We start from the raw sequence: 230,686 nt of genomic DNA, 5'->3' as shown, positions 1-230,686 counted from the left end.
CAAATTGATAGTACCAACTCGTACGCGTACTAATCGCAATGTGGGGAAACCAACAGCCGATGTCATTTTTCGTACTTGACGAAATTTTCCTTCTTGTAATGTGATAGAGATCCAACTGGTCGGCCCGTGTCTATCATCCCGTATTTTTTTTGGTCTTTCAGGGAATTTGGGAGTAGTTGCTAATTTAGAAGCTTTACAGGGGGTAGTGATGTATTTTTTTCCTTCAAAACCGATTTCCACTCCTTTTCTTAATAATTCAATTGCATCTATAGTGATGTCTCCATTTACCTGGGCATAGTATTCTTTTTCTACTTTACCACTGCAGATGTGGTTACTTGTTTTTCCATCTGTAGTGAGTAATAATAGTCCTTCGGATTTTTCATCTAATCGTCCAATAGCCATTATTCCTTCTGGAAAATCATATAACTCTCCTAATAGTTTTTTTGAATTTTGTTTTTGTCCGTTATTAATAAACTGGCTTAAATAGCCATAAGGTTTATAAATAGCGAAATGTTTATGATTTTGTTTATCGGTATTGTTTTCCATTCAAAAGTTATAGAGATTGCTGTTCTAGAGGTGAAAAAACGAGTTTTCGAATTTACGAATTTAGTTTTATCAAAGCCTAAATTTCATATAGAACCATGAATCAGGCAAATACTTTTCTGAAATTAAAAATGAAAACTTATCTTTGTAGAAATTTCAATACATTGATATTTATATATCAGGTGTATATGTTATTGCAACCACTGGGTAAATTATTCGGTAAATCAATCTTAGAAATTGCTATTTTCCAATCATTCGTTTAGTATTTCAATGACAACCTCCGTATTTTAGGTTAAAAAATAGGTTTAATAAAAAACAGTATAAAGAGCGAATGGCAAAATCACAACAGACTTTTAGTAAAATTGAAAAAGAGAAAAAGAAGTTAAAAAAGAGAGAAGAAAAGCAGAAAAAGAAAGAGGAGCGTAGAGCTAACTCTAACAAAGGTAATGGATTGGATAGCATGATTGCTTATGTTGATGAAAATGGATATATCACCGATACACCACCAGATCCAACCAAAAAGAAGAAAATCAAAGCAGAGAATATTGAAATCGGAGTTCCTAAAAGAGAAAAAGAAGAATTTGACCCGGTAAGAAAAGGGAAAGTTGCATTTTTTAATGATTCTAAGGGATATGGTTTTATTAATGACGAAGAAACTCAAGAGCGATATTTTGTGCATGTGAATGGATTGATGCAAGAGATAAAAGAAAATGATAAAGTATCTTTTGAGCTTGAGCGTGGTCAGAAAGGAATGAATGCGGTTAGAGTGAAAAAAATATAGTTACTATACTAATGTAATGATTTTTTATAATCATATATAAATAATTAAAAAGGTCTGCATGTATTGCAGACCTTTTTAATGTTAGATTATTTATTAGCCCAAACGATGCTAAAACTATTTAGTGTTGTTGGGATACCAGTCTAATTGAATTACTTCTATACCTGGGTTTTTTGACACTAGTTCTTTAAACTTTACAACATCACTTAATCCCTCGGTTCCTCGATAATGATATGGATATACTTGTTTAGGTTTAAATTCAAGCACAGCACTCGCAGCACTTTCTACTGTCATAGTATATGGTAGATTCATGCATACAAATGCCATATCTATGTATTGTAATGCTCTCATTTCAGGAATATCTTCTGTATCTCCCGAAAAATAGAGCCGTTTCTTTCCTAAAGTGATTATGTAGCCATTGCCTCTACCTTTATCATGAAATTTTAAAGCCTCTTCTCTTAGATTGTACATAGGGACAGCCTCAATAGATATGCCTTGCACCTCTTTTGTTTCTCCGTTATTAAGAATAATCAGGTGATCCGTATATTGTGCAGGAAGTTTTTCAGCTACTGCCTGGGGAGCAATAATTTCGGCGTTTGATAAATCCAGGCTATCCAAAGTTTCAATATCCATATGATCGCCATGTATATCTGTGATGAGAACCAGATCTGCAAGTTTCTTATCTTTAAAAGCTTTGGCTCCTCCTGCCGGATCTATATAAATAGTTTTCTTTTTCCATTCTAAAATAGTTGTAGCGTGGATTATTGGGTCGATAGTAATATCACTTATTGGTTTTTTTGGTATTTCTTGGGGAGCCTCGGTAATGGTTTCATTGCTTTCTTCGGTATCTTCATTTTTTTGCGATTTACAGTTCAAAAAAATAAGACATACCAAGGCAATGAATACGGGGGAAAGTTTCATATGATGATGATTTTTGTGTTTATTAGATCTAAAAGATAAGAATAATGGGCGAGATATGTGAAATAGGTAGTATTATGCTGAGTAGATAAAGTAATTGCTATAGGTTAGTTTTTGTGTAATGTATTGTGATAGAGTGTAAAGCAAAGCGGGGTGGGAGTATACTATTGATTACATGTTGGTAACTTCTCTTTTAGCTTTTTTTGTTTTTAGAGATTTTGGGTTAATTATCTATCCATAATTTAATCGCCATAGCAATAACCATAATGATCAAAAATACTTTAACCAAACCATCCCCTTTTTTAACAGACCATCTACTAGCAATCCATCCACCCGTAGCGTTTCCTATAGCAAGAACAAAACCATATAGGTAATCGATCTGATTATTATATGCAAAAATAGCTAATGCTCCAATGGTGTAAATAAAAACTACCAATACTTTGACAGCATTTGATGTAACAAGGTTTAGGTAATTTATAGAGGTTAATGCTAATAAGATAAATATCCCTACACCTGCCTGGATAAACCCACCGTAGACTCCAATAAAGAAAAAAGCGAGAATAGATATCCAAAGATGTTTACCATGTGTCCTTTCTATTACATTTTGAAGGTTTACTTTAGGTTTAAAAACCATAAAAAGGACTACGATAACCATTACAATTGCAAGGATTTTATTAAATGTATCCCCTTTGATGTCAATTGCAATCTGGGCCCCAATCAATGATCCAATAAGAGCAGATATTCCCAGGTAAATTCCAAAAGAACCTGGTTTGATTCCTTTACTCCTAAAACCAGCAATCGAAGAGATAGATTGAATGAAAACCCCAATACGATTTGTACCGTTAGCAACGGCAGGAGGGAGTCCCATAAAAATTAACATAGGTAAGGTAAGTAAAGAGCCGCCACCAGCAATAGTGTTAATTACTCCTGCTATAAACCCAATAATTGCTAAAATGAAAAGAAGTAATGTTTCGTTCATAGAGTTTTTTGAAAAATACTAAGAAAAAAGTAAACTATGTTGGCGTCAAAAATAGGAAAATCTCTATAATGAGTCAGACAAAAATTAATTATTTCTATTTAGACAGGATGAATTAAAATTTAAATAGATGAATTATAAATTCTTTTGGTATAACTTCTTAAACTGTTGTAGATTTACCTAATAAATCAAAAACCTTCAGTAACGTTAAAAAGTTATATAAAATAATTCCGTTTCTTCAGATTTTTAAGGATAAAAAGTATAATAGCTCTTTCTTTAAAGCAGATTGTATTGCAGGTATTACTGTAGGAGTTATCCTTATACCACAAGCGATTGCCTATGCATTGCTTATGGGAGTACCTCCGATTTATGGTTTATATGCATGCCTAATTCCTTTATTGCTTTATGCTTTTTTTGGAACATCCAGGCAGCTAAGTATAGGACCGGTAGCTGTTACTGCAATTTTAGTAATGAGTGGAGTAAGCCAACTTGCAGATCCGTTTACAGAGAAGTTTGTCGAATTGGTTTTGTTTACCGGTTTCTTGATTGGAGTACTACAGATTATTATGAGTGTGTTGCGTATGGGGTTTTTGGTAAATCTAATTTCCCAACCTGTAATTTCGGGGTTTATCTCTGCTGCTGCAATAATTATCATTATTTCTCAATTGGATCAAGGATTGGGAATTAGCATTCCAGATTTTAAATATACACATCAAACAATTTGGTACACTATTAGTCACTTTTCTGAAGTAAATTGGATTACACTGGGGATTTGTTTGTGCTCTATTGTGATTATTAATTTACTTAAAAAATGGAAACGATCATTTCCTGGTGCCCTTACAGTACTTGTAATTACAACTTTTGTAGCCTATATTTTTGACTTAAACGAAAAAGGGTTGGCGATTATTAAAGATGTACCTAGCGGACTTCCTTCTTTTAGTATTCCAAATATGGATTATGATACAATGGTTGCACTAATACCATCTGTATTGACTGTCACTTTTATTGGGTATGTTGGAAGTATTGGGATTGCTAAATCTATAGAAATGAAAAACAGGGATCACATTATACGCCCTAACCAGGAATTATTTGCTTTAGGAATAGCTAAAGTGATTGGTGCTTTTTTTCAGGCGGTACCTTCTTCTGGAAGTTATAGCAGAACAGCAATTAATGACGAGGCAGGAGGGAAGACTACTGTATCATCTATTATAGCTGCGCTAATGGTTATATTTTCTTTGTTGTTTCTCACGTCATTTTTTTATTATATCCCAAAAGCAACTCTTGCGGCAATTATATTAGTTTCTGTATTTGGATTGATTAATTTTAGTGAAGCAAAATATTTGTTTCGACTTAGAAGACGAGATTTTATTGTAATGATCATCACCTTTTTTGGAACATTGATTTTTGGAGTAGAAAACGGAATCTTTATCGGGGTGATATTGTCATTTGTTTTTCTACAGTATTACAGTGCTCGCCCTCATATTGCCGAATTAGTAAACATACCAGGTACCAAATATTACAGAAATATCAATAGATTTCCAGATGCAATACAATCAGATGCATATTTAATTATTAGGTTTGATAATCAATTATATTTTGGTAATTCAAGTTATTTTAAAGATGCTATTCTGGCCTATGTTTCTGATCGTAAACCATTACCAGAGTTTCTAATCCTTGATAATACAAATATGCATGATATAGATAGCACGGGCCTTCATGTGTTAGATGATATCCAGCAATACCTTGATGATATAGGAATTCAATTGTTAATGGTGGGTACGATAGGTCCAGTCCGAGATTTTCTAAAACGATCTGGTTTTACAGATAGATTAGGTGCAACCTATTATTATTTGACAATCTCTGATGCGGTAGATCATGCAGAAAACCAAGCTGCTGAACATAAAGAAATACACGAAGCAGCGGTACAGTTTAATAAGAAAAGAAAATCTTTTTTAGATTAATGCTGTTCTCTAATCCTCTTCGTATAAGTGCAATTTTAACCCCATACCATAGTTGGTGTTGTTGTTTTTGATCAAGTTATTGTTTTTGCTATATCCTCTGTCAAAACGTTGCCAGGTTCTATTTTTAAAAAATACTCTTCTGGTAAAAGTTTTGTAACTACTTATTTTGTCTGTAAACGGAAGTAAGGGTCTAAAAGTAGTAGACACTTTAACTATACCTTTTCGAGTTTCAATTTCACTGTACTTTTTTGTTTGCTGTAGTTTTCCATTCTTGTCTGTATAGCCTAATACTTGTATAGAGACAAAAACACCTTCTTTTGGGATAAAGACTTTATGTTCTGAAACGTTCAGTTCAAAATTAGATTTATCTTTATTAGTTACCTTAAATATAATATCCTCATACGATAGTCTTTTCCCTGGATATCCATTGTTATTGCTGTAAAACTGCATCTTGAACAAAGTAGAAAAAGATTGTTTTTTGTTAGAATTCCGATTTGAAGATTCAGTTTTAATAGGTAGGTATACTGAAGCAATTTTGGTAGACTTCTCAGAGCTTTTAGGAAAGAAAACTGCAATTTCAGACTCTACTGTAGGAAGCCAGCTTTTAAAATAATCATTATGTACTTCTGAAGCCAATTTCTTGGTTTTGTATTTTCTTTTCTTTTCTGCTGTAATATATACCTCTTTAAGTTCTGCAATATCCTGGACTAAAAGTATTTTTTTGGGTAAGGCAGCGGTAGAAAGCGCTAACTCTTTATATCCAATGGATGATACGTATAAAGAATCTATATCAGAATACCATTTTTTTGAGAATTGGAAATTTCCATCAGCATCAGCAAATGTACCACTTCCATTCCTAAAAGAAATTGTAGCATATGATATAGGTGTATTTTGTACAGAATCAAGTACAGTATAGGTCTGTGAATAGACAATTTGTGCTAAAAAAAGCAGTAGTAGGTGGGACAGCTTTTTCATTGGGTAATGGGGATTAGAAAAACTAAAGTAATGAAATATATTTATACTAGAACGATTATCGTGCCAAAGAGCTATAATTATAATTAAAATTATTTTCAATTATAATTATGTTTTATTATTAAATAATTAACAATCAATTATTTATGTTACTTATCTAAACAATTACTCCAACTACTTTGTTTAATCCGCATCTTTCAATAAAACCATTGGTAAATACGTTCATTGATTCAGAATCAAGTAAGTCGTTACGAGTATCAAGCCAATGTTGTACCGTGGCAGTACCATACATATTTTGAATACGCTGAAAATCGAGATTAAAATTTATTTTCCCCCAATGTAAGGTGTATGGAATATTGATGGCTTCTAATCGGTTCCATACTTTTTCATAGAATTTTCGGGTTATATCTGCATCTACACCATCTAATTCTAGTACACAGGTTTTGTCAAATTTTGTAAAGCCTAATAAAGCCTCGGTTCCTTTTACGTATCGCAATGATATTCCGCCAGGAAAAGGATCACCATCTTCAATAATCATCATAATTTCTTCGACTACTCGTACACTATCTTTAATATCTATTCCTAGAGCTGCACTGGCAACTTTACCTCTAAATTTGGTATTGCTAAATGTTTCTCCAATAGTTCCCTCCATAGGAGGAATTTCTTTGTAAGCCAGAGGGAATAGTATGTTGACTAATTTTGGGACTAATAAAATCGATAACCCTCCCAGACTATCCATAACTGTTTGTATTAGTCCCAGTAAATCATCACCATAGGTTAAGCCTTTGTCGTCAGGAGTCCTACGGGTATAGTTATCTCTGTATTTGCGTTTGTAGGAGACTTTTAGGAATACACCTTTATTGTTGTTGTCTGGCTCAAAATCATATGGATTTATAAGTATTTCAAAATGATACAATTCTCGATCAGGAGAATGTTGAGGAAAGGGGAGTATGGTGTTAATTGTTGAAAAATCTAATGTTTTCATGGTGCTTTTAAGATCACTATTGTAAGCGATTTTATCTATGCGATGTTCTTCGAGTAGAAATTTGGGCTCTGTTTCTATCATAATACCGTGTATGATTCCAAAACTTCCGAAGCTTACCAAGGCGGCATTAAACATAGTGTCATCTCTTATTAAATCTGCACCTAACCAATTAATAAATCGATCGGATACTATAGGGTTAGAGCTTCGTTCTAGCCATATGTGACGATCTCGACCAACGACTAGATGTATCCCGGTTACAAAATCCTGTATTGCTCCTACGTTAAAAGCAGCGCCGTGGGTGCCTGTGGATAGAGCGCCTGCTACTGTTTGGCCATTGCTAGCTCCCGAGGCTTTAATGGAGCGATTAGGTCGTTTTTCTTTTTCTAATTTTGAATTAAGTTGTAATATAGAAACTCCGCATTGTACAAAAAATAGATCTTCAGCTAATCCTCCTTTGTTTAAGTATTCGTTGCTTATGTTTGGTTTGCTAACCGAAAAACTAAGACGTAATGATTTAGTGTCTAGGATACCGCCTTCAGAAACAGCTACCTTAGAAAATGACCAGCCGCTTCCCATAGCGCGTAATCTAATGTTGTTATCAATTGCATGTCCTATTAGCCATTGTAGGTTTTTGGTAGTGGCTATGTATTTATCAGCTCCTTTACTCAACGAATCATCATTACGCACTTTGAAAGAGGCGTTTTGTGTTAGTTTTTGAGTAAAATTTTGATGCCTGTTTTCCCATTTCCTTATAGGTAATGTCTCGATGCCTTTTGGTAACGCCATGATTATACTTTTTTATATTTTATTACAAAATGTCTTTGTTTTTAGATAGCACTGCTGGCAGATCAATATCAAATCCGATATGGTTCCTGTGTTTATTGATATAAGCCAAACAGAAATGATGTATTTAATCTATAATTCATCAATTGGTGGATCTGGTGGAGCGCATTCCCATTCTATGGTTTGTGGTATAACAATGCCTAGTGTAATTGTAGATAGTAATATGTATCCAAGATTAGTGGTGTTAGTTGCCGAGCTTAAGTGCTTAGATTCGCACTTGGCATCGATATCTTTAGGAGAAACTAATCCCCAGGCGAAACTCCAGGTGGTTTTAGTGTTTTTAACCACAGAATCACTATCATGAATACTTACAACTCGTGTAGACATGCAGCTTGTGCAACAAAGAGTTATTGCTAGTACTGTGCTTATACTTTGTAATCGAATAGAATGTTTCATTGTCTTAGATTTTAAGACAATCAGACGATATGATAAGAGGGGATTATTAAGTAGGTTAAAAATAATAATATTCTAAATGATATAAAAGGGGGATTTACCTGTTTTTCATAATGATAAATATTAAAAATTCTATTTTAATGAATGATAATACTATCTGTAGTCAAAAACATTTATTTAAAGTATATTTTAATATACTTTATGGTTTTCTAGTTAATATTAAGTATATTATGATATACTTTACTATATTTGATACATTATTGTGCTAAGGAGTACAATATATTATACTTAATTTACGTTTTACATTTTTAATGTATATTATTATATACGTTAATTTAATTTATGTGTGATGAATATTAATAACCTTTCAGACGAACAAATACTGGCAGAACTTACTCAAAGAGTAAAACAACGACGCCTTAATCTTAATATTACTCAGGATGAACTTTCTAAAAGGGCAGGGGTACATGTGCAAACGATTAAGAATTTTGAATCCGGAAAGACAACTACTTTATTAACTTTTATCCAAATACTTCGGGCATTTGGAGATTTAAGCGCATTAAGCTCTTTATTTCCAGATCCGGGTATAAGTCCCATAGAACTATTAAAACTAAAAGGAAAAGAGCGTGAGCGTGCGTCACGTAGCTCTAAAAATCAAAATGAAGACCCATTATGGTAGATGTTATTAAAATTACCCTTTGGGGAGAAGAATTGGGAGCATTGAGTTGGGATAGCAAAAAAAACTTTGCTTCTTTTGAGTTTTTCTCTTCATTTCTAAATAAAAATCAGGATGTGTCACCGATACACATGCCGATACGGTCTTCTGCAAAAAAAATATATAGCTTTCCTAATCTAAACCAGGAAACCTACCGCGGATTACCAGGAATGTTGTCTGATGTATTGCCCGATGATTTCGGAAATCGCTTAATTGATCAATGGCTAGCTCTTAATGATATCCCAAAATCTAAATTTACCCCACTAGATCGCTTGTGTTATATTGGTACTCGTGGTATGGGAGCATTAGAGTTTCAACCTGCAAAACACATAGGACAAGCTCAAACTACTACCCTCGAAGTAGATAAACTGGCACAACTGGCAGAAAAAATACTTAATACACGAGAAAAACTAGAACTAAATCTTTCTGAAACAGAACACCTTAATGAATTGATTAAAGTAGGAACTTCGGCTGGAGGGCAACGGGCTAAAGCCATAATCGCTTACAATTCCACAACAAATGAGATCCGATCGGGGCAAGCCATAGCTCCTCACGGATTTGAACACTATATTTTTAAGTTTGATGGAGTAAATGATACTACTCTTGGAGACCCACAAGGGTATGGAAGGATCGAATATGCATATTATTTAATGGCATTGGATTGTGGTATTAATATGGAAAAATCTTTACTTTTTGAAGAGCATGATAGAGCTCACTTTATGACCAAACGCTTTGATCGTCATAGTAATAACGAAAAAATACATATGCAAACCTTGTGTTCGATAGCACATTTTGATTATAAATCTCCAGGTGCACACTCTTATGAAAATGCATTCGAAGTAATGAGACAATTACGATTACCACATAGTGATGCTATACAATTGTACAAAAGAATGGTGTTTAATGTCATTGCCCGTAACCAGGATGATCATACTAAGAATATTTCTTTTTTGATGGATAAACGTGGAGTTTGGAGACTTTCTCCTGCTTATGATGTGACTTATTCGTACAATCCAGAAGGGATCTGGACCAGCATGCATCAGATGTCAATCAATGGTAAACGGGATAATTTTACACTACAGGATTTGATTACTGTAGGAGAGAAGATTAGCTATAAAAATCATAAGGAGGCAATACAGCAAGTTGTTGATGTTGTTTCTAATTGGGGGCATTATGTTCAGAAAACAGGAATTCCAAAATTACAGGGTGATCGATTAGCAAAACCATTTAGGTTGCACCTTTGATTTTTTAATTAAATACATGAAAAAAGCTATATACTTTATGCTTCTTAGCGCTGTGTCTTTTACAGCAATGAACTTACTTGTTAAGTATTTAGCACACTTTGGAGGAGCACAGTTGGTATTTTTTAGAGCGTTTGGCTCGTTATTTTTTACAATGAGTTATTTGTTATGGCATGAGATTCCAATATTGGGTAACCAAAAAAGATTAATGATTTATCGAGGCCTTGCAGGAGTTACTTCGATGGGATTATTCTTTATGTCAGTTAATTATCTTCCTATTGGTTCTGCTGTATCCTTACGATACTTATCACCAATATTTGCTACCATTTTTGCTGTATTTTTTCTTAGAGAACAAGTAAAACCAATACAATGGTTGTTCTTTTTGATGGCTTTTAGTGGAGTTTTGATGATCAAAGGTTTTGATCCCAATGTAGATTCTTTTGGTTTACTGTTAGTGTTGGGCTCAGCAGTATTTAGCGGAGTGGTATATGTGCTTATCAATAAAATTGGTCATGGCGATCATCCCGTTGTGATCGTTAACTATTTCATGTGGATTTCTGTTACTGTAGGAGGTGTTCTTTCCATTTTCAATTGGACCACACCAATAGGAGTAGAGTGGCTACTATTGCTTAGTCTAGGGATTTTTGGGTATTTCGGACAGTTATTTATGACCAAAGCATTTCAATCTCAGGCAACGAATAAAGTGGTATCCTTAAAATACGTCGAAGTTATTTTTACGATGATTGCAGGGGTGTTTTGGTTTACCGATATATATCCAATCCTAAGTATTATAGGGACCTTATTAGTGATCATTGGATTAATCCTTAATATTTGGTACCGTAAACGTTAACCTGATTTATGTGTTAGGCTTAGTTATAAGGCTCGAAAGCCTCAAGACATAGTAGGTTTCTAATACATAAATCGGGTTAGTATTACGAGTACTTGAAAGACTTTAATTATGAAAAGTCTTCTCTAAGATAAAACATGAGTTTTCTCTTATCTGTAAAGCTTTTGATAGTAATAATATCACCTGTAATTTTATTATAAATTACTTCAACAAATAATAAATCTACATAATAAATAGAATAGTAAAAATCACGATTTTGGTCATTTATTGTAAAGAGGTGAATGCCTCGATCCCAGAGGTCTTTGTATTTAATATCTAATTGTCGAGCATTAAACTCTTGTTCAAGGGTAATTCTTTGCATAAGCTATTAATTTTAATATGAGGCATGATAAAACTACGGAAAAACCGTAACATATGCAAGTGAAAATTGTACAATATGTTGAAAAACAATAAAATGCATGTATAGGATGGCCCTTGCTTAAGCATATATTTGGTTATAGAACATTAGGGTTTTAAATAGCTTTATGGCCAATATTAACCATAAAACAATTATTATCTTTTTGCAAAAAGAATAGGTGTAAGTATTGCATATAGTATATACAAAAAAAAAACTTTATTTAACCCTGTTTTTGTCTTGTGTAAGAAAAATCTTTTATTGAAATACAATAAATCCTACATGAAAATGTGCTATTGCAGGTTTTTGTTTCTTTTAGCCCGAATTAACTAATAAAGAAGTCATTTTATAGAAAGCGGCCCCCTTTGGTTAACTACTCCAATAGAGGGCCTAAATTGAAACATAATTGGTATTTAACACAAACTCAACTTGTACTAATTATGAAGTTTCAACTTTACTTTTTACTAGTTCAAATATATCTTAGTTTTATAAAATCCATCATGTTTATTCATAAAAAAATTAACATTTAACCGATTAATAACAAAGTAATGTTAATTAATTGTTAACCAGTTGCTTGAATATACATGCATATGGGTGAATCTGTTTGATTATATTTGTTTTAGGAGTTCCTTTCTAGATTTGTTCTACCCTTTTTATGGGGTAGCCATAATAAAGAAAATAAAAAACGTCAAATAGATACAGATTGTGTTCTCAATTCAGAGAAAAACAAAGCTAATTATAGAGTGTTAATGCTCTTTTAAAATTCATTGATAGTAGGGAAGAGTCAGGTGCTAAATTTATGCTTTAAGAGTTTTTATCATTATATAAACAGGTTTATAGTTGTCTCTTGTTTCCTACGCTAATATTTAAAAATACTTTAGTGATACTTCTAGGGCTACAAAAAGTATGTTGAGTAAATCCCACTAACCGATCAATAATCCAGGATACCACTATAGATTTTGTCTTATAAAGCTTTTTCTTTAGCTCAGGATTTGGAAAAATAATCTTATTAAGATGTCTTATACTATTTCATATAAGAACTGGCATTAAATATTAGGGAGTCGTTGATTGATGTTTGACCTCTACATGATTTTTATTTGTTGTTAGTACGTTCGAAAATTAAAGAAGCGAAACACTGTACTCCATATTTTATCGTTTTTTCATCTACAGCAAAGTTTGGTGAATGTGGCATAGAACTTATACCTTCCTCAGTATTAGATCCTCCTAAAAAAAAGAATACTCCAGGTACTTTTTGCTGATAAAATATAAAATCTTCGCCAAAATAAGGAGCTTGTCCGTACAGTGGTTTAAACATTTCTTCATTGTAAAAATTACGAATAGTTTGTTCAGCAATGTTTGTGAGTTCAGGATCATTTATAGGAGTTGCATAAGCTCTTGAATATCCAATAGAAATAAAAGCATCTTTAAATTTAGAATTAAGGATTTGTTTTTTTATTTCAAGGGGTATACTATGAGTATTTTCAATATTAGTTTCAAAGAAACTAGCGCTAAAAAAAGTGGTGTCCTGATCTTTATAAAGTTTTGTTCCATCTAATAAAAAGTAGTCTTTATAAATTGTTTCCTTACTTGTGATCCCAATTTTAGGATCAGAAATATTATTTATGATATCCCAAGGTGAGCCTTTAAGGGGATTACGAGCATAACCTTTTAGAACAGTATTCATAAAATTTTCTAATTCATTGTCATTGACACTAGGTTTGAATTTTACCTTAAGGCTTCTTTGATAAGCAAATAATTCATTAGCCTTAAAATTGATCATTCCTGATGTTCCAGGACCAATATGTAGTCCATAAATTTCATCTGGTTTAATGATGTCAAAAAGCCCATCTTTAATCATGTCTTTTGCACCTGTAAAAGTCTCTTCAGATGGCTGAAAAATAAAATAAACGGTACCTTCTAGATCTTCTTTTTGTTGGGATAAAATAGTAGCTATTCCTAAACCAATGGTTGTATGAACATCATGACCACAGATATGTCTTATACCTTTATTTTTGGACTTAAAGGTAACTGGATCTGGATCATCTGTTTTAATAGCATCCATATCTGCTCTCCAAGCTATTTTTCGGCCTTTTTTACCGCCTTTTAGAATTCCTACAACTCCATGGCCACCAATATTAGTTTTTACTTCTAATCCTAAATCCTTTAAATAATCGGCAACGATTTTAGAAGTTCTTTTTTCTTGCTTAGATAGTTCAGGATTCATATGTAAATCGCGCCTAATTTTAACTAGGTTATCATAGATCTCATCGGTTTGTTTTACTATTTTTTGGTAGGTATTCGCGCTTTTATCTGATTGTGCACTAAGTATTCCAGTAGCTATTAAAAATACTATTGTTATAAGTTTTATCTTCATGATATAATTTTTTTTTGTTATTTATTATATCACAAATATTGTCTTATTCTGTTACCATAAATAGAGCTTTTTGTTGAAGTGTTATTTTTAATTGTTGAAATGTAATACGCTTATTATTTGTTCATCCATTCTTTAAAATCACTGGTCTTTTGCCTACTTACAATAAATTCTTGATCTCTTGGATTTAACATAGAAAGTTTAACTCGATGATTAAAATACGAATCTATTTTCTGAATTGAAATTTTGGAAATAATTTGACCACGGTTAATCCTATAAAATTGATTAGGGTCTAACGAGCTAAATAATTGATCGATAGTTTCATCAATAATGTAGCGTTTATTAATAGTCACTCCAAAAGTGATGCTTTCTTGAGAATACACATATATCAAATCAGAAGTTTTAATTTGTACAAATCCGCTTCCTTCTTTTACTAGTATACCTTCTCGTTGGTTGATTACTTGCATACTACTAAGAAGCTGTTTTAAAATATCAGGAGCAACAACAGAGGGTGTATTTGTTTTAAAAAACTTATTAAGTGCAGTATTTAGTTCATCCTGTTGGATTGGTTTGAGTAAGTAATCTATGCTATTTACTTTGAAAGCTTGAATAGCATATTGATCAAAAGCAGTTGTAAAAACAATAGGTGCTTCTACATTTACTTCCTGAAATATTTCAAAACTCAGACCATCCGCTAGTTGTATATCCATGAATACTAAGTCTGGAGTTGGATGTGTTTGAAACCATATAACAGCATCTTCAACTGTATCGATTACGTCTAATAATTGATATTCGAAACCACCAGTTTTGAGCACGTTTTGTAATTGATTGGCTGCACGCGATTCATCTTCAATAATCAGTACTTGCATAGTTTTTATTTTGATCTGTTATTTTTAATAAGGGAAGGGAAACGGTAAATTGATTTCCATCGTTTTTAATTTCAGGAGATTTGTTAGAAATCAAAGCATATCGCTTTTGTATATTCTTTAGCCCTACTTTTGTTGAAGGTATTTTAGTAGATTTTAATTCAATTTTATTCTGTACTATTAACTGATGATCTTTAGCTTCAACATGTATTACAAGAGGCTTTCTTTTCGAAATCACATTATGTTTTATTGCGTTTTCAAGTAAAAGTTGAAGACTCATAGGGGCAATCATAGCATCTAGTGCTGTTTTTGGAATATGCCAATTCAATTTCAGGTTATCTCCAAATCTTTCAGACTGAATATGAATATAGGCTTTAGCAAATCTTAATTCTTCTCTAAGCGAAGTTAGATTAACATTTCCAGACTGTAATATAAAACGATATACATCAGATAGTTTGTCAACAAATTCTTTTGCGTCCTCTTTAGAATTTTGATCAATAATGTCCCGCAATGTATTGAGGCTATTGAATAAAAAATGAGGTTGTGCCTGGTTTCTAAGTGCATCTAATTGTGTCTGTACAATCACTCGTTTTGCTTGTTCTTCTTCTTTAATTGATTTTTTTAATCTTATATAATAATAAACTGCTTCATATATTGCCATTGTCATAATAGTGATTAATATAATAGGTATAAGTATCTTTAATTGTGTGGTGTGACTGGAGTTCATACCAAATAAATTAAAGATCTTTGTTAGTAAAAACCCTCCAACGAAATCAACAAATAGTATAGTACTAATAATAGCTAGAAAAAATATTACGATGCGCTTTTTATCATCCTGAAAATCAGGATATTTTTTCCGTAAAAAAATCATAATTGATCTTATAATAAACCAATCAATAATTGTAAAAAATAGGGAGGCACTCCAATTAAGAGTTGCTATGCCAAAAGAGTGCCTTGCAAATGAATTATTAAAAAGGTAGTCCGTAATCAAACTCAGAATTAGAATACCTATGACAGTGAACCAAAAGTCATTAAAACCTAAATATTGTATACGTCTTTCTTTGTTAAATAGCATAGTAGTTTGATTATAGACTAATTAATGGCATACCTTGCTTAGCTTGATAGAAGGTGAATCCAATCCATGTGGCGTAAAGTAATCCAAAAATAGTTACCGAAATGACTTGATTTCTACTTGTGGCATTCCATTTATTAGATATCCATAGTGCGAATAACGGAATTATTTGTATGCTATGCAATCCAAAAAAATGAGCTACCCTTAAGTCACCACTTACACCAACATTATGAGACATTTCACTTATCATTTGACCACCAATCCAACTACCAAAAACTACGATTAACCAACCTAGAAGTATAGCCCATTGAATTGATTTAGACGTTTTTAATTTTAATCGGATAGTATCAAAGATAAATAACACCATAATTAAAACATTGATTACCGTTAGTATTCCCATTGCTGCAAAGAGTAATGCATCAAATTGAGACGATACATTATAGTGAGATTGCACTCCTCTAGATGCCTGATAAATAATGAGAAAAACTTCTATTAATAGTGTCCAGGTAACGATGTTATTGATACAATTTTTCTTTCTTTTTGAATACGGATATAAAGTCATAAGGTATCCTACTGTAAAGATATAAATGCCTACTGAGATTGAAAATTTTAAAGGTTTAATCCAAACATTCACTCCCATAAGTGTTCTTTCATCAATAAACCAACCAATCATACATCCAACAGCCAAAATTATATGGGTCATTACTACCCAATACAATATTGGACTTTCTTCTTTTACTGTGCTAAGTATTTTGCTTGAATATATCATGATTGTTTTTGTTTAAATGCTCTAATGATTATAAAAAGTAGAAATCCAATAGGTCCTAACATGAAAGTCGCAAAAAGACAAGGAGCCATTATTAATTGATGAATTTTTACTCCTTTATTTTGGTCTAGCATCCACATGCCTACCAGAAGATCAAAAGCTAGATAATGTACCCAGCCAGCCAGTACGGCATTTTCTTCTGTAAATAATGCCATAACCGAAGTAAGGCTTCCAAAATCTATTCCTCCACCTATTTGGATGGTTTTGAAAATATAGAAGACGTATATAAAAGACAGTAGTATCGGAACTACTTTGAAATCAATTAAGAACCGGGTAGCTTTCCAATTTGGAAAAAGAATCATAAGAATCCACATTGGCATAGCAATCATGCTTGATATAGAAAAAACTTCAGTGGGTGTCATAGTTATTTGTTTTAAAAAAGAATGGTTTAATGTATTTGATACTTCAAATATGTAGCTGTTAGAGAGAAGATGAAATGCCTTTAGGTTCAATCATCGCTAAATATCCTTGAATTGTCAAATTGGACAATTCAAGGATGCTTTGATTAGAATAACATAAGGCACGCTATATATAGGTCTAACTAAATAGTGAAAAGAAATACAATTAAAATTCAACAAAAGAAGAAAAGGAAATTTCTAAATAAATGGATTTTGGTTTACTAGTATCACTTAAAAATAAAGCCTTATAAAACGACCGTTTTATAAGAGTGGATAAATAAAAACGGTATAAAAACTAAAAAAAGCCCCACAGTGTTTTAAAACCTGTGGAGCCATGATAATAGTTTGATGATATGATTATAAATTAAGAATAATCAGTTTTTGTCATATCCTTGGTTATGTTCTACGACAAGGTTTTTCTGAAGAATTACTTTTCAATTTTATTAATTTCTATAATACGATGTGTACTACTGGTATCTCCATACGAATTTCCGTTGGTAGCAATAAAGACACGTCCCTGAGGAGAAACCGCAATATCTCTAAGGCGGCCAAATTTACCATTAAAGAACACTTCTTCATTGGTAATAGCAGTTCCATCACTATTTAAAGTAAGTGCAATTATTCTTTGGTCCTTTAAAACGGTCATCAATAATTTATTGGTCCATTCAGGAATTTTATCACTGGTATAGTATATCAGGTCAGAGGGAGCAATGGTGGGTGTCCATTCAAAAATAGATTCAATAACCTCTGTGCCTGCTGCAAAAGTCTGTTCGTTTGGAGTATCAATTTTACCTTTTACATTGGGCCAACCATAATTTTTGCCAGACTGTATGATATTTATTTCATCATCAGAACTTGGTCCGTGCTCAGAACTATATAGCTTGCCATTAGGGTGTAATACCAATCCTTGTGCATTTCTATGTCCCAAACTATACACATAACTCCCTGTAAAAGGATTATCAGAGGGAATAGTGCCATCTAGATTTAATCTTAAGGTTTTACCTCCCAAAGAATTCATGTCTTGAGAAAGGTTTGTGTTTCCTGCATCACCCGTAGTCATAATTAGGTGCATATCTGGAGTGATCAACAAACGAGAGCCATCGTGGTTAGAGTTGGCAGGGATTTGGTCTATAAGTGTGGTTTCATTAGTTAACGTATTATTGGCATATGTAAACCGAACCAATCGTTCCAGTAAACCACTTCCTCCATTATACGTGTATACAACGTATACATATGGATTTGTATCAAAATTTGGGTGAAGTACCATTCCTAATAACCCACTTTCACCTACTTGTGATACGTTAGGAATAGTAAATACCAGTTGTTGTTCTCCGCTGTCAGGATTTATCCTGCTAATTTTTCCGTTACGTTCGGTAACCCATAAGAAATTATCAGGACCCCAAATTAGCTCCCAGGGAACACTTAAGGTTTCTACTAATATTTTTGTTGCTTCTACAGGTTCACCTGTATCAGGATTTGTAGTATCGTCATCTCCTGAACAAAACCATAACAAAAATGAAATTAGTACAATACTTGCTAATTTTGATATTCGCTTCATAATATTTCTTTTTAAGTCAACAACTGAATCTTGTAAAAGATAATGATTGTCAATAATTTGTATGATAATTGATAGTTGTGATTTCACCTATCAATTATTCTATATATTCTTATGAGAAAACAACATATCCAACTTTATTCTCAAAAGCTAATTACTTTCTCTTAATTATACAACGGTTAACTTATACGATACCCTACTTTTTTTCTAGATTTTAATTCTTTTTTAAGAATTGTTTACATGCTGTTATGAAAAGTTTTAATACTTATCTGAAGTATTATTTTTTACTTAAGGCTAATTTGATTCCTAGTAAAATAAAGAGAACTCCTGTGGTTTTATCCATCCAAAACTTCACTTTACTGTTCCCTCTGATCTTGTTTGCCAGCTTGGCAGAAAAGAATGCCAATATCATACACCATATTGTGCCTGTAGTTACAAAAGTAAACCCAAGAATTAGAAAAGGAATGGCACTTTTTGCATACTCAGGATTAATAAATTGTGGTAAGAATGCCAGAAAAAAGAGAGCAACTTTTGGATTAAGTAGATTGGTTAAAACACCTGACATGTATACTTTTAAGTAGTTTTGTGTTGTATCTTTTCTCTTAATTACTTCAGCAATAGCTGTTGATTTTGCTAACAATGATTTAATTCCCAAATATAGAAGATAAGCAGCACCAGCATATTTAACGATACTAAATGCAGTAGCAGATTTTGCTAATAGAATAGATAACCCAAGTGCTGCAAAAAGACAATGTAAAAGAGCTCCCGAAGATATCCCCAGAGCAGAGATCACTCCAGATTTTTTTCCTTGTGAAATGCTACGCCCTAAAATATACATAGTATCTGCTCCAGGTGTGAGGTTAAGCAGTATTCCTGCTAAAATAAAGGTTCCAAAATTGAGAATGCCAAACATAGGATTGTATTAGATTTTGATTCAAAATTATACGAAAGAAAGGAGACTAAGAAAACAAATCATTGGCTTATCTTTGTTTTTTCTGGAGAATATATCTTAATTATAACTAAAAACCAATGATTATGGTGAAAGACGATTTAGACTGGAAGATTTTAGAATTATTACAAAAAAATGCACGCTTGCCATTTGCACATATTGGTAGAGTAGTGGGGCTTTCTCCATCTGCTGTGGCAGAGCGAGTACAACGTATGGAAGATACAGAAGTGATCACAGGATATACAATGCAGGTAAATCCTGCTAAACTGGGATGGTCTCTTTCTGCATTCATTATGATGAGTGTAAATAGAATCAATTTTCAGTCTTTTACCGATGCACTGGATGCAGATGCGTATCCTGAAATGGTGGAATGCACCAGAGTCACCGGAAAAGACTGTTTAATAATGAAGTTTCATGTAAAGGATAGTAAACATCTTGAAGAAGTTATCAATCGTTTAGCACAACATGGAGATCCAACAACATTATTGATTTTGAATGAGTTAATGAAAAATGGTACAATAGGAAGATGTACTCATTAGTTACTTCTGTTTCTTTCCTCATCATTTCCAAAACCTCTTTGTTTACTCTTTATTTTATTATTTCCAAATGTATAGGATAGTGATATTCTGGCAAATCGAGGGCTATAATTTTGAGCATATACCGATTCTATACCATTTACTACAGAGGCTAGCCTACTATAACTTGATGTATCTAATATGTCATTCACCAATACCGAAAGCTGTAGTTTATCTTTAAACATACTTTGTTTTACTCCTAGATTTAGGTTGTAGGTTTCACTAATATCAAACAAGTTAGCTTTATGTGGTGAATTATATAAAAAGTTAACTTGTAATTTGGTGTTTTTACCTAATGTAAACGTATTATTTGTAGAAAAATAAAGCTGAAATCCATCTTCGGCATTAGCGTTTATTTTATTATCAATCACAGTTTTGTATCCAAGAACATATACCTGGTTCTGGCTTTTCCACCAAGGGAGCGTATTAAAAGAGAATGTTTCACCAACTCCCCAATTATAACTTTTATAATAGTTTTCTCGTATCACAGCTTGTACCTCGGTTTCTTGATCTGCAGTGAAAATAGTACCAAAACCATCAGTGGTAACATTAAGGAAAGCATTGGTAGTTAGTGTATTATTGTAGGTGTGATTAAATTCGAAACTATCTGTAAATGAAGGTTGTAAAAATGGATTTCCTTCAGAGAAACTATTACTATTCACATAAATTCTGAATGGATTTAAATTTCTAAAACCTGGTCGGTTAATACGTCTTCCATAATTAAGAGAAAATACGTTATCATCATTTTTTTGATATGATATATAGGCTGTCGGAAAAAACTTTAAGTATTCGTTCGTATTGGTTTGGTTTAGGGTTTCTGAGAACCCTTCTGTAAGTGTGTTTTCTACTCGTAATCCGAGTTGAAATTCCCATTTTTCATTGATCTTTTTTGAAGCATTAACATATAATGCCTGAATATTTTCTGTGTATTCAAATTGATTGGAAGCTATAGGATCAAAAATAGGAGTACCCGTCTCTGTAGTGAAATTTTGTAAACCATTTATGGTTTTGATAAAACTAAGCTTACCACCATATGATAAATTAACAGATGGAAAAGGGTGTTCGACATCTATTTTTGCACTAAAATTATCGATACGTTGATCCGATAAGTTCATAGCTGCATAGTTGATCCCAACAAATTCACCGTTTGGTAAGAACGTATTCACTACATTGTCTTGTTTCAGGTTATTGTCATAATCAAAATAATCAATATCAAAAGAGATTTTTCTATCCAGAGTATCCAGTATAGTAATCATATGTAGGTTATACAGGTGGCTTTTTACCTTTCTGTCAAAAAAACCTGTATTATCTAATATAGAATCTAATTGATTGGATGCATTAAAAATTTGAGTAGTAGATTGTACGGCATTATCCGGAGTATTTTGATTCCCCAGGTATTGTGCTCCTATGATAATATTATCTGTAATGTCATAATCTACCGATAAACGTCCTGATATATTATCTTTATTTGCCTTGTTATCCATATCCAATATCCATGGGCCATTGGGATAAAACACATCTACTTCTTCTATTTCTCTATTATTTCCTTTAGTACCATTAGCACTTACAGAAAATCGTAATTTGTTTTTGTTATAAAAAAAGTTGTTACGTAAAGTAGTAAAATGGTATGTATTCTGATTGTGGGACAGGGTAGTGGTATTTTTCCAGGAATTGCGTGCTCCTTTTTTGTAAACAATATTAATAAGTCCACCATTTCCTGCAGCTTCATATTTAGCTGGTGGATTCGTAATAATCTCTATTTTCTTAATATCACTTGCTGCTATGGCATTTAAAAAGTCTATTAGTTCTTCTCCGGATAGCTGTAATAATCGTCCATCAACCATTACGCGTGATGCACCTCTACCAATCATACTCAAGGTATTATTCTGGATGGTGACCCCTGGAGCTATTTTAAGAGCATCTAATGCATCTCCGCCACTGGCAGCAATACTATTTTCTACGTTAAACACCAAACGATCTGGTTTACGTTCTATTACTTTTTTGGTTTTGGTAATCACAACTTCATCAAGGCTGGTAGTACTGCTTTCGAGAGTAATATTACCTAAATCTACAACGCTATCTAGTACGATATCTTTTTGCCATTCGGTATACCCCATAAAACGTATTGCCAGTGTATAAGTTCCTTCTTTTGCCATTAGGGTGAAGTTTCCGTTTTCGTCAGTAATTGCACCCGTGATTACTGTACCATCAGAACCGGGCGTTGATAAAATAACATTGGCAAAAGCTATGGTTTCTGTTTTACTAATAACTTTTCCTTTGATTTCTAGTTGAGAAAAGCATAAGAAAGGACATAAAAACAATAAAGAAATAAAAATAGATCGCATCACAATTTTATATTTAAGATTAATTATGAAGCAAATATCATTTTTGAATACAACCTATGCGACCGATTAAAATAATCGAACGCTTTTGATCACCAAAAATGAGTTCGACTTTTTACAAGCAAGCGTTCGACTTTTTGCAAAGCTCTGATTATGAGTTGTTTTTTCTGTATTGAGTAGGGGTGACGTTAGCGTATTTTTTAAAAGAAGTGTTGAAAGAAGATTTAGAGTTAAAACCAACTTCATACAAGATTTCGAGAACAGTTACCTGTTTTTTAGTAGGATCTTTTAAAATATCCATTGCATGTTGTATACGATATTCATTTACAAAATCAAAAAAGTGCTGATCCAGATGATGATTGATCAGAATCGATACTTCTCTAACGGGTAGTTGCAGATCATCTGCCAAATTCTGTATAGTGAGTGTAGGATTTAGATAAGGTTTTTGGTCGATCATATACGTTTTTAATTGTTGTATTTGATCCTGAATCACTTTATCGCCTGGGAGATTGATTACTGTTTCATTCTTTGTAATCATATTTTCTACCGGAAGTAATTTAGAATCAATTCCTCTAAAAAAACCTGGATTATACAATGCTTTTAAAATTAACCAGCATATAAAGCATAGAACCAGAAACACAACAATAATTCTGGCAATATTTACAGTTTGGAAATCATCATTATAAAACTTAAATATCGTTTTTGAAGTACTAACAACAAAGATGAAACTAGAAATAACGTTTAACTGAAACAACCATTTATGTTTTGCTGTGGTTGCATTAGAGTAGTTTTCCAGCATTATCTTCTTAGACTTTTTTAAGATGACAAAAATGGCAATGATATATGCTATAACCTGAATATGACCAATAATCATAGTGGAAATGGATTCTGGAGTTAGCAAATAATTATTCATAAAAGAAAGTTTGGCTTCTTGGCTTGCCAAATAAAATCTAGGTGTAAATATCAAAGTGCTTATTACAAATGGAAGTCCGTGTAACAGATGTTTTGGTTTCAGCTTAAAATCTATATAGATAACCGATAAGACAAAAAGATAAAGCACCGGACTTGAAAAAGATGGAAGATCCATACGTATCATTTCTAGCGTTAGAGGCATATCTATAAATCGATGGTAGAAAAAAGAACTGATATCGATGGCCACGAGGATAAGAAAAGCAGCAATAAGACGATTACTGGTTTTGTTTTTGGTTTTTACGGTTAATAAGAAGATGGCAAAAAGTGATGATATAAATACAATCATCAAGCTTATAATGCTAAGAATAGCGTAGTTATCCATTTAATAATTTAATACTTGTGTTTACCTTTGATGATATATAAGTTTTGAGAACCATACGGGATTCTCATAATTTCATCAAATATACTAACTATATTAAGATATCTCATGTAGCGCTCTATTAAGACTACGTAGCGTTATTCCTAAATAATCGGCTATATCTTGTTTAGAAAAAGCCATAGCTTCATCAGAAGAAAATTTCATTAATTTCTTAAGGTTATAGGCTATAGGATATGATTGTTGTTGGGATGCTCTAATCGCAGTATCTCGTACTTTATTGGCTAGTGCTTTTAATAACAATACATTAAGTTCTGGATGATTTTCCAGTAGCGTATAAAAATCTTTAACATCAACCTGGTATCCAGTAACCTCTGTTATCGTTTCTGCATTGCAAAAGCTAATAACATCATTAAAGATTTCTAATTCTCCGAGGATTTCACCAGTACTAAAAAACTCCTGGATAAAGTCTCGACCATTATCTTCATTTACATAACATTTTACCACACCACTTTTTATAATAAATATAGAGGGTACATATTTTCCTTGAATAATAATTTTTTCTTTTGAAATAAACTTCTTCTCTTTTACCATAGTACTTGCAGAAGATTCTGATAGTTGCGAAAAGAAATCTAATAATTCTTGATTGATCCTAATCATTTGAAAAATGCTTAAACAAACAGTCTTTTTTAGTTAAAAAATGATGCACGTGCAATATACTAAAGAAGTAGTATGATTATATAGATATTTTGATTCAATTATAGATTCTGGATCACGTCTGGAAAAGCAAGAAACCTCATTTCAAAAAGAGCATACCACTACCTCAATCTCCCTAAAGTTACATCACATTAGATCATACCTAAAAAGGGTAAATCACTGACTATTAATAGGTAAATCCCCCTTTTTTGAGAGACGAACCCATTGTATCTTGATAAAAATTTAGTTGTAATGACTCGTTTGGAGATAAAACTTATAACTGAAAAAGAAAGTAATATGCTCGAAAAGATATACATACAAATACCTGCATATCGCGATAAGGAACTGTCTAATACCGTTATTGACCTTAATAAAAAGGCAAAACATCCCGAAAGACTTAGAATCGTAATTGCATGGCAACACGGAAATAAAGAACAGCTTAAAAAAGAAATTTTTGACTATGGCAATGTCGAAATCCTCGATATTCACTATAAAGACAGTAAAGGTTGTAACTGGGCACGTAATTTACTTCAAAAACAATGGAAAAATGAAGCCTATACTTTGTATTTGGATTCTCATCATAGGTTTGTGAAAGACTGGGATCAGGAAACCATAAAAATGTTTAAAGTCTTAAAAGAAGAAGGTGTAAAAAAACCAATTATTACCGCATATCTCCCTTCTTATGATCCCGAAAATGAACCCGATGGTAGAATGAAATACCCCCTTAAAATCTATCCTTTAGAACGGGATAAAGGACTTCTTACTAAGTTAACAAGCTACCCTATTCCTCATTGGAAAAAAATTAAAAAACCACTTGTCGCACAATTTATCTCATTGCATTTTTTGTTTGCTGATGGTTTCTTTAATGAAGAAATTCATTTTGATCCAGAGATTTACTTTTTTGGAGATGAGGTTTTAACAAGCCTTAGAGCGTATACATATGGGTATGACTTGTTTCATCCTCATATTATCCTGGGGTGGCATTTATACGATAGAAAAACAAGAACGCCACATTGGGATGATCATACTTCATGGTATAAACAAGAAGAGATGTCTTATAATAAAATGAAAATAATCTATACAACGAACATGACTTCTAATGCTATACTTGGGTTGGATAGAAAAGTGATTGAATACGAAAAACATATCGACCTTAAGTTGTATGATAATGCCATAGAAAATGAAGCAATCAATAGCTGAAATATTAAAAAAAGATAAAATCGTGTGTGTTGATGGTTTTTTATCTACCTCGATGTGTACTACAATATTAGAAGAACTCGAATATTCTTTTTGGAAACGCAGTACAGTAATAGATCCAAGGATACATGAGAGTCATCTTAGCAATACCCGGGTTAGTAAAAGTGCAGATCAGGTGTTATTTACAGATACCCTTTTAGAGGTGGTAGAGAAAATAGAGAACGATATCAAATCATTATTTGAGGTGGACCTGAATAGATTAGAGCATTGGCAAGCGACAAAATATGCTAAACACGGTAAGTTTGATTATCATTATGATAGCGGAGCCTGGGGGGAACATTATGCAGGAGAACGAAAGAAAACCTATTTGTTATATCTCAATACACCTAAAAAAGGAGGCGCTACACATTTCAAAAATTTAGACATCAGAGTTAAACCAAAACAAGGAAGGTTATTGGTCTGGGATAATTTACTACCAGACGGAAATTGTAATTATGATATGTTGCATGCAGGACTACCAATTGTTAATGGTAAAAAAACAACATTGGTTACCTGGGAAAGACAAAAAGAAATACGACAGAAACTCTAAAATTGAAACGCATATGACAAAAAAAATCAAAAATTTAAAAGCCGAAAGTTCTAAAATACCTAAAGTATCAAAGTCTCATATAAGAGATAAGAACCTTGTTATTTCTGTAAAGAACCAAGAGAAAATTATAAAGGATGTTATAAAAAAGCATGGACCTATTATTGATCTTGAAAAAGACCCACAATTACTAATTGATATTCTGGTTAAATTTAAACCACAGTTTTATGGACCCGATGGAGGGTTACCACCGGGAGGAGTGCCTGATCCACCACCACCGCCAGGACCATCTTCATATAGAGGTATTGAGAATGTGCATCTTATGAAAGAAATTCTAAAACTGAATAAGAAAATGAGTAGTATAAAAAAACGACTCAAGTAAGCTTAAACCTGGATTGTGCAGTAGATTTTCTAATACATAATTCGGGTTTGCTATGTATTAACCTGAGTTCGAGTAATCTGAAATGCGTTAGTTTGAGTGAAATTCTGTTAAGAATTTTGTATCGAAAACAAGCATTTCAATGCTAAAAACCTATTCTCGATACAAATTTTACTCATTCTAATCGTAAAATTCACTCGAATTGACAGTTTTTATGCCCTTTAAATATTAATCAATTAGTATCGGACCGAGCTTTTCTAAACCTATATAACCATCAAAATAAGTAAACAAACTTCCAGAAAGGCTCTGTTTGATCAATTCATTTTAGAAAATGTATTATTCTAAAATATTCATTTAAGGGTAATACACTCTTTTTCTTTTGGTGTTATACTAAACCCTGTTATTCGATCTTTAATTCTTCAATAGCAGCTATGTGGTGATCATCGTGTTCTGCAACAAAAAGAAATAAATCCATGGTACGCATTGGTGTTTTTAACCTGGGATGCAATGCATGTTTGTAGATTTCCTTTTCGGTAAGTTTGTGGAGTTGGCTAACAGTTTCAGAACGAATATCTAAGAATTCATTGAGCAAATCATTACGATCTCTAAGATTATGTTGTGCAAAATCTGTTTTTTTATTTTGCAGATCGGCTGGTCTTAACTCCAATTTATTGGTTAAAATATCATTAAGCCTTCCTTGCCAGATGGGTTCTAAATCGATCAGGTGTCCAATATTTTCCTGGATAGACCATTTTCCGTTTTTCTTACTGGTTAGCTGTTCTTTTGTTAGGGAATCTATTGTATTCTTGATGACAGAGGGTGTTTCTTCCAGTCTTTTGAGTAGTAAAGGGAAGATGTTTTCTTCAAAAGAGAAGTCAAACTTTCGATCAAACCATTTTGCTCGTTTCATATATTTATTCTTTTTAATTTAGGCTTCAGATGTGATAATTATTTTTCCCAGAACCAGCCCTTCTCCAAAATACTGAAATGCTTCGATACCTTCAGACAATGGGTAACATTTATCAATAACGGGTACTACTTTTCCAGCATCACGTAGTGCCAGCATATGATTTATATCTTCTTTATTCTGTTTATGCATTAGCAATCCCATTTTCTTATCAGTGGTTTTTGAGATCAAGGGACCGCAAAAGAGAATTTGTAAAAGGCGACGCATAGAACCACCTGCCATAACATATGCTCCTTTAGGTTTTAATATACGTTTAAAATCAAAAACAGAGCGACGTCCTACAATATCAAAAATCAAGTCGTATTGCTGTTTGTTTTTGGTAACATCTTCTTGAGTATAGTCAATAACATAATCTGCACCGATTGATTTCATTAGGTCTAGTTTCCTTGCGCTGTCTACACCAGTTACTTCGGCACCCAATGATTTGGCGATTTGTATTGCAAATGTACCTGCACCACCACCAGCACCATTGATCAAAACTTTTTGTCCGGGTTTAATCTCTCCATTATAACGAAGTCCTTGTAGAGCGACAACACCTGCTTGTGGTATAGCCGAAGCTTCTTCAAATGTTATATCTTCAGGTTTGGGCAAGAGTAACTCCTGATCTACACATACATATTCTGCAAAACCTCCCCAATGCAAAAATATATCTCCGAATACTTCATCACCGGTCTCAAACTGGGCGACTTTATTTCCTACGGCAATAACCTGTCCGGCAATATCAGAACCAAGAATATGATATTTGGGTTTTATAAGGCCCCAGATACGAGCAAAGAAAGGTTTTCCTCTTAGGAGTTCCCAATCTGATGAGTTGATAGCAGTTGCATGAATTTTGACCAGTACCTCATTATCTTTGGGCGTAGGTATCAGAATATCTTTTAGGGTAAGCACATCAGACGAACCGTATTTGTGATACATCAAAGCTTTCATTTGAGTATCCTGTTCTATACTGTGCCCCATGTGTATTTATGATTGGTGTGTATGTATAGGACGATTACCTTGGGGTATTGTTACATCATTATTATGAACCTGATTTGGTTAATCATTGTTTTAGCATATTTCAAAGCTCTAGAAGTACATATGCAAGTTCTATGGGGCTATACATAGATGATAACCAGATACTAGTATTAAGGAAAATAAATAGGAGAGAGGTATTTATCAAAAATAAGAAAGCAGGATTGTATTTAATACAGTCCTGCTTTAAAAATAAAAACCAAGGATAGATTAATCACAAGTTGTGGTTACTTCTTTAACATTACTTTGTGTTTCTATAAGGTTGTCTAGTTTCATGGTTCCTCTTACGGTTATTTCAACAAAATCACTTCCTATTGTTGTAATTACTCCATCAAAATTGTTAAAACTGAATTGAGATACGATTTCATTTCCTGTTAACGTTTCGTTAGTTGAAGTATCTGTACCTCGAACACGATAGCGTTGTACAAAAGGTATAATTACATTTTTATAACTTTGATAAGCATCATATACAAGAACTCCTGTTTTTGGTAATACTTCTATGGTACGATTACTAAAAAAAGTTTGAGTTTTTGATACCGAATTTTCACCAAATCCAGTATTAGATGTTGTCATTCCTTTGGATACGCTATATCCTGTAGAGACCGTTGTGGTTACATCAACTCCAACTCCAAAGAATTTGGCAGAAGCAGATGCTTCTACAGAAGCAGATACTTCATATGTGCTTTCTGAGGAGAGTTCTATAGATTCTTCCCATCCTATTGTTGTGCTTGATTCTTCACTTATTTCTGCTCCGACTTCTTGTTCTAATGTTCCTTGACTACAGTTTACCAGAGTACTATTAAACCCAAAAGAGGTTTCTGCTGCGGGAAGAATGGGTTTCATAAATTCGGTTTTTCCAAAAGAATCAATTTTCCATTGTATGGTAGCTGGGACAATTCTTAGATTTGCAAGTTGGTAATATTGGTCTTCAGAACCTGTGCTCATGAAATGACCATCAATAGCATTAGCATTTTTTGATCTTAAAATATATCCATGTGTGTTGTTTTTTATGTAAACGCTACCATCATCATTCGTTTCTATAATAAATTCATGTTCTTCGGTAGCAAGATTTTGATTGGCTAACTCTTCGTATACAAAAGAAGAATAAATATTACCTTGTATTGTTCGCCAGTAATGATTTGACCCTACTGCACGAATATAGAATGTAGCTTCTTTTCCTGGTACAGGGAACAGATAATATTGTGCTTTTATTTTATTTGTTGCATTAAATGCATCTTTAATATACCTAGAATAAAAATCGCCACTAGAATTTTTTAAAATAGCAATACCAAGATTTGATAATTCTCCATCTACAACTACCTGAAAATGATAAGGTATTGCTGAATTAAATGATATGGGTTTCTTTTTTTCAGCCAATGTATTAACCGATATTTTTAGAGCGGTACCGTTTTTTTGAAAAGAGACTTTTGTGAAAGTTTCAATTTGTATTGTTTTTCCATCTTTATCTTTGATATCTATTGTAACAGAAACTCCTTCTTTAAGCTCATTAACTGCTGCATCTGATAAATCTTCAATCGGAAATGAGATACTTGCTACATTGGTAAATTCATTTAACACCAGACTCCTGGAATATTCTCCCTGAGTAGCATCAATTTTTACTTCCGCAGTAGCGGGCGAATATCCTTTTTTTGCCACATTACGAGCATCTATGATTATCCCAATATCTCCTTTATTTGCTTCGAGATCTTCTTTACTAATACCATCTCCTTCATTAATATCAGATATGGGTTGTTCTGACTCTGGTGTAGCAGGTTCATCATCTTTACTACAAGAAGTCAATGTTATGATACCTGATAAGAATATGTAAATGGCATATTTAAAATACTTGATTTTCATGATTTGTGTTTTGATTAGTATACTTGTTTTTGTTCTGGCTAAACTATAAAACAAAGCAACCCAATCCCGGAAATTGGGGTGGACAAAATCATGGACAATTTAAAAAACCTAGTAATAATAAGGTTTAAGAGAGGAGGTGTAGAACAATAAAACAGAGAGAAAGTAGTGCTATAAGCTTTCGATTACGGTATCGATATCGATGTTTTCTGTGTCGGATATCTTTTTCTTAAGACGATATTTTGTTTTGACTACGCTATCAGGATTGATTCCTAACATGCCGGCAATTTCTTTATTCGATAAATGAAGTTTTAGCAATGCAATCATACGAATCTCTGCATTGGTTAATTTAGGGTATTTAGATTTTAACGTATAAAAGAAATTTGGATGTACTTCTTCATATAGTTTTTTAAAACCTTCCCAATCTTCTTCTGTAAGTATAATAGATTTGGTTAGCTGTTGCAGGTTTTCTTCTTTTTGTGGTAGTGTATTTGTTGATTTTTCAATTTGTTGCTCAAAAGCTTCAATGAGTTTATTTTTTTCTCGTATTGAATTAGAGAAATTATTAAGCTGCTGTTTACTCAATTCTAATTGCTTTTGCGTAGAAAGCAATTTAACTCTAGCGGCATTTTGTTCCTGGTTGTGGAGATAAAATATTCCAAATAAGAATATAATTTTTTCAATGGCATTTCCGGTAATAGAATATGAAAATGTCTGTACCATTTCATCATTGTATTGGGTAATCCAGGTGATAGTTGCACCAATAACAATAAACAAGGTGCCGAGCAGAATAAAATATTTAAATTTCCCCGGGATTACCATAATAAGAAAGGTACTCACCAATAAAAACATAAGATTGGTGATATTTACTTTTGGTAATACGCTATAATATGTGGTCATATTGGTAAGAGAAAGATAAAATAGCAGTATTACGGCCAGTATAGCCAATACGATATAGCCTTTAAAGATTCCACTTACGATCTTATTATATTTTTCAATCTTTAAATAGTTATGTACAAATAGAAGATATAATGAAGCAGTGATAGGAAGAAATATACTATGTGAAATTGGCCAGGTAAATGATAGCAGGGTTGGGATTTGATAATACCCTGTAAAAAACAATACATGACTAATACTATAAAAAGCATAAAAGATATAGCTCTTTTTAAATGCAGTGACCATAAGGTAAAAATTGGCTAGCAACACCAGAAATAGTACTCCAACATAGATGCTACTACTCCATAAATCAAATAATGCTTTTTCTTTTACTACTGCACGATCACTTATGTATACAAAATCAAAGCTTTTAAAGGAAACATTGTATAAGGCTCCGGGCATTTTTATATAATACGTTCTATTGGTATTAGGGAGCAGGTAATCCAGAATTTTACCATCTGCATTTTCGCCACTATATAACTTATTATTAAAGTTATTAGGTAGCACGCCCTGGCGTTCTGTAAAAAAGCTGTTTCCTTTGTTTTTGGTGAAAAACTGTACATCCCAATCATTAGAAAAGATTACAAAATCTCTTCGTACATCCGAGGTGTTTTCTATTGTAAACTTTAGCCAGATGGTCGCATTACTATTATATGCAAAACCATTTTTTCTCGATGTAAAATGGTGTTGAAAGTTTTCTGCACTAATATGTTCAAAAGATAAGCTTGTTGTATCTTCAAAAACAAGAAGCACTGTGTCATCCAGGTATTCTTTTTCTAGTGCGTTATCAGTAAGCTCATATTTCTGAGCGTAGCCAGTAATTAGATGAGAAAAAAATAAAAAAAAGAATAAACCAACAGGTTTAGAAGTAGTTTTAAATATTTGTTTTGCAATCATTTAGTTTATAGTATACTGTTCGTATAATATATGGGGTAGTTAACTATATGCAGTAAACTGTAGCTAAACATACGAACATTACCCGAAAATGGGTATATGTTACGCTAAGTTTTTATAAATATTATGTTATTATTAAGAGATTTGAGTTTTCGAATATGTATCCAAAAAAAGGAATTACTCGGTATTACTTTGCTTTTTCTGCTCTATTTTTTCGATCATGTTTAGTGCATTCGTATTTTTCTCATTAAGGCTATACGATTTTTTGTAGTTCTCAATGGCCAGATCCAGATCTCCGATTTTCATACAGGCTTCAGCATAACTGTCATATACATTAGAGCTCTCTGGATAGAGTAGCACATTGACTTTAAATATATTTTGTGCTAACTTTAAGTTTTCGATACCCATAAAACGATATCCTAATCGATTTAGATTGTTTTCTGAAACTGCTGGATCATCTGCATTGGTTTTCATCACTTCCTGATACGTTTTCAGACCTTCTTCAAAATTACCTTCTTCAAGGAATTCAAAAGGAATTTTTTCGTCTTCTTTCATCAATACCAGAGTAGATTCAACTGTTTTTTTCATAGGATGTATAAGTAGCATATTTAATTGCCCACTCTCTGCATCGGTTGTAAACTGAACAGGTTGGTTTTTTTCTCTACTAATATACGTGCTATCAGATACCTTAAATAAAGCTACTGGTTCTGTGCCCAGGTCTTTTTTGAATAACTGATTATTAGTGTGGTATATTTCGATCAAATTATCGTTTTGCAGACGATATCGACCACTAATTTCTTTAAGTTGAGCAGCATTCATCTCCTTTTTCTCATACGTTGGTACAAAATCATCCCATGAATAGGAAAGTGCTACCGATCGAATCAATTCTGAAATAAAATCAGGATGATTAGAATTGGTTAATACAACCACTCCGTACCCTTTATCTTTATGCGCTATCATTTCACTTGAAAATCCTTCGTCCCAGCCTCCGTGGCCAAAGTAGATTTCGTCTTCCATTTTATTTATAAAGATGCCTAATCCACTAAAATCTTCTACAAACGGAGTTAGCATTTTGGTAGTCATATCCTGGGATAATGCAGCTTTACTTTCTCCTTTTAATGTCTGCTGTATATTAACCGCAAATTTACCCAGGTCCTCTGCGGTAGTCCATAGTCCTGCTGCGGCCATTTCTGGATAAGTATGTCGTTTCCCTTTGGTCATAGAACCATCTGGCAAATAACCGGTTGCTGCCATTTTAAATTGCTCACTTTGTAAGGGTTGATCATATGTACTATTACTCATTTGTAAAGGCTGCAATACCAACTCACTCATAAGTTGTGGAAATGGTTTTTGAGCTACATCGATCATCATTTGTTGCATCACTGTATATCCTCCTCCAGAGTATCGAAAACTCTTTTCCGGGATTTTATCTACAAAGATAGCTCCAGAGTTGGCAGGGGATTCACCGTTTAAAACTTGTACTAGTGTTGGTACAGGTAGATCAGGACTGTACCCTAAAAAGCCATGTACGGTTAGTCCTCCAGAATGATTAAGAAGATGCTTGAGCACAACTTTCTTTTCTTTAGTGAATTCACTGTCTGGTAATTTCCAAGATTGTAAATAGGTATTTACATCTTTATCGAGATCTATTTTACCCTGTTCTACAAGCGTTAATGCCCCGTATGCTGCTACAGGCTTACTAATAGAACCTGCCTGAAAAAGTGTTTGATTCGTGACAGGAGATTTAGTTTCCTTGTCTGTGATACCATAGCTTTTTATCCAATCGATCTTATAATCTTTAATAACTGCAATGCTTACTCCCGGAACACCGTAATGTTTCATGCGTTCTTCTATAGTCCATGTCGAATCTCCTTTAATATATACGGGATGACTAAGATTGGTTTCTACCAGCTTTATATGATCTGGTGCAACCACCACTTCTGGAGTAGTAGAGCAGGACATAAAAAAAGAAAGGACAGGGAAGAGGAATACGAATTTTTTCATGATGAATTTGATTGATGATTGTGTTTGATGTGCTTAAAGTTAGTAAATATAATAATGGATAGTGTTAGTCATCATTTTTTAGTTCAAAATTAATAAGAACAATAGGATCTTTGTCTTCTATTCCGCCTGCAGCGGCATAGGCTTTTCTTGCTGCAGTATTAGAATGTTCTGTTGCAAGCCAGGCTTCCTTACAATCTAATTGTTTTGCATAATCACATAAATACCTGGTAATTTTGCGTCCGATTCCTTTATTATGGTATTCATCCAGTACAGAGACTTCATCTATAAAGAATACAGGATCTTTATCGGGATGGACATAGTGAAATCCCGAGGCCATTGCGACAATTTGAGTACCATCATATCCTAATACCATGTGATGTCTGGGATCATTTATAAATTCTTTGGCCCGATTTGTTTTTATGGGGTGATCAAACAAGGTATCTCCTACCTGTTCCATAGCAGAGAGGTCTGCTTCGGTAGCTAGTTTTAGTGCTATATGTTCTAACATGATTGACAATATGTGTTTATACCAATGTACTCTTTTTTTGAGTACCGATACTTCTTTTTGTCTTGCAAATCAAAAACTTAACATTGCGGGTATCTCTAGTCATTCATTCTATAACAATTATAAACGTAGATAACAAAAACAAGTTCCCTCATCAAGAAGGGGAGTTCACTCATTTGTGATTTTATTAACATAGCCTATGTGATATTTTTAAGTATAACTTAAACCCGGATTATGAAGTAGAAAATCTATTACGGCTTGAAGCTACTTCAAAATATACCGTTGCACTACATTTTTCAGTTTAACCATAGCGATGCTATGCAAAAACTAAGAAAATTGTCATATTTTATGGTACTTTCAAGTCTCATAACGAAGTTCTACTGCATAATCCGGGTTAAAACAACTCACCATGAAAAATTCATCACACTACAGTACTACGATTCATCAATATTTTTTCTCAATACTATGCATGTATACGATATGAGTAAGTAACCATATCACCACAACATAGTTCAGCATAACAATCCCACAGTTACAGAAGGGGAAAGGATTGTTATTAGTAATAACACATAAAGAGAAATGTATATGGATTGCATGATCAAACATATCCAAATCATAGAACGAATGGATCAACTTATTCGTTTACAAGCTACCGGATCACCAGAAAAATTTGCACAGCGATTAGGGATTTCAAAAACCAAACTCTATAGAATGATTAATCTTATGAAACAATTAAGCGCTCCGATTGAGTATGGTACAACTATTCAAAGTTATGTATATACAGAAGCGGTTGGATTTACTTTTGGGTTTTATAGAAGCAGATGAAAAAGAGTATGTGTCAATATACGTGATGTTTTAGGATGAATTGAATACTAAAAAAATGTATTTTCGCCTTCTTTTAAAACAATTGATATTTGGCTACAACTTCTCAGAATATATTTTTAACGAAGAAAGAAAAACTTCGATGTATACAATGTGGTAAACGCATTCTTGTTGGGAAATCATTTGTAGCAGAAAGCGAAAAACACAAAGGAACCTGTTTTAGCTGTTCTCCGTTTGGTGGGTATGTATTGTTACCGCCAGGAGATGCTGCAATGACCCGTAGATCCAAGAAACATTCTACCTTGTGCGGAGTAGTATGGGCATGGAATCAACGCCGAAAGCGCTATGAGCGACAAGGGCAGTTGGTGGAAGAAACTGCTATAGAGAAAGCAAAAACAGAATGTGAGAAAGATCAAGGTATCCGTGCAGAAAAAAATAGAAAAGCAGCTATAGTACGAGAACAACAAGACAAAGAATATATTATTAATTTCGCCATCGCTATTAGAAGACGATACCCTAATTGTCCCGTAAAACGAGAGTTTGATATAGCAAAACACGCATGCGAGAAATATAGCGGTAGAGTAGGACGTACAGCAAATGCTAAGGAATTTGATGATAAAATGATTGATCTTGCAGTAGAAGCTCATATACGACATGCCGAAACTAATTATGACAATCAGTTTGGTAAAGGGAAACGTAAAAAAGAAATCCGAAAAGAAGTACGATCAGATATCAATCAGGTATTAAAACACTGGAAAAAGTAATGTTCAAAAAAGAGGCATGCTCATAGGATCAAATAAAAAAAAACAGACTTCACATAGAAGTCTGCTTCTTTACTATCAATACTGTGAATTCTCTATCTGTATACTGAGTAAGCTAACACACAAGAATTACTTTCTCTTTCATTGCATGTCCAAAATACGATGTTGGCACTAATAAAAGCAGCTCCGGCAGAACTGGTTAATTGATTTACGTGTGCCTGTAGATCATCTTGATAGTGATCTAAATTGATATCTCCATCACCGTCAACATAATAGATCATACTTTTGTAGTGTGTAGAAACAGCTCCTGTTGGTGGCCATACACGAGGGTACGTAGTACATTCTTTTACATAACGCTCGAACTCAGATGAAGCATCCTCACTACATCCTTCATCTCCGTGAAGTGTACAATTAGCCTTAGCTTGTACAGGAACAAGTTTACTTAATTCCTCTTCTGTAGCCTGGCGATGTTCTACAGTACCCACTAATTCCAAATATGGATTAGTCTTAACAATTTCTGGTTGTTCTGTATTCGTTTCACAAGAGGTAAATAATACTAGGAATACTAATAAACCTGATAAGAATTTTGAGTGTAATTTCATTTTATATTATTTAGCGGTTAATACTTTTACTAAATAACTAATTATCTGCCTGATAATATTCAGTTTATATTTTAAGAATATGTGAAGAAAGCAATTCATTTTACGGGGGAATTTCACCTATTCATAATGATGAATTAACAAGTAAATAACGTACTGTATTTTGAAGAAAATGTTTATACTACTGGCTATACATCATAATTTACTTGACACCTAGAGTTTATGCAAAGAGCGGCACAATCACCCTATTGTCGAAGCATATTAATTGCTGGATTATGGAATGAACTATTTTGAGACAGAACCTCGATAAGTTCTTTAAATTAAACACTCGATCATCTACGGTAGCACCATATAAAGTTATGTTTATACAGAAACGGTGGATTTAGATTTAGATTTTATATTAGAAGATACAAATGATTATAATGAGTATAAATAAGGAGTAAATATGCAAGTCGTTTTTTCAGATTGCAGATTAATTATTATATTATGGCTGTTGTATATTTAGGGAACACTATAAAAAGAATTACCTCGGGTATGTTATTTTAATAATTGGAAGGAATACGTACTTCGAAATGCTTAGCACAGCAAGGTTGTTGAGCCCTCTCTTAGCATAGAATGATAAGGATTTTATCAAAAAAAGTAGCTAAACACACAACTAGCACAACAACTTATATAATGTAACGTTTAAAGGGGCTTAAAATATATACAGATATTATGGGATATATAAAAGATTCTCCTTTCTACAAAGATGCAATACATGAATTTAATTACCCTAGTGGTAATTATTACCTGTTTGATACTTTTGTAGTTGCAGAGATTAATGAAGGAGTGTTATTTACCTGGGATGATCATGCCAAACCCATTACTGAAGAATTTGCCCATCTGTATGATAATAATGGTGAAGATATTGTATATATCTCAAACCGCGTGAACTTATATTCTGTAAAACCGAGTGATTGGGTTAAGTTTTTTAGAAACGGTTATAAACTAAGAGGATATGCCGTGGTAAGTTATACCTCCAGGGGGATTTTTAATTCTTTGATAGAAAAACTCTTTATGCGAAACAGTTTCCAGAGCTTTGATAATCTTGGAGATGCCATTACATGGGCAAAAGAACTAGTTCAAAAAATAGAAGTAGATTCTGAAAATGAGCAAAGCGTATAAGCATACTTTTTTCTTTTCTTATTGAGTATATAGTAATTGATAAATTAATTATTCTTTCTACTATAATACGTGCGAAAAATCCTATCCCAGATCACAGTATAAAACCCAAAATTGTATTTTGAATACTCATGATGATCTCTGTGAAAGATGTTATTACCAAATAGTAAGACCCGTTTATTCGAGGACGTATTTAGGTGTGATACTACTCCGATCACCCAATTAAAGAATAGAAAGAAAATAAAACTATAGAAATTAAGTGATAGTAAGAAAGGGAGTAGAGTTAGTATGCAACCAAAAAGAATCGCCTCCAGAGGATGCATCACATATAGGCTGATCTCGTTAAAACTATAATGCTCATGATGTTTTTCATGTGCTAGTGTAAATGGCCAAACGTAGTGAGAGGCATAATGAAATATATACATCACAAAATCAACAACAACAAAGAGTATTATAAAATCTCGTATAAGATTATCATTAGTAAAGATAATTTTGGAGTTGATAAAAAGTAGATATCCGGGAATTGCAACGAGTACATTGATTATCATAATTGTAATAGAAAGAGTAACATCTTTCTTTTCGATGGGTAACTTTTGATGTCGATAAAAAGAAGACCAAAGATAGCTAATCAGAATGGTACATAAGAACATAGCTATATTAGCCACAAGCAGTAGTCCCCAAAAATAGAAAGGGTTATGTAGTTTATAAAGATGATCCAATGTTTGCAATAGTATTGATTATAGCTGATGTACAAATCTAATGGATTTTTCTTTATTAATGTCCGGGCTTCGGCTTCGTGTTTCCTGAGCCCTTCGGCAAGCTCAGGACAGACCTGTCGAAGGGTTCAGCCCTCGATTTGAATGAAAGAATGACTTCTCCCTAACCCTGAGGCTCTCGAAGGGTGAGAGCTCAGCATAAACAAGGAGACAATTTTCTTGTCAAAAAATGACATGAATCATTATTTAGGAAGTTGGTGTATTGTATTTTTATCAAAAACCAGGAATATAAATAAAACAATATTGATTATGGAATTTATGGAAATCAAAGACAACCAGGGAACTATTCATTATATCAATCCTAGTCATATTTCGGCTATTTGCGAAACAGGAGATCAGTGCAAAATTAATTTGATGGGACAGGATTATATGATCACTCAGGATACCTTAAAAGAGGTCAAGCTTCATCTTACTTCTTTTAAGCATTAGTAAGCCAACCGAACCCTGAGCTGTCACACTGAGCCTGTCGAAGTGGGTCGAAGGGTGAGATACCTGAGTATAATCATAAACATATAAATCAGCCCGGTAAACATAAGGTTAAAAACTACGATATCAATTCCTTTTGTTGTTGTTGGTTGGAAAATCATAGTACTTGCCGTTAGAGACATATGCATAAGAATTATGATCCATAAACTTTGGGTGTGATCATATACCCAGACCATCAAAATTCTAAATGCAGGTAAATGCGTAACCAGCTTTATGATCAGTAAGATTATTAATGGAGCATCACCATCGGGATCTTTGTCCATAAAAAGAGGTAAATGCCATATTCCCCATATAACACCAACAATTAATCCTGTAGTGAGTATATTGAAACGCGCCCTCAATTTTGGTACAGCAAACCCTGTCCAACCGATCTCTTCAAAAAAACCGGCTACGATGCCGCCTAGAATTCCCCCAAGAATTAAAAAGAGAAGATCATCGGTAGAAAGAAGGATAGGAGAAAATTTAGAAGAAAAAACAGAGAGTATTAAATAGGTAAGTCCAAAAAGTAGAGGAGCAGAAAAAAGAGCTATCACATACCATCGAGTTTTCACTTTCCATTTACCCATTCGAGTTTTTAGTTGTTGAAAACTGTTTTTACCATCTTCAAAATAGTTAACTAACAAACCTGCTATAAAGGGTCCTGCACACATAGCCAAAAATAGTAATGGAATTTGACTATCCGGTACTTCTTTCTTTCCGGTAAATCCGTCAATACCCATAATAAAAATAAGACCTGTCCATGAAATCAAAAAAGTAAGTAGAAAGTATATAAATAAAAGGTGTTTTGTACGAATACCTGAGCTGTTTTTCATGCTATACAGTAGTTTTATGCTGAGTCTTTTAGATTACCCATTTATCGAAGTACTTATGTTACTAAAATAATGAATCTTTTATTATGATTTCAACTTTTAGTAGTGTATTTGTGTCATATAATTTTCTTAGGTTTGATTAATATTGTAAAGCTGTATTTAGGATGATTATGTTTATCACTATACTGGTCATAGCCTTTGATCTGTGTGTAGCGTATTAAATAATAAGAATATATAAAAGATGAGTTTAATAGGAACTGCTGTATACTCTAAAACCTCTTTTGGTATTGAAGCTATTTGGTGTCATACTAACGATGATGTGGTGACGTCTGGTACCGGTAAAGGAAATAAAAAGAAGGACTTCAATTCAACCAAACCGTTTGTAGGTGATTATGAGATCACTTATTTTGATAGTAAGGGACCATTGGGGATGTATCAACTAACGATACGGTACGATAAAAACTGCTATCACTTAAAATGGATAGAGAGTATGAAAGTGGTTTATTTTGGAGTAGGAGTAGAACTAGATAATAAATTACATTTTGGGTATCGTGATACATAACAGAAGAACCTTATACATCTAGAATATCACTTCGAACCCTGAGCTGTCACACTGAGCCCTTCGGTAAACTTAGGACAGACCGGTCGAAGTACAGGTGAACGATCAAAAAAGACCATTTGCTATAAAACCTATTTCTTGAACATACAATTCTTTAATCAAAAACATGGTAGATATGTAGATGGCCAGATCTAATAGAATATGCTATAAGAACAGTATGTTATTTTTGTATTTTTGAACCAGTTTATTTTTTGATAGATTGGTAATATAAATGATATATCTATACTATGAATAGTGATCGGTGTATTTTGCCTTGTTTCAATTTATATATTTGACACTACCTTCTATAAAACGAGTGATAGTGAAAAACCACCATATTAATCCCAAATAGGGTTTTATTTTTATGATATTGAACAATCCTTTTCCATTTAGTACTTCTTATAAAACTCATATTTTAATAGGAGCCATTTTAGGCACATTATTAGGATTTATTTTGATTGTTTTAGAACCTTTTAATATCAATAACTTTAATCATATTTATAAAGAAGTATTGTTTATGGGGTTTGGATTTATAAAATTCACCAACTATGTATTGGCACATTTTGTAGAAAATTATTTTTATAATAATAAGAACACCTGGACTTGGTGGAACGAAATTATTTTTCTTATACTATCTTCTGTATCCGCAGCTGTTTTTGGATATTTCTATTTAGATATTGTCTTTGAGAGACAACCATTATCTTTACTAAGGTTACTTCTTTTTTTTATCTACATCGTTTTACCCATTTTGCCCTTAATTATTTTTCCAAAATTAGTGTTACGCTATGTGTTTACTAAAAACTCAAGAGGAAATTCTCTTTCTCAAGAGATTGTTTCTAAAAACGAAAGAATGCCTTTAGAAAAAATAACATTACACGGTAATAATGCTAAAGACGAATTGACTATATATAGAAAGCAGCTATTATATGTAAAATCGATTGACAATTATGTAATGATTTTTTACAAGGATGAACAAATTAAAAGTGTAATGTTACGTAGTAAATTATCTGACATTGTAGTTCAAGCCCCTTTCCTAATTCAGGCGCATCGATCATATTTGGTTAATTCTGAATATTCTTTTAAAATAGTTGGAAATTCTCAGAAGGCTAGTCTTACTTCAAATGATTTTGAAGAAGTAATTCCAATAGCAAGATCCTATTATAAAACGATGAGGAGCCTATTCAATTAATCCCATTCTCCTATTCCATTCGTCCCTAAACTCTGCGATTAATAACTAAAATAGTCAATTAGTAACTTACTTTTTTTCCTCCAAAACATATCGCTTTAGTTTGTGTCATCAAAATATATAATGACATGAAAAAAATTATTAAAATAGCGAGTTGGACTTTACTAACAATAACAGTATTAGCTGTTGGTTTTGGGATTTATATGTATCAGACAGATGAATTGATTCGAGGAATGATTCATGAAGATGAATCAAAGTTATATTATTACCCTTCAAAAAAAATTGCTTCTTTAAAAGAGTTTAACTATTCTGAGTATGAATTAATTGTTGAAGATTCTGTAACGATCTATACTTATCATTTCAAACCTTCGACAGCACCTAAAGGGAATGTGTTTTATATTCATGGGGCTGGTGAAAATGCTACCATATGGTCTGGTTTAATCAAACCATTAGTAGATTATGGTTTTTCTGTTTATGCTGCTGATTGGAGAGGGTATGGTAAATCAAACGGAACACCAAATTACAAAGGTGTTTTAAAAGATACAGAAGCTGCATTTAAAGACTTTATTCATAAAACACAAAAAGATAGTTTAAAAACGATAGTCTATGGAATGTCTCTAGGAGGGCAATTGGCCATTAAAATCACAAAAGATAACCAGGATAAAGTGGATGCCTTGATTCTTGACGGAAGTTTTGAATCTGCTCAAAGAATAGCAATTGATTATGCTCCTTTTGAATTCATCAAAAATAAACATAGAAAACACCCTGAAAAATTTAATCAAGATTATGTAGGAGTACGCGATATAGTAGATATACGTCATATTCCAAAACTAATTATTCATAGTATTAATGATGAAGGTGTTCCTATAAGTCATGGAAAAAACCTATTTAAAAATGCAAAAGAACCTAAAACATTTTGGGAAACTAATACCCCACATATTATGACACTTAGAGATCATACTGAAGAAGCTATTGCACGAATTAATGTCTTGATACAATGATATAGTGTATTTGATTAATTTTATTTTATCACGGTAAACAGGGGAAGTAGTGGATGTAATAAGTGATATATTTGCAGTGAATACCAATGATATACCATACATTTTATGAAAAACATACTTACCTGTATCATACTACTCATCACTTTTTTTTCTAGTGCCCAGGAAATAAAGGTACTCACGCCAACACGTATAGAATTACTGGATCTAAACACCACAGATGAAAAGGAATTTAACAGAAACAAAAAAGCTTGCGAAGAGATTAGGGAACGAATGTCAAAAGGGCTTAAAAAAGAAGATCTTACCCAAGAGGAGAAAGCAGAATTAGATAAGATGGTAGATCCAACAATGATGAGTTATTGGGATATCGAAGGACAAGGATGTAGTTGGTATTGTGGTGGAGGATCATACAAAGAAACTGCATCATCACATCTGGCAGATCAGGGAAGCATAAATTATCGTGCAGAAAATGCAATGGATCTTAATTACAAAAACGTATGGGTAGAAGGAGTACCAGGATATGGAGTAGGAGAATATCTTGAATATAGTTTTTACCAGGGAAGGCCGCGTATAACAGAAATTATCGTTGTAAATGGACATGTGAAAAGTGAAACTGCCTGGCGAAACAATAGTAGGGTAAAAAAGCTTAAAATGTATATCAAGGGTAAGCCATATGCTATCCTAAATCTTACGGATCAGCGTGCTGCACAACATTTTAAAGTAGCTCCAATTGGCAAATTAGATAAGAACATAGACTATGTCACTTCAAAAAGTTTACCACCCTGGACCATGAAATTCGAGATTATGGAGGTATATCCGGGAGATAAATATGAGGATACTGTACTTTCTGAAATCTATTTTGATGGGATAGACGTACACTGTTTTGCTAAAGGGACGTTGATTACTATGGCAGATCACACCCAGAAACCTATAGAAGATGTAAGTGTAGGAGAACAGATACTTTCTTATCATCGAGCTACAGATAGTTATATTGCTGCAACCATTCAAGAACTGGCAAGCCCAATTCATGATACTCTGGTTACCATTTCATTATCCGATGGTTCTACGATTACCTGTACTCGGGATCATCCACTCTTATCTTTTTCTGGAGATTGGTTGTCCTATACTCCAGAGAAAACGCAGATAGCATATGAGTTTGATGATGTTAAACAACTTAAGATAGGGAGTGTATTACAAACTATTTCTGGTGCCGTGAACATTTTAAATATCAAAGAAATTAATACTACACAACAAACGTATACTATCGTAAAACTGGATAAAACCAATACTTTTATCGCTAATGGTATTTTGGTTGGTACCGAAGAGTTACGTATCCCAAGAACATGTGATAGACACAAAATAATAACAGAGTGAATTGACCTTATAACCTGAGTTCGATGTAAGAAAATCACGTCAATTCGAGTGATCTGATACTTCGACATAGCTCAGTATAGACTGGAAGATTGTATCGAGAATAGTGATTTTCTATCTAAAAAAGCTATTCTCGATACAGTTTTTCCCCATGTCACCTCGAGCGTAGTCGAGAGGTCATTCTGAAAAACCACTCGAATTGACGCTTTTTATAACATTTTAGTTTAGGTCGAACTCAGGTTATAATAGTATCCTGAAGCCCTCGTTTTTTAATCGTAGTTACTAGTTTTTAGATCTATTTATGGGAAGGGCATACCATTTTGCAATGGTATTTTGTGCCGGTTTATAACGTGGTGAAAAATCCAGGCTTGTAGATGCACTATTGATAGAGGTTCTGGTATTCCATTGCCAGATGTACATACCCGAAAACCATTCTTTATTCCATAATGACTCAAATAATGCCTGATACGCAAGTTGTTGGGTACGATCAGATTTTTTCTGATACAGGATACCAAAAAGAGATCGCCACTCCCAGGGTTGTATTGCAGCAGAAGCTTCACTTTTATAGCCCACCTCTGTAAATAGTATTGGCCTTTGGTGGGTTTGAGATAAGGTTTCTAATTTTGAAATATGAGTATCCCAGCCCTTTTTTAAGGTAACCAGATTCGGATTAGTTTTTTTGGTAAGCGGAAAATAAGCTTGTATACCGATATAATCTAATTCCTTCCAAAAATCGATATGTTCAAATTCTCCATCCCAATTAGCAGCATACGTAAGCTTACCATGATATATCGTCTTGATTTCCTGCACCAGAGCCTTCCATCGATCTGGCTGATGTTTTAGAGATGATCGTAGCTCTGTACCTATGCAGAATAACTCAACTCCTGTTTTTTGTGCCATATGGGCATAATGAATCATATTACTGCGGTAAGAATCAAACCATATATCCCAATCGGTGGCTGATGGTAAAGAAATATCAGAACGCCATCCTTCACCCATCCATAAATGTGGTTTTAGTTGTACATGAACTCCTTTTGCTTGTAATTGTACAATACTGTTGATAAAAACGGAATCTCTCCTGGACCATTGCCCAATAGCCTTTGGAGTATTCATTTTTATTGTATGTTGATCTTTCTGGTATAAAAAAGGAATAACAGCTACCCATTCTACATTGTTCTTTATCAGTGTAGCAATAGACTTTTTATTATGAGACCCCCAACCAAATACACTCATTCCACGATGTTTTCCATCTGTTTTATACAGATCATTTGTAGTATCGTTAGTGTTTTCTATAGAATAATCCCACTGATAGGAAAACTCTTCTGTACTGTTAGTGTAGATAATAGTTTTATAGATACCAAACAAGGTAAAAAAAGGAATGGCTACTCTAAATACAACTTGTTTCCCCATAATGATAAACCCCTTGCGACGGTATGTTCTTATAAAATATCGAATGAGTAAAAAGAGTGCATACAAAAAGGCAAATAGAACATGAACACCAGTTAAGAATGTAGTATTAGGAAGTACTTCTACTAAGCTTTCAACTGATTTTTTAAAACTAATATCTGCACGTAATGATAATGAAAGGAAAAATAATATGATCAATATCCAGGTACCCACATATATCTTAATAGCAGTAAAGAATTCCTTTTTCATTCCTAAATATATCTAAAAACTGATATCTATTAGAAGACTAATATTCAAAAACGTTACAACATGATCTATAACCGATCTAAGAAAACATGACATAGAAGAACCTAATATAATAATGAATACCAATAAATTATCGAATATGATTCGGGTTAATTAAGAAAACAACTCGTTTTTGTATAGTATTTAAAAGGAAGCTATACCTTTAAAAGATTGTTATAAATATAGTATTGTATCCACACTTTAAATCATCATATTATGGCAAACGAAATTAGAAAAGAATACACCAATGGAGAAATTACAGTGGTTTGGAAACCAGGAAAATGTATTCATGCAGGTAACTGTGTAAAAACTTTACCAGAGGTATACAAACCTAAAGAAAAACCATGGATCAGACCAGAAATGGCTACTTCTGAAGCTTTAAAGAATCAGATCGAAAAATGCCCTTCTGGAGCGTTGGCATTTTATGAAAATGCAAAGTAGTTTGACCTGGACTATGCAGGTATGCTCAACAAAAAAGCATCTTGTTACAGAACAAGATGCTTTTTTAGAATTAGGCTAATTCAAATATGAGTCCCTGCAACAGGACTTCTCTTTACTTTTCGTTTGATAAGGCTGACATCGGAATTCTATTTTTAAGACAAGCCCTATCGACTACTCTAAAATTAGTATAATAGTATTGTTTGTAAAAGAGTTTAATCCCTAATATACCTAGGTTAAATCCCCCCTTTTTTAAATGGAAATTTTACTGATGTATGATATCCTAATCTTATGTAAGGTATAAGTGAAGTTGATATCTTAATGTGAGTTCGACATAAGAAAACTTAAGTCAGTCAGAGTGATTTTCAGTAGAAAATTGTACTTCGACCAAGCTCAGCAGAGCTATCGAAGACAAGTAAATTTTCAAGCAAAAGCCTTGTCATTCTGAGCTTCGTCGAAGGGTCGATACAATTTTTCTCCGTTTCACTATGAAAAATCACTCAATTTGACGGCTTTTTTAAACTAAATCCTTAACATCGAATTCATGTTACCTCAAGGCTATATATAAGGGTAAGAAAGTAGTCTTGTGAAAAGATGTTAAGAACTTGTTTTTACTTTCTGAAAAAAATGTGATTTCTTTGCCACCGGGAAAAAAACAAACATTTGGAGCATCAGGAAAAGGAACACGTTAAGGTATTCACTCGTTATAACTTTTTTAATAAAACATATTGCGTATTCAGAGGAGCTTCGCTACGCGAAATCTCAAGAAGAAAACCAAATTATAGAAGTGAGTCGGGGAGTACCTATTATTATACAAAACATGGAGTGTATAGAATGTCTAACCATTGGGGTAGGGCTGCAAAGTGCCAGTGGAGACTAGTATCCGATTTTCCTCCAGAAATTGATGATCTGCGATTAGGGTTTGCAGATTGGGGGGATTTTAGAGAAAACCTGGATCCTGATGTAGATGCATACTATATTTCGGTAGACTTTGAAGAAAAAAAGGTGAGTTATATGCATAAGGATAACCCTAATTATGATCAGATTGCCGTATTACGCTCTGCAGATGCAACCAGAAAACTCATCAAACAAATTAAAAACCTCCTCGAAACCTACAAGTGGGCCAAATATTATGATTATGATGATCTGGATGAATTTCGTGAAGAAGTGATAACCAGGCTGATCAATAGCAATATAACTTTAAATGAATTAAGACGTGAGCTGGTGTAGTTTATAATTCTTATTATAGCAAACTACAGTTTTAAATATTTGCTATATATTTACTTTACCTGTTGTGCATTTTGATATTTTTGAATACCAAATTCGTCAATTCGAGTGCTTCGACCATAGGAAGAAGTGTATCGAGAATAGGATTTGAGGTCAAAAAAGCTATTCTCGATAGTCCTGCTGAGCTTGGTCGAAGTAGAATTTTTCTTTATGTCATCTCGAGCGCAGTCGAGAGGTCACTATGAAAAACCACTCGAATTGACGCTTTTTTATAGTATTGATTTTAAAATACACAACGGGTTTACTTTTTATACTTTCATGGATTTAGAACGTCAATTATTATTTCTTTTTAGTGCATTAGGCGCAGTAAATGGTTTTTTATTAAGCTTTTATTTCGCTTTTTTTTCTAGGAAAAAAAGATTATCTAATTATTTCCTGTCGGCACTTTTGTTTGTGTTAAGTGCACGAATACTAAAATCTGTTTTCTTTTATTTTAATCCAGAATTATCTGAAGTATTTATACAAATAGGACTTTCTGCTTGTGTTTTAATTGGCCCTTTTTTATACCTATATACCAAAAGTTTAATAGTAGAATCTAAACGTAATAGCTGGTGGTTATTTCATGTTATTCCAGTGTTGACTTTGGTCATTTTATTAAGTGTTATATATCCCTATTGGGAACATAAAAAATTATGGTCCAGAAACTTTGTCAAAATCATTTATTTGCAATGGCTTTTATATATCGTATTTACAGCGATTCAATTAAAGCCGGTTTTTAGTACATTGTTTTCCAAAGAACATAAAATAAAACAAATAGAAATTTGGGTTTTAAGTGTATTTGGTGGAGTATCCATTATCTGGATGGGTTATAATATTGGATCTTACACATCGTATATTGTAGGTGCACTTTCGTTTTCGTTTGTGTTTTTCCTTTTCATCTTATTTTGGGTATTGAAAAGAAATAAAACGTCTTTGTTTTTTGAAGAAACTATTAAATACGCTGATAAAAAGATTGATCTTGATGAAGCAAGTGAATTTCAAATCAAATTAGATGATATAATTAAAGAAAAGGAGCTATTTAAAAATCCAGATCTAAAACTTGCAGATGTTTCTAAACAACTACATGTTTTACCACACTATTTATCTCAATTTCTAAATGACAATCTAGGCAAAAGCTTCCCTTTATTTATTAATGAATATCGAATCCAAGAAGCTAAACAACTTTTGATTAATGAAGATAATTACACTACAGAAGCTGTTGGTTATGAGTGTGGATTTAATTCGAAATCAACATTTTACACTACCTTTAAAAAGATAGTGGGTAAAACTCCTGCAGCTTATAAAAAAGAAGTAGCATAACCCGTTGTGCATTTGATATTTTTTAATTCAAGATTCGTCAATTCGAGTGCTTCGACCAAGGGAAGAAGTGTATCGAGAATAGAATTTTGAATTAAAAAAGTTATTCTCGATACAATTTTTCTTCATTCTATTTCGAAAAACCACTCGAATTGACGCTTTTTTTATCCTATTAATTTCTAAATGCACAACGGGTTAGAATAGTTTTAATTTATAAATCAGTACTTCTAATTTATAATACATAAACCTATACAGGTAATGATTTTTCAAATTTGCTGAAAATTAATTCAGTATGAGAAATAGTATACTACCGTTTTTGATGATTTTTCTTTTTTTGGGGTGTTCGGCTTCTTCAAAAGATAAGATTTTGTTTGTTACCTCTAATCAACATACCTATGGAAACACAGATCTGAAAACTGCAAATCATTTTGCAGAAATCGTTTTGGCATACGATGTATTCATAAAATCGGGTTACCAGGTTGATTTTGTAAGTCCAGAAGGCGGCGAAATTCCGATAGGATATATAAATACCTCAGATCCTATTCAAAAAAAATATTTAGATGATTTGGATTTTATGAATTTATTTAAAAATACGTATTCTCCCGAAGCTATAGACGCAAAAAACTATAAAGCGGTTTATTACAGTGGTGGTGGAGCTGCCATGTTTGGAGTTCCTGAGAATAAGGCCATCCAGAGTATCTCAAGAAAAATTTATGAGAATACAGGAATTGTATCAGCCATTTGTCATGGTACAGCAGGAATTGTAAATTTAAAATTAACAAACGGAAAGTATTTATATGAAGAAAAAGAAGTAAATGGTTTTGCTGATGCTTTTGAAAATAAAAGTAAAGCCTATTATAAAACATTTCCATTTTCTATAGAGGAAACCATTACTAAAAATGGAGGAAATTTTACTTATTCTAAAAAAGGATGGGATAATCATTATATTGTAGATGGTAGATTAATTACCGGACAAGATCCTACAGCTTCAGTATCTGTTGCAGAACAAGTTGTAGCAATACTTCAGAAGACAAATAATAAATAAACTTAAAATAGAATAAACAGATGAGAACAACAATTTTTATCCTACTCGTATGCTTAAGTACCTCTACATTAACTTTTGCTCAGGAATCTGATAAAGCACTTGTAGAAAAAACCGTTACGTATTACCTGGATGGAGGTACAAACAATGATTTTGAAACCTTAAAAAAGGCATTTCATACCAATGCTACAATGAAATTTATTTCAAAAGGAGTTTACAAAGAGGTAAATGCTTTAGAGTTTTTTAAAAAAGTAATGAAACCCGGACCAAAACAAAATCGAAAAACAAACATTGCATCTATAGATGTAACAGGAAACGCAGCACAAGCAAGACTTGAAATAGAATATGAGACATTTACATTTATTGATTATATGAATTTGTTAAAAGTAGATGGAGAATGGAAAGTAGTCAGTAAGATATTCTATAGACAACAAAAAAAATAAAAAATGAAATCATTTTTATCAATTTTACTCCTGGTATTTATTTGTTATCAATCTTCAGGGCAAACCTATATCGGAGAAAAGACAGAGATTAAACAACTAATAGAAAACGGTAAAAATTTCTCTAAATATGTTAACACTTCAGATTATAAAATGATCGGCGAATCATATACTGAAGACGCTAAAATATTTCCTAATAATTTAAAAATTATTGAAGGAACAGAAGGTATACTTGGGTATTGGAGGCTTCCTGAGGGAATAAAGATCATTAATCATAGAATAGATCCAATAGAAATTAAAATCATTGGTAATGAGGCATATGATTATGGTACTTATCAAGGCACTACAAAAAAAGCTGATGGAGAAGAAATTACCTGGAAAGGTAAATATGTAATTGTCTGGAAAAAAGTAGGAGCTAACTGGAAAATATATTTAGATATATGGAACTCTATTAAATGACTTTAATGTTTTTGATAATGACAGTTTGTATTTAGTAAGGTTTTACGGTCAATTTGATATATAATTGAAAATTAATGAATTAATTTGTTGTTTATCAAATTATTGGTACCATCTTTGCAAAACAAATTATATAATAAATTTAATTACATTACAATGAATAAAGGAACAGTAAAATTCTTCAATGACGCTAAAGGTTTTGGATTTATCACAGAAGAAGGTGTTAACAAAGATCATTTTGTACACATTTCTGGATTAGTAGACGAAATCCGTGAAGGTGACGCAGTTGAATTTGATCTACAAGAAGGTAACAAAGGATTAAACGCGGTAAACGTAAAAGTTATCTAATACATATACTTTCAAGTTTAAAGAAAGCCCATCACTAATGATGGGTTTTTTTTATTATGTATATTCTATTGTTACTATGTAATAGTATCAACTATCAATGTATGTTCAAAATTTCTTCTGCCTTTGCCCAATCATTCTCTAAAATTGAATGTACTTGCTTTTGATCTGATCGAACGGTATAGTTACCAATAAATTGGGTGCCTAACAAATCAATATGGTATAGCGCTTTGAATCCGTTATCATAAATTACCGCAGGATAAACATCATGTTCTTTAAACAAAAAAGAAAAGGGACCAAAACGAACATGGGCATCTACAACTACTGCCTTACCATTAGGAGATAAATGGTAATCTTCTTTAGAGACAAAAAGGGTAAACCAACCTTTATGAATTCGGAAATCATTTTTGGCAACACCTGCTTTTCCTTCATTTGGTAATGGGGTAATAATTGATTTGATAGAAGCATTTCCAATTATTTTTTGAAATAGCCCCATCATAGTAAGTAACATTTTATTTTTAAAACTAATCGAAGCACCAAACATTTTAGACCAACTTTTTATTTTAAAATTAAAATCACCTGTCCATTCTCCTTTTGCTATTTGAAAATAATATACCTGGTTGGGCGCTTTCTTCAGGGCTTGTGGATTTAGTATGATATCTTGCCCTTGTTCCATTAGTTCGAGCAATTCATTTCCTGCATTTAAGGTATCAATAATCTGAGTGACATTTTTCACTTCTACCGAATTAATAATTTTCAAAACCGATGCTCCCATAAAACCAGGATCAATAATTTTCTCACTTAACTGAGCTATACCTGTATTTTTTTGTTCAATAATGATTTGTTGGTTGGGTAATGTAAGCGGTGCTAATTCGATAGCAAGTTTCCAGGCAAAGTCTCGGGCAACTTTCATGCTGAAATTGATAATTGCTTCTTCTTCTTTTTCTGCAATGTCTTCTAATAAGTATAATAATGGAGAAAGCTCACTTAGTTCACTCAGAACCGTTGGGATAATGGAGGCAAGAATATTATTTACTTTTTGAAAATCATCATGCAAATCATGAATAGCTACACCAGGAGAAGTTTCTGCAGCAGCAACGCCCAAATCAATGTTGATGTGTGGATTCATCCCTAATAACAAATGTTGAACAATAATTAGCTCATTGTTTGTTATCGCATTAAAAGCAACCGCCCACGCTTTGGGCATGGCAGGATCATTGTTTTGAAATTGTTCAACTACTTCGAAATAGCGTGCTGCAAAATGAATATCTAACTTTTCAAGTCGTTCATCATTATCAAAATAACCAGTACCTAATTTGCTTTTAATGGTTTGGGTTACTCGCAAATATAAACTAGCGAAATAACCAACACGACTGGAGTGTTCTTTAGACCATTGAAGAATAGATTCTAATTTTTCGATTACTTCATCGATAGAAGCTGGATTCATAATAACAGATTTAAGATAAAACTACTTGGTTCTACTCGTTTTGCATCTAATTATAATTTAGTTGCTTAAGATTATGATTGTCTCGTTAGCTCGTATTTAATTTACTAAAGTTAAAGATTTCATAATCAATTAAAAAGAGTTAAAACCCCCAATTTATAGCGGGTTTTCTACCTAAAATTGAAAAAAAAACAGAGCAACAATTGTCACCCTTCTCTATAAATAATTTATGTATTCTTCAATTTCAAGGAAGTAAATAACACAGAAAATTCATTTTAGCGAATATCAGTAACATCGTTATAATGATTATTTTTATGTAAAGAGCGAGTCTGTTTTTTAATTACCTTAGTATCATAAATTACCTATAAAATGGAATGTGCCACTATATATTATGATAAAAGACACTTTTTTCCAATGCATTTGCATCCGGATCGCTATACGTTTTCTTATATCATAAATGGAAGTGCAAATCTTATATGTAAAGATGCGATATTCACCTTAAAGGCGGGTGATTTGGTGATGATTCCTCCTTATGTAGCGCACCAGACATTAATAGAAAATTTTTTCCATTACAAAGTCATTAGGGTTCCGAAGTTATATTCTTTTAACAATGTTTCCAGCAATCGATTGGGGGTAACGATAATACAGAATTGTTATTCTTATAAAAATCATTTTAATAATTGGTTCGAATCGATTATGACTAATAATAAGAAGAACTTTGATACCAGGGATAATGAAGAAACTAAAGTCCCGGATATATTTAAACATTTTTTGATTAGTAATAGCTCTAATTCAACCAAGTCAAAAATTATTTTAAAAAAAGCACTGGTACATTTTGAAAATAATTATAGTCGATCAATACTTGTCGAAGAATTATTGGATTTAACCTGTTTAAGTGATAGCCATTTTCAACGGCTTTTTAAAACTAATATAGGAATTTCACCTATTCGATATTTACAAAATCTACGAATTGAAAAAGCCAAAGAATACATAAAAACCAAAGATAGTTTTACCGATATTGCTTATGATACTGGTTTTTTTGATCAAAGTCATTTTAATAAATACTTCAAAATGAATGTAGGGATGATTCCAAAAAAATATGCCGATCTGGTTAAAAATGATTGAATTTTACAATTTTAGGATTTAAGATTGATAGAACTTGCTATCTAAAGTACAACGTTATGCAAGATTTAAATGCTAAAGAAGTAGAAGAGGCTCAGGAAGCACTAATACGATACTGCGGTGAGTTTTCACCTTTTATTGTTGAAAAGGCTTTTGGAAGCTATATCTATACTAAAGATGGAGATGCAATTCTGGATTTTACCTCTGGTCAAATGTGTTCTGTATTTGGGCATAATCACCCAAAATTTGTTGAAATATTAGAAAAATCAGGAGATAAGGCAATTCATTTACTAAGTTCTATCTTATCTCCTCCGGTTATTAATCTTGCCAAAAAGTTAACAGGTAAATTGCCCAGTAGCCTATCCAAATGTATATTTCTGAATACTGGATCCGAGTCGAATGAAGTAGCTATACGAATGGCAAAATTAGCTACTGGTGGTTTTGAAATCATTGGATTTTCTGGCTCTTGGCATGGTATGACGGCGGGAGCGCAGTCATATACCTTTTCAAAAACAAGAAAAGGATATGGACCTGCTATGTCGGGTAGTTTGATGATACCGGCACCTTATGAGTATCGTTGCCCAATTGCGCATTGTAAAGGGACTTGTGATCATACTTGCTTAGAGGTAGGTATGAAAATGGCCGATCAGCAATCTGTTGGAGAATATGCAGCATTAATAGCCGAACCTTTATTGAGTGCTGCAGGTATGATCGAATTAAAACCCAGTTATGTTAAAAGGTTAAAAGAATTATGTGATGAACGTGGGCTACTGTTAATATTTGACGAAGCTCAGACAGCATTAGGACGCCTGGGGAAAACTTTTGCTTTCGAACAGTACGATGTTATTCCTGATTTCTTGACCTTATCAAAAACACTAGGAGGGGGGCTTCCATTGGCAGCAATGGTTACCACAGCAGAAATAGAAGAAGAATGCTATAAAAGAGGGTTTGTTTATGTGACCTCTCATGTGTCTGATCCTTTTTGTGCATCTTTTGGCTTAGCCGCTTTTGATATACTTGATGAACAAAAATTAGCCGAAAGTGCATTGGAAAAAGGAAAGTACTTAAAAGAGCAATTGCTACAACTACATGAGAAATATGAATGTATAGGAGATGTAAGAGGTAGTGGACTTTTATTAGGTGTTGAAATTGTAAAAGATCGGGAAACGAAGATACCAGACGATGATTTGGGTCAGAAAATATGTAGTAGATGCCTTGAGTTAGGCTTAAATATGAATATAGTTAGAATGAAAGGTTACGGAAGCGTTTTTAGAATTGCTCCACCATTAACCATAAGTATTGAAGAAATAGATTTAGGTATTGCGATTTTAGATGAAGCAATACAGGATTGTATTTAATAAAAAAGCTATTTATAGAATGTTGACTTAAAAACAAGTATTTTTACGCATTGTTAGCTATATAAATTCATCTTAAGTTTAAACACCATAATCGTCATTTTTTAATTCCCCACATCAACTTTATTGATAATAAATAGTTGATATAGATTTCTTATTAATGTATTTTTTTTATTAAAATTATACGATAAAATTCTGGAATTATGAGTGAAGACAATAGTAGTACCGAAAATACCTTTATTCCTTTTGAAAATATAGGCTTGTGTTTTAGTGGTGGAGGTTATCGAGCAACATTCTATTCTTTGGGGATAATCTCGTATTTAAATAAAGTCAAATATAAAGGAAAGCCTCTGTTAGAATATGTAGAAGCTCTTAGTTCTGTTAGTGGTGGGACCCTTTTGGCAGTAGCTTATGCCAAATCAGCACAAGATACGAAACACAGTTTCATAGAATTTTTTAAAGAATTTTACCAAGCCTTTGAACCCAAAAAGGATAAATTATTAGATACGGCAATTAAGAAACTGGAAGATGATACAGTCTGGAAAAACAATCCATACAAGACACGTTCCCTGATTAATGCATTTGCATTGACTTACGCAGAGATGGAAGTTTTTAAGGGAGATTTTTCTATGTTTGAGAACCCAGTATCAGAACATTTAAAACAAGTATGTTATAATGCTACAGATTTTTCATTTGGACTCACGTATAGATTTCAAAACACAGGAGTTTTTGGTAACTCACCACTTTCGAATTCATCTGTAGAAAAACTTAAATTTAAAGTGCAATTGGGAGATATTATTGCTTCATCTTCTTGCTTCCCTCTTGGGTTTGAGCCGTTACAATTTCCAGATGATTATTTCAAAGATCATAATTCTACAGATTACAAAGCATTGAAAAGTCTTGACAGATTTATTGATGGAGTAGGAATCATGGATGGTGGCATTGCAGATAATCAAGGTATTGCTAGTATGATTCGAATTAATGAGAGAATGAAAAATGGACTCAATCTTATCATTGTAAACGATGTTGGAAGTTTTAAGATGGTACCTTGGCATCAAGACAATAGTTTTGAGAAAAAAGGAGTTTCTATAAAACAATTTGTAGCGAAAGCCTTAGCATATTTCAGGATTAAACCATTGTATTGGATACTTCTTTTATTAGGGGTAATTATGGTAGTTTTAAATTCAATGAAAATTTTCAACAATTGTGATGATTGTGCCTGGCCTGCAATTTATATAATTGGCAGTATATTAATTGGTATTGGCTTAATTCTAACTATATTGGGTGGATTTGCCTCGGTTATCATGAATTTTTTTAAAAGTAAGATGGCATCTCTTTTTAAAAAAAATGTACCAGAACCACTTGTAGACGACATCCTGAGTTTTAAAAAATTAGATATTGGATTGGTACAACAGATGCTTACGAATCGATTAACATCTGCAGTAAAAATGATCAATGACGTCTTCCTAAAGCAAATGCGTAGACTTAATTATGATCTGTTTTATTCTAAATATTCACTTCAAAACAAACGCATAACTACTACAGTATATAAGCTAAATGGTCAAAAGACACCTTATTCTGGTGCTCAACCAAATTATAATAAGGATATTAAACCTGCGCCAAGCAAATTGTTAATGAGTGTTGGGTTAACTGCATCCGAAACACCAACAACATTATGGTGGGATAAGAAGGATATTGCCAAAAATAGAATGGATACACTAATCGTCTGCGGTCAATTTACACTTTGTTATGAGCTTATGGAGTATATCCTGGAGCTCAAAAAATCAGAAAGTGATTTAAAAATTGATTTTACCGAAATTGATTTGTTGTATAAAGAACTAAAAGACGATTGGAAAGCTTTCAATAAAAACCCATTTTTCGTCCTAGAAGAGTTAAAAAAATAAGTTTTCAGAATATTGATTAGAGGCTGTTCTTTAGCTTATTACAGGGATGGATTACCTTATTGAACGTATCAAATGAGTAAGAGGAAGTGTTATGCGTGAGAATGGTTTGTTTTGATTACGAATTATTTGAAAAACTAGACATATTATCTTTATAGCTATTCCCTATCGGAATCTCAATTTTATCAATTTCTACATCGTTTTTGGTGTAAGCAGTAATTTTTTCTTGATTTATAATATATGAACGATGAATACGAATAAATCGGGAATCAATACGTTTTTCGAAGTTAGAGATACTCTCTTTTATAATCAAGGTTTTATTTTCCAAATGAATTTTAATATAATCCTTTAAGCTTTCAATATATAAAACATCATCAAAAAGTACTTTTATTTGCTTTTTTGCTTTGTTTACAAAAACAAAATCTGTTTTCTTATGTGTAGTATTTTCTGGCGAGTCATATGATATAGACTTTTTTTCCTGTTCTAAGAACTTCTGAATAGCTAAGAAAAAACGTTCAAAAAATATGGGCTTCAATAAATAATCTACAGCATTTAATTCAAACCCGTCTACTGCATAATCACGATATGCAGTCGTAAAAATTACTTTAGGTTTATATACAAGGTTTTTAAAGAAATCAGTGCCTTTTAACACTGGCATTTCAATATCTAAGAAAAGTAAATCAATTTTTGTAGTACTTAATATCGAACTAGCTTCAATTGCACTAGAACAGGAAGCTATCAATTCAAAATCCGGAAGTTTATTTAAATACGTTTCAATTAATTCTCTGGCTAAAGGTTCATCATCTATAATTAAACATGTATAGCTCATATAATATCTAATTTAAGATTAGCAGAAAATGAATTTGATTTGTTTTCAATAATTAGATTATATGCCTTAGGATACAATAATTCGAGTTGTTTTTTTATGTTTTTAAGACCTATGGAGTCTTTATTCATAGCAGTATTAACACCTGTAGGTTTGCTGTTTTTAACATTAAAAACTAATTGTTCTCCCTTTTTAGAGATATTAATTTCAATGCTTGCCTGATTTATTTCTTCTTTAACGCCATGCTTAAATGCATTTTCGATAAACGTAAGCAATAATAAAGGAGCAATTTTTTCCTGACCCGTTACATTTTTACTAAAAGAGATTTTTACTCTATCGGCATAACGGATTTTTTCTAAGGATAAATAGTTCTCGATTAAATCAATTTCTTTATCTAATGAGACATAATTTTCATTGCAACGATATAAGATATAATCCAAAATATTAGATAGTTTTTGGATTACTTTGGTTGTATCATCAGACTTTTTTAAGGCTAATGCATGTAAATTATTTAATGTATTAAACAAAAAATGAGGATTTAATTGATTTTTTAAAGCAGCAAGTTCTGTTGTTTTTTTCTGTTCATTTAATTTTAATAAGCGTTGCTTTTCTGTATAAAGTTTTAATACCAGAATTAAGAATGTTGGATATAGTAAATACAATGATTTTGATATAAACTCACCTATGTTTGTGAATCTGCCCAATAGAGAAGTGTCAGTAAAACGTTTTATATAATTTACATAAGTCGCAGGAAAGGTAGGTTCAAAATAATGTATATATGTTAAGGTGCAAATAAGGTAAAAAGTAAGCAACGTTATTACGATCGATATCCAAAAAATCAAAACCTTACCCTTATTTAAAAGATGTAGAATTAAAAATTCTATAATCACATATGACATAGCAATTTGAAGTATGACCCTTATACTATAAGTGATTAGTAATTCTTCAGTTGTAGAATAATACCAACTAGAGGCAGAAGCGGAAAAGACAAAAATCAAAAGACCAAATATGAGATACTTGAATCTTGAAACCTCCAGAAAGCTTTGGATTTTTTGTAACATGCTGTTTTCTATTTCTATTCATTGTAAAGGTACAAATTTAAAGAACCCAAGTTTGCATAGGATACCAAACTACGGGTTTGTGATGTCGAAAGTCTATTTCCTGAAGACAAAATCATATATGGGCAGTAACCAAATCTATAACAACACTTACACCTCTTCTGTCTGTTTTTTTTTATACGAGTTTACTCTTCTTATAATTTGGCACTCAAACAATAATTTTTTTGAGAATGAACTTTATGAAAACAATCTTATCTATTCTTTTGGAGGATATTAAAAGAAAACATTTATTTATATACCTTTTCCTTGTTTCGATTGGTGTTTTTGGGCAATCGGGCACGGTTACAGGAGAAATATTAGACCAAAACACACAAGAACCTATACCTTATGTGAATGTAATTATAAAATCCGGAGAAAAGATAACAACCGGTGGGATTACAAATGATAAGGGAGTTTTTTTTGTAGATAAAATCCCTTTTGGAGATTATAATTTTGAAGTTCAGTTTATTGGATACAAAACAGTTACAAAAGGTATTGCTTTTACTCAATCAAAAAGCAAAATCAATCTAGGGACTATTTTGATTGAAGAAGAAGCTGTAGCTCTGGAAGGAGTCGAAATTACTACCGAACGCTCAACTATTGAACAAAAGATTGATAGAAAAGTAATCAATGTAGGGAAAGATTTAACTACTGCCGGTGCTTCGGCCAGTGATGTTATGAGTAATATTCCTTCGGTAAGTGTTAATCAGGATGGAGAAATATCGCTTCGCGGAAATGAAAATGTTCGTATCCTGGTAGATGGAAAACCAACCAATATTAGTGCTACCGATCTATTACAGCAAATACCATCTACATCAATTAAAACCATAGAATTGATTACCAATCCTTCATCAAAATACAATCCCGAAGGTATGAGTGGAATTATTAATATCATCTTAAAAAAGAGCACTCGTTTAGGTTTTAATGGATCAATAAGCTCTGGAGTAACTTTTGGAGAAAAAGCACGATTCAACAATTCATTAAGCCTAAATTATAGAACAGGAAAAACTAATTTTTACGGTAGTTATGGCAATCGTTTTGGTGAGCAAGTAACAGACGGTACGGTCACTAGAACTGTAGAGCAAACGAATCAATTAACCAAAAATTATAATGGCCGTACATCACATCTATTTAAAGTAGGTGTCGATTATTATATCAATGAGAGAAACACATTTTCTGTGTATACCAATCAAAATTTGTTTAATGCAGATATTGAAGGTAAAAAAACACTTACTTTTTTTAATGATACCCCTTCAAACTTTGCACAATTTGATGCTATAACAAGGGATAATATAAATTCTACTTATAATATTGATTTTCTACATTCATTTGTAAAAGATGGGCATACAATTGAACTCGAATTAGACTATAATACGCTAGAAAGTGATATTGCCAATGATTTTAAATTTACAGGAAATACACCTGTAAACAATTATGATGAAGTTGTAGATGATAAGCGAAAAAATACTACAATAAACCTGGATTATGTTAATCCATTAACCGATAAATCAACCTTAGAAATTGGAGTAGAAACACGTTTACGACGTACAGATAACTCGTATCAAACAAGTCGTATTGATTTTATGAATTCGAACTTTTCTTATGATAGAGATATCTATTCATTTTATACAACTTTTGGTCAGAATTTTAGTAAATGGCAATATAATATCGGAGTTCGATTAGAAGATTATAATGTAACTACTCAATTTAATGAAATAGGGGAGCCTCAGGACAATTTTGAAGACCATCTTTTTAATGTATTCCCTTCTGGATTTTTAAAATACACACCCGATGAAGAACAAAAAAACTCGTATCAATTAAGTTTTAGCAGGCGAATAGATAGACCTTCACTAAACCAGATTAACCCTATTCGACAGATTAGCACCCCTCAAATTGTTATTGTTGGTAATCCAAGCTTAACTCCACAGTTTACCAATTCTATTGAACTTAATTATAATAGAAAAATAAACAAAGGAAATATAACGTTTGGCGGTTTTTATAGAAGAATTGAGGACGAGATTAATAGAATAGGTTATTTTGATCAAAACAATCCAACACTATTAGTTCTTGATTACGATAATTTTGACAGTAATGACGCTTATGGAGTTGAATTGTCGACAAGTTACAAACCAACAAAATGGTGGAATTTTAATGCAAGCTTTGATGTATATTCTAGAACACAAAAAGGAATTATTGGTGGGGAAAATGTAAAGGTCAATAATACTTTATTAAATGCAAAGATTAATAATAGTTTTAAAGCTTCTAAAAACTTAACATTTCAGATTTTTACTTTTTATAGTGGCCCACAAAAAATATTACAATATGAATTAAAGGAAAATATTTTTGTAAATGCTGGTGCACGTTACAATTTTGCTAAAGGAAAAGGAACCTTTAGTGTTAATTTTAATGACATTTTTAGAACACAACGATTTGCTTTTGAAGCGTATAGAACTATAATTCAGGAAGGTGAATTTAAACGAGATAGTCAATCTGTTTATTTTGGACTTTCATACCGTTTTGGTGGAGGAAAAAACAAAAGACTAAAACGAAAAAATCGTGACAAAAACGAAAAAACCGATAAATTCTTATAAAAACTACAAGATTATGAAATTGAAAATACACATGGCATGTATAGCCTGCATACTAGTTAACATAACCCTTGCTCAAAATGGGAAGCTATCAAATAGTGATTCTGCAAAAGTTTTAATAGAAAAAATGGTTTCCAAAACAGGAAGTTATGAATTACTTAAAAAACTGAAAGACGTTGAGTTTACTTATGATTTTTATAATCCCGGGGCTAAAAAAAGCGATATTTCTATAGAGCGTTACATTTTTGATGGAGAAGTGTCGTGGGGACAATATAAGACACATAACGTATTTGTACTTCCTAAGAAGGAAGGAACGGTTACTCAATATTACGAAAGTACTGGTAATTCGTGGATAGCTATAGAAAATGCTAAGATGACAGATAAACGAGCATTGCTAAGTTCTAATTTTTTGCGTAAAGCGAACTATTATTGGTTTACCATGATGCCCAAGCTATTAGATGCAGGTATTATATATAAACAACTTCCGAATAGAACTTATAATAAGATTGATTATAACATAGTAAAAATTGGTTTTGAAAAAGGAGTCGGTGAAGTTCAGGATGATTTTATCCTATACATTAATCCAACTACTTTTCTTGTAGATAGGTTTTTGTTTACAGTTAAAGGAAGTGGATTGGGGATATCTCTAATGGAGATAGAGTATGAAACCGTTAATGGATATACTTTTATGGCAAAACGAAAAGTAATTCCAGCAGATTGGGGCGGTAATATTAAAGGTAAAGTACTCTACGAACAAACCACCACGAATGTCAAATTTAATAACGGATTTAAAAGGGAATTACTTGCAAAATAAAAATCTTATGTGGTAATGAGTGTAATTTGTATTACAGCAGTGTACCATATTAACTTTCAATATATGTTAATGAATTAGCCAATTCTACCAGTAAAGAGCCTATCACTTTTGTGATAGGCTCTTTAAATTGTGATATGTTGTCTCCCATATGATTTAGTATTTAATATCCAAAATGACATAGTTCATGCACTTATTAAAAGAATGTGTCGTAAATATCTATTAGAAAAGCAGAATTTTATTAGAAAACAGTACCAAACTCAAAATTTTGTAACTTTGTTATACATTATATGACAAGGGATATTATAGACATAAATGACTTTACAATTCTGGTTGAAGAAGCCAAAGTTAATGAACCAACAATAGATTCGTGCTTCTTTGATGAGCCAATAATTGGGGTTGCTTTTTATGGTTCTGGAGATGTTGATTTAAAGGTGAAATATGGTGAAAATCAAAAAGAGTTTAGCTATACAAAAGGATTGACACTTTCATTTTATGCAGACGAAAAGGTGGAATTTATACATTCTGTTTCTGCTACAAAACCCTTAGAATGTTTAGTAATAGCAACATCCCTTAAAACTATAAATAATCTACCAAATCAAGAAGGAGAACTATTTGGTGAAATTCTCGATCAGCTCGTTAACCCTTCAGATCATTATGTAGAAGGATCAAGTTTTATAATGACTCCAGAAATGCAATCTATAGTGGATTCTTTATTCAATATTCAATACGAAGGAAAAACAAAAATGATGTTTTTTCGTAGCCAAATAACAACATTACTTTCTCATTTTTTTGGCCAATTGGCGTCTTTGAAAAATGAAAATATAAAGACTCCCGAACGAGAAAAACTTAATCAAGCTAAGGAAATTTTACTACAAAATATAGATGATCCACCTTCACTTAATGAGATTTCTAAGCAAATTGGATTGAATACTTCTAAATTGAAAAAAGAATTTAAAGCATTTTTTGGTGTTCCAGTATTTAAATACCTTCAAAACGAGCGCCTTACTTTAGCGCACAAAATAATTAGAAATCAAGAAGCCACAGTACAAGAAGCAGCTTGGCATGTTGGCTATAATAGTCTAAGTTCTTTCTCAAATGCCTTCGAAAAAAAGTTTGGATATCGCCCAAGTCAGATTAAATAGCAACTTTTCGAACAAATTATTATCCTTTTAAAACAAATAGTATTTCCCGTTCTACGCCACCTTTGTCGTATCAAGTAAAAGGAAATAAGGATGGAATTATCATTAAAATCTGCAACTCTAATTTTAACCATTTTATTTACCGGAATGTCTGCCGGTCTTTGTTTTATATGGTCAAATACTATCGCTCCGGGAATAGGGAAACTCAACGATATTGGTTTTTTACAATCTTTTAAGGAAATGAATAGAACAATATTAAATCCTCTGTTTTTTGTAGTATTTTTTAGCCCTTTTTTATTAAACCTATTGAACTTGTATTTATTCAAAAATGTTTCAAATACGCTTACATGGTTGTTAATAATGGTCACAGTATGTTACTTTTTTGGAGTAGTATTTATTACCATTTTTGGTAATGTACCCTTAAATGAAATGTTAGACAAGACCGATTTAGCTTCTAGTAGTATAGAAGAATTAAAACACTTACGAGAAAAGTTTGAAGTAAAATGGAATCGTTTTCATTTAATAAGAACACTTGCGTCTATTATTTCATTTCTATTGTTGATTCTTAGCCTTATTCAATCATCTAAAAGTAATATCTAGAATATAAAAATATTGAGGTATGATCTAAAAATGATAATTAATAAATATAAATATGGAAAATAGAAATAACATTTTAGTCATCGGCGGAACTGGAAAAACGGGCCGCAAAGTAGCGCATAAATTAACCGAAACAGGGCATTACGTTAGAATCGGCTCACGAACAGGATCTCCTTCATTTGATTGGGGTAATTCTGAAACATGGTCAGAGTGTATGCAAGGAATGGATAAAGTATACATTACATTTCAACCAGACTTAGCGGTTCCAGGTGCATTAGAAGCTATTGAAGAACTAACAAAACAAGCGAAAAAATGTGGAGTTAAAAAATTGGTATTACTATCAGGAAAAGGAGAGAGAGAGGCCGAACTTTGCGAACAAGTAGTGATACACTCAGGATTAGATTATACTATCGTTAGAGCAACTTGGTTTAATCAAAATTTTAGTGAAAGTTTTTTCTTAGAGCCTATTCTTGATGGATTTGTTGCTTTACCACAAGCAGAAGCAAAAGTACCTTATGTTGATACAGACGATATTGCAGATGTGGCTGTTGCTGCGTTATTAAATGAAGAACATAATGGAGAAATTTATCAATTAACAGGACCAAGACAACTTACGTTTAAAGACGTAATCCAAGAGATTTCTGAAGTTACCGGAAGAAATATTTTATTTACACCAATTACTTTACCTAGTTATATTAAGATGCTGAAACAACAGGGAGTACCAGCTGATTTTATCTGGTTGGTGGAATATTTATTCTCTGAAGTTCTAGGAAGCCCTAATAATTCTGAAATCACAAATGATATTGAAAAAGTATTAAAAAGAAAACCGATTGATTTTTCAGAGTATATTTCTAATACAGCTAAGTCTGGAATTTGGCAAAAACACAAAGTTGAAACTAGAAAATAAATTAAATATGCTTTGGAATAACTTAAACTTTATCCCGAGTACTTCGGGAGCTTATCAAAAGGATAGAGAGCACCAGAATATTGATAAAATGATTCTTAAAGTTTAATTAATGTCATTGATTACCGTATTAGAAAACATTAAATTTAGAGTTGAATTCTATTTAAAAAATATTCTTAAAACCTAAAATTCTGAATTATGAAAAAAGCACTTTTAAATGTAACAGGATCTAAAGAGTTATCTAAAAATGAGCAAAAAAATATTGACGGAGGCGCAGGCCCAAGTCGTCCATGTGGCGGAGATGGCTCATTCATATATGTAGACGGTGTTAAGGTATGTTGTTATATACCTTGGAGTGGTCATTATATATGCTAACATTTCTTTAATTATGACATTAAAATTCTAATCGAATTTATTTTAGAATATTCAAAGAGATCATCTTTATAGATGGTCTCTTTTTTGTTTATCTGAATACTACCTAAGGTATTCAAAACATAATTTAGTCTGACAGAATTATCATTCCGACAGTTTTTGTGATGATTTTGGTAGTACTTCGTACTGTAATTCTAAAAATCATGTTATGTTTAAAAAATATCCAATTCTTAAATGGATTCTAATTGTCTTTAGCAGTATAATCGTCTTCCTTCTAGTTTTCGGTTGGTGGTTCATGAGTTTATTACCTATAGAAGAAATGGGTACTGATTTGTCTACTACACAAACATTTGATTTACCATATTTATCTGAAGACATCCAGCCTTTACGAGGAAAAATCTTGGCTATAGTGACAAGTACAGCTACTATGGGAAACACTGATAAAAGTACGGGTTATGAGTTAACTGAATTATCACGTGCTTATTACGTTTTTCAAGCTAATGGTTTTGAAGTTGATATTGCCAGTCCGTTGGGAGGAGAACCACCAGTTGTGATTGATGATGATGATATGGGAAAATATGATTTTGCATTTTTAAACGATAGCATTGCTCAACATAAAGTAAAACATACCATTCCGGTAAAAAGTATTAACCCAGATGTATATGAAGCTGTATTTTTTGCAGGAGGAAAAGGGGCAATGTTTGATTTTCCTAAAAATAAGGCTATTCAAAATATTGTACGTAATTTATATCAATCAAATAAGGTGGTTGGCGCAGTATGTCATGGGCCAGCGGCTTTAGTAAATGTAACTCTCGACACTGGCCGCCCGTTGCTAGAAAACAAAAAAGTGAGTAGTTTTACTAATAATGAGGAATTACTACTTATTCCAGATGCCGAAGAAATATTTCCTTTCCTTTTACAGGATAAACTAGTAGCTCAGGGTGCGCGTTTTAATGAGGGAGCCACGTATTTAGAGCATATTAGTTATGATAAAAACTTGGTAACAGGTCAAAACCCTTGGTCTACATGGATATTAGCAGAAACTATGATTTCGGCATTGGGATATACACCAAAGCATAGAGAAATAACAGCCGAAGAAAATGCGATGAAGGTCTTAATTGCATATGAAGAAGGAGGTACTCAGAAAGCCAAAGAATTAATTAAGCAAATATCGACTGTCGAAAATAAACCTCTGGCCAGGCAACTTATTGCTGTACATAGTGTCGTTGCAATCATGAAGGGTAGTATTGGACGGTTTTTTAATCTTATTAGTTTAACATCATATGCAAAAAGTCAATCTAAGAATATATAGAGGTTTACAGAGTGAGCAGTATTTATGTCATATTGAAAGTACAAACTTAATACTAGGTTTGTACTTTCTTTGAATTCTAAATATCCCTACATTTGGAAAAAATAATTCCATTGAGTTTTTTAGATATATTACTTGTAATTATTAGCAGTGCTGGGCTTTTGCATGGGGTATTATTTGCCTTCTATTTAAGTGTTTTCAAAAAGAAAAAAACATTAAGCAATCTTTTACTGGGGTTGATTCTTGTATGTATGGCATTTAGAATAGGTAAATCGATCATGTTAAATTTTGGTGATGGTCTGGAGCCTATATTTATTTTTGTTGGATTAGCATTTCTTTTACTAATTGGGCCACTTTTAAGGTGGTATGTTTTTGGGATGACACGCCCTAATTTCAAATTACCCAAATATTATCTTTTGGAATTCGTTCCATTTGCTTTGATTTTTATCTCCAGTCTTTTTGTGACTAAAGAATGGTACGAAAATAGCAAGCTGGTTATTATCGTTTTTTCGAGCGGTCTTATTTTTATATACCTACATTTTGCTTTTTATATCGCTTTGTCCTGGAGGCTTTTAAAACGAGCAAAGAAGGACTATCGACAAGAGCAACAAACAAAATCTCGTAGCGCAATATTAAATTGGTTACATCTCTTAATTATTGGTTTTGTGGTCATCTGGGGATCTTATGTTTTAAACATATTAGATGAAACAGTACCTTATGTTGTAGGTCCAATATTATATTCTGTAATTATCTATTTTTTAAGCTATAAAGCATTCCAACTTAAAGCTACAGATCTGGATGGCAATGTGTTTAAGACAACCAATAATAACCTTTTATTTGATGAGATTTCAAAATTGGTTATGGATACCAAATTGTATCTCGAACCAGATGTATCTCTTGCAAAACTGAGTATCATGATAGGAAAAACCACACAACTAACATCCTCGGTTATTAATCAATATGCCAAACGAAACTTCAACGATTTTATTAATTATTATCGAATTCAAGACGCTAAGAGAATGCTTTCAGATACAGAAAGTGATAAATATACCATTTCATCAATTGCATTTGATACAGGTTTTAGTAGTCTTTCTTCTTTTAATGGTGCATTTAAGAAATTTGAAGGTATAACACCATCAAAGTATAGAAAAGACCGAGTTTGATTTTTAAAATGGTAGTGTTAAAATAAGCAAACAAATAACCTCTGAAACCGAAGTCCAAAGGTTATCATAAATGATCATTTTTTAGTTGTTATGTATTAAAAACTATGACACTTTACAATTTTGATGATTGTATGGAATCAAATTTCGTTTTAGCAGCTTCATACGTTTTTTTTAGGCTTTCACTGTTTTTATGATGTTTTCCATAGGTATATGCCTTTTCGATAGACTTCATTGTTTTAGTATAAAGGCCATTTTTATAATATAACAAATGCTCGTATTCAGCAAAGTAAATATCATTTTTAGCGTTAGCTCCATAATTCTTTGCGAGCTCCAGATACTCCATTGCTTTTTCGTTCTCACCTTTCATCAGATACATTACAGACATAAATTCATATCCCTTAGGTAAATTAGGAATCAATTCTGTACTCTTTTTATAGCATTTTAAAGCTTTGTCATACTCATTATTATAGTAATATGCCATACCTAAAGACCAAATGGCTGCAGCGCTGTCTGGATACATATCCACTACTTTTTGAAAGTATTCTTGAGCTTTAGAATAGTCTTCCTTTACCAATAGATAATACTCTGCCTGCATAATATCTCGCTCTGATTTTAATGTTGTTGTTTTAGAAAGTTCAAATGCTTTAGTTACTTTTTCTTTATATTTTTCTGGATCATGTTCATAAAACCCTCCCATTAAGAAACCACTGGGATAATTGGGGTCTAATTTCATAATCTTTGCCGCTTTCTCTTCAAACTCTTCTTTATCTCCGTAAAAATAGAAGTTCTCCGACAAATCATTAAAAAGTTGATGTACTTCTGGTATTTTTGAATCTACTGCTAAGGTAAATCCATGCGTGTTTAAATTAGAAGGAGCGTACTTTTGAACAAATTCATTCTCAATTTCACGTTCTGTTTTCTGAGATTGGCACGAAGAAAGACTTAATACAATTAAAAGAATGCTTAGATGTTTAAACATATTCATATCTACATTTTTAAATTAATTTATGGTAAAATTATATTTGATATGAATACTATTCTTAAAAAGTAGATGATGTTAGATTAACCAATGATAAAAGCTACAAAAGTGTATAAGTATAGTTATATCTAAGTATGTGATAATGATGTAAAAACTTTGCTGGAATAACTAGATCCGATTGGGATTTCTATTTTACCTATTTCTATATCTTTTTGGGTATAGGCAGTGATTTTATTAATTGCAACAATATAAGAACGGTGAGTACGTAAAAATAGAGTTGAAGGAAGTTGAGTTTCTATTTTACCAATATTACTTTTAACTACTAATTTTTGATGGATAGTATGGATTTTTACATAGTCTTTCAAGCTTTCAATATATAAAACTTCATCAAAAATGATCTTAATGTGTTTTTTATTCACGTTTACATAGAAAAATGTATCATTTGGTTTCTGTTCTACTAAAGGTGAAAGAGTAGCTTGAATTCTCTCATAATAGCGATCAACAGCTTTTACAAACCTATCAAAAGATATAGGTTTTAATAAATAGTCTATAATATCCAAATCGTATCCATCTATTGCATATTCTCTGTACGCTGTAGTAATAATCACTTTTGGAGGATGTTGTAGTGTTTTAAGAAAATCCAAACCTTTTAAAACGGGCATTTCAATATCCAAAAACAATAAATCTATTTTCTCTTTTTTTATCACTTCAAAAGCTTCTACAGCACTATAGCAACTGGTTACAATTTCTAAATCATCAAGCATTTCTATATGATTTTTTAGTAAATCAATTGCTGGAGATTCATCATCAACGAGTAAACATCGTACCATATCAATTTGTTTTTAAAGTCAATTTTAAGTTAAAAAATGTATCAGATTCGTCAATCTCAAATTTATGTTTTTCAGGATAGATTAAATCTAATTGTCGTTGGATATTGGCAAGACCTATTCCTTTTTTATAGGTATCTGTTTCATTGCTGTATTCGGTTTCTGTTTTTGTATTCCAGACACTAAATTCTATATATCCGTAAAATTGCTCAAGGATAATTTTTATTTTGGGTTTTTTAATATTTCCTCTAACCCCATGTTTAAAAGCATTTTCAACAATAGACAATAGTAATAAAGGGGTTATTGACTGTTCATTTTTAAAATGGCTTTTTTCAAAAACAACATGTAACCGCTCTCCATACTTAATTTGTTCTAGTGCTACATAATTTTCTATAGTATGAATCTCTTCGCTTAAAGGAACTGACGTTTGCTGACTTCTATATAAAATATAATCTAATATCTCTGAAAGTTGTAATACCATATCTGGTGCTTTTGGAGATTTGGTAATCACATAAGAGTATAAATTATTTAGGGTATTGAATAAAAAGTGTGGATTTAATTGTGCTTTTAAGTATTTGAGTTCTGTAGCTATTTTTTCTTTTTCTAATTGATATACCTTTTCTTTTTCTAACTCTTGCTCTTTATTGGTTTTATAGAAATACATGATTAATGCAGGAAAATGAAAAGATAGCATATAAAAAGGAAAATCTTCTAAACTAATTAATGGGTAGGGACCATCTGCACAATATTGATCCAGATGATAATATCCCATAATACGAAATAGTAGAACTAATATGATAATCATAAAAATCATGGATAATCCAAAAACAACATATTTTTTATGTTTTAAATAGCTTGGTATTTGCCAATAATTAAAGGTATAGGCAGCTATCATTAACATTGGGAGTTTAAACAAAGTTGTTTCTATAGATTGTTCAAACAATTCTGGATTAATAGAAGAAAAAATGTAGAAAAGAAAAATTCCGACCCAAAATATAATATGACTAAGGATTCTTTTTTTGTTAAAACTCATAACTGGAAATATAACCAAATTATCATTTTCTTATTAAAAAAAGAGCTGTTTGATTGGTATTAGTATATAAAAGTAGAGTAACTGTAGATAAACTTGATTAGAAAAAGTTTATCTATAATTAATCAGACCAATATCAATAGTTAACTTTTTATAAATAGACAGAATCCTATAAAACGTCTATTAACTCGCCAAGTTTATCTATATCATTTTAAAACATAAATAGCTTTATTCACTTTTGTCGAATAGAAATTTAAAGTTAATGCTTTATAAGACAATTTAAAAAAATGAAAAAACGCAAAACACTTATTTTATTTTTTCTTTTAACCTTTATAATTGGTTATTCTCAAAACAAGACTGAAGAATTAACAACAAAAGAAATTAGAGAAACAATCCATGAAGTTGGAAAAGTAATAAAGGAAAAATACGTATTTCCCGAAATTGCCAATGCAATAGTAGAATTGATTAATAGTAATTTAAGAAATGGTCGTTATAGGAGTTTAAGTAATCCAAAAGAGCTAGCAAAAATTCTTACAAAAGATGTACAATCAATAAATCATGATAAACACTTAAGAGTTTTTTATAATCTTGAAAATCCAAGAGGACAGCAAACAGAAATGAGTGCTGAAGACCGTGAGAAGTTTCTTGAAAAAATGATGGAAATGGAGAAGAGAGATAACTTTACGTTTAAAGAAGTTAAAATCCTCGATGGAAATATCGGATATATAAATTTTAGAGGTTTTCGTAATCCAGAATATGCCAGTGAAACTGTAATTGCTACAATGAATTTTTTAAGTAATACAGATGCTATAATTTTTGATTTAAGAAATAATGGTGGAGGGTATCCGCAGATGGTTCAGTTGTTATCCAGCTATTTTTTTAAGGGTGACGCTATCCATTTAAATACGTTCTATAATAGAATAGACGAAACAAGTGAACAGTTTTGGACCTTACCATATGTTCCTGGAAAAAGATTACCAGATGTACAGTTATATATACTAACTGGTAGTAGTACATTTTCTGCAGCTGAAGAGTTTTCATATAACTTAAAACACTTAAAACGTGCTATGATCATTGGTGAAACTTCTGGTGGAGGAGCACACCCAGGTGAGTCGTTCCAGGTATCAAATAAATTCAAAGTTTGGACACCTACAGGGCGAGCAATTAACCCAATTACGAATTCAAATTGGGAAGGAGTAGGGGTTATTCCTCATATAAAAACTTCTGAAAAAGATGCCTTAATATCCGCTCGTTTAAAAGCTTTAGATTCATTAAAAAGCGTTAATACAGATGCTTTTAGAAATGATTTTTATGATTGGCATATGGGTACTTTAAAAGCAGTCCAAACTCCTGTAAATGTTCCTTTGTCCTCTTTAGAAAATTATGTAGGGACGTATGCAGAGCTAAGTATTAGTTTAGAAAACGGCGTGTTATATTACCAAAGTGATGCACCTGACTCAAAGGTTAAGTTAACCCCGATTGATAATTCAACCTTTCAATATGGCGAACTTACAGATGTGAGGATACTATTCTTAAGAACAAATGATCAGGTCGAAGCATTAATGACGAAGAATGTCTATGGTAGATCCGACACGTACACAAAAGATAAAAATTAAACATCTTATGGTAAGCAGCGTCTAAAGTTTTAAATATAGTAAATAACTTAAAAAGAAATAATCTAAAAAGGTTTCTGTTTTCAACTATACAAAGTCATTTTCTCTTTTTCCTGAAATAAGGTTTTGATACAATTTATAAGCACTATAAGCTTAAAAAATCTTCTTCGAAGCTTGAGATGAAATCATGAATATATTTTCTGTTTCTGTTTAATGTTTTAACAACTAGATAATGATTCCGCTTTAATCCATTTTTACTAATTCTCTTAAAAATAATATCATTTGATAATTTGAACGATTTTAACTGCCATTTTGGTGCACACATGATACCCATATTAGCTTCGATCATTGATAAGGTAATTTCGGTAAATGGAATGGCAGATATCTTCTTAGGATTGATTTTATTAGGTTTCAAAAAATGTTCATATACCGAGACACCTTCCAGAGGAAAGGAATTAATGATTAAATGAACATCAGAAAAATGACTCGCATCCAAATAGTCATAAGAGTTTAGAGGGTTTTCCTGGTGCATTACAGCAAAAATTTCATCGTCATATACTTTAATACTTGTCAATTCTTCAGAAGCTGGTTTTGTAGTCACAATAGCAATATCTATTTCATTAGACAGGACTTGTGATATCGTTTGATATGTTGCTCCTAAAGTTAAATCAATATTAATTTCTGGATATAGAATTCCCATTTTTTGAATAAACCCTGGAATCGCATGAAAAAAAGATTGACATTCTGCACTTAATTTAATAGACCCTCTCGAACCTTCTTTTATATGCTCTATATTACTAAAACTTTCATCTATAGAACTGAAGAGTTTATTTGCTAATTTATACAGCTCTGTACCTTCATCTGTTAGTTCCCACTTATTTCTACTTCTAAGAAATACTTTAAACCCTAAACGTTCTTCTAAATCTCTCAACTGGTGGCTTAATGCCGACTGAGTAAGAAACAAACGCTCTGAAGAATTAGCAAGATTGCCTTCTTCTGCAATTGTTTTTATAAGTCTAAAATATTTTAGTTCCATAATTCAAAGATACAATAGATTCACCATTGCTGTAGTTGAGAATTCTTCAACTATAACTATAAAATCATTCAATCAACTTTCTGGTATGACAGTACTTACTAAAATAATTTTGGCTCAAATAAATATAGAAACCATGCAGAAATTTATAATTGTATTTTCAATATTTTTTAGTATTCCTATTTAGATTATAACTAGCTATAAAAAAGTCGATTAAGAATTTAACCGACTTTTTTTGTACTATGATGAAAAGTATTAAATTTTATTATTTCAATTTCATACCAGAAAAAATTTCAGTTTCGTTTGGTAATTCAAGTTTGTCGCGTACCACTTGACCTGCCTGAAGGCCTGCAATGATAGCACCTTCATAATATCCTACATTAACACCAAAATTAATCCAATCTCCTGTGATAATAAGATTATCAAAACCAGACTCATTAGCTTTAAGGCGGTATTTGTTAGAGCCGGGTAAGGATAATGTGTATCTATCTGTTGGGTTTACATTAGCTCGAAAAAACTGAGTTTTTAGCCTACTATAGTCCGTATTGGCATTTTTCGAAAAATCATGGATTACACTAAACTTCATTCCTTCGGGGTATTCTAGTGTAGTAGCATTCGGGAAAAACCAACCCATCTTATCTCTTAACCATTGTTCTGAAACACGCATAATACGTTCCAATTGCTCGTGGGGATACTTATGATCAGAGAATGGAGGTATCACTTCTGGATCCAGAAATGATCCTGTATAGTATATTAATACCCCGGGTTCATCATCTTTCCAATCTTCATATGGCATTACCTGCGACATATCTATAAAAGAATATTGAGGATCTGCATAAGTCACCAAGTTAGGTAATGACCCTTCAGGAAACCCCCAATCAGGTAAATTCATACCTAACTCTTTTAACGTAGGCTTAATCCATAATTGCATAGACATGGTAGGGATACTTTTAACGTGATTGTACATATTCTGCCATGCCACATTATTATCAATGATTTCCTTGCAAATACCTTCGTTTCCACCTAAAACATCAATAGGTATGCCTAAAACTACATAATCAAAATCCTTATTCTTTTCTAAGGAAACCTGACCCACATTCTCCCAGCCACACCAGGATTCTTCAAGATCATAATGGCCTTCTTTAAGTGCTTTGGCTTGTTGGTCATCTATTTGATCATAAAGCGGTTCTCCTGGCCATACATCTAGATTTTTGAACTTATAAGTAGGGTTATAGGTACCATTTTTTAAGGTGACTTGTTGCGCCATAGATATTTTTTCTATTTCACCAGAACCAGAGTAATGTACCTGTTCAACTTTATGGAAAAACTTGAATTTTATACCTCTGTTTTTAAGGACCAAATAAATTGGAGTGATCATGGTATCTGCAGTTCCTGCTTTGAATTTCCATACGAAAGATCCTTTATAACCTGCAGAATTTGTTAGAAAATGAAGTCCAACTCCAGCTGCCAGACTACCTTGCTGATCAGACCCTGTGAGATTGTGAAACGTTCCTGTATAAAGAAATCTCACCATAGCAGAACTCAACAATCGTTCACTTGCTCCATGGTTTTTGAGCCATTGACGATAATCCAAGTCATTGATACGCTCGTAATCCAACTCATGAGTTTCTGGGTTATATACATCTTCAAATGTTCCCTTCATATTTACAAGTCCGAATTCTACAAATACGGCTAACCAATAGAAGTATTCGTTGTGATCGGCTATCGAATCAATGAGCTTAGTTACCCATTTAGAAAGTAAGTCGAGTAGCTCCTTGATCATAGAGTGATGCTCTTTTCGTTGCGTATCATTGTGATCCTCATTGGTCAGGTTCTCAACCAATTCTGCTACATAATTCAATAGCTTTTCACCCTCATGTTTAAAGAGTTTGCCCTTTACAAACGCTTCAAATTTAGACTTAAAACTAGCCCAAAGCGGATGATGCTCAGGTGTTTTGATTTCTTTAGCAGATTCAGAAGCCATATTTATTAGACTATCCTTGTTTGGATCTGTACCAAACAAAATTTCGGCAACTAGACCTATTGCTTTGTGAATAATGGCCGAAAAGGGTAGGGGTCCACCTTGACCAGGTATATACTCATTAGATGGAAAAATAATATTCTTTTTGATCCATTGATTTGTCTTAGGATCAAAATGGGTGAGTAATGTAGTATCTTCCCGATCAAAAGCTTCATCCCAGGATTTAAAAGGACTATTGGGCATTAGATTATGTTTTTCACATTCCTTATACGAATCTTGTATCAATCGGAATGCATTTTCATACCATCCCTGAGCAATATGAATACCATGCTCTTGAATCCTTTCGTTTGGGCCTCTACCAGTAGCAGTTTTGCCTCCTAGTCTCCAACCCATTTGATAAATGGTGATATCATAATGATCTTGCCAGTTTTCGTAAGAACTAAGCTCATAAGCAGCCGTGAGCGATGACATACCACTGCCTAGTATGGCAATTTTCTTTTTGTTTTGTGAGTTTTGCATTGATTATTAATTTTAAAGAGTATGAATTTTTTTAGTTGTTAATTTTGTATTGAAATGTGTCGAACTGATTTCACTCTGGCCAATCGGGTAGAGAGGTTTGTTATTTTTGATATACTTCAATACTATTGCAGAGTTGTTCCATTTGGCTGCTTCGGTATATAACTCATCTAAGTGTGGTAGGATGAAAAGCTTATCAAAAATGTCTTCAATCAATCCAGTTAGATTATGTGCACGATGAGTAACGTATTTAATATCTTTTTTTGATAATGGGTAATGACTTGGATAAAAGGCTTCGATATCTGTTAGTATAGAAACTGCATGCCCTCGTGGGTTACCAAATATTTTACCTAAAACCCCAAAGTTGACACCTTCAACCATTGATTGAGCATACAATACACGATAAAGCACAATATTGACAAAATATTGCTCGTAAATATTTTCTTTATATGCTAAAGAATCTGCGACTTGATAGCCTGATATAATGCTTGAATTATGAGCCCGATACCAAGTACATTCATTGGGTGTATTGATATAATCAAGCCAAAAAGTAACAGGAGCGGGTAGATCCGGAAATGTCTGCCCCGATTCATTAATTAATTGGGCCAGTGTCGCCAAATACAAAAAATGGCTGCTTACTGCTCTCCACCAAGGGCTACCAGGATGTTGTGCATTCATAGGATTGAGCGTTCCTCTTTTTATTTCCCAGTTAATAAATGCTAATTCAGAATTTCCCAGCCCTTCTTTTCCTTTAATGAAAGGTTCTCCGTATTTTTGATAGAATTCATAACGTAATTTATAGCGACCCTGTGGACTATCAGAGACACGAAGTATAATTCCTTCGGCTTTTTCCTTAAGTATTTCAAGTTTGTTCATATATTAGTAAAAAGGTTTATAAACTTACAAGTAAAATTGTTATATACAAGATATTTTTGGAAATTGAAGTAGTATAATTTATAAAATTTCCTTGTCGAGTAAAAAATGATTTCTCAAAACATTAAACATTAAGAATGACAACTTATTTCAAATATTATTTAAGCTTCTTATTGATTATATTTTTGTCTCCTCTTAGTGTATTTTGTCAAACTACTGTTCTTCTTCATGATTTAACAGAATTGCAGGATATTGGAAAGCAAACCCATTATCTTGAAGATGCTTCTCTAGGACTATCTATCGAAGAAATTAGGAATGATAGCTTTGAGACTAAATTTAAAAAGTATACTCAGGAAACCTTGAATTTTTCTAGTACTGCTTCTGCTTACTGGATAAAACTTAGAGTTACTAAGACTATACCGGATAATTTTTACCTTAATGTTGGTTCTGCTTATATTGATTCTATATCGCTCTATGAATTTGATGAGGAAAACAAACTAATTTCTACCAGGCATACAGGTGATGACTTGCCCTTTAATACCAGAGAAATTGAAGTGGGTAATTATCTGTTTGCTCTTGATTTTGATGTAAATAGTACACGAACTTTTTACCTTAGGGTAAAGAGTCACCAACCCTTGTTTTTTCCTCTTCGAGTTGGAACACTACCCAACTTTTTAGATTATGAGCATGATTTAGACTTTCTGCAGGGGATCTATTTTGGGTTTATGCTGTTGATCTTCCTGTACAACCTCTTTTTGTATTTTTCAACTAGAGAGAGAATATATCTCTACTACATTGCATATGTATTTAGTATTACCTGGTTTATGGCTTCAATATTCGGTTACTTCTTCGAATATTTTTGGCCTAATACTCCTTTCATTAATCAAGTTGTGGTCGTTAGTTCTGGATTAACGATGATTACTGCTACTTTATTTACCCAGAAATTTTTAAACACCAAAGAATCTAGTTCTATTATGCACAAGGGATCTATGGTCTTTCTTGTTATAGGTATTTTGGTATGTGCTCTTGTGTTGCTAGGTTTTAAAATTGAAGGCCTGAAATTAGCGCAAGGAGGATTGCTAATCATGGCATCATATTTTCTCCTCTTAGGTATTCGATTTAAGTTAAAAGGATATCGTCCTGCTAAATATTACTTATTAGCCTGGGGAGCCCTTATCATTGGTATTTGTTTTGCCATTCTCGAGTCTTTAAACCTGACTTTTGTGATGACGTACTTAAATGCGATGCAGATTGGCTCTGCTTTAGAAGTCTTACTGCTTTCATTTGCATTAGGTGATCGGATTAATATGTATAAAAAGCAAAAAGAGGATGCACAATTAGAAGCGCTATTAGCAGCCAAAGAAAATGAAAGGTTAATTCAAGAGCAAAATGTAATACTTGAAAAGAAGGTCAAGGAACGAACCGCAGAGGTCGCCATTCGAAATGAAGAACTAGTAAACCTTAACAAGGAAAAGGATATGCTGGTAAATGTAGTTGCTCACGACCTTAGAACCCCTTTGAGCCATATACGATTATTGATACAATTAATTGATGTCACCTCTTTACACTTGACCGATGATCAAAAATCGTATTTAACCGAAATAGACAACTCGGCAGATCGTCTTTCACAGATGATTGGTCGTATCTTAAACATACACGCTTTAGAGACAAATCGGGTCAAACTAAAGAATCAAATTATTGATTTGGTAGAATTGGTTAACTATGTGGTAAGGTGTTTTCATCTTACCGCCGAGGATAAAGAGATTGAAATGATCGCTACATCACAACCAGGGAGTCACTTTGTAGAAGTAGATAAAAATTATATGATCCAGGTATTAGAAAATTTGGTATCTAATGCCATTAAGTTTTCTGAACGAGGAAGTAAAGTGGCTTTACATGTAAAATCGTATGATGAAAGAACATATGTTGTGGTAGAAGATCAAGGGCCTGGTATTAGCGAAGAGGATCAAAAGAAGCTATTTGGTAGATTTCAGAGACTTAGTGCACAACCTACAGAAGGTGAGGCATCTATTGGGTTAGGATTATCCATCGTGAAAAAATATATCGAATCGATGGATGGCGAAATTCACTGTGAAAGCGAATTAGGTATCGGAACCAAATTTATTATCTCTTTTGAATCTAAAGATCACTTGGAAAAAGCTGAAAATTAATATTCTTTAAAAGTCTCCTAACGAAATCCAAGAATCACAAACTCCACTAATACAATAACAAACTCGTGAACTACATGCTTCTTTAAAAAGATAATGCAATACTTATTGCCTGAAACGACGTGTCTTCTAAGTTTGTCGATGGGATAGGATAGAAGTGGCAACGTGTATGGAATTTATTATGCTAGTAAAATGTACTTGTTTATATAAGATTGTCTAGATAACAAAATCAGTTCATCATAAATGCTATTAGTTTGTGATTATATCTAATATGAAACGAATAATGAAGTAAAAGAGATAAATCATGATAAATAAAACATCTCCACAAACCTATGCGAGAATATGTGGTATCTTATATTTAATAATTATCATCACAGGCATATTGGGACAAATCTTAGTCAGAGGTTCGTTGATCACAACTGGTGATGCTGCATCTACTGTTAACAATTTGGCGACATCTTCTTCTCTTTGGCGTGTAGGAATTGCTGGTGATCTTCTTATGCATGTTTTTGATATTCCAGTTATGCTTATTCTTTATGTATTACTAAAACCAGTAAATAAATACCTTGCTATATTGGGAGTTTTATTCAACATGATACAAACAGCGGTTTTGGTAGCAAATAAATCAATCCTTATTATACCACTAATTTTATTGGGAAATCCTGAATATGTTGAGGCTTTTGGAACTACCCAGTTTAATGCTATGATATATTTGCTTACAGAAATACATGATTATGGTTTTATATTAGGGCTTATATTCTTTGGTTTTGCATGCTTAATTTATGGCTATTTAATTTTCTGGTCAGGCTACTTGCCAAAAATACTTGGTATTATGTTGATTGTTGCTGGTCTCAGTTATTTAGCCAATAGTTTCACCCTTATACTAATCCCAAAATATTACGAAATAGTATTCCTTTTTTTAGTGCTTTGTCTAATCGCAGAGCTCTCACTTTCTTTGTGGTTGATATGTAAAGGGGTCAATATTTCGAAATGGAATGTAGTTAGTCTCTCAGACGAATGATAAAGAAATAAAGTACTAATGTGTCTACCTGTGCTAAACTTATTTCAGTATCATTTTGTTTTGTGTCATTTAACTTCCTAGCCGTATTTTTAGAAGAAAAAAAAGGTTAATGTCTGACATGAATATATCTAAACAAGTCAAGTTTCAAGTAAATATAAGTTTTTAAAACTACTCTTGGGTGTAGTGCTACAGTCGTTTATCGATGTTAGTTTTGTATGCAGTAAAACACTAAAAAATAAGATCTCATGGTGAAATTATTATGGACTCTAATTATATATATACTTTTTTGTTTATCAATCGCATTTGGATAAACTACAGTAGATAAATTCATAAAACAATTAAGTTTTCTAATAGAATTTTCGATCTACTCTTTTTTAAATATCGTTTATATTTTATTTAAATGTGTGGCGTTGCTCTTCTGTTGAAGATGCATTTAGTAGTTGGTTAAATATTCTTATGGTATTAAAATTTTGGGTAATTTCTTCGGATACAGCAATCCCAGAAACACCTGTTTCTAATATGTCTGCAACATCTTCTGTAGTTATACCACCAATACCAATAATTGGTGTTTTAGTTTTTAAGGCTTCCGTAATTGCAGTATAGCCATTTAAACCTAAGCTTAAATCGTCGTTAGTTGTTGTGCTTCTAAAATGCTCTAAACCAATGTAATCCACTTCTTTGCCAATTAATGTTTTGCAATCTTGCAAGGTATTTGCTGTTCCGCCAATAATTTGCCAAGTGTATAAATCCTTTCTTATAGTAGGATAGGAATCTATTTTTCCTAAATGCAGACCATCTGCTTTAACCTCTTTTGCTATTTTATAATGATCTTTAATAATTAATCTGGTTTGAAAATGAGATGTGATTTCTCTAGCTTCTTTGGCTAACTTTAAAAACTTTTTTTCTGAAACATTTTTTAAACATAATTGCACTAATTCTATACCAGATGTACACGCTTTTTGGATGTTTTCCAGATGCTCTTTTGAAGAGTTTCCCTGAGATATATAATGTAGTTTTGGTATAATCATATTAAGGCATAGGTTTAAGTAGTGACCGTTTTAGAGTGCTCCATAAAATAAGACTCAAAGCGTTTTAGTTTTGGATGCATTTTTTCTGAGTATATTACATACTGACATTTTTTAATACTTTGAGTAATCGACATTAGAGCCGTGTATGCAAAATTCTGGATTAAAAACTCGGCATCATCTATGCTAAATATTTTTAATTGAGAGGTACTTACTCCATTTAATAAAAACAACTTGTTCATTGACTTGGGCGTAGAAATAAGAATATCTATACCCATAAAAATTTCTGATTTTTGCACATCAACATGAAGCTGTTCGTAACCCACATAAACTCGTAAGGAGTTATGTTTAGTATAGGCCAAAAAAGCATCATATAATTCCAAGGCTCTTTCCTTATTTTCTACAAGAACAACAGCTCTTGGAGTGTTTCCAACTGCCTCACATTTCAATTTTTGTAAAGTAGTAAGTATAAGCGTCGTCGTTTTTCCGCTATCTTTTGATGCTGTGCAATAGACATTAGCACCACTTTTTATTACAGGAATGCTATTACTCTGAAAAGGAGTTGGTGTTACTATTTCTAGATACTCTAGCTTCTCTTGTATGTTGGAATGTAGTTTTTTAAAAGGCATAGGGATTAAAGAGATAACTGTTTGGGATAAAATTTTATAATAATTATGGCAAATATACTACCTAGAAACGAAATAAATGGACGTAATTACTATTTCTATTTTAGTGCTATATATGTTACTTTACTTTAGAAAAACAATAACTTGTTTATTGAAATTTCTTCTCTAATAGTTTTTTATCTAAAATTACTGAAATAATCTTAGTGCAAGACGACATGGTTGCTTAGTGTATAGAAAGGATAGGAGAGTAGTGTAATGTGTATGAAATTGAAACATATTTTTGTTGTTAAAATTATACAGTGTATATTTATGTCTCTAATTTAGACAATATGAAAGATAAGTGTGCAATAGGCTATGTATTTATGGCCTCAAGTTTAGATGGTTTTGTTGCGAGACAAGACAACTCATTAGACTGGTTAATGAAATATGGCATAGATGAAAATGATAACAGCTTTGAGAAGTTTACTAAAAATATGGATGTATTAGTAATGGGAAGTGGTACGTATAAAACTGTACTTGGTTTTGGCCAATGGCCATATAAGATGCCTGTATATGTTATGAGTAGAACATTAACCCAAGAAAATGTTCCTGAATCATTACAAGCTAGTGTAACAATTAACTCATTAGATCCAAAAAAACTTATGCAGTTTCTTTATGAGGAAGGTCTTAGAAAAGTATATGTAGATGGCGGTAAATTGGTACAATCATTTATTAGTAATGGATTAGTTAGCGAAATCACACTAACACAAATCCCAATTCTCATAGGAAAAGGAAAACGATTATTTGGCGAAATAGAAAGTGATATTGATTTAGAATTAATGAGTTGTAAACCAATGAAATTTGGATTTATACAAAATCATTACAAAGTATTAAATAACGTGAGTTAGATGTAAGACTTTAATTTATAAAAACCATCAAATTGAGACTGAATGGCTTAAATTTTGGTTACATCAAATTCAGGTTAAATAAATAGATATGGCAAATAAGGAATTAGGCAGACCTACAAACGATAAATTAATACTATCAAAAGGTGATATTCTAAAAGAAGCACTTAAGATTCTTGATAAACAAGGAGAAAGTGGACTGTCGTTTAGAAAATTGGCAAAAGCATTTGATGTTACTGCTATGGCTTTAAAGCATCACGTTGGCTCGCGTCAAGAGATAGTTAAAAGCCTTATTGAAATTGTTTATAAGGATGTGAATGATATTTCTAAAACTAACGACTATAAAGAAGCAATAAGAGAGTTATTAGGAAACTATTGTAATTGTGTATTTAAACATCCTAATGTCTCAAAATTATTGTTATCAGACCATTCATTAATTAATCAGGAATTAATTGACCTTACCAATTCTATTAGAAAATATGCTATTACATTAGTGAACGATGAAAATGAAGGTATTCTGTTTGCAGATGTGATTATAGATTATACTCATGGTTTTGCCTTGGCAGCAGCATCCCAAAATGAAAAAACGGATTTAGGAATACTAACCATAAATGACTTTTACAAAGGAATAGATTGGATCCTTGGAAGAATTTAATAAAAACACTATAATTTATCTAGCATGAAAAAACAAATACTATTTCTACTGCTTATAAATTCATTTTTAGGATTAAACGCCCAAAGCAATAATAATATGCTAATCAATCAAACATTTATTTCTATGATTGGATCTGTATGTGAAGAAACTCCTGATGATAACCCTTGTGCAGGTTTAGAGATTTTTTTAGTTCTTAATTTTAAAGAAGACAATGTTTCAATAATAGAAAAAGAAGTTTCTAGCTGTGGTATAGAAAACATAACTTCTATGTTAGATTATAAGTGGAAATTAATCCAAAATCATGAAATTAAAATAGATAATGATCCAAAGGAAATAGAATATGATTTTTTAAAAAACCTAGTAATTAAAGTAGAACAGGGAAAAGTTACTGGGTATATAAAAAGAGGAAATAAAATAACTGATAAAATTGAATTTAAGAAAATCAATATCAAATGAAAAAACATTGCTTAACAAGAATCCTGGTAAAAAAAGTCTTTCTTTTAGCAATAGTGAGCATGTGCAATATCTTAATAGGATCTGCTCAAAATAACAATGCTTTAAGAGTGAGTTTGAAATTATTACAAACTCCGCCAGAATTCCAATTTTCAATGGATAGCACTGGGTTTTCAAAACTTGCAAAACCACAATTCTATTCAGCGATCGCAGATACCGATGTAATTAATATTAATCCCAGGAATATACATTTTGTAGATTTTAATAATGATGGAAACAAAGACATTATTTATCAAGATACGCAGCATTATCTTGCAACAATCTTATTTGTAAATAAGGACAATGATTTTAAAGAAACATGGAGTGGCCCAGGAAAATTAGTGGAAGTTAAACAAGGAGAAGAAACTATTATTTATGTGCTAAAAAACGCTATAGGTTGTGATTACTCTTCACAATTAATTGAACTTATTGTTCATAACGATAACACCATTACTCAAAGCTCGATAACCTATCATTACAATACAACAATTAGGGACACGAATACGATACTAAAACAGAAAAAAATATCAGGAATATTAAGAACACAACCCATTTTAGATAATAAAGATAAAGTAGACTCATGTAGTGGAGATTTGATAAATGGCAATCAATTAAAAACGATAGAAAACAAAATAGTAACGATTATTAAAAAACAAAAAAACTGGTTATTAGTAATATATAAGGAGAAAGACAACAGTAGTATAGGTTGGATTAGAAATTAATTAAACTACATGGTAAGAATCCAAAAAAAATATTTCTCCAGGTAAGGGGGTTAACTATCAGTATGTCTGGTAATTATGCTACTAGGAGCTATTGGTAAATCTAAAAATTTTCTTTGGTTTTGTATGGTTCACGCAGCTATGGATATAACTCGGTTTTTAAACTAGAGATACAATTATAAGCTCTATAATAATTTGTTCATAGTTGCATAAGAAATAGCTTCATAAATATTAGCAACACCTAATTTTTCAAAAAGTTTTTTTCTATGAAATTTTACTGTGTCTGGAGAAATGTAAATTTTTTCTGAAATTTCATTTATAGCATAACCTCTAATAGAGTATTGTAGTATTTCTTTTTCTCTGGTAGAGAGTTCAATTTTTTTCAAAGTTTTCCAACAATCGGTCTCTAAATCATAAGTGATTTTTTTTGTACCGTCTTTTTTAGTAATGATAATGTTACCCGAATTTTGCTGTGTAGACAGCGATACAAAACAAATTGCTTTCCATATTTTGCCGCTTTCTGTTAAAAATAGAGGAGTTAATTTTTGGTTAATTAAAATGATTTTGCCTTCTTCATTTTTTAAATGAAAATCATACGATATACTATATTCTTTTCGCTCTTCAAGAGGTATTTTTTCATAAAAATCAAAACCAATAGTATTTATTTTTAACAGTAATTCCAAATCTTTCTCGGGTACATATTTAAAATAAAAATCATACCCCATTTCTTTAACTTCTATAGCAGAATTCCCACATAAAAATAACGGATTGTCTGATACGTATTCAAATCCTTTTGTCTCATAATCAATTACATATACGCTATTATGTGTAGTTCTTGTAAAAGCTTCTATGGCTTCGAGGTAATTTGCTGTTTGATTGATATCCTTATCTGTAAGATTTCCAACCGTATTTTTAAAAGAAAAAAAAGAATTAGTGTCAGCCATAAATATTTAAATAGATCCTACGACAAATATAAGTTTTTAAAAACTACTCTTGAGTGTAGCTATAAATTCCTAAATAAATACTAAGCAAATAGTACTTTTTTTGAAACTACTCTTGAGTGTAGCTTAAGAACATATAGATACACTTAGTTTTGGCAGTAGAAAACAAAATTAATAACAAGGAAAAATTGGTATCCTAACCCATTGTGTATTTAGGAAAATATTCTGAAAAAGCGTCAATTTCGAGTGTTTTGTTGTAATGACCTCTCGACTGTGCTCGAGATGATGTGAAGACAAAATGTATCAAGAGTAGCTTTTTTTAATCAACAATCCTATTCTGGATACACCATTCGTACCCCACACGGTACTCGAATTGACGGATTTTGATTAAAAAAATACCTAAATGCACAATAGGTTATCCTACTTCTTTTACATTCTAACTAAACAATAATCATGAAAAAAATACTTTTTATACTAAATGTATTACTGTTTCTTCAATTGTCAGCACAAGAAACTTTAAGTTCTGCTCAATGGCAGGAAGATCTTCGATTTTTGCAAAATACCATACATAAAGACTATTCGTTTCTTTTTGTAAAAACAACAAAAGAAGATTTTGATACCGAATTGGAAACATTATACAATGACATTCCTAATCTACAAGAACACGAAATTATTGTTGGGATTTCTCGACTCGTGTCTTTATTCAAATACGGGCATACCTATGTTAGTTTTCATCAAGAACCTTTTGAATTTTCACAATTTCCTTTCAATTTATATGAATTTAATGATGGAATTTATATTCAGGGAACGCACAAGAACTACCCAGAAGCAGTTGGAACAAAAGTCATAGCAATAGAAGGGAAGCCAATTTCAGAGGTTCTAAAAGCAATTGAACCGACAGTAGAAGTAGAGAATTCGCAATATTTCAAAGCCTACGGAATTAATAATATACGATATCCTGAAGTCTTACATGCCCAAAAACTAACAAAAACCCTTCAAAATAAGGTAGCACTTACGTTAGAAAAAAATGGAAAAGTATTTACACAATCCTTTACTGCTATGGGAAAAGGAGAAAGTGTGCCCACACACCGTGGCTATGTACATCAAAATGAAAATTGGTTAGATGCAAGAGATCAATCAACAACACCTTTATATTTACAACACCTAGATAAGGTTTACTTCTCAGAATACTTAGCCAAAGAAAAGGCGATGTATATTAGACATAGTAGAATTAGAGATGAAGCCGAAGAAAGTACCAAAGATTTTTATACCCGTGTTTTTGATGAAATAAAAACTAATGATACCGAGAAATTAATTATTGATTTGCGTCTAAATGGTGGTGGAAATAACTATTTAAATAAGGATGTTATAAAAGGTCTTATTAAAGCTGAAAAGATAAATAAAATAGGAAAGCTATATGTTATTATTGGAAAACGAACCTTTTCTGCTTGCCAAAACCTCGTTAATGAAATAGATAATTATACCAATGTCATTTTTGTGGGAGAACCTACAGCAGAAAATATCAATTTTTGGGGTGATAACCGCCCTGTAAAGTTACCTAACAGTACCATTGATATTTCTTTATCGTATTTATGGTGGCAAGATAAGCCAGCTTTAGAAAATGCAGATTGGATAGCCCCTAGTATTCCTGTTACCATGAGTTTTGATGAGTATGCTAACAATCAAGACCCTGTATTAGAAGCAGTATTAACTTTTAATGCACAGGATTTTAAACCTAAGCCAATGGATTATGTCATAAGTTTGTATTTATCTGGGCAAACACAAAAATTAGCTGAAGAACTTCCTAAAATGATCCAAGACCCACGTTATGCGTTTTGTGATTTTGAGAAAGAGCTAATCAAACTAGGAAACATTTTATTACAAAGTGGTCGAGTACCACAAATTCAGGCTTCCATTCAAGTATTTTCTATGGTTTTAGAGTTATTTCCAAATTCAGCAAACGCTTATAAATATCTAGGGGAATCGTATATTGCAACGGGAGAAACTCAAAATGCAAAAGAAGTACTCAAAAAGGCTATTTCTTTAGATACTGATGGAGAAATTGGCAAAGCTGCTAAAGAGATGCTTAACGAGATTGATTGATGATAAAACATTAAGAAAATCCCTAAATGTAACAAGTGTATAAAATATTATTTCTGTACACTTGTTATATTTTATATCTAAAAAAATTACAACGAACATTAATTTGATATAATATCTATCGATATAATACGCTGGCGTGCACTTATATCTGATATTATATCAAATATGAGGTATCCTGAGCTTGTTGCCGAAGGGATAGAAGAGTAGTAGAATGTGTATGGAAAGTGATTAGTTGTTATATAATTTATTAATATTACTTTTATAAGTAAGTCCAATGGGAACCGTATGATTATCTATTAAAATTTTATTTCTTTCTATAACCTTAATTTTATCTATAGCTATTATAAAAGATTTATGTACTCTTAAAAAGCCTTCATTTTCAAGAAATTTTTCATAATACGATATCTTTTCACGGCTAATAATCATTTCATTTTCTAGATGTAATTTTGTGTAATTACCATAGGCTTCTAAATACAAGATATTACCTGTATTAATATGATGTTGTTTTTTGTTGCCTTTCACAAAAAAATTAAACGATTCCATTTTTGAGGTGATGACGTTTTTTGATACCAAAGAAACTTCATTTTTAACTGCTTTATTAACTGCTTTCACCAAACGGTCAAAGCTAAAGGGTTTTAATAGATAATCGATTACGTTTAACTCAAAGCCTTCAATAGCAAACTCTTTATAGGCAGTAGTTATTATTACTTTGGGAGGATTGGTTAATGTTCTTAAAAAATCTAATCCTTTTAACCTTGGCATGTTTATATCTAAAAACATAAAATCAGCCGTGTTTTCGTTTAGAAACTCTATAGCTTCCATAGCACTATAGCAGCTTTTTACTAATTTTAGATGTGGAAGCATACTGCAATATTCTTCAATAACTTCATGAGCCAAAGGTTCATCATCAATTATAATAAAGGTATTCATATAGAGATTTTTAATTTAGTTTTAAAAACATTTCCTTGTTTTATAAACTCAAGTTTATGTGCTTTTGGATATAGTAAAGATAATCTACGTTTCAGGTTTGTTATTCCTATCCCTTTATGTTTTATCTCAATGTTTTCTTCAAAATTATTTTCAATTAAAAAATAGATAAAGTTATCATCATTCGTTAAGCTCATTTTGATATAAGCATTTTCCGAAACTACTTCAATTCCATGTTTAAAAGCATTTTCTAAAAGATTAATAAATAACAAAGGTGGTATCATTAAACTTTCATCTATTAAATGATTAAATTCTAGTGTTATGGGCTTTTTATAACGAATTTTATGCAATTCCATATAATTTTCTAAATACGCAATTTCGTCACTAATAGAAACCATGCTTTTTTCGCCTTCATAAATGGTATAGCGCATCATTTCAGATAATTTTAAAATTACTTCAGGCGCTTGTTTTGAATTTTTTAAAGTAAGGGCATATAGATTGTTTAAGGTATTAAAGAAGAAATGAGGATTTAATTGACTTCGTAAATGTAGTAACTCTGCTTGGGTTTGTTCGTTTTTTAATCGAATAGTACTATAAAGGTGGCTAATTAAAACTTCTATTAGAAAAACAAATAGAAAGATGAAGTAATAAGGGTCTAAAATTTCTCCAAAGGGCTGGTATTGATATAAAACAGAAACGATTAAAAAAACGGTAACTGCTATAAAAAACATACGAAAAAAAAATCGTGGTAATCCCCATTTTTTTATGATATAACTACCATTTCTATATCTAAAATCAAAATATACATGCACATATAGAAACATTAATGACTCTGCAAAAAAAAGCAAAAGTAGCATCCTTTTTGGGTATGATTCAGTACTACCAGAAATACAAACTACAGTTAAAAGTATAAGAACTATTGTCTTATTATATTTTAACCATGGATTTTTTTTTTGCAGAGCTTTCACCTTCAAAAATAATATGGTGAAACCAAAATAAATTGATGTTAGTAGCAATAGTCTTCCGGTATTCCCTAAATCGTTCATTATTGCTAATACGCCAAATACGATGCAAAAAAGTACGTAAATACTATACATATCATGTTCAAAAGTCTGCTTCATAAAGAACAATAATACTTAAATAATACTAAATGGAAATATAAAATGGCCAACATATAGTATTGAAGTATAAACAGCATAAAAAATGACATGAACTATAGCTTGAACTCATTCTTAATATATGTGATTTAAAAACTTAGACGTATGTCATATTATTTTTTGATAGCAAGTTCATTTATATAAGTTAGCTGAAAAATAGAAATAATATGATAGTATGCACAACAGAAAACATTCCTAATAAAGAGATTATAGAGGTTATAGGAATTGTTAAAGGAAGCTCCGTTAGAGCACGTAATTTAGGTAGAGATGCTGTCGCATTAATTAAAAATGTGGTTGGTGGTGAGATTGATGAATATACTAAACTATTAAATCAATCAAGAGAGCAAGCCATAGAACGATTAATTACCCAAGCTACTAATTTAAATGCTGATGCTGTGATTAATATTCGATTTTCTACAGCTATGGTTGTACAAGCTACATCGGAAATACTGGCTTATGGTACTGCTGTAAAATTCAAAAAACAAGAATAAATTATGGTTACAACAGCAAATGAACCAAATTCAAAAAACTATCTATTAGACTTGGTTATTTACATAGCAATTATGTTTTTAATTAGGGAAACATTTATTCCTAATACGCATTATCTTGTAACTGGTTTTTTATATTCTGGCACTACCTTAATAGTAGCAACTTGGTTAATGAAAAGAAGAGGTGTTACTTGGAAATCTATCGGATTACGAAGACCTAAAAACATTAAAAAAACGTTTTTAAGAGCAGGTGTAATTTTTATTACCATAATAGCCACATTACTCATTTTTAATCTTATTCAAGATTCTCTTTCGGTCGTTAAAGAGAGTAGTGAGGCAGCTAAAGGTACTCATACAGGACACTCATTGAGAAATGGAGATTATGGTTACTTTTTCTCTATCATCATTTTTGTATGGATACAATCTGCTTTAGAAGAGCTTTTAGAACGTGCTTTTTTAATTACTTGGATAGAAAAATTTTTGAGAAAAATACCGTTCAGAACAGCAATAGCAATTATTATACAAGCCTGCATTTGGGGATTTAGGCATTCATATGATATTTCTGAGCGTTCTATATCGGTTGCGCTAATCGGAATTATTATGGGCATTGCTTATGTGAAGCTCAATAGAAATTTATGGCCTGTCATAATAGCCCATTGCGCTATGAATACTATGTCTATGATATAAAAGACATGATTCCTGAGTTATCGCACTAAGCTTGTTTACACTGAGCCTATCGAAATGCTGAAGTACTGTCGAAGGGTGACAATTAACAGTCGAACACTATTAATTCTTAATTGACTTAATAATTTCTTTATAGGAGGCACCAATCGGGATTTCCATACCGCCAAGTAAAACAACATCTTTTGCAGTTAAGGAAGCAATTTTTCTGGTGTTAATAATATAGGAACGATGAACCCTCAAAAAATAAGAAGGTAGCTTTTGAACAAAAGAACTTATTTTATCTTTTGTAATTATGATGTCGTTTGCAATATGTATTCTCACATAGTCTTTAATGCTATCTATAAACAGAATGTCGTTAAACTCTATTCTAATCATCCTTTTATTTGAATTAACAAAGATGTGATCTAATGTCTTATCCACCTCTGATGATTCTTGGGAGGTGGATGGGGTTGTTGTATTCAATGCCTTGTATTTATTGATAGATTTATAAAATCGAATAAAAGATATTGGCTTTAATAAATAATCAATGATATCCAATTCATAACCTTCCAAAGCATATTCTCTGTAGGCTGTTGTTAATATAACTTTTGGTTGTATACTCGTATTTTTTATAAAGTCGATACCTGTAACCACAGGCATTTGGATATCTAAAAACAATAGATCAATGGTAGCATTTTGAAGAAAATGTCCAGCTGTTATAGGGTTATCAAATGTAGATACAAGTTCAAGGTCTGGTATTTCCATTATGTGTTTTTCAAGTACTCTAATGGCTAGCGGCTCATCATCTACGACCATACATTTTATTCCCATATTACTTTAAATTAATGTTTAATACTATCTGAAAATCATTGTCTGTTTTGGTGCTTTTCAGGTCATAGTTATTTTTATAGTTCAGTTCTAATTGTCTTTGTGCATTAGAAAATCCAATTCCAGAATGTGATTCATTTCTCGTATCGTCTTGTCTGTTTTGGGGTAGCGTATTAAAAACTGTAAAGCATAGTTGATCTTGGTTTGTGGTTAATTCAATTTGAATTAACGAGTCCTTGAGATTATTACTGGCACCGTGTTTAAAGGCGTTTTCGACAAATGATATCAGGATTAAGGGGGCTATCATTACGTCGGGAGAATGAAGATGGTATGTAAAGTTCAATGTTAACTTATTGCCATAACGTAGTGATTCCAAATCTATATAATCCTGTATAAAGGCAATTTCTTTTTTTAATGGAACTTCAGCATCTTTACACCGATAAAGCATATAATCTAGCATGTCTGATAGTTTTAAAACAACTTCAGGAGCTTTTTCAGATCGATCTAATGTTAATGAATACAAATTATTTAATGTATTGAACAAAAAATGCGGATTTGTTTGCGCTTTTAAAAATTTAAGTTCCGTGTTCGCTTTTTCTTTTTGTAAAACTTCCAGTTGATGACGTTCTTCAAAACGGTCCTTAACTACCTTAGTCATAAGCATTAAAAAAACAAATACATAGACAGATGGAAAATGAACAACTGCCAAGTGAAATGGATCTGATACTATCTCTATCAAGTTTTTTTCTACGTAGTATTTAGGAATAAAAAATTTAGTTAAGTACATACTTGAAAGCTTTGAAATAACTAAAAACACATATGCAGATATCAAAAAAGAGAATCCAAACTTGAGGTATTTCTTTTTAAATAAAAGTTTGGGTACCTGGTAGTAGACTAAAAAATAACTTGCTAATAATTGGGCAGGTAAAAAGCTTAAACTAGAGTTTACTGTCTTTTCGATGCTTCCATCATTTAATGCAGCCAATATGGGCAAGCTTATAAACAATAAAACCCAAAACATGAGGTGTGAAACAACTCTATTCTGAATGATCCAATCGATCAAGTTCTTTCTTTTGACCATAGCGTATAAATATATAAAATATGAACATAGTATTTCTTTTAAAAAGACGAATCTCAATAATCTATTGCCAAAATCACACTTTCTACAGAATTAAGAATAGTATCTGTTACTAATAGGTTTATGTCAGTTCGAAGATACCGTTCGTCTATTTTAGAATTTTTCATTTATCCTATTCGATACGTTTGTTTAATAGTATTACTCAAATATTATTAAAAAGTAAGAATATGAAGTATATAAAAACTATCTGCATCCTTTTACCTTTCCTTTCTTTTTTGGTTGGTTATAGTCAGAACAATAAAAAAACTGAATCCACATCCTATACAATTGCATATTCATCAAAAGAGTCGGGTGATGGTGAAATTTATCTGACTGATGAGAAAGGAAGGCTAAAACTTAAGATTACTGACCACCCCGGAAATGATGGGTATGCGGCTTGGTCTCCTGACGGAAAACGTATTGCCTGTTATGCATACCATGATGGAGGAAATACCTGGTCCATTCATACGATGAATATGGATGGAACCAACAGGAAACGATTAACACATGCAAAAAATAAATGGGATAGTGCACCAGCATGGTCTCCTGATGGAAAGAAAATTGCTTTTGCAAGAGGTTATGCAGATAAGGAAGAAGTTTGGCATTATGAAATTTGGATAATGAATTCAGATGGTAGCAGACAGACTCAAATCAAACCACTGAATGGTGGAGGACCAAGTTTTACACCAGATGGTAGGATTGTTTTTCATTCCGTCTTTCATTCCAATGGTGAAGAAATTTGCATAGCCAATATTGATGGCAGCAACATAACTAAGTTAACCAATAATGAAGCTAAAGAATTGCACCCTGAAGTTTCGCTTGATGGTAGGCAAATAGTTTTTATGTCTGATAGAGATGGAGATTTTGAAATTTATACAATGAATATAGACGGTTCTAATCAAAAGCGTTTGACCCATAATGATCTTGATGATTGGAATCCGTCATGGTCACCAGATGGTTCTCAAATACTTTATTCATCACAAGATCAGGAAAGGAAAGCTAATATTTATACAATGAATAAGGATGGTTCTTCAGTAGAAAAATTTATAAGAAATGCAAGTGGTCCGGCCTGGCTAAAAATAAGTAAATCAAAATAATTAAATGGAGTCAACTAATGTAAAACTCTAAATAGAAAAAATAAAATTTATGAGAAACATAACAAGATTATCGTGTTTAATTATACTTTTAATAACCAGTATTAGCTTTGCTCAACAAAGTGATATCCCCGCACCAGAGGCTACAGCCGTCGAAGCCAAGATTTCGTTCTGGGATTTACCATATCTTAAAGAAGCATTTATAGATACAACGCCGGCAGACAGAAAAGACGGTCTGGCAGTTGGCGAATTGGGCGTTAATGGAGGCAATAAAGACATGATTATCAAGCTGGCCGAGGAGATCGCCGATAGTATGCACGGTCTCTATGATAGCATGCTTATAACCCACAAGGGTAAGCTCTTGTTTGAATCTTACTACCGGCGCGGTCGCGTTAACCTGACCGGCGATCAAGCGTCAGCCGCTAAAGCCTACACCAGCTTGGCACTGGGTCGTGCTATCCAGTTGGGCTATCTATCTATGGCCGATCTGGATAAGCCCCTAGTTAGTTTTCTGAAAGACCTAGATCCAACAAAATTTGTTGAGGGCGCAGAAAAAATCACGCTCCATAAAGCATTGACCATGCGTGGGGGGCTTCGCATCAGTGAAGAACAGAGAAAAGAATTCGAGAAAAATCCAAACAAACTAAAAGGCCAAGGCCAAGTTCAGGACCTTCTTGAGCATAGCGCGCCTATTACCTTAGCGTCTCAGAATTATTCATATGGGAACTTCAACCCAACCTTGGTGATGCAAGTCATTGAGGCCGTCGTGCCTGGCACTGCACAGGATTTTATCAAAAATGAACTTCTCGACAAAATGGACATCACGAATTATGACTGGCAGACTGCCGTTAGCGGCCTTCCAGAAGCTGGTTGGCGTGTGAGCATGACATCACGAGATATGGTCAAGTGGGGAACTTTGTCCATCAATAAAGGCAAATGGAATGGTGAACAACTAATTTCAGCAAAATTTTTAGCTAAGGCCACCAGTAACATTATTAAACCTACTGAAGATTGGCAACCCGACAGCTATAATTATGGTTATTTTTTCTATCAAACAAATATAACAGTTGGTGATAAAAACTATGATGCCACTTTCGCTTGGGGTGGTGGCGGACAATATATTATCACCGTTGATGAACTTGACTTAGTTGTTGTGATTACTGGTCATGATAGGGAAGATACTATATTTACTCAGGTTTCAAAAATCATCCTACCTGCGTTTGTTAAAGATCAATCCTCAGTTTTAGAAAGCCCCTATCTAGGTCAAAAACCACCAGGCTTTATTCCTGAATTATTTGCTCCAGATATTATTAAAACAGAGTTTAGAGAAGGAGCTTATGCCTTTACTCCCAATTTAAAAGAATTCTATTTCCGCAGAAGGGGAGGGAAATATAAAAATAATACGTTGGTTGTCATTCAATACAAAAAAAATAGATGGATAGAGTCTGTTGTGGCACCTTCGGGGGTACCATCTATTTCTCCTGACGGTAAGATTATGCACTTGGGAAACAAATATAGGGAGCGAACCAACTCTGGCTGGTCAGAGGTAAAAAGTCTTGATACTCCTTTCAAAGAGATCCCTATCATGCTCCTTACCACTTCATCTAAAGGAACTTACTATTTTGATGAGGCAACTGAAACAGGTCCAATTCGTTATTCACGATTAATAAACGGCAAACGTGAAAAGCCAAGAACAATTAATATTGAGATGGGAAATTGGAACGCCCACCCCTTTATTGCTCCGGATGAATCGTATTTGATCTGGGATGATCAAAGAGAAGGCGGATATGGTGATAATGATTTGTACATTTCTTTTCGACAAAAAGATGGTTCATGGGGTACTGCCATAAACCTAGGAGATAAGATAAACTCAGAATTCGAAGATTCACTCGGGAGTATAACAGCAGATGGAAAATATTTCTTCTTTGTTAGATCTTTTGGTGGTGACAAAGCAGATATATTCTGGGTAGATGCTAAGATTATCGAGAATCTCAGACACAAATCATAATCCACACAATAAATTACCAAGAATAAAAAAGATTGAACAATGAAAAAGGTACATTTTATTTTGCTACTTATATTGGTACTAGTTTTTAATTCTTGCACTACTAAAAAACAGCACTCAACAGCTACTACTTTACCAATTATAGAAAGTCCCTATTTTGGACAAAAGCCACCAGGTTTAATTCCTGAACCTTTTGCTCCTGGTATGGTTACGACAGAGGAATGGCAATGGAGTGGTGCCTTCACACCCGACCTAAAAGAATTTTATTTCATCAGAGAAGTTGGAGAAACAGAGGAGGATAAAAAAATGAAATTTGTTGTTATTCAAAATAAGAATAATAAGTGGCAGGAGTCGGTTATATCACCTAGAGTGGGAGAACCCTTTATATCACCTGATGGTAAGACCATGCACTTGGGTACAAGATATAAAGAGCGTACGGAAACTGGCGATTGGTCAAAGATAAAAAGCCTTGATGTTCCATTTAAAGACTTCCCAATCATGCTCCTTACAGCTTCCGCTAAAGGAACCTATGTTTTTGATTCAATGGGAGAAGGTATTCTTCGTTATTCAAGATTAATTGATGGAGAACGTGAAGAACCTAAACAGTTTGGTAAGGAGATAAACACTGGAAGATCGAACGCCCACCCTTTCATTGCTCCCGATGAGTCCTATATTCTTTGGGATGGTAGAAGAGATAGCGGATATGGTAATGCTGATATCTATATCAGTTTTCAACAGCAAGATGGTTCATGGGGTGAGGCTATTAACTTGGGCGACAAGATAAACACAGAGTCTTCAGAAGCGGGTGCATTTGTGTCGCCAGACGGAAAATATCTTTTCTTCAATAGAAATGTAGGTAAAACAAAACCAACTGATAGATATGATGATGTAGATATATTCTGGGTAGATGCTAAGGTTATCAAGAATCTCAGACCCAAATCATAATCCACACAATAAATTACCAAGAATAAAAAAAGATTGAACAATGAAAAAGGTACATTTTATTTTGCTACTTATATTGGTACTGGTTTTTAATGCTTGCACTACTAAAAAACAGCAAGCAACAGCTACTACTTCATCATCTATAGAAAGTCTCTATCTTGGTCAAAAGCCACCAGGTTTAATTCCAGAACCTTTTGCTCCCGGTATGGTTACGACAGAGGGGTGGGAAGTGAGTGGTGTTTTCACTCCAGATATGAAGGAGTTCTATTTTATTAGGAATAATGAGGAAACCAAAAAACAAGAACTCGTTGTTTTTGAATATCAAAATAACAAATGGCAGGAATCTGTTGTATCGCCCAGAGTGGGAACTCCATTTATCTCACCCGATGGCAAGACCATGCATTTAGGAAGAAGATATAAGGAGCGTACTGAAGCTGGAGGCTGGTCAGAGTTAAAAAAACTTGACCCCTCTTTCGAGGAGATAGAGATCATGCGTCTTACAGCATCATTAAAAGGAACCTATGTTTTTGATGAGATAGGCATGCCAGACGGAGATGGCGTTATTCGGTATTCACGCTTAATAGACGGGAAACGTGAAGAACCTAGGTCTTTTGGTAAAGAGATTAACACAGGAAGAATGAATGCTCACCCTTTTATCGCACCAGATGAATCCTATTTGATATGGGATGGCAGAAGAGAGAGTGGATATGGTAATTCTGATATTTATATCAGTTTTCGGCAGCAAGATGGTTCATGGGGAGAGGCTATTAACATGGGAGACAAAGTAAATACCAAGGGGTGGGAAGCGGTTGCCTGCGTGACACCAGATGGTAAATACCTTTTCTTTAATAGGAATATGACCCCAGGCAATTACGACAATGTAGATATATTCTGGATAGATGCTCAGATTATTGAGGCGCTCAGACCTAAAAAATAACCTGAAAATACATTATTCTATCGCTATAATATTCTTTTTAAACAATACTGTAGAAACCAAAGTCATTCCCAAACCAATAGCTAATAGAATTCCCATTTTAGGAAGAATAGTTATGAAAGGTAATTGTCTCCAGAAAATATCAAAGAAACCTTCAATCCCCCAATAATTCACACTAATTACTGCAATGTTTTGCATAAATTCTGGCATCATGCTAATCGGAATCATACTTCCTCCAATTGCTGACATCAGAATGATAATAATGGTACTCATTCCTTGTAATTGTTGACGTGTTTTTACCGTAGATACTAAGAAAACTCCAAAACTAGAAACTGCAAACGAGATGCATAAAATTAATACTACTAATGAGATTGCATCCATAAAAATAGGTAACCCGAATGCCAACCAGGCAAAGACAAACATGGTAGTTAATTGTAAAATAGAAACTACCATGGCTGTTCCCATTTTTGCTAATAAAATGTCCAATGGTCTTACAGGGGCAATTAACAAACGTTTTAAAGTACCTGTGTCTTTTTCATCTAACAATCCGCCACCAATAGCAGCGATACTAAATAACAACATCATAATTGCTGTTCCTCCTACGGCTTGTACCAAACCAGGATGCGCTTTGGTAGAACTCTCTTTGATTAACGAAGTCGTTTTTAACTTTACATTGTTAATCACATCTACTTTTCCTAAATGATATTTAAACCCTTCTTTTAAAACTGTATGTACAATTCGCATCTGTAAATCTCTTGCCGCGTCGTATTTTAGTTCGATAGGCAAGTCTGTATCTGCTTTGACAGCATCCGAAAATCCTTTTTCAAAAATTAAAGCGGCTACATTTTTCCCTTTTCTAACAAGATCTAAGGCTTTCTCTTCTTCAGAAGCAATCAAACGAATAGTCGGCATGCCATTCAATTTTGTAATCAATTCTTGAGAAGCCATTGTAGCATCTTTATCCACTACCAAAACTCCTAAAGGTTTTGGAGCACTTTTCTTTTTTGCAACACCACCAAATGCAAATGCAAATAGTGTAATCATAATAATAGGCAATAGAAAGGTAATCAGGACTCCTTTTTTGTCTGAGAAATATAATCTTAGATCTTTTTTTAAAATAGTAATAAACATGATGGTTGATTTTGTAATTGGTGGATATGAAGGTGATTAATCTCTTAATTGTTTTCCTGTTAGGTTTAAAAAGATCGCTTCTAAGTTTACTTTATTCAGTTGTATGTCTTTGATACCTAATTGCAATTCATTACACGCTGTAATCACTTTAGAAAGTTCTTTCACCGTAATTTCTACCAACAACTTGTTTTTGTTTTGTGTCATTGAATAGGATAGTAGTTTTCTTAGTAGATTTACATTGTTTTCAGAAAGGAAATTAAATTCTAACTCAATGCTTTCTTTCGTTGGCACCATTTCTTTTAATTGAGATTGTGTTCCTTGTGCGATGATTTTTCCTGAGTCTATAATCGCAATACGATCACACAAACGTTCTACTTCTTCCATATAATGTGTGGTATAAACAATGGTCATTCCTTGTTTATTTAAGGTTTCGATGACTTCAAAAATATGATTTCTACTTTGTGGATCGATTCCCACAGTAGGCTCGTCCATAAACAATACTTTCGGATGATGTAGCAATGCTGCAGCAATATTGATTCTGCGTTTCATTCCCCCTGAATAGGTTTTGATCAAATCTTTCTTTCGATCTAACAATCCAATCAATTCTAGGGTGGTATGGATTCTTTCTTTCAATTTTTTGGAAGGAATTCCATATAAATTCCCCCAGAACAATAAATTTTTATACGCAGAAAGGTCTTCGTATAGGGATATCTCCTGAGGTACAACACCAATCAAATGTTTACATGCTGAAGAATTTTCATTACTGTTTTTACCATCAATATGAATAGTTCCTGCATCACTTTTTAAAATAGTACTCATCATATTGAGTGTGGTAGATTTTCCAGCACCATTAGGACCTAAGAATCCGAAGATTTCTCCTTTTTTAATGGTAAAACTAATATCGTTTACAGCTTGTATGTTTTGAAATGATTTAGAAAGGTTTTGTACTTGAATCATAGATCGTTTTGCTTATTGATTATTCAAATGTCGTGAGCACATTGCTATCTATAAAAATGATTTTACTGAATTGTATTTTTTTAAGGATGAATTGTGGTTTTGTTTTGGTACGACATGATATTAAAGATGGAGAATCTTTGAAATTAATAGATGAGTAGGTGTGTTGGCCTATTTAATTCTAATGAAATACTCTTTTGCCCAAAGCTAGACTGTCTTGAGTGAAGTGGGAATGTATCTACGTAATTGAAAAAATATCAACTACGATCTCAAAAGGATTCAATTAGCTTTTGGTTAAAGTTTTCATACCATAACTAATTTTGATAGAAATAAGATAACTATGAAAACAATAGGATTGATAGGAGGGATGAGTTGGGAATCATCAAAACTATATTATGAGTTTTTAAATACCAAAACAAAAGATATATTAGGCGGTTCTCATTCTGCAAAATGTATTATGGTTTCAGTCGATTTTGCAGCTATAGAACGATTGACTTTCAAAGGCGATTGGAAAGCTATAGGAGAACTAATGAAACGAGCTGCACAACAGTTAGAAAGGGCAGGAGCAGATATTATTTTGCTTTGTACAAACACTATACATTTAGTAAGTCATTATATTTCTGAAAATGTGAGTATTCCGTTTATGCATATTGCTAGAACCACTGGTGAATCTATCAAAAGCTTAAGTTTAAAAAAAGTAGCATTATTAGGTACAAAGTTCACTATGGAAAAAGATTTTTATACCAAAACATTGAGTAACGATTTTGGGCTTGAAATTTTAATTCCTGATACAAGTGATAGACAAGTTGTCCATGATATTATCTATAATGAATTAGTTAAAGGGCAGTTTACAAACGCTTCAAAGCAAAAAATTATTGAAGTCATAAAAGAACTACAAAAACAAGGCGCACAAGGTGTTATTTTAGGGTGTACAGAATTACCTATTCTAATTTCAGAATTAGACATAGCTATTCCAATATTTGATACAGGAAAAATTCATGCTTATAAAGCTATAGAATGGAGTATAAATAATTAATGTGGATTTGATGTTTGTTAAGATGACCTGAATAATTTTAGTACATCCAATATAATTTCAAAATAAAACAGCATGGCAGATGCTATGAATATTAATCTTTAATCAAAAATCATGAAAATAACTATGCTTTTATCTATATCTAGAGTATTCTTTTTTCTCTTTACAATTGTTTCTTTTTCGCAAAATAAACAATTAAAAGACCATGTACTTTTTTACAGTTCTTTTGACGCAAAATTATCTGCAGATGTATCTGTTGGTGATGCAATGATATATACAGCCGAAAACTATAAAAAAACAGAAAATGCCAAAACTGGTTTGCACAACCCAAATGTTGTTTTAGCTAAAAACAAAGGCCTTACAGGTGATGCACTTCATTTTAAAAAGGCAAACACCTCTGCTATTTTTTACAAGGCATATAAAAACGTTGGATACAGTAGTAAATCATGGAGTGGTACCATATCATTTTGGTTGCAATTAGATCCAAACAAAGATTTAGCACCAGGCTATTGCGACCCAATATGTATTACAGATGTTAGATACAATGATGCCGCCTTATGGGTAGATTTCACCGATCATGATCCAAGAAAATTTAGATTAGGAGCTTTGGGAGATTTAGAAGTTTGGAATCCGGAAAACAAAAATGATGATGCGAAGTGGGAAAAACGCACTGTTACAGTAAAGAAACCTCCTTTTGAGAAGGGAAAATGGACACACATTGCTATTACGTTTTCAAAAGTTAATACAACAAAATCTACATTCAGGTTATATCTAGATGGTCAATTTAAAGGTGTTATAAAAGATGTTAACGATCCTTTTACATGGGAAGCAGAAAAAGGAAAAATTATGCTAGGTTTAGGATATATTGGCTTTATGGATGAGCTTGCAGTTTTTGATAAGCCACTAAATCTTAAAGAAGTGAAATCTGTTTTCGAACTAAAAAATGGATTGAAAACTTTATTCTAAAATGTTTCTTCTACAATGTTAATGAAACACTTTTTATGCAATAAGTTTGCACTGAGCTTGCTGAAGTCAAACCCACTTCGCTTTTATGTCTTTGTACTTTGTTCTTCCAATAGGGATAAGTTCTCCATTTTTTAGCTCGGCCATATATTTGCTGCCGGATTTTACGACAATTTCCTTTACTTCAGACATCTTCATTAAGTATGATTTGTGAATACGTTCAAAAGTAGGTGATAATAGTTGTTCTAGCTTTTCGAGCGATTTATCATGTAGTTCTTTTTTTCCATCTGCTAGAAAAAGTTCGGTATAGACACCAGCTCCTTTTATGTAAAGCAAATTTTCAATGGGTATGAGCTGTATCCTGTGTCTTCCTTTTATAGCTAAATATTTGATTTTATTTTCTGGTTTTTCTTTCGTGATAGCCCGGTTGAAAGCCTGCTTCAACCGATCTCTGTTAAAAGGTTTAGGTACAAAATCTAAAACCCCATATTCAAAAGCAGTAATTGCCTGATCTTTGTAGGCAGAAATAACTATTGTATGAAAGGATTGGGAAACTACTGTCGTAAGCAGGTCAAAACCATTCTCACCATTAAGATTCAGATCCAGGAGAACGAGATCCAATGAATGAGTTTCAATATACGCCAATGCCTCATGCAGTCTGTTAATATGGGTTAGCGATTGTAAGGCATCGCCAAAAATATCACGTGTCATTCGTTCAATTCTTTTGGCTATTCTTGATTCATCTTCAACGATTAAAATATTCATATTCTTAGGAATAAATTTTTAGGGTGTTTTTCCAACCATGATTTGTTGGTTCAGAGGTGAAATTCCATTTCGAATGATAACTCTCTATAAGTCGAGCCTTTATGTATTTCAGCCCTGTACCTTCTTCTCTATTATTTGTTGCTCGCTCCTCAATAGCAGCAAACGTCAAAAATGTATAACACTTATAATGGCTATTCGATTCAAAAATAAGCTTAAATTTGATACTATTATCTTCTAGAGGCAAGCTGTGTGTAATTCCATTTTCCAGTAGGGTGTGAAGAATGGCAGGAGGTATTTTTTGCTCAGCGTCTATGCCTTCTTCTTCCCAGGAATAGTTTATTTCTTTTCGGTACTCCATAATCTCAAGATGTGTAAGACATAGTTCTATTTCTTGAGAAATGGGGATCAATGTTTGATTTTCTATCTGGTTAAAAAGATCAAATTCTTTGGCTAACGCTTCTATAAACAAAACTCCTTTCTGGGGTGCTTCTTCCACCCAATCTATTAATGAAGTCAGGGTGTTCATTAAAAAATGAGGTTGAATATTCTTTTTAAGTAATTCCAGACGCAGTCGCGTGGATTGAACTAAAGAATTTTCATAAGCCAGGCGTTGTTCTTTGATTCTGAGGGAAAGCAAATAAAACATTCCCAGAAGGATAAGGCTGAAACCTGCGAATAGGCTTTTGTTAAAGGGAGTGACAAAACCTATAGGCACGGATAGTAGGAGGGTCAATAGTACGAGACGAGCACCTTTCATCTTTTTATAAACCCCAAACACCACAATCCCAAATGAAAAAACCCACATGCTCAAAGCCATATTGTTGGTAGTCAATTCGATGACATGTTTTGATAGAAAAAAGAACAATAGAACGCCCGTATAAATGGTCAGTAGCAATTTTCGTTTGGAGAAAGGAAACTGCATTGAAAAATAGAACGGAATCAAAAAAGAGATTCCGAACATTAGAAAACTTATGATCTGAAGACGTATGACATGGAGACTGTAATGGATGGGTACATATGCTTTACTGAACTCCGCCAGAATCAGGATAAAAAAGAGAAAACAGCTAATGCTGAAAATTAGTGTGGCATATTCCTTTTTGTCACTTAGAAACAGAAACAGAAAATAGAAAGAAGCGATAAGAAAGGCTCCTGCAAAAAGATGCATATAGGAAGATTCGATGAGTCGATCGATTAGTAGATCATCATAATAGTCTATCTCTAGCACCTTTATTCTTGTATGATTTGGAAAATAATAAAGACTTGATCGTAGCGCCAATAGATGTTCTCCCTCTTCTGTTAGATGAGTAGGAATGCTAAAGTTTACCCACATTTCACCTTCAGGACCAAGTATTGCTTCTTCTCCAGGGTTCCCATTTTCCCCAATCAAAACTCCATCCCAAAAAACCTCATACTCTCCATAGGCATGTAACTGAAGACCATATGGGTGTAATGATTCTGAGGTTTTTAAAATATCAATTTTAGTTCTGGACCAGAAAACCTTACCATCCGGCACTAATCTTATACGTTTTCTCCAGTCCTGGTCATTCAAGTTCTTCGAAGCCCATTCTGGTTGATCTCCAACCTGAAATACAGTCTCGTATTTCTTGTAAATAGAACTTTGAGAGCAAGAGGTCACAAGTAGCAATACTAAAAGAAAACAAGGCAAAAATCTCAAGTTCATTTTGAAGTGGTTTTACAGATGTAAGCTAATCATTATCAGGTGATTTCTTTGAGTAGTTCATTAATACATAGAGCAGTTGGCAAATTTTGCATTGAATTCATGAGAGAAAAATACAACTTTTGTATGATAAAAAACCATGAAAAATACATTGACACTGACAAAAGGGGGCTATTCCAAATAATTTTGAATACTAATAGTTACAAAAAAAATGACTTAACCTGAAGAGACACTCTAAATATACTAAAGGGAGGAAAATATGAAAACTAATAATTTGAAACCAGTAAAAACCTTAACTTTTGTGACTTTGTTACTTGGCTTGATTGCTTTTTGTCAGGAAAGTGACAAATCTAAATCAACTTCCTATACGATTGCTTATTCAGCAAAAGAATCAGGTAATGTAGAAATTTATCAAAGAACTACTGAAGGTAAATCAACTACTGAAAGTACAAATGAGAAAGGTGGCTATTTAGCTTGGTCTCCTGACGGAAAACACATCGCTTTTTATTACAAATATGATGATAAAAAAACATGGTCTATTCATACCATGAATAGCGATGGTACAAATAGGAAACGATTAACTCATGAAAAAAACAAATGGGATAATTCACCTACTTGGTCACCTGATGGTAGAAAAATTGTTTTTTCAAGAGAATATAAAGATTCGGAAAAAAATTGGCAGCAAGAAATTTGGATTATGAATTCAGATGGTAGCGAACTGTCTCAAATAAAATCACTAAAAGGTGGTGGTCCTTATTTTACACCAGATGGTAGAATAGTCTTTCACTCAGAATTCAAAGATAAAAAAAGTGAGATAAGCATCGCAGATATTGATGGTAACAACATAATTCAGTTGACAAATAATGAAGCTGAAGAGTGGCATCCAGAGGTTTCACCAGATGGTAAGCAAATCGCTTTTATGTCTGATAGAGATGGAAATTATGAAGTTTATGTGATGAATATTGATGGGTCTAATCAAAATCGATTAACAAATAATGATGTTGGTGATTGGTATCCATCATGGTCCCCTGATGGTTCTCAACTGATATTTTCGTCACTTAGGGATGGAGAAAAAAGCATTTATATTATGAACAAAGATGGTGCTGAAGTAAGAAAAATCATAAGTAATGCTTCAAGTCCCGCATGGTTAAAAATCATTCTATAAACAGCTGTTAAGGTTTTATAAATATGAAAAGTAGTATCACAATTCTTTTAACCATAATTCTTTTTCAATCATGTGCAGAAGAATCAAATACTAATGCTACAATTGATTTAATTAAAAAGGTGGAAACTGGTCTCACAACTCGGGTACATATAGATGGTGATTCTACATGGTCTATAGAAGAACGCATGGAACATTATGGAATTCCAGGTGTGAGTATTGCAGTTATACACAACGGTGAAATTGCATGGTCAAAAGGCTATGGTGTGATGGATAAAGAAAGTAACACTCCCGTGACCGAACAAACACTTTTTCAAGCATCGAGGCTTAGTATGCCTGTTACTGCGTATGGTGCATTACGTCTTGTGGAGCAAAATAAAGTGGAATTGGATGAAAACATCAACAGCTATTTAAAATCTTGGAAATTGCCAGAAAATGAAATCACAAAACAAAAGAAGGTCACCACTAAAAACCTTTTAAACCATTCTTCCAGAACAACTGCTCATTATCTTTTAGGATATAACAAAGACTCAACCGTACCAACACTTTTAGATATATTAAATGGTAATCCTCCTGCTGAAAATGAGCCAATCATAGCTGAAGAACCAGACGAAATTATTTATATCTCGGACGGTGGCTATGCAATCATTCAACAAATGATGATGGATATTGAGGGTAAGAAATTTCCAGAGCTTATAAACGAATTGGTGTTACGCCCTTTGGAAATGAACAACAGTACTTTTCATCAATCGTTGACTACAGAGCAATTGACCAAGGCAGCAACTGGTTATTTGCCAAATGGTTCAGATAAAAGAAATGTTCACCCTGCTATGGCTGTAAACGGATTATGGGCAAATGCAGAAGACCTTGCAAAATTTATTATCAACATACAGCAAACCTTAAAAGGTAAGAGTGCTAAAGGCTTATCAAAAGAGATGACAGCGTTAATGCTTACACCCTATGGAAAAAGAAGCCCTGAATCAAAATTTGAATATGCATTAGGGTTTCAACGTCTTGACAAGAAAGATGAAACTTACTTGAGGCACTGGGGATGGGATGACGGTTTTTACAATGAGATGGTGGCCCATAAAGACAAAGGCTATGGTGTCATTGTATTAACGAATTCTACTTTTCCGGATTTTAATGCTGAAGTGATTCGCTCTGTAGCCCTGGCGTATGATTGGGATAATTATGTTCCGGTACATAAAAAAACAGAAATTGAACAGTCTTTAGTCGATAAAATTAATGGTAGATATATGTTCAATGGTAGGATTGTAGAAGTTTTTCAAAAGGACAATCTACTGTTCTATAAAAATATACTTGATGTGCAAGCAGAAGAACTAGTCAAAATCTCGGATAGCATTTTTGTTAAAAGAAATACTAGTCGACTTATTCAATTCAAACCAAATTTAGAGAATGAAACGGTTAATATGCTTTCTATTTATAGAGACGATAGTACTATAGCTTCAACTTTTGTTAAGATGGATACTGATAAAAAAGAACCAGTAGAATTCCTTCTTGAAGGTGACTTTGAAAAAGCACTTAAAGCATATAAAATCAGAAAAGAACATGACGCTACTTATCTTACAGTTACCGAAGACTATTTGAATGATCTAGGCTATAGTTTTTTTCGTGAGGATAGAATGAAATTATCACAAGATGTTTTCAAAGTGAATATGATGCTCTATCCAGATAGTTATAAAGTATATGATAGTTATGCAGAAGCCTGTGTGAAAATGGGAGAAACTGATCTGGCAATTAAAAATTATGCTAAATCACTTGAATTAAATTCTCAAAATAACCGTACCAGGCAGAAAATTAAGGAATTGCAAAAAAGTGAATGAAACCAAATTTTATATAATACATATACTATCTAGACCTACAAATCTTCATAATTTTTGTACAAAAGCGGTATATCAATGACGAAATGGTTTTATCATTTAATTGTTGTGTTTATCCAATTTAAGGTGCTAAACATGGATTATGCTATATTTTTATTCAACATTTAATTAAAGCCTTTTAATAATCAATCATTCAATAAAAAATCATTATATGAAAAATATTATTTCAGTTCTTTTAACCATAATTCTTTTTCAATCATGTGCACAAGAATCAAATACCGATACCACAATTGATGTAATTAAAAAGGTAGAAACTGGTCTCACAACTCGGGTACACGTAGAGGGCGATTCAACATGGTCTATAGAAGAACGAATGAAACACTATGGCATTCCAGGTGTGAGTATTGCAGTCATACATAATGGTGAAATTGCATGGACAAAAGGGTACGGTGTAATGGATAAAGAAAGTCAAACCCCAGTAACGACACAAACACTTTTCCAGGCAGCGGCAACTAGTATGCCAGTAACAGCCTATGGTGCATTACGTCTTGTAGAAGAAAACAAATTAGACTTAGATGAAGATGTTAACAGTTATTTAAAATCCTGGAAAGTACCAGAAAATGAATTTACCAAAAACAAGAAAGTTACCATAAAAAACCTTTTGAATCACTCTGCCGGAATACATCCTCGTGGAACAGGATCATATAGTATTGATGAAAAAATTCCAACACTTATAGAGACATTAAATGGAACTTCTCCAGCTACTAACGAGCCAATTACCGTCAATAAAGAGCCTAGTGAAAGTGTCCGTTTTGCATACGCTAGCTATGTGCCTATTCAACAAATGATGCTGGATGTAGAGGGGAAAACATTCCCAGAGATTATGAATGAACTCGTGTTGCAGCCCTTAGAAATGAACAACAGTACATTTAACTTATCACTTACTACGGAGCAATTAACTAAGGTAGCAACAGGTTATTTAAAAGATGGTTCTAAGGTAAAAGGAGGAAGAAAGATTGACCCTGTATTGGCTTCAACTGGATTATGGACAACTGCCGAGGACTATGCAAAATTTATAGCCAACGTACAGCAAACCCTAAACGGTAAGAGTACTAAAGGATTATCAAAAGGTCTAACAGCATTAATGGGCACACCATATGGGGTGAGTAATAATTCTGGTTGGTCATTTACACTAGGCTTAGGTTTTCAGCTTTTTAATAGAAATGATGAAATCTACTTAAGGCATCACGGATGGAATACAGGATTCTATGCTGAAATAATGGCTCATAGAGACAAAGGTTATGGTGTGGTTGTGATGACCAATTCCACGTTTCCAGCTTTTAATGCAGAAGTTATTCGCGCTGTTGCTATGGCTTATGAGTGGGATAAGTTTGTTCCAATACATAAAAAAATAGAAGTTGAACAGTCTTTAGTCGATGAAATTACTGGTAGATATATCGCCAATGGTAGGATTGTTGAAGTTTTTCAAAAGGACAATCAACTGCTCTATAAAAATATACTTGACCTAGAAGCAGAAGAATTAGTCAAAGTCTCGGATAGTAGTTTTGTTAGAAGAAATTCTAGTCGACTTATCCAATTCAAGCCAGATTCTGAAAACGAAATGCTCAATTTAATTTACCAGAATAGAAACGATGGAACAATAGCTTCAAATTTCATTAAGATGGATACTGATAAAAAAGAACCAGTAGAATTCCTTCTTGAAGGTGACTTTGACAAAGCACTTAATGCATATATGGCCTTAAAAGAACATGACTCAACTTATCTTACTGTTACTGAAGACTATTTAAATGATCTAGGTTATGATTTTTTCCATGAGGATAGAATGAAATTATCACAAGATGTTTTCAAAGTGAATATGATGCTCTATCCAGATAGTTTCAAAGTATACGATAGTTATGCAGAAGCCTGTGCAAAAATTGGAGAAATTGACATGGCAATTTTAAATTATACTAAATCACTTGAATTAAATCCTCAAAATAACCGTACTAGGCAGAAAATTAAGGAATTACAAAAAAGTGAATGAGATGAATTTTTATCAAACTTAGTGGTGGTTTATGGCTGTATATTTAGTACCTATCATTCGCTTCAGCTTTTTTATAAATTGAAAATAAATGCTCTGTAATCGATTACTATTCTTATGCTAACCGCTATCAAGCATTTATAAATAATAAAAATCATGAAAAACAAAACAGGACTACTACTTATAATTCTTCTTGTACTAACACATAGTAGCTTTGCCCAACAAAGTGATAGTCAAGCACCAGAGGCTACAACTGCCGAAGCTACGCTCTCATTCAGAGATATTCCTGATCTCAAAGAAGCCTTTATCGATGCAGCACCAACCGATAGAAAAGACGGTATCCTGGTGGGCAAATTAGGCATCGATGGTGGTAATAAAGCGATAATTCTTACCCTAGCGCAGGAGATTGCGCACAACAAATATGGAAACTTCGACAGCTTTCTTATTGCCCATAAGGGTAAACTCCTCTTTGAATCCTATTATTCACGTGGTCGCATCAATCTACCGCACCCACAAGCATCAGCGACTAAAGCTTACACCAGTTTGGCGCTCGGTTGTGCTATCCAGTTGGGTTATCTGTCCATGGCCGATTTAGACAAGCCATTGGTTAACTTTCTCAAAGACCTGGACCCAACAAAATTTGTTGAGGGTGTAGAAAAAATCACACTACACAAGGCGTTGACTATGCGTTCCGGTATCCGCATCAGTAAAGAACAGAGAGAGGAATTCGAGAAAACCCCCGCTCTGTTAAACGGCCAGGGACAAGTTCAGGCTTACCTCGAGCATAGTACGCCTATTACTGCAGATTCTCAGAGTTTTAAATATCAATTCGATCCAATATTGGTGATGCAAGTCATTGATGCCGTCGTGCCAGGCACTGCTAAAGATTTTATCAAAAATGAACTTCTCGATAAAATGGGCATCACGAATTATGGTTGGGAGACAGGTGTTAGCGGCCTGCCAAGCTCGGGAAGTCGCTCGAGCATGACATCGCGCGATATGGTCAAATGGGGCACCTTGGTCATCAACAAGGGGAAATGGGATGACGAGCAGCTGGTACCAGCAGCCTTCGTTGCCAAAGCAACTAGTAAAATTGTCAATCAAAGTGATGAATATGATGACACTGCCAGGGGTGTATCAGGCACAGCTTATGGCTATTTCTGGTGGCAGGCCGATTTTTCCACAGGTGATAAAAGCTACCTCAGTAAATCGGCTAGGGGCGGCAGCGGACAAAATATCTACGTAATCGAAGCGCTTGATCTGGTTGTCGTGACCACTACTCATCGTCCTGTTGATAGCTCAGTATCACTGACAGCGACAAGAGTTCTACCAGCTTTTATCAAGAAATAGCGAGACGGCTATTGAACATTATTAAAATCTAAACAATGAAGAAAGCACATTTTATTTTAATACTCGTATTAGTACTGTTTTTAAGTGCCTGCAATACTAAAAATCAGAAAGTAAACGATCCTGATTTTCCAACCTTAGAAGATCGCTACTTTGGAGAAGAGCCACCGGGCTTAATTCCGATAGAGTTTGCTCCAGACATTGTTTCTCCAGAAGGGCTTTTTGAAGGAGGTAGGCTTTCTCCAGATGGGAAGAGTTACTATTTCACTAGGAAAAATGGAAAATATGAAGAGCGAACATTTTTTGTCATTCGATATGAAAATGGTAGTTGGGGGAACGAATCTGAAACCGAACTAAAATGGCCCAGATTCTCTAAGGGAGGAGATACTTTATACCGTGGAAATAAATATAGAGATCGAACCGATACTGGTTGGTCGGAGCTCAAAAGTCTTGGAGCACCTTTTACAGATATGCATATCATGGGAATATCGTTTTCAGATGATGGAACTTCTTATTTTGATCAGTTCGAAAGGCCTGATACAGTTGGTGCTATCAGTTATTCACGCCTTATAAAGGGTAAATATGAACCACGTCAAAAAATGGGCAAGGAGATTAACACCGGAACATGGATTGCCCACCCACACATTGCTCCGGATGAATCTTATTTGTTATGGGATGTTGTAAGAGAAGACGGATTTGGTAATTCTGATCTCTATATTAGTTTTCGAGGGAAAGATGGTTCTTGGGTCTCAGCAATTAACATGGGAGATAAAATAAATACCGCATTAGATGAAAGTGGCGTACATGTGACAGACGATGGAAAATATCTATTTTTTTCGAGAGGAGAGTGGGAGGTTAAAGAAGATGGAAGTACTAATTGGGTAGGAACTCCTTATTGGGTGGATGCTCAGGTTATTGAGAATATTAGACCCAAAGAATGATCTATAATAAAAAGAAGAAAACATGAAAACAATGAAATTAGTAATATTGACATTCGCTATATCACTTCATACTGCCTTTGCTCAAGAAAATATGGAAAACGATCTTAGTTTTCCAATCTTAGAAGGCCCCTATCTTGGGCAAAAACCACCGGGATTAACACCTGAAGTTTTCGCTCCTGGAATTGTTTCGACAGAGCATCGTGACCTTAGCGCTTTCTTCACACCCGACATGAAAGAGTTCTATTTTACTAGGAAAGATGTCAAAAATAAAAAATGGTTATTAGTTGTTTTTAAATCCGAAAATAACCGATGGCGCAAGTCTGTGGTGGGACCAAGGGTAGGTCGACCCATCTTTGCTCCCGATGGTAAAACCATGCACTTGGGTAGCAAATATATGGAGCGTACCGAGACTGGTTGGTCAGAGGTAAAAAGTCTTGGCCCCATGTTTGACAGGGAAGACTGGGGTATTATGCGCTTGTCGGCATCCACCAAAGGCACCTATGTTTTTGACGATTATAAAAGCAACGATGTAATCCGCATATCAATGCTCAAGGACGGCAAACGCCAAGCGCCAAAGAAGATGGGGCCAGTGATCAACACAGGAAAATGGACAGCCCATCCCTTCATTGCGCCAGATGAGTCCTATTTAATCTGGGATAGTGAGAGAGAAGGTGGATATGGTGATTCTGACCTGTATATCAGTTTTCGACAGCAAGACGGTTCATGGGGTGCTGCCATTAATATGGGAGATGAAATTAATACTAGTTCTGGGGAATCTGGAGGATACGTAACTCCAGACGGAAAATATTTTTTCTTTAATAAAGCAAACGCAGATGGGGATATATTTTGGGTAGATGCTCAGGTTATTGAGAATCTTAGACCCAAATAGTGCGGAACGTATAGAGGACAGATTGAAAAAGATAACGATTTACCTTTTGAATGAAGTGCCTGTTGATGTTGCTGGAAGTAGACCTTTTTAGTAGGACAAAGCATTGCTTTGAGCCAGACGAAACGCAGATACCAGCTGGCGGGTTGGAATTATAAATTGCAAACACAAATAAGTAAACAATGAAAAAAAGAAGGATTATTTTATTTCTACTAATAGGATTTATTTTTTCTGGAGTATATGCTCAAAAAATAGAATGGAAGGAAAAGGCAAAGCTTCCACAGCCTATGAGAGGAGCAGCAGTAAGCTGCAATAACAATATCTATTTTATGGAGGCGCATTCTAAAGTTTCAGGAGTTTATGAATATAATGTCGTTGAGGATATATGGAAGAAAACAACAAATATGATTACTCGGGGATGGAATGTAAATTTAGTAGAAATAGATGGATTAATTTATGCTATTGGAGGAGCAGGAGGAGCAGGAAAACCTCTAGACAGACTAGAAGCCTATAATCCTTTAAACAACACGTGGAATGTATTGGCGCCAATGCCAACAGGAAGACAACACAACACTTCATGTGTAGTTAATGATAAAATCTATGTTATGGGAGGAATAGCTAAGTCTAACAGGACAAATAAAATCGTAAAAACCGAAAATAACGAAGTTTATAATCCAAAATCAAATTCATGGCAAACCTTATCCCCACTACCTACGCCTTGTGGGGATCCAATAATTTCTGCTGTCGGGAACAATATTTATGTGCTTTGTGGCGATGTTTTATGGATGTATGATACACTTTCTGATATATGGGAAACGAAAAAGAATTGTCCTGTTTGGATTTCTATTTTGCTTGGTAGTGCGGTAATAAATGATAAAATTATTTTTCCCGGTGGGCAAAATAAAGACGAAAAAGCCGTTTCAAGTGTATATATTTATAATACAACAAACGATACATGGATTAAATCAACCAATTTACCCAAACCAATACAGATAGGAGGTATTGCTACACTTAGTGGTAAGATTTATATGATTGGAGGGAATGATACTGATTTTAACAAATATGATACTGTATATGAAGGAACATTGGTCGATTAATTTTTCCAAGCAACTGTATTTATTAATACTCATTAAATCTTTGTGAGTTTTCAACCTTTTTAATATATTCTGTAGGAGTAAAATTTGTTATTTCTTTGAATGCCTTATAAAAAGTAGATTTAGAATTAAATCCAACATCAAACGCTATAGATACAACTGTAAATTCTTTATGATCATTTTTTTTGATTCTTTGTGAGAAATCCTCAACTCTATATTCATTTACCAGTTCGTAAAAAGTTTTTTTATAAATATTATTGAGAACCCATGATAATTTATTAGTTGTAGTATTAATTTCATTAGCTAAAATTGACAAACTTAATTCTGGCCGTCTATATCCTTTTTTTTCCTTAAAAAAAATATCAACTAGATTTTGAATCTTACTTATTTCATTTTCATCAAGTATATTCTTTCTTTTAGGTATATTTTCATTCTTAGAAGGAAAACGAATTTTGAATACTTCTGGATGTTTCAAATTATAAAAACCTACTATATAAATCTGTATACCAAAGATTAAACATGATATATCCCAAATCATTCTAATATCGATCGGTAATTTAATAACAAAGCGTTCAACAATGCCTAACAACCAAAAAATCATATAAACCAACAAACCAATCAGCATAATCTCTATATATTTTATAATGGTTTGATTAAAGGATAGTTCTTGCTCTTCATTCTTCTTATAGTAATTTAGTAGTCTATTAGATTTGAATAAATAAGCCGAGATAAAAACGAAAAATATGATGTCGTTACAAAACAATAAAGTGTTAAAATAACTGCTTAAATCCTTTATTGAATCATAAATATAAACATGAAAAAAACAGTATACTAAATACAATAGCGCTGGCAAATAGTGATAGTATGCTAACTGATAATTTCCATTTTTATAAAAAAGTAACCGCCTAATATACGTGTAAACTAAAGGCCCAATAAAAAGATAAAAAGTATTAATGATATTACCATATAGCCTCAAAAAATCTCTTTCAAATTGATGGCCCATAGCTCTTTCGAATAAAAAAAGGCTATAAATAGTTAATAAGTACTGTATAGCCCTATTTGCTCCTGTATGCTTTTTAGGGATATACTGAATGGCAAAAATCAAAAAAATACACTGGCCAATAATCAATACCAGAAAAAGCTCATATAGCGATATACTCATCCACTCAAAATTTTAACATTGTTGTGTTTTAATCTAACATAATAATAAGTCTACTATTTTTTATCATTTCATTTAGTAAGAATTTGATCTTTATTTATGTATAGACTAAAAAATAGTCTGATACTATAGTTTAGGACATCTAATAAGGACAATTGTTACATCTGATGACAAAAAAAAAGTTTTCTTTACAAAAAATAATGTAGGAAATAGCAATGTCAATTTAAAAATATTCTTACGCTAATTCTGAACTCAATTAAAGCTAAAATTAATACAACTATGAAATCAAATCATTTTTTAGTGTTTATTGTATGTATACTAATATCGTGCAAGAATAATAGTCAGTCAAAATCAGATAATACACCTTCAAGCGAAATAGAAAATTTACATTTTTCAACAGTAGACTTTACAAAAGTTAAAGGTAAAATAGAGAATTATTCAAAAGAATTTGATTTATATAATGATGCTTACCTAAGTATTGTTTTTAACTTAGATAAACCTCTTATACAAAGTCTTCAAGAATTAGCACCAAGCCTATCTGAAGAAGAACTATTGAGTAAAGGAAATTTTCAATTTTCATATATAATTGATGAGAAAATAATTTATATAGAGAACTTAAACACCGGAGCAGGGCCAAAAACCAGAAAAACAGAGAAGCTTAGACAAGTAATACCATTAGTAGCGCCAGAGCGAATAAATTTTTGGGGTTGGTATATGTGGCAACGATTTATGAAAATTAATGGTGGGCTAGATGCATTTACAGAAGGGAACCATACTTTAAGTATCGAAGTAAGACCTTATTTAAAAGGAGATGTATTAAAAGTTGGTTCTCTTTTGGCAAAAGGAAATATCGCTGTAAAAGTTCCTAAAATAGTTATAGATGAAAGTTTAGTGCCTGTTCAGAAAATACAGCCTAATAGTGGTTGGGAAATTTCTAAAGCCAATTTTAATAACAACAAAATTGAAGCACTCAATAGAAAAATAGCAGAAGGTAGATTTAATGATATTAACGGAATTGTTGTAATAAAAGACGATGAACTTTTAATAGAAGAATACTTTAACGGTGCAACAAGAGATAGTTTGCATAACACTAGGTCGGTAGGAAAGTCATTTGCCTCTACAATACTAGGGATTGCTATTGAAGATAAATTCATAAAAGACGAAAATACTTTGCTAAAAGATTTTTACGATTTAAAATCATATAAAAATTATAGTGCAAAAAAAGATGCTGTAACCCTTAAATCGCTTTTAACCATGAGCTCTGGATTTCTAGGTGATGATTGGGATGATGAAAGTCCAGGTACTGAAGATAAGATGCAATCTACTGATAACTGGGTGAAGTTTGCTTTAGATTTGCCCATGCATAAAGACAAGATAATAGGCAAAGACTATAATTACTTTACTGCTGGTGTTGGTTTGCTAGGGGATATCATTCATCAATCTGTTCCTGATGGACTCGTTTCCTATGCAGATAAAAAATTATTTACTCCCTTAAGTATTACCAATTATAAATGGTTTTATACCCCTCAAAATGTTGCATATACTGGTGGTGGCATAGAACTACGAGCTATCGATTTTGCAAAATATGGACAATTATATAAAAACAAAGGACTTTGGAATGGTAAACAAATTTTAACTGAAGAATGGGTAGAAAAAAGTTTAGCCAAACAAGTATCGCAATCTTATGCAGGAATAGAAGATGGATATTATGGTTACCTTTTTTGGAATAATATATATAAAGTAAATGGCATAAATTATGAAGTTTCTTTTTGCGCTGGCAACGGGGGTAATAAGATTCTTGTTTTTAAAGACATTCCTTTTGTTGTGGTTATCACTGCCTCTGCATATGGTAAACCAGGTGCTCGCATAGATGTTGATAAAATGATGACTGATTATATATTACCTGCAATACTAGAAAAACAATAAAACCAGTTGATATGCTGCCCTGAATTTTGCCATGAAACATTAAAAAAGATTAATTGAAGTTCTACATAAAATGTTTATTTAAAATGTAATAGAATACGCTTTTTGCTGAAAGGGAATAGGAGTAAAGGCAAAATGTGTATATAAGAGCTTCATCTTTTACAAAAGTCTTAATCCAATCTAAAATTATCTTTTATTTTTTTTCTGAATATGTGCTAATTATAGTCTTTTTCATTAAGATTCACCTTTTTTTATTTTTGTGATTCAAAGACATTTAGCAATTTGTTTTTTAGTTTTTCATCTTTTTCTTTTTGTTCAAACAATTTGTCTAACGCTTTATTTGCTAATGATTTGTAATACGATATCTCCTCATCTGGGTTATCTTTTATAAGTGTTTTAAAGGTATTACTTGCTTTTTCTATCTCTTCATTCAGCACATAAGCAGTCGCTAAGTATTCCCATGCATACATTTGACTATATGAAGACAATTTGTTATAAATAGATGTTAAATACTCACAGATTTTTAAAAATTCTGGGTAATTAGGCTTATTGTTTTTATAGATTAAACAAAGGTTTAAAGCACCCGCCTCTGTAGGTAGGATTTGATAACAAAGTTTCCACCATTTTTCTGCATGGTCATAGTCCTTTAATCCCTTATACCATAACCCCAAATAATTGCATGCGCTTTCATGCTCTTTAATAGCTTCCGTTATTTTTTTTGATTTTTTTCCAGTATACGGTTTAATGTCTTCTAAATACGGTTCCAGACTTGCTATAGCTGCTTTATTACGTACCTCTTTACTTTCTCCATCCTCTTCCTTTTTAACCAGTATATGTCGCGCTTTAAATAACTCTTTACTAATATCGCTTTTACTAGGGTAATTTGGTAATGGATTAATACCAATTTTCTTAAAAAGGGTTTTTCCTGGTTCTGTGATTTCTTTATTCCAAAGCGACAGCAACAATTTTTTATTTTCATCAGTAGTAACAAAATCAGCTATGACTTTTTTACGAATTTTGGTTTCAGGAATTGTTCCTTTATACATGGGCAACATACACTCCTCGTTAAAATCGCCAAAGCTTTTTATAAAGACCGAGGTTTTTTTCATAACATAAGGTTTAATTTCTGTGTCCTCTAATAGCTTTTGCGCTATACTAGCCAGTACAGTGCAGTGCTGAAACATCTCAAAATCAGTACTATAGTCGTAGCTTTTTTCCCATGCTGCATTTAGTAATGGTGGTCCCCAAAGGTCTTTAACATCCTCTAAAACGTAGCTATTAGACGATTCATCTATTTTATTTTTTAACACTTGCATCTGATCCTTAGAATAGATTCCTAATGAGTAGTCAACAACAATATAATCATTATCATCATCATCATAATCTAGGTACTGGTTTCTTAAAAGGGCAATTTTTTTTATAGACCCTTTTTCATAACCCACCACCTTTTTTAAAAACAAGGATTTGTATTCTTTAAATAGGTATTGGGTCATTTCTTCAAACCATTTTATTTCTTCTTTCATCTTAGGGGTTTTATTATTGTATTTGTTGTTAGTTATTTAGAGCGTAAATATAATTTAAATTCCAGATCAGTTTTATCCCTGAAAACCGTATAATTTATAGGAATAATACTTCTTCTAAATTAAGGTTCAACGATACATGCAATTTTTCTTGCATTGTCACACTGAGCTTGTCGAAGTGTCGAATGGGCAGGAGGGAAGCGAAACCATTTTCGGTTCACGATTTCTTAAAACAATATTATCTAATGAGTAAATGTGTGTGGAATGGTTTAGAATTAGAGTGAATATTTTATAATTTCGCTAAAACTTCCAATTTTTCAAATACAACAACCTTATACATAGCGCTTACAGGTACTTTTTTATCTTCAATTAGCAAATGGGTTCTACTTGCTTTTGAAACTCTATTTAAATTGGCAATGTATGATTTATGTGTGCGTTGGAAATTTTCAGATAATAATGTAGTGATATTAATTAGCGTTTCAGATATAAGATACATTCTTGAATCGGTAAAGATTTTCAAATAATTTCCAAAACTCTGAATATACAGAATTGATTTAAATGAAATATTAACGGACATTCCATCATGTTTTATTTGAAGTTCTTCACTTCCACTGTTTTTTTTAGGTTGTGTTATTTTTGAAGATGAAACTTTGTTTATTGCTTTCAAAAAGCGTTCAATTTTTATAGGTTTCAATAAATAATCTACAACACCATAATTATAACTTTCTAATGCATATTCAGAATAAGCAGTAGTCAAAATAACTTTAGGTGGTTTTATCATAGAACGCAAAATTTCCATGCCATTAAGTTCAGGCATTTCTATATCAAGAAAAATGAGGTCAACTTCATTTTGCTGAGTGAAATTGATAAATTCAAGTGGATTTCCTGTACTTAATACTAATTCTAAATTGTCAATTTTAGAACAATAGTCTTCTAGTACTTTACGTGCTAGTATTTCGTCATCTATAATACCAACTTTAATCATTAACTGTTTTTTTTAATTTTGAAACTGCTAAATCAATAGATAAATTTATATGATATTTTTCTTCTTTATCATCAATTTCCAATACGTGAGAGTTAGGATATAAAAGATTTAAACGTCTTTTCACATTTTCGAGACCCAGTCCTGTTTTTTTCAATGAAGAAACTTTGTGAGGCTTTGAATTATCAACACAAAAATGAAGCGTAGTGTTTTTTATAGTGGCAGAAATATCAATGGTACTCTGTTCATTCGTACTTTGGGCACCATGCTTAACAGCATTTTCAACAAAAGGGATGAGCAACATTGGAGAAATCCTTAAGCCTGACAATTCTCCGTCAATTAAAAATTCAATAGTACAACGTTTACTCAATCTTTTTTCTTCAAGTAATAAATAATTTTCTATAAACTCAAGCTCTTCTTTTAATAGAACTATCTCTTTTTTAGAACTTTCTAGTTGATACCTCAATAATTCTGAGAGCTGCATAACAAGGTCAGGAGTTTCTAACGATTGTTTCCGCGAAAGCGAATAAATACTATTTAAAGAATTGAATAAAAAATGTGGATTTACCTGTGCTTTTAAATAATTTAACTCCATTTCTTTTTGTAACTTTTCTTTCTCAGCATTTTCTCTTTGGATGATCATATTTTTTCTTAAAAAAAAGGCAGCCATTCCGGCTCCAGTAGTATAAATTAGATAAAAGATCATTTTATAAACACCATACCAGCCACCCTTACCATATCCTTTCAAATAGGCCACAATAAAAACACTCCCCATAAGAAGTATCGTATATAAAAAATAGCGTCTCTTATCAAAAAAAGATGGAATGAAAACGAAATGATTTATCCATATGATGGCCATAATGGCAATTGTATACTTAAGACCATGTAAGAAAAAAGAATAATTAGTATCAAATCTATCCTTAAACGCCCACATACTTAATATCTCAAGTATAAGTACCAATAAAAAGGCGCCTATATTTATTAGGATTGTATTTTTTAATGACCTGCTAAGCATAAATTCATATAATAATCGGTTAAATATACCATCTATGCACAGAAATCATCCTAATTATTATACAAAAGCGGGATATCAATGACGAAATGGTTTTATCATTTAATTATTGGGTTCATCCTATTAATGGATTTAGACATTGAATATACTATACATTTATTCAACATTTAAGTAAAAAAAATAAACATGAAAAACAACAATTTTATAATAAAGAAAGAAAACATAAAAACAGCGAAATTATTAATATTGACATGTGCTTTATCGCTAAACACTGTCTTTGCTCAAGAAAATAAGGTAAACGATGATACACAAAAGGCATATGAAATGCCCAGAACTCAGGTCATTCAGATCAGTAATTCTGAAACAGATACACTAAATACACTTTACATAAAACTACCGAAAGGATATGAAAAAAACACAGATTTAGAATACCCTGTAATCTATTTTACTTTTCCGAAAGAATATATCGAGATATTATCTGCTGTCACTGAAATTCTGATAGAAGACGTTATTATAGTTGGGCTTACCTGGTCAAAAGGAATAAACTTTGGGAATTTGGACAGTTATGTGAACTTTCTTCGTAACGATGCCTTTAAGGTGATAGAAAACAACTACCGGGCTGATGCTAACAGACGTACCTATTTTGGATATTCTGCCGGTGCTTTAGTTGGTGCTTACATATTATCGAAACACCCCAATACCTTTAAAAATTTCATTCTTGGTAGTCCCGCTCTTGCAGTTGATCATGAAGTTATACAGAAAATTTATGAAATTGAGTCTACTACAGCTGAAGAGCGAAAAAAACTGAACGCAAATGTTTTTATTTCATATGGCATATTGGAGGAGAAAGATACCCCTCATTTCGAAAAATTTATTACCATGCTTAAAAGCATAAACGATGAGAGTTTAACCTTACAACATATTGTGGTTGAGGGTGATCATCAAACATCATCTCCTATGACTGCAATACGTAGTATTTATTGGTTATCAGACTTGATAAAAGAATAACGAATCTAAAACACAATATGTTTTATTTTGGTCATTTTTTATTAGTAGAAATTGACTGAAACTTAAAATCATGAAACAAATATATCGAATAATATTTATACTCACGTTTGGTAACAATGTATAAAAATAATAGCCGATACAGCAGGAAATTCAAAGATTGTTGCTAAAGATTAAGCCAATCCTTATGCTGGTGATCAATTGACATCTAATACGAATTCCCTACGTTGTATATACTTTGACAAGTACCTAATTGTAAATTTAAATGATAGAAATAAACAAAGTAAAGACCACAAAACTATCAATGCTAGACGGTATTGAACTCAAGTCTGCTGTGTTTATCAATAAAAACTTCCCTTCGCATTTTCACCAATCTTGGAGTCTGGCTTATATAGAATACGGAAGTGAAAACATTGCATATAACAATTCAGGTTTTTTGGTCAGTAAGAATGCAATGCAATTAATTCCCCCTTATTCAATTCATAAAAACTGGAGCAATAAAAACAATGCCTGGGCCTATAAGGCGCTTTATATATGCGATGACGTGATCAAAAAAGTTGCAAAAAAAATAAATGCTGATTATTCTTATCTGACAAGCCTTCCTTATTTTATCTCATATAGCAACAGTGAGTTTGACATAAACGAAGCATCAATTTTCAAAGTCCTTGAAAACCTTTTTTTGGATACTTTGAATAACGATGAGCTACCTTATTTTAAAAAATTTGCTAACGAATCTTTCGATGATATTCTCAATTACTTGTCTTTAAACTATAATCAATCAATCACCTTAGAAACGCTCCAGAAAAAGTTTAAAGTGAATAAATTTAAACTACAAAAAAGCTTTAAAAAGAACATTGGTTTAACACCTTTGGAATATCTAACTACCATTAGAATCGAAAACTCAAAAAAGCTTTTTTATACAGATGTTCCTTTGGTAGAAATTGCTCTTGAATCAGGGTTTTATGACCAAAGCCATTTTACACATAGTTTCAAAAAATACGTAGGAGTAACTCCTGGTGATTATAAAAAGAATAGCAAGATTTTACAAGACTGGTAATCTCTCAAAAAGTATGTTTGCTTTCTTAATTAAAACAATGAGAAATAACACATTTATAATAAAGAAAATATGAAAACAACGAAATTACTGATATTGACATGTGCTTTATCGCTAAACACTGTCTTTGCTCAAGAAAAGACAGAAAAAGATCCTGATTCTCCTCGTTTAACAGAGCACAGTAAACCAGCAGTTACCTTAGGCGAAATATCTTCACTTCAGTCAAAAGTGTTAAACAAAACTATTCCACTATCAATCCATTTACCTGAGAACTACGATAGCTCTAGGAAAACCTATCCCGTGCTGTATATGTTGGGTTCAGATTACCGAGCTCGGTTCGCCATGTTAGCCTCTACACTAGACTACATGGGCGAAGGACGAATTCCTGAGATGATACTTATTGGAATAGATTTACCCGAAGGAAATCGAATTTTGTTGCCAACAAGGGATCAAGACACAACAATTCCGGATAATTATATTAACTTTTTTGAGACAGAGCTGATACCGTACGTTGATAACAACTACCGGGCTGCTCCGTTCAAAGTCCTTTTTGGCGGTTCTAACAGTGGGTTTTTCAGTGTTTATACGCTGCTTAACAACCCTCTTCTGTTTAATGGTTACTTCGCAAGCAGTCCGTCCCTTAGTAACATATCGACAGAGCTTCAACAAAAAATAAAATCAGGTCCGTTAAAAACGCTTTCGGAAAACAGATTTCTACACATCATTTACAGCGATGATGAAGGATTAACAAATCACGTTTCTGAATTCACTCGTGTTTTAGCTGACCATAAACCAGAGAGTTTTACCTATAGAGTGGATGAATTGGTAAACCAGGGTCATGTACCAGCGATGGATTTTACACAGTTTCTTCTTGCATTATATCCAGACTTCAAACCCTTCAATTTCCGTAAAAACCTGGAATCGTTGGATAAAGTGAAACAACATTTCGATAGGTTATCAAAACGATATGGGTATGAAATCAAGACACCTATATCGGTCATATTTGACCTTGGTTATGTCACTATAAGAAGTAAGAATTTAATTGCCGCAGAAGAAATCTTTCAATATTCCTTAGAAGTGTATCCTGAAGAGAAGGACTCTTATCTCGGAATGGGTCTTTTACACCAAACTCAAGGTCAGCTTGAAAATGCTAAGGTCATGTACGAAAAAGCATTGACAATTGACCCTGATTTTTCACTTGCTAAAAGGTGGCTACAAAGACTCTAGAATTAAAATCTGGCTTTACTTATCAAAAATCTATTGGGTGAGCACAAAGATTATAGAAAAACTTAGACCAAAACAATAAAACTACAACTACTGCCAACAAGGTTAAGAAAAGTAAACTATTAAAAGAAGAAACATGAATACAACAAAGCTATTACTATTGATCTTTGCTATTTCGTTACAAGCTGCCTTTGCTCAAGAAAATAGTGTAAAAGATAAATTACAAAGCGAATTGAGATACGCTTTGTAATTTATTTTCGTACAATTTAAACTCCTCCTAATACCTTCATACAAAAATCATAATCTGCATCAGAGTCATAGTGATTATGACAGTACCAATGGAGATAACCATCAGGCCAAATAGATTGTTCTGCTCTACCACCATTAATAGATTTTTGATCAGTCTTACTAAGAACTGTACCGAGATTTTTTAATTTTTTCATTATTAAACATTATAAATTAATTTTTTAGTGAACATTTTAAAGACACTCACAGTTTATGTCTATTCTTCGTGTTGTTCCTATAAAGAATAAAATGTTACCCAATAAATTAAACTAAATTATTCTAATTTTGAATCTTGATTATCTGACTCTCGTTAGATTTACTGTTTTCATAATGATAGTTTGAATTTAAAGTTAGTAAATTCGAAACCCAAGAGCCTAATGTTTAATGACCCAAGTACTAAAGTTTATAGTAGTTCTAAGCAATATCACCAGTCACAATGTATTCTAAAATATAGCGAATGAACCGTAATTGTTTTTGCCGCACAGAGCTTGTCGAAGCGTTGTCGATAGGATAAGAGAGCAGGAGAATATGTATGGAATGGGAATATTCTCTATATTTTTAAATTAATTACGGAATAGTGTCTTTAGGTTTAATTATCTTTCTTTTTACTAATATCATCTATAAAAGTTAAAAAGCCCTCTCTATAATTACTACTTATAGGAATCTCAACACCATCTATAGTCACGCAATGTTTTTTGATCGTTTCTATATGTTTTATTGCAACAATATAGGAACGATGAACTCTTACAAAGAACTGCAGAGGTAATAACTCTTTCACTTCCGATATTTTATAACGTGCAAGAATAGAACGCTTAGGAAGTATGGAATGTCACATAATTACCATCACTTTCTATGTATTTGATATTTTGAATAAGGATTTGATGAAATTCCGAACCACTTTTAATAAATACGGTTTGATCAGGTTTCTCTTAAGAAGTTTCTGGGCTTGCTTTTATGCCTGCAGTATTTTGATTCAATACTTCTTTTGCTTTCATTACTGCTTGTAGTAATCGATCAAACTCAATAGGCTTTAATAGATAATCTACCGCTTTAAGTTCGTAACTCTCTAATGCGTATTCTGAATAGGCTGTTGTAAAAATAATAAGTGGCGGTTTTTCTAAAAACTAATAAATTCTATGGGTAACATTTTTGATGTTTTGGTAACAAGCCAGAAATTAAAATAATTAATCTTAACAAACATTCTAAAACATTAAAATTATGAACATTCTAAAATCATTCAGAAAACCTTACTTTGCAATATTTCTTTCTTCATTAATATTATTTGTGTCTTGTGAAAAATCGATTATAGATCCTAATGAAAGTACCACATTTCAAAGTGCCAAATCAAGTAAAATTGAAAATTCTTTTGATTATACGATATTCAAAACATTAAAGCAGAACTCTGATATTACTAATATATTGGATACTTTATCAGACAAAGAGGTTGGTGATATGGGTACAGTAGAAAAAAGTGAAAATATATTGAAAATGGTTAATTCATACTATGATACTGATATTGTGTTCCCAAATGATTTTCATCAAATAACGGATTCTAGCCAAGAGCGTATATTAGACATATCTGAAAAAAAAGGCTGGATAAATCAAAATGATATAAACTTGATAAACCAGTTTAAAAAAGATATACAGAATTCTGATTTTAATACAGCAATAGCAAATTATGAGAATATAGTTTTAAGGTTGAAGCTAAATAATGAAGAATTTGCCAAAAAGAATAATATTGCAAATGCCTTTAAAACAATAAACTATTATAATCCAGAAATATTTAGTAAAGTTGACTCCTGCTTCGGTGCTATAGTAACTCTTGTAGTGGCCACTTTTGGTCTTTTGTCTTGTGTAACTGTTATTGCCTGTGGATTCGCTATTGTAGGATATACATTCTCTTACATTAATTATCAAGAGCAATGTGTAAATTAATTTAGTTAAATTTCGAGTTATTAAGGACTATCTCATAAAGTGTGTAAACAAAAAAATAGTGGGGACATACCCCGCTATTTTTTTAACTTTTAATTTTTATATAATTACGAAGAAAGTGATTTTGTAGCATAACAAACTTTCCGTATTTTAACTAATTACGATCCACATTTTAAATTGTCGGTAACGGTATGCACTAATTTGCTATAATATGCATTTGTACTGTAATGTTTAACTAACGTAATTTTTTTCAAAAAAATCTTTATCAAATGTTCCTTAAGAAGGTAATGCAATACTTTTTAAATGAGCTGACGCATTCCCTGAGCCTGTCGAAGGGATAGGAGAGTAGGAGAAGGTGTGTGGAATGGGAATAGGCAATTATATTTTTCTCATTGCAATAATTCCATTATATCCAGCTCCATAGATCCTATTTTTTAATACAATTATATCTTGCATAAAGTTGTCTGATTTGAGTACTTCTTTAGTTTCATCAGATTCCTTATCAATTGATATTATTTTATTATCCTCTCCACAGGTTATAATCTTTTCATTATGATAAACAATTGATCGAATAATATCGTTATGAGCTTTTATTTTATGTACTTTTTTAGTGTCAATAGAAAATTGAATTAGTATTCCATCTTTTGATCCTATATGGATTATATTTTTCTTCAATGTGCCTAAGCAAAATAATGGTTGATTATGAGTATAAATACATTCGGTAGCTCCTAATTGTATATTTGTTTTATTTACAGTCTTATCTTCACTACAAGTAATAATGGTGTTATCATTTTTAATAGATAGACCCCATATCCAACCGTTATGAATTTTTATTATTTTTAATATTTGCAAACTTGAGTTTAATACATATAATTTACCACTTGTTCCAACTGCAATAATTTCTTCATTTTGATTAATTTTGATATTTAAAATCATTTCTTCAAAAGTTATAGTGGATGAAACTTCACCTAATAGGTTCCATTTTTTTACTGTAAAATCTCTGGAACAAGAGATAAATTCAGATTTGTTAATGCGAAGCATTCTAAATACCGATTTAGAATGAATACTCATGGTATTTTGTAATTCAAGATCATTGTTCCATAATTTTATCTTTCTATCTCTGCCACAGCTTAGGAATTGTTCTTCGTTTAACTTTAATAAGTTCCATATATATCCATCGTGATGAGCGTTTTTGCTTTTTCTTTCAATTATAATATCGGACCTAAGAATATATTTATTCCCTTCAGTAACTAAAGCTCCTTTATGCCATAGCTTGTGATCGAAAATAACTAATTTTCCTTTCCTTGGAGTAATAGTCTTTATTGAGTTCTCATCTTTCTTTGAAACATAAAATTCAGTGTTTCCTCCATTAAAACTTTCATTTCCATTAAGATATAATAGAAATGTAAATTTAGATTCTGAAATAGCATTTGGATAGTAAATGCCATCTTGATGTTTGGAAAACAATTGATCTTTTTGGTATTTACAGAATCTAATTCGTTCATTTATACCAACAACCTCTTCTTTTATATCTTTTTTCAAGATATTTATGTCTTTTAACTTCCTAAAAAGCATAGAAGATAATAACGAATTATCTTCTACAAGGCGATCATTGTTTCTATAATACTCGGGATAATGTCCAATAGCAGCTTCAAAACTTTCCATTCTTGATTCTAATATTGCTTGTATTTCCTCGTTAGAAAGAAAATTATCAATTTCTAAAACAGGTAAATCATTTATAGTTGTACTCTTATACATATAAAAAGGTTTGGAGATTTCTATAAATCAAAGTTCCTAGAATTATAAATTATGGGCATTGATGTATGGTAAGATTTACGTTTTATGAGATAATTTTCGAATTCTACTTAATGATTCTGGAGTAACTCCTAAATATGAAGCTATGTAATGGTGCGGAATTAAGTTGAGTAGATTTGGATAGAGTTTGATGAAAATATCATATCTCTCAGAAGCGCTTTGATACTGTAACGATTCTATTCTTTCTATAGCCAAGACATAATTGAACTCAGCCATTAATCTGCCAAAAGTATTAAAAGATTGACTTATACTATACAATGATGTCCAATCGGTATATGATATTGAGACCAACTTGCCAGGCACAATACATTCAATAATTTCATTACTTTGTTTTTCTTTCAAAAGACTCACAAACGAGGCAACTAAAGGATTTCTTGATTCATAATTAAAATAACTTGTAATTTCTTTCCCATTTTTTAATTGATAAACTCTATAAATTCCTGAAATGACAAACTTCAAAGATTTACAAACTTGTCCTTGTCTAATTATACTATCTCCTTTATCATAAATCTCTATAGAAAGTTTAGATTGGAGTCGTTCTATATCTATTTCTGAAAGATCTACCCAGTTAGAAATAAAATCAATTAATTTTTGATATTCTTTATGGTCATACATTTATAAAGGGAATCATACATTGTAACAATAAAACTACAAACTTTAAAGTTTTTAAAGCAATTTTATACGAGTTTAATAAATTGATTTAAAAATCAATTTATTAAATCTGCGAGATGATGTGGCGGGAAATTATGAATTACAATCTGTATCATAATGTACTGCGTTATGTAACTTTGCTTTGGTAAAAGCGAAGTTCTTTAATCCAATTTTCTTTGATTTTTTTCTTCTCAAATGTTTCTTAAAAAATGTAATGAAATACTCTTTGCCCGAAGCGACGATAGGAGTGAAGTGGTAATGTGTATGGAATGGTTTGTGAAAAAATAATTTTGTTATATTTAACAATAATCATTTGATTAATAGTAATAAAACGAAATCATAATATACCCATTATCAGGTATTGAATAGCTCCGTTTTTATTATAAGATTGTACTATATCTATTTTAATACTTAAAATTTAATGGAAAAAGAGATAAAGGCTACTAATTATAAATAATAATTGAAACTGGATTTTTTTCTAAATATTTAAACAATATGAACTTTTTTAAAATTACTAATTTTATCAAATCTATTTTTTTTATTTCATTTATTATTACGTTACAAAGCTGTAACTCAAATAAATTTATTGTTGACAAAAAAACAAATCAAGATGAAGCATTTATTAGACCTCCTTCGAATTTTTTAGCTAGAAATATAAAATTTGATTCGCAAGGAAAAATAAGAAATGACAAAAGTGTTATCATTATTAACAAGTTTGATTTAGAAGTACAAAAAGAGGAAGATAAAAGGTTCAGTTCAAAAAAAATATTTAAATCAAAACGTTCTGGTTTTGGTGAAAGTTGGGTAAAGAAAACAAAAGATTCTATTTATAATGGTTTACTAGATAAACCTCTTCATGTATACCTCTACTATACAGGAAAAGAAATTAATTTTTATACTGTTTGGAATTATAATGCTCTTTATGACACTAGTAGTCCATATTCGTTTGATATTGCTAACACTTTAAAAACAATAGACGAATTAAGAGTATTAATTTCAGATCTAACGTTAAAAGGAATAGATATTAAAACTACTACTTTTGAAAACATAAGTATTACAACTAATTTAAACAATGTAAATTCTTATGAAAGTGAAATTCTACTGAAAGAGGGAAATGAACAAGAAATTTTAAATTATTTCTTTAGTAATTTAACCTTACCGCTTTCACTGAGCTTATACAATTACGGCTATGTAGACGAAATAAGTGCTAAATATGATATACATCCAGCCTATATTTTAGACCATAATTTTAGTTTAAGTATGTTTTATCACAAGGCAACAGGTGGTAGTCAAGGGAATACTTTTACAAAATATAATCTGCATTCAGCAAATACTTTTAATATAGTAAAAAAGTTCAATAAATTAACTATTGAAAATCAGTGGAAAAATTTTGATTTTACATCTACTCAAGATTCTATAGTTAGCACATCATTAGATTTAAATCCCCAAAAATTCTACAAAAAAGGAAAAGACTTTTTTATTGTATATAATTATAATAAAGAAAATATGGCTGGTCATATTAACACCAGAGCGGTTTATTTTTATGATAATTTACTTCTGATTGGCATAAATGATATAAATAAGTATTACCATTTAAAACACCATCCTTCAGAAGATACTATACAAGACACATTATCAGATATGATACAAAACTCTATTAATCCAACTATTTATCATTTAGATGTTCTTAAATTAGATGATACAAAATTCTATTACACTATTGGTATTAGAGTTATTAGTAAATATGATTCTAATTTTTACGTAGAGAAAGTAATCCCATTTGGAAGTACTTTCGAGATGTTATATGACGAAAGCTTTAACTTAAATATAAAAAGATTAAAACATTATTCATCAAATAATAAAAAATACAAAAAGGTTAAAATAAAATGTAACTCAATTGGTAATTTATTAATCCTTCCATCAGATAAGATATCGTTATGAAAATAGAAAAACAAGACAATTATTATATAATAAAGGATAGAAACGATTTTTTATTACTAAGTACGGAAAATATTTCTGGAGATTTTAATAACCTTAATTCATTGATCTTAAAATCAGGAGAGAGTCTTATTATAATTCAAATAAAAAACATTACTAATAACCAATCACGTATAGAAGAAATATTAAAAAGAAACATACCTGAAAATGGGACTTTCACTTGTGGTTTTGGCTTCAATAAAAATCATAATGATTATATAAAGTTTAGTTTTTCGTTTTCGATAGAAAATAATGATAACAAAGTCACTTTAAAAAAACCAAAAAACAACATATTTCTTAAAACTCTCAGTCTAACATTTAATAACTCAGTTACTAGGATTATAGGGAATGATCTTTTTTTAAGTAATATCAGACTCAATAAATCAGTTAATGGTCTTCCTTTTAAAACAACTTGCAAAAACTTTAAACTACCAATATTCAGTAATAATCCAACAGTAACCTTTGATTTCATTTCAAAAAGCGAACTGTTTTTCAATGGAGGAGCTACTTTTTTTGAAGATGAAGTTATACATCAATCAAATTTTTTTTTAGAAGAAAAAGAAAAAGAATTAGAGTTCACTTTTAATTACAAGCCAACTGAAGAGCAGTCAGAAACTTTTATAGTATTTAAATCTAAAACCTTCAATTTAAACCTAAGAGATAATTTAGGGAAATTGATTCAAGGTGAAGCTATAAAAATGAATGGAAAAGAATTTAAGTTTAAATTGGTAAATTCTGGAATTCCAAATAATGAGGGTTGGAGACCAAGAACAGCTTTTGTTCCAGAAGGAAATATTAAGATTATAACAAATAGTGATAAATCAAATAAAATATTATTAAATGGTGGTGCTACCTATATCGAAGATAATAATGATACGATCATTCAGTTTGAACCTTCAAAAGAATCTTTTATTATTAAGGAAACAAATAAAAAGAAACTTAAAAACGGTAAACTATTTGAAAAGACCTCATATTCTTTAAAAGATGGGTATCAAGTCCCATACATCAAATTTTTAACATATAATGAAGAAGCAGAAAAAGCAAACATAATTTACGATAATAAAAAAAGGTATTTTAAAGCTCCTCAAACAAGGGCATTTTATGATGAAAATGGAAATTTAGCTTCGATACCTATTGGTAATGCAAGTGACACAGCTTTTCCTTACTTACCTATTTTAAATACTCCCGAGTTAATAGATTTAGAAAATAAAGTTTTATTAAAAACGCGTGAAACTTTAATCCAAAAAACAAACAATAAATCTTTAAGTTTCTTAAAAAATACTGAATCAACAACTTATTATAAGTCTGGAAATGGGTTGTTAAGAGATAATAAGAGAAACTATTTTTTTTCTGAAAAACAAACAAGTAAAGAGGAAACTTTTAAATTTGAAATAAATAGTGGTCCAAAGGGAGATAGTTTTTTAAATGCTTTAGAGTCAGAAAACGCATTTTTAGTACTTACTACAAATGAATTAACCGGTTACATTAATAATCAAGTTGGAAAAATTGATATTAAGGGTTGGAAATTCCCTGTTTTCTCAACATCAGAAGGGAGCTCTCCTTTAATTATTTTTAAATACAATAGTAAGTCTTTGGAAACAATGATAAAAGAAGATGAACTAAAGTATTGGTCTAACAAATTCTTGGAGGGAGCTGAAATAGATGAAAAAAAGCATTCAAAAACAATAGAAAATGCTTTAGATAATTTACCATCAGAAATTAAAAATGATAATTGGCAAGGTGTTATTATATTAAATATACCAATTACATCAAAAGAATTACCTCATGACATCAAAGGTTTAGCTAAGGGAGTTGGTGATAGTTTAAAGGCTGACTATTTAGCTTTTCCAATTAGTAATATAAAATATGATACTATTTTAGAAAAGGATATTATTGAAAAAACTTCTTTTTTTGCTGGTATTAAATACAAGAATAATAAAGAAATCGAGGTTAAAAATGGATTCGGTTTTGAATTAAGAGAATTAACTGTAAAATTTACTAATTCAGAAATAACTAGTTTTAAATGCAATGTCGATTTAAAAACAGAAAAAATCTATAATCTAGATTTAAATGAAGCTGATGTAACCAATAATACAACTGATGAAAATTTAAATTCAACAGATATCAAACTTATTGGTTCATACATTAAAATTGAAGACAAGGATATTTATTCATTTTCAATTAAAAAAGACATAAAATTTACTTTTAAAGAATTCATCATAAAAAGTATTGAACTAACAGGGGCAACTTTTTACAAAGTAAAAAGTGATGAAAATGATATTGATTATAAGTTTGATTTATATGGAATAGTTACATTTAACACTGAAATTTCGCTTCCTAAATTTGAAGTTAAGAACTATTTACCTGAAAGTTTTGAATTCTGGCAATTTGGAATTGATTATGATTTTAACATAGATGACCTATCTTTTGATTTAAATCTTAACCTTGACGATTTAGATGTCTCATTACAATGGTTTAGTGATAATGACACTTCATCTATATTTAATAGCTTTCCAATTAAATTTAATTCTTTTTGGTTTGGTAATGACAAGATACAATCCTTAAACTTAGCGTCTATTGTAGGAAATCTAAAAGAATTAGAGTTTGGGTTTTTATTCGACCTAGATTTAGGTACATTAGGAGACTTATCCTCTCTTAAAAAATTAAATTCGAATCTATTCATTGGTTGGTCTGGTAAGGAAATACAATTAGGTTTTAAATTTAATGGTTTTAGTACAAGTTTAGATATTAATCTAAATGATGTTTTAGGTCTTAGTATCGAAACCCTTAATTTATGTCAAGTAAATAATCTTTTTTATTTACAACTTATAAACTGTAGATTAACTATACTAGGGAATCAATATCCTAATAGCGAAAACAATATTCATGGAGTTATATTTAAAGATGGTAATAACAGTAAACTTGGGTGGTTAGCTGTTTATGAGAATAATGAAGATGACATCGTTAAAATGATTGCTCTGGGACAAAGAGTCGGATTAAGTGAAGGAGAATTTACCGCTGAAGTTATTAATGAAGTTAAAAGCACCATAAAAAATGTAGAATTATGCAGTTCTGCGGTAACTAACTTGTATAAATCGGATAGAAATTGGCTAATAGCAGCAGATTTACAATTTAAAGATGTTGTAGATGTTAAATTTATTTTTAATGATCCAAGTATGTATGGGTTGTATTTAAAAATAAGTGAACTTTTTACATTAGATGTCCTTTATTATAAGGTAAATGATTCATTAGGAGTTTGGAAAAGTCAGTTTGAATTATCTCCAGAATTAAGAAACTGGGAGTTTGGTGCTGTTTCTTTTACACTCCCTAATTTTGGGCTAGATATTTTTACGAATGGAGATTTTAAAGCAGATTTAGGCTTCCCAAAAATTGGAAGATATACTACAGATTATTCCAATAGTGCAGTGGCTCAACTACTTCCTTTTATAGGTAAAGGTGGATTTTATTTAGCAAAGTATTCTGGCGGTCAGGTAACCTGGTGTTTAGATGATGTTGGTAATAAACTGACGGCATTACAAATGGGGATGGCTTTAAGAGTTGGCATTGGTAAAGAAATTAAAAAAAGTGCGTTTTATGCCGGAGCATCTGTTACAGTTTACGGAATTTTTATTGGTACCGTTTGTTTTGAAAATAATAGTATTAAACCCAAAGGTTTTTCTATAGAAAGTCGTGTAGGTGTAATTTTAGAAGTTGTTGGTTATGTAGATTTTAGCATTGTTAAGGTAGCTGTTCACATTTGGGTAGAAATTTATACAAGCATGCTAATTGAAGATTACGGTAGTGGTTTAAAACCCATTTTAGTTAAAGCAGGTGGTAGCGTAAAAGTTAGAGTTACAATAGTTATTGCCAAAATATGTATTCGCGCATTTGGACGCAAAAAATGCTGGAAAATTAAAGCAACTTATACATTCAAAACTTATATTGAATACAGGTTTAAAATCGGAGGAGGAAGTACTTCTAATAAAAAAGCTTTAGAGCCTATTAAGTTTTTAAACAAAAAGATTGATAAGAAAGAACTCTCTTTAATATATACACCTAATTTATTTGTAGAGAATGAAACTGGAGAAGTTAAGGCAAAAGTAGCGCATTTACTTGGGCTGTTATCTTATCATGTTACCAATGAAGATAGTGGCATTACAAAATATGAAGATTTAGGAATGCATAAGGATTGGAAAGGAGATGGCAATACTGGGTTTGCCCAAGGTAGTTACTTCAATCCTATCAAAGATATACTTACTGTCATTTTTAACAATATGTCTACGGAGTTAAAAGAAGAATTAATTGACAAAGATAATAATACTGTTGATGAAGATCTTTTGTCTGAATTCTTGAAAGTATCTAATCCATCTGAATTTTTCGATTACAAGTTTCTTAATGAATTTACAAAAGAAGGAACTAACAATTCAGAAGAAGCTAGTGGCCCTTCAAAATTATATTTTCCTTTAATCAATAATTTAAAATTAAATGGCAGTTATGATATAATACAGATTGGCGGTATTACAGCAAATTACAAGGAAGAAATTAATGAATTTTTTGATTATTATAGATTAGAAAATCAACAAGATAAAAACAAAAAAGAATTTACTCAAAGTATTAACTTATTTAATGAGATACTTAACGATTATTTTAAAACAATAATTACGTTTGGTTTAGAGAAAATTGCTAAAGAACAAATTCCTGAAGAGAAATTTTCAATAGATCATTTTTTAGATTATAAAAATTACCCTGAAATAGTAGACAGAATTTGTTATGAGCTCGAGGGTTTAATAAATATTTATTATGCAAATGGACTAAGATTACCAAATCCAGATAAAGATGAACAACCAATACCATTATTCAAGTTATTTAATAACAGTATTTCAGTAATAAAAACAGACACAGAATTTGAATTAACATTAAAGGATGGTACAGAAACACTTTCTGCTAGTATTGATAAAAGGTCAATAGATAATATTGAAAAAGAGTTTATTGATGGGTTAGACATCTTTAAAGAGTCTGAAATTAACGTTTTAAAACCTTATAAAATAACTTCTAAAGTTTTTCCAACATCCATTAATAAATTAAAAAATGGTTTAAATGTTTATCTTTTAGATAAAGCTTTACAAAGCTTAAAATTTGAAACTAATATCACAAATGAAAAAGAAGAAGTATTATCTGAAAATGTAATATCCAAAGCAATTAAAGTAACCTTTTTATGTAAGCAAAAGAAAGATAACAAATATTTTGAATTTGTTGGTTGTGAACCAAGTCAAGCAGAATTATTGAGTAAGTGGATAGAGTCAAATTCTGAAAGTGAATATTCTTTAGTAACCGAAATAGAAAAAACGACAACAAATGGTTCTACCGAAAAATGGTTTAAAACTTTAACCGAACAGAATCTAGATACTTATTTAATTTATAGAAATAATTTATCACCTAGAACATTTCCTTTTGAAGGATTAAACATAGAAAAGTCAAAACTAAAAGACGCACAAAAGAAAGTACATATATCTTATTTTTCAGATGATATAGACTCGCAACATGAATATAAAAGTAGTAAGAAGAATTTTGTAAAACTTTTAAGAGATGCTGGGTTAACTAATAATGGCGGTTATTTTGGTCAAATAAAGGAAAAAGTTAACGATGATACATCATTATTGTTCGATGGTCAAAAGGATGAGGAATTTAATTTAACATTTATTTTTTATAAAAACTCTAAAGAAAGATTAGAAACCAGTGCTAACATAGATGTTTCTTTTGAAGAATTTCATAACTGTTTTATTTTAAAAACAACTGATGCTAATGATAATTCAAAACTCTTCCTAAAAGAAACAGAGTATCAAAGAAATACAGAGAATAATAACATATTTAAAGATTATACAGCAATTAGATTGCCTAATACAATTGGATTTAGTCTAGAAAGAACAATTCCTGATAATGATAATATTGTACTAAATGATTATAGATTATTAGAATATGATATTTCTGAATTAAACAATGTTAAATTTAATAACGTCATCCCTATTTTACCTCTAGAATCTAATAATTCAGAAAAATGGATATACAAACAAATAATTCCTATAGATAGAGGAGAAAACAGATATAATAGTATCGGTAAAGAGTTTACGATTAAAGGAAATTGGAGAAATGAACTTGGTTTCAGATTAAGTGGAGTGGAGTTAAAACAGTCTCAAACGTATAGGCATCAATATTTTGATGAAATTATTCCACCTGCAGAATATCCATATTTTAAAGCAATCTTAAATAAAAATTTAAAAGTTGAATTATCTATTGATATTAGAGGAGCTATTATTGATGTTTTAGAAAAAGAAGATTCAAATAATTGGAGAACAAAAACAGGATCTAATGGTGAAATACGATATAAAGTAACAAATGAAAATGAATTCTTTATAGCATTAAAAAGAAACTTTTTAGGTGATATTAATAATGATTCTAAAGTTTTAGATCAGTTTAACTTAATTTATGATCAACTAAAAGATATTAAAAATAATGAAGGAAAAGTTGAACTTGTAAATAAAGAATCTCATAATCTAGAACATGTTGTTAATGATGATATTTATAGCGAATTATTTTCTCTAATTGAGAAGGCAAAAGTGAAGTTATCGGATACTAGTCTACAAAAACTTAGTAAAACCACTTATTTCTATGTTAAATCACTAATTGATGATAATGGTAAGAAAACAACTACTTTAAGAAGTTCGTACAACAACATTATTAAAAAATTCAATATTTATGAAGCTACTAATTCTAATATTCAAAATATTGATAAATCGGAAATAATACCTTTGGAGTTTTTAATTAAATTAACAAGAAATCTTGACCATGTACCGGAAACATTTTTACTTAAATCAGATAATGATAAGAAATTATATAAGCAAGTTTATGAAGTGAATTCTCCAGTTTTTATTGATAAGAACAATAAAGCTTTGATCTCTGGTATAGAAAACAAGACAAATACAAAACTAGGAATAGGTTACAATCGTAAATATGCAAAAGAATATATATATCTTATTCCTGAAAAAAAGATAACATTTAAAAATGAAGGGACTCAAGTTTTAAGTATTAAACCAATAAGCAATTCTTTATATACGGGAGACTATGAAAATAGAATAATTGAAAACAATATAGAAATTGAAAGCAATACAGAAATTAAAAACAATACAGATTTAGAATCAAGTTTAAGAAAAATACTTGTAAGAATTGAAGGTCTGCTAAAACCTGAAAACATATTAGAAGAATCTATTTCTATGGCTTCTATAGATAATATTAACAAATTTCTTAATTATAAGATTGAAATAGCCGGTGTCCTTCAAACCTATCTTGGCAATGCTTTAAAAAGCGAATCTGATTCTAAAAGTAATATGGATTTTAGAAATATGATGCTGCATAACCTTACAAATTTTCATAACCTTGACAATGTAGTGAATTTTACATGTAATAATCCTTACCCTAGAACAAAGCTTTTAATTGAAACCAATACAGATGATGATAATTTTAAAGCTATTCCAGGTAAAATGGAAGATAAAAATTTAAGTTTACTATTAGATTACGCAAAAAATAATCAACAAGCTGAAGGAAGTGGAAGTGTTATACAACAATTAAAATTAAAAAATAGGATAACACATATTGAACATAATTTTAGTCTTAATGATACAAACAACGATGCTCCTAAATCATCAGATTGGATAAAATTATATAAACCAATTAAAATTGAAGGTAAAAAAGAAATAAGTATTCCCGTTATAGAAAGAAGATTTCCAAAATCTCCTACTATTAAAGATTGTATAATAAGTAAAAGTGATGGAAATGACTTAGGTAGTTGGAAACTTGAGTGTGAGTTTACTTATAGAGATGCTATAGTTGGTGATATCATCGAATTTAATTTAAATTTTGAAACCAATAAAATATCAAAAAAATCTTCGAATCATTCTAACTCTTTAAATTTTGGAGCAATTGCTTTTCTTGGAAATCAAAAAAAATCATTAACATTAGGTGAAATACTTACAAATCCGATCTTAAATATAGCTAATACTAATGCTCTAAAAAACTCAAAAGAGGATGAGAATAAAGTTTCTGTTATGTTTGAAATGGTTAAAAAAGACAAGTGGAAAAAGGAATCTAATGATAATGGAAAAATAGAAGAAGTTGAAAAAGGTGTTTATAAATTTAGTCTATCTACTATAGGAGGAGGAGAGTTTAATATTTTAAGAAAAGGAAAATTAAGAAAATCGGTTGATTTAAAGATGCAGGTTACTCGTAATTCAAAAATTGATGATGAAAAACTCAATGAAGACTTTAAATTTAAATCTCCTTGGGTAAGCTATCCGGGAACGTTAATTCCTAGATTACAATATTTAAGAAATGAAAAACTATTTTTTAATGATGATGTTATACGCTATAATAAAAAGGGTTTTGAAAAGGAAGTAGGAGAGTGGGAAATATCTAATTTTACTATAGAAGAGTTTCAAAAAACAACACATGGTGTTAAAGAGTTATTAATTCCTAAAAAAATGAATTCATTTACTAATAAAGAAAAAGTTGAATTGAATAATAAAACAAATTTAGTTCGCTTTACAGTATTTGATGAAAAAAACAATAATTTACAGCCAATATTAATATCAGAAATCGAAATAACTAACAACAATTAAAAATGAAAACATTTATAATATTACTGCTAACAATCTTCTTTTCAATTGCCTTTTTAACTGTAATTGGTTTAATCAAAAAGAATGAAGGGTTTACAGGTTTATTAAAGCAAAAAGGAGAAGGAGAAGGAGAAGAGAAGACAAGTGCGAGTCGCTTTGTTTTACTTCTTTCAGGTTTAGCATCAGTCATAATTGGATTTACAAAACGAATTATTTTAACTGATGTATAATATATATAAACATTATGTAAAATAGAATCTCGATGTTAAACTTGGCCTCATAAAATTTTGGCTAAAACAATAGGAGAAATGAGCGTCCATATTTTAGGGGTTTAGTAATACAGTTTCTTAAGAATTTCTATTATACAAGGGACTTCAAAACAATCTTTACGAGTTACAATGTTTCCTAAAATATAGCGAATGAAGCGTTAATTGTTTCCAAAATTATATGCAGCCTTGAATTTTTGTTTCTTTTGTTTCAAGACAAAAGATAAGCATTATTTAAAAAAGTTTAATCAGAGTTCTACAGTTAGCATGTGCATAGAAATTATCTCGTTTTGCCAAGGCTAAAGGCTCGCTCACAATTTCAAAGATTCTCAATCTTTAAAATTATGCCGTATACTATGCGGCAACGTCACGAGAATCGCATAAAAACTTTTTTCACGTATGATTGATCAAATACGCGATTTATAAACTACCTAAAAGTGTTTGCTTTTTTTTGGTGTGGCCAAGCGATGGCAAATTGTGTTTAGAAATAAACAGCCAGTAAGCGTTTAATTTATAAAAAGCAATCGAGCGCTTGGTAGCCCAGCCATATCAACTCACTAACAATTCCAAAGATTCTCAATCTTTAGAATTATTCTGTACATAACGGCAAATTATAGCTACAAATATAAACGTGAGGTTTAATCATAAACGGCTTAAAAGAAATATTAATGACCCCAGTAGCTAATATTGCTATGAAATAGAATCACTGTGGGATATTTTACACGAGTTTTTATAATTGATCACAAATCAATTATAAAAAGCTGCGGGTTGATGTGGCTGGGAACATTATAGCTACTAATAATAAACTGGCGTGTCGTAAAACGACTTTGACATAATATCTATCGATATAATACGCTGGCGCGTACTTATATCTGATATTATATCAAATACGCGGTATCCGCCGTTTTACTTATATCATACATTTGTACTATAATGTTCTGCGTTATGTAACTTGAGCTTTGATTAAAAGCGAAAGTTGTTACTACAGTTTCTTTAAAAAATTTCTTCTCAAAAGTTTCTTCTACGATTTTAATGGAACACTTTTTATGCGACGACGTAGGAGGGAAGCATAATGTGTGTGGAATGGCATTAATCTCGATACTTACACTTTAAAGTTATAAACAATTGTGTTAATAACTATTTATCACACTTTAAAGTTGAATATAGATATTTTTACTATATTTGTACTGTGAATTTATATCATGGCATCAAAAGAACAAGTAAAAAACTTCTTAAAGGAGTTCAAAGTAAACATGAATATCTGGGATATTCTTTTCCTCGACGATAGAGGAAAAAACTCCCAGACTCTTGCTGACTTGGAATTAATGCCTAATGAAAGAAAAAAAATTCTCGAAAATTTAGTAATTGATGATTACTGCGAAGGTCCTCTTGAAGAAACTCAATATGGAGGTTCAGAAATGTGGGTGTTCGGCAGAACGTTGAGAGGAAAGGAAGTTTATATCAAAATTACACTTGGACTTGAAAATACAAGTGTGATTTGTATTTCTTTTCATATTGCAGAGTATCCAATGGAATATCAATTTAAGTAATTATGAAGAGCCCATTTACAGGTAAAGAAATGTCTATTAAGATTAGAAAAGAGGATTTAACTTTTAGAAAGGAAACTTTTAATGTTACCTATCCTAGTTTTTATTGTACTGATAGTAAACAATATTTTACCACGACAGAATTTGATACTATTAAGATGAGACAAGCTTATAATCAGTATCGCGATAAGTATAACTTGCCTTTTCCTGAAGAAATTAGGGAAATACGAGCAAAATATGGCGTTTCTGCAACTAAAATGTCTGAAATTTTAGGTTTTGGTATTAATAGTTATAGAAATTATGAAAATGGTGAAGTGCCAAATCAATCAAATGCAAATTTGATTCAGTTAGCTAAAAACCCTATTCAATTTAAGTCTTTGGTCAATTTAAGTAATGTTTTCAAAATTGATAATGAGGATAAAAATGATTTTACAGACGAAGGATACAAACTTCTTGATAAAATTGAAAAGTTAATAGAGGAAAAAAAGAAAATCAGATTTTCAATAAGATTTGAAAATTATTTATTAGGAGATAAGTTACCAGATAATTATACAGGATATATAAGACCTAATATTGAAAAGTTGACTGAAATGGTGGTTTTCTTTGCAAAAAATATGCAGCCATATGTCACTCAATTAAATAAGCTCTTGTTTTATTGTGATTTCCTTCATTATAAGTATGAAGCGGTTTCTATAAGTGGTACTCGATATAGAGCAATTAATATGGGACCTGTTCCGAATAACTATGATAGTATTTTTGACTATATGGAAAGTACTAATGCAATTGATATAATCAAAAAGGAAAATGATTGGGGTTACAGTAAAGAATTTGTTAGTAATAAAGATTTTGATTCTGAAAAATTTACAGAAAAAGAACTTGAAATTTTAGATAGAGTTTATCAAGAATTCAAGTGTAAAAATACAACTGAAATTATTGAGAGAAGTCATCTTGAAGATGCTTGGAAAGATAATTTTAAAAATGGTAAAAGTTTAATTGATTATAAATATGCGTTTAACTTAAATATATAAGCCGATAAAAAAACAAAAATCCAATCTATTGCTGGTAACAATAAATTGGATATAAATGGGATTTAAAGTTTTCGAGGACTTCAATAATTAAGACTTATCATCTTAACATTTCCCGTGTTTTGTTGTACAAAGGTACAAATTAATATTAATTAAACAATACCTAGTACAACACCTACCTGAATAGTATGCTCAAACTATTTTAAAGAAATGAGTTAATCCATTAAAAATTAAAAAAAATGGAAAAGTTTATATTTAGAGTTAACAGACAAAAGTTTGAATCTGTTAATGCAATTATTACAGGTAAGGAAATTTTAGAAAATGCTGATTTATTACCTGTAGAAGATTATGAATTATTAATTAAGGTAAATGAAAAAGGTTTTGAGCCAGTTCAATTAAATGAGAAAATTGATTTAAAAGGAGCTGGAATTGAAGGTTTTTTTGCTAAACCTTATAAGAAACTGATAATTTATGTTGATGATGAACCTGTTGAAGTTGATGAATGTTTCATGACACCAAATGAGATTTTAACTGCATCAGGAAAGAATGCTAATGGGTTTTATTTAAAACAAATTAGTGGTCATAGAGAAGTTAGTTACAAAAATGATAGAGAACATAAAGTAGCCATTAAAAATGGTCTTAAATTTAGTTCTTGCAAACTTGAACCTACAACTGTTTCGTAGTTATGGGAAATCAAGAGTTAAAGAGTCAGTTGCAAAGCAAAGGACTCGAAACTTGGATGCACACAAATAATTTTGTGTGCTTCAAGTTTATCGTTCCATTAGGAAGGTTTAAAGGACAAGAAATTGAAATAGCTTTACAAGGCCAGCAATTTCCAATGTTACCGCCTTCAGGTCCACATATTAAACCACATTTACTTCCAATTACAGGAGGTGGAGGCACACATCCTTTTGGAGGAATACATGATAGAAAAGTTCCGACACCAGAATATCAGTATTGGAGCCGACCTTTTAGAGGATGGACTTCTGGTATGACTGCGGATGATTATTTAGCATTCTTAAGAACTTTATTAGATTTCGAATGAAATATAGCATAACAATGACAGAAAATGTCAATAGGATATTTTTTGAGCACCTCATTAGAGAGGATGGTCAAGAAGATTTATGCTTTGCTTTTTATAAAATATCTTCTGGGAAAACTAGAAAAACAGGAGTGATTAATGAAGTGATTTTACCAGAATTTGAGGACAGAAATGTACACGGAAATGTAAGTTTCAATTCATCTTATTTTGATAAAGTAACTTCTTATGCTTTAGCTAATAATTTAGGAATCTGTTTTATCCATAGCCATCCTTATCCAGGTTGGCAAGGAATGAGCTTTGACGATATAGAAGCAGAGAAAATGTTAGCTCCAAGAGTTAAGGCTGTTACAGGGTTGCCTCTGATTGGAATGACAATAGGAACAGATAATTATTGGAGTGCACGCTTTTGGATAAAAGAAGCTCCAAATACTTATGAGCGATATTGGTGTGAATCGGTAAGGGTAGTAGGGAAGTCCCTAAAAACTTATTTCTGTGATGATATTTTTCCAAAATCTAGTTTCGGAGAAGAGTTTAAACGTACTATTTCATCTTGGGGAGATTTAAAACAACATGAAATTTCTAGGCTAAAAATTGGAATAGTAGGTTTAGGTAGTGTTGGTTCTATTGTTGCTGAAGCTATTATAAGGACAGGTATAAAAAATTTGACACTTATAGATTTTGATATAGTTGAATTGAAAAATTTAGATAGATTATTAGCAATAAACAGAGCTGATATTGGAAAATATAAAGTAGATGTTCAAAAAGAGCGCCTTTTAAAAACGGAACTTATTTCAGATTTAAGTATTAATGCTGTTCCATATAGTATTACTGAAAAAGAAGGGCAAGAAGCAGCTCTTGATTGTGATGTTTTATTTTCTTGTGTTGATATGCCTTTGCCAAGATACAGTATAGATTGTTTATCTTTTGCAAACTTAATTCCTGTTATTGATGGCGGAATTGATACAAATCCAAATGCAGATTTGTCAAATATCGACCAAGCTAGATGGAAAGCACACACAATAGGACCTGAAAGAATATGCTTGCAATGTTTGGGTCAATATAGACCTGAAGATGCGGCATTAGAATTATCAGGGGAATTAGATAATCCAAAATATATAAAAGGATTACCTAAAAATCACTTTATTAATCGAGGTGAAAATGTTTTTGGTTTTAGTTTGAGTTTAGCAGGAATGGAAATACAACAATTTTTATCCTTGATTTTGAAACCAAGAGGATTCTACTATGGTCCAAAAGAAATGGATTTCAATACAGGAAATATAGATTTCGATTTTGACAATAAATGTAGAAAAGGTTGTGCAATTTCTAATGATTTACTTGGCAATGCAGACGACACAAATAAATCATTAATTATTAAACATTTAGCTGCTGAAAATAGTAGAATTAAGTATGAGAAGTCGCTACTCAACAAGAAAAGCAAAGGATTTTATACTTTTTTGAAAGAATCAATAAATTCAATGTTTAGTTTATAATTTTCTTGGCCTCATATGATTTTGGTAAAACAATAGGAGAAATAAGCGTCCATATTTTAGGGGTTTAGTTATTTAGTTTCTAAAGAACTTCTATTTTACATAATATTTCAAAGTATTATTAGCAAGTTCCAATGTTTCCTAAAATATAGCGAATGAGCCGTTAATTGTTTCCAAAATTATATGCAGCCTTGAATTTTTGTTTCTTTTGTTTCAAGACAAAAGATAATGAAAGATGAAAAAGAAGATTAATTGAAGTTCTAAATATAACAAGTGCATAGAATTTTATTTTTCTTAAAATTTATGCTCTTGTGGCAAGCTTACGAGAATCGTCTAAAATTTTTTATGACGTACATTTTATCGAATACGCGATTTATAATAAGAGCAAAAAGGTTAGCTTTTATTTTGGCGTTAGCAAGCGTTGGATAATTGTGTGTAAAATAAATTGCCAGAGCAATTTGATTTTATAAAGCAATCGAGCGCTTGGTAGCGGCTATTTTACATAACGGCTAATTATAGATACATAATGTTTTAAAAACTCTGCGAAGCAAACCGCTTATTAGTTTAATGACCCAAGTTCCAATTATTATAATGAAAATGAATGCTTCTGGGATATTTTACATAATACTACATTATAGCTATCAAATGGACTTCTCTCTTAAAATACCAATGATAACATTTGTACTATAATTTATATTATGTAAAATAGAATATTTGAATGCTTCCTGTTATTGATTTAAACTATTACTAATTATTCGATACTGCGGTATTATTTTTCTCTTCCAGCTTTAATACCTTACCTCTATATCGTATCGATGTTCGGTGATTACTCTGTATCATGATATCACTTCTCAAATTTGGATATAGTGTTACCGATACTCTAAGCCATTCTGTAGCATTCCTAATTCCAAATTTCATCAAGTACCGTTGTTTTTTCTCATCATAAGTAACCTTAATATCTTCTGGCACGCCATCAAATTCTATATTATTGTTCCTATTGTTAAAGCCTGCAGATATTCGACGTTCTCCATAGTATGGTAAATACACAGAGATACTATCTCCCAGGATTCTAAAATGATTAAAATTTCCGATCAGATTTATATTATTTGTTGTACTTCCTGCAGGAAATAAACCACTATTCGACAACGCATTAAGACTGCTAGTTGCTAACGGTGCTGCCCAATCCGAGATGATTTCGAGTTTTTTTTGTGCTACCAATTCATCTAAAGCCTTACTTTTTTCTGTAGATACCTCCAGATTTTGTGAGCTTCCGCAACTAATTAGTAAACAGCTTGTAAGTATTAAAAAAAGAGTTTTCATTTTTATTGAGAATATACTAATAATTGCATCAAATAGTATACCATTTTTTAAAATATTAACACATAAAATGCAGTAAATCAGATTATAAATAGGATATTTTTAGTCTCTAAAACCTATATCTTCCTCGTACATATAATAAATTTGGGGTTCCATAATACCCAAATTCAGATGTGCCAAAGTCTAGATTATGATTTACCTCTAAAGAAAAATTAGCATCAAAATCATACCCCATACCATACATAAACCTAGTCCGTAATAACGGAACTTTTATTATATCGTGAACATCTGCATTTCGTGTAAGTTCTATTTCCAAACCAGAAAAAAGACGAAATTTATTTGTTAAATGTAATTTTCCTCTAATCGGCATTTTAAAAACATCTGCAGACAGATATGTATCATTATACCCCTGTAATTCTATAAACAAATTTGAATTTACTTCATAATTAATTGTAAAATATGCATGCTGTTCACGACTTGATAGCCCAGAATATGAAAACCCACCGATTACCAATTTTGATTTCTTATCTACCACCCCATTTGCATCTGTTTCTTTTTCTTGTGCATATATTTGTTTTCCAGATAAGAAAACAGAAAATACAACTACTCCTACTACAAGAACAGTATACCTTTTCCTAGGTATTCGAAACAGTTTTAACCTTTGTTTGTTGTATCTTAAAGCGTCACTATTTTTCATAATTAAGTGATGATATTGGTTAAAAAATACTATTCGCATAAAAGACTATCAAAAATGATGTAGCGTTACAGAATATAACATTCTACTATAATTCTTTGTGGGTCAAATACGTTACTTTTGCCAGATGCAAAAAAATAAGTTAGCCCAGTTTGAATTTGTTACTCTGATGGCATCCCTAATGTCTATTGTTGCTTTGGCTATAGATGCACTTTTACCAGCACTGGACATCATAGGAATTACCATTGGTACCCGACAGATTGCAGACAATCAATTATTAATTACCATGATTTTTCTGGGCCTTGGTATTGGTCCATTAGTTTTTGGTCCCATATCAGATAGTATCGGTAGAAAACCTGTCGTGTATGTGGGGTTTGTACTTTTTATTATAGCAAGCTTTATTTGCATTTTTGCTACAAGTGTAGAAATGATGGTGTTAGGTCGGATTCTACAAGGTATTGGACTATCTGCCCCCAGAACCATTGCTATTGCCATGATTAGAGATATTTATAGTGGTGATTATATGGCACGTATCATGTCGTTTATTACTGTAGTCTTTATTTTGGTGCCGATTATAGCCCCTGCATTGGGGAAATTTGTGTTAGATCATTATGATTGGCAAGCAATATTTTATATACAAGTGCTATTTAGTTTACTCGTGTCTTTTTGGTTTTGGAAACGACAAGCCGAGACCCTGGAAATATCTAAACGGATTAAGTTTACATCTACTATTTTTATGGACGGCCTAAAGGAATTAATGCAATACAAAACGACTATGGGGTATACTCTTATTTCTGGTTTTATTGTGGGATCTTTTATGGTTTATCTAAGTACATCTCAACAAATTTTTGAGCAGCAATATCAGTTAAAAGAAGAGTTTCCGTATATATTTGGTCTTTTGGCAATCTCGATAGGTTCTGCTATTTTCTTAAACGGAACACTGGTATTAAAATATGGTATGGAGAAATTGGTTACCACTTCTCTACTCGCATTTTTTGGAATTTCTCTTTTGTATATCGTGTTATTTTATAATTCTTCAAATCCAAGTGTAGAGGTTCTATTGCTATTCTTCGGAATGCAATTTTTTGCTATTGGATTTTTGTTTGGAAATTTAAGGGCTTTGGCCATGCAACCAATTGGTCATATTGCAGGGATCGGTGCTGCAATTACAGGTTTTGTTTCTACGATTATGGCTGTTCCTATTAGTACTTATATCGGGAGGTTTGTTTTAAACACTACCCTACCTCTATTTATAGGCTTTTTGGTTTGCGCACTACTTTCAATTGTAATTCTTGTGTATATAAAAGTAGCAGTAAAAAAACAGAGTGTTACTCGCTAGGAAAGCGATTACCTGCGTTCATTATGCTCTTTACTTTCTTCTGGGATAGATAAATCACCATTTCCAGCAATGGCAAACTGGTCTCTTTTTGATCCATATCCAAAATTAGAAGACCTACGGTATTTATTCTGGAAATCTGCGAATCGTCTTTTTCTAGTGGGTTTTTCTTTACTATTCATAGTGGAAAGTTTTAGCGAATCATGCGGTTAATAATTAATTCTCTTTCTAAGTTATCATTTTTTTTTAATTTTAGTCTACTCATTCGCAGTACTTTATATTTATTTTAAGATACGTACGAACAATCCTTCTTTTAGGATTTAGAGTTCAATTAAAATTTTCTGTTCTTCATTTGTATTTAGTAGTATTGAAATTTTCCTGTTTGCATACCCTTCTGCGATAATGAGTATATCATATTTTCCCGGTGTTAGATCATTCCAAAAAAAAGCCCCAACATCATTGGTCACTTGTGCTATATCTACTAATCTTGTCATCCCAGTGATAGTTAAAGTTATCACTGCTTCTTCTATAGGTTTTTTAGATTTCTGTTCTATTATTTTTCCTCTAATTGCGGCTCCCATTGATATTTTGTTTATTAAAGAATGAGCATTCTCTTATAAAATGCTCATTCTTTCTATTTTACTTACTATTTATATTTGTTTTTCCAGTTTTTAAGATTTTTAAATACTGGTTTTGTAATTCGGGTAGCAGAATTACCCAATGAATATCCATTGGTATGGATTCCTACAACATAACGTTTGCCATTCTTGATTCTCCATACCGGAGATCCGCTTTGCCCCCCTGCTGTATCAATATTATATACGAGAGTCCTTGATGTAACAGTTTTAATTTTTCTGGCATGCCACCATTGTGTACCAGCAGGCTTATCACCAGGATACCCAGAAAGGTTTACTTTTAGTCCTAATAAATCAAAGAAACCATAATTTCCATATCCAAAATACCCTACTTTGTTACCATACTTACAGTTTTTTGGTAGTATGATAGCTCCATAGTCATGACTTCGTTTTTTACTCTTGGTCCATCCTTTAACCGAATGGAAATGAGAAGATTTACATGACCCGTATGGTTTTTTGGCACCATTTCTTCCTGGTATTACTTCGATACTCTTGGCCCAGCCCCCATGCTTATGCATATAGACCACATGACCAGCAGTAATGACTGTACGAGGACCGATAAGAAACCCAGTACCAATCCAACTAGTACCATCTTTGGCTTTAATTCTTAATGAACAGATGGCTCGCCAGGGATACTTGGTTGTTCCTTTAATTTGTTTACGATCATCTTTACCAATGACTACTTCCTGCATCATTTTTTTACCACTTTCACTACGCATTAGCATAGCAGCAGTTGGATCTCCAAATTCTGCATAATACGCATCCAATACATTTTCATCATTATCCTCTTCTTCGTTTTCCTGCTCTTCTAGCACCGAATAATCATATCCTGAAACCTTTTCCAGAGTTCCGTCTTCGGTTTGAGAGCCTTCTGTGGCACCACTTTCATTTCCTTCAAAAGGAGTTTCCAGATCTTCAAAATCCTGATCTCCTCCACTACTTTCACTACTCACCTCCAGGTAATCATTAGCATACTCTTCTGTTTCTTCACCCAGAGTATCATCAAATTCGTCGGTTTCTATTAGGTCACCTGTTCCTTCAAAAGATTCTTCGATAACCGCTGTCTCATCAGTGATCTGATCTTCATATATTCCATTTTTCTTCATGATTTGTGTCTTTATAAAATTTGTTTGTACTATAGAGTTTCTTCTGCATTAGCCCTCTATTTCTTCTAAATTGCAATTTTATTCAAGAGCAAAAGTATAAACAATCACAATAATCAAAAAGAGTTAAATAGCTATAAATCAATAAGTTGAATAACTATTAGTTTTATAGGTAAATGATGGTGTACTATTGGGGTAAATAAACCCTTGGAATGATTCTTGATTATTTCTAACTTAGTAAAATTATAATTATCCCCCTATGAGAATATTTCTCTACATATTGATTAGTATTGTGTATATACAAGGATTTGGGCAAGATATCATTCCTAATGTCACACAGTTACCGACCAGTCCGACTTCTGATTATGCATTAATCAATGATTATCAAGGTATCGTTTTTGACAAAGAAAAATCAAGAGTTTCTTTTGATTTTATAGAGGATAAAACTTCTGGTACGATTGCTGGATTAGATTTTAAGATTAATTTCAACCCTAAAGACCCGGAGAATTCGGCTTTTAAAGGTACTGCCCTTATTAATACACTAGACACTGATAATTTTTTACGTGATGGACACTTAATGTGGGAAAAATTCTTCTATAGAAAAAAGTATCCAAAAATAAGCTTTACAAGTACTGATGTTGTTTCTTTTGATACCAATACTTATAAGGTTATAGGTAATCTTACCATCAAAGGAACACAAAAAGAAGTGATTATCACATTCTCTCTTGATGATAAAAAATTATTGGGTAAAACAACTATTTATTCTAGTGATTTTAGTGTGAATATTCACGATGAGCGCGAAAAGAATAAATTAGATATACGGTTTTATTTTCCGATACTTCAATAAAGAAAGCAGCACTGCTTTTGTTTAATTGTTAAACTGAAACGACAAATGCCGAGTATTTTCCGTGATGTGTTATAGACATTGGCAATTGCATTGCTGTTTGGTTGATATTTACTATCGGTATTCCGTTACTATCTTTAGTTAAACAAATCCGAGAAACATCTACATTAAGCTTTCTGGTAATAGTTTCTTTCAATTTTGAGTGTATATTCATTGGTTTATCATATACCGAAGAGCGATAATCTATATCAGAACCCATAGCAATGGTATACACATATTCATTTTGGGTTTCAGTAACCGTTTTATAACTGTAATTATCCACATAGACCTCTCCTTTTGGTCTACATCTAAAACTTTGGGGGTTGTACCTGCTAGGAAGGTTAAATCGCCTTTGGTGAGCTTTATATGCCGCCTCTTTCATGCTCCAAAATTTCCAGATCAGTAATTCTATCTTTTCTGAAGCTAAAATATATTGCTGTTCCTGAATTGTAAATATTTTTTGAAGCCACCCTCTTCTCTGCCAATTACTCTGTGTATTAGCCAATTGAAGGTCTACAATATCATTACCAATCATTTGGAAGCTAATTTATCTTCTATAACAGCAATTGAAGCTTTAATAGTTAACATCTTCTCCATAGACTCATTATCAATCTCAATATCGAATTCATCTTCAACATCAAGTACTACATCTACCAGATTTGCAGAATTAATTTCCAGGTCTTTTATAAAATCAGTGTTTTCGGTAAGGGTATTAAGCCCTTCTTCATTTTGCACATACGGAGTAATGATTGTTTTTAATTTAGAAAGTAATTCTTCTTTTGTCATAATCTAATTTGAGTTGATTCAATACTTATTTTAATACTACTTTATGTGTATTTCTTAAAGATAACGCAAGCGTTTACATCTCCAAATCCAAAACTAGCTTTTGCTATAATTTTAGGGGAATAGTCAAATGTTTTGGTGGGAATTCGATCTCTGGATACCAAATTTTCTATTTCGGGGTGTAAATCTTCACAATTTACATTCCCAAAGATGAAGTCTTCTTTTAATTGTAATACAGTTGCTACACTTTCTATACTACCAGAAGCCGCCAGGCAATGCCCTACCATACTCTTAAGCGAATTGATATACGGAAAATCTTGTCCCTTTCGCCCTAAGGCAATACACCAATTTTGTATTTCGACACTATCCATCGTTGTGGCGGTCAAATGACCATTGATGGCATCGATTTCTCCCGGATCTATTTCTGCATTGGTTACCGCTTTACGAATACAATGTTGTACTGCTTCGCTATTAGGAGCTGTCATACTTCCTCCTTTACGTTGTCCACCACTATTTACATGTCCACCTAAAATTTCTGCATAAATTGGAGCTCCTCTTTTTTGGGCACTATCCAGGCTTTCGATAACCAAAGCCCCTGCTCCACTCCCGGGAACAAAACCACTAGCTGTAGCGCTCATTGGGCGCGAAGCACTGGTAGGATCTTCATTATACTTATATGGAAGGATACGCATAGCATCAAAACCTCCCCATACATAAGGCCCACTATCATTTGTACTACCAGCCAGAATGATTTCTGCTTTACCATCGCTTATTCGATCATAAGCCATCAAAATAGCTTCGGTACCTGTACTACAAGCCGAAGAATTAGTGGTAACCACATTTCCAGACCCCAACATACCTCCTAAAAAAGCACTAATACCACTGGCCATAGTTTGAATAACTGTAGTACTACCCAACCTTCTTACTTTACCTTCATCTACTTTATAAATGGCTTCTCGAAATTTATCTACACCTAATATTCCGGTTCCAAAAATAACACCAGCATCCCAAAGTGGTGTTTCAGAATCATTGATAGGTAACTTGGAATCTTTCCAAGCATCCATACCAGCAATAACTCCATACTCCATACCAGAAGCATTCAATCCACGCAATTGAATAGAGTTAAAGTAGTTGTTTAAATAATCTTCTTTATACATAGGTAAACCAGCTATTTGACATGAAAAATTAAGATGATTTAATTCATCAATATACTGTATACCACTTACTCCATTACGAACGTGATTTTTAAACACTGAAACGTTCGTTCCATTTGGAGCAACTACACCTAAACCTGTTATAACTACACGCCTTCTATTCATCATTCATAGCTGAGTTAATAATCGATACTATTTTCTTTATAGCAATTTTAGCTTCAGATAGTATAGGTAGTATTGGCCATATATGAGGCATTCCTTCTCCTTTAATAATTTCTATTTTACCATGAACTTTTTTTATTTTATCCACTAGCACCTCTTGATCCGGAGTACATATGTCATTCGTAGCGGTAAACAGGTGCACTGGTGGAAAATCATTAAAATCACCATATACAGGGGAAATCAATTGATCTTTTAATGAAGATTGACCTGCACACATCTTCTTTGCAGATTTCACTCCTTTCACACTAAGAATAGGATCTATCAAGTCAATTTCTTTAATTTTTGGATTTGTTAAGCTGGCATCCATCATAGGTGTAATCGCTATTAATCTATCGGGAAGTTTATGCTCTTCTTTTAGCAATCGCTGTATAAGAGTCATAATCAAATTTCCTCCTACAGAATCACCTATTAAAATAATTTTAGAAGGATCGTATGCTTTCGCTGCCTCCAGATATACCTGATACACGCTTTCTGTTGTCGTTTTAATAGTGTTTTCCGGCGCTTTTGGATAATCTACCATCCAGGCACGAGAATGTGCTTGTTTTGCAATTTTAGCGATTGCTATCCAGTTTTCCCGAGTCGGACCATAAATAAAAGCCCCACCATGACAATACAACAATAAGAAATCTGTATTGGCATCTCTTGGAACAATACTAGTCACTCTACTACCACATATCTCTTTGGTTTCAAACGTACTACCCAACAAAAGCTTTGCATTTGGGGCGTGTACGTCTTGTTTTCTTTTTTTGCGATAATCAATAGGATCCTTAGACCAGGATTGCTTTTCTCCTTTCAGCTTAAGAACTAATTTCACTAACGAATACCCTATACTCATCTCTTTATTTTATTTTCTAAAAGCCACTCCCGCTACAATACCTTTAGCAACTAACACATCCTTAGAATTATACATTGCTACTTTGCATTTTAACTTATTAAATCTAAAATATTCTTTATTAGCAATTACAGTCACTTTCTCTTCAGGATAAACGGGTTTATAAAAATTAATATCACTATTGGTCATTGCCACTCCAAAATCAGCTTTGTCCCACTCCCCTTTTAAAAGATAAATCCCAAAACATGCCATCCCAATTTGAGCCATACATTCGGTAAGTATCACTCCCGGCGTAATAGGATTATCTTTAAAATGTCCTGCGTAGAAATATTCATCCTTTAGAAACGTATAGTTTCCTTTGATATGATCATCATCAATTTCCAGAATTTTATCTACAAACAAAAATGGTTTGCTATAAGGTAGTTCTTGTATAATATCTTCTATAACCAAAATTAAACGAGTTTAAAATGCGCATCCATCCGGAAGCGGTTGTTTTGTTTCTAAATCATTAGCGAATTCACTATCTAATGTACTTTCGGTAAATCCTTCGCTTACACTACCCTTAAACACTTTATTGCCGTATTTACTTGTGTTCATATGTGCACGCACATACACTATTTGATCTTTTTTAATAGGAACCGGCCCGCCTGATCGTACAAAAGGTTGTTCATTCACATGGCTATGCCCTAAAATTCTTCTATAAAGCAATTCTCCATCTTCAGAAATAACTTCCCACCAATCTGCATATTGATTACATCCTGTATCCGGACTCTTGATACCAACACTAAAAGAATATTTACTTTCTTCTCCGTTAACAGAAACACTACTGATTTCTGCTTTACCACCAGTAGTACTGATATCACTCTCTATTGTCCCGTTATCCTCTTTGCAAGACATTATGTAGAGCACCAGGGGCAAACATAAAATTACTATATTTTTCATTTTATTTGTTTTAGTTTAAATGTTCTCCTCCATTCACTGGTATTACACAACCATTAATCCATGAAGCTTCTTCCTTGCATAGCAAATACACCACATTAGCCACATCTTCTGGTGTCGTAATTCGATTAAACGGGTTACGCTGCTGGCTATGAGCTATAATCTGCTCATGACCGGGTATCATTCGTAAAGATTGAGTATCGACTGCTCCAGGTTGCAGACAATTGGCTTTAATGCCATATGGAGCAAACTCTAGTGCTATACTTCTGGTAATCGCTTCGAGAGCTACTTTGGCTGCAGATACAGCTGCATAATTTTTCCAGGCCTTGGTATTTCCTTCACTGGTAAAAGAAATAATTCTTGTATCTTCTGCAAACAATGCTGCTTTAAAAATCGATGTAACCCAATCATAAAGACTAATTGCCATAGCATCAATTGTTAAATGAAAATCATCATTCTTTAATACATGCTCGGCATCTATCATAGGCTTTAGATTTCCTTTTGCAACGCTATGCACTACTGTTTTTACTCGTCCTTCACCTATAGTATCTTTTATTTCAGTAATAGCTTCTATTCGTTTTTCTGGTTTCAAAAGATCTATATTAAACGAAAGAAAACCAACTCCTGTTTCTCTTATTGTTTCAAAATCAGCTTCAATATGATTCATTTCACTTTTGCGATTGCGATGCACAATAACAATATTCATCCCATGTAAAGCTAGTTTTTTGGCAGAGGCTAAGCCCAAACCACTACTACCACCCAAGATGAGTGCCCATTCATTTTTATCTATAAAATCTTTATTCACACGTTTCGTTTAAAAAAGTTTCGCTTTCGCGGAAATGAAAAATAGTCTTTTTTACCATTCCAGCAATATTCTTTGCGCAGAAAATCCTGGTCCAAAACTAAGCATAAGTCCTGTTTCTCCTGGCGCCGGGTTTTGCTCTATGAACCGCTCTAATACATACAACACAGTGGCGCTACTCATATTACCGTATTCCATCAGAACAGCTTTTGTATCCTCGATATTCTTTCCCAAATGCCCAAAAAGCTCTTCTACGGTCTGTACTATCTTTTTTCCACCGGGATGAAAAATAAGATGATCTACCTCTTCAATGGTCTTGTTATATTTTGCAAGGAAAGGATGAATTACATTAGGAAAATGAGCCGCAATGGTCTCTGGTACTTTAGGATCTAATATCATTTGCAAGCCTCCGTTAGTTAGTTTAAAACCCATCATTGTTGTTGCATCATAAAAATGATACATTTCGTCTCCTATAATTTTTGGACCTATAGCATCTTCTTCAGATGATAATAATGTACACGCCGCTCCATCACCAAAAATAGCAGCACTTACCATATTAGTCATACTATGGTCATCCAGCTGAAATGTAGCTGTAGGTGACTCTATAGCAATTACGGCTGCTCTCTTTCCTGGATTGGCCTGTAGAAAGTTTCTTGCATAAATAATTCCCGAAACACCTGCTGCACATCCCATTTCTGTAACAGGTAATCTCACAATATCTTGTTTGAGATTAAGATCATTAATAATAAATGCATCAATTGAAGGGATCATAATACCCGTGCAACTTACAGTGATGATGTAATCCAGAGATTTAGGATTCCAATCCACTTTTTCTAATGCTTTTTTTAAGACAGAGGTTCCTAATTTCTTTACTTCTCGGATATAGATATCGTTTTTCTCCTCAAAAGAAGTAGCCGAAAACACTTCTTCGATACTCATGATCCCATAACGTCGATCTACTGCAGCATTTTCAAAGATCTTAATCACTTTACGTTTGAAACGATCATTCTCACCCGATAACCATTGAGAAACAAAGGGTAATATCTCTTTTGTCTCTCGCATATACTGCGGGAGTTGCTTGGTTACAGTAGTTATTTTTACACTCAAATTATCTTACTTTTTTAATTTTACTCACTTGTGATTTTTATAATCCACCGATACCGAAAAGCCCATTTCCAATCCACTTTGTAATCTTGTAGATGAAGTACTTTGGCAAAATATAATAACTCTTGTTTTTTGAATCCTCTTTTTATAGAAACCAATCCATCATTTTTTGCAACATATCCTTTAATAAAAAAGAAACTGAATACTTTAAAAAGATAGTATGCCAGTCTACTACGATGAAGGTCATTAATTACTACTGCAGTTGTTGCCAGGTCAACTGCTTTTTTCATAACTTTTTTGATTTCCTCGTCTCTAAGATGATGCAATGTTAATGTGCAAATAATGATGTCACAAGAAAATTCTGCCCCCTCAATTTCTAAAATATCTTTGTTGAAAAATGATATTTCAGGATATGAAGTGCTTGATTTAATAGCATAATCTAAACACCTATTATTCAGATCAATACCAATTAATTTTATATTCTTTTTTTCTTTTTTAAATGAATCAGAAATAGCTCTTAGCATTTCACCATCACCACAACCTAAATCAAGAATTGTAATCTCTTGTGATGGATTCTGATTTCTAACCAATGTGTGCACAGCTTTAATAGTAATTGCATTACCTCCCAGCCATTTATTTACTCTCGAAATATCAGATAATGCTCGTTGCAAAGCCTTTTCTTCAACCTCTGGGTTATCCATGAGTTCTACCTCATTACTCCTATATTGTAAATTTGCTAGCATATCAAGGGCTCTCCGTGGGTTTGTTTTATAATTTTAGGTACAATAGCCGGTATTGTATTAGCTATTGTGTAAGAAAGCTCTTGTAGCCTGCCATTTAATAAGATTTTTTGTAACGCTCTACCAGCATATAATCTTTTAGAAAATGCTTTATTCCATTGCTTGGTGTAGTCTATTTCTATTACTTTTCTTGGGGTGATCAAACCTTGATCATAATTTTTTATTAGCAACTCACTAAGTATCTGGGCACTTTGTATTGCCATTGCCATACCATTACCGCAAAGAGGGTGAATTAAGCCAGCTGCATCTCCAGTCATAAAGACGTGATCTTCAACAGGTTTTTTCTTATCAAAATTTATCTGACTTATAGTAATTGGTGTACTAAACAATGATTCTGCGCTTTTAAAAAATGTATTTAAATGCGGATTTTTGCACAGGACTTCCTTTTGAAAGATACCTAAATCTTTATATTTTTTAAAACTATCATAGGTAGCCAGATAACAAGCATTTACAACATTATTCTCTACCATAGAAAGACCGCAGTATCCTCCTTCAAAATTATGCAGTGAGACCGTATTCGAATCAAAGTCGGTCTTGTAATGTGCCTTAACGGCTAGCCAAGGGGATTTTCGATAACTAAAACTTCGTTGCAGTGTTTTATCAAGTTGAGTTCGTTTTCCATAAGCACCAATAACATAATCACTGGTTAATACTCGATTACCAGCCGTTTTAATCCGAAAACTATTATTATGATAGTGCACATCTGTTACCTGATCACATAGTAATTGCACTCCTGCTACTGCTGCTTTTTTCCAAAGATAGTGGTCTAGAACATATCTGCTAACTCCAAAACCACCCAAAGGTAATGTGCTTTGTATGCGTTTTCCTTTTTGTGTAGTTATATTAAATTTTGAAATCCTGGTAGGTTGTAAAGCATCAATGTCTATATCCAAAAAATCAAAATATGGTAACACTTCGTTAGATATATATTCACCACATACTTTGTGTTTTGGGTACGTATTCATTTCGATAAGTGTAACAGGAACACCTGCCTTAGCCAAGTGAATAGCATTGGTTAATCCGGCAAGCCCTCCGCCAATGATTATTATGTGTGAATACGTGTCCAAGTATTGAAGATACATTAAAAATTAAGCATAAAAAAATCCCGACTGTATAGTCGGGATTTTAAATGTTTTATTACAAAAGTTTATTGTTTTACTTGCTTTTGTGCATCTTCTTTCATCTTATCATTAGCAACAATACCAAGCTCAACTCTTCTGTTTTTAGCTCTTCCTGCCGGAGTTGCATTATCATACTTTGGAAGTGTCTCTCCGTGAGCATAAGTCGTTAGACGACTTCTGCTTATCCCTTGAGATACCAGATAATTTGTAACAGCATTTGCTCTTTTTTGAGATAATGACATATTATAACTATCATCACCTGTACTATCAGTATGTCCTTCTACAATAATATTAGTATCTGGATATTCTTTAAAAATACCTGCTAGTTTCTTAAGATTTGTTTTTGATTTTGAATTGATATCAGATTTATTGGTAGCAAAATATACTCCACTATTCTCATCAAATACTACATCAATACCTTCTCCTACTCTTGTTACTTCGGCTCCTGGTATTTCTGACTCAATCTTCTGAGCTTGTTTATCCATTTGCTTACCGATAACACCACCAGCAACACCTCCTACAACACCACCAATTACGGCGCCAAGGGCAGAGTTCTTGTTTTTTACATTATTTCCTATAATTCCTCCTATTACAGCTCCAGCTGCAGTACCAATTACAGCTCCTTTTTGTGTGTTATTTGAGTTTTTAACGGCCTCACAACTTGTTAAAATTGTAACAGCCATTACGGCAACCACTATTTTTTTAAGATTTGTCTTCATCATTTATAGATTTGAGTTATTGTAATTTATTAAAATTCATAGTGATTACAAAAGGCTTCCCTTCTAGGCTTACAGTCATTTTCCATGTCATTGTAGCATCATCAAGGTGATCTAATAGCATTCTGTAACCAGCATTATTATTTGTGCTTTTTTTCTTTTCGTTTATTGGTTTAAACATAAAGTAATACTCTCCATTACCTTCTGGCTTAGGAATTGTAAATCTAAAGTTTCTTGCACCTGTAGAAACACAACTACTTTGATTTACTTCGTACTTTCCTGTATTATTATTTGGGATAAATTTCCATACACTTCCAGTAAAGCATTCAGCAGAGGCATCATTATACAGATTTACTTCAAATATTCCTTGACGGTCATAAGAGATTTTATCAAGAGACCACTCTCCTTTCAGAGTCTTTTTTGCTGCAATAACGGTTTGTTGAGTAGTATTACAGGAAGCTAGTAGTACAACTACTAACGCTAACATAAGTTTTTTCATTGTCGTGAGTTTTATTATATAAAAATAGCTAATAACGATAACGTTTACAATATTATTATATTTCAAAAGGATTTTTAATTATCATTGGCTAAGTAATCTTAAAAACTAGATAAAATACACAAAAAAAGGACAAAAGATTCTTCCTTGCTTTTATCCATTTTTTTACTATTATAAAAACCTTACAAGATTTTATTGTGCTATCATTCTGTTCTCGGTACTCTAAATAATAAGACAAGACCCACAACAAAGAAAAGGATAAGAAAAAGAATCGAATATCGTACACTCCCTGTTACCTGAGCGATAATCCCGTAAGAGAACATCCCGATTACTATACCTATTTTTTCGGATACATCATAAAAACTAAAGTATGAGGCTGTATCAATAGCGTCTTCTGGTAATAATTTTGAATATGTAGATCTAGATAATGCTTGTATACCCCCCATAACCAAACCTACAATTGCAGCGGTAACATAAAACTCTGATGGTGTAGTAATTGTATAGGCATATACACAAATACCGATCCAGATAAAATTAATCACGATCAATGTTTGTATGTTTCCGAATTTTGAAGAAGCTTTAGAAGTAAGATATGCTCCTAGTACAGCCACAAGCTGAATTAACAGGATACTTATGATTAACCCGGTAGTAGGATTTTGTTCTCCCCAGTCCAATTCTTCGATACCGAAATACGTAGCAATAAGCATAATGGTCTGTACAGCCATACTATATACAAAAAACGCACTTAGATACCTACGAAGTTTTATGTCGTTCTGAAGTGCTTTCCATATCATTTTCAACTCTTTAAAACCATTAAAAACGACAGCTTTGGTTAGTACATCTTTCTTATTCCCTTTTGGTAGATAATAATAGGTGTACTGGCTAAATGCAATCCACCAAACTCCTACCATAATAAAAGATAATCTGGTTGGCACTCCTTCACTTTCAAAACCAAACCAGTCATATTTTAAAATCATGACAAGATTAATGATCAATAAAATCACACTTCCGATATATCCAAGAGAATACCCCTTGGCACTAATAGCATCTTGTTGTTCTGGAAATGCGATATCTGGTAAATACGAGTTATAAAATACTAAACTGGCCCAAAAACCAATTAAAGCCAAAAAGTAACATAATAATCCAAACCAAAGGTGTTCGAGATTAAACCAATAAAGTCCAATACAAGAAATAGCTCCTAAATAACAAAAGAATTTAAGGAAGTTTTTCTTATTACCTACATAATCAGCTATTCCTGAAAGTAAAGGGCTAATTATTGATACCGTTAGAAATGCTAAAGCGGTAACATAACTTATTAAAGAATCATTATTAAAATCATAGCCTAAGAAATGCACTGTATCATTAACAATATCTCCCTGATCATTTCTAACTATGGTTAGTGCTCCCCAAAAAATCGGAAAAACGGCTGAAGAAATCGTTAAATTATATACAGAATTTGCCCAATCGTAGAATGCCCAGGCATTTAATAATTTCTTATGCCCCTTTGGTAGTAGTTTACTCATTATGCTTATAAAATTAAAATATATCCATCAGATGATGAATACGTTTATATCTATTGATACGATCACTTCGCGAGTAGCCATTCATAGAAAAACAGTACTTTGACAAGTACCGCAGCGCTATCGAGAAGCATCGAATATACAATTTACGTAAAAAAAAAGCTGTTCTGAATTTGCTCAGAACAGCTTCTAAAGTAAGTATAATCTTTTTAAGATTATAAACTTTACAATTATTTAAAAGAGGTTACCCCAAATTTTTTGGCCTCAGCCTTTGCTGCAGGGGCCCACGCTGTAAGATTAGCAATACGTGTATCACTTGATGGGTGGGTACTCATAAATTCTGGTGGTGCTTGTCCTCCACTATTAGCTTTCATACGTTTCCATAACTCTGCTGCTTCATCAGGATTGTAACCGGCAATTGCCATTAATTGCAATCCTATACGGTCTGCTTCGGTTTCATGGCTTCTGCTAAAAGGCAGCATGACTCCAAATTGACTTCCTAAACCAAATGCAGTACCAACAATCTGTTGTGTTTTTTGATCTTTTCCGCTAACTGCAATTGCAGTTGCTGCTCCTGCTACTTGTTGGATTTGACCAGCACTCATTCGTTGCTGACCATGGTTTGCCAATGCATGAGCTACTTCATGACCCATTATTGCAGCCATTCCTGTTTCACTTTTTGCTATTGGTAAAATCCCTGTATACACTACTATTTTACCTCCAGGCATACACCAGGCATTAACATTTTTATCATCTACCAGATTATATTCCCATTTATAATCTTTTAGATATCCCTGGTAACCATTAGCATTTAGCCAACGTTCGGATGCTTTAGCTATTTTTTGACCAACTCTGGTAACCATAACTGCATCAGATGTTCCTTTTACTACCTTATTTTCTCCTAAGAACTGGTTATACTGCTGAAAAGCCATTGGTAATATCTGAGAATTAGGCACTAATGCCAATGTTTGTTTACCAGTAAATGGGTTTGTCGCACAGGACATGAATAATAAAACAGTTCCTAATAGGACTATAGATTTTCGTGTGTTCATATATTAATATTATCTTGAAGTTTCATTTTGTTAAAATTACGAAAATAACAGGCTACCTTCAAAAAACAACGGTTAATATTTATTTCAAAAAATCTATATAATGCTTTATTGCTCGATAAAAGGTAATTACTTAGCTATAATATGAAGTTCTGTAAAACTTTTAGGGACAATTAGCACATTATTTTCGGTATCAAAATGTACACTTTCAAATGAGACCACAACATTATCGATTTCAATTTCATTTATTTTAAACGGAAGCCCTATTAATTCTATTTGCATAGTTTCATATTCGGTGATATAACTACCGTCTTTATGTTGCTGAATAATAACTTCATTTTCTTTCCCCGTAAAGGAAAAACTTCTAAGACTATATCTTCCTTTGGCATAGTCATAACCATCCTGAGCATCCTCATAAACTTTAGATACTTCTTTATTTCCTAATTTATAATATGCCTCTAGTTTTAATTCTTCTATCTTCTTTTCTCCAACATACTGTTGAACTGGATATTTAGGAATAATTGCTCCTTCTTTAATAAATAAAGGAATGATATCCAGATCGGCGTCTACCCATTTTTCTCTCCCTCCTTTCACATAACTTCTGGTCCAGTAGTTATACCAATTTCCGTTTGGGATATACATTCTTCTACCTTTGGCATTAGGTTCTTGTATTGGACATACGAGAATTTGGTTTCCAAATATAAATTCATCGGTTCTATAATGTGTTTGTAGATCTAATTGATCATATAACACCAGGGATTTTAGCATGGGAATTCCCGCTTCGGCATATTCCCAGAACATGGTATACAAATATGGTAATAGTTGGTAGCGTAATTCTACATATTTTCTGGTTACATCTATAACTTCTTCTCCAAAGGTCCATGGTTCTTGATTACCGTGATCTCCCGAAGAATGTGTACGACAGAAGGGATGAAATACTCCTAGTTGAATCCATCTGGCATATAACTCTCCTGTAGGATGTTCTGCAAAACCACCAATATCACTACCGGTAAAAGACATGCCGCTCATACTCATACGCTGTGCCTGGATATTGGCTATCCAAAGATGTTCCCAGGTAGCCACATTATCTCCTGTCCATGAAGAAGTATAACGCTGCGCTCCAGAATATGCAGATCGTGTGATGATAAATGGTCGCTTAGGATATGCAAATCGTTTTACACCCTCATAGGTCGCTCTAGCCATTTGAGTGCCATATATATTATGTGCTTTTCTATGACTACAATAATTACCATCATAACTATGACGTACATCATCTGGAAATGTTTTATCAGGGACTTCCATTACAGCAGGCTCATTCATATCATTCCACACTCCTTTTACCCCTATCTCATCAATAATTTCTTTAAATAACCCAGCCCACCACTCTCTAACCTTGGGATTTGTAAAATCTGGAAAGAAACATTCTCCAGGCCATACTTTTCCTCTCATATAAGGGCCGTCGGCTCTTTTACAGAAATAATCATTTTTCATCGCCTCCTGATATACAGAATATTCGTCGTCAATTTTGATTCCGGGATCAATGATGACTACTGTTTTAAATCCATCTTCTGCCAGTTCGGCTACCATACGTTTTGGATCTGGGAAATATTCTTTATTCCAGGTAAAACACCTGAAACCATCCATGTAATCGATATCAAGATATATGGCATCACAAGGGATCCTGAGCTCTCTGAATTTATGAGTTACTTCTTTTACTTTTTTCTCGGGATAATAACTCCATTTACATTGATGATATCCTAACGCCCATAACGGTGGTAATTCTGGCTTACCGGTTAAATCTGTATATCGTGTAACTACATCTTGCATATTGGGGCCATAGAAGAAATAATAATTCATTTCTCCTCCTTGTGCCCAAAAACTAGTTACATTACGTCGCTCATGACAAAAATCAAAAAAGGTCTTGAATGTATTATCAAAAAATATCCCATAGGCTCTTTCTTCATACATCCCAATATAAAAAGGAACACTTTTATATAATGGATCTTGGTCTTTGCCAAAAGCATATTGGTCGGTTGCCCAGTTTTCTAAACGTTTCCCTTTTAGATTAAGGTGCATGGGTTTATCTCCAAGGCCATAATAACACTCCCCCTGAGGTGCAGACTTACTCATCTTTACAATATTTCCTCCATACTCATAGCTTTGCTCCCAATGAAAACCCCAATCATCTTTACAGATAATATTGCCTTCACTATCATAAATAGTTACATGTATATTTGCTTTAGCAATACAAATGCTAATTTTTGAAGTAGTAATAGTGTATTCTATATCCGTCTCATCGACTTTCAGCATACTATACCCCCTGGCACCGGTTTCACTTATAGCATAAGAGAAGTCTTTTTCAAAATTATTATCGGTAGCATATCGAAAACGAATTACACTTCCTCTTAGAATAGTAACTTGTAAAATTACTCCATTTTCTGTGGTGAAATTTAATGTATCTACATGTTGCGAAAAGGAAATGATCTTACCAGGAAACAAATTCCCTTTTTGCTCTAGTTCTGTATTAGTAATCATATTTTTCTTTTTTCGATTAGTTAGGTTTGGGAGACTTCTACTGTTTATATTTTTTTATAGGTGCTTATTTATTAATCTTAAATACAACGGCTCCTAAAGGAGGAATATCAACCGCTACAGAATATTTTTGATTGTGCCATTTTTTTGATGCTATAACCAATTCTTTTTTATTTGAAACACCACTACCCCCGTATACTTTGGCATCACTATTAAATAGTTGTACCAGTTTTCCTTTATCGGGCAATCCAATACGATAATTTGTCCTTGGTATTGGAGTAAAATTGCAAACAATAATCAAGAGAGTTTCTTTTTCATTTCCTTTTCGCATATAGGCGATAACAGAATTTTCATGATCGTCATAACTTATCCACTCAAACCCCGATGTACTAAACTGTTTTTGATATAATGCAGGGTATTTTCTGTATAGTACATTTAAATCTTTTATTATTTTCTGAATTCCAGAATGATATGTATACTGAAGTATATACCAATCTAAGTTATTCTGAAAATTCCATTCTTCTCGCTGCCCTAGTTCGGCTCCCATAAACAAAAGGTTTACACCTGGATGTGTGAACATATAGGTATATAGCAATCTAAGATTGGCAAACTGCTGCCATTCATCTCCTGGCATTCTTCCAAGTATACTGCTTTTACCGTGAACTACTTCATCATGTGATAATGGAAGCATAAAATTTTCGGTAAATGCATAGGTCATACTAAAGGTAAGATCATTTAGATGGTGCTTTCTATAAATTGGTTCTTTTGCAAAATACTGTAGTGTATCATGCATCCATCCCATCATCCACTTCATCCCAAAACCTAACCCTCCCAGATATGTAGGCTTAGAAACCATAGGAAACGATGTAGATTCCTCTGCTATGGTTTGCACATCGGGAAAACTACTATATACTTCTTCATTTAATTCTTTCATAAAAGAAATAGCCTCAAGGTTTTCTCTACCGCCATATATATTAGGTTCCCATTCTCCATCCTCACGAGAATAATCCAAAAATAATATAGAAGCTACTGCATCTACACGTAATCCATCAGCATGATATTGATCCAACCAAAAAATAGCATTACTAATCAGAAAGCTTTTTACTTCATTTCTTCCGTAGTTAAATATTAAACTTTTCCAATCTGGATGATACCCTTTTTTTCTATCGGGATGTTCATAGAGGCATGTTCCGTCAAAAAAACCTAATCCATGAGCGTCTTCAGGAAAATGTGATGGTACCCAATCCAGGATAATACCAATATCATTTTGGTGAAGTTTATCTACCAATACTTTAAATTCTTCTGGATACCCAAAACGAGATGTAGGTGCAAAATATCCTGTAAGCTGATATCCCCATGAGGGATCATAAGGATACTCCATCACTGGCATCAATTCTACATGAGTAAATTGCATTTCTTTGACATAAGAAACCAATTCATCAGACAGTTCTATATATGATAAAGATCGATCTTCTTCTATCTTTTTTTTCCAGGAACCTAAATGCACTTCATATACAGAATAGGGAGCATCAAGAGCATTGTGTTCTTTGCGTTTTTTCATCCATGCCGCATCTTCCCAATTATATTTATCATCCCAGACAACAGAAGCCGTTTTTGGAGGATGCTCACACCGCCGGGCATAAGGATCTGCTTTTTCTGTCTTGATATCATTATGATTAGAATGAATTTTATATTTATAGACACTTCCTTTTCCTATACTCGGGATAAAGCCTTCCCATATTCCGGACTCATCCCATCTCACATGTAATTGATGTTTTCCTTCAATCCAATGATTAAAATCTCCAATTACAGAAACAGATTTTGCTGACGGTGCCCAAACGGAAAAATAAGTACCCTCTACTCCATTAATTGTAGTGATATGAGAACCGAATTTTTCGTATAAACGATAGTGTTTACCTGTTTTAAAAAGGTTTATATCAAATTCTGAAAAGAAATTACAAGGAGTTACACTATCCATACACACTATAATTTAAATCCATCAGGGATTACAGTCCCCTTTTTTATAACAACAACTCCTTCTCTTATTACATATGAATCTTGTTCGGTGTCTTCAAGATGAATTCCTCCATTAATAACAACATCATTTCCTATCCTAGCATCTTTATCGATAATAGTATTAGTAATAGAACATCGATCTCCTACACCAATCGGCGGAATCCCATTATCGCGATCATTTTCTAATTCATTCATATTTTGATAAGTATTACTTCCGATCATATAGGTGTTTTTGATCATTGTATCGTCTCCGATTCTTGAACGAATACCAATTACTGAGCGTTCTATTTCTTTAGCATTAATAATACAACCTTCGGCAATCATGGATTTGTTTAATCGGGTGCCCGAAATTTTTGAAGGAGGAAGTATACGTGGCCTGGTTAAAACCGAATTTTCATTGTTGAATAAATCGAATTGAGGAATATCATCGGTTAAGTTAATGTTTGCTTCAAAAAAAGCAGGTACATTTCCAATATCTGTCCAATATCCTTCATATTGATATGCCAATACTTTATTTTTTGAAATTGCCTGTGGAATAATTTCTTTTCCGAAGTCAACAGTATCGGGGTTTGATAAAATATCGACCAGGAGTTGTTTATTAAATACATAAATCCCCATGGATGCAAGATAATGTCTGTTCTCTTTTTTCATTTCATCACTTACTTCAGACTCCCATCCAGAAAGTTCTTCCAGATCTGGTTTTTCTACAAAAGAAGAGATAAAACTATTCTCATCTGTTTTTAGGATCCCAAACTGAGTGGCTTCTTTAGATTTAACAGGAATAGTTGCAATAGAAATATCCGCTCCCTTATTTACATGAGCATCTAACATCTCATTAAAATCCATTTGATATAACTGATCACCAGATAAGATCAATGCGTATTCGAACTCATGGTTTAATAATTGATACATCGATTGGCGTACTGCATCTGCAGTACCTTGATACCATGTTTTATTATCTGGAGTTTGCTCTGCTGCCAGAATATCAACAAAAGCATCACTAAAATTACTAAAAATGTAAGTGTTCTTAATGTGCCTATTCAAGGATGCAGAGTTAAACTGAGTAAGCACGAACATTCTTTTTATATCACAATGTATACAATTAGAAATAGGAATATCTACTAACCTGTACTTTCCAGCTATAGATACTGCAGGTTTAGATCGTTGATCTGTAAGTGGGGATAATCGGGTTCCCTGACCTCCTCCTAAAATAATGGCAAGAACTTTTTTATTGATCATTTTATGATATTAGTGATTTGTATATGGCAATATATTGATGAGCAGATCGATCCCATGAGTGATCGATTTTCATTACTTGTTTTTGTATATTTCTATATTTTATTTGATCATTATATAGGTTTACTGCACGTTCTATTGCATAGCAAACATCCTGCACCGAGGCATTATCATGACATATCCCAAAACCTTCTTCTCCTACATCAATAACTGTATCCTTAAGTCCACCGATTCTTCTAACTATAGGAATGGTTCCATATCGCAATGCATACATCTGATTAAGGCCGCAAGGCTCTACCCGAGACGGCATTAATAAAAAATCTACTCCTGCATAAATGATATGAGATAACTTTTCATCATACCCTATGTATGCATTATATCTACCTGTAAATTTTTCTTGTAATGCTCGCAATTGTTCTTCTGTTTCGGGATTTCCAGAACCCAAAATCATAATGTTTATATCTGTAGTGCGCAGAGATTCTCTAATAATGCCTGGTAGGAGATCTGCTCCTTTTTCTCCTACTAACCGTCCAATAAAGCCAAAAAGAGGTTTATCTATGTCTAAATCATAATGAGTACAGATCCATTTTTTATTTTCGTTTTTGCCAAAAACTACATTAGACTCTTGATAATTGCTAATTACCATTGGATCTGTTTCGGGGTTCCAGGTATGAGTATCAATACCATTAAGGATTCCTATACATTTTTTTCTTTCATGCCTTAAAAGTCCTTCCAGGCCATTTGCGTTTTCTTGCAGCTCTTCCATATAACTTGGGGAAACCGTAGTTACTCTCCAAGCACATTTAATTCCTGAAGCCAATGGATTAATACAGTTATCCCAGTCTAGCAGCCCTATTTTCTCTTTATCGAAAGCAGGTAAGTAATGTAATTTATCATATGATAACTGCCCTTGGTATTGTGCATTATGAATAGTTAAGACTGTAGGTGTTTTCTGAAGATTTACATATGGTTTTGCATGGGTCATCAAAAAAGGAATCAATGCCGTATGGTGATCATGACAGTGAACTACATCAGGCATCTCCTCTAAACTTGTTATCCAATCCAAAACTGCTAATTGAAAAGTAATGCATCGCTCTGCATCATCCTCGTAATTATATACATTGGGCCTATCTAATACTCCTTTGATATATACGAGATATGCATTGAATCCAATATCAGGAGATTTTATTTTTTCTATGACATATGGATATCTGAGCTCTCCTAACTGTATTGTGCTTTTGTATATCGTTTTGAGTTTCGAATCCTTGACAAATTGATTATCATAAAATGGAGTTATTACACTAGTAGTAAGCTCCATTTTGTTTTGGTATTTTGGCAAAGCCCCTACAACGTCTGCCAGCCCACCAACTTTGGCAATGGGATAACATTCAAAACTTGTATGAAGAATATTCATGAATAAAACGAACCTATTTTTTTTAACTTGTTTTTATTGATTTAAAAATCATTTAAAACTATGAAAAACCCAATAGATACTGATTGTAATTATCTCAAAAACAAGCAGTGTTAATGATTATTTAATAAAAAAATAACCAAAAAATTTCATTATCAACATTCAGTGAAGAATTCGCAATAGGAGGAACTATATTATATCATTTTATGACTAGTTGGTATTAAGATTAGATTCTGTTGAAAAATAGAAATCCTGATATTCTATCTTAGAACTCATCTTTACTTATTTATAGTTCGCAGTGCTTTTTTAAGAATATACTGTGTTTCTTTGGTCGTGGATTCTTTTGCCCATCTGGCGCATATATTTTTCACCCAATCTGGCCTGGTTTTGCTGGCATCATTTAGCCAGTTGCCAACAGAATCCCTAACATATTTAGAAGAATCCGATTTAAGAGGGTCTAGTAATGGAATCCCTTTTTCTGGGTATTCTTTGAGTTCATCTATTTTTTTGGTCCACACTCCTATGGGACGTGTAGTTTCTACAGCATATCGTCTAACATTTTCATCAGTACTAGAAGTCCATTCTGATAAAATATCTATTGCCATATCCAGATTCTCAATAATAGCTTCTTTACAGGCAAATATTGCTACTTCTCTAACTCCAAAGTGTACATCTGCTGCATAAGGAGCAATGACTTTAAGTTTTTTATCAATTTCGCTTTCTCGAAGACCTGCCCAATATGTAGCCCAGCACCGTGGTACATCAGAAGTATGATTAGAAAGGTAATCAATAATACTTTGGTCATTGGTTAGCTGTAGAAATGTCATTCCTATAACTTTGGTATTAGCATTAGCAGAAGGTTTCTTTTGGGCTGACACGGCCTCATAAAAGCTATCATACCAATCCAGCTTTTTTAGATCATCAAGAATCTTTTTTAAGAGTACCAACTGGTCCACAGTAAGCCACTCCATAAGATTTGCAGTTTGGATCAATCCTTTATTTAAATAGGATATAACTTCGGTATCAAGGTCTTTAAAACTTCTAGCTCCTTTTCTATTAAGAATATGTTCTGGAATCATAGTAATGATATGTGTATAATGTACTTTTTCAAATGTAACAAAATAGTGTATAGGTAAGAAAAGTAAGTTTCTTAACCCCCTTCGTAGAAGAGGGTATTTTAATACTTAAAAAAAGAATTATTCTTCAAATTGATTAAAAGTATCAAAGTGATGCATTTGAACCGATTCGGGTTTAATGATACTAAAAGCCGAAGTGGCTATATCGTTTTTCATAATATCTGTAGCTGCATCTTTGGCAGATTTCATATCACTCCAATACACAATATCTATATATTTTCCATCTCCATTTTTTGCTGTAGTTCTTTCTATAAATCCGTAATATAGTTTTAAAACATCATTTAAAGAAGATAATGCTTTTTCGGCTTCTGTATTTGAATATCCTGGATTTACTTCAAATAATACAACTTCTACTACTTTACTTCTGGTTTTCATTAACAAAGGGTTTTGATTAAGTTTTGTTGCACAATTAAACAATAGGCTTACCATAATTGATTAGGATTAATTGTTTGTAATTTATGATTTTCATCAAAACTAAATCACACCTGTGACAACCCTATGTCAGTAGTATTTTTCTTTTGGAAAAGTTGAATAGCTACACTCTTCAGCTCTTTTTTTGTAATAATCTTCCAGACTAAAATGTTTAGGAGAAAAAAGTTCTTGAGTTTCAATAAGATTAACAATACGATCTGTTCTAAACTCACGGTAATCTTTTCTTAATCTACAATGAGCAATCATAATCCAGGTATTGTTAGTAAAATAAGCTCCAAGTGGTTCAATCAACCTTTTACTATACTCCCCGGATGCTTTGGTGTATTGGATTTCGAGCACTCTAAAATCTGTAATGGCTTGTTGAATGACAGATAAAGAAGTACTTGGGTGAATTGCAGTTCTGTTATACGTAAAAACGCGTTCTTCTAGAATTTTGAGTTTTTCTTTTTGTGTAGTTTTAAGTACTGCAATTACCTTATCTATAGCTTCCTGATATTCATTAATCAGGGATTGGTCATTATTGGTTTTTATAATTTTGGACGCAGTAAGTAGTGCATTTGCCTCTTTTTCGGTAAACATAACTGGTGGTAAAGAGTACCCATCTACCAGATAATATCCTGTACCTGCTTCGGCGCCAATTGGCACTCCTGCATCAGTGAGAGCCTGCATATCTCTATATATGGTACGTAAACTCACATCAAACTTGTTCGCGAGTTCTGCTGCCTGAACAACTTTTTTGGATTGTAATTTTACTAATATGGCTGTTAATCGATGTAAACGTTTCATTATTCGGTTTCATGTTCATCAGATGATGATAAAGCATCATCAATCTCACTTAGATCTGTTGTGTTATTAATAAAGTATTCAGTTTCTTCTATACTTTCATTAGGTTCTGCTGTTTCCAATTCTTGAGTTGGATTCATTTTTTTATCTCTTATCATCCCTCCTGTCATAATCAAGCTAGTACCTATAATTACAAATAACAATATTCCCGGTTCGAATCCTTCAATCATAGCTTCTGCGGGGATAGCATAAAATAAAAGTACTGTAATTAACCCCCTTGGTGCAATAAACAATTGGGGTGAAATATCTTTTCCCATAAAAAGGCGTAGCAACCCATATCGTATAACATAAATAGAGATTAATATCAAAAGACTAATCAGAGTAACTTTTAGACTTAACAAGGAAGAAAGCACAATGGTAATTCCGAAAATCACAAAGAACAATGTACGTATCACAAAGGCAGTTTCTGCAGTAATTACGTGCAACTCATGATAGATAGATTTTGCTTTTTCGAGATGAAGGTATCCTCTAAGTTTTCCTTGAAAAAATAATTTCATATTGGCAATAACTAATCCAAAGATCAGAATAATTATTAATGATGATAAGTGCATTTTTTTTCCTAAAGCATACAATAGCAACAGTACTGCGATAAGTAAAAACAGTTTCACCTGGCTTTTGATCTTCTGAAATATCAGAATAATAGCATAACTAGCTACTAACGAAATCACAATCGTAAGAATTAGATTAAGAAAAAAACCACCTACTCCCGAATCTTCTGCTGGATTTAATCTTCCGGTAAGGAAATAAAACAGCATAATTCCCAGAATATCAGAAAATGTACTTTCATAGATATGAAATTCTTTTTTTGCAGTTGGCAGTGATGATACGCTAGGTATAATAATTGCACTGGATAATATAGATAATGGTGTGGCATACAACCATGCAGATTGCATTGTCATTCCTTTTACTAATGCTTTTAAAATCACGGCTGCTATAAATGTAGAGGCTACCAATCCAATTAAAGCAATAGCCATCGATTTAAGAATGGGCATGAGTTTATCACTTTTTAACTCTAACTCCAAGGCTGCCTCGAGAACGATCATAATCAACCCTACAATACCCAGCATTTCCAGCATTGGGAAAAAATCAATAGTATCGCCTCCAAAAGCTTTAAGAATATATTGTATGATAATCCCCAGAACAATTAATAGTAGTACCGCAGGAACATTAGTTTTTTTGGCAACTCCATTAAAGATAAAGGATAAGATGATAATAAGCGAAATTCCTATAATAACATTGTAAGAAGAGAAAATTTCCATAAGGAGGTCTTGGTTGATTATATTTAGATGATCTATAAACGAATGAAAAGATAGTAAATTATTTTAAAGTAAAAGAGTTACTTTTAACTACTTTATAGTTTGATATAAGTATACTCCAGAGGTAGAGGTTTTTACTAAAACATAATACTATAAAATTTACCTATCGTATTCTATTCTAGAAAATATTACCTCCATTGTAAAAGGGATAACCCGATTCCAACAGTAGTTTGTCTATGATTATAATCTATAAGGCTTTCTCCATATCCATGAAATACCTGTGCATGAATCTGTAATAGATCCAGTACTTTAATTGCATAATCCAACTTAATACTACCTCGATTTCTACTTCCTCCTCGTAATGAATGTCTTGCTATTATGCTTACATCATGTCTTCCTCTAGAGAATGCAGATAAAAGTTCAACACGTCCTATATAATTTTCTATTCCCGGGTTGTTGTCTTCTATAGGAGTTTCTTGTACACGCCACCATGGTCGTAGTACAATGCTTAAAGAAGGGGTTTCCCATCCAACCTGTAAAATAACCCGGTTCCAACTTCTGGATAAGGGATTTGACCTCCCATTACTTTGATGATTAACACCAATCCCTGCAAATACACCATTGAGTCCCCAAATTTTATAAGCTGTAGGAAAGGTTAGCATAAATTCTGGTTCATAATTAGTTTCTCTAAAAGGTCTGGAGATATGTGCACTGTATAGTTGCCATCTAGAAGATTGAGTATAGGCAACCCATAAATCACCGCCTATCTTTTTACCAAATATGTTTCTTACAGCTCTGGTTTTAAAACTAAGTTGAAATTTTAATTCGGTATTTGAAAAATCAGAAGATTCATCTACAGAATTTATTGGGTTATCACTTATGGGTTGATTATTTATATCACTGGTATAGTTGGCCAGCAAGAAATAGACTGGTTTATATGGTACTATTTTAAAAAGTTTAATAGTATCATTATTGATTAGCCAACGTTGGGATAAATTTCCTCCCGGATCATGGATTATGGTTTGCCCCAAACTAAAAGAGTAGGTAAAAACCAATAAAATTAGAGAAATAAATACTTTCACGAATGCAATTTTCTTACTCTTAATACTCAACTATATTGAAAATGATTCCTAATATTCTAAATGAGGTATATATGTAATTTTTAAAATGTAGGATGGGATAAATATACATACTTTTAACAAGTAACTATTTATCAAATAGAGTAAATTATTTGTACACAAAAAAGGATACCCCCTATTCCATATACAATACTTTCTGCTTTAATAAATACATCTTGTACTACGTCTACTATCTAAAAGGCTAAAGATTAAAAATCAAATCGATAATTCATTTTAAAGGCGACTCCCCAGTTTGTACGAGTGATATCTTTGTTATAATTATCAGAAACAACCAAATATACATATGATAAAGGTTTGTATTCCCATTGTAATCTGCTGTTGATATTAAAATTATCTCGTTGTGTATTGTACTGCACATAGGTTGTCCAGTTTAAACGATTTGAAAAGAAAACTTGCCCCGTAAAACGAGTTAAATGAAAAGTTTCTTTTCCTAACAGATTCAAATCAATTTTATTAATATCATACCTTAATTCTAAATTAGCAAAAGGTAATAACTGATAATTTAAATATGCTCCCGCAGCTATTCTTTTTCCGCTATAATAATTCCCTTTTTGCACATTAAAACGGTATCTTAATTTTTGATTATTGGCAGAATTGTATCCAACCTTTAAAATACCAAAGCGATACTCATCTGGGGTTAAAGAATTACCATTCCCCAATGGGTCAAAACCATATCTTAAATCAACATAATCATATTTAAACACATAATATATAGCTGATAGATTTTTAAAGAATATAGCTGAGTTTAAGAAGTGTGATGACTGATTCAATTTACCATGTTCATCAAAATAGGTATCATTCTTATAATTTAAATAACGAACAGAGTTTAATCTTTTTGATTTTTCATAAAATTTCTCGTACTCCAATCCCGCAGTAGTTTGGGTATACCCTTCTCTTATAACAACATCATTAATAGCATCATAATTATACAATCTAGGTGTAAAACCAACATCTGTTATATAGTTTTTACCTAGATTTTTGATAGAAGCATTCCAGCTTAATCCTCTTTTATTAAACCAAATTGCTGCATTATAAAAATTATTGTCTTTAGAAATCCCATCATTAAAACTCTTTCCATAATTTGCCAAACCAAGCCATTTATTATTATCTGATTTATAATTGAGATTGATTCCTACTACCCGATTATAGTCATTAGTGAATTTAAATTTATCTGTTTGTTGGCGATTGATAAGAAAACCAGTTGCAGTAAATTTTTTTGATAATTGCTGCTCGGCAACCAGGGCTCCAAAATTTTCTGATGCAATTTCGTTTTCTTTATCTGTTTGTACGTCTAAAATTCCAATTCTAGTTTTTGGAGATACATTTCCTGATAATTTTAATCCAAATTGAATATCTGAATTTGCTCCAATACGCCTTGAGTAAAAAGGATTTACTCCATCAACACCAAGATTTGAAAATAGATCTGAATTTTCAAGAAAAAAATTACGTCTTTCTGGAAAAAAAATCGAAAACCGAGTAAGGTTTGTTACCTGTTGATCAATATCAATCTGCGAAAAATCAGGATTTATTGTCGCATCTAATCGTAAAGAAGAAGTTACATTATATTGCACATCTAAACTTGGTTTAAAGGTAGTTTTTGTATCATCATCCACCACATCATTCTGATAATTTGCGGTAATAGATGGTGTTGTCGTAAAACGTGAAATTGATGTATTAGGCAATGCTTCAACGGTCATTTTTTCTGTAAAACGTAAGTCAAAAAGGCGATAGTTTCGTTTTACATTTTTTAAAATAGTCCAGGAATTCTTTTTAATATCTCTAACATAAAACTGAACTCCGAAAACAGCATTATTCGCATTAAAATTTAGTGCCTTTAATGGAATAGCTATTTCATATTGCTTTTGCTTTCCATTAATAAAAGCTTTGGCTTTCCATACCGTACTCCAGCTTGTACTGAAACTATACCCTTCATTGATACGTTCAACAAGACCATCTATTTGTGTACTGTAACTATTTACTGAAAAATAATATGCACTTTGTTGTTGATTTTGAGTATCCAAAACCATGGCAAATCCATCACTTAACCCTATAGGAACATCTCGTTTTAATGAATTAACTCGCGTTTTTGTTGTAGTATCATTATAAATTAAACTCACATATAAATATTCTCCATCATGAAATAGTTTTACAGAAGTTTGATTTTCTGCTAACCCTTCATCTGTTGGCATATAATTATAAAATCCAGTATGCTCATGAAGTTCATTCCAAATAGGCTCCTCTAACTGACCGTCTATAGTAATTGTAGCATTCTTAAATTGAATTGTTTTTGTTTGCGCCTGAGTATGTAAAGCAGAAAAAAAACAAAGTACTATCAGAAGTATTTTTTTCATATATAAAATTTAAAAATCTATAATCGTGTTGCTGTTTTGCTAATTATTTTCCAATCATCCTTTAGCTTTTTTAATAGAAAAAGATCTATCAATTTTAATTTTCTTTCAGGTATTAAAATTTCGACTTTGGCTGTGGCTATATCACGGTGTATCTCGATAGAAAGAATATTTCCTATTCTTCCATTATAGGCTCCTTTTTTCTTATTCTTAAAAAACCTGAGATAATCTGTTGGAGTTAATCTTTTAAATGTATCTCTTACTGTAAGATATAAAGTTGCATCAGCAGTAAAGGCACTTTCTAGTTTTTCTACATCATTATAAGAACTCCCCTGAATATAATTCTTAAGTGTTTTTTCAATCATTTCCTTTTCTGATAATGAATGGTTTGTTTTGACTATCGCGTTTAAACTATTATAAAAAGGCATATCGTTATTTATAATAGTTTTATCATGGTTAATCATCTTGTTTTGTGATAAAACAATTAAAAAACAAAAAGGGAGCGTGGTAAAAAATAGACGTTTCATGGTTTTGTATCTTAAGTTTGATCAAAACTATGGTTGATATTCATACGGTTTTTAAAAAGTAGACCGAAGAGAAAATTTTGTCGATTAAGGCCTTTTTAGGTTTTGGTCATTGATTTTTGCCTATTTGTAGCTATAAATACTAGCTTGGTAGATAAATAATCTTTATGCGAGTTGTATAAGTTATATTTGCTATTTGGTATATGGAGTCTTTAAAAACATACTTTAATAAATCAGAAATACGACACGTATTGTTCTGGATGGGTATATTCTTGTATTTCACATTATCTGCTAATATTGATAACTATAACAGCTATCTACAAATAGTTGAGTCTTATATAATCTTCATTGCAATACAAATACTGCTGGCATACACTTGTCTATACTATTTGGTTCCAGTTTTTTTGAATAAGGGAAAAACAGGTTTGTTTGCTCTATGGTTGATTATACTATTGGTTTTTATGTACGCCTTGTATATTCTTTATAGAATATACTACTATGACGTTAGGTACTTTGAATATTACAGCCCAATAGTGCAACATTATGCAAAACAATCTTTTTGGGAAAGGCTTTCAAGTTTTTCGGTTTTTTTAAGTAAGAGTATTAAATTTTTAACCCCTACTGCCCTACTTTTAATGTTCAGGTTTTATAAAAACCAACAGAATTATTTAAAACTCAATGAACAGAAAAAAATAGCCGAATTGACTGCTCTGAAAAATCAATTAAATCCGCATTTTTTATTCAATACACTTAATAATTTGTATGCTCTAGCCATAAAAAAATCAGATCAGGCACCAGAAGTGATTGAAAAACTATCCGATATTTTGGATTATATGCTGTATCGCTGTAATAGCAAATTTGTTTCTATCCAAAAAGAAATAGAGTTGATTGAGAATTATATTGCTTTAGAAAAAATACGGTATGGAAATAGAGTTCGTATTTCTTTTAAAAATAGTAGTACAGAGGACTCTAAAATAGCCCCCTTACTGTTATTAACTTTTATTGAAAATGCATTTAAACATGGTGTGAGTCAGGAACTAAAGGAAGCTTTTATTTCAATCACAATTAGCTCAGATAACAATCATATTATTTTTAATATTGAAAATTCTAAATCAACGATATCTGTTGAAAATAAAAATCAGAAGTGTATTGGGTTAAGTAATGTTCAAAAACAATTAGATTTATTATACGGAGAAGATTATTCTTTGGATATTAAGGAAGAAAATGATAAATATTGTGTTCATTTAATTTTGGAAGCTAAATAATGTATAGATGTTTAATAGTAGATGATGAAGAATTGGCTAGAGAGCTAATCGAAACACATTTGAAACAGTTGGATGGTTTTGAATTAGTGGCATCCTGTAATAGTGCCATAGAAGCTAGTAAAGTTTTACAACAACAATCAATTGATTTACTCTTTCTCGATATAGAAATGCCTGTATTAAATGGTACGGATTTTTTTAAAAACCTTATTGTTAAGCCGCATGTAATATTTACCACGGCATATAGAGATTATGCTCTTGACGGGTTTGAATTGAATGCTGTAGATTATCTTTTAAAACCCATAACATTTAGTCGGTTTTTTATGGCAACCGAAAAATTTATCTCATTGCAAAATACACGATCAATCTCAACCGAAGTTGAGAAGACTACCACTACCCAAAAGGATAATTTTATTTTTATACGTGAAGATCGAAAACAAGTGAAAGTCTTTTATGATGATATTTTATATATAGAAAGTGTGAAGGATTACATTAAGATTCATTTATCTAATAAAACTCGACTTATAAAGTATAGCTTAACGGCATTCGAAGATAGATTGGATGAACGATTTATAAGAACGCATCGTTCCTATATCGTAAATCGAGATAAAATTACAGCATATACAAAACAAGATATTGAAATTGATGCTATTGAAATTCCTATCGGAGAAAATTACAAAATGAATATATCTGATTTGTAGTTTTTTTATTCTGCTAAGAGTGCTATTTGAAAATGTTTATTGGTAGTATTAGCTCCCTTGAATCCTCAGTAAAACATATAAATTAACATCCTCAATTTATAAATATATACCACCCGCTCTTGTTTTTTAGTTATTGATAGTACTATATTCGCCATAGGAATAGACTTACACTGATTTAAGTAAGGTTGTGGATATACAAGCTGATGAAGTACGTGTTTATGGTCTAATTTTAATTGGAAAAATAAAAGGAATACAAACAAAATGAAAAAACGTTTTTTAAATTACTCATTAATTACATTACTATTAGTTACGACCTTTGGTTGCGGTTCAGACTCAGAAGATAGCCAAGATCTTAATGAACAAATAGAAGTAATAGACGCCAAGGTTACTTCTTTTTCTACAGAGTATGCCTATGTCAACGATCTAGTATCTATTCTAGGAGAAAATTTTGGTAGTGATATAACCGATACAAAAGTATATCTGGACAATAAAGCAGTTGAGGTTACTATTGTTAACAATACTACAATAACAATAAAAGTACCTGAAGGGCTTAGTGCGCTTCCAGATTTAAAAATTGAAATTCCAAATACGAATATTTCTTTTAATGATTCGTATAAAAACTTAGCTGTATTAGACAATACAAAAAATAAGTGGATAATAATTGATCACGATTATAATTCGATTGAAAGCATAAAGAATTTTAGAGGTGTTGATAAAGAAAAAGTTTATTTTTCGATACAAAATAATTCATCCAATGATGTTTTTGAAGTAACCAAATCGTTTAACGGGGGAGTTAGTATTTCTAATATTAATCAAGATCATAATTTTCTTGATGGAGGATTCTTTTTAAGTTCAAAAGAAAATGAATACTCATTAAGATCATTGGCTTTATACCGTAAAAATAAAGGAGGAGAAAGCAAGTTGCTTAATGATTTTACTCAAAATGGTTCTTGGGGATTAGATTTTTTTGTTGATAATGATGAAACTAATATCATAGTCGCAACATCAGAAGGAAGAATTTATAAATCTACTGATACTGGTAGTACATTTGATAAAGTACATGAAAATGTTCCTTCAAATTTCGAATTCGAAGCTTTTTTTGCACTTTCTTCAAGTCAGGTTTGGTTAGGAGGATATACATACCCATTCCCTGAAAACAAGTCTTACTATCCTGCTAAGCTATTATACTTAAAAGATGGAAACTGGACTAATAAAGAAATACAAATAGAAAATAAAGCGGGTAATTATGAATATATCAAGAAAATTCATTTTGTAGATGCAACTACAGGATATGCCATTGCTTATGTTAAGAACCTTAATGGTGATGAAAAATATGTGATTATTAAATCAGAAACAAAAGGAGATACCTGGAGTATTATTCGTGAAAGCAGCTCAAAAGCAGAAGCATTTGCATTTAAAAACAAAGACATTGGTTGGTATATCTCAGGAAAAAATATTTTTAAAACTGTAGACGGAGGAGCATCATGGGAACTTTATTATACTAATGATACAGACTGTAAAGGAGTTTTATACAACGAGGATACACTTTGGGTTATAGCGAATGGAAAGATACTAAAGCATTATTTTTAAATAATTGAAACGTGTATTACGAGCTTACTAAGTTTTAGGGTTTTTCTGCTTTTCGAAATATACTATTGAAATCCCAATCGAAGAAAATTACAAAATGAATATATCTGATTTGTAGCTATATTATATTATTCTAAAAGTGTTATTTGAAAATTGAAATGAGATTAAATCACTTATAAAACACGTAACAATACGTGTTTTATAAGTGATCATCTTTGAAGAATATGTATTAACTCTGTTTATTATGAATTAATTATTTTGTCATTTTCACTTCTCTTCCATTTAATGGTTGTTCATTTCTATAATTATTTAAAGGCATCAGATCTCTTAAGATTTTTACTTGTCTTAAAGATATTGTGATGGGTTCTTTAAAAATAAACCAATTTACACCTTGAGTACATGGTGGTGTGGTCAATGATCCTACATAGGTATAATATCCTTTATCTTTTGGAAGGTTATAACTAAGATTAAATGGCATTCCTATAGTTTTAGTTTCCCCATTTTTAACAGGTAAATAACTTTCTAAAAATCTGAAAGGAGCACTGGTTTTCCCTTCTTTTGCCATTACAGCAAGAACTAAGTATTCTCCTTTAGAATTAGTATGTACCATATGTATTACAATTGGATATCGAATACCATTTATGGTATGTTCTGAAGACTCATGAAAATGAATTTGCTTTAAATTATATTTAGTATCCTTGTACATAAGATAATCTCCTTCTTCAAAATTATATTGAATTGAATGTCCGTTATTAACCACATCATGTATTTTGGTATTAGATACATAATGAATAGCTAAGGGTTTTAAATTAGTATCAACTATTGCATTTAAACTCACAATATTTATAGGGGATTGAAATTTCCCTCCACAATCTGAATTCTTTTCAATTTCTGCCCAATGTTCTGGACTCGTTTCCCCTACATAACTCCAATGCTTTTTTGCATGATCTGTTGTCGTAATGGTTTTTTCTTTAGTAATTTCTAAAGAGTGTTCCTTTCTAATTTTCTCTTTTGTATTCGTACAAGAAGTTATTACAATTATCGTTGTAATTGCTACTATACATACAGTATTAATATAGATTTTCATTTCTTTTATTTAAATATGAAACTTAAGTGTTGTTTGTAAAATGTGGTTATTCCTAAAATGATTAGTCGTTGTTGATACATAATCATTCATATAACCAAGTCCTATGAATGTATTTTTAAGTATAGGATATGATAACCCAACATAAAACCAGTTTTGATTTAAAGATTTAGGAACAATCCCCGAGTCTGTATTCAACCAAATTTCATCAAAAACAACTCCCTTTACTTTTGTATTACCATACACTGTGAACAAAGGAATCTGAAATGTAAAACGATACCTAAATCGCATTTTAAAATCTGTTTCATTGGTTTTAAAAACATTAGGAGTTACTTCTGTAACCTGATCAATGAAACGTTGTTCAAATCTAAATCGATGTTTAAAATTAGATTTCCCAGACATATGAGATAATGTCACTTGTTCCCAAACATTGTTTTCATTAAAGTTATGTGTGGGCTTATAATTTTTTGCAAAACTATAACCTACTGCAAAATCCAGAGTTTCATTGGATTTATAATGTATAGAAGGTCTAATTAATATTTGTTGCCACTCTTTTAAAAAACTGGTTCTTCTAAAATGTGCTTCATTTTTTATATAAACTTTATTGTTTATAGCGTAATCGACAATTATAGAATTCCAGGAGCTATAACTCTTTTCTGTGGTCAGGTTTTGACCAAATACTGTTATTGGAATAATAAACAGTATGATTTTTATATATTTCACAATATTATTATTAAAATTAAATATCAAAATCAGGGATTAACTTTTGTCAATCCCAAACATTTATGATTTATAAATAATAATTTTATGAATATACTTTTAGGCAACAGTACAGGATATAGTACTTACTTTTTACAGCAGAAAATCGATAATTTTTTTTATTAAAATCATCATTATTTTTAGTAGTAACCTTTCTATTTAGAAATGTACAAAAAGCACTTTTAGAGTATTCTTCTTCTTCCCTGTCTTCAAATTCATCAAAGTCTATACTATCAATAAACGTTTGATCTTTATACTCAAGATCTGTATCACTATCAACACTGTGTATAGAAAAAGATTCGGTTACTAAATTGTTATAAGAAGTAGTATCTGCATTAGCTTTATTACCTAAAAAAAGTGCAGATATCAGAGTTATTAGTACTCTAAATGAATAATATTTAACAAAGGAAAGATTCATTATACCAACAAAAGTATCTATTTAGACTAATTGGTTATCTGTAGTGTAGTTGTTTTTAACACAAACTTTAACACCTCTTTCCTATATCATGATTTTTACAACAGGGTTCTATTACTTTTTTTTAATTAGTCTTAGAGTATATTCCATAACAGTATCTACATTGTTTAGATAATCATCTATAGATTGTGTAATAGTATAATCTGGCATAATACCACGATCAACAGGAAGTGTAGTTGCCGTGGTTACATAGGTGTTTCTGCTTACTGCATAAATGATACCCGTATTTGGTAACCTAAGTCTTTTTTGTCCACCTGTGCAGAATTGATTTGAGCCCAATTCTTCTCCAACCAGAGTTGCCAACTTTAAGTGTTTTACCAACGACATAAAATGCCCGGTAGTAGAACCACCATTTCCATCAATAGTAAAATATAAATTGTTTTTAAATCCATTTTCAAATGGTTTAACGGGCTCTAATTTTTCATTAAATTGAGAATTCGAAAAGTATACAAATGGTATTTGAGCAAGATATTTAAGCAAATAGATACCGGCATCAGATGGTCCACCACCATTTCCTCTTACGTCAATTACTAAATTTTTAATCTTTTTTTGTTCCAGTTCTTTAAAACTAGTATCCATAAATGCTTTAAATTCTGGGAATTTACTTCCATAATAAGCAAAAGAACGTATTGTCATTATTGCAGATGTATTATCATTCATATACTGTAAACACAACTGCTCTTTGCACAAATATTCTGGGAGTTTTTGAAAATTATTTTGGTAGTTTTTGAGTTTTTTTAATTCAACTGGCTTAGATTTTCCTTTTATAGTCACTACATAAGATTTTGGAAAACCCAGTGCATAAGGAATGATCGATGTAGAATGTGAATTAATGAAGTTCTTTTTGTACGTTTCGATATTACCTTGTGATGAGATATGTTTATAGATTTCGTTTTTGATAGTTTCAAATTCAATTCCGTTAATTGAGGTAATCTCACTTTTAGGTACTACTATCTCTCTATTGATTAGCGGATCTGACACGTATAATTTGTCACTAATTAATTTTACTTCTATAGGAAAGCGTAAATCTATAGGTATCATCTTTCTTTCTTGATTAAAATACCCCATTGATGTATGACTACAACTAATATTTGCTATAATCTCACTACAATGCCAGATAAATTCACTAAAAGTTGTACGTTCTGTTATCAAGCTCTTTTTTACTTCTATTGCTTTCCAGAAATCATCTTTAGTAATGAATTTATAGGCATTAGGATTAACTTCTGTTAATCGGCGACCTAATTCGTCTAAGTCATTTTTATATTGTTTTATTGAATACACTTTATGAAATCTTGTAGAATCATATTCGGCATATTTAATTTTATTGATCCAATCTTCGGCATTTATATTTTTAGAATTTAGCTTAAGAGATTTTTCATAATTCTGAACTGCCAATTCTTTATTACCATCGGCATGATAAGCTTCTCCCAAACTATCATATGGATTTGAAGAATTTGGAAATTCTGCAACCAATAGTTCGAAAATCTTAATAGCATCCTTTATTTTGCCCTTATCTAGTAATTGATAGCCATAATTATTAAGCTCATTTTCATCATCAAAATTATAAGCTTCAGGATTTTCTCTTTTAAGCCTGTGATAATGCGCTATGATTTCTTCAATACTTGTGGCAGAAATACTAGAAATCGTTTCTACAATTGATTTTTTAACCACAGTAGAATCATTATTTAGTAAAGCATCTGTTTTACTTTTTTCTTGAGAGATACAGCTTGTTAATAGGCATGTGCACATAAACACATTAAAAAGAATTTTGATTTGTTTTTTCATTATGTATTGATTGATAAATTCTTTTACAAAAAACAGAGTTTTGTTACAATTATTGGGTATGAAACTAGACTGTTTTGGTTTGAATTTATAAATATGAACTTAAAACTGTTCTTTGTATTTTGCCGGAGTCATACCTACAAGTTTTTTAAATACTGTGTAAAATGTTGATTTTGAATTAAATCCAGATTCATTTCCTATTGCATCTAATGTATATTTGGTATTTGACCTAATGATTAGCTTTGCTTCTTCAATTCTATATTCATTTACAAATGCCGGAAAGCTTTTTCCTAAATTATCATTCAGAAATTGCGAAAATTGGTGCGTAGATATATGAAGTATTTTTGCAATGTCTGAAGATTTTAAATTTGGATCTTTATACAACTTTTGCTCACTCATGAGGATATCTAATTTTTCTATCAGTATTTTTGCTGTCGTGTTGTCAATCTTTTTATCTGCATACTTTTTTTCATCTCCAAAAATTTGATTTTTCTGTTTCTTATTAAAAAGAAAATACAGGAAGAAAGAATAAAACAATACTGAAAAAGTGATAGATCCTATTACAAAATAAGAGTATTTCGTAAAGAAAAACATTAACCATAGGATTAATACAGCTAAAAGTAAAAATGCTAACCATAAATTAATAGGAAGGAGTTTCTCTTCTTTTTGAGATATGTTTTTCATTCTTTTGGCCAAATAATACCCCGAAACCAGAGTATAACATAACCACTGAATATTTATAGAAACCAAAATATATCTTTTCCAAAATATAGGATCACTTCTGAAAGGATATATAAAATGTATACCTATTGCTATACCTATCCAAAATGCAATATGATATTTCCAATACTTAATGTTTTTAGTATTTAATTTAAGTACGGATAGTACATATAAAAACAAAAAAGGGCCAATAAAAATAAAGGTAATAGGGCCAAATGCTGAGTAAGAATTTGGTGTAGCATCACTAAAAAAATAGATAAGAGACCGTAATGCACGCTCACTTAAAAATAAGAGAAAGATTCCGAATAGTATATTTGAAAAATCTTTAGGTTTCTTTATAATTATAAAATAAAGACTTATCAGGAAGCTATTAAAAACCCCTAATGCACCAAAGAAAAATAAGATTTGAGAATATAAATTCATATTTAGATTAAAATATCAAATATATAAACTTGTATAAAAATGGTGTAGTAAAAACTGATTACAAATATAGAAGTAATCATTTAGTTTTTTAGATTGCTTTTTGCTCGATTTTATACAATCTAGGTAAAAGTATTTTTACAATAAAAATTGTATTTATTTCTTTAACTTAAAAGCACTTCTTCTTATTCACTTAAAAATAAGCCTATTTGATGAATTATAGTTTTTATAATTATACAATTTCAATACATTAGCTGCGCAATAAATTATTATAATAATGGCAAAAAAATCAAGAGCTTATTGGAATAGATTGTTACATAGAGACTTAGCATATTTTTTTTTAGGTTTAATCATAGCTTTTTCTATCTCGGGAATCACGCTAAATCATCGACAGAGCTTTAGCTCAAGAGAATATACTGTAAAAGTTGAGCCTTTACAGTTAAAACTACCCAAAGATAAATCAAAAATAAATGAGGAGTATTTTAAAACTATAGCAACTACTATTTCTCAAAATAATTTTAAGACGTTTAGACTAAGAGGTGAGGAAGGTAGAATCTATTTTGAAGATGCTTTTGCCACGGTAAACTTATCGACAGGGAAAGGAACAATAGAGTATGTAAAACCAATTCCTGTGTTAAAACAAATGGCCATTTTACATCAAACCACAAATAAATGGTGGATTTGGTTTTCAGATATTTTTGGTATTGCAATGCTTATAATTGCAATTACGGGAATGTTTATTTCTAAAGGCAAATATAGTTTTAAGAAACGAGGGTGGATTCTAACAACCTTGGGATTATTGTTTCCTTTTATATTTCTATTTCTTATACGCTAAATAAAAAAAGCCAGTAAAAACATCTGTTTTACTGGCTTTTTTTATTTTTTAATCAAGATTTATTCTTTTATCTTTTCCAAATCCATCATAAACGCATAGTATAAAGCGGTACGTTTATAACGCTGAAAACGCCCAGATGCTCCACCATGACCTGTTTCCATATCACAATCCATGATCAACATATTATTATCTGTTTTTAACTCTCGTAGTTTAGCAATCCATTTTGCAGGTTCCCAATATTGTACCTGGCTATCCCAATAGCCTGTTGTGATCAATAGGTTTGGGTATGCTTTTGCTTCAACATTATCATAGGGAGAATATGACTTCATGTAATCATAATATTCTTTATTCTTAGGATTTCCCCATTCATCAAATTCAAATGTAGTTAATGGTATAGTTTCGTCCATCATAGTAGAGACTACATCAACAAAAGGTACAGCAGCCACAACACCATTCCATAATTCTGGTTTCATATTTATGATAGCTCCCATCAATAGACCACCGGCACTACCTCCCATTGCATACATATGTTCTGAACTTGTAAGTCCTTCATTAACCAGAAATTCTCCACAATCGATAAAATCAGTAAATGTATTCTTCTTTTTAAGAAGCTTACCATCCTCATACCAATGTCTTCCCATTTCTTGTCCTCCTCTAATATGCGCCATCGCATACACAAATCCTCGATCTAATAAGCTAAGCCTATCGGATCTAAAGCTTGGCTCAGAACTACTACCATATGAACCATAAGAATATAGTAATAAAGGTGTTTTACTACTTCTTTCAATTCCTTTTTTGTACACAATAGAAATTGGTATTTTTACACCATCTTTTGCAGTTGCATAGAGACGCTCTGATACATAATTATCTTTTGAGAAATTTGGATCTAATACCTCTTGTTCTTTTAAGATTTTCTGCTCTTTCGAATCCATATTATAGTCTATTGTACTATTAGGAGTTGTTAAAGAAGTATATCCATATCGTAAAATATTGGTATCAAAATCAAGATTAGTAGTTGGGTACGATAGATAAGCAGGATCGTTAAACTCAATATAATGATCATTATCACCATTCCATTTCATAACACGAATAGTACGTAATCCGTTAACGCGTTCCTGTAAAACCAGGTGTTCTTTAAAGAGTACAAAACTCTGTAGTAAAATATCTTCGCGATGCGGGATAACATCTACCCAGTTTTCTTTTGCAGTAGCTGTAATAGGTGTTTTTACCAAACGAAAATTCTTAGCATCAAGATTTGTTCTTATATAAAAATGATCATCATAATGATCAACACCATATTCTAAATCTCTTTCTCTTGGTTGAATGATCTTCCATTCTGCATTAGGAGTATTGGCATCTAAATATCGATATTCTGTCGATAAGGTCTGACTACTACCAATCATAAGGTATTTATCTGATCTGGATTTAAATATAAAACAGCTAAAAGTCTCATCCTTTTCATGAAAAACTAACTCATCCTTAGATTGATCTGTTCCTAATACATGCTTATATATCTTATCTTGTCTAAGTGTTATAGGATCTTTAGATGCATAAAAAACAGTTTTGTTATCATTTGCCCATACGGCTCCTCCTCCTGTATTTTTAAGTTCATCTGATAGCATTTCTCCTGACTCCAGGTTTTTAAAATAAACTACATAACGACGTCGGGAAACAGTATCTACACTGTAGGCCAAAAGTTCATTATCTGGACTTACAGATCGACCTCCTATAGCAAAATAAGCATGAGCTTTTGCAAGTTCTGGCCCGTTAAGCATGATATCTTCTTTATCATTGTCATCTAATTTCTTACGACAATATAAAGCGTAATCCATACCTTTTTCATAGCGAGTATAATAGGAATAACCATTGTCATTATAAGGAACAGAAGAATCATCTTTTTTAATACGTCCTACAATCTCATCGTATAATTTTTTCTGCAAACCTTCTGTATGTTTCATTGCCTCATCCTTATAATCGTTTTCGGCATTAAGATAATCCAGCACATCTTGCGTTTGAGCATCAGGTGTTTCGGCGTTTTTTTGCTTATCACTTAGACGCATCCAGAAATAATTATCGATACGTGTATCTCCATGTGCTTTTAACTCTTCGGCAATTTTTTTGGCGACAGGAGCTTCAATGGATTGATAAGGTTCTAAATCAGGTTTTTTTTCTGTATTACATGCCATAAAGAACATCGTAAAAATTAGAAGTGAATAGATGAATTTAGTTTTCATAAAGTATTTAAAATTAGTTTTTAATAAGCCTCTTTTTAAATCATTGCCACAATTTAAATTATAAAAAATAAAAAATGTAATAAAAAAAATATAATTCTTAGTTTTTGGACTTGCTGTATTATTCTATAACAATAGACCTTAAGCATATTACGATTCTATTTTACACGGTAAGTGTGGTTAAGGAGTATGTATAGAAACTTATGATTATATGTCCTGAATAGCCTTAAGCAAAGCTTCTAAGATTACATTTTCTTCTATTGCAGAACTTGGTGAAATTGTACGATTAAGATTTAATTGTCCTTCAGATGCTATTAGCGTATTACTTTTAATAATAGTAGATATAATTATAGAAACCTCTTGTAGCTCGCTATTCGATATACTTTTTTGGGTTTCTTGTGATACTAAAACAGCTTGTTTAAATTGATTAAAGTGATACACAACCTCTGAAGCAGATAAGTAGGTTTCATTTTCTTCAATTTTAAATTGTATGGTTTTATAATCCTGACGACTCTGAATGCCAGAAATTACAGAATCGATTGTTTGAATTAACTGATGAGCAGTATTCATATAGGTTTTCTTCTGTTTTTTATTAAAAACAACGATTATTTGAGATTTGTTATAGGTTATCTTGTGATTATTCTTTCATTGTAACTTTGCCTCCAAAATTCACTCCCCAATTGATTCCGAATACTGTAACCAAATTATCATCTACCGGGAAATCTTTTCCAAAACCACCTATCAATGTGATGTCTTTTGAAAGTATATATTTTAAAGTTCCTACAGAACGCTCACTATTGATACTTCCATCACGAGAAATATATTCATATGCCAGCGAAAATCGATCTATTTCAAGTTCTACTTTTGCTCCCAGATCCCGATAAAATGTTTTGAAAAACTGGTCGTTATCGCCAATATTAAACTCATCTTCAATATATCTGGCAGTTACCAATACATTAAGGTAGTTATTTCGTTCACTATCCGACCCTTCATTTAGAATCAAACTTCCTTGTCCTGTTATCCAACTCCCAAGACGATTAGCTGTACCAGAATCTATCTTATCTCCTTTAAACAATGCACTATATCCAATAGCTCCATCTACACTTACATAGGGTTTGGTGGTTTTTTTAAACTCTTTTAATTGCGGGCTTATTTTCTCTTTTTCTTTTTTATAATGCTCAATAATAGCTTTCTCTGCTATTGCTCGTTTTACAGGGTCGTCTCCACTAGCATCTGTTAATACACTAACAGGAGGGCTATCAAGGTTTTTAAGAATATTACCTACTTTTTTTGCCTCGTTATATATTTTATCTTTATCATAAAAACGTAACAAAGTTGTTCGTAATCCTATAGAATAGGTTTTTCTTTTACCTTCAATGCCTTCGAATTCTTTATCAACATAAGCAGCAGATAATGTTGTCGTATTTAATCCTCTAAATGGCTTCTGTTTAATCTCTCCCGTGGTCTTATCCTCTTCTATACCGATATATTTATAGTATGTTCTGTCCTTACTCTTTCGGTTAATAAAAAAGTAAGGAGCTACTTCTATCGAAAAACTTTCCCCAAAATTATTGAATACGTGTAGTGCTAATGCTTTCAGGTTAGTAGGTGTATAAATTTCTGTTGGGGACTCTCCTACTAATAAAAAAGCTGGAGAACTGGGATTGCTCATTGTAAAATCGCTTAGATTTTGGTCAGTTTTACCCTCCTGTGCCGAACCAAAATATGAGAGGTGTGCTAAGATGACAATAGATAAGATAGATTTGTAATTCATCGTCCTAATTTTTAATTAATTCAATAACATCAAAAACAATGAAAAATTCATCATCAATTTTTAGTTTTTTGCCCTCATAATTTTGTTCATTTTCATCATCTTTTAGATTGATTTTATAAACAGTGTTTTCCAGAATTGGATCAATGTTTTCATCGGTTACAAAACAGTTCGTTACTACATTAAGTTTTTTATTTACAATATCACTACTATTACCTAGATTCGCAGAAAAGTTATATGTGCTGCTTTTTTTTATGATTTTACTATCTAGTTTAACATTAGTACCTACTAAAGCCTCTGTACTAATTTTTACATTAAGTTTGACCTCAGAATTAGTACTCATTTTAAATGTTTTCATGGTTATATATTTATATTTTGTAGTTGGTTACTAATTCTATAAGCCATCTTCAACTTATTAGATCAAAAATACCAATAAAAAGGTACTTTTGATCTCTGATAGGGTATATTTATAAACGAAAGATATATAATCATTTTACTTTTTTACGAAAAAAAAGAATCTCGACCCACTTTTCCATAGTTAATACCAGGTAATAAAGTGAAATGGTTAGTGTCATCAATATAAAAAAGATCACGAAAACCCATTTCAGCCTAACAAACCAATAAAAAACAGAAAATATACTGAATGCATTTTTGCTTGTATCACTACCTATCAAATCCACTAAATATAAACCACATAAATTTTCTACAATATCAAATATCCCAGGGATAAAACAAATAATAAAAAACCAAGGTCTAAGTTTTAAACTTAAGGTACTTTCAAAGACCCGAAGTGAGTAATAGAAGAGAAATGAATAGGCTATAATAAAAACAAAATCGTAATAGGTATTATTCTTAAAATACACTGGGTTTTTAACTAAATCATTAAATTCTGATAGGCTATTAGAAAATTCTATCTTAATAAGATGCTCTACCTGTATGGACGGAATATATGCGAACAGAACACCTAATATCACAACTAGTAGTACATTAATTCTCCAGAGATTGCTATAAAAATTTAGCTTTTTCATTACTTCAGGTTTTTAATTTTTTCTTCACGTATATCTTTATAGGTTGTCCAGTCAAACTGTTCAATTTGTCTGATCGCGGCATCAACACCTTTATTAAAGAGTTTTGCTTTTTCTGAATCATCCATCCAAAAGTCTAACCAATTATGATCTTTTGTATCTACGGTCACTACCCTTTTCTCAATTTCTTTATTATTGAATAGAAAATCATTGTCATAAAAATTTCTGAATGTACTTATGAAAGATGTGATATATCCTATCAATGTAATTTCTTCTAGTTTTTTTACACTCTTCGATGGGTTTTTATTTTCTTTTTGATCACCTACTACCCTTTCACTAAGGAGAACACCAAACGTTGGAAATCTTGGTACAACATTATCCTTTCTATGAAATTCCCGAATAGGAAAATTAGAGAGCATTCCTCCATCTACAAACCTTGCATTAAGTTTTACTGAATTTTCCGCTTTCATTTCATTTTTGTAGTGCTCTGTACCAGGAATGAAATTTTTATAAATAAAAGGAATTGACATTGTCGCCCTTAAAAATGCTGCAGGTTTTATATTCCCCGGGGTAGTCCAATAATCATCTGCTCTCTCAGGGAATTTCACAATACGATTATGTGTTAAATTAGAGGTAATTAGTACTAATCGTGGTTTGTCCCCTTTTTTTGCGTTAACCAATTGTACCAGATCCATCCTTTTTGTAAGGTCATTTTTGGTTTCTATTTGTATTGACATTAGTAGATTCTCTGCCCAACTATAGAACCTTTCTCCGGTATTAATACCAAAATCCTTATCTAATATTTTCACAAAAAGGATATAAATAAATACTAGAAGTGCAACTACATTTAAAGTCCCTATTATAAAATCAAAAAGTCGAAGTTCTGTTCCCGAAATTCCATTTGTGATATTAAAAACAATGCCGAAAAGCCCATATATACCAACGAGAAACCCAATGGAAAAAATCCCTAAAAAAAGTTTTAAAATGATAGACTTATAGTTTCTGAGTAATTTTTGCTGTAACCACCCAATTATTCCATTTTTTTCCATGAACTTACTAAAATTTGTATTTGCAATGATATGAGTAAGTATTTCAGATTTAGTAGCTTGATGTGATTTATCGTTATATTGAAATTTTGAATCTTCAGCATATATAGTATTAGGAATGGACGCTAGAAATAAGGCATTGATTGCCCCAGCACTTGTTCCCCCATGACTATAAAACCGGATACCTATCTTTTCCATAATATAGGTATACCCTAATAATGCAATTCCGTACATTCCGCCTCCTTGTTGAACCAAATCGACAACAGGTCTTTCTATAGATTCTCCTGCATAGTTCTCATTAACTGTAGCATCAGATATAAGTTCTTTTTTTATAAGACCATCAGTAGTAAACTTGTTCTTTAAATTACGTTGTGGATCATTAATTGATTTCTCTAAAATCTCATTTGCAGTAGTAAAAAAACGAGTTGTTTTTTTTATATTCTCCTCACTATGTATTGACACTCTCGAGGTAGTAGAAAAGCCCTCAATAATTTGTTCTTGTATATTCATTTTAGAAATTACTTTTTATTACTATTAGCTATAATAGGAACTTAACTGATCTGGTTAACTAATGAATGAAACCATGATTAACCATCTCATCTATAATGACTTAATTACTGTTAGTTAGTACAAAATCGGGGTGATATTATGCGACGATTGAAGTATTTAAATTTAATAAAAATATACTTCTAAAAAAAGAGGTGAATCCCCCTATTTTTTAGAAGTATTTATATACAAATCGAAATAAAATAAATATAGTGAGTATTTTTATGATAAAAGGAGAATGATTTGACCTGAACACTCCTAAAAACAAGGTAAGGCATAACCAAAAATTACTCTTAAAATGAAAAACTCATTTAAAAACCTGTTTATTTTAAGCTTCTTTTTCGTCCTTTTATTGGCATGTACAAAAGATAGTTTACCAGAAAATGAAAATTTAGTAGAGAATGTAAATGATTCAGTATTTAAAACCATAGTGAATTTAGGGTTTCCAGAAAATGTTATTGAAGATTACGGAAGTTATTATTTGGTAGATAGAGATATTGTTTTTTACAAAAACAAAAAATACCATTCTCCAGTAATAGACCCTGTAACTAAACAAAGACGACATCCCAATTCTGTAACAATTAGCAATGTTAATGTCTATATAAATCCCGGAATGAATTTGGCCTGGAGAAATGCATCTACAGCTGCTATTAACCGTTGGAATGCAGTTAACTCTAGCCTAAATTTAAATATCACATCATCTACAGCTAATGCACATATTCGAATTATGTATGATTCGCAAGATCCAAGTGTTACTTTGGCTAACAATGTTTTTGGAAGAGGAGAATTTCCTACAGCTAATGGCTTGCCGGGCGTAAGAATATGGATAAACCCAGATTTTGCATCTAATACATTTTGTGGCGGACCTATTACTCAAAATATGAGAATTTCTAATGTTCAACATGAATTAGGACATAATTTAGGAATTACTCATACCAATCAAGGTTTTGGAAGTTTGATTCCAGGAACACCTGGGACAGATGCACAATCTGTTATGAATGGAGGGCAAGCCTGTACAATAAATAATTTCAGTGCAGGTGATATTACAGCTATAGAATACCTATATCCAGTTGCTTGGGTAGGATTACCAAAAGCATATACTCGATTCCCTGATCCAACAATATGTACAAATGTTTTTGTTCAGCAAGATTCATATATACTACCCGTATCTCCCGGGGCAGATACCTATGAACTTACTTCGAACTCCCCCAATCTCTATGTAGATACTAATGTTAGTCCTGGACACATCATAACCATGATTACTAATCATACCGGTAATTATACGATTACACTCAAAACTACCAATCAATATGGTAGTAGTTATGCAACTATATATGTTACTGCTATACAATGTAATGGCGGTGGCGGAATAGGGTTTTAGTTCACTAGCATGAAATTCTAAAAAACCAACCTCTACAATCATATAGTTGTAGAGGTTGGTTTTAATTAATAGTAATTGGCTTGATTATGTAATTACCTTGTTATTTTACTTACTATTAATAAGTGTTTGCAGATTGTCTTCAGTTTTTCTATCGATTAGTTTATTTAGCGGGTCAATACCTGCTTTGATCGGTTTTTGATCCACAAGAATTTCTAATTGCATTATCTGATCAATAATTTTGTGTTTTTCTAAATAAATTAACTCTTCTCCTCCATCAGGTCCTTCTCCGTATACGCCAATATCAATCCAATCCTGTACAGGTATTGATTTTTCTACTCCTGTACTATCAATACGATATTTTGTAACGTCTAATGCCAAGTTTACTTTAAATGTATTTTTAGAAAGCTCTTCATACACTCCTTTGGTAGCCTTATTTTCATATAATGTCACTGTTTCAAATAAATCAGTAATAATATACTGTAGATTATCAGGTGTAACTTCCCTAAAATAACCTAATAAATCTATTGTAGTAGGATATCTTTCTGTCTTTGTCTTTAACAGGCCATCATAACTATTCCAGTCTCTGATAAAACGTTTTAAAGCAAGGTTAACCATCTTTTCTCCAATATAGTCCTGTAAGGCGTAAAGGTTCACTAGTCCTTTGCCATAATGTATGTATTTTTGTCCAGATTCTACCAATGACAGAGGCATCTCACCTATTTGTTCCCCAGCTCTTCCTGTTAGGTAACGATTCATTTGTGTTTTAATAAACTGCCGTACTTTTTCTTCGGGATATGCTTCTTTAAGCACCATGATGGCAGAGTATTGAGCCAAAGCTTCAGAAATCATTCCTCTACCCTGTACAGAGGCAGGATTTACCTGGTGCCCCCACCATTGGTGTGCCAGCTCGTGAGCAGTTATATAGAAAGCCATGTCTACATCATGTTCATCATCAATATCCATCAGGAACCCTATACCTTCAGAAAAGGGTACTGTATTTGGAAATGATTGAGCAAAAGTCTGATATCGAGGAAACTCTAATATTCGCATTTGCTTGTATTGATAAGGCCCGAAATGGGTACTAAAATAATCAAAAGACGTTTTCATTCCTTTCATCATTCTATCTAGATTATATTCATGCCCTTTGTGATAATAAATTTCTAAGTCAACAGAACTACCCAGGCTATCATGTATAGGCACCCACTTATCCTTCAACACTTCATACTTTGCTGAAACAATAGAATAGAAATTAGACATGGGTTTATCCATCTTATAATGATAATAGTTACGATTGCCTTCTTTCCATTTCTTTTGTAAATAACCAGGAGCAATAGCGATTTGACTGCTATCAGTACCTATAATCATTTCAAAATTAATTTCTTCTCCATCTCCTTTTGATCTACCTTGTTTAATTGCTTGCGGATCATTTATTTTGGCTCTTCTACTTCTAGGTTTCAAATCATACTCCTCACGCTCATTATCATCATGTAATTCGAGGTTTCTATTGTATCCTAGTGTTGGAAAATGGAAATTATCGAAGAACGTTCCATTATAAACAATTTTGGTATTTGATTTTTCAACAAAACCATTTGTGGTAAATGTTTGCTTAAACTCCATTTTAACAGAATCTCCCGGTTTCAGAGCTGTATTTAATCTATAGACATAATAACTATACTCTTCATTATCATTATTTACTGTAGCTCCATTTTCAAACTTAATATATTCAATTGCTACCTGGTAATTTGGTAATTTTTGAATATGAACCTCATTAATAGCTATATTATGCGTATTCGTTAGCATATAGTACCCTTCAACCGAATAGTCTCTATCATATGGAAAAAGATCTACTTTTAAGTTTACATCTACAATTTTTGGTTGTGGCAAATACTCAAAATGTTTGAGTTTTTTCTCATAATTTGCTCTATACGTACTCTCTTCCTTCGGAAATGAATATTCATTAAGAATGTTAGTATTGTAAAAAATATAGCTACCTAATGATATAAAGATTAAGATAGTAACAGTACCTAGCTTTATCAAAGGCTTGGTCAATCGTTGTTTACTTAGTTTCCAACGCTTTTTTATATGTGTTTCTGTACCTCTTACAGAAAATATAGTGGTAATGATAAATAGAATAATAGAAAACAAAATCCAATATATTTTGAAACTCATGTATGGCCATAGAAAATGCCCATAACCATTCATATCTGAATATGTTCCTAAATCTCCTCCACCAAAAGTGTATAATCCATGATCTAACTCTAATACTTCTAGCAAAATAAATGTAACAAAGAAGAAGATTACAACCATAATATGGCCTAAGAATTTATGATTCGTCAGAACCTGGAAAAAAAAGGAAATAAATGTTAAAAGGATAAGAAATGGAAAGATTTCAATAAAAAAACCATAGAAATATACATCCAATTCATAGTGGTAATACCCACTTAATGTTTGGAAAATTACTCCTGCCAATATTAAAGCCGACATTAATACTATATATATAAGTATAAGCCCAACAAACTTACCTGCCAAATTGATAAAATCAGATATGGGTATGGCATCGTAGATACCATTCAATTTTGTATCTCTTTCTTTCCATACAAGTTCGCCAGAATAAAACAAAAGAATCATTAAGAAGAAATAGATAGACATCTCCTGAAGCTCTTCTACTATAATATATGTAGCAGGATAACTATTAACACCATAAGAGGTATCTAAACTGATAGAGTTGATAAATATGATACTCATCCCACAAAGAACAATGGCCCAGAATGAAGTTTCTTTAAGAATTGATTTGAAATTAAATAAGACGTGCTTCCAGAATTGAAAAATAGTAGCTTTAATATCAAAATATAAATTAGCCTTTGGAACTTGACTATCCAAATGGTGTACAGTAGACTTGTTTTCTTCTTCAGAAATAGCTATTAGTTTCTTTTTTGAGGCTTTGCCTCTAACCAAATTGAAATTAAACTTATAATACCCTATTATCAATGTAATTATCCCTACTCCTATCCATAACAACCTGTTGTATAGTAGTACTCCTTCTATAGGAAGCATTAATATACCTCGTTCTGCTTTGGTCCAGAATTGAGTTAATACACTAATAGTTTGAAAAGAAAAGGGGTCCAGTAGAGCAGCAAAAAAACGATTATCCGGGTTCTTTAATAATGTAAGGGTTACTATATATGCCATTAGTAAAAACACTCCCTGAATGTATACAAACATTAATTTTCGGCTTAAAGCACCTCCCACATAGAAAACTGCCCCGCAAAAGAATATATTAGGTATAACCAGATACAGGAAAGGTTGTAAGTAATGCCAGAAATTGAAAGGTAACATAACGTCTGCATCACGCCACGGCATAAATTCACCTAGCATAAGCCCAAAAAGCAGGCCACAGAAAATAAAAAGTAATATGATAAATGATCCTATAAAACGTCCAATTAGATAATCCCTTTTTTTAATGGGATTTATAAACATTAGAGATTCCATATTATGATCAAAATCTCTTAAAGCAGCTACTCCCATGATCATAGAAGTAATCATAGTAAAAAAAGCAGAAACAATTGCCATTATTCTAGCTATATCCTGAGGAGAATTTGTTCCTAAGGCGCCAGAGTTTCTATCCATAAGAACATCTGCCGCTACTATAGAAAATAAAAATACAATTGCAAAGTATATATAGGTATCAGGGCGTTTGGTTCTGTACTTAATTTCGAATTTTAGTATTTCGTACCACATAATATTAGTTGAGATTAGTTTGAAATGAAAATATTAGATCTGTCTATATTTATGACAATGCATTCTGATATTGACCTCTGCCAAAAATTTGTGAGAAATACACATCTTCTAAATCTGCCTGAATCGGTATAAATCCATCTCCCGGATCGTTTTCACTAAGAACATGAATGACAGGCTTACCAAGTAGGAATTTTTCTGCGATCACCACATGATGTTGTTTATAGTGCTCTAATTCATTTTTCTTAATTGTTTTTTTATATACCTTATCTTTCAATTGCTCGATAGCTTTAACCGGATTTCCTTTCAGAAGTACTTCTCCCCGATTAACAATAGCCATATTGGTACACAATTCTTTAACATCATCAACAATATGGGTAGAAAGGATGACTACAGTATTTTCACCAAGTTCACTTAGCAAATTATAGAATCGGTTTCGTTCTGCAGGATCTAGACCGGCGGTTGGTTCGTCTACGATAATAAGTTCTGGATTAGAAAGTAGCGCTTGTGCTATACCAAAACGTTGCTTCATTCCGCCAGAATAACCTCCCATATTTTTTTTCCTGTGATCGTACAGATTTGTTTTATGTAAAAGGGCCTTAACAACTTCTTTTCTTTCTTTAGTATTTGTCAATCCTTTAAGTACAGCCAAATGATTCAATAATACTTCTGCAGATACTTTAGGATATACTCCAAACTCTTGTGGTAAGTATCCCAAAATTTTTCGTACTTCATTTTTTTGAGTTAAGACATCCAGGTCTCCAAATGTGATTGTACCTTCATCTGCTTCCTGAAGCGTAGCAATAGTTCGCATTAGTGTAGATTTTCCAGCTCCGTTAGGTCCTAATAATCCAAACATTCCTGTTCCTATTTCAAGATTTAGATTGTTAATCGCCTTCACTCCGTTTTTATATGTCTTTGTTAAGTTTTTAATGACTAATTCCATAATTGTTCGTTTTTTGATTGAAATTGTAAAATGAGATATACAGTACTTGTTATGATTTGAGTTATTAATTTTCTTCGGGTAGCATAGGGAGTTTTTGACCAGAAAGAGTTCCACGAGCAAATTCACCTGATTGCCACAATAGAATTTCACCCGTCTTTCCGCTTTTCATATTTGCATCAATAACAATTACTTTTCCCTGGTAACGTGTTTCAATTTGTCTATGTGTAGTATGACCAACGATTATATGTTCTACCTTAAAATGTTTTAGTAATTGATCAATTTGTTTTGCGGTTGCCAGTTCTCCCTGAAAATACCCTCTATAATAGATTGGGCCATTATTTCTATGTAGATAAGTACCAAGATCATTACGTGCTTCGGGCAATTCACTAACTACCAGCTGTTGTTTAAATTCTTTATTGATTTGGTCTATTGATAACCCTTTTGATACAAGATCAGGATGAAATCCACCATGGGTAAATAGAAGGTTATTTATTTTGACCAAAACTGATCGAGTTCGCAACCAATCTCCCAGAACACTACCTTTAGCAAAAAGAGATTCTAAAGGTTTGTCTAATATATTTGCGATGTCTTTATATTTAGGGTGTACAGAGCGTAGATTACCATTAAGAACCATTACATCATGATTCCCTAGTAATACATGCAATTTCCCTCCACTTTTTTCTGCTTGTTTTTCTAAATCATATAAAAACCATAATACTTCGGTTACATGAGATCCCCGATCAAAAATATCACCGGTAACTACAAAATGACCATTACCAAAGTTCCATTTCTTATCCTCATTGATAATGCCATTATGTTGTAATAATTGGATAAATACATTGTATTGTCCATGAATATCGCTGATAGCGGCAATTTTGAATTCTCCATTATACTCCAGCATTTCTACTTCAGCAGGATTGCCTCCCCATAAAGTAGCTTTCATCCCATTGTATTCAATTGCTTGAGGAGTTTTGTTGCTGAATTTTTTGATATGTTTTTTTCCTTCACTTACCCAAACAGCAATACGTTCTGTTTCAGATTCGGTTACGTAAGGACCATCAGAAGGTTCTTTATAAGGCACTTTCAATACTTCTAAAATATCTCTGATGTTATCTTCTTTTGCTAAATCAATAGCCGTATACTCATCATGGATGTTTAAATAAGGATCCGCATCATAATTTATTAGTATTTGAAGTGCTTTTTTATCTCTACTTTTAATAGCAAATACCAATGCAGTTTGTTTTTTACTACTCACATAATTGATTTCTGCTTTATGATCGATAAGTTCTTTAATAATTGTGTAGTTTCTATATGCAACCGCATACATTAATGGTGTTATACCATCAGAAACTAAATTTGGATCTGCACCACTATTCAATAAATATTTAGTTACTTCATGAGTTCTATCGTTTTTTATAGCATATAAAAGCAAAGTGTATCCTTTATCATAGCTTTTATTGATATCATTGCCTTTATCTAAAAAAGCTTTAACGGCTTCTACATCGCCCAACTTAATATTTTGATGAATATCACTGGAGTTTTTGCCTGTTTTGGTTGTATTGAATCGTTTCTTAATCTGTTCCTTAGTCAATTCTCTAACCATATTTAGAGTAAGTTGTTTTCCGCTTTTAGAACTCCAGGTGCCTGTAATTTCTTTTTCTGAAATTTGACCAGAATAGCTACCTTCTGAATGAATAACAAAATCGAGTGCTGTATCGGTAACAACAATATTCTGCATTGGTAATGTCGCTACTCCTTTAGAAGCTGGCCCCATAAAACCGATTAGTTTACCTTGATCTGACCTCTCAAAACGCCAGATAATACCTACTGATTTATTTTCATTGATAACGATATTGCCATCCCAGTTTCCTATGATACTGGTTACAATTTTGTCACTGGTGATTTGTTCTTGAGCCAAGGTGGCCGTGCTAAAAATTAATAGAGTTATAAAAGAATAAACAAAATTAAATACATGTGTTTTCATAGTATGTGATATGGTTTAGAATGGTTAGTATTTGTATGACTGTTCCTTTTGATTGAATTATTTTGACCAAACATAATAGCCAAGCCTAGTGATATTATGATAAATGTGATAAGTATGGTTTGGTAAGGGATACAAAGGCTTTTGGTGAGTATAAAGTGACTTGATCACACTTTTCTAGAAGTTGAAACCTGTATAGAGTATGTTTATCAACTTCTTTGGATGTACCATTTTATTACCCTAGTTTTGGGTATATGATGTTACTATTAAAAAAAAATATGCGATTGATAATCTCTCTGGGGATTTCTATTTTTTTATGGCTTAGTGGAGTGATTTGTATGGCTTCGGGTATCGAACTTACAGGTACTTTATTTGTTTTTTTGGCAGTTAGTTGTATTGGATATTTACTGATTTTCTGGTTATTCAATAGAAAAAAGAAAAGAAATTCTTCTCGATTATGGACAAAAAATGAGATTAGAATCACCACGACTTTAACGGGGTTAATATGTTTTATCGGAATATTTGAATCTGAACCTAATCATCCAGAGTTTACTTCTGTTTTTGTCTTATTGTTTATTTATATTTTAGTCTTTAGCGCTGTACTTATCAGAAATTACTACCTCCAGAAAAAGGGAGCTCCCACTATTTCCAAATCAGTGATACAAAAACTAATCTTTTGGTCTTTTGTAATAGGTGGAGGAAGGACTTTGATAATGTTTGATGAATATGAGAATAATGACGCATTGATTATTATCGTTTTTATTTATTTTCCGTTGGTTTTCTTTCTAGCAACCCGTTGGATTTTCAAACAAATAAAATCAATTTTAACATTAAAAAATGAAAAAGCAAAAACCGAATTATTGCATTTAAAAAGCCAGGTAAATCCTCATTTCTTTTTTAATATGCTTAATAATTTATACGGTTGGGTAGATAAAGATTCGAAGAAAGCAAAAGAATTGATTCTTAAGCTTTCTGATATGATGCGTTATAGTATTTATGATGGACAAAAAGATGTGGTTACACTAGAAGAAGAAGTGGCATACTTAAAAAATTATATTGAGTTGCATAAAATGCGTTATCACAAAGCTATATCTGTTAATTTTAATCTTCAAATTGAAAATGAAGGATATAAAGTGATGCCTTTGCTTTTTATTATACTTTTAGAAAATGCTTTCAAGCACGGTGTAGAAAATTTAAGAGAGAATGCTTATGTTCATGTTGATATGATTGCCAGAGAAAATGAAATACGTTTTGAGGTTGAGAATAATTTTGATCCTTCAGAAAATACTGAACAATCCGGAATTGGTTTAAATAATCTGGAGCGAAGACTTGAACTCGTTTATCCTAAAAAGCATTCTATATCGTATACTGTAACAGAAGATGTTTATAAAGCGCAACTAATATTAAATCAATTATGATCAAATACTTAATTATTGATGATGAACATATAGCTCATGATATTATCAAAGGGTATTGCGATTTATTACCCAATATGAAATTGATGAAGAATTGCTATGATGCATTAGAAGCATTTGAATATTTAAATAAAAACAAGGTAGATTTAATTTTTCTGGATCTCAATATGCCAAAATTAAAAGGTTTTGAGTTCTTAAAAACGTTACCTTCTTCCCCAAAAGTTATTGTAACTACGGCGTATAAAGAATATGCTCTAGAAGGTTATGAGCTTAATATTTCTGATTATCTGCTAAAACCTTTTGGGTTCGAGCGTTTTCTAAAAGCAATAAACAAGGCAGTAAGCTCATCACCCGTAGTGCAACTCCCAACAGAAATTGCTGGAAATAGTACTTCAGCAAAAACTATTTTTCTTCACAGTAACAAAAAATATACACAAGTAGTTATTGATACTATCCAGTATATTGAAGCAGCGGGAAATTATGCTAAAGTAATTACAACAACAGAAACTATAACGGTTAGGGAGAAAATATCTGATCTCCTAGAATTGCTTCCAAAAGATTATTTTTTACAGGTACATAAATCATTTGCAGTGGCAACAAAACATATTAAAAGTATTGAAGGAAACAGAATAGGTATCGGCGATCATATTATCCCTATCGGAAAAATCTATAAAACAAATATTATCCAGTTATTAAAGTAGTAATTGCCGGAGGGTAAAAATATTCTGCTTTACTTTTTAAGAATGTTATCCTTTGCAACTGCTCTTCAATATTATTTATTTTTTTGTTTTACATCCCATTCATAATTAATTCTACGTTTCAGATATAATTTTAATGGTTCTAATTCTATTGCTTTTCTACGATGATCTACATATTCGGGATCTTTAATAAGAAAAGGCTCTAGATTTCTCTTGTTATTATACCTAAATTGCATTCCATACAACTGTAATTTGTTATCATTTACCAGTATCCTATCCTGTATTTTTGCATATTCTATACAGCTACCCTCACCTTCAAAACAATTATTTTTTATTTTTGACAAAAACTCTTTTCTCACATCATTACTCTTATGATGATTGATAATCAACAAAGGAGCATCTGCTGCTAACTTACCAACTGTCGAATATTTAGGCCATCCATGTTGATTAATGAGGCTTTTCATTTTTTCATAGTTATTTTTTGAAATTTCTTGCTTATACGCTCCTAACGGATAATACCATTGGGGTGCATGTCCTTGTTTCATAAAATGATCTTTTGCCTGATCAATATAATAATCCAACGCCTGATCTTTACTAATTAATCTAAGTAATCCTAGAGCATATTGAGGTTGTTCTAAGTTTCCTTCCTTTTCCTGATATCTTTGCAATTGTTCGCTTTCAACTTTTTGCCAACGAATATCATCAGTTAATGCGAATAAATCAGGATCTGCCAGAGCCCACAACGACGTATCACTTTTTAAAGCTATAGCTAGATAATGAAAGGCACTATCTTTTTGAAAAGTGAGTGCATAGGCACAGGCTAGATTATATATGTTCTTCCAATCTTTTGATGATGTATCAAAATCCTTTTTATAAGCTTCAATAGCTTCTTTTAATTTTCCTTTTTGTCTTAACAAATCTCCAGTCGATGATTGAGCCATACATACTGTACTCATTACAGCAATACTTAGCACTAAAATTATGTGTTTCATAAGAGCAATTAAGACTTTAACGGGTTAGAATTACTTATTCCATGTAAAATTCTGCAAACCATAAATAAACAAACTCCTAGCACAGGAGTAATTAATGTATTAGAAATTCCTTGAAAGATTAATTCTGGAGCAATCCCTCCTGTTTTTCCAATAAAATAGAAACTATGCATAAGTCCTAATAATAAAGACAGAACGCTTAGAATACCTATCCAAAAAGCAGCATTATAAATTTTTAAGTTATGATGTTTAGCCGACTCCTGATTTTCTTGATTTTTTTTAGCTTGTAATTTTTTAAAAAAATGATAACCAGCGCTAGCAGTACATATGATAAAGACAACAATAAATTTTAAATCACCACTAGCAATAAATTCTGAAAAAGGCATTCTCATAATTATAGAATTTGTATTTATATTTCTTCAAATTTAGTCGCCAAAGGTGATTGCTTTTAAGGTTTGGTGATAAATGACATGATTAAATGGGGTTTTAACAAGTTTACCTCGTTTTTAATGATTACAATATGGTTAAAAATAAAAGCCTTACTAGATAGCAAGGCTTTAAAATCAGTTAAAATAGATGTGTTTATTTTAGTTGCTTTTCCAATTGTTCTTTATAAGCACCTAATTCTTCAGGATGATATTTCTCAACTAGCAGTAATGCTTTTTTCGCTATTTCTGATGCTAACTTAGCATCTCCTTTTGTCTGATATGCCTCTGCCAGCAGCATATGCAAATTGGCTGAATTGGGATAATACCCTATACCAAGTTCTAAGAGGTCGATAACCTGTTTATTTGTACCCCATTTCTTTGCAGCATAGGCCTTACCAGACAAATAATAACCATACGAATGCCCATCTTCTACAGGATAAATATCGAAACCATAAATTGCGGATAACTTATCATAATACTTCTTATAATAATTTTGTGCGTAGTTTTCATTTTTGTCCCAACCCATCCAACCAGGATTCCTCCATAAACTATTAGGATAAATTGTTGCAAAACCATTTCTAATTCCAGCCAAAGACATTAAATAGTGTTCTTCATTTTCTAGGATATCAAGTTTAATAGTCGCATTTGTAGTTTGGATATTTTCTAATTTTTGTTTTGCATCAGTATATGCTGCTTTTGCATTCGGGTGTTGAATTAAATCATTATCTGCTCTACCTAAATAGAGGGTGTTTTTGGGATAATTTGGATCATTTGTTTTAGACAGTATTTCATCAAACAATTCCTCCCCTTCCTTTCTATTCCATTCTAAATGTGCTGATAACGCTATATACCCTTTAAACATATTTGGCTCAGATAAAAATGCTTCAAATAAAAATCCATTGGTTGGTGATAATCCAATAATTGTTCGATGAGAGTTTACTCTATAGCTTTTATCGATATATGGAATAAGTTCTTTCTTAAAAAATTCAATATATTTTTCAGGAATCCCATTCCATTTTTTGTAACCAAGTTCTTTTCGTTTTTCAAATTCTCCATTCGAGAGTCCAATTATAATTGATTGAGGCATCTTACTTCGAGCTGCCATATATTTTGTAATTGTACCCGCAGCTTCAAACAAAAACTCAGCTTCCAATACATAAACAACAGGATAACTATGTACTCGTTCATCGTATTTATGAGGTAATGAAATGTATATTTCTTTTTCTTCTCCCAATACATTGGAGTGTATCTTAAATTTTTGTCCTATAATAATTGGTTCTCCACTATTAATTGTCTCCTTTTGTAAATCTTTAGGTATTGACTGCTGTGCTTCAGTACATCTGCTATTAAGGAACATTAATATTGCTAGAACTAAAATTTTGAATAGTTTCATTTGTTCGTATTTATTGTTTCAAGTCATCAGGTCTTACTTTATGAATAACCTCTGCGCTTACCCAATAAAAGTTTGATAATCCACCTTTTTCGTTATATCTGCCAAAAAATAAAAATTTACCATCTGGAGTAATACTAGGGCATGTTTCAGCAAAATTAGAATTTACTTCATTTCCAAGGCTAATTGGTTTTGACCATGTCCCGTCTTTCTTCTTAAAATAGACATAAATATCGCTGTCTTTTCTTGTGTCATCTTCCTTATTTCGTGCATTTACCACTAAAAAATCTTGAGACGGGGAAATAAAACCGTGAAAACCAGATTCAATTCCAACTTCATGTACTTGGGGAAATTTGCCATTTTTATTAGGCGCATAATACATTTTTCGTTTTGACACATTGGTATAAAATAAATCTCCGTTTTTCGCCTCATTCGAATAAAAAACAAAATCTTCATTTATAGGTGAATCAAGCTGTATAGCATCACTCCAGGAATTCTTGAAACGGTTTACATACCAAGTTTTAACTGATTCTTTATGGTGAGGCGATGTAAAAGAGTCATGGGCTGCAAAATGAATCTTTTTACCATTAGGACTAACAAATGGATGCATTTCACCAACTTTTTTGCCTTTTGTAAAGTTTGCTTTTTTAGGATTTGTCCATTTTTTGTCTTCGAATTTTGAAAAATATATACTTGGATCTTCGTCTTCTTTATTAGCTGAAAAATATACTTCATCTAAATCAGGAGAAAACGAAATACCATGTTCATATCTTCCATTTATTGAAATAATTCCAGGTGCAAAAATTTCAGGAATTAAGCCCGGTGGATCTTGTCCAAAATAAGATACTTCTGTAGTTTGTGAGTCACTGTCTTTTGAATTCTGTTTTTTAGTATTACAAGCACTTAAAAATAGTGCAAATACAAGTGTTAAAAATATAAAGTTGTAATTTCTCATTGTAAAAATTTTTATAATGTTTGGTAACATATAGACTACAGGATAGCCATGTACTCATTCATCATATTTATTGTTCTAATGTACTCGATTAGTTTCTATTACTTCGTTGTACTTGTCGATCTTTATGTCCAGATTTTCCATTAAACTTGTATACAAAACTCAATGACCATCTTGCGCCATTACGACTTCTTACCTGGTTTACAAAAAAATCTGTACCCGTTATCTCTTGTCGAGTTTTACGACTATCAAAAACATTACTAACATTAAAGATCAAATTCGCTTTATTTTTAAATAATTTTTTACTGGCTCCCAAGTTCAGATATGAAATTGATTTTCTTTTAGATTGAGCATTACCTCTTTCTCCCTGGTAATTAAACCTACTCTGAATTGAAATACCATGTTTAAGCCTTATTCTGGTACTTAAAGAAGTTTGCCATGTTTCATCAGAGAAGTCCAGTTTTTGTGTCCCAGCTGTACCTTCCTGGCTAAAACGATAGGCATTAAAATCTCCATTAAAACTAAGCCATTTTAGTGGATTATAAGAAGCTGAAAGCTCAAAACCATATCGTTTTTCTAAATCTAAATTGATAATTGTACTTACAAAAATACCGTCATCATTCTGAGTAGTATACCATTGTGTATCATCTGTAGTATAGGAATAATAAATACTTGGATTTATGGTGAATTTTGTTCCTTTTTGTAAAAGCGATACTTCTACAGCATCAGTAAATGCAGATTTTAATGTTGGATTACCAAAAAATCGGGTATTAAAATCTTCAAGTTCAGAAAATGGATTTAATTGCCATAATGAAGGTCTGTTTATTCTTTTACTATAACTTACTTGAAGATTTGTTTTTTCACCAATAGCATATCCTAAGTTTAACGTAGGAAATAGATTCGTAAAAGTATTAGTGTTATTAAAACTACCTTCCTCATCCTTGATGTTGATATTAGTATCTTCTATTCTTAAACCTAGTAAATAACTAAAGTTACCTATCTTACTTCCGTATTGAACATATCCTCCAATAATTCGTTCGTCGTATGCAATCTCATTATCCAGGTTATCTAATAGTTGATAGTTACCATTTACAAACTCTTCGGCAATAAATCCATCGGTTACATGCCTGTTTTCAAACTTAGCTCCGATTTCCAGTTTTGTATTTTCTCCAAAAGGAGTTACAAAATCAGATTGTAAAACAATATCATTATTCTTGTTTGTAGATTTTGTTCTTAAATTTGATATTGGAGTAATTGTAGGCGTCACTTTTTGAGTGCGTACCCCCCATTTTTTTGTACTATCCCAGAAATCATACTGCAGATCAAAAGTCAATTTACGCCCTTCTTTAACAAAGGTTTTGGTATAATTCATTTCAAGCTGGTTATAAGACCTTTTTTCTTTAGAATTTCCTAAAGTTGTTAATATGCTATCGATAGCTGCCGTAGTAGAGGTATACCCATAAGAAAGCATTGTTTCATCAGTATCTTCTGTTTGGTTTCTATAAAAAGCAGCTGTGATAGCATTGTTTTCATTGAGATAGTAGTCTGCACCAACATAAATTAATTTTCCATCATCATGTCTGTCCTGATCTTCACGTTGGTCTAAATGTACAGTGGTATTATTTCTTGTAGATGTTTGTTGTTTAGTATACTCTCCTTCATAATCTGTATATCGTATTCCGGCATTAGCAAAAAAGTTGAATTTATCTGCTTTATAGCTAAAACTACCATATAATCTATAATCATCTGGAGTTCCTACAACCCCTCTTAATTGTCCTGTTAATCCTCCTTTGGTATTCTTCTTAAGAATAATATTAATGATCCCCGCAGATCCTGAAGCATCATATCTTGCAGAAGGAGTAGTGATTACCTCTACCCGATCTACATTATCAGATGGAATTTGTTCTAATGCCTGGGCAGATGTTAAACCAGAACGTCTGCCATTAATTAAAATAGTAACATTGGCATTACCTCTTAATTGTACCGTTCCTGATGGATCTACCGCAACAGATGGTACATTACCTAATACATCAGTAACCGAACCACTTTGTGATAATATATCTTTACCTACTTTAAATACCTTTTTGTCTAAACGTAAAGAAACTTGTGATACCTCGGTAGTAATTTTTACTTCATCTAGTGAAACAGTTTCTTCTAATAACAGGATAGGTTTTAGATTTATTTTTTGACGAGATTCTTTGATTTCTAATGGTTCTGAGTGTGCCTGAAACCCAGTATATGTTATTTCTAAGTTATACTTCCCGACAGGAATATCCATAATAATATATACTCCTTCCTCATTAGTAATTACTCCTTCAACTAATTGCTGTGTAGCATCTTTTAAAACTACTGATGCAAATGGTAAAGCTTCATTTGTGATATTCTCAATTACTTTTCCGGTAATCTCTGCTTTTCCAGTTTTTGATTGTTGTGCCATAGTACAGGTTACTGAAAACCAGACTATCATTAAGGCTTTTAAATTTTGTTTCATCTGTTATTACTTGTTTTTAGTTATCAGATGGAATTGCCAGTATTCATATAGATTATGGCATATCACATACTGTCGATTTTTAATTGATGAGAGTAAAACTCGGTTTTAGTCAGTATCTTTTCAAGGTATTTTTCATCAACTGCTCTATATATGGATGAACAGCTCTAAGAAGTCCTGTTTTTAAGTTAATTTTACTTCATACTATTTATGATGCATGAATTTTAAATTATTATATCGCCTTCTTATTTTTATCACTGTTATATTAGTGAGTTCTTGTTCCAGATCTAAGTATTACAAGACACATGATTCTGTATATATGCTCGGTGATCAATCGCAATGGGCAACTAAAGATTGGGATCACCAACAATGGAAAAATGAGGTAGTCGTAACGGGAGGAGAAGTTTTTTGGTCCAGAACCGAAGTTGAAATTACAGAAGCCCCAGAATTATTTCAACGTTATGGAGTATTTATAAATACTTTTGGAGAATATGATCTCTTTTGGGATGGAGTACTCATTGGAAAAAATGGAAATCCAGGGCAAGAAGCTACTCATGAACCTTCAGGTGAATTATGGGCTACTTTTAGCATACCCGATACTCTAGCAACAAAAGGGTCACATGTAGTGGCTTTAAAAACTAGCTTATATTATTTTCCCAATCACTGGAGAAAACTTTATATACATGTTGACGATTATGATCATTTGGTACGATCAGAACTTATTAATACAGCATTTATGCATATTTTTGCTGGTGCTTTCCTAATTGCTTCTCTTTACTTCTTTTTCCTTTTTCTAAGCGAAAAAAAGGGATATCCAATCTTAATCTTTAGCATTAATTGTTTTTTGTTTTTTGCTCTGATTATGATGGAGTACGTTAAGTTTTATATCCCTATTCATTATAGTCAGCATCATATTAGATTAGAGATTATAGGAGGGTTAACATTTTGTATTGCCATTTTGGTGCCTTTATATTTTTCATTACAATTTCCTTTTCCTAAACGGAAAACTGTATTAATAACATATATAGGAGTATTATTATTTGTTTTTTTAATCAATCACTATAGTTATGATTTAACTGCCTATAATATGGCAATGACCATGTGGTTTTTTTCTTTTGGGATTATACTTTTTGGGGCTTATAAAAAAACGAAAGGAGCTATTATAGTACTATTAGCGTTATTATCCTGCGCTCTTATAAATGCTATTACTTATTACGATATCAGTCTTTTTGCCGGTTTTGGTATTATCCTTCTAGGCATGTTTTATATCCTCTCTGTGAGAACAAAAGAACAACGACTTGCTTATGAAGAATCTTTGGTACAGTCTACCCGCCTTCGACTAGAATTACTTAAAAAGAATATTCAACCTCATTTTTTGATGAATACCCTTACTTCATTAATAGATTGGGTTGAAGAGTCTCCACAAAAAGGTGTTGCTTTTATAGAAGCACTGGCACAGGAATTTAAACTTTTTAACCAAATAGAAAATCAAACTCTAATTCCTATTGGTCAGGAAATAGAATTATGCCGTACGCACCTTAATATTATGGAATATCGAAAGGAAATAAAATATCATTGGGAAGAAGAAAATATAGATCCAAATCAAAAAATACCTCCGGGAATACTACATACCTTATTAGAAAATGGAATAACCCATAGCCTTGCTAATGAAAATAATAGTGTAACATTCAAATTAATTTTTGAAACCGGTGATACTTATAAAACCTATACATTTTTAACAATTGCCAAAGTGAGAGATCTAGAAAAAAAGATAATAGAAGGCACAGGAATTAAATATATAAAAGCAAGACTAACTGAAAGCTATGCTTCTAAATGGAATTTTTCTTCTGAAGCTATTCCAAACGGTTGGAAAAACAGTATAAAAATAGATAACTAGCCCTATGAATATACTAATAGTTGAAGATGAAGCCAGAATTGCTAAGAGAATTGAAAGAATGACCAGAGAATTCTTTACAAATACTCTGCATTCATTACATCGCGTAGAAACACTACCTGAAGCACTAGAATTTATTAAAAATAATTCATTGGATATCGTACTTCTGGATTTAAATCTTAATGGAGAAAGTGGGTTTGATATCCTTGGTACAGCAGTCTCAGAATCGTTTCATACCGTTATCATTTCTGCAAATAGTGAACAGGCAATATCTGCTTTTGAATATGGTGTACTAGACTTTGTACCTAAGCCTTTTAGCATGGACAGATTAGAGCAGGCCTTTAACAGGGTATTGTCGAAAGAAAAGACAGAAACTCATAAGATTAAACTTTTGGCAGTTAAGAAAAAAGGTCGAATACAACTGATCCCAATTGAAGATGTACTTTTTATAAAGGGAGCGGGTGCATATACAGAACTTTTTCTTACTAATGGAAGAAAAGAATTACATGATAAAACCCTCGAAAAACTGGAGCAACTGCTACCAGAAACTTTTGAGCGTATTCATAAATCATATCTAGTAAAAATGTCTGAGATAAAAGAAATTATTGTGAAATCAGGTAGTAAGTATATTGCAGAATTAAAAAATGGAGAGCTTATTCCCATCGGAAGAACAAAATATAAAGACATAAAAGCTAAATGGCTTTAGTTTTTTTTATGATTTCTCTTTAAGTTTATACATCATATATATAAATGCTATAAAAACCATAAATGCACACGTATACATAATTAGTGGGATTTTAGAAATCATATCTTGATAATACCATCCAGAAAAGAAAGCCCCCAAACCAATACCCGCTTCTAGCGCAATGTACATTGTAGCCATTGCTTTCCCTCTATGATTAGGGTCACTCATATCCACAGTCCAGGCGTTTAATGTTGGAGATAGTATTCCCATCGCTAATCCATAGAAAACTGATGCAATAAGCAATCCATTAGCCGTATCCAGGAAGCCGATTAGGATGAGTGCCAAAAATAAAATGATAAGGCTTATAATAATTATAATTTTTCGTCCATAATTATCTGATACTTTCCTCGTCATAAATCGAATACACAACGAAGAAATAGTAAAAACAATAAAAAATGTCCCTTTATTAATAATACCCAAATGATCACTCCAATCTGGAATTAAAGTTAAAATAACTCCAAAAGCTATATAACATAAAAAAGTTACAATTGCCGATGGCAGAACCTCTATTGCAATGATGTCATTTTTTGAAATCTTGAGAATAGATTTATTAAAGTGCTGGGGAGTTTTAAGGGTTTCTTTTGCATTTACGACTAAAGCGACAGATATGAAAGCAACTAATGAAGAGCTATAGAACAGTACATCAAAAGAATAATACATTTTGATAAAACTCCCCAGAGCTGGCCCCAAAGCCAGACCTGTACTAAAACATAAACCTTGTATCCCGAAAGCTTCTCCCCAACGTTCTTTGGGAACAATATCTGCTATGTATGCAGAAATTGCTGTTGGGCTAAAACCAGTAGAGAAACCATGTAATAGTCTTAAAAAAAGAAAACCAGAAATAGTAGTTAGCACAGGGTATAAAAAACCACATATTAAACATACAATTATACCAATAGTCATTACTGGTTTGCGACCGATTGTATCTGTGATTTTACCACTAAAAGGCCTTGATAAACCTGCCGTAAGTGTAAATAAAGAAATGATTAACCCTTTATATTCTGCCCCACCAAGACTACTTAAATACGCAGGTAATTCTGGGATTAGCATATTATAGCTCGCTGAAAAGAATAAAGAGCTTAAGCTAATCAATGCAAAATTAATCGTATAGATAGAATGCTTCTTATTAATCATCCAATACGACTTTATAATATGTATTAATTAATAATTCAGAATACTCCCACAAGCTATTAGAACCTTTATTTATAGTTTTTGTTTTTTCGTGTACTTTTTGGTATTCAACATCAAAATCATGCCATGTACCGCCACTATTAGAATCATTCTGAAGAGTAGGCTCAAATCTATCTAATGCTTTGGCAAATTTTGCCTCATTAGTTTTTCCTTCTTCAAACTCTAACCAAATTTCTATTAGTTCCTTTGATTGTTCCTCTGGAAGTATTCCAAATATTCGCTTAGCAGATTTTAGCTCTTCTTCAGTATTTACATGGTTTTTTACAGTATCATAAATAAAAATATCACCTGTATCTATTTCAACAATATCATGAATCAATACCATTTTTAAAACTTTAAGAATATCAATAGATGCATTAGAATGCTCTGCCAAAACAAGTGCCATCATAGCCAAATGCCAACTATGTTCTGCATCATTTTCTCGTCTATTACTATTAAATAATTTGGTTTGACGTTGAATGTATTTGATTTTATCGATTTCTTTAATAAATTCTATCTGTTTTAATAATCTTTCCATTTGCAATATTTTATCCCTTTTTATTGTATAATTTTACTGAGTTCAAAGAAATAATTTGTTGAATTAAATAAAAAGGACAAATGTCCAAGTACAAGAAAAAATGATAAGAACGGACCAGGAATTATTGGATTATATTGATATTCTTTGTCGTTTGGATATTAACTATTTTATTGAAGAAAGATTTCTGCCAAAACAAAAAATAATAGAACAAGATAAAAGATATGCTTCTGTTTTTATTATTAAAGAGGGCATCACAAAATGTTATTTGTCTGATGAAAATGGAAAAGATTTTATTCAGGAGTTCCTGGGCAAAGGAATGAAATTTGGAGAATTAGAAGTCTTTAGTGGTAAATTAAGTTTTTGTAGTATTGAAGCAATTACAAGACTAGAAGTTTATAAAATTTCATATACAAATTTTAATTACTTATTAGAGCAAGACAAAAGATTTAATAGATTGGTTATGAAAGCTATGGCAGTTAAAATTAGTTATAAGGCGCCAAGACATTCTTACCAACAATCCTATACCATAGAAGATAATATTCTAAAGCTTGAAGAAGCCTTCCCGGAGCTTACTGAAGTGATTTCTAAAAAAGATATCGCTAATTATATGGGAATTACCTTAAGAAGCTTAAACAGGGTATTGATGAAATTAAATGATAAGAATAATAAATAAATTAAATAAGCGTGCATCCCAATAATATTCATAATAAACCATATGATTTTACAACACTAATTAATGTGCATGAAGCATTAGAAGCTTTTGTCTTTATCAATACATTTGGGAATAGCACAATAGATTTCTCTGACCAAAAAGCAGTTTTGGAGTTAAACAGAGCTATTTTAAAGCATTATTATGGATTAAAGGATTGGAGTATCCCTAAAGATTATCTCTGCCCTCCTATTCCCGGGAGAGTGGATTATATACATCATTTGGCTGATATGCTGGCAAAAGAAGAAGTTACTACCAAAATAAAGGGCTTAGATATTGGCATGGGTGCCAATTGTATTTATCCCATTTTAGGGGCACAAGTATATGATTGGTATATGGTAGGAGCAGATATTGATGAAAAAGCGGTGATATCTGCAAAAAACAATATTAAAATAAATCAACAGCTAAGTGATACTATTGAAATAAGACACCAGACTAACAATGCGAATATATTTGAAGGAATTATAAAAAATGAGGAATTCTTTGATTTTACGATGTGTAATCCTCCATTTCATGCCTCACAAAAAGAAGCTTCTAAAGGGACACTTAGAAAGTTAAAGAATTTAGGGATTTCAGAAAATATTGAACTTAATTTTGGAGGTCAAGCCAATGAACTCTGGTGTAATGGTGGTGAAGCCCTATTCTTAAAACGAATGATAAAACAAAGCGTTACTTTTGCTAAACAAGTTGGTTTTTTTACAAGTCTAGTTTCTAAAAAAGAGCATCTTCCTAAATTAGAGAAACAATTAAATAAACTGAAGGCAACACATACTACCATTGCAATGGAGCAGGGTAATAAAAGAAGCCGACTTATTGTTTGGAAATTTTAGAGACTAATCTTCTGGTGGTCTCCCATGAATTTCTTCAAACAAAGTATCAAAATTATCACGTAAATGGGTACTTAGTTTCTTTCGATAATCATCTTTTAACCAAGTCAAGAAATTATGAGTACTCTTACTGATACATTTAGCATAGGCCTGAATTCTATAATTAATATCCTCTCCCAGCATTTTAGCTAACCCCAATGCGTCATAAATATCTTCACTATTTTCGACACATATCTTGGCGTGCTGAGCTATAGATTGCTCCAATACAACCTTAGATGATTGGCCATTCTTTACAGATTGTATATATGTCTCTTTGATATCAAAATATACTTCTTCAGAATTAGCAAACTCTGCTCTTAATTCTGCTGGCATCTCATGTCTAAACTTCCCTTCAATCTCCTCATCATTAAGGAGTTTATCCATATAATAATTTGGTGAATTAAATATTTTTTGCCAATCCAAATCTGCTCCCCATGGTCCAAAACGATAGAGATTATTTCCTAAATCAATTACAGAAAACTTAGATTTGTTTTTAAGAATACGAGAACCACGACCAATCATTTGATAATATAAAGTCAAAGATTTGGTAGCTCTATTCAAGATAATTGTATCTACCGTAGGTTCATCAAATCCTGTAGTTAAGATACTTACCGATGTTAAAATAGCATTAGGTGTTTCTTTAAACCATTTTAGGATTTGACTTCTCTGTTTTTTTGTGGCCGTATTATCTAAGTGTGCAATGGGAAATCCTGCTGCTCTAAATGTATCAAAAACATGTAATGAAGTATTAATTCCATTATTAAAAATTAGCGTTTTCTTACCCAAAGAATGTTTTTTATATGCGTCTAGTAATTTACCCAGCATATCTTGATTTGTGTACAGGTCTTCTGATGATTTTACTGTATAATCTCCATTGGATCCAACCTCTAAAGATGTCAATCCCATATTATAAGCAAAGACTTCTGCGCGAGCAAGAAATTCATTCTCGATTAAAGATTCTATCGTTTCACCAACAATCAATTCATTATAGTTATCCTTCATCGGCAATTTCATATTCGAACTCAATGGTGTAGCCGTAACTCCTAAAATAAACGATTTTTCAAAAAACTTAAATAATTTGGTAAAAGAGTTATAATGTGCTTCATCAATAATGACTAAACCAATGTCTGAGATATCAAGCTTATCTTCATTTAGTCTATTATTTAAAGTTTCTACCATAGCCACAAAACAACTATACTCCTCCTGATCATCAAGATTTGCTTTGCTATCAACTACTTTATTAATTACCCCAAACCCGGTTAGCATTTTAGATGTTTGCTTACACAGTTCTATACGATGTGTCATCACTAACACTTTTTTGTTATGATGTTTAAGGTATTGTCTTACTATTTCAGAAAAAATCACTGTCTTACCACCACCAGTTGGTAGTTGATATAACAGATGATAATCTTCTGGAGCGTCTTCAAAACTTTTAAAAATCTTATTGATTGCTCCTTTTTGGTAACTGTATAATTCTTTACCGGTTTTTCTTTCTTCTGACTCTGTAGTCATCTCAGACATAACTTTTCATTTTTTTAGGCCTGTAAAATTAATGCCTTTCAGGAGTTTTGAAAGGATTTTGTCTTAAAAAATGATAAACTTTATAAGAAATGTTCTTTCAGCGTATTATAAAGAAAGAGGCCCATCAATAATGATGGGCCTCTTGATACAAAATTTAAGCGTATATGTTTAGATAACTTTTACGTTTACTGCATTCAATCCTTTGTTACCTTCTTTAAGGTCGTACTCTACTTCATCGCCTTCACGAATCTCATCGACTAATCCAGAAATGTGAACAAAATACTCTTGGTTTGAACCTTCTTCTTTAATAAAACCGAAACCTTTGGCATCGTTGAAGAATTTTACTGTTCCTTTACTCATTGTAATATAATTTAATTTTAATAATTACTTTATGCATTTCAAATATGATGCCATAAATTTACAAGCAATGAAACTTTATTTCTTTCTAGATATTGGTTACTCTTATTTTTTTCTTCTTTAACCTACTATTATTCAATGTTGCGACTAGTTCATCGGCTATAGAAACAGGAACAGCAACAAACGTACAATCTTGTTTTAACTCTATAACTCCTAATTGATCCTTATTAATTTTACCTTGTTTAAAAAATAATCCGGCGATATCTCCTTTAGAAATTTTATCCTTTCTACCTCCAGAAATAAATAAAGTTTGCCAATATTGAGGTTCTCGTACAGAGTGCTTAGTAATCGTTTCTATTTTAGCATTTTCAATAAAATCTGGTAAGTTTTCCTTTTCCCATTTCAATACATAAGCAGTTCCTTTAGCATTTACTCTGGCTGTTCTGCCGTTTCGATGTGTAAATTCTTCTATTTTTAAAGGAAGCTGGTAATGAACAATATATTTAATCTCTGGGATATCGATTCCTCTGGCTGCCAAATCGGTAGCAATAATAATCTGATGGGTACCGTTTCTAAATTTGATTAAAGAACGCTCTCTATCTTTCTGCTCCATTCCTCCATAAAAACAACCATGACTAATATTATTTTTATCCAGGAAGTGACTCACCTCACTTATAGTATCTTTTAGATTGCAAAATATAATTCCGGGTTGATTACCTAATTGATGTAATAATGCAACAAGAGTATCTAACTTGTTTTTTGAAGGAGATACTACCGTTTTTATTGTTAAATTAGAAACACCTTCACCCAAGTAATCAATAATAGTTGGGTTTTCTAATTTGACAAAATCAGGAATGTCTATTTCTTGTGTGGCAGAGGTTAATATTCTTCTATTTATTTCTGGCAGTTCATTTATAATGCCTCTCATTTCGTATTCAAAACCAACTTCTAATGATTTGTCAAATTCATCCAGTACTAGTGTTTTTATGCTTTCTTTAGAAAAACGTTCTCTACTGAAATGATCTGCTATTCTGCCTGGTGTGCCAATAAGAATTGCAGGTGTATGCTTCAGTTCTATTTTATCTTTAGAAATAGAGCGTCCACCATATACAGCATTTACTTTATATCCTGATCCCATTTCTCTAACCACTTGTTCTATTTGAATAGCTAATTCTCTTGATGGCACCAAAACTAAAGCTTGTATCTCTGTACATTCAGGATCTAAATTAGCAATAATAGGTAATAAAAATGCCAGAGTTTTACCTGTTCCGGTAGGAGAAAGTATAATTGTATTTTCGGTTTCTTCAATGGCAACAAGAGTATCTTCCTGCATTGGATTCAAACACTTAATATTTAATTTATCAAGAATATGCTGTTGCTTTTTAATGATATTTGCCATACGTTTTATTTCTTTTTCTTCTTAGGTATTTCCGTTTTTGTATGAGTAGAATTTGTATGTTGTGCAAGGTAATTTGCTAACAGTTTCTCTATCAATTCCTCTTTGGTTAGGTGATGAAAAACTGTTTTAATCTTATCTTTAAACTCATTAGAAATTGTATGATTGGGTTTGGTTTTAAATATCTTCTTTGCCCACAAAAGCCCATTGTTTTCTTCGATACTTTGTACATCAGCTTTTTTGAATTCTTTAAAAACTATACCTAAAACAGATTCAAATTCTGGAATATCTTCTATCTCTTCTTCTTGTATTATAGTTAAAGATAACCCTTTTGCTCCTGCTCTTGCCGTTCTTCCACTTCGGTGTACATAAGTATCGTAAACATCTGGTAAATGATAATTGACTACATATGATATTTCTTTGATATCAATTCCTCTGGCAGCCAAATCTGTAGCAACAAGAATATCTATATGTCCTTCTCTAAATTGTTCCATAATTCTATCACGGATAGGTTGTGATAAGCTACCGTGTAGTGCTCCAGAAGAAAATTTATTAATAGCAAGATTCTTTGCCAGCTTATTTACTGCCGCTTTTGTTTTACAAAAGATAATACCTCGCTCTCCTTCTTTTGAACTAAGAAAATGCATTAAAACTTCTAATTTCTCTATAGGTTCTACAACAACATACCGGTGATCTATACCTTGATGTCCAACGGTTTCCATATCTGCACTTACTTGAATTATATGTTTTGACATATAATTTTGCATCATTTGCTTTATCGTCCCTGGCATTGTAGCGGTAAACAGAATGGTTCTCCTACTTTTTGGTAGTACCGCAACTATTTTATCTAAACCTTCTTTAAGTGCACTTAACATCTCATCGGCTTCATCAAGAACCAGATAATTAGCACTTTTAATATCAATAGCACCACGATTCATCAAATCAATTAAGCGACCGGGTGTTGCAATAACTATATGAGTAGGATTGGTTAAACGTTCAATTTGAGGTTTAATAGGAATTCCTCCGCAAACTGATGCTATAGAAATCTCTGATAGATATGTACTAAAAGATTTTAAATTATCATGAATCTGATGGCCTAATTCTCTGGTCGGAGCTAATATTACAGCCTGAATGGTCGGATTATTTACATCAATCATTTGCAACAATGGCAATCCGAATGCAGCCGTTTTTCCTGTCCCCGTTTTGGCTAAACCAACAAAATCTTCTTTTTGATTTAACAAAACCGGAATTGCTTTCTTTTGAATATCTGTTGGGATATTAATATCTAAATCCAAAAGTCTTTTTTGGATTGGTTCGGTAATACCTAATTTTAAAAACTGTTTTGACATAAGATGATTTTATACACTTAGACATATACTCTTTATACTATATAATTATTAAACAACAAGCTAATAATAAGTATCCAGAGTTTATGCTTCTTGAAGCGTTTTCTTTGATTTTCTATATAGATATGAATTAAAAATGTTTCTTTTAGCAAATCTATAAAGCTTATCAGAATTAATCATTTTTATATAAACAGTTTTTGGTACACCAAAATATTCATAAGTAGTTCCATCTAAAAATGAAATTTCTAACAACATACCTTTATGATGATAATCCAAAATATTAGATTGAGAAGTTGTTATAGTATACTCCTCTAGATTCGAAGTTTTTGTTTCTGGAGCAATACTAACCAAAAAATGATAACCATCAATAATTTGACGGCTTTTTACTTCTGCTTCTTCTTTTTGAGGATCACCATCTTGAAATTTATCTGGATGCCATTCTTTTACTAAGTTTCTATAGCTTTTCTTTAATATTTTAAGATCGATTTCTTTTTCAATATTAAATAACTTCTTATACTCATTTATGCGCTTCATGATATGCTTTTTAATGCAGGCGCGAAACTACACCTTTTTATTGTAACACACTTGTTTTTTGGACTTACTACCATTTGATTGAACATTTAGCTAAGAGTTATGTAGCTACTTTTTGATTAAACATTACTATTTTAAATTCTTCTATAGTTTTATACCCCAAACTAGAGTGTATTCTTCTTCTATTATACCAAGGTTCAATTCATTGAAAGATTGATAACTCAGCTTCTGATCTAAGTCCATACTTATTACGGTTATATCCAGTCGAACTAAGCACAAGCTTTCTAACGAGATATAAGCAGAATAGAAACGAATTATATGGGGTGTTTTAATGTTTATTTGGTATTATCCCTTCATTCTAAATAATTGAAGAGTATATCATTCTTGAAATTCTCTAACATTATCATCGATTACTCGTTCTATTAATAATCGTTTTGGATCTATTGCAGCTTTTGCAGGAATAGTATCAATCTCAAAAGAAAAATTCATTTTTTCATCGGAAAAAAGTACTCTTTTTGAAAAGATAAGGCGTTTTTCTTCTGTATCTGCATATACACCTATATCTACCCAATCGTGTTGTTTTACCTTAGTTTCAGTACCCAGACCATCAACTTTTATTTTAGATGCTTCGATATCCATTGAAACTTCATATTTTCCGTTTCCTTTTCTTTTATAAGTAGCATCTTTTAGTCTGTAATCATATAGTGTAATTTCTTTTATCCAGTCGGTTATCAAATAATTTAATGAATCGGGAACTTGAGGTTTTAGATGTCTTAAAAAATCATGAGTTGTTGGATAGGATGATTCCTTATATTTATATTCATCTAAAAAGTTTTTTAAGGCAGTATTCATTTTTTCTTCTCCTATATAATCTTGTAGAGCGTACAAGACAACACTTCCTTTTCCATAATGAATATAGCTTTGCCCCTCTACTTTATACAGAGGCAATTCTTTTTTGGCTTCAGCACTTCTACCTTTTAAATATTTTTCAAAATCATAGTTTAAAAACTGTTTCATCTTACCATCATCCTTTACCCTGTTTTTCATCACCATCAATGCAGAATATTCTGAAAAACTTTCAGATAACATAGTAGCTCCTTGCATATTTGCTCCTACTACCTGATGTGCCCAGTATTGATGTGCCATTTCGTGTGCTATAATAGCTTCGATAACATTGTTATCGTTTTTGTTTGAAAGATCAGTTGTAAACCCACCACCTTCTGTATAAGGCATTGTACCAGGAAAAGCCTGTGCAAAGTTATAATACCTTGGAATCTCGATGATTCTGGCTTGGTTATGAACATAAGGACCAAAATTTTTGGTATAATACTTCAATGATTTTTCTATAGCATCCAGCATCATATCAATATTATAATCATGATCTTTATGATAATATACTTCAATATCAATACCATTCCACTTTTTACGAGATACCTCATACTCTGCAGACATAAAATTGACAAAATTTAAAGAGCTGTGATCATTTCTATATTTAAAATATGAACGCCCATCTGCCTTCCACTGTTTTACTAAGGTTCCTGGAGCAATAGCAATTTGATTGCTAGAAGTTGAAACTATCGTTTCAATATTTATCCAATCAGATTCTCCTTCTGTAAAATAATTCTGCTTATTATTAATTTGATCATTAGGACTTAGCTTAGTCATTCGTTTTCTGGGAGGAAAATTGTGTTTTTTTCTGACATTTTGATCCATGAGCTCATTATTTTTGTCATATCCGATTTTAGGTAGTATATAAGCTTCCTGAATAAAAGTTCCATTTTTTGCAACACGTAAATTTGAAACACTGTTTTCGAACCCTTTGCTTTTATATACTGCATCTATAACAATATTCATTTCAGAGCCTGGTTGTAGTGGGGTATTCAATTTATATATTTGGTATCCTAGTTTTTTATCATCTAAAATTAATTTTGCATTCGGAATGTTTAAAGTAATATCCCATTTTTCTGTTGTATAGTATTTAGAAACAGAGTAATGCAAAAAATCTATTGCAACATTTGTCTTATTTAACAAGGCAACATGAGTTTTAGCAAGTAAATTACGTTCCTCGGGATATATATCTACTTCGTAAGTAACATCACCAAATTTGGGTTGTGGGATGTTTTCATATTTTTTATAGTTCTTTTCATAAAAAACCTGCATCTCTTCTATCTCATTAGCAGATGCATAGGGGTTTACTATTTGTGTATTGTAATAAACAAAGCTCGATGTTAGGATAAACAAATGAACAACTGTAATTAGAATCAATGCATATTTCTTTGTAAAATGCTTTTTGGCAGACTTAATTCTATCTTTTATTCCTCTTACAGCTCCTCTTATCCATAAAAGGCTGCCAATAGTAATAAGTAATAAACCAAACAATATCCAATATAAACTAAACCAATTTTTTGAAATTAGAGCTTCACTAAAACCATTCATATCAGAATATTGATAACTTGGTGTAAAACCAAGATTTAACATAAATGACTCTATTCCTAAAGCATCCACAATAACAAACTCAAATAAGAACAGTAATACTATTGAAACAAAATAGCTTATATATTTATGGTTTATGATGATTTGTATAAAGACCAAAATACAAGACCAGGCTATATACATTAATAATCCTGAGTAAATAAAATCTAATAAGTACACATCGATATCTGGATTAGTATATCCACTTAATAATTGATAACCTATAGAAATCAAAATCAGAAATAAATCGAATATAACATTAATCGCTATTAGTGAAGTAATTTTGGCAAGAAGTAAAACGATTGAACTATGCGGTGATCCATCTATAACTCCGCTAATATTGCTTGATCGTTCTCTCCACACCAATTCTCCACTAAAAAAGACCAACATGACCATTCCAATAATCGTACATATTGGTCGATTGAAATCTAACATTTTATAGGTAACATGATATGACTTAACTCCATAAAAATCAAAACCATTTAGTAATTTATTGATTAAAATTAGAGTCCCAACAATAAGCATTATTTTAAAAGTGTTACTTTTTAAAATGGCATAAAAGTTTATTTTAAAAAAACTAATAAACTGCTTTCCTGAAGCTGTAAAATTAAAATAGCTTTGCACTTTTGGAAGACTAAAAATTTTGATAGCTTGTCCCTTTTTGCTGATCTTCTTTTCTTTTTCTACTTTTTTACTCTTCTGAACAAATGAAAAAGATATATATGAACTAACGATGATAATAAGTCCTATACCTACCCATAGAATCCTATTCGCAAATAACCAACCACTTACAGATATAACATTTGTGTTTTTTTCAACACTTGTAAAGTATTTAGAATCTATTTGATAAGCTCTAACACCCAAAATATCTGTGAACGCAGCTAAGTACTCGGTACTGATATCGGTTAAAAATGTTCCTGCAACCAGATATCCAATAATAAGGATAACTGTAGCAATAAAAGATATAATAGTGCTTTTCCATTTTAGGGCTATGGCATAAATGATTACCCCAGAAACAAACATATTAGGTAAGACATATAAGAAATAGTTATTTATAAAAAAACTCAATTTAAGATCTCCTACTCTATCGGGATTTATCATTCCCGATTCGGGCCCCATATCAGACCCAATTAAAAATCCAAAAAACACACCTAATAGTGGAATCGTAGACAAAAAAAGTGCTCCAAAAAAACGACCAAAAAAGTAACTGGCTTTATGGATAGGAGTGCTAAAAAGGATTTCATCAAACTGATTTTGATAATCTCTCAAAGCAGCATTGTTAAAATATGCAGTGGCAATTAACAAACTAAAAATTGACATATTACCAATATAAATGGTTATAATATGAGGTGCATTTTTTAATACATTTCCTATTGCTCCTCCATACACTATATTATCATTTACAACCCCTATAGCTGCAATTATTGTAAATATGAAAAAGAATATATATAACATGGGACTTTTTATACCCATATAGATCTCTTTTAAAAAGAATGCTTTAAACATAATGTTACGTTTTTAGTTGATTAATCCAGATTTATACTACTTCTCTGATGGTATTAATTTTGGAAAAGAACACATCTTCCAATGTTGGGGAAACAAGAGTAAATCCTACTCCAGGTTTTATGTCGCTTAAAACATGAATCAATGGTTTACCACCGACCATTTTATTAGAGATAATTATATATTCATTACTATAATCTTCAAGTTCATTTCGTTCAATTAATTTTTGCCACACTCTCTCATTTAGTTCATCAATTACATGCTGCGGTCTACCTTTACAAATGAGTTTTCCCTGATTCATGATCGCCATATTTTGACATAATTCTCTTACGTCTTCTACAATATGAGTAGATAAAATAATGATGACATCTTCTGCAACATTAGCCAGAAGGTTATGAAATCTATTTCTTTCTCCGGGGTCTAACCCAGCCGTTGGTTCATCTACAATGATTAGTTTTGGATTGCCTATCAATGCTTGAGCAATACCTATTCTTTGTTTCATACCTCCCGAGAAACCTTTAACACTTTTGTTTCTTTTTTCATAAAGGTTTACTTTTTGCAATAAAAAGTTTACTAATTCTGTTCTTTCCTTTCGGTTTGTGATACCTTTTAATATTGCTAAATGATCCAATAATTGCTTTGCTGTAATCTTTGGATATACCCCAAACTCTTGTGGCAAATACCCTAATACTTTTCGTAATTCAATTGGGTTTTCGAGAATATTAATGGCATCCAAATGTATTGTCCCTTTATCTGCTTCCTGTAATGTGGCCAAAGTTCTCATTAATGAAGATTTACCTGCACCATTCGGCCCTAACAAACCAAACATTCCGTTAGAAATTTCGAGCGAAAGGTTATCTAATGCTTTTACTCCATTTGAATATGTTTTACATAAATTTTTGATTACTAATTCCATGAGCTACTGATTTAAAGTCAGCAACAAAAAGAAGGTAAGAGAAAGAAGAAATCAATTTTTTTTAACCAACTCCTATATATGAATGGCTAAAAAGTGTATTATCATTAATGAATGTTGTTCGTTAATAAAAAACATAGTTTCATTGATGATTTTAGGGTATTCATTAATTAGAATAGTCTAACTCCAATAGTTTTAATATTTTTATTTCCAAGAATACATTGATATGAAAACCCAAACACTGGATACCAGAAAAAAAAATATTCTAATACATGTTTTAGTGTTGTTTAGTATAATCTCAATAGTTGTACTAGGTTTTGTTTTTTCTGATAAGAATGTATTTACACTATCATCTCTAATTAATTATTTTCTTCAAGCCACTACAAGCATTCTTTTGTTAATAGCCCCTCCTGTTTATTTCAATATATATTGGATTATCCCCAGGTATTTAGTAAAAAAACGATACTTCATTTATATTGTATTACTCCTTATCATGATTATTGGTTGGGGGTATATAATAGGCTATGGTGAACCCTTAATGGATCAATATTGGTTTAATCAACCTGACCAGGAAATGGCACCAGAAAACGGTATCACTGGCATGATTGTTATTATACTGGTTTCTACGTTATTAAACTTATCCTATAGATGGTTTATTCAACTCTCAAAAATAAATCAGATCGAAAATGATCGCCTTCATTTAGAATTATCATTACTGAAAAATCAAATCAATCCACACTTTTTCTTTAATACATTAAATAACTTATATGCTCTTTCACTAGAAAAATCTGACAAAACACCATCAGTAATTTTGAAATTGTCTGAAATAATGCGTTATACGATCTATGATTGTAAAGAACCCAAAGTATCTATTGGTGGAGAAGTAACATATTTAGAAAATTTTATTGAACTTCAAAAAATGAGGCATCATAACCGTGGAATTATTTCTTTCGAAAAAAAGATCGATGATGAATCAAAACAAATTGCACCTATGATCTTAATTGTGTTTTTAGAAAATGCATTTAAACATGGTTTTGATCATATGGAAAAAAATGCATTTATAAATTTTAAGCTACAAACCACAGAAAAGATATTGCATTTATATATTGAGAATAATTTTAGTGATACCGAAAATAAAAATGATGATGGCATTGGTCTTGAAAATGTGAAAAGAAGATTATCTTTAATTTATCCAAATGCACATGAACTTAGGATTGATAAAAAAGACACTGTTTTTACGATTGATTTAAAATTAAATTTAGAATGAACTGCATTACAATTGATGACGAACCTTTGGCCCATAAAGTGATAAAAAACTATTGCGCTAATCTTTCATTTTTAAATGTTGTGAAAGAATGCCATTCTGCGTTTGATGCAATGAATTATTTGAATGAAAATCATGTGGATTTAGTTTTTTTGGATATCAATATGCCAAAACTTAAAGGATTGGATTTTTTACGTACATTAAATAATCCTCCTTTAATCATTGTAACTACCGCTTATCAGGAATATGCTATAGAAGGTTATGAGCTAAATATTCTGGATTACCTCTTAAAACCTTTCAGTTTTGAACGGTTTTTAAAAGCTATAAATAAAGCCCAGAGTCAAAAGAAAATGATAGATAGTTTGCAGAATGGAACAGAAAATCAAGTTTTCTCAAACCCAAAAAACACTGTAAATCAAAATGATAGCATATTTGTAAAAGGAGACAAAAAAATGCATCAAATTCAATTAGATAGTATTTTATATCTAGAAAGTTTAGGAAGTTATGTCAAAATACACCTGGAAAACGAAACTATTACATCATTAGATAGATTGACCAATTTTGAAAATACTTTACCAAAAAATCAATTTTTAAGAATACATCGCTCTTATATAATAGCGCTTAAAAAAATACAAACTATTGAAGGAAATCGATTAAAAGTAGCTGGAATTGATATTCCTATTGGTAATGTTTATAAACATAACCTAACCCATGCTATTAAAAAATAGTGCTCATTTTTATTAAAAAAAATATTCTTATTTCCTTACTTTTATTTAATTGTATTAATAACGCTGCCACAAGTTAGCATTGCATCACCAAAATATGGGTTACGAATTTCTTTTTCTCCACTTATCCAAATAGCTCCTTTATTGGTATTAGCCATAGGGCATTTTTGTACATATATTGCTGTATTTAATTTGGTAAAGTTAGATATTAGAGCTACGATATTCTCATTTAATACTACAAAATAGGTTCTTTGTTTTTCTAATTCTTTGTTGTTGGCAATATTATCTAATACCCTGATACTCTTTGATAGATGAGTTTTTTCTATCTCGCTTAAATTTGAAGTTTTAATTGCTTTTAAGATTTTACTTGTTGTTTTCGCAAAAATAGAAACCTGAGAAGCATTAGATTCTACAAATGCATCTTTCATTTGTAAGTATGGTATAAAGGCTGGTAAAAAATCTTTCTGAAATGATTTTGATAATTCCATTTGCATTCCCAAATGCCCTTCATGACCAGTCATCATCTTTCCTCCTTCTTTGTTCATCATTGATTTTTTTCCTTGTAATTGTGCTGCGGCATCAACGGTAAATGCTCCGTTTGTTACTATCTCATCACCATTATTGAGCCCATTTAGAATTATATATGTATTTCCCGTAGCATTTCCCAGCAATACTTCTCTCATTTCAAAAATAGGTTCGGTAGCACTTGTTTTTATGTATACTACAGAGCGCTCACCAGTCCATAGTACAGCACTTGCCGGAACAATAAGTTGTTCTGTAGTCTCACTTTTACTTGCAACACTACCAGTTACAAACATCCCTGGCTTAAAAAGATGATCTCGATTGCTAAGGTTAGTTCTTATTGTAACGGTTCTTGTTTTAGTATTTAAAACTGGGTTTATAAAAGATATTGTGCCATTAAATTTTTTATCTGGATATGCAGTAGTGATAATATCGATTCGCTGTCCTTTGCTAAATTGTGCAATTTGATTTTCATATACATCAAATTCTGCCCATACTGTACTCAGGTTACTTACTTTTAAAATAGGCTGCCCCTGTTTTACATAATCTCCTTCTGCACTCATTACCTCTGATACGGTACCCGAAACTGTAGCATAAACAGGAAAGTTTTCCTGAACTTTACCAGAAGACGCTATTGCATTGATTTGGTTGTCTGAAAGTTTCCATAACTTTAATTTATTACGAACAGCTTTATATAGTATTGGTTGGGATTCTTTAAGTGATAATGCCGTAATAAGTTCTTGTTGTGCTGCGACAAGGTTTGGTGCATAAATAGTTGCTAATCTTTGCCCTTTTCTAACTTCTTGTCCTTTATAATTAACATTTAACCGTTCGATTCTACCATCAAAATAGCTAGCTTGTACTGCATTTGCTTCTTCATTTTCCATTATTTTTCCAGATAGTATAATCTTATTTTTATCAACTCCTGTCAAATTTCCGACTCTAGTAGTTTGGATATTTGCCAGTGCCATTGCATTTTCGGTCATTTTAAATTGATCAGCAGAAAGACCATCAGTTTTGGTTCCTGCCGGAATTAGATCCATACCACATATTGGACAATCACCAGGTTCTGTCTGCATAATTTGAGGATGCATTGAGCAGGTCCACATTTGGTTTGTTGTAGCTTCTTCCTGATCGTTATTGTGATTGTGTTTAGTAGAATTACTAGTTCCAAAAATAAAGTAACCTCCTAATAGCCCTACAAGAACTGCTATACCAATATAAATGATGTTCTTATTCATGACGTTTATTTTTTTTTATTTTTCTAATTGTCGGCGAGGATATAAACCATAAAGTGAACCCACTTAGTACTGTTATTAATCCTAATAGAGAGAAAGTTCTAAGAATGATTGTATTAAAATTGTCTCTTCCTTCATAATCCATTGTATGAGTCATCCAGAGGAAATCAAACCAACGCCACGATCGGTGTCTCACTCTTTGAAAACTTCCATCTTTTACCGAGATATATGCTTTTACATTTTGAGAGTGCTCATATGAAATAACATAAGCAGGTAGTGGTCTTTCTCGATACTCATGATGATTACCTACTTCACTTATTTTGTCAACACTTTTTACTTTTAATTCTGGATGCATATTTTTTTCTGCAATTTTCAGAGCTTCAGAAGCAGTTATTTCTAATTTTATAACTCCAGTATTTGCATTAAAAAGTTGCTTCTCATTTATCCAATAATACGGTTGTCCAGCTATTTCTTTAAGTTCTAGTGATTTGATAGCTTCCTTTGTTTCTATTTGAGAAGGTTTTATCAAGTCATTAAAGGATATAACATCAACATTTTCATTTTTAAACTGATCTCCATGAATATCATCAATATCTGTCCAGCTAAAATACAGGCCACTAACTGTCCATAGCAGAAACTGGATTCCTAAAAAGAGGCCTAAATACCTGTGTGCTTTTCTAATTTTTGTTGCTGTTTGCCTTTTAACCATATGTATTCATTTTCATATCTAATTGATATGTATTGTTTTTAATCGTAAAGCATTAGTTATTACTGATACAGAACTAAAACTCATTGCCAGAGCTGCAATCATAGGAGATAATAAGATTCCGAAAAAAGGAAAAAGTACCCCAGCTGCTATCGGCACCCCTAGTGTGTTATAAATAAGTGCGAAGAAAAGATTTTGCTTGATATTCTTCATTACTTTATCACTTAATTTTTTTGCCTTTACAATACCCTGTAAATCTCCTTTTACCAAAGTAATAGTCGCACTCTCTATAGCCACATCGGTACCTGTACCCATCGCAATACCAACATCGCTTTTTGCAAGAGCAGGAGCATCATTAATACCATCTCCAGCCATTGCAACCACTTTACCGCTATCTTGTAATTTTTTGACTTCACTAAGCTTATCCTCGGGTAACATCTCTGCTTTAAAGTTTTTGAGATTAAGCTCGTTAGCTACCGCATAGGCGGTACTGTAATTATCCCCGGTAAGCATGGTTACATCAATTCCATTATCCTGTAACTGCTTAATAGCTTCACGACTAGTTTCTTTGATTTTATCTCCTATAACGATATAACCTGCTACATCTTGATCGAGAGATAAAAAAGAAACTGTTTTTCCTTTTTTCTGATAAGATTCAGCTTGTTTTTTAAGTTCAACTGAAATAGGTACATTGGCATATTCTAACATTTTTGCATTACCCAATATCACTTTTACATTTGCGATGTTTCCTTCTACTCCTTTCCCTGTTACAGCTTTAAATTCACTTACATCTAATAATTCAATATGCTGTTCTTTTCCATATTTTAGTGTTGCCTGAGCCAATGGATGTTCACTTAAATTATTAAGAGAAATGATATATTGAAGGATTTCTTCTTTACTAAATCGATCTCCGAAAGCTTCTACATTTTCAACAGTTGGTTTTCCTTCAGTTATGGTTCCTGTCTTATCCACAATAAGAGTATCCACTTTGTTCATTGTTTCGAGTGCTTCTGCTCTTTTAATCAACACACCATTTTGAGCTCCCTTACCAACTCCAACCATTACAGACATTGGTGTAGCCAGACCCAAAGCACATGGACAGGCAATTATAAGTACAGCAATTGCATTTACAAATGCATAAACATAAGTAGGTTCGGGACC

At 32.1% G+C, this 230,686-nt stretch carries 201 protein-coding genes and 1 pseudogene (2 of these 202 running past the window's edge); 86 read left to right on the top strand and 116 right to left on the bottom strand.

Annotated features, from left to right (window positions below; translation table 11 throughout):
- On the bottom strand, positions 1 to 546 hold the 5' portion of the coding sequence (locus tag AAFU52_RS22740; RefSeq protein ID WP_438423664.1) for a pseudouridine synthase. 45 nt of this gene lie to the left of the window's left edge; only the first 546 of its 591 coding nucleotides appear in the window; it begins with the start codon at positions 544 to 546; the stop codon falls past the left edge of the window.
- Positions 547 to 874: 328 nt separating this feature from the next.
- On the opposite strand from AAFU52_RS22740, the gene AAFU52_RS22735 reads away from it, so the two are divergent.
- Entirely contained in the window at positions 875 to 1,324 is a 450-nt protein-coding gene (locus tag AAFU52_RS22735) for a cold-shock protein (protein ID WP_024769430.1), read from the top strand.
- Between the two features lie 114 nt (positions 1,325 to 1,438).
- Here AAFU52_RS22735 and AAFU52_RS22730 read toward each other — a convergent pair whose 3' ends face one another.
- Positions 1,439 to 2,242 (bottom strand): MBL fold metallo-hydrolase, encoded by an 804-nt coding sequence (locus tag AAFU52_RS22730; RefSeq protein WP_438423663.1) that lies wholly within the window; start codon positions 2,240 to 2,242, stop codon positions 1,439 to 1,441.
- A gap of 220 nt (positions 2,243 to 2,462) precedes the next feature.
- Positions 2,463 to 3,218: a sulfite exporter TauE/SafE family protein gene (locus tag AAFU52_RS22725; protein WP_024769428.1), complete on the bottom strand. Its 756-nt coding sequence runs from the start codon at positions 3,216 to 3,218 to the stop codon at positions 2,463 to 2,465.
- Between the two features lie 221 nt (positions 3,219 to 3,439).
- Between AAFU52_RS22725 and AAFU52_RS22720 the strand changes: the two genes are divergently transcribed.
- Positions 3,440 to 5,176, top strand: coding sequence for a SulP family inorganic anion transporter (locus AAFU52_RS22720; protein ID WP_152538489.1), 1,737 nt, complete (start codon positions 3,440 to 3,442; stop codon positions 5,174 to 5,176).
- A gap of 9 nt (positions 5,177 to 5,185) precedes the next feature.
- Here AAFU52_RS22720 and AAFU52_RS22715 read toward each other — a convergent pair whose 3' ends face one another.
- From AAFU52_RS22715 to AAFU52_RS22705, 3 genes are all read right to left on the bottom strand, one after another.
- Positions 5,186 to 6,151 carry a hypothetical protein gene (locus AAFU52_RS22715; protein ID WP_024769426.1) on the bottom strand — a complete coding sequence of 322 codons (966 nt, stop codon included), beginning with the start codon at positions 6,149 to 6,151 and terminating at the stop codon, positions 5,186 to 5,188.
- Positions 6,152 to 6,305: 154 nt separating this feature from the next.
- Positions 6,306 to 7,919 carry an FAD-binding protein gene (locus AAFU52_RS22710; RefSeq protein ID WP_438423662.1) on the bottom strand — a complete coding sequence of 538 codons (1,614 nt, stop codon included), beginning with the start codon at positions 7,917 to 7,919 and terminating at the stop codon, positions 6,306 to 6,308.
- A 129-nt stretch (positions 7,920 to 8,048) separates the two neighbouring features.
- Positions 8,049 to 8,372: a hypothetical protein gene (locus AAFU52_RS22705; protein ID WP_438423661.1), complete on the bottom strand. Its 324-nt coding sequence runs from the start codon at positions 8,370 to 8,372 to the stop codon at positions 8,049 to 8,051.
- 346 nt (positions 8,373 to 8,718) lie between these two features.
- Here AAFU52_RS22705 and AAFU52_RS22700 point away from each other — a divergent pair, with 346 nt between their 5' ends.
- Genes AAFU52_RS22700 through AAFU52_RS22690 form a run of 3 tightly spaced genes read left to right on the top strand, consistent with a single transcriptional unit; the run spans position 8,719 to position 11,175 of the window.
- Complete coding sequence (locus AAFU52_RS22700; protein WP_024769423.1) at positions 8,719 to 9,048, top strand: helix-turn-helix transcriptional regulator; 330 nt, start codon at positions 8,719 to 8,721, stop codon at positions 9,046 to 9,048.
- The gene (locus AAFU52_RS22695; protein ID WP_024769422.1) at positions 9,042 to 10,328 is read left to right on the top strand and encodes a type II toxin-antitoxin system HipA family toxin; all 1,287 of its coding nucleotides are present in this window, start codon (positions 9,042 to 9,044) and stop codon (positions 10,326 to 10,328) included. Before AAFU52_RS22700 ends, AAFU52_RS22695 begins: the two co-directional genes overlap by 7 nt.
- A 16-nt stretch (positions 10,329 to 10,344) precedes the next feature.
- Positions 10,345 to 11,175 carry a DMT family transporter gene (locus AAFU52_RS22690; RefSeq protein ID WP_035090973.1) on the top strand — a complete coding sequence of 277 codons (831 nt, stop codon included), beginning with the start codon at positions 10,345 to 10,347 and terminating at the stop codon, positions 11,173 to 11,175.
- Positions 11,176 to 11,281: 106 nt separating this feature from the next.
- Here the strand turns inward: AAFU52_RS22690 and AAFU52_RS22685 are convergent, their stop codons facing one another.
- From AAFU52_RS22685 to AAFU52_RS22650, 8 genes are all read right to left on the bottom strand, one after another.
- Positions 11,282 to 11,533 carry a hypothetical protein gene (locus tag AAFU52_RS22685; RefSeq protein ID WP_024769421.1) on the bottom strand — a complete coding sequence of 84 codons (252 nt, stop codon included), beginning with the start codon at positions 11,531 to 11,533 and terminating at the stop codon, positions 11,282 to 11,284.
- 1,126 nt (positions 11,534 to 12,659) lie between these two features.
- On the bottom strand, positions 12,660 to 13,940 hold the full coding sequence (locus AAFU52_RS22680; RefSeq protein ID WP_438423660.1) for a M20 metallopeptidase family protein: 1,281 nt from the start codon (positions 13,938 to 13,940) through the stop codon (positions 12,660 to 12,662).
- Positions 13,941 to 14,053: 113 nt separating this feature from the next.
- Complete coding sequence (locus AAFU52_RS22675; protein ID WP_438423659.1) at positions 14,054 to 14,806, bottom strand: LytR/AlgR family response regulator transcription factor; 753 nt, start codon at positions 14,804 to 14,806, stop codon at positions 14,054 to 14,056.
- Positions 14,787 to 15,530, bottom strand: a complete 744-nt coding sequence (locus tag AAFU52_RS22670; protein ID WP_438423658.1) for a sensor histidine kinase — start codon at positions 15,528 to 15,530, stop codon at positions 14,787 to 14,789. Before AAFU52_RS22670 ends, AAFU52_RS22675 begins: the two co-directional genes overlap by 20 nt.
- Before the next feature lie 358 nt (positions 15,531 to 15,888).
- Positions 15,889 to 16,644, bottom strand: a complete 756-nt coding sequence (locus AAFU52_RS22665) for a hypothetical protein (RefSeq protein WP_438423657.1) — start codon at positions 16,642 to 16,644, stop codon at positions 15,889 to 15,891.
- The gene (locus AAFU52_RS22660) at positions 16,641 to 17,063 is read right to left on the bottom strand and encodes an ABA4-like family protein (RefSeq protein WP_438423656.1); all 423 of its coding nucleotides are present in this window, start codon (positions 17,061 to 17,063) and stop codon (positions 16,641 to 16,643) included. Before AAFU52_RS22660 ends, AAFU52_RS22665 begins: the two co-directional genes overlap by 4 nt.
- A 463-nt stretch (positions 17,064 to 17,526) precedes the next feature.
- Positions 17,527 to 18,657, bottom strand: a complete 1,131-nt coding sequence (locus tag AAFU52_RS22655) for a PQQ-dependent sugar dehydrogenase (RefSeq protein WP_024769415.1) — start codon at positions 18,655 to 18,657, stop codon at positions 17,527 to 17,529.
- Between the two features lie 274 nt (positions 18,658 to 18,931).
- Positions 18,932 to 19,567: a LysE family translocator gene (locus AAFU52_RS22650; protein ID WP_024769414.1), complete on the bottom strand. Its 636-nt coding sequence runs from the start codon at positions 19,565 to 19,567 to the stop codon at positions 18,932 to 18,934.
- A gap of 122 nt (positions 19,568 to 19,689) precedes the next feature.
- On the opposite strand from AAFU52_RS22650, the gene AAFU52_RS22645 reads away from it, so the two are divergent.
- Positions 19,690 to 20,142 carry an Lrp/AsnC family transcriptional regulator gene (locus tag AAFU52_RS22645; RefSeq protein WP_158237279.1) on the top strand — a complete coding sequence of 151 codons (453 nt, stop codon included), beginning with the start codon at positions 19,690 to 19,692 and terminating at the stop codon, positions 20,140 to 20,142.
- Here AAFU52_RS22645 and AAFU52_RS22640 read toward each other — a convergent pair.
- From AAFU52_RS22640 to AAFU52_RS22630, 3 genes are all read right to left on the bottom strand, one after another.
- Positions 20,139 to 22,523: a TonB-dependent receptor domain-containing protein gene (locus AAFU52_RS22640; RefSeq protein ID WP_438423655.1), complete on the bottom strand. Its 2,385-nt coding sequence runs from the start codon at positions 22,521 to 22,523 to the stop codon at positions 20,139 to 20,141. The two genes, AAFU52_RS22645 and AAFU52_RS22640, sit on opposite strands and share 4 nt — an antisense overlap.
- Before the next feature lie 148 nt (positions 22,524 to 22,671).
- Entirely contained in the window at positions 22,672 to 23,814 is a 1,143-nt protein-coding gene (locus AAFU52_RS22635; protein ID WP_024769411.1) for a helix-turn-helix domain-containing protein, read from the bottom strand.
- 93 nt (positions 23,815 to 23,907) lie between these two features.
- Complete coding sequence (locus tag AAFU52_RS22630) at positions 23,908 to 24,468, bottom strand: Crp/Fnr family transcriptional regulator (RefSeq protein WP_024769410.1); 561 nt, start codon at positions 24,466 to 24,468, stop codon at positions 23,908 to 23,910.
- A 333-nt stretch (positions 24,469 to 24,801) separates the two neighbouring features.
- Between AAFU52_RS22630 and AAFU52_RS22625 the strand changes: the two genes are divergently transcribed.
- Genes AAFU52_RS22625 through AAFU52_RS22615 form a run of 3 tightly spaced genes read left to right on the top strand, consistent with a single transcriptional unit; the run spans position 24,802 to position 26,669 of the window.
- Complete coding sequence (locus AAFU52_RS22625; RefSeq protein WP_438423654.1) at positions 24,802 to 25,704, top strand: GlcNAc-transferase family protein; 903 nt, start codon at positions 24,802 to 24,804, stop codon at positions 25,702 to 25,704.
- Positions 25,685 to 26,290 carry a prolyl hydroxylase family protein gene (locus tag AAFU52_RS22620; RefSeq protein WP_438423653.1) on the top strand — a complete coding sequence of 202 codons (606 nt, stop codon included), beginning with the start codon at positions 25,685 to 25,687 and terminating at the stop codon, positions 26,288 to 26,290. Before AAFU52_RS22625 ends, AAFU52_RS22620 begins: the two co-directional genes overlap by 20 nt.
- Before the next feature lie 13 nt (positions 26,291 to 26,303).
- Positions 26,304 to 26,669 (top strand): hypothetical protein, encoded by a 366-nt coding sequence (locus AAFU52_RS22615; RefSeq protein WP_152538487.1) that lies wholly within the window; start codon positions 26,304 to 26,306, stop codon positions 26,667 to 26,669.
- A gap of 397 nt (positions 26,670 to 27,066) precedes the next feature.
- On the opposite strand, the gene AAFU52_RS22610 is transcribed toward AAFU52_RS22615, so the two are convergent.
- From AAFU52_RS22610 to AAFU52_RS22585, 6 genes are all read right to left on the bottom strand, one after another.
- Positions 27,067 to 27,576 carry a DinB family protein gene (locus tag AAFU52_RS22610; protein WP_024769406.1) on the bottom strand — a complete coding sequence of 170 codons (510 nt, stop codon included), beginning with the start codon at positions 27,574 to 27,576 and terminating at the stop codon, positions 27,067 to 27,069.
- Between the two features lie 18 nt (positions 27,577 to 27,594).
- The gene (locus tag AAFU52_RS22605; protein ID WP_438423652.1) at positions 27,595 to 28,593 is read right to left on the bottom strand and encodes an NAD(P)-dependent alcohol dehydrogenase; all 999 of its coding nucleotides are present in this window, start codon (positions 28,591 to 28,593) and stop codon (positions 27,595 to 27,597) included.
- A gap of 264 nt (positions 28,594 to 28,857) precedes the next feature.
- Positions 28,858 to 30,504, bottom strand: coding sequence for a hypothetical protein (locus AAFU52_RS22600; protein ID WP_152538486.1), 1,647 nt, complete (start codon positions 30,502 to 30,504; stop codon positions 28,858 to 28,860).
- A gap of 168 nt (positions 30,505 to 30,672) precedes the next feature.
- The gene (locus tag AAFU52_RS22595) at positions 30,673 to 32,334 is read right to left on the bottom strand and encodes a 7TM diverse intracellular signaling domain-containing protein (RefSeq protein ID WP_438423651.1); all 1,662 of its coding nucleotides are present in this window, start codon (positions 32,332 to 32,334) and stop codon (positions 30,673 to 30,675) included.
- 174 nt (positions 32,335 to 32,508) lie between these two features.
- Positions 32,509 to 34,335 carry a serine hydrolase gene (locus AAFU52_RS22590; RefSeq protein WP_438423650.1) on the bottom strand — a complete coding sequence of 609 codons (1,827 nt, stop codon included), beginning with the start codon at positions 34,333 to 34,335 and terminating at the stop codon, positions 32,509 to 32,511.
- A 64-nt stretch (positions 34,336 to 34,399) separates the two neighbouring features.
- On the bottom strand, positions 34,400 to 34,843 hold the full coding sequence (locus tag AAFU52_RS22585) for a GNAT family N-acetyltransferase (protein ID WP_438423649.1): 444 nt from the start codon (positions 34,841 to 34,843) through the stop codon (positions 34,400 to 34,402).
- 582 nt (positions 34,844 to 35,425) lie between these two features.
- On the opposite strand from AAFU52_RS22585, the gene AAFU52_RS22580 reads away from it, so the two are divergent.
- Together AAFU52_RS22580 and AAFU52_RS22575 are read left to right on the top strand one after the other, a co-directional pair.
- On the top strand, positions 35,426 to 35,665 hold the full coding sequence (locus tag AAFU52_RS22580; RefSeq protein WP_438423648.1) for a hypothetical protein: 240 nt from the start codon (positions 35,426 to 35,428) through the stop codon (positions 35,663 to 35,665).
- An 89-nt stretch (positions 35,666 to 35,754) separates the two neighbouring features.
- Positions 35,755 to 36,426: a DUF2293 domain-containing protein gene (locus tag AAFU52_RS22575; RefSeq protein WP_438423647.1), complete on the top strand. Its 672-nt coding sequence runs from the start codon at positions 35,755 to 35,757 to the stop codon at positions 36,424 to 36,426.
- 92 nt (positions 36,427 to 36,518) lie between these two features.
- Here the strand turns inward: AAFU52_RS22575 and AAFU52_RS22570 are convergent, their stop codons facing one another.
- Positions 36,519 to 37,025, bottom strand: a complete 507-nt coding sequence (locus AAFU52_RS22570; protein WP_438423646.1) for a hypothetical protein — start codon at positions 37,023 to 37,025, stop codon at positions 36,519 to 36,521.
- A gap of 711 nt (positions 37,026 to 37,736) precedes the next feature.
- On the opposite strand from AAFU52_RS22570, the gene AAFU52_RS22565 reads away from it, so the two are divergent.
- Positions 37,737 to 38,186, top strand: coding sequence for a hypothetical protein (locus tag AAFU52_RS22565; protein ID WP_024769398.1), 450 nt, complete (start codon positions 37,737 to 37,739; stop codon positions 38,184 to 38,186).
- Positions 38,187 to 38,230: 44 nt separating this feature from the next.
- On the opposite strand, the gene AAFU52_RS22560 is transcribed toward AAFU52_RS22565, so the two are convergent.
- Entirely contained in the window at positions 38,231 to 38,902 is a 672-nt protein-coding gene (locus AAFU52_RS22560; protein WP_024769397.1) for a sterol desaturase family protein, read from the bottom strand.
- A 231-nt stretch (positions 38,903 to 39,133) separates the two neighbouring features.
- Here AAFU52_RS22560 and AAFU52_RS22555 point away from each other — a divergent pair, with 231 nt between their 5' ends.
- Entirely contained in the window at positions 39,134 to 39,388 is a 255-nt protein-coding gene (locus AAFU52_RS22555) for a hypothetical protein (RefSeq protein ID WP_438423645.1), read from the top strand.
- A gap of 23 nt (positions 39,389 to 39,411) precedes the next feature.
- Here the strand turns inward: AAFU52_RS22555 and AAFU52_RS22550 are convergent, their stop codons facing one another.
- Entirely contained in the window at positions 39,412 to 40,257 is an 846-nt protein-coding gene (locus AAFU52_RS22550; RefSeq protein WP_438423644.1) for a CPBP family intramembrane glutamic endopeptidase, read from the bottom strand.
- A 238-nt stretch (positions 40,258 to 40,495) separates the two neighbouring features.
- On the opposite strand from AAFU52_RS22550, the gene AAFU52_RS22545 reads away from it, so the two are divergent.
- From AAFU52_RS22545 to AAFU52_RS22530, 4 genes are all read left to right on the top strand, one after another.
- Positions 40,496 to 40,816: a hypothetical protein gene (locus AAFU52_RS22545; RefSeq protein ID WP_438423643.1), complete on the top strand. Its 321-nt coding sequence runs from the start codon at positions 40,496 to 40,498 to the stop codon at positions 40,814 to 40,816.
- Between the two features lie 400 nt (positions 40,817 to 41,216).
- Positions 41,217 to 42,041 (top strand): LytTR family DNA-binding domain-containing protein, encoded by an 825-nt coding sequence (locus AAFU52_RS22540; protein ID WP_438423642.1) that lies wholly within the window; start codon positions 41,217 to 41,219, stop codon positions 42,039 to 42,041.
- A 125-nt stretch (positions 42,042 to 42,166) separates the two neighbouring features.
- A complete protein-coding gene (locus tag AAFU52_RS22535; protein ID WP_438423641.1) occupies positions 42,167 to 43,039 on the top strand; it encodes an alpha/beta hydrolase in 873 nt (290 codons plus the stop codon).
- A gap of 105 nt (positions 43,040 to 43,144) precedes the next feature.
- Entirely contained in the window at positions 43,145 to 44,410 is a 1,266-nt protein-coding gene (locus AAFU52_RS22530; protein WP_438423640.1) for an NADase-type glycan-binding domain-containing protein, read from the top strand.
- Between the two features lie 279 nt (positions 44,411 to 44,689).
- On the opposite strand, the gene AAFU52_RS22525 is transcribed toward AAFU52_RS22530, so the two are convergent.
- Positions 44,690 to 46,063, bottom strand: coding sequence for a glycoside hydrolase family 113 (locus AAFU52_RS22525; RefSeq protein ID WP_438423639.1), 1,374 nt, complete (start codon positions 46,061 to 46,063; stop codon positions 44,690 to 44,692).
- A 252-nt stretch (positions 46,064 to 46,315) separates the two neighbouring features.
- Between AAFU52_RS22525 and AAFU52_RS22520 the strand changes: the two genes are divergently transcribed.
- The 7 genes from AAFU52_RS22520 to AAFU52_RS22490 all read left to right on the top strand — a co-directional run bounded on the left by AAFU52_RS22520 (position 46,316) and on the right by AAFU52_RS22490 (position 51,406).
- Positions 46,316 to 46,540 (top strand): (4Fe-4S)-binding protein, encoded by a 225-nt coding sequence (locus AAFU52_RS22520; RefSeq protein WP_174412246.1) that lies wholly within the window; start codon positions 46,316 to 46,318, stop codon positions 46,538 to 46,540.
- Between the two features lie 660 nt (positions 46,541 to 47,200).
- Positions 47,201 to 47,767 (top strand): hypothetical protein, encoded by a 567-nt coding sequence (locus tag AAFU52_RS22515; protein WP_438423638.1) that lies wholly within the window; start codon positions 47,201 to 47,203, stop codon positions 47,765 to 47,767.
- 207 nt (positions 47,768 to 47,974) lie between these two features.
- A complete protein-coding gene (locus AAFU52_RS22510) occupies positions 47,975 to 49,123 on the top strand; it encodes a helix-turn-helix domain-containing protein (RefSeq protein WP_438423637.1) in 1,149 nt (382 codons plus the stop codon).
- 289 nt (positions 49,124 to 49,412) lie between these two features.
- The gene (locus tag AAFU52_RS22505; RefSeq protein ID WP_438423636.1) at positions 49,413 to 50,165 is read left to right on the top strand and encodes a type 1 glutamine amidotransferase domain-containing protein; all 753 of its coding nucleotides are present in this window, start codon (positions 49,413 to 49,415) and stop codon (positions 50,163 to 50,165) included.
- A 20-nt stretch (positions 50,166 to 50,185) separates the two neighbouring features.
- Complete coding sequence (locus tag AAFU52_RS22500) at positions 50,186 to 50,605, top strand: nuclear transport factor 2 family protein (RefSeq protein ID WP_024769377.1); 420 nt, start codon at positions 50,186 to 50,188, stop codon at positions 50,603 to 50,605.
- Between the two features lie 3 nt (positions 50,606 to 50,608).
- Positions 50,609 to 51,061, top strand: a complete 453-nt coding sequence (locus AAFU52_RS22495; RefSeq protein WP_438423635.1) for a YybH family protein — start codon at positions 50,609 to 50,611, stop codon at positions 51,059 to 51,061.
- A 153-nt stretch (positions 51,062 to 51,214) separates the two neighbouring features.
- Positions 51,215 to 51,406 (top strand): cold-shock protein, encoded by a 192-nt coding sequence (locus AAFU52_RS22490; protein ID WP_024769375.1) that lies wholly within the window; start codon positions 51,215 to 51,217, stop codon positions 51,404 to 51,406.
- Between the two features lie 94 nt (positions 51,407 to 51,500).
- Here the strand turns inward: AAFU52_RS22490 and AAFU52_RS22485 are convergent, their stop codons facing one another.
- Positions 51,501 to 52,850 (bottom strand): DUF5995 family protein, encoded by a 1,350-nt coding sequence (locus AAFU52_RS22485; protein WP_438423634.1) that lies wholly within the window; start codon positions 52,848 to 52,850, stop codon positions 51,501 to 51,503.
- A gap of 366 nt (positions 52,851 to 53,216) precedes the next feature.
- On the opposite strand from AAFU52_RS22485, the gene AAFU52_RS22480 reads away from it, so the two are divergent.
- The 3 genes from AAFU52_RS22480 to AAFU52_RS22470 all read left to right on the top strand — a co-directional run bounded on the left by AAFU52_RS22480 (position 53,217) and on the right by AAFU52_RS22470 (position 57,228).
- Positions 53,217 to 53,972, top strand: coding sequence for a helix-turn-helix domain-containing protein (locus AAFU52_RS22480; protein ID WP_438423633.1), 756 nt, complete (start codon positions 53,217 to 53,219; stop codon positions 53,970 to 53,972).
- A 56-nt stretch (positions 53,973 to 54,028) separates the two neighbouring features.
- Positions 54,029 to 55,327 carry an aspartate aminotransferase family protein gene (locus AAFU52_RS22475; RefSeq protein WP_024769372.1) on the top strand — a complete coding sequence of 433 codons (1,299 nt, stop codon included), beginning with the start codon at positions 54,029 to 54,031 and terminating at the stop codon, positions 55,325 to 55,327.
- A 200-nt stretch (positions 55,328 to 55,527) separates the two neighbouring features.
- A complete protein-coding gene (locus tag AAFU52_RS22470) occupies positions 55,528 to 57,228 on the top strand; it encodes a patatin-like phospholipase family protein (protein ID WP_438423632.1) in 1,701 nt (566 codons plus the stop codon).
- A 115-nt stretch (positions 57,229 to 57,343) separates the two neighbouring features.
- On the opposite strand, the gene AAFU52_RS22465 is transcribed toward AAFU52_RS22470, so the two are convergent.
- Both AAFU52_RS22465 and AAFU52_RS22460 read right to left on the bottom strand, forming a co-directional pair.
- Complete coding sequence (locus tag AAFU52_RS22465) at positions 57,344 to 58,054, bottom strand: LytR/AlgR family response regulator transcription factor (RefSeq protein ID WP_024769370.1); 711 nt, start codon at positions 58,052 to 58,054, stop codon at positions 57,344 to 57,346.
- Entirely contained in the window at positions 58,051 to 59,112 is a 1,062-nt protein-coding gene (locus AAFU52_RS22460; protein ID WP_024769369.1) for a sensor histidine kinase, read from the bottom strand. The genes AAFU52_RS22465 and AAFU52_RS22460 overlap by 4 nt, the downstream gene beginning before the upstream one ends.
- Before the next feature lie 236 nt (positions 59,113 to 59,348).
- Here AAFU52_RS22460 and AAFU52_RS22455 point away from each other — a divergent pair, with 236 nt between their 5' ends.
- From AAFU52_RS22455 to AAFU52_RS22420, 8 genes are all read left to right on the top strand, one after another.
- Positions 59,349 to 61,739 carry a TonB-dependent receptor domain-containing protein gene (locus tag AAFU52_RS22455; protein WP_438423631.1) on the top strand — a complete coding sequence of 797 codons (2,391 nt, stop codon included), beginning with the start codon at positions 59,349 to 59,351 and terminating at the stop codon, positions 61,737 to 61,739.
- A 13-nt stretch (positions 61,740 to 61,752) separates the two neighbouring features.
- The gene (locus AAFU52_RS22450; protein WP_438423630.1) at positions 61,753 to 62,550 is read left to right on the top strand and encodes a DUF6503 family protein; all 798 of its coding nucleotides are present in this window, start codon (positions 61,753 to 61,755) and stop codon (positions 62,548 to 62,550) included.
- 287 nt (positions 62,551 to 62,837) lie between these two features.
- Positions 62,838 to 63,692 (top strand): helix-turn-helix transcriptional regulator, encoded by an 855-nt coding sequence (locus AAFU52_RS22445; RefSeq protein ID WP_438423629.1) that lies wholly within the window; start codon positions 62,838 to 62,840, stop codon positions 63,690 to 63,692.
- A gap of 90 nt (positions 63,693 to 63,782) precedes the next feature.
- Positions 63,783 to 64,289 carry an anthrone oxygenase family protein gene (locus tag AAFU52_RS22440; RefSeq protein ID WP_024769365.1) on the top strand — a complete coding sequence of 169 codons (507 nt, stop codon included), beginning with the start codon at positions 63,783 to 63,785 and terminating at the stop codon, positions 64,287 to 64,289.
- A 52-nt stretch (positions 64,290 to 64,341) separates the two neighbouring features.
- Positions 64,342 to 65,193 carry an SDR family oxidoreductase gene (locus AAFU52_RS22435; protein ID WP_438423628.1) on the top strand — a complete coding sequence of 284 codons (852 nt, stop codon included), beginning with the start codon at positions 64,342 to 64,344 and terminating at the stop codon, positions 65,191 to 65,193.
- 195 nt (positions 65,194 to 65,388) lie between these two features.
- A complete protein-coding gene (locus AAFU52_RS22430; protein ID WP_438423627.1) occupies positions 65,389 to 65,565 on the top strand; it encodes a hypothetical protein in 177 nt (58 codons plus the stop codon).
- Between the two features lie 205 nt (positions 65,566 to 65,770).
- Positions 65,771 to 66,874 (top strand): type 1 glutamine amidotransferase domain-containing protein, encoded by a 1,104-nt coding sequence (locus AAFU52_RS22425; protein ID WP_438423626.1) that lies wholly within the window; start codon positions 65,771 to 65,773, stop codon positions 66,872 to 66,874.
- Positions 66,875 to 66,966: 92 nt separating this feature from the next.
- Positions 66,967 to 68,034 carry an AraC family transcriptional regulator gene (locus AAFU52_RS22420; protein WP_024769362.1) on the top strand — a complete coding sequence of 356 codons (1,068 nt, stop codon included), beginning with the start codon at positions 66,967 to 66,969 and terminating at the stop codon, positions 68,032 to 68,034.
- 112 nt (positions 68,035 to 68,146) lie between these two features.
- Here AAFU52_RS22420 and AAFU52_RS22415 read toward each other — a convergent pair whose 3' ends face one another.
- The 3 genes from AAFU52_RS22415 to AAFU52_RS22405 form a co-directional block, all read right to left on the bottom strand.
- Positions 68,147 to 69,019 (bottom strand): tetratricopeptide repeat protein, encoded by an 873-nt coding sequence (locus AAFU52_RS22415; RefSeq protein WP_438423625.1) that lies wholly within the window; start codon positions 69,017 to 69,019, stop codon positions 68,147 to 68,149.
- A 122-nt stretch (positions 69,020 to 69,141) separates the two neighbouring features.
- Positions 69,142 to 69,843 (bottom strand): LytR/AlgR family response regulator transcription factor, encoded by a 702-nt coding sequence (locus tag AAFU52_RS22410; RefSeq protein ID WP_438423624.1) that lies wholly within the window; start codon positions 69,841 to 69,843, stop codon positions 69,142 to 69,144.
- Position 69,844: 1 nt separating this feature from the next.
- On the bottom strand, positions 69,845 to 70,873 hold the full coding sequence (locus AAFU52_RS22405) for a sensor histidine kinase (protein WP_438423623.1): 1,029 nt from the start codon (positions 70,871 to 70,873) through the stop codon (positions 69,845 to 69,847).
- A 284-nt stretch (positions 70,874 to 71,157) separates the two neighbouring features.
- Between AAFU52_RS22405 and AAFU52_RS22400 the strand changes: the two genes are divergently transcribed.
- Entirely contained in the window at positions 71,158 to 72,486 is a 1,329-nt protein-coding gene (locus AAFU52_RS22400; protein ID WP_024769360.1) for a S41 family peptidase, read from the top strand.
- 142 nt (positions 72,487 to 72,628) lie between these two features.
- Here the strand turns inward: AAFU52_RS22400 and AAFU52_RS22395 are convergent, their stop codons facing one another.
- The 3 genes from AAFU52_RS22395 to AAFU52_RS22385 all read right to left on the bottom strand — a co-directional run bounded on the left by AAFU52_RS22395 (position 72,629) and on the right by AAFU52_RS22385 (position 76,889).
- Entirely contained in the window at positions 72,629 to 73,519 is an 891-nt protein-coding gene (locus AAFU52_RS22395; protein WP_438423622.1) for a LysR family transcriptional regulator, read from the bottom strand.
- 262 nt (positions 73,520 to 73,781) lie between these two features.
- Positions 73,782 to 76,016 carry an NAD(P)-binding protein gene (locus tag AAFU52_RS22390; RefSeq protein WP_438423621.1) on the bottom strand — a complete coding sequence of 745 codons (2,235 nt, stop codon included), beginning with the start codon at positions 76,014 to 76,016 and terminating at the stop codon, positions 73,782 to 73,784.
- Between the two features lie 12 nt (positions 76,017 to 76,028).
- Positions 76,029 to 76,889: a hypothetical protein gene (locus tag AAFU52_RS22385; RefSeq protein WP_024769357.1), complete on the bottom strand. Its 861-nt coding sequence runs from the start codon at positions 76,887 to 76,889 to the stop codon at positions 76,029 to 76,031.
- Between the two features lie 134 nt (positions 76,890 to 77,023).
- Between AAFU52_RS22385 and AAFU52_RS22380 the strand changes: the two genes are divergently transcribed.
- Together AAFU52_RS22380 and AAFU52_RS22375 are read left to right on the top strand one after the other, a co-directional pair.
- The gene (locus tag AAFU52_RS22380; RefSeq protein ID WP_438423620.1) at positions 77,024 to 79,057 is read left to right on the top strand and encodes a sensor histidine kinase; all 2,034 of its coding nucleotides are present in this window, start codon (positions 77,024 to 77,026) and stop codon (positions 79,055 to 79,057) included.
- Between the two features lie 301 nt (positions 79,058 to 79,358).
- Positions 79,359 to 80,075 carry a DUF4386 domain-containing protein gene (locus tag AAFU52_RS22375; protein WP_438423619.1) on the top strand — a complete coding sequence of 239 codons (717 nt, stop codon included), beginning with the start codon at positions 79,359 to 79,361 and terminating at the stop codon, positions 80,073 to 80,075.
- A 392-nt stretch (positions 80,076 to 80,467) separates the two neighbouring features.
- Here the strand turns inward: AAFU52_RS22375 and AAFU52_RS22370 are convergent, their stop codons facing one another.
- Positions 80,468 to 81,103 (bottom strand): thiamine phosphate synthase, encoded by a 636-nt coding sequence (locus AAFU52_RS22370; protein WP_438423618.1) that lies wholly within the window; start codon positions 81,101 to 81,103, stop codon positions 80,468 to 80,470.
- A gap of 14 nt (positions 81,104 to 81,117) precedes the next feature.
- Positions 81,118 to 81,729: a DEAD/DEAH box helicase gene (locus tag AAFU52_RS22365; protein ID WP_024769353.1), complete on the bottom strand. Its 612-nt coding sequence runs from the start codon at positions 81,727 to 81,729 to the stop codon at positions 81,118 to 81,120.
- 326 nt (positions 81,730 to 82,055) lie between these two features.
- Between AAFU52_RS22365 and AAFU52_RS22360 the strand changes: the two genes are divergently transcribed.
- From AAFU52_RS22360 to AAFU52_RS22345, 4 genes are all read left to right on the top strand, one after another.
- The gene (locus AAFU52_RS22360) at positions 82,056 to 82,613 is read left to right on the top strand and encodes a dihydrofolate reductase family protein (protein ID WP_024769352.1); all 558 of its coding nucleotides are present in this window, start codon (positions 82,056 to 82,058) and stop codon (positions 82,611 to 82,613) included.
- Positions 82,614 to 82,701: 88 nt separating this feature from the next.
- Positions 82,702 to 83,265, top strand: coding sequence for a TetR/AcrR family transcriptional regulator (locus AAFU52_RS22355; RefSeq protein WP_438423617.1), 564 nt, complete (start codon positions 82,702 to 82,704; stop codon positions 83,263 to 83,265).
- 24 nt (positions 83,266 to 83,289) lie between these two features.
- Positions 83,290 to 83,721: a hypothetical protein gene (locus AAFU52_RS22350; RefSeq protein WP_438423616.1), complete on the top strand. Its 432-nt coding sequence runs from the start codon at positions 83,290 to 83,292 to the stop codon at positions 83,719 to 83,721.
- Complete coding sequence (locus AAFU52_RS22345) at positions 83,718 to 84,479, top strand: hypothetical protein (protein ID WP_438423615.1); 762 nt, start codon at positions 83,718 to 83,720, stop codon at positions 84,477 to 84,479. Before AAFU52_RS22350 ends, AAFU52_RS22345 begins: the two co-directional genes overlap by 4 nt.
- A gap of 182 nt (positions 84,480 to 84,661) precedes the next feature.
- Here the strand turns inward: AAFU52_RS22345 and AAFU52_RS22340 are convergent, their stop codons facing one another.
- Entirely contained in the window at positions 84,662 to 85,420 is a 759-nt protein-coding gene (locus AAFU52_RS22340) for a response regulator transcription factor (protein ID WP_024769348.1), read from the bottom strand.
- Between the two features lie 450 nt (positions 85,421 to 85,870).
- Between AAFU52_RS22340 and AAFU52_RS22335 the strand changes: the two genes are divergently transcribed.
- Complete coding sequence (locus AAFU52_RS22335; protein WP_024769347.1) at positions 85,871 to 87,520, top strand: S41 family peptidase; 1,650 nt, start codon at positions 85,871 to 85,873, stop codon at positions 87,518 to 87,520.
- A gap of 228 nt (positions 87,521 to 87,748) precedes the next feature.
- Here the strand turns inward: AAFU52_RS22335 and AAFU52_RS22330 are convergent, their stop codons facing one another.
- On the bottom strand, positions 87,749 to 88,450 hold the full coding sequence (locus AAFU52_RS22330) for a LytR/AlgR family response regulator transcription factor (RefSeq protein ID WP_438423614.1): 702 nt from the start codon (positions 88,448 to 88,450) through the stop codon (positions 87,749 to 87,751).
- Entirely contained in the window at positions 88,447 to 89,568 is a 1,122-nt protein-coding gene (locus tag AAFU52_RS22325; protein ID WP_438423613.1) for a sensor histidine kinase, read from the bottom strand. Before AAFU52_RS22325 ends, AAFU52_RS22330 begins: the two co-directional genes overlap by 4 nt.
- Before the next feature lie 203 nt (positions 89,569 to 89,771).
- Here AAFU52_RS22325 and AAFU52_RS22320 point away from each other — a divergent pair, with 203 nt between their 5' ends.
- Together AAFU52_RS22320 and AAFU52_RS22315 are read left to right on the top strand one after the other, a co-directional pair.
- Positions 89,772 to 90,095 carry a YbjQ family protein gene (locus AAFU52_RS22320; protein WP_438423612.1) on the top strand — a complete coding sequence of 108 codons (324 nt, stop codon included), beginning with the start codon at positions 89,772 to 89,774 and terminating at the stop codon, positions 90,093 to 90,095.
- 3 nt (positions 90,096 to 90,098) lie between these two features.
- The gene (locus AAFU52_RS22315) at positions 90,099 to 90,779 is read left to right on the top strand and encodes a CPBP family intramembrane glutamic endopeptidase (RefSeq protein ID WP_024772971.1); all 681 of its coding nucleotides are present in this window, start codon (positions 90,099 to 90,101) and stop codon (positions 90,777 to 90,779) included.
- Positions 90,780 to 90,878: 99 nt separating this feature from the next.
- On the opposite strand, the gene AAFU52_RS22310 is transcribed toward AAFU52_RS22315, so the two are convergent.
- Complete coding sequence (locus tag AAFU52_RS22310; protein WP_024772972.1) at positions 90,879 to 91,586, bottom strand: LytR/AlgR family response regulator transcription factor; 708 nt, start codon at positions 91,584 to 91,586, stop codon at positions 90,879 to 90,881.
- A gap of 1 nt (position 91,587) precedes the next feature.
- Entirely contained in the window at positions 91,588 to 92,664 is a 1,077-nt protein-coding gene (locus AAFU52_RS22305) for a sensor histidine kinase (protein WP_084050627.1), read from the bottom strand.
- A gap of 224 nt (positions 92,665 to 92,888) precedes the next feature.
- Between AAFU52_RS22305 and AAFU52_RS22300 the strand changes: the two genes are divergently transcribed.
- Genes AAFU52_RS22300 through AAFU52_RS22285 form a run of 4 tightly spaced genes read left to right on the top strand, consistent with a single transcriptional unit; the run spans position 92,889 to position 97,678 of the window.
- Positions 92,889 to 93,797 carry a hypothetical protein gene (locus tag AAFU52_RS22300; RefSeq protein WP_438423611.1) on the top strand — a complete coding sequence of 303 codons (909 nt, stop codon included), beginning with the start codon at positions 92,889 to 92,891 and terminating at the stop codon, positions 93,795 to 93,797.
- 49 nt (positions 93,798 to 93,846) lie between these two features.
- Entirely contained in the window at positions 93,847 to 95,802 is a 1,956-nt protein-coding gene (locus AAFU52_RS22295) for a serine hydrolase (protein WP_438423610.1), read from the top strand.
- Between the two features lie 39 nt (positions 95,803 to 95,841).
- Positions 95,842 to 96,744, top strand: a complete 903-nt coding sequence (locus AAFU52_RS22290) for a hypothetical protein (RefSeq protein ID WP_438423609.1) — start codon at positions 95,842 to 95,844, stop codon at positions 96,742 to 96,744.
- Positions 96,745 to 96,784: 40 nt separating this feature from the next.
- Entirely contained in the window at positions 96,785 to 97,678 is an 894-nt protein-coding gene (locus AAFU52_RS22285) for a hypothetical protein (RefSeq protein WP_438423608.1), read from the top strand.
- A 12-nt stretch (positions 97,679 to 97,690) separates the two neighbouring features.
- On the opposite strand, the gene AAFU52_RS22280 is transcribed toward AAFU52_RS22285, so the two are convergent.
- Together AAFU52_RS22280 and AAFU52_RS22275 are read right to left on the bottom strand one after the other, a co-directional pair.
- Entirely contained in the window at positions 97,691 to 98,806 is a 1,116-nt protein-coding gene (locus AAFU52_RS22280; RefSeq protein ID WP_438423607.1) for an ABC transporter permease, read from the bottom strand.
- A gap of 36 nt (positions 98,807 to 98,842) precedes the next feature.
- On the bottom strand, positions 98,843 to 99,763 hold the full coding sequence (locus AAFU52_RS22275) for an ABC transporter ATP-binding protein (RefSeq protein ID WP_438423606.1): 921 nt from the start codon (positions 99,761 to 99,763) through the stop codon (positions 98,843 to 98,845).
- A 337-nt stretch (positions 99,764 to 100,100) separates the two neighbouring features.
- Here AAFU52_RS22275 and AAFU52_RS22270 point away from each other — a divergent pair, with 337 nt between their 5' ends.
- A complete protein-coding gene (locus AAFU52_RS22270) occupies positions 100,101 to 100,796 on the top strand; it encodes an aspartate/glutamate racemase family protein (protein WP_438423605.1) in 696 nt (231 codons plus the stop codon).
- Between the two features lie 111 nt (positions 100,797 to 100,907).
- Complete coding sequence (locus AAFU52_RS22265; RefSeq protein ID WP_438423604.1) at positions 100,908 to 101,759, top strand: LamG-like jellyroll fold domain-containing protein; 852 nt, start codon at positions 100,908 to 100,910, stop codon at positions 101,757 to 101,759.
- Between the two features lie 66 nt (positions 101,760 to 101,825).
- Here AAFU52_RS22265 and AAFU52_RS22260 read toward each other — a convergent pair whose 3' ends face one another.
- A complete protein-coding gene (locus AAFU52_RS22260; protein ID WP_024772982.1) occupies positions 101,826 to 102,521 on the bottom strand; it encodes a LytR/AlgR family response regulator transcription factor in 696 nt (231 codons plus the stop codon).
- Positions 102,522 to 102,525: 4 nt separating this feature from the next.
- Positions 102,526 to 104,202 (bottom strand): histidine kinase, encoded by a 1,677-nt coding sequence (locus AAFU52_RS22255; RefSeq protein WP_438423603.1) that lies wholly within the window; start codon positions 104,200 to 104,202, stop codon positions 102,526 to 102,528.
- A gap of 271 nt (positions 104,203 to 104,473) precedes the next feature.
- Between AAFU52_RS22255 and AAFU52_RS22250 the strand changes: the two genes are divergently transcribed.
- From AAFU52_RS22250 to AAFU52_RS22220, 7 genes are all read left to right on the top strand, one after another.
- Positions 104,474 to 105,364, top strand: coding sequence for a TolB family protein (locus AAFU52_RS22250; RefSeq protein WP_438423602.1), 891 nt, complete (start codon positions 104,474 to 104,476; stop codon positions 105,362 to 105,364).
- Positions 105,365 to 105,387: 23 nt separating this feature from the next.
- Entirely contained in the window at positions 105,388 to 107,205 is a 1,818-nt protein-coding gene (locus AAFU52_RS22245) for a serine hydrolase (RefSeq protein ID WP_438423601.1), read from the top strand.
- A gap of 370 nt (positions 107,206 to 107,575) precedes the next feature.
- Positions 107,576 to 109,246 carry a serine hydrolase gene (locus AAFU52_RS22240; RefSeq protein WP_438423600.1) on the top strand — a complete coding sequence of 557 codons (1,671 nt, stop codon included), beginning with the start codon at positions 107,576 to 107,578 and terminating at the stop codon, positions 109,244 to 109,246.
- Between the two features lie 153 nt (positions 109,247 to 109,399).
- Positions 109,400 to 110,593: a serine hydrolase domain-containing protein gene (locus AAFU52_RS22235; RefSeq protein ID WP_438423599.1), complete on the top strand. Its 1,194-nt coding sequence runs from the start codon at positions 109,400 to 109,402 to the stop codon at positions 110,591 to 110,593.
- A gap of 35 nt (positions 110,594 to 110,628) precedes the next feature.
- Positions 110,629 to 111,531 carry a hypothetical protein gene (locus AAFU52_RS22230; protein ID WP_438423598.1) on the top strand — a complete coding sequence of 301 codons (903 nt, stop codon included), beginning with the start codon at positions 110,629 to 110,631 and terminating at the stop codon, positions 111,529 to 111,531.
- A gap of 322 nt (positions 111,532 to 111,853) precedes the next feature.
- Positions 111,854 to 112,420: a hypothetical protein gene (locus tag AAFU52_RS22225; protein WP_438423597.1), complete on the top strand. Its 567-nt coding sequence runs from the start codon at positions 111,854 to 111,856 to the stop codon at positions 112,418 to 112,420.
- 179 nt (positions 112,421 to 112,599) lie between these two features.
- Complete coding sequence (locus tag AAFU52_RS22220; protein ID WP_438423596.1) at positions 112,600 to 113,514, top strand: Kelch repeat-containing protein; 915 nt, start codon at positions 112,600 to 112,602, stop codon at positions 113,512 to 113,514.
- Between the two features lie 22 nt (positions 113,515 to 113,536).
- Here the strand turns inward: AAFU52_RS22220 and AAFU52_RS22215 are convergent, their stop codons facing one another.
- Positions 113,537 to 114,136 carry a helix-turn-helix domain-containing protein gene (locus tag AAFU52_RS22215; protein WP_438423595.1) on the bottom strand — a complete coding sequence of 200 codons (600 nt, stop codon included), beginning with the start codon at positions 114,134 to 114,136 and terminating at the stop codon, positions 113,537 to 113,539.
- A gap of 813 nt (positions 114,137 to 114,949) precedes the next feature.
- On the opposite strand from AAFU52_RS22215, the gene AAFU52_RS22210 reads away from it, so the two are divergent.
- Positions 114,950 to 116,596: a serine hydrolase domain-containing protein gene (locus AAFU52_RS22210; RefSeq protein WP_438423594.1), complete on the top strand. Its 1,647-nt coding sequence runs from the start codon at positions 114,950 to 114,952 to the stop codon at positions 116,594 to 116,596.
- A gap of 248 nt (positions 116,597 to 116,844) precedes the next feature.
- On the opposite strand, the gene AAFU52_RS22205 is transcribed toward AAFU52_RS22210, so the two are convergent.
- From AAFU52_RS22205 to AAFU52_RS22195, 3 genes are all read right to left on the bottom strand, one after another.
- Positions 116,845 to 118,116, bottom strand: a complete 1,272-nt coding sequence (locus AAFU52_RS22205) for a tetratricopeptide repeat protein (RefSeq protein ID WP_438423593.1) — start codon at positions 118,114 to 118,116, stop codon at positions 116,845 to 116,847.
- A gap of 286 nt (positions 118,117 to 118,402) precedes the next feature.
- Positions 118,403 to 119,098, bottom strand: coding sequence for a LytR/AlgR family response regulator transcription factor (locus tag AAFU52_RS22200; protein ID WP_024772995.1), 696 nt, complete (start codon positions 119,096 to 119,098; stop codon positions 118,403 to 118,405).
- Positions 119,091 to 119,954 carry a sensor histidine kinase gene (locus AAFU52_RS22195; protein ID WP_161635350.1) on the bottom strand — a complete coding sequence of 288 codons (864 nt, stop codon included), beginning with the start codon at positions 119,952 to 119,954 and terminating at the stop codon, positions 119,091 to 119,093. The genes AAFU52_RS22200 and AAFU52_RS22195 overlap by 8 nt, the downstream gene beginning before the upstream one ends.
- A 339-nt stretch (positions 119,955 to 120,293) precedes the next feature.
- On the opposite strand from AAFU52_RS22195, the gene AAFU52_RS22190 reads away from it, so the two are divergent.
- From AAFU52_RS22190 to AAFU52_RS22180, 3 genes are all read left to right on the top strand, one after another.
- Positions 120,294 to 121,115 carry an alpha/beta hydrolase gene (locus AAFU52_RS22190; protein ID WP_438423592.1) on the top strand — a complete coding sequence of 274 codons (822 nt, stop codon included), beginning with the start codon at positions 120,294 to 120,296 and terminating at the stop codon, positions 121,113 to 121,115.
- Positions 121,116 to 121,377: 262 nt separating this feature from the next.
- Entirely contained in the window at positions 121,378 to 122,169 is a 792-nt protein-coding gene (locus AAFU52_RS22185; RefSeq protein WP_438423591.1) for an AraC family transcriptional regulator, read from the top strand.
- 69 nt (positions 122,170 to 122,238) lie between these two features.
- Positions 122,239 to 123,393 (top strand): alpha/beta hydrolase-fold protein, encoded by a 1,155-nt coding sequence (locus AAFU52_RS22180; RefSeq protein WP_438423590.1) that lies wholly within the window; start codon positions 122,239 to 122,241, stop codon positions 123,391 to 123,393.
- A gap of 263 nt (positions 123,394 to 123,656) precedes the next feature.
- Here AAFU52_RS22180 and AAFU52_RS22175 read toward each other — a convergent pair whose 3' ends face one another.
- Both AAFU52_RS22175 and AAFU52_RS22170 read right to left on the bottom strand, forming a co-directional pair.
- The gene (locus AAFU52_RS22175; protein ID WP_438423589.1) at positions 123,657 to 123,833 is read right to left on the bottom strand and encodes a hypothetical protein; all 177 of its coding nucleotides are present in this window, start codon (positions 123,831 to 123,833) and stop codon (positions 123,657 to 123,659) included.
- A 431-nt stretch (positions 123,834 to 124,264) separates the two neighbouring features.
- Positions 124,265 to 124,480 carry a LytTR family transcriptional regulator DNA-binding domain-containing protein gene (locus AAFU52_RS22170; protein ID WP_438426652.1) on the bottom strand — a complete coding sequence of 72 codons (216 nt, stop codon included), beginning with the start codon at positions 124,478 to 124,480 and terminating at the stop codon, positions 124,265 to 124,267.
- A gap of 413 nt (positions 124,481 to 124,893) precedes the next feature.
- Here AAFU52_RS22170 and AAFU52_RS22165 point away from each other — a divergent pair, with 413 nt between their 5' ends.
- Positions 124,894 to 125,610 (top strand): hypothetical protein, encoded by a 717-nt coding sequence (locus AAFU52_RS22165; protein ID WP_438423588.1) that lies wholly within the window; start codon positions 124,894 to 124,896, stop codon positions 125,608 to 125,610.
- 375 nt (positions 125,611 to 125,985) lie between these two features.
- Here AAFU52_RS22165 and AAFU52_RS22160 read toward each other — a convergent pair whose 3' ends face one another.
- Positions 125,986 to 127,365, bottom strand: coding sequence for a 2OG-Fe(II) oxygenase (locus AAFU52_RS22160; RefSeq protein WP_438423587.1), 1,380 nt, complete (start codon positions 127,363 to 127,365; stop codon positions 125,986 to 125,988).
- Between the two features lie 75 nt (positions 127,366 to 127,440).
- Positions 127,441 to 128,037: a Crp/Fnr family transcriptional regulator gene (locus AAFU52_RS22155; RefSeq protein WP_438423586.1), complete on the bottom strand. Its 597-nt coding sequence runs from the start codon at positions 128,035 to 128,037 to the stop codon at positions 127,441 to 127,443.
- A 531-nt stretch (positions 128,038 to 128,568) separates the two neighbouring features.
- Between AAFU52_RS22155 and AAFU52_RS22150 the strand changes: the two genes are divergently transcribed.
- The 8 genes from AAFU52_RS22150 (at position 128,569) to AAFU52_RS22115 (ending at position 144,086) form a co-directional block, all read left to right on the top strand.
- Positions 128,569 to 130,014: a hypothetical protein gene (locus tag AAFU52_RS22150; protein WP_438423585.1), complete on the top strand. Its 1,446-nt coding sequence runs from the start codon at positions 128,569 to 128,571 to the stop codon at positions 130,012 to 130,014.
- Positions 130,011 to 138,719 carry a hypothetical protein gene (locus AAFU52_RS22145; RefSeq protein ID WP_438423584.1) on the top strand — a complete coding sequence of 2,903 codons (8,709 nt, stop codon included), beginning with the start codon at positions 130,011 to 130,013 and terminating at the stop codon, positions 138,717 to 138,719. The genes AAFU52_RS22150 and AAFU52_RS22145 overlap by 4 nt, the downstream gene beginning before the upstream one ends.
- A gap of 2 nt (positions 138,720 to 138,721) precedes the next feature.
- On the top strand, positions 138,722 to 138,946 hold the full coding sequence (locus tag AAFU52_RS22140; RefSeq protein WP_438423583.1) for a hypothetical protein: 225 nt from the start codon (positions 138,722 to 138,724) through the stop codon (positions 138,944 to 138,946).
- A 1,238-nt stretch (positions 138,947 to 140,184) separates the two neighbouring features.
- A complete protein-coding gene (locus tag AAFU52_RS22135; protein WP_210196893.1) occupies positions 140,185 to 140,532 on the top strand; it encodes a type II toxin-antitoxin system MqsR family toxin in 348 nt (115 codons plus the stop codon).
- A 2-nt stretch (positions 140,533 to 140,534) separates the two neighbouring features.
- Complete coding sequence (locus tag AAFU52_RS22130) at positions 140,535 to 141,557, top strand: type II TA system antitoxin MqsA family protein (RefSeq protein ID WP_438423582.1); 1,023 nt, start codon at positions 140,535 to 140,537, stop codon at positions 141,555 to 141,557.
- 236 nt (positions 141,558 to 141,793) lie between these two features.
- Positions 141,794 to 142,237, top strand: coding sequence for a multiubiquitin domain-containing protein (locus AAFU52_RS22125; protein WP_438423581.1), 444 nt, complete (start codon positions 141,794 to 141,796; stop codon positions 142,235 to 142,237).
- A gap of 2 nt (positions 142,238 to 142,239) precedes the next feature.
- Positions 142,240 to 142,599 (top strand): hypothetical protein, encoded by a 360-nt coding sequence (locus AAFU52_RS22120; protein WP_438423580.1) that lies wholly within the window; start codon positions 142,240 to 142,242, stop codon positions 142,597 to 142,599.
- Between the two features lie 14 nt (positions 142,600 to 142,613).
- Entirely contained in the window at positions 142,614 to 144,086 is a 1,473-nt protein-coding gene (locus tag AAFU52_RS22115; protein WP_438423579.1) for a ThiF family adenylyltransferase, read from the top strand.
- A 744-nt stretch (positions 144,087 to 144,830) separates the two neighbouring features.
- On the opposite strand, the gene AAFU52_RS22110 is transcribed toward AAFU52_RS22115, so the two are convergent.
- Positions 144,831 to 145,403 carry a DUF4251 domain-containing protein gene (locus AAFU52_RS22110; protein WP_438423578.1) on the bottom strand — a complete coding sequence of 191 codons (573 nt, stop codon included), beginning with the start codon at positions 145,401 to 145,403 and terminating at the stop codon, positions 144,831 to 144,833.
- A gap of 106 nt (positions 145,404 to 145,509) precedes the next feature.
- Positions 145,510 to 146,097, bottom strand: coding sequence for a hypothetical protein (locus tag AAFU52_RS22105; RefSeq protein WP_438423577.1), 588 nt, complete (start codon positions 146,095 to 146,097; stop codon positions 145,510 to 145,512).
- A 124-nt stretch (positions 146,098 to 146,221) separates the two neighbouring features.
- On the opposite strand from AAFU52_RS22105, the gene AAFU52_RS22100 reads away from it, so the two are divergent.
- Positions 146,222 to 147,433, top strand: coding sequence for a multidrug effflux MFS transporter (locus AAFU52_RS22100; RefSeq protein WP_024770217.1), 1,212 nt, complete (start codon positions 146,222 to 146,224; stop codon positions 147,431 to 147,433).
- 8 nt (positions 147,434 to 147,441) lie between these two features.
- On the opposite strand, the gene AAFU52_RS22095 is transcribed toward AAFU52_RS22100, so the two are convergent.
- The 3 genes from AAFU52_RS22095 to AAFU52_RS22085 all read right to left on the bottom strand — a co-directional run bounded on the left by AAFU52_RS22095 (position 147,442) and on the right by AAFU52_RS22085 (position 149,171).
- Positions 147,442 to 147,612 carry a hypothetical protein gene (locus AAFU52_RS22095; protein ID WP_161635283.1) on the bottom strand — a complete coding sequence of 57 codons (171 nt, stop codon included), beginning with the start codon at positions 147,610 to 147,612 and terminating at the stop codon, positions 147,442 to 147,444.
- 138 nt (positions 147,613 to 147,750) lie between these two features.
- A complete protein-coding gene (locus AAFU52_RS22090; RefSeq protein ID WP_024770216.1) occupies positions 147,751 to 148,011 on the bottom strand; it encodes a carboxypeptidase regulatory-like domain-containing protein in 261 nt (86 codons plus the stop codon).
- A 65-nt stretch (positions 148,012 to 148,076) separates the two neighbouring features.
- Positions 148,077 to 149,171: a trypsin-like serine peptidase gene (locus AAFU52_RS22085; RefSeq protein WP_024770215.1), complete on the bottom strand. Its 1,095-nt coding sequence runs from the start codon at positions 149,169 to 149,171 to the stop codon at positions 148,077 to 148,079.
- 256 nt (positions 149,172 to 149,427) lie between these two features.
- Here AAFU52_RS22085 and AAFU52_RS22080 point away from each other — a divergent pair, with 256 nt between their 5' ends.
- Complete coding sequence (locus AAFU52_RS22080; protein WP_438423576.1) at positions 149,428 to 150,015, top strand: YceI family protein; 588 nt, start codon at positions 149,428 to 149,430, stop codon at positions 150,013 to 150,015.
- Between the two features lie 28 nt (positions 150,016 to 150,043).
- Here the strand turns inward: AAFU52_RS22080 and AAFU52_RS22075 are convergent, their stop codons facing one another.
- From AAFU52_RS22075 to AAFU52_RS21955, 25 genes are all read right to left on the bottom strand, one after another.
- Positions 150,044 to 150,586, bottom strand: a complete 543-nt coding sequence (locus AAFU52_RS22075) for a 4'-phosphopantetheinyl transferase family protein (protein ID WP_438423575.1) — start codon at positions 150,584 to 150,586, stop codon at positions 150,044 to 150,046.
- Positions 150,583 to 150,837: an acyl carrier protein gene (locus tag AAFU52_RS22070; protein WP_024770212.1), complete on the bottom strand. Its 255-nt coding sequence runs from the start codon at positions 150,835 to 150,837 to the stop codon at positions 150,583 to 150,585. Before AAFU52_RS22070 ends, AAFU52_RS22075 begins: the two co-directional genes overlap by 4 nt.
- A gap of 41 nt (positions 150,838 to 150,878) precedes the next feature.
- Positions 150,879 to 152,156 (bottom strand): beta-ketoacyl-[acyl-carrier-protein] synthase family protein, encoded by a 1,278-nt coding sequence (locus tag AAFU52_RS22065; protein WP_438423574.1) that lies wholly within the window; start codon positions 152,154 to 152,156, stop codon positions 150,879 to 150,881.
- Complete coding sequence (locus tag AAFU52_RS22060) at positions 152,146 to 153,045, bottom strand: alpha/beta hydrolase (RefSeq protein ID WP_438423573.1); 900 nt, start codon at positions 153,043 to 153,045, stop codon at positions 152,146 to 152,148. The genes AAFU52_RS22065 and AAFU52_RS22060 overlap by 11 nt, the downstream gene beginning before the upstream one ends.
- A 9-nt stretch (positions 153,046 to 153,054) precedes the next feature.
- On the bottom strand, positions 153,055 to 153,492 hold the full coding sequence (locus AAFU52_RS22055) for a 3-hydroxyacyl-ACP dehydratase FabZ family protein (protein ID WP_438423572.1): 438 nt from the start codon (positions 153,490 to 153,492) through the stop codon (positions 153,055 to 153,057).
- Between the two features lie 12 nt (positions 153,493 to 153,504).
- Complete coding sequence (locus AAFU52_RS22050) at positions 153,505 to 153,984, bottom strand: hypothetical protein (protein WP_438423571.1); 480 nt, start codon at positions 153,982 to 153,984, stop codon at positions 153,505 to 153,507.
- Between the two features lie 10 nt (positions 153,985 to 153,994).
- Positions 153,995 to 154,786, bottom strand: a complete 792-nt coding sequence (locus AAFU52_RS22045) for an SDR family oxidoreductase (protein WP_438423570.1) — start codon at positions 154,784 to 154,786, stop codon at positions 153,995 to 153,997.
- Between the two features lie 51 nt (positions 154,787 to 154,837).
- The gene (locus tag AAFU52_RS22040) at positions 154,838 to 155,890 is read right to left on the bottom strand and encodes a type III polyketide synthase (protein WP_024770206.1); all 1,053 of its coding nucleotides are present in this window, start codon (positions 155,888 to 155,890) and stop codon (positions 154,838 to 154,840) included.
- Positions 155,891 to 155,910: 20 nt separating this feature from the next.
- Entirely contained in the window at positions 155,911 to 156,630 is a 720-nt protein-coding gene (locus AAFU52_RS22035; RefSeq protein WP_438423569.1) for a methyltransferase domain-containing protein, read from the bottom strand.
- Complete coding sequence (locus AAFU52_RS22030; protein ID WP_438423568.1) at positions 156,624 to 157,754, bottom strand: NAD(P)/FAD-dependent oxidoreductase; 1,131 nt, start codon at positions 157,752 to 157,754, stop codon at positions 156,624 to 156,626. The genes AAFU52_RS22035 and AAFU52_RS22030 overlap by 7 nt, the downstream gene beginning before the upstream one ends.
- 80 nt (positions 157,755 to 157,834) lie before the next feature.
- Positions 157,835 to 158,527 (bottom strand): OmpA family protein, encoded by a 693-nt coding sequence (locus tag AAFU52_RS22025; protein WP_438423567.1) that lies wholly within the window; start codon positions 158,525 to 158,527, stop codon positions 157,835 to 157,837.
- A 16-nt stretch (positions 158,528 to 158,543) separates the two neighbouring features.
- Positions 158,544 to 159,023: a lipocalin family protein gene (locus tag AAFU52_RS22020; protein ID WP_024770202.1), complete on the bottom strand. Its 480-nt coding sequence runs from the start codon at positions 159,021 to 159,023 to the stop codon at positions 158,544 to 158,546.
- 200 nt (positions 159,024 to 159,223) lie between these two features.
- Positions 159,224 to 160,543, bottom strand: a complete 1,320-nt coding sequence (locus AAFU52_RS22015) for an MFS transporter (RefSeq protein ID WP_024770201.1) — start codon at positions 160,541 to 160,543, stop codon at positions 159,224 to 159,226.
- A 227-nt stretch (positions 160,544 to 160,770) separates the two neighbouring features.
- On the bottom strand, positions 160,771 to 161,592 hold the full coding sequence (locus AAFU52_RS22010; RefSeq protein WP_024770200.1) for a M48 family metallopeptidase: 822 nt from the start codon (positions 161,590 to 161,592) through the stop codon (positions 160,771 to 160,773).
- Between the two features lie 126 nt (positions 161,593 to 161,718).
- Complete coding sequence (locus AAFU52_RS22005; protein ID WP_438423566.1) at positions 161,719 to 164,124, bottom strand: glycoside hydrolase family 31 protein; 2,406 nt, start codon at positions 164,122 to 164,124, stop codon at positions 161,719 to 161,721.
- Between the two features lie 64 nt (positions 164,125 to 164,188).
- A complete protein-coding gene (glgB, locus tag AAFU52_RS22000) occupies positions 164,189 to 166,099 on the bottom strand; it encodes a 1,4-alpha-glucan branching protein GlgB (protein ID WP_438423565.1) in 1,911 nt (636 codons plus the stop codon).
- Positions 166,100 to 166,104: 5 nt separating this feature from the next.
- Entirely contained in the window at positions 166,105 to 167,376 is a 1,272-nt protein-coding gene (locus tag AAFU52_RS21995) for a glucose-1-phosphate adenylyltransferase (protein ID WP_438423564.1), read from the bottom strand.
- Between the two features lies 1 nt (position 167,377).
- Positions 167,378 to 168,787, bottom strand: coding sequence for a glycogen synthase (locus tag AAFU52_RS21990; protein ID WP_438423563.1), 1,410 nt, complete (start codon positions 168,785 to 168,787; stop codon positions 167,378 to 167,380).
- Between the two features lie 275 nt (positions 168,788 to 169,062).
- Positions 169,063 to 169,863 (bottom strand): DNA alkylation repair protein, encoded by an 801-nt coding sequence (locus tag AAFU52_RS21985; protein ID WP_438423562.1) that lies wholly within the window; start codon positions 169,861 to 169,863, stop codon positions 169,063 to 169,065.
- Between the two features lie 117 nt (positions 169,864 to 169,980).
- Positions 169,981 to 170,295, bottom strand: a complete 315-nt coding sequence (locus tag AAFU52_RS21980) for a hypothetical protein (RefSeq protein ID WP_024770194.1) — start codon at positions 170,293 to 170,295, stop codon at positions 169,981 to 169,983.
- A gap of 126 nt (positions 170,296 to 170,421) precedes the next feature.
- Positions 170,422 to 171,138 carry a helix-turn-helix transcriptional regulator gene (locus AAFU52_RS21975; RefSeq protein WP_051473723.1) on the bottom strand — a complete coding sequence of 239 codons (717 nt, stop codon included), beginning with the start codon at positions 171,136 to 171,138 and terminating at the stop codon, positions 170,422 to 170,424.
- Positions 171,138 to 172,454, bottom strand: coding sequence for a cation:proton antiporter domain-containing protein (locus tag AAFU52_RS21970; protein WP_024770193.1), 1,317 nt, complete (start codon positions 172,452 to 172,454; stop codon positions 171,138 to 171,140). The genes AAFU52_RS21975 and AAFU52_RS21970 overlap by 1 nt, the downstream gene beginning before the upstream one ends.
- Positions 172,455 to 172,639: 185 nt before the next feature.
- Complete coding sequence (locus tag AAFU52_RS21965; RefSeq protein ID WP_438423561.1) at positions 172,640 to 173,533, bottom strand: phospholipase A; 894 nt, start codon at positions 173,531 to 173,533, stop codon at positions 172,640 to 172,642.
- Positions 173,534 to 173,778: 245 nt separating this feature from the next.
- Positions 173,779 to 175,941: a DUF5916 domain-containing protein gene (locus AAFU52_RS21960; protein WP_438423560.1), complete on the bottom strand. Its 2,163-nt coding sequence runs from the start codon at positions 175,939 to 175,941 to the stop codon at positions 173,779 to 173,781.
- A gap of 17 nt (positions 175,942 to 175,958) precedes the next feature.
- Positions 175,959 to 176,465, bottom strand: coding sequence for a nuclear transport factor 2 family protein (locus tag AAFU52_RS21955; RefSeq protein ID WP_438423559.1), 507 nt, complete (start codon positions 176,463 to 176,465; stop codon positions 175,959 to 175,961).
- Positions 176,466 to 177,097: 632 nt separating this feature from the next.
- Between AAFU52_RS21955 and AAFU52_RS21950 the strand changes: the two genes are divergently transcribed.
- From AAFU52_RS21950 to AAFU52_RS21940, 3 genes are all read left to right on the top strand, one after another.
- Positions 177,098 to 177,727: a sensor histidine kinase gene (locus AAFU52_RS21950; protein WP_438423558.1), complete on the top strand. Its 630-nt coding sequence runs from the start codon at positions 177,098 to 177,100 to the stop codon at positions 177,725 to 177,727.
- Positions 177,727 to 178,425, top strand: coding sequence for a LytR/AlgR family response regulator transcription factor (locus tag AAFU52_RS21945; protein ID WP_035091487.1), 699 nt, complete (start codon positions 177,727 to 177,729; stop codon positions 178,423 to 178,425). The genes AAFU52_RS21950 and AAFU52_RS21945 overlap by 1 nt, the downstream gene beginning before the upstream one ends.
- A gap of 261 nt (positions 178,426 to 178,686) precedes the next feature.
- The gene (locus AAFU52_RS21940) at positions 178,687 to 180,015 is read left to right on the top strand and encodes an IPT/TIG domain-containing protein (protein WP_438423557.1); all 1,329 of its coding nucleotides are present in this window, start codon (positions 178,687 to 178,689) and stop codon (positions 180,013 to 180,015) included.
- A 250-nt stretch (positions 180,016 to 180,265) separates the two neighbouring features.
- Here the strand turns inward: AAFU52_RS21940 and AAFU52_RS21935 are convergent, their stop codons facing one another.
- The 5 genes from AAFU52_RS21935 to AAFU52_RS21915 form a co-directional block, all read right to left on the bottom strand.
- Positions 180,266 to 181,099 (bottom strand): carbonic anhydrase, encoded by an 834-nt coding sequence (locus AAFU52_RS21935; RefSeq protein WP_438423556.1) that lies wholly within the window; start codon positions 181,097 to 181,099, stop codon positions 180,266 to 180,268.
- Between the two features lie 9 nt (positions 181,100 to 181,108).
- Positions 181,109 to 181,819: a DUF2490 domain-containing protein gene (locus AAFU52_RS21930; RefSeq protein ID WP_438423555.1), complete on the bottom strand. Its 711-nt coding sequence runs from the start codon at positions 181,817 to 181,819 to the stop codon at positions 181,109 to 181,111.
- An 82-nt stretch (positions 181,820 to 181,901) separates the two neighbouring features.
- On the bottom strand, positions 181,902 to 182,273 hold the full coding sequence (locus AAFU52_RS21925) for a hypothetical protein (RefSeq protein ID WP_024770184.1): 372 nt from the start codon (positions 182,271 to 182,273) through the stop codon (positions 181,902 to 181,904).
- A 111-nt stretch (positions 182,274 to 182,384) separates the two neighbouring features.
- Positions 182,385 to 184,115, bottom strand: coding sequence for a S41 family peptidase (locus AAFU52_RS21920; RefSeq protein WP_438423554.1), 1,731 nt, complete (start codon positions 184,113 to 184,115; stop codon positions 182,385 to 182,387).
- A gap of 99 nt (positions 184,116 to 184,214) precedes the next feature.
- Complete coding sequence (locus AAFU52_RS21915) at positions 184,215 to 185,255, bottom strand: helix-turn-helix domain-containing protein (RefSeq protein ID WP_024770182.1); 1,041 nt, start codon at positions 185,253 to 185,255, stop codon at positions 184,215 to 184,217.
- A gap of 274 nt (positions 185,256 to 185,529) precedes the next feature.
- Between AAFU52_RS21915 and AAFU52_RS21910 the strand changes: the two genes are divergently transcribed.
- Positions 185,530 to 186,087, top strand: a complete 558-nt coding sequence (locus tag AAFU52_RS21910) for a PepSY-associated TM helix domain-containing protein (protein WP_024770181.1) — start codon at positions 185,530 to 185,532, stop codon at positions 186,085 to 186,087.
- 59 nt (positions 186,088 to 186,146) lie between these two features.
- Here AAFU52_RS21910 and AAFU52_RS21905 read toward each other — a convergent pair whose 3' ends face one another.
- From AAFU52_RS21905 to AAFU52_RS21885, 5 genes are all read right to left on the bottom strand, one after another.
- Positions 186,147 to 188,321: a S9 family peptidase gene (locus AAFU52_RS21905; protein WP_438423553.1), complete on the bottom strand. Its 2,175-nt coding sequence runs from the start codon at positions 188,319 to 188,321 to the stop codon at positions 186,147 to 186,149.
- Between the two features lie 204 nt (positions 188,322 to 188,525).
- Complete coding sequence (locus AAFU52_RS21900) at positions 188,526 to 188,888, bottom strand: hypothetical protein (protein WP_438423552.1); 363 nt, start codon at positions 188,886 to 188,888, stop codon at positions 188,526 to 188,528.
- 67 nt (positions 188,889 to 188,955) lie between these two features.
- A complete protein-coding gene (locus AAFU52_RS21895; RefSeq protein WP_024770178.1) occupies positions 188,956 to 190,092 on the bottom strand; it encodes a hypothetical protein in 1,137 nt (378 codons plus the stop codon).
- A gap of 4 nt (positions 190,093 to 190,096) precedes the next feature.
- Entirely contained in the window at positions 190,097 to 190,447 is a 351-nt protein-coding gene (locus tag AAFU52_RS21890) for a hypothetical protein (RefSeq protein ID WP_438423551.1), read from the bottom strand.
- 669 nt (positions 190,448 to 191,116) lie between these two features.
- Entirely contained in the window at positions 191,117 to 192,670 is a 1,554-nt protein-coding gene (locus tag AAFU52_RS21885) for a patatin-like phospholipase family protein (protein ID WP_438423550.1), read from the bottom strand.
- Between the two features lie 334 nt (positions 192,671 to 193,004).
- Between AAFU52_RS21885 and AAFU52_RS21880 the strand changes: the two genes are divergently transcribed.
- Entirely contained in the window at positions 193,005 to 194,087 is a 1,083-nt protein-coding gene (locus tag AAFU52_RS21880) for a hypothetical protein (RefSeq protein ID WP_438423549.1), read from the top strand.
- A 105-nt stretch (positions 194,088 to 194,192) separates the two neighbouring features.
- On the opposite strand, the gene AAFU52_RS21875 is transcribed toward AAFU52_RS21880, so the two are convergent.
- The 3 genes from AAFU52_RS21875 to AAFU52_RS21865 form a co-directional block, all read right to left on the bottom strand.
- A complete protein-coding gene (locus tag AAFU52_RS21875) occupies positions 194,193 to 197,825 on the bottom strand; it encodes an ABC transporter permease/M1 family aminopeptidase (protein WP_438423548.1) in 3,633 nt (1,210 codons plus the stop codon).
- Positions 197,826 to 197,874: 49 nt separating this feature from the next.
- A complete protein-coding gene (locus AAFU52_RS21870; RefSeq protein WP_438423547.1) occupies positions 197,875 to 198,768 on the bottom strand; it encodes an ABC transporter ATP-binding protein in 894 nt (297 codons plus the stop codon).
- Positions 198,769 to 198,832: 64 nt separating this feature from the next.
- Complete coding sequence (locus AAFU52_RS21865) at positions 198,833 to 200,752, bottom strand: ankyrin repeat domain-containing protein (protein WP_024770171.1); 1,920 nt, start codon at positions 200,750 to 200,752, stop codon at positions 198,833 to 198,835.
- 275 nt (positions 200,753 to 201,027) lie between these two features.
- Here AAFU52_RS21865 and AAFU52_RS21860 point away from each other — a divergent pair, with 275 nt between their 5' ends.
- A complete protein-coding gene (locus AAFU52_RS21860) occupies positions 201,028 to 202,167 on the top strand; it encodes a sensor histidine kinase (RefSeq protein ID WP_438423546.1) in 1,140 nt (379 codons plus the stop codon).
- The gene (locus AAFU52_RS21855) at positions 202,164 to 202,865 is read left to right on the top strand and encodes a LytR/AlgR family response regulator transcription factor (RefSeq protein ID WP_024770169.1); all 702 of its coding nucleotides are present in this window, start codon (positions 202,164 to 202,166) and stop codon (positions 202,863 to 202,865) included. The genes AAFU52_RS21860 and AAFU52_RS21855 overlap by 4 nt, the downstream gene beginning before the upstream one ends.
- Positions 202,866 to 202,936: 71 nt before the next feature.
- Here the strand turns inward: AAFU52_RS21855 and AAFU52_RS21850 are convergent, their stop codons facing one another.
- From AAFU52_RS21850 to AAFU52_RS21830, 5 genes are all read right to left on the bottom strand, one after another.
- Positions 202,937 to 203,854 (bottom strand): DUF6624 domain-containing protein, encoded by a 918-nt coding sequence (locus AAFU52_RS21850; protein WP_438423545.1) that lies wholly within the window; start codon positions 203,852 to 203,854, stop codon positions 202,937 to 202,939.
- Between the two features lie 8 nt (positions 203,855 to 203,862).
- Positions 203,863 to 204,243, bottom strand: a complete 381-nt coding sequence (locus AAFU52_RS21845; RefSeq protein WP_438423544.1) for a hypothetical protein — start codon at positions 204,241 to 204,243, stop codon at positions 203,863 to 203,865.
- Positions 204,244 to 204,433: 190 nt separating this feature from the next.
- Positions 204,434 to 205,672 carry an alpha/beta hydrolase gene (locus AAFU52_RS21840; protein WP_084050269.1) on the bottom strand — a complete coding sequence of 413 codons (1,239 nt, stop codon included), beginning with the start codon at positions 205,670 to 205,672 and terminating at the stop codon, positions 204,434 to 204,436.
- 10 nt (positions 205,673 to 205,682) lie between these two features.
- Positions 205,683 to 206,624, bottom strand: a complete 942-nt coding sequence (locus AAFU52_RS21835; protein ID WP_438423543.1) for a hypothetical protein — start codon at positions 206,622 to 206,624, stop codon at positions 205,683 to 205,685.
- 88 nt (positions 206,625 to 206,712) lie between these two features.
- Positions 206,713 to 209,112: a TonB-dependent receptor domain-containing protein gene (locus tag AAFU52_RS21830; protein ID WP_024770164.1), complete on the bottom strand. Its 2,400-nt coding sequence runs from the start codon at positions 209,110 to 209,112 to the stop codon at positions 206,713 to 206,715.
- A gap of 214 nt (positions 209,113 to 209,326) precedes the next feature.
- Here AAFU52_RS21830 and AAFU52_RS21825 point away from each other — a divergent pair, with 214 nt between their 5' ends.
- A complete protein-coding gene (locus AAFU52_RS21825) occupies positions 209,327 to 211,006 on the top strand; it encodes a histidine kinase (protein WP_438423542.1) in 1,680 nt (559 codons plus the stop codon).
- Positions 211,007 to 211,010: 4 nt separating this feature from the next.
- Complete coding sequence (locus tag AAFU52_RS21820) at positions 211,011 to 211,709, top strand: LytR/AlgR family response regulator transcription factor (protein ID WP_024770162.1); 699 nt, start codon at positions 211,011 to 211,013, stop codon at positions 211,707 to 211,709.
- A gap of 6 nt (positions 211,710 to 211,715) precedes the next feature.
- Here the strand turns inward: AAFU52_RS21820 and AAFU52_RS21815 are convergent, their stop codons facing one another.
- A complete protein-coding gene (locus AAFU52_RS21815) occupies positions 211,716 to 212,882 on the bottom strand; it encodes an MFS transporter (protein WP_438423541.1) in 1,167 nt (388 codons plus the stop codon).
- Positions 212,875 to 213,456 (bottom strand): HD domain-containing protein, encoded by a 582-nt coding sequence (locus AAFU52_RS21810; protein ID WP_438423540.1) that lies wholly within the window; start codon positions 213,454 to 213,456, stop codon positions 212,875 to 212,877. The genes AAFU52_RS21815 and AAFU52_RS21810 overlap by 8 nt, the downstream gene beginning before the upstream one ends.
- A 100-nt stretch (positions 213,457 to 213,556) precedes the next feature.
- On the opposite strand from AAFU52_RS21810, the gene AAFU52_RS21805 reads away from it, so the two are divergent.
- On the top strand, positions 213,557 to 214,129 hold the full coding sequence (locus AAFU52_RS21805; protein WP_438423539.1) for a Crp/Fnr family transcriptional regulator: 573 nt from the start codon (positions 213,557 to 213,559) through the stop codon (positions 214,127 to 214,129).
- A gap of 11 nt (positions 214,130 to 214,140) precedes the next feature.
- Entirely contained in the window at positions 214,141 to 214,995 is an 855-nt protein-coding gene (gene rlmF / locus AAFU52_RS21800; protein ID WP_438423538.1) for a 23S rRNA (adenine(1618)-N(6))-methyltransferase RlmF, read from the top strand.
- Between the two features lie 3 nt (positions 214,996 to 214,998).
- On the opposite strand, the gene AAFU52_RS21795 is transcribed toward rlmF, so the two are convergent.
- From AAFU52_RS21795 to AAFU52_RS21760, 8 genes and pseudogenes are all read right to left on the bottom strand, one after another.
- The gene (locus tag AAFU52_RS21795; RefSeq protein WP_438423537.1) at positions 214,999 to 216,552 is read right to left on the bottom strand and encodes a DEAD/DEAH box helicase; all 1,554 of its coding nucleotides are present in this window, start codon (positions 216,550 to 216,552) and stop codon (positions 214,999 to 215,001) included.
- A 168-nt stretch (positions 216,553 to 216,720) separates the two neighbouring features.
- Positions 216,721 to 216,912 (bottom strand): cold-shock protein, encoded by a 192-nt coding sequence (locus AAFU52_RS21790; RefSeq protein ID WP_024770156.1) that lies wholly within the window; start codon positions 216,910 to 216,912, stop codon positions 216,721 to 216,723.
- A gap of 85 nt (positions 216,913 to 216,997) precedes the next feature.
- Positions 216,998 to 218,308, bottom strand: a complete 1,311-nt coding sequence (locus AAFU52_RS21785; RefSeq protein WP_438423536.1) for a DEAD/DEAH box helicase — start codon at positions 218,306 to 218,308, stop codon at positions 216,998 to 217,000.
- A 5-nt stretch (positions 218,309 to 218,313) separates the two neighbouring features.
- Complete coding sequence (locus tag AAFU52_RS21780; RefSeq protein ID WP_438423535.1) at positions 218,314 to 219,654, bottom strand: DEAD/DEAH box helicase; 1,341 nt, start codon at positions 219,652 to 219,654, stop codon at positions 218,314 to 218,316.
- 81 nt (positions 219,655 to 219,735) lie between these two features.
- The gene (locus AAFU52_RS21775; protein WP_024770153.1) at positions 219,736 to 220,185 is read right to left on the bottom strand and encodes a KTSC domain-containing protein; all 450 of its coding nucleotides are present in this window, start codon (positions 220,183 to 220,185) and stop codon (positions 219,736 to 219,738) included.
- A 97-nt stretch (positions 220,186 to 220,282) separates the two neighbouring features.
- Positions 220,283 to 220,432 (bottom strand): annotated as a pseudogene (locus AAFU52_RS21770) (IS3-like element ISLbl1 family transposase); the annotation flags it as partial.
- A 128-nt stretch (positions 220,433 to 220,560) separates the two neighbouring features.
- Positions 220,561 to 224,160: a M1 family aminopeptidase gene (locus AAFU52_RS21765; protein ID WP_438423534.1), complete on the bottom strand. Its 3,600-nt coding sequence runs from the start codon at positions 224,158 to 224,160 to the stop codon at positions 220,561 to 220,563.
- Between the two features lie 31 nt (positions 224,161 to 224,191).
- Positions 224,192 to 225,073, bottom strand: coding sequence for an ABC transporter ATP-binding protein (locus AAFU52_RS21760; protein WP_438423533.1), 882 nt, complete (start codon positions 225,071 to 225,073; stop codon positions 224,192 to 224,194).
- A 223-nt stretch (positions 225,074 to 225,296) separates the two neighbouring features.
- On the opposite strand from AAFU52_RS21760, the gene AAFU52_RS21755 reads away from it, so the two are divergent.
- Together AAFU52_RS21755 and AAFU52_RS21750 are read left to right on the top strand one after the other, a co-directional pair.
- Positions 225,297 to 226,337: a sensor histidine kinase gene (locus tag AAFU52_RS21755; protein ID WP_438423532.1), complete on the top strand. Its 1,041-nt coding sequence runs from the start codon at positions 225,297 to 225,299 to the stop codon at positions 226,335 to 226,337.
- Entirely contained in the window at positions 226,334 to 227,062 is a 729-nt protein-coding gene (locus tag AAFU52_RS21750) for a LytR/AlgR family response regulator transcription factor (RefSeq protein ID WP_438423531.1), read from the top strand. The genes AAFU52_RS21755 and AAFU52_RS21750 overlap by 4 nt, the downstream gene beginning before the upstream one ends.
- 41 nt (positions 227,063 to 227,103) lie before the next feature.
- On the opposite strand, the gene AAFU52_RS21745 is transcribed toward AAFU52_RS21750, so the two are convergent.
- The 3 genes in view from AAFU52_RS21745 to AAFU52_RS21735 are tightly spaced (at most 18 nt apart) and all read right to left on the bottom strand, a layout consistent with a single transcriptional unit that may run on beyond the window.
- A complete protein-coding gene (locus AAFU52_RS21745) occupies positions 227,104 to 228,822 on the bottom strand; it encodes an efflux RND transporter periplasmic adaptor subunit (protein WP_438423530.1) in 1,719 nt (572 codons plus the stop codon).
- Positions 228,815 to 229,528, bottom strand: coding sequence for a PepSY domain-containing protein (locus tag AAFU52_RS21740; RefSeq protein WP_438423529.1), 714 nt, complete (start codon positions 229,526 to 229,528; stop codon positions 228,815 to 228,817). The genes AAFU52_RS21745 and AAFU52_RS21740 overlap by 8 nt, the downstream gene beginning before the upstream one ends.
- A gap of 18 nt (positions 229,529 to 229,546) precedes the next feature.
- Positions 229,547 to 230,686, bottom strand: the 3' portion of a protein-coding gene (locus AAFU52_RS21735; RefSeq protein ID WP_438423528.1) for a heavy metal translocating P-type ATPase. The gene runs 1,362 nt beyond the window's last position; 1,140 of the gene's 2,502 nt are visible here — the last part of the coding sequence; the start codon falls outside the window, past its right edge; the stop codon is at positions 229,547 to 229,549.

It is taken from the genome of Aquimarina macrocephali, assembly GCF_051627225.1.
GTDB classification, from domain to species: domain Bacteria; phylum Bacteroidota; class Bacteroidia; order Flavobacteriales; family Flavobacteriaceae; genus Aquimarina; species Aquimarina macrocephali.
This window is presented reverse-complemented; position numbering and strand designations above follow the sequence as displayed.

Coding starts and splice junctions, on each gene's coding strand:
- AAFU52_RS22735 (WP_024769430.1), top strand. CDS start 875: ATGGCAAAATCACAACAGACTTTTAGTAAAATTGAAAAAGAGAAAAAG.
- AAFU52_RS22730 (WP_438423663.1), bottom strand. CDS start 2,242: ATGAAACTTTCCCCCGTATTCATTGCCTTGGTATGTCTTATTTTTTTG.
- AAFU52_RS22725 (WP_024769428.1), bottom strand. CDS start 3,218: ATGAACGAAACATTACTTCTTTTCATTTTAGCAATTATTGGGTTTATA.
- AAFU52_RS22715 (WP_024769426.1), bottom strand. CDS start 6,151: ATGAAAAAGCTGTCCCACCTACTACTGCTTTTTTTAGCACAAATTGTC.
- AAFU52_RS22710 (WP_438423662.1), bottom strand. CDS start 7,919: ATGGCGTTACCAAAAGGCATCGAGACATTACCTATAAGGAAATGGGAA.
- AAFU52_RS22705 (WP_438423661.1), bottom strand. CDS start 8,372: ATGAAACATTCTATTCGATTACAAAGTATAAGCACAGTACTAGCAATA.
- AAFU52_RS22700 (WP_024769423.1), top strand. CDS start 8,719: ATGAATATTAATAACCTTTCAGACGAACAAATACTGGCAGAACTTACT.
- AAFU52_RS22695 (WP_024769422.1), top strand. CDS start 9,042: ATGGTAGATGTTATTAAAATTACCCTTTGGGGAGAAGAATTGGGAGCA.
- AAFU52_RS22690 (WP_035090973.1), top strand. CDS start 10,345: ATGAAAAAAGCTATATACTTTATGCTTCTTAGCGCTGTGTCTTTTACA.
- AAFU52_RS22685 (WP_024769421.1), bottom strand. CDS start 11,533: ATGCAAAGAATTACCCTTGAACAAGAGTTTAATGCTCGACAATTAGAT.
- AAFU52_RS22680 (WP_438423660.1), bottom strand. CDS start 13,940: ATGAAGATAAAACTTATAACAATAGTATTTTTAATAGCTACTGGAATA.
- AAFU52_RS22675 (WP_438423659.1), bottom strand. CDS start 14,806: ATGCAAGTACTGATTATTGAAGATGAATCGCGTGCAGCCAATCAATTA.
- AAFU52_RS22670 (WP_438423658.1), bottom strand. CDS start 15,530: ATGAACTCCAGTCACACCACACAATTAAAGATACTTATACCTATTATA.
- AAFU52_RS22665 (WP_438423657.1), bottom strand. CDS start 16,644: ATGATATATTCAAGCAAAATACTTAGCACAGTAAAAGAAGAAAGTCCA.
- AAFU52_RS22660 (WP_438423656.1), bottom strand. CDS start 17,063: ATGACACCCACTGAAGTTTTTTCTATATCAAGCATGATTGCTATGCCA.
- AAFU52_RS22655 (WP_024769415.1), bottom strand. CDS start 18,657: ATGAAGCGAATATCAAAATTAGCAAGTATTGTACTAATTTCATTTTTG.
- AAFU52_RS22650 (WP_024769414.1), bottom strand. CDS start 19,567: ATGTTTGGCATTCTCAATTTTGGAACCTTTATTTTAGCAGGAATACTG.
- AAFU52_RS22645 (WP_158237279.1), top strand. CDS start 19,690: ATGGTGAAAGACGATTTAGACTGGAAGATTTTAGAATTATTACAAAAA.
- AAFU52_RS22640 (WP_438423655.1), bottom strand. CDS start 22,523: ATGCGATCTATTTTTATTTCTTTATTGTTTTTATGTCCTTTCTTATGC.
- AAFU52_RS22635 (WP_024769411.1), bottom strand. CDS start 23,814: ATGGATAACTACGCTATTCTTAGCATTATAAGCTTGATGATTGTATTT.
- AAFU52_RS22630 (WP_024769410.1), bottom strand. CDS start 24,468: ATGATTAGGATCAATCAAGAATTATTAGATTTCTTTTCGCAACTATCA.
- AAFU52_RS22625 (WP_438423654.1), top strand. CDS start 24,802: ATGCTCGAAAAGATATACATACAAATACCTGCATATCGCGATAAGGAA.
- AAFU52_RS22620 (WP_438423653.1), top strand. CDS start 25,685: ATGAAGCAATCAATAGCTGAAATATTAAAAAAAGATAAAATCGTGTGT.
- AAFU52_RS22615 (WP_152538487.1), top strand. CDS start 26,304: ATGACAAAAAAAATCAAAAATTTAAAAGCCGAAAGTTCTAAAATACCT.
- AAFU52_RS22610 (WP_024769406.1), bottom strand. CDS start 27,576: ATGAAACGAGCAAAATGGTTTGATCGAAAGTTTGACTTCTCTTTTGAA.
- AAFU52_RS22605 (WP_438423652.1), bottom strand. CDS start 28,593: ATGGGGCACAGTATAGAACAGGATACTCAAATGAAAGCTTTGATGTAT.
- AAFU52_RS22600 (WP_152538486.1), bottom strand. CDS start 30,504: ATGAAAATCAAGTATTTTAAATATGCCATTTACATATTCTTATCAGGT.
- AAFU52_RS22595 (WP_438423651.1), bottom strand. CDS start 32,334: ATGATTGCAAAACAAATATTTAAAACTACTTCTAAACCTGTTGGTTTA.
- AAFU52_RS22590 (WP_438423650.1), bottom strand. CDS start 34,335: ATGAAAAAATTCGTATTCCTCTTCCCTGTCCTTTCTTTTTTTATGTCC.
- AAFU52_RS22585 (WP_438423649.1), bottom strand. CDS start 34,843: ATGTTAGAACATATAGCACTAAAACTAGCTACCGAAGCAGACCTCTCT.
- AAFU52_RS22580 (WP_438423648.1), top strand. CDS start 35,426: ATGGATTGCATGATCAAACATATCCAAATCATAGAACGAATGGATCAA.
- AAFU52_RS22570 (WP_438423646.1), bottom strand. CDS start 37,025: ATGAAATTACACTCAAAATTCTTATCAGGTTTATTAGTATTCCTAGTA.
- AAFU52_RS22565 (WP_024769398.1), top strand. CDS start 37,737: ATGGGATATATAAAAGATTCTCCTTTCTACAAAGATGCAATACATGAA.
- AAFU52_RS22555 (WP_438423645.1), top strand. CDS start 39,134: ATGAATCATTATTTAGGAAGTTGGTGTATTGTATTTTTATCAAAAACC.
- AAFU52_RS22550 (WP_438423644.1), bottom strand. CDS start 40,257: ATGAAAAACAGCTCAGGTATTCGTACAAAACACCTTTTATTTATATAC.
- AAFU52_RS22545 (WP_438423643.1), top strand. CDS start 40,496: ATGAGTTTAATAGGAACTGCTGTATACTCTAAAACCTCTTTTGGTATT.
- AAFU52_RS22540 (WP_438423642.1), top strand. CDS start 41,217: ATGATATTGAACAATCCTTTTCCATTTAGTACTTCTTATAAAACTCAT.
- AAFU52_RS22535 (WP_438423641.1), top strand. CDS start 42,167: ATGAAAAAAATTATTAAAATAGCGAGTTGGACTTTACTAACAATAACA.
- AAFU52_RS22530 (WP_438423640.1), top strand. CDS start 43,145: ATGAAAAACATACTTACCTGTATCATACTACTCATCACTTTTTTTTCT.
- AAFU52_RS22525 (WP_438423639.1), bottom strand. CDS start 46,063: ATGAAAAAGGAATTCTTTACTGCTATTAAGATATATGTGGGTACCTGG.
- AAFU52_RS22520 (WP_174412246.1), top strand. CDS start 46,316: ATGGCAAACGAAATTAGAAAAGAATACACCAATGGAGAAATTACAGTG.
- AAFU52_RS22510 (WP_438423637.1), top strand. CDS start 47,975: ATGTCATCTCGAGCGCAGTCGAGAGGTCACTATGAAAAACCACTCGAA.
- AAFU52_RS22505 (WP_438423636.1), top strand. CDS start 49,413: ATGAGAAATAGTATACTACCGTTTTTGATGATTTTTCTTTTTTTGGGG.
- AAFU52_RS22500 (WP_024769377.1), top strand. CDS start 50,186: ATGAGAACAACAATTTTTATCCTACTCGTATGCTTAAGTACCTCTACA.
- AAFU52_RS22495 (WP_438423635.1), top strand. CDS start 50,609: ATGAAATCATTTTTATCAATTTTACTCCTGGTATTTATTTGTTATCAA.
- AAFU52_RS22490 (WP_024769375.1), top strand. CDS start 51,215: ATGAATAAAGGAACAGTAAAATTCTTCAATGACGCTAAAGGTTTTGGA.
- AAFU52_RS22485 (WP_438423634.1), bottom strand. CDS start 52,850: ATGAATCCAGCTTCTATCGATGAAGTAATCGAAAAATTAGAATCTATT.
- AAFU52_RS22480 (WP_438423633.1), top strand. CDS start 53,217: ATGGAATGTGCCACTATATATTATGATAAAAGACACTTTTTTCCAATG.
- AAFU52_RS22475 (WP_024769372.1), top strand. CDS start 54,029: ATGCAAGATTTAAATGCTAAAGAAGTAGAAGAGGCTCAGGAAGCACTA.
- AAFU52_RS22470 (WP_438423632.1), top strand. CDS start 55,528: ATGAGTGAAGACAATAGTAGTACCGAAAATACCTTTATTCCTTTTGAA.
- AAFU52_RS22465 (WP_024769370.1), bottom strand. CDS start 58,054: ATGAGCTATACATGTTTAATTATAGATGATGAACCTTTAGCCAGAGAA.
- AAFU52_RS22460 (WP_024769369.1), bottom strand. CDS start 59,112: ATGTTACAAAAAATCCAAAGCTTTCTGGAGGTTTCAAGATTCAAGTAT.
- AAFU52_RS22455 (WP_438423631.1), top strand. CDS start 59,349: ATGAAAACAATCTTATCTATTCTTTTGGAGGATATTAAAAGAAAACAT.
- AAFU52_RS22450 (WP_438423630.1), top strand. CDS start 61,753: ATGAAATTGAAAATACACATGGCATGTATAGCCTGCATACTAGTTAAC.
- AAFU52_RS22445 (WP_438423629.1), top strand. CDS start 62,838: ATGACAAGGGATATTATAGACATAAATGACTTTACAATTCTGGTTGAA.
- AAFU52_RS22440 (WP_024769365.1), top strand. CDS start 63,783: ATGGAATTATCATTAAAATCTGCAACTCTAATTTTAACCATTTTATTT.
- AAFU52_RS22435 (WP_438423628.1), top strand. CDS start 64,342: ATGGAAAATAGAAATAACATTTTAGTCATCGGCGGAACTGGAAAAACG.
- AAFU52_RS22430 (WP_438423627.1), top strand. CDS start 65,389: ATGAAAAAAGCACTTTTAAATGTAACAGGATCTAAAGAGTTATCTAAA.
- AAFU52_RS22425 (WP_438423626.1), top strand. CDS start 65,771: ATGTTTAAAAAATATCCAATTCTTAAATGGATTCTAATTGTCTTTAGC.
- AAFU52_RS22415 (WP_438423625.1), bottom strand. CDS start 69,019: ATGAATATGTTTAAACATCTAAGCATTCTTTTAATTGTATTAAGTCTT.
- AAFU52_RS22410 (WP_438423624.1), bottom strand. CDS start 69,843: ATGGTACGATGTTTACTCGTTGATGATGAATCTCCAGCAATTGATTTA.
- AAFU52_RS22405 (WP_438423623.1), bottom strand. CDS start 70,873: ATGAGTTTTAACAAAAAAAGAATCCTTAGTCATATTATATTTTGGGTC.
- AAFU52_RS22400 (WP_024769360.1), top strand. CDS start 71,158: ATGAAAAAACGCAAAACACTTATTTTATTTTTTCTTTTAACCTTTATA.
- AAFU52_RS22395 (WP_438423622.1), bottom strand. CDS start 73,519: ATGGAACTAAAATATTTTAGACTTATAAAAACAATTGCAGAAGAAGGC.
- AAFU52_RS22390 (WP_438423621.1), bottom strand. CDS start 76,016: ATGCAAAACTCACAAAACAAAAAGAAAATTGCCATACTAGGCAGTGGT.
- AAFU52_RS22385 (WP_024769357.1), bottom strand. CDS start 76,889: ATGAACAAACTTGAAATACTTAAGGAAAAAGCCGAAGGAATTATACTT.
- AAFU52_RS22380 (WP_438423620.1), top strand. CDS start 77,024: ATGACAACTTATTTCAAATATTATTTAAGCTTCTTATTGATTATATTT.
- AAFU52_RS22375 (WP_438423619.1), top strand. CDS start 79,359: ATGATAAATAAAACATCTCCACAAACCTATGCGAGAATATGTGGTATC.
- AAFU52_RS22370 (WP_438423618.1), bottom strand. CDS start 81,103: ATGATTATACCAAAACTACATTATATATCTCAGGGAAACTCTTCAAAA.
- AAFU52_RS22365 (WP_024769353.1), bottom strand. CDS start 81,729: ATGCCTTTTAAAAAACTACATTCCAACATACAAGAGAAGCTAGAGTAT.
- AAFU52_RS22360 (WP_024769352.1), top strand. CDS start 82,056: ATGAAAGATAAGTGTGCAATAGGCTATGTATTTATGGCCTCAAGTTTA.
- AAFU52_RS22355 (WP_438423617.1), top strand. CDS start 82,702: ATGGCAAATAAGGAATTAGGCAGACCTACAAACGATAAATTAATACTA.
- AAFU52_RS22350 (WP_438423616.1), top strand. CDS start 83,290: ATGAAAAAACAAATACTATTTCTACTGCTTATAAATTCATTTTTAGGA.
- AAFU52_RS22345 (WP_438423615.1), top strand. CDS start 83,718: ATGAAAAAACATTGCTTAACAAGAATCCTGGTAAAAAAAGTCTTTCTT.
- AAFU52_RS22340 (WP_024769348.1), bottom strand. CDS start 85,420: ATGGCTGACACTAATTCTTTTTTTTCTTTTAAAAATACGGTTGGAAAT.
- AAFU52_RS22335 (WP_024769347.1), top strand. CDS start 85,871: ATGAAAAAAATACTTTTTATACTAAATGTATTACTGTTTCTTCAATTG.
- AAFU52_RS22330 (WP_438423614.1), bottom strand. CDS start 88,450: ATGAATACCTTTATTATAATTGATGATGAACCTTTGGCTCATGAAGTT.
- AAFU52_RS22325 (WP_438423613.1), bottom strand. CDS start 89,568: ATGAAGCAGACTTTTGAACATGATATGTATAGTATTTACGTACTTTTT.
- AAFU52_RS22320 (WP_438423612.1), top strand. CDS start 89,772: ATGATAGTATGCACAACAGAAAACATTCCTAATAAAGAGATTATAGAG.
- AAFU52_RS22315 (WP_024772971.1), top strand. CDS start 90,099: ATGGTTACAACAGCAAATGAACCAAATTCAAAAAACTATCTATTAGAC.
- AAFU52_RS22310 (WP_024772972.1), bottom strand. CDS start 91,586: ATGGGAATAAAATGTATGGTCGTAGATGATGAGCCGCTAGCCATTAGA.
- AAFU52_RS22305 (WP_084050627.1), bottom strand. CDS start 92,664: ATGGTCAAAAGAAAGAACTTGATCGATTGGATCATTCAGAATAGAGTT.
- AAFU52_RS22300 (WP_438423611.1), top strand. CDS start 92,889: ATGAAGTATATAAAAACTATCTGCATCCTTTTACCTTTCCTTTCTTTT.
- AAFU52_RS22295 (WP_438423610.1), top strand. CDS start 93,847: ATGAGAAACATAACAAGATTATCGTGTTTAATTATACTTTTAATAACC.
- AAFU52_RS22290 (WP_438423609.1), top strand. CDS start 95,842: ATGAAAAAGGTACATTTTATTTTGCTACTTATATTGGTACTAGTTTTT.
- AAFU52_RS22285 (WP_438423608.1), top strand. CDS start 96,785: ATGAAAAAGGTACATTTTATTTTGCTACTTATATTGGTACTGGTTTTT.
- AAFU52_RS22280 (WP_438423607.1), bottom strand. CDS start 98,806: ATGTTTATTACTATTTTAAAAAAAGATCTAAGATTATATTTCTCAGAC.
- AAFU52_RS22275 (WP_438423606.1), bottom strand. CDS start 99,763: ATGATTCAAGTACAAAACCTTTCTAAATCATTTCAAAACATACAAGCT.
- AAFU52_RS22270 (WP_438423605.1), top strand. CDS start 100,101: ATGAAAACAATAGGATTGATAGGAGGGATGAGTTGGGAATCATCAAAA.
- AAFU52_RS22265 (WP_438423604.1), top strand. CDS start 100,908: ATGAAAATAACTATGCTTTTATCTATATCTAGAGTATTCTTTTTTCTC.
- AAFU52_RS22260 (WP_024772982.1), bottom strand. CDS start 102,521: ATGAATATTTTAATCGTTGAAGATGAATCAAGAATAGCCAAAAGAATT.
- AAFU52_RS22255 (WP_438423603.1), bottom strand. CDS start 104,202: ATGAACTTGAGATTTTTGCCTTGTTTTCTTTTAGTATTGCTACTTGTG.
- AAFU52_RS22245 (WP_438423601.1), top strand. CDS start 105,388: ATGAAAAGTAGTATCACAATTCTTTTAACCATAATTCTTTTTCAATCA.
- AAFU52_RS22240 (WP_438423600.1), top strand. CDS start 107,576: ATGAAACACTATGGCATTCCAGGTGTGAGTATTGCAGTCATACATAAT.
- AAFU52_RS22235 (WP_438423599.1), top strand. CDS start 109,400: ATGAAAAACAAAACAGGACTACTACTTATAATTCTTCTTGTACTAACA.
- AAFU52_RS22230 (WP_438423598.1), top strand. CDS start 110,629: ATGAAGAAAGCACATTTTATTTTAATACTCGTATTAGTACTGTTTTTA.
- AAFU52_RS22220 (WP_438423596.1), top strand. CDS start 112,600: ATGAAAAAAAGAAGGATTATTTTATTTCTACTAATAGGATTTATTTTT.
- AAFU52_RS22215 (WP_438423595.1), bottom strand. CDS start 114,136: ATGCTGATTGGTTTGTTGGTTTATATGATTTTTTGGTTGTTAGGCATT.
- AAFU52_RS22210 (WP_438423594.1), top strand. CDS start 114,950: ATGAAATCAAATCATTTTTTAGTGTTTATTGTATGTATACTAATATCG.
- AAFU52_RS22205 (WP_438423593.1), bottom strand. CDS start 118,116: ATGAAAGAAGAAATAAAATGGTTTGAAGAAATGACCCAATACCTATTT.
- AAFU52_RS22200 (WP_024772995.1), bottom strand. CDS start 119,098: ATGATTAAAGTTGGTATTATAGATGACGAAATACTAGCACGTAAAGTA.
- AAFU52_RS22195 (WP_161635350.1), bottom strand. CDS start 119,954: ATGGCCATCATATGGATAAATCATTTCGTTTTCATTCCATCTTTTTTT.
- AAFU52_RS22190 (WP_438423592.1), top strand. CDS start 120,294: ATGAAAAACAACAATTTTATAATAAAGAAAGAAAACATAAAAACAGCG.
- AAFU52_RS22185 (WP_438423591.1), top strand. CDS start 121,378: ATGATAGAAATAAACAAAGTAAAGACCACAAAACTATCAATGCTAGAC.
- AAFU52_RS22180 (WP_438423590.1), top strand. CDS start 122,239: ATGAAAACAACGAAATTACTGATATTGACATGTGCTTTATCGCTAAAC.
- AAFU52_RS22175 (WP_438423589.1), bottom strand. CDS start 123,833: ATGAAAAAATTAAAAAATCTCGGTACAGTTCTTAGTAAGACTGATCAA.
- AAFU52_RS22165 (WP_438423588.1), top strand. CDS start 124,894: ATGAACATTCTAAAATCATTCAGAAAACCTTACTTTGCAATATTTCTT.
- AAFU52_RS22160 (WP_438423587.1), bottom strand. CDS start 127,365: ATGTATAAGAGTACAACTATAAATGATTTACCTGTTTTAGAAATTGAT.
- AAFU52_RS22155 (WP_438423586.1), bottom strand. CDS start 128,037: ATGTATGACCATAAAGAATATCAAAAATTAATTGATTTTATTTCTAAC.
- AAFU52_RS22150 (WP_438423585.1), top strand. CDS start 128,569: ATGAACTTTTTTAAAATTACTAATTTTATCAAATCTATTTTTTTTATT.
- AAFU52_RS22145 (WP_438423584.1), top strand. CDS start 130,011: ATGAAAATAGAAAAACAAGACAATTATTATATAATAAAGGATAGAAAC.
- AAFU52_RS22140 (WP_438423583.1), top strand. CDS start 138,722: ATGAAAACATTTATAATATTACTGCTAACAATCTTCTTTTCAATTGCC.
- AAFU52_RS22135 (WP_210196893.1), top strand. CDS start 140,185: ATGGCATCAAAAGAACAAGTAAAAAACTTCTTAAAGGAGTTCAAAGTA.
- AAFU52_RS22130 (WP_438423582.1), top strand. CDS start 140,535: ATGAAGAGCCCATTTACAGGTAAAGAAATGTCTATTAAGATTAGAAAA.
- AAFU52_RS22125 (WP_438423581.1), top strand. CDS start 141,794: ATGGAAAAGTTTATATTTAGAGTTAACAGACAAAAGTTTGAATCTGTT.
- AAFU52_RS22120 (WP_438423580.1), top strand. CDS start 142,240: ATGGGAAATCAAGAGTTAAAGAGTCAGTTGCAAAGCAAAGGACTCGAA.
- AAFU52_RS22115 (WP_438423579.1), top strand. CDS start 142,614: ATGACAGAAAATGTCAATAGGATATTTTTTGAGCACCTCATTAGAGAG.
- AAFU52_RS22110 (WP_438423578.1), bottom strand. CDS start 145,403: ATGAAAACTCTTTTTTTAATACTTACAAGCTGTTTACTAATTAGTTGC.
- AAFU52_RS22105 (WP_438423577.1), bottom strand. CDS start 146,097: ATGAAAAATAGTGACGCTTTAAGATACAACAAACAAAGGTTAAAACTG.
- AAFU52_RS22100 (WP_024770217.1), top strand. CDS start 146,222: ATGCAAAAAAATAAGTTAGCCCAGTTTGAATTTGTTACTCTGATGGCA.
- AAFU52_RS22095 (WP_161635283.1), bottom strand. CDS start 147,612: ATGAATAGTAAAGAAAAACCCACTAGAAAAAGACGATTCGCAGATTTC.
- AAFU52_RS22090 (WP_024770216.1), bottom strand. CDS start 148,011: ATGGGAGCCGCAATTAGAGGAAAAATAATAGAACAGAAATCTAAAAAA.
- AAFU52_RS22085 (WP_024770215.1), bottom strand. CDS start 149,171: ATGAAGAAAAATGGAATATATGAAGATCAGATCACTGATGAGACAGCG.
- AAFU52_RS22080 (WP_438423576.1), top strand. CDS start 149,428: ATGAGAATATTTCTCTACATATTGATTAGTATTGTGTATATACAAGGA.
- AAFU52_RS22075 (WP_438423575.1), bottom strand. CDS start 150,586: ATGATTGGTAATGATATTGTAGACCTTCAATTGGCTAATACACAGAGT.
- AAFU52_RS22070 (WP_024770212.1), bottom strand. CDS start 150,837: ATGACAAAAGAAGAATTACTTTCTAAATTAAAAACAATCATTACTCCG.
- AAFU52_RS22065 (WP_438423574.1), bottom strand. CDS start 152,156: ATGATGAATAGAAGGCGTGTAGTTATAACAGGTTTAGGTGTAGTTGCT.
- AAFU52_RS22060 (WP_438423573.1), bottom strand. CDS start 153,045: ATGAGTATAGGGTATTCGTTAGTGAAATTAGTTCTTAAGCTGAAAGGA.
- AAFU52_RS22050 (WP_438423571.1), bottom strand. CDS start 153,984: ATGAAAAATATAGTAATTTTATGTTTGCCCCTGGTGCTCTACATAATG.
- AAFU52_RS22035 (WP_438423569.1), bottom strand. CDS start 156,630: ATGCTAGCAAATTTACAATATAGGAGTAATGAGGTAGAACTCATGGAT.
- AAFU52_RS22025 (WP_438423567.1), bottom strand. CDS start 158,527: ATGAAGACAAATCTTAAAAAAATAGTGGTTGCCGTAATGGCTGTTACA.
- AAFU52_RS22020 (WP_024770202.1), bottom strand. CDS start 159,023: ATGAAAAAACTTATGTTAGCGTTAGTAGTTGTACTACTAGCTTCCTGT.
- AAFU52_RS22015 (WP_024770201.1), bottom strand. CDS start 160,543: ATGAGTAAACTACTACCAAAGGGGCATAAGAAATTATTAAATGCCTGG.
- AAFU52_RS22010 (WP_024770200.1), bottom strand. CDS start 161,592: ATGAACACACGAAAATCTATAGTCCTATTAGGAACTGTTTTATTATTC.
- AAFU52_RS22005 (WP_438423566.1), bottom strand. CDS start 164,124: ATGATTACTAATACAGAACTAGAGCAAAAAGGGAATTTGTTTCCTGGT.
- glgB (WP_438423565.1), bottom strand. CDS start 166,099: ATGGATAGTGTAACTCCTTGTAATTTCTTTTCAGAATTTGATATAAAC.
- AAFU52_RS21995 (WP_438423564.1), bottom strand. CDS start 167,376: ATGATCAATAAAAAAGTTCTTGCCATTATTTTAGGAGGAGGTCAGGGA.
- AAFU52_RS21990 (WP_438423563.1), bottom strand. CDS start 168,787: ATGAATATTCTTCATACAAGTTTTGAATGTTATCCCATTGCCAAAGTT.
- AAFU52_RS21985 (WP_438423562.1), bottom strand. CDS start 169,863: ATGATTCCAGAACATATTCTTAATAGAAAAGGAGCTAGAAGTTTTAAA.
- AAFU52_RS21980 (WP_024770194.1), bottom strand. CDS start 170,295: ATGAAAACCAGAAGTAAAGTAGTAGAAGTTGTATTATTTGAAGTAAAT.
- AAFU52_RS21975 (WP_051473723.1), bottom strand. CDS start 171,138: ATGAAACGTTTACATCGATTAACAGCCATATTAGTAAAATTACAATCC.
- AAFU52_RS21970 (WP_024770193.1), bottom strand. CDS start 172,454: ATGGAAATTTTCTCTTCTTACAATGTTATTATAGGAATTTCGCTTATT.
- AAFU52_RS21960 (WP_438423560.1), bottom strand. CDS start 175,941: ATGAAAAAAATACTTCTGATAGTACTTTGTTTTTTTTCTGCTTTACAT.
- AAFU52_RS21955 (WP_438423559.1), bottom strand. CDS start 176,465: ATGAAACGTCTATTTTTTACCACGCTCCCTTTTTGTTTTTTAATTGTT.
- AAFU52_RS21950 (WP_438423558.1), top strand. CDS start 177,098: ATGTTCAGGTTTTATAAAAACCAACAGAATTATTTAAAACTCAATGAA.
- AAFU52_RS21945 (WP_035091487.1), top strand. CDS start 177,727: ATGTATAGATGTTTAATAGTAGATGATGAAGAATTGGCTAGAGAGCTA.
- AAFU52_RS21940 (WP_438423557.1), top strand. CDS start 178,687: ATGAAAAAACGTTTTTTAAATTACTCATTAATTACATTACTATTAGTT.
- AAFU52_RS21935 (WP_438423556.1), bottom strand. CDS start 181,099: ATGAAAATCTATATTAATACTGTATGTATAGTAGCAATTACAACGATA.
- AAFU52_RS21925 (WP_024770184.1), bottom strand. CDS start 182,273: ATGAATCTTTCCTTTGTTAAATATTATTCATTTAGAGTACTAATAACT.
- AAFU52_RS21920 (WP_438423554.1), bottom strand. CDS start 184,115: ATGAAAAAACAAATCAAAATTCTTTTTAATGTGTTTATGTGCACATGC.
- AAFU52_RS21915 (WP_024770182.1), bottom strand. CDS start 185,255: ATGAATTTATATTCTCAAATCTTATTTTTCTTTGGTGCATTAGGGGTT.
- AAFU52_RS21910 (WP_024770181.1), top strand. CDS start 185,530: ATGGCAAAAAAATCAAGAGCTTATTGGAATAGATTGTTACATAGAGAC.
- AAFU52_RS21905 (WP_438423553.1), bottom strand. CDS start 188,321: ATGAAAACTAAATTCATCTATTCACTTCTAATTTTTACGATGTTCTTT.
- AAFU52_RS21900 (WP_438423552.1), bottom strand. CDS start 188,888: ATGAATACTGCTCATCAGTTAATTCAAACAATCGATTCTGTAATTTCT.
- AAFU52_RS21895 (WP_024770178.1), bottom strand. CDS start 190,092: ATGAATTACAAATCTATCTTATCTATTGTCATCTTAGCACACCTCTCA.
- AAFU52_RS21890 (WP_438423551.1), bottom strand. CDS start 190,447: ATGAAAACATTTAAAATGAGTACTAATTCTGAGGTCAAACTTAATGTA.
- AAFU52_RS21885 (WP_438423550.1), bottom strand. CDS start 192,670: ATGAATATACAAGAACAAATTATTGAGGGCTTTTCTACTACCTCGAGA.
- AAFU52_RS21880 (WP_438423549.1), top strand. CDS start 193,005: ATGAAAAACTCATTTAAAAACCTGTTTATTTTAAGCTTCTTTTTCGTC.
- AAFU52_RS21875 (WP_438423548.1), bottom strand. CDS start 197,825: ATGTGGTACGAAATACTAAAATTCGAAATTAAGTACAGAACCAAACGC.
- AAFU52_RS21870 (WP_438423547.1), bottom strand. CDS start 198,768: ATGGAATTAGTCATTAAAAACTTAACAAAGACATATAAAAACGGAGTG.
- AAFU52_RS21865 (WP_024770171.1), bottom strand. CDS start 200,752: ATGAAAACACATGTATTTAATTTTGTTTATTCTTTTATAACTCTATTA.
- AAFU52_RS21860 (WP_438423546.1), top strand. CDS start 201,028: ATGCGATTGATAATCTCTCTGGGGATTTCTATTTTTTTATGGCTTAGT.
- AAFU52_RS21855 (WP_024770169.1), top strand. CDS start 202,164: ATGATCAAATACTTAATTATTGATGATGAACATATAGCTCATGATATT.
- AAFU52_RS21850 (WP_438423545.1), bottom strand. CDS start 203,854: ATGAAACACATAATTTTAGTGCTAAGTATTGCTGTAATGAGTACAGTA.
- AAFU52_RS21845 (WP_438423544.1), bottom strand. CDS start 204,243: ATGAGAATGCCTTTTTCAGAATTTATTGCTAGTGGTGATTTAAAATTT.
- AAFU52_RS21840 (WP_084050269.1), bottom strand. CDS start 205,672: ATGAAACTATTCAAAATTTTAGTTCTAGCAATATTAATGTTCCTTAAT.
- AAFU52_RS21835 (WP_438423543.1), bottom strand. CDS start 206,624: ATGAGAAATTACAACTTTATATTTTTAACACTTGTATTTGCACTATTT.
- AAFU52_RS21830 (WP_024770164.1), bottom strand. CDS start 209,112: ATGAAACAAAATTTAAAAGCCTTAATGATAGTCTGGTTTTCAGTAACC.
- AAFU52_RS21825 (WP_438423542.1), top strand. CDS start 209,327: ATGAATTTTAAATTATTATATCGCCTTCTTATTTTTATCACTGTTATA.
- AAFU52_RS21820 (WP_024770162.1), top strand. CDS start 211,011: ATGAATATACTAATAGTTGAAGATGAAGCCAGAATTGCTAAGAGAATT.
- AAFU52_RS21815 (WP_438423541.1), bottom strand. CDS start 212,882: ATGATTAATAAGAAGCATTCTATCTATACGATTAATTTTGCATTGATT.
- AAFU52_RS21810 (WP_438423540.1), bottom strand. CDS start 213,456: ATGGAAAGATTATTAAAACAGATAGAATTTATTAAAGAAATCGATAAA.
- AAFU52_RS21805 (WP_438423539.1), top strand. CDS start 213,557: ATGATAAGAACGGACCAGGAATTATTGGATTATATTGATATTCTTTGT.
- AAFU52_RS21795 (WP_438423537.1), bottom strand. CDS start 216,552: ATGTCTGAGATGACTACAGAGTCAGAAGAAAGAAAAACCGGTAAAGAA.
- AAFU52_RS21790 (WP_024770156.1), bottom strand. CDS start 216,912: ATGAGTAAAGGAACAGTAAAATTCTTCAACGATGCCAAAGGTTTCGGT.
- AAFU52_RS21785 (WP_438423536.1), bottom strand. CDS start 218,308: ATGGCAAATATCATTAAAAAGCAACAGCATATTCTTGATAAATTAAAT.
- AAFU52_RS21780 (WP_438423535.1), bottom strand. CDS start 219,654: ATGTCAAAACAGTTTTTAAAATTAGGTATTACCGAACCAATCCAAAAA.
- AAFU52_RS21775 (WP_024770153.1), bottom strand. CDS start 220,185: ATGAAGCGCATAAATGAGTATAAGAAGTTATTTAATATTGAAAAAGAA.
- AAFU52_RS21765 (WP_438423534.1), bottom strand. CDS start 224,160: ATGTTTAAAGCATTCTTTTTAAAAGAGATCTATATGGGTATAAAAAGT.
- AAFU52_RS21760 (WP_438423533.1), bottom strand. CDS start 225,073: ATGGAATTAGTAATCAAAAATTTATGTAAAACATATTCAAATGGAGTA.
- AAFU52_RS21755 (WP_438423532.1), top strand. CDS start 225,297: ATGAAAACCCAAACACTGGATACCAGAAAAAAAAATATTCTAATACAT.
- AAFU52_RS21750 (WP_438423531.1), top strand. CDS start 226,334: ATGAACTGCATTACAATTGATGACGAACCTTTGGCCCATAAAGTGATA.
- AAFU52_RS21745 (WP_438423530.1), bottom strand. CDS start 228,822: ATGAATAAGAACATCATTTATATTGGTATAGCAGTTCTTGTAGGGCTA.
- AAFU52_RS21740 (WP_438423529.1), bottom strand. CDS start 229,528: ATGGTTAAAAGGCAAACAGCAACAAAAATTAGAAAAGCACACAGGTAT.